Genomic DNA, 230,048 nt, shown 5'->3' with positions numbered 1-230,048 from the left:
ACTACGGTGTGGTCAGCAACGCGGGCATCACCCGTGATGCCGCTTTCCCGGCGCTGACGGATGAGGAGTGGGACAGCGTGATCCACACTAACCTCGACAGTTTTTACAACGTGATCCAGCCCTGCGTGATGCCGATGATCGCGCTGCGACGCGGGGGGCGTATCATCACGCTCTCCTCGGTGTCGGGGATGATGGGCAACCGCGGTCAGGTCAACTACAGCGCGGCAAAAGCGGGCATTATCGGTGCCACCAAAGCGCTGGCGATTGAACTGGCTAAGCGCAAAATCACCGTTAACTGCATTGCACCGGGTCTGATCGACACCGGGATGGAGGGGCTGGCCCCGCAGGTCATCGATGAGGCGATGAAGATCGTGCCGATGAAGCGCATGGGGGCGGCGGAAGAGGTCGCCGGGCTGGCGAGCTATCTGATGTCCGATATCGCGGGCTACGTGACGCGTCAGGTCATTTCGATCAATGGAGGCATGCTGTGATCCATCGTGTCGTCGTGACGGGCATGGGCGGCGTCACCGCCTTCGGGGAGTCCTGGGCTGAAGTCTCGGCGCGGATCCGGGCCGGGCGTAATGCCGTGCGCTTTATGCCGGAGTGGCAGGTCTATGACGGGCTGCATACGCTGCTGGGTGCACCGATTGATGACTTTGCGCTGCCGGCGCACTACACCCGCAAGCGCATCCGCGCGATGGGTCGCGTGTCGCTGCTGGCCACGCGCGCTACCGAGCTGGCGCTGACCCAGGCGGGCCTGATTGACCATCCGGTGCTGACCAGCGGCGAAACCGGTATCGCCTACGGCTCGTCGACCGGCAGCACCGGGCCGGTCAGCGAGTTCGCCACCATGCTGACGGAAAAGCACACCAACAATATTACCGGCACCACCTACGTCCAGATGATGCCACACACCACCGCCGTCAATGCCGGACTCTTTTTCGGCCTGCGCGGCCGGGTGATCCCGACGTCCAGCGCCTGCACCTCCGGCAGCCAGGCGATTGGCTATGCCTGGGAGGCGATTCGTCACGGCTATCAGACGGTGATGGTCGCTGGCGGGGCAGAGGAGCTCTGTCCGTCAGAAGCAGCGGTGTTCGACACCCTGTTTGCCACCAGTCAGCGCAACGATGCGCCCCACACCACGCCGGCACCTTTTGACCAGCAGCGTGATGGTCTGGTGATTGGTGAAGGCGCCGGAACGCTCATTCTGGAGTCGCTGGAACATGCGCAGGCGCGTGGCGCAACCATTTACGCGGAACTTACCGGCTTTCATACCAACTGCGACGCGGCGCACATCACCCAGCCGCAGCGGGAAACCATGCAGATTTGTATCGAGCGGGCGTTGCAAAGCGCCGGGATTACCGCCGCTGAGATTGGGTATGTGAATGCGCACGGTACCGCCACTGAGCGGGGCGACATGGCCGAAAGTCTCGCCACGGCGGCGGTCTATGGCGGCACGACACCCGTCTCATCGCTGAAATCCTATTTCGGCCATACGCTGGGGGCCTGTGGCGCGCTGGAAGCCTGGATGAGCATTGAGATGATGCGGGAAGGGTGGTTTGCGCCGACGCTGAACCTGACGCAGCCTGCCGCTGACGCCGGGCAGCTGGATTACATCATGGGCGCGCCCCGTGAGATTGAGACCGACTACATTCAGAGCAACAATTTTGCCTTTGGGGGCATCAACACCTCCCTGATCTTCAGACGCTGGCGCGGCGCCTGATGACCGGCCCGTGCCGTCCTGGTACGGGCCGGTTTATTTCCCGGACGAAAGAAACAGACGTCACTCCGCCTTTCATCTAAACTGTTCCGCACCGCATCACTCCCGGCGGCCCATGCTTTTTCACAGGATAGTTATGTCGTTACCTTTGCCGCCCGATGATCACGATGAGCCGATTCGCCACTCCATGGACGATGCGCACTTTGCGATAGTGGTGCTTGCGGTGACCTCGGTAACGCTTATAATCTTCGTCCTGATGATTACGCTCTGGATGAGCTGACAGAGACCGCTGCGTCAGCGCAGGGAATAAGGAGAGGGCAATGGAATCCAGAGATGACAAATTGATCGCCATTATCGGTCTGCTGGCGGCCTGCCTGATCGGCGTTACCTTCCTGTTTACCATGGTCTGGCTGACCGATGTCCGGCATCCTGCCGATCCTTCACTCGACGTTCAGTCCTGCCACCCCAAAAAGCCACCCGCTCAGCACGTCTGATCGCGTGCCGTGAACCTGATCTGCTGGCTGCGCAGTATCAGCGCCAGGGCTTCATGCAGATTACGGTTGCCATTGGGGTCCGCTAATCCCAGCAGCGGGCCAGGCGAACGGCGGTCATCCGCCCACGCGGGATACTCCACCACGGGATAGAGCGAAATGCCCTCTACGGCAATCCCCTGATCCAGCGCCACCGCCACGTTCTCACTGACCTCCTGCAGCCAGGGAGCACGGGCCTCGCCCTCCGCGCCGGTTTCGGCAATCAGCATCGGGCGCTGGAAGCGCTGCCAGCACTGCGCCAGCAGAATGTGCAGCGGCACCCGCTCCGGTTCCTCCAGCGACATCGGCTGATCGGGGAAAAACCAGTGGTTATCGGGATAGTAGTTGAGGCCGAGAATATCCAGGCAATCTTCGCTGCCGCCCAGCTCTTTATCCACGCGACCGGCCAGCATATCCCAGGCTTCGAACTGCGCCTGATGCTGGGCATCGGCGTAGGGTTTGCTGTCCGGATTAGTGGGATGATGGGCGATCTGCACCAGCGGGTCGGTCAGCACAAACCGCGCCCCCGGATAGACCTCCCGGATGGCATGGATCGCCGCCAGAGATGCACGCACCAGCTGGCGCTTCAGCTCTTTGCCGCGCCCTGCGGCATGCGGATTGAACCAGGCCACCTCCGCCCCGGCCCATGACCAGAATGAGATTTGGTTAACCGGCGTAAAGAAGGGATTTTCAATGCCTTCATCGCGCATCAGCTGCGCCATTGCGCGGGCGAAACGGCTAAAATGGTCAACAAATTCCGCTTTCCAGATATTAAGATGATCCGGATAGCCAAAGTGAGCCAGCTCCCAGATGATCTCTACCTGCTGACGCCGCGCTGCCTCAACCATCGGCAGAAAGCTCTGCCAGTCATAGTGACCCGGCACCTTCTCAATCAGGTGCCAGCGTGCGCCGTCGCGGGCGGTCAGCAGATGCTGCTCAGCCAGGGCCGCATAATCCTTTTCCAGCAGCATGTCATGCCCGCTGCTGATGACCATATCGAGCCGTTTTCCGGGCGTGCGGCAGGCCGTGGAGCAGGGGAAGCTGCCCTGGAAAAAACTGCGAAACAGACGGGGATGGTGGCGCTGGCTGGCATCAAAAAGGGGGTGATGAGACATATTCCTCTCCTGCCGGAGCATTGCCGGTCACAGATCGTCCGGTTAAGTCTAGACTAAAAAACGCCCGCGACTTTTTGCTAAGTCGGAACAGAGGTATAGCCTCAGCGGTGGGACCGGGGAATAATAAAAATAACTGCCATATACAGGGAATTGTCATGACCGAAGCGTTTGAACTCGCCCACTCACCGGAGCCTGCCAGCTGGCTGGAAACAAAGCTGGCCCCTCAGTGTCAGCGCCATCCGGGGCTGAGCGGCATCCATCCCCTCAGCGACGGGCTGGATGCGTTCGCTGCACGCTATCTGCTGATGCAAAAGGCGGCGCGGTCACTCGATATTCAGTACTACATCTGGCAAAACGATCTCTCTGGCCGCCTGCTGTTCAGCGCCATGCTGGAGGCGGCGCGCCGCGGCGTGAAGGTACGACTGCTGCTGGATGATAACAATACGCCAGGCCTGGATGACACCCTTGCTCAGCTCAACCGCCACCCCAATATTGAGGTGCGGCTCTTCAATCCTTTCTCTTTTCGCACCCTGCGCGCACTGGGCTATCTCACTGACTTCGCCCGTCTTAACCGGCGGATGCACAACAAAAGCTTTACCGTGGATGGTGTCACCACCATTGTGGGCGGGCGCAACATTGGCGATGAATATTTCGGCACCGGTAATGAGCCGCTGTTTGCCGATCTCGACGTCATGGCGATTGGGCCGGTAGTCAGCGAGGTGGCCGGGGATTTTGAACGCTACTGGCACAGTAAGCCGGTCGCGCCGCTGCAGCAGGTGCTGGATGATGATGAACCGGACGAGGATAGCGTGAGCCTGCCCGCCGAATGGCGTCACAGTGAGCCTGTGCAGCGCTATCTTCAGCGGCTGGAAAACGCGTCGCTGCTGCAGGAGATGGCGCAGGGCACGCTGGATCTGACCTGGGCAAAAGCGCGTCTGCTGAGTGATGACCCGCGCAAGGGGCTGGGTAAAGCGCGCGCGAAAAGCCTGCTGCCGCAGCGTATGCTGGAGGTGATTGGCACGCCACAAGAGCAGTTCGATATTATCTCAGCTTACTTTGTGCCGACCCGCGCGGGCGTCGCTCAGCTGCTGGCGCTGAAACGCAAAGGGGTGAAGATCGCCATTCTGACCAATTCGCTGGCGGCCAATGACGTATCGATTGTTCATGCCGGTTACGCCCGGTGGCGCAAAAAGCTGCTGCGTCACGGCATTGCGCTTTATGAGCTGAAACCGCAGGCGGCCATGCAGGATGCGCCGCACGACCGGGGGTTAACCGGTAACTCGGGCTCCAGCCTGCACGCAAAAACGTTCTCGGTGGATCAAAAGACGTTGTTTATCGGCTCCTTTAACTTCGATCCGCGCTCAGCGGTGCTGAATACTGAAATGGGGCTGGTGATTGAGAGTGCGGCGCTGGCCGGAGAAACGCACCAGCGCTTCAGTCAGTCGATGCGTGATCGGGCCTGGACACTGCGGCTGGATAAGTGGGGGCGGGTGAACTGGCTGGAGTATCCGGACGAGCCGCAGCAGATTGTGCATAAGCACGAACCGGACTGCTCCTGGTGGCAACGACTGCAGGTGCGGCTGGTGTGGCGACTGCCGATTGAGTGGCTGCTGTAAGCCTGCGCCTGCGTGCGCACTTGCACAGGCACATGCGCAGGCTCATCCCGGAGGCGTTGCTTCATGGCGACCATTACTCCAGGGCGGGACTCTCACAGGCGACTGCCCGACGTAAAGCGATGGGAGGCTGTACCTGTAGCAAAGCATAGCGGGCCAGGGATGGCCCGCGCTGAGCCTGCCAGGGATGGCGGTTTTGCGTCTTTGCGTAAGGCACAGCCTCCCTGAGCCTGCTCACAAGGCGCCCGACGATGAAAGCCCGTGCGCCCTGTCTCCCATGCTTCGTCAGACCTCTTTACGCTCAAACTTCCCCGAAAACAGGAACCGCAGCAGTGGAATGCGCAGGTGGATCTCATACAGCAGAAACGCGATGCCAAACACCATCAGTAAGCCGACAAAGAACCCCAGCGTGTTGTTTTCAATCCGTGGCGTGACATAAATGCCATACAGCAGCGTCAGCGGATGGTGCACCAGATAGATAAACAGCGACGCATTAACCAGATACATAATGCGCGGCGAATGTGCATTCAGCAGCTTATGACCAAAGCAGAAGCAGACATTCAGCATGCAGAGCCCCATCAGCGTGGTAATCAGCGCATCAAGCTCATACAGCCAGCCATCGCCACTGCTCAGACGCTGATTGGTGCAGTAGGCGATAAACAGCAGCAGCGCGCCAATCCACATCACCGGATTAAACCGCACAAACAGCGCTTTCAGCGGCGGATGTTTCCACGCCAGCGCGCCCAGCATAAAGAAGGGCAGGTAGAAGAGCGTCTGCATCACGATGATATTGAACAGACCATCCATCAGCCAGGCGGGCTGGAAGATAAACACCAGACGGCGGAACACACACCAGAGCAGGGCCCAGGCCAGTACACCCACCGTCAGCGTACCCCAGCCGACCCGCGTGTAGTCGATGGCGCGGTGCTGGTCGCGCAGCCAGCGAAACGTCACCATACCCAGCGTAGTCAGCATCACCAGCACCACCAGAAACCACAGGTGTGAAATCAGCTCCCACATCAGGTTATTGAACTTCTGATAGGGGGTGAAGCGGGGCCAGTCGGCCAGTTTATCTGTCCAGGCTTTCAGCATGAAAAATTGTGGCAGCGTAATCAGCGGCACCGCAGTGAGCATGGGGATCCCGACGCGTTCCAGACGCACCTTCAGGAAACGCCGCGGCTGATAGCGCAGATAGAGCATGTAGGAGAAATAACCCGAGATAACAAAGAACACCTGCATGCGAAATGCATGAATAAAATCATTCAGCAGCGTCAGCCATAACGAGGCTTCCTGGCTGTTCACTGCCCATTTCTGCGCGGAGTAGATGAGGGAAACGTGAAACGGTACCCCCAGCAACATCAGGTAGGCGCGGATAGAGTCGAGGAAATATTCACGTTCAGGTTTTACAGTACTCATAAAGTTCCAGTTCGTTAGTACGGTTAGCCAGTTTCACCCTGAAACCGGATTATGTCCGGGTAAAATTCTACCTGCCATAAACCGGGTATACTATCAGTGGAATCCGTAGTGTCTAATTGTCCTAAAAGTAGCGTTAAGCCTGACGAAATGCGGGAACAATGTTGCGCATAAGCTGTCGGAAAACCGAATAATCCTTTAAGATAAACGGGTTTGATTTAAGCACACGAAAGGGGGGGATGTGCTGACTAAAGAAAAAAATAAAGCCGGACTGATGAAGGTACGCTGGATTGGTACTGCGGTTCTGCTGGCGTTATATGCCAATAACAGTTGGGCGTTTAACATTGATGATGTTGCCACACAAGCCAAAGCGTTGGCAGGGAAAAGCTTCGAAGCGCCTAAAAGCAATTTACCCTCTCAATTTCGTGAAATGAAATTTGCTGACTATCAGCAGATCCAGTTTAACCACGATAAAGCGTACTGGGGCAAACTGCGCACGCCGTTCAAGCTGGAGTTCTATCACCAGGGGATGTATTTCGATACCCCGGTGCAGATCAACGAAGTGACCGCCAGCGCGGTGCGTGAGATCAAATACAGCCCCGATTATTTCAATTTCGGTAACGTAAAACATGACGCTGACGCCGTTAAAAACCTCGGTTTTGCCGGTTTCAAAGTGCTTTACCCGCTTAATAACAAGGGTAAAAACGATGAGATCGCCAGCTTCCTGGGCGCCAGCTATTTCCGTGTAATCGGTGCCGGTCAGGTCTATGGCCTCTCGGCGCGTGGACTCGCCATCGACACGGCATTGCCGTCCGGTGAAGAGTTCCCGCGTTTCAAAGAGTTCTGGATTGAGCGTCCGAAACCTCAGGACAAACAGCTGGTGATCTATGCGCTGCTCGATTCGCCTCGTGCGACGGGTGCGTATCGCTTCGTGCTGCGTCCGGGTGAAGCCTCTACCGTGGATGTGCAGTCCAAAGTTTACCTGCGTGATAACGTCGGCAAACTGGGTATTGCTCCGCTGACCAGTATGTTCCTGTTTGGCCAGAACCAGCCATCGACAGTGAATAACTTCCGTCCGGCGCTGCATGACTCTGACGGCCTCTCTATCCACAATGGCAACGGAGAGTGGATCTGGCGTCCGCTGAACAACCCGCGTCATCTGGCGGTGAGCACTTACACTATCGAGAATCCGAAAGGCTTTGGTCTGCTGCAGCGCGGGCGTGACTTCAGCAACTATCAGGATCTGGATGACCGCTATGACCTGCGCCCAAGCGGCTGGGTGGAGCCATTAGGCGACTGGGGTAAAGGCCGGGTTGAACTGGTTGAGATCCCGACGGCCGATGAAACCAACGATAACATCGTTGCGTTCTGGACGCCGGAGACGCTGCCAGAGCCTGGCAAAGAGATGAACTTCAAATATCGCCTGCACTTCTCACGCGACGAGAAGCAGCTGCACTCGGATGACATTGCCTGGGTCAAAAACACCCTGCGCTCAGCGGGTGACGTGAAGCAGTCGAACCTGGTGCGTCAGCCGGATGGCACCGTGGCTTTCACCATCGACTTCGTGGGTAAAGACATGAGCAAGATGGCGGAAAACAGTCAGGTGACCCCGCAGGTCAGCGTCGGTAAAAACGCTGAAGTGGTTGAGCAGAGCGTACGTTATAACCCGGTCACTAAAGGCTGGCGTCTGGTGTTGCGTCTGCGTGTGAAAGATGCCAAGCAGTCCACCGAAATGCGTGCGGCGCTGGTTAGCGGCGACAAGACATTGACGGAAACCTGGAGCTATCAGTTACCTGCCAATGAATAAATCGACTTTTACACCTCAACGTTATGTGGAATCTCTGCCGCTGGATGCGGCAGGGAAGTCTCGCCTGAGCGTCTCATTGCAGAATGCCAGTGCGTTTCACTTCATTCATGATGTGCTGGGCAGGGATGTCGCAGCCAGTGACCGTCCCGACGATGCGCCGTTAAAATCGGTCTCATCGCGGGTGGAAATGGCCTGGCCCGATGCACTGGCGGGCGGTCAGCAGCTAGGTAAAGATTACCTCGACCGCACCACGCTGAAGGCGATGCCCAAAGTCAAACGTTCACTGATGTTCCCGGAAGCGTGGCGCACCAACCCGGTTGCCCGCGCCTGGGACTCTCTGCGTGGACGCAAATCTGTGCCGCGCTACGCCAGTGCGGAAGAGCAGCGAGCCGAAGAGAAGTGGCGTCATGTCGGTTCGATACGTCGCTACATTCTGCTGATCCTGACGATTTTCCAGACCGTGGTCGCCACCTGGTACATGAAGAGCATTCTGCCCTATCAGGGCTGGACGCTGCTGGACCCGATGGAGATGATCAACCAGAACTGGCAGCAGTCAGTGATGCAGATCCTGCCGTATGTGCTGCAGACCGGCATCCTGTTCCTGTTTGCCATTCTGTTCTGCTGGGTGTCAGCCGGTTTCTGGACCGCCCTGATGGGCTTCCTGCAGCTGCTGATTGGGCGCGATAAATACAGCATCTCCTACTCCACGGTCGGGGATGAGCCGCTGAATCCGGCGCATCGCACCGCGCTGATTATGCCGATCTGTAATGAAGACGTAGAGCGTGTTTACGCCGGTCTGCGTGCGACCTGGGAGTCTGTGGTTCGCACCGGTAACGCAGAGCACTTTGACGTCTACATCCTCAGTGACAGCTACGATGCGGATATCGCCGTTGCCGAACAGAAAGCCTGGATGGAACTGGTCCGTGACGTCGGTGGGGCAGGCAAGATCTTCTATCGCCGTCGCCGTCGTCGTGTGAAGCGTAAAAGCGGCAACATCGATGACTTCTGTCGTCGCTGGGGCAGCAACTACAGCTACATGGTCGTGCTGGATGCCGATAGCGTCATGAGTGGCGAGTGCCTGACCGGCCTGGTGCGTATGATGGAGGCTAACCCGAACGCCGGGATCATCCAGTCGTCGCCGAAAGCCTCAGGAATGGATACGCTCTATGCGCGCTGTCAGCAGTTCGCGACCCGCGTCTATGGTCCGCTGTTTACCGCCGGTCTGCACTTCTGGCAGCTGGGCGAGTCGCACTACTGGGGGCATAACGCCATTATCCGCGTGAAACCCTTCATCGAGCACTGTGCGCTGGCGCCATTACCGGGCGAAGGGTCGTTTGCGGGCTCGATTATGTCGCATGACTTCGTCGAGGCGGCACTGATGCGTCGTGCCGGCTGGGGCGTCTGGATCGCCTATGACCTGCCGGGCTCTTATGAAGAACTGCCGCCGAACCTGCTGGATGAGCTGAAGCGTGACCGCCGCTGGTGCCACGGTAACCTGATGAACTTCCGTCTGTTCCTGGTAAAAGGGATGCACCCGGTTCACCGCGCGGTGTTCCTGACCGGCGTGATGTCCTACCTGTCAGCTCCGCTGTGGTTCCTGTTCCTGGCGCTTTCCACGGCCCTGCAGGTCGTGCATACGCTTATGGAGCCGACCTACTTCCTGCAGCCGCGACAGCTCTTCCCGGTCTGGCCGCAGTGGCGTCCGGAGCTGGCGATAGCGCTGTTCTCGACCACGATGGTGCTTCTGTTCCTGCCGAAGCTGCTGAGCGTGGTGCTGATCTGGTTTAAAGGGGCGAAGCCTTACGGTGGCGCACTGCGCGTACTGTTGTCACTGGTGCTGGAAACGCTGTTCTCGGTGCTGCTGGCCCCGGTGCGCATGCTGTTCCACACCGTGTTTGTGGTCAGCGCTTTCCTTGGCTGGGAAGTCGTCTGGAACTCCCCGCAGCGTGATGACGATGCGACGCCATGGGGCGAGGCGTTCAAACGTCACGGTTCACAGATGGCACTGGGTCTGGTGTGGGCAATTGGTATGGGACTGCTGGATCTCAACTTCCTGTGGTGGCTGGCACCGATCGTCTTCTCCCTGATCCTGTCACCGTTTGTGTCGGTGATGTCGAGCCGTGCAACGCTGGGCCTGAAGAGCAAGCGCGCGAAGCTGTTCCTGATCCCGGAAGAGTCTTCACCGCCGCAGGAGCTGGTGGACACCGACCGCTATCTGCAGCTCAACCGCGAGCGTGTACTGGAGAACGGCTTTATGCACGCGCTGTTCCATCCGGCGTTTAACGCGCTGGCGACAGCGCTGGCGACTTCACGTCACCGGCAGAGTCAGTTACTCGACTACGCTCGCGACCGTCGTGTCGATCAGGCGCTGAGCGATGCACCGGAAAAACTCAGCCGCGACCAGCGTCTGCAGCTGATCAGCGATCCGGTGGTGCTGGCCCGCGTCCATACCCGACTGTGGGAAAATGCGGAGAAGTATCACCAGTGGGTAGAGAGTTATCAGAAACTGACGCTCAACCCTAACGCGCTGGCAAAAAACGCGTAATCTGAAAAAGCGGCAGCGATGCCGCTTTTTTTATGGGATTAAAACAGGGCGGGGATGATAATTTACTCGCAGGCCGTCACCGCATGCCGCGCGTGACACTCTCTGGGGCAGGTAAAGGCGGGTTTTGTGGTGAAACGAGTTTTAAAGGCAGGTGTTATCGCTCTTGCGGTGCTCTGCTTAAGCGGATGCGGCAGTATTATCAGCCGAACCGTGCCCGGACAGGGACACGGTAATCAGTACTATCCGGGCGTACAGTGGGATGTACGCGACAGCGGATGGCGGGTGCTGACCATCCTTGATCTGCCCCTGTCGCTGGTGCTGGACACCCTGCTGTTGCCAGTGGATGCCAGCCATGGTCCTTACGAATAACCGCGATCGGAGTCGCTGTTATCATCTTCCCACTCCTGAGCCGCGGCTTCACCCTCTTCGGTGTCCAGCGGCGGCTCCAGCTGAAACTCGCCGTCGTCCCACTCGTGCAGGGTGTTTTCCGCTAACCACTCCTGACGCAGTTCCACTTCGTCAAAATCAGCGTCAAAAATAGCCTGAGCAGCTTCACCGGTGCGGTAAGGAAGGCATTCGCCTGCGTCACCTTCGTCGACCAGGAACTCAGCCTGCCACATGATATCGCCATCCTGCATCACATACTTTTGCAGGCCGAACTGGCTGACCGACGCCTCTTCTTCATCCACTTCAGGGTTATTTGCGAGAAACTCCTCACGTGCAGCATCAATCGCTTCCTCTAAGGTACTGTACATGCTCATCGATCTTCTCCTTACCGGGTTCACTTGATTTCAGTGAAGAATAGACGAAATTTGCCGGAGGGAAAGGGCGGGGGCGTGTAACTGGCGGGAAATAAACCACTTCCCGCCAGCAGCGGGATTAACGCATTTTTTGCGGGAAGTGCAGAACCGGCTGTACCGACTCATGAATAACCGGTGCCGCGTAGCGAATACAGCATTTGATGCAGGGTTTAACTTTCTTAAAATTGATTCTGGCGATGGATAAGGCCTGGCTGAGATTATACAGGGTGCCGATAAAAATCATCTGCTCCTTGCCGGGCATCCGCCTGCATCCCTGACGATGAAGAAAATGGTAGTTCTCCTGATCGGTCGTAATGGTGACGTAATAGTAGAGACCTTTACTCATATTAGGGATCCCCTGAGGTTCGCTGTGTGAAATCGTTTTTTTATAATTGAGCTGAAGTCGTTAAAAGCCTGAATGTCACTGCTGAAATTACCGTTAAGTCGGAACAGGTTCAAATGCAATAACGGCATATCGGGCTGTTAAATTTTTGTAAAAATGAATATGTCGGCGGCTTGAATGACAATCCCTTGTTAATTAAGTTAATTTTAGTGGATTGATAAGCGACCAGAAAGCATTAAGCCTGGCTAAATAGGAATAGGCCTGGTGATAAAAATAATTAGCGCCAGCGGAAATTAAAGCAGGATAATTAAAATCTGATGAATGTCTGCCAGAATATGCAGCAGGCGGCTTACTGTAGTTGTAATAAATAAGCCGGGCTGATTGAATGCGGTGGAAATCAGCGTCTCCTGCGAGCGTATCTGATAATAACTGGATCGTTAAACCGGGAAGCCGCAATATCGGTCAGCCGCGCGATTGATTTATCGGGACAGAGCATTGCAGCAGAAGAGGCGCTAAACGGCCGTGAGACCGTTTAGCGTGGCAGATTAATAGCGGGAGGGTTCGCCTTGCGGACGGGTTTTAAAGCGGCGATGCAGCCACATATATTGCTCAGGTGCCAGCAGCACACCCTCTTCAACCACTTTGTTCATCCTGGCCGCGGTGACTTCATCGTTTTCCAGCGTAAATTCGCTGCGGATGTCGGGCAGAATCATCAGTTCATAGCCCCGGCCACCAGGCAGACGACGCGGCACAAACGGAATGACAGCGGGGTTACCGGCGCGGATCAGCAGATGGGTCCCCACCGTCGTTGCCGCCTTTTCCACGCCAAAGAAGGGCACAAAGACGCTGCTGCGCGGGCCATAGTCGTGATCGGGGGCATACCAGATAATGTCCCCCTGCTTCAGGGCGCGGATCATTCCTTTGAGATCCTTACGGTCGAGCATGCTTTTGTTTGACCGCATGCGACCTTTGACCTGCAGCCAGTCAATCAGCTTGTTGTCATTGGGGCGATAGACGCCAATGCCAGGATTGTGGATGCCAAACATGCGCGCGCCGATCTCCAGCGTCAGAAAGTGCATGCCGATGAGCAGCACACCGCGCTGGTTGTCGCGCGCGGCCTGAATATGCTCCAGCCCGGAGGGCTTATGCCATTTGTTAATACGCCAGTCGGGCCAGAACCACGCCATGCCGGTTTCAATCAGGCCCATGCCGACGGATTCGAAATTATGTTTCACCATCGCCTCACGCTCATTGACCGGCATTTCCGGAAAACTTAATTCCAGATTACGCCGGGCGATGCTGACGCGACGATTCATAAAGCGCATGGCGATACGGCCAATATTGCAGCCGAGCACATAGAGCAGGGGATAAGGAAGGAGCACCAAAAGATAAAGAAAAGCGATACCCAGCCAGGTCAGCCAATAGCGCGGGTGAAGCAGTTCTCGTGAAAACTGAGGCAACTGAGTCATGTGAAGGTTAATTTTCCTGCGTCATGCACCCTGCGGTGCTGATATCTCATTGATTTACACTATTGTGCCAGTTTTTAACGTTCGCTTAAATATCGCTGATGGAACCGCGCCTCAATGAGCGGGGAGAAAGCCGCCGCGAGTGCCGGAAAAAACAGCAACTGATGATGGGTCCTGACGCAACGCTTTGCATACACCTGAAATCAGGTATCATGTGCCCGCTAATTTTCTCCTATTGATAACAGGAAAGAACACCATGCCAGTGTTACATAACCTCGTTTCCAATAAAGAGCTGAAGGCGCGCATGCTGGCTGAAACTGAGCCGCGCACCACTGTCTCTTTTTATAAGTATTTTCAGATTGCCGATCCTAAAGCCTTCCGCGATGCGCTCTATGTTGGCCTGACCGCCCTCAAGGTGTTTGGTCGCGTCTATGTTGCCCATGAAGGCATCAACGCGCAGATCAGCGTGCCCGCCAGCCAGTATGAAAAGATGAAGGCCTGGCTGTATGCGTTCGATCCGGCGCTGAACAACCTGCGTATGAACGTCGCACTGGATGATGATGGAAAGTCGTTCTGGGTACTGCGCCTGAAAGTGCGCGATCGCATCGTGGCGGACGGTATTGAGGACAGCAGCTTCGACGCAAGCAATGTCGGTCACTACCTGAAAGCGGCGGAAGTGAACGCCATGCTGGACGATCCGGACGCGCTGTTTGTCGATATGCGAAACCACTACGAATATGAAGTGGGCCGTTTTGACAACGCGCTGGAAGTGCCGGCAGACACCTTCCGTGACCAGCTGCCGATGGCCGTGGATATGCTCAGGGAACAGAAAGATAAAAAGATCGTCATGTACTGCACCGGCGGCATCCGCTGCGAAAAGGCCAGTGCCTGGATGCGGCATAACGGTTTTGAAGATGTCTATCATATCGAAGGTGGCATCATCGAGTACGCCCGCCGCGCCCGTGAACAGGGCTTGCCGGTCAGATTCAAAGGCAAAAACTTTGTCTTTGATGAGCGGATGGGGGAGCGGATTTCTGACGATGTGCTGGCAAACTGCCATCAGTGCGGTGAGCCCTGCGATACCCACGTCAACTGCGTGAATGACGGCTGTCATCTGCTGTTTATTCAGTGCAAGAGCTGCGCAGAGAAGTTTGAGAACTGCTGCAGTCCGATCTGTCAGGAAGAGGCGAAGCTCTCTCCGGAAGAGCAGCGCGCCCGTCGTGCCGGACGAGAGAATGGCAATAAAATCTTTAACAAGTCGCGTGGCCTGTTAAACATGACCATTCCCGCGCCGAAGAAGTCATAGAGCGGTAAACGTGGCCGCCTGAACGCTGATTCAGGCGGCCTGCGGCTTTACTGGCGCACACCTTCCACCGAGATCATCAGCTGAACCTTCTGCGAGGCTGGCCCCAGATCTTTCGTTATATTGAAATCTTTCAGCGCAATTTCACCTTCCGCTTCAAAGCCTGCACGATAACCGCCCCACGGATCTTTGCCTTCACCCAGCTTCTTCGCCTCCAGCGTCACCGGCTTCGTGACGCCGTTCAGCGTCAGATCGCCGGTAATCTCTAATTCATCGCCCTCTTTCTTCACCGACGTGGATTTAAAAGTCGCCTGCGGATTTTTACTGCTGTTCAGGAAATCCGTGCTGCGCAGATGTTTGTCACGTTCGGCATGGTTGGTATCCACGCTGCTGGTATTAATCGTCACCTCGACTTTATCGGCGGCAGGGTTCTTCTCATCAAAGGTGAAGCGGCCATCGAAATCCTTAAAGGTTCCGTAGAGCCAGCTGTAACCCAGATGCTGGATGCGAAACTGAATAAAGGCGTGCTGCCCCTCTTTATCAATTTTGTAGTCAGCGGCACTGGCACTCAGGGAACCGAGCAGCAGGCTGGCCGCGGTCATCGTCAGCAGACTTTTCTTCAACATATTATCTGTCCTTTTCAGAGGGTAAGGGGAGGCGTAAACCTGACATCCGTTTTAAGGTGTTATCGCGATCGATAACATGGTGTTTTATTGCAGCCAGACCGTGCAGGATCGACAGGATCACCACACTCCAGGCCAGCCAGAGGTGAATATCGCCTGCGAGGTCGGCCTGCTCGCCTGCACCGCTGAACAGGGCAGGCAGCGTAAACCAGCTGAACACGGCGATGGGTTTACCGTCGGCGGTGGAGATGAGATAGCCGCTGATCAGAATGGCCAGCAGCAGGGTATAAAGTAACAGGTGTGCCACGACAGAACTGATGCGCACCAGAGGGGAATGGCTGCTCAGCGGCCTGGGCGGCGGCGAAATAACGCGCCACACCAGGCGGATAATCAGCGTCAGTAACAGCAGCACGCCAATACTTTTATGAATTTCCGGGGCGTCGTGATACCAGCTGTCGTAATAGCCCAGACCGACCATCCATAACCCCAGCGCAAACATGCCATAAATGGCCAGCGCCATCGACCAGTGCAGCAGCACAGCAACCCGGCCAAACTGATGCGGTGTATTACGTAATAACATAATCTGAGCGTCACGTAGAAATAATATGAAATAAGCATCCACATTATGAAATATAAAAGCAATCGCCCTTACGCTTCTATAAAATTAAAAAAATCATCGGAAAAGGTTGAATAAAAAGGCAGGGAAATGGGCAATATTACTGAATAATAATTTTGATGAGGGGAAAACGGTCAACCTCATTCCGCCCAAATGAACAATCGGGGCGAAATAAAGGCGAATTTTTGTCAGGGAAATTCAGCTTGCGTCAATCTTTGTCAGCAGGATGGCACCCTGTGATGCCATCCGTTTGCAGAGTCAGAAACGCGAAAGGCGGAACGGAGAGAGATCAAAGGAAAAGGGTTTCTGCTGCGCAAATTCTGCGGCCAGTTCGCCCAGCACGCTGGCAAATTTAAAGCCGTGTCCGCTGAGTCCGGTTATCAGCAGGCGATTGGGTTCACCCGGCAGCGTATCAATAATAAAATCTTCATCCGGGCTGAAGTCGTAGCTGCACGCTTCACCATGCAGACAGACACCGACGCCCGGTAAGAACTGGCGCAGGAAGCCAAAAGCTTCACTGCCATCTGCCGCCACGGCACCGAAGGGTTTACGATCTTCAGGCTGCTGCATCGGCTGTCCGCCATCGTGACGACCCACTTTCAGAGCGTTATTGTCAGCCGGGAAGCCATAGAACTGGCTGCCATCACGCATCTCGACGGTAAAGCCCGGGAACCTGTTGTTCTCGCTGTAGCGACCATCAGCCTGATACCAGGCAAACACCTTACGGGTAGGGGCAACCGGCAGATTCGGGATGAGTTTTCCGACCCAGGTACCGGCGCTGACCACCATTTTACGGCCGCGATAGACACCATCCAGCGTTGTAACCTGCTGAAGGTCGCCATCCCGTCCCAGTTCTGAGACCGGGCAGTTGAACAGCTGGGCACAGCCTGCCTGCTCCGCCAGCTGAACCCAGCTGCGCACCGCCTGTTCACATTTCAGGAAGCCCGACTGCGGCTCAAATACGCCCAGGTAGCCCTCTGGTACGTTAATCTGTGGCCAGCGTTGACGCACTTCCCCGGGCTGCATCACCTCAATGTTCAGCTCCCAGCGGCTTGCGCTGTCGATAACGTTGCGGATAAAAGGGGAGTCGTGAGGGGCGAGGTTAAGTACGCCGCTGCGATGCATAATGCGCTCACCGGCTCGCTGTTCCAGTTCATCCCACAGCGTCTGCGCCCGCAGTACCAGCGGCACATAACGTTCGCCTTCGCCGTAAGCGTGACGAATCAGACGGCTCTCGCCATGATGCGTGCCCTGATTGTGAGGAGGGTGGGCACTGTCGATCATTAATACCGAGAGGCCTGCCTGGGTGGCATAGTAGCCAGCCGCCGCACCTACTGAGCCGCTGCCAACGACGATAAGATCATAAATCATGGTAACTACGCTCTAAGAGTCAGATAATCAACAGCATACCGAAACAGAAACGAAAAAGGCACCCCTGAGGGTGCCCCTTTGATGTGGCAGAAACTAATGCTTACTTAGGAGTCGTTCCATCTGCTCGGCGGATTCAATCTTGGCGATGCCTGCTTCGAGGATCGAGATGAACTGCCTTGCCACATCCGTTGTCAGCCAGTAGGTGGGGCCAACATCCGCTTCTTCTTCTTTTTGATCCTGCGACGACAGCGAGTGCAGGCGGATCATCATGGCGTCATAGCTATCAACGGTACTGATATCCCAGCCCACCAGCGGGTGAGTCTGAATAACGTCTTTTCTTCTGTCCATTATAACCTCCTTATTACTCGTTAAACGAAGTGCATGATGAGGTTCAATGCGGCTTTTTTATTCCGATAGCGAAACAATTATAACAGTAAACCCGGGTGTCACTGTTTAAAAAATGCCGTGAGTCAGCTTCTCACAGAATATTCGCTTTTAACAGGCAGGAGTCAAAAAATAAAATGCCTGGCAGGCAGGCATTTTTTTACGATTCAGTGGGCAGGCGAAAAGCGGGACAGGCCGCCGGTTCAGAGCGCCGGGCTGTCTGGCACGATGCCGCCGACGCGTTTCTGCAGGGACTCTGCCAGACGGGCAAAATGTTGCTGAAGCTGTTCATCATGGTTTTGATTCTGGGCTTCCAGCGACAGATTGTGCACCAGCAGCTGGCTGGCACGATCGTCAAGACAGAAAATCAGACTGGAAAAGGCATTTTCCAGCACCGTTAAACGACGCTGCTGATCACCAATCAGTGCTAACAACTCACCAAAGGTCATCGCCTCTTCCGGTTTATCAGTAGTCATGGTGTCGCACCTCCTGTTATGCGTGACGAGCGCAAGGATAGGGCATTGATCAGTAAGAGTCTAGATGCATGAAGAGGGAAGTGCGAGAGGGGAGAAAAGATAAAAAAACCGGGTGGCGACACCCGGAAAAAAAAGCACAGTGGCGGTTAATCAGTAATGAACCAGTCGTCAGCACTCTCCCACGTCTGTTGCAGGATTTCGCTGATCTGGTCGCGCGTCTCTTTTCCACCGCCCAGCACGCTGAGATTATTGGCACTGGCATAACGTACCTTGACGTGATTGGTCGAGTCAGGGAACTGTTCGTCAATGCGGCGCGACAGTTCATCGCTTAACGCCTCTATCGCGCCAGCAGGAAGAGGTCGGGTATTTGATACGGTAATTTCAACACGCATAGCAGCCTCCGGATAAGATACTGTACATATTTACAGTATCCATCCGCCGGAGGCAAGCAAAATTATGCAACGCGCCAGTTGAGCGTTTCACCCGCGAGGAAAGGAATCAGAGCGTCACTGCCCAGCGAGATGGACGCCGGCACCTGCCAGGGCTCACGCACCAAGGTAATTGTGCCTTCATTCAGCGGCAGGCCATAGAAACGCGGGCCGTTTTCAGAACAGAACGCTTCGAAGTGCTCCAGCGCATTCAGCTCTTCAAACACGGTCGCGTAGGCCGCCAGCGAGGTCGGCGCATTAAATACGCCCGCGCAGCCACAGGCAGACTCTTTAAGATGCTGCAGATGCGGAGCGGTGTCGGTGCCGAGGAAGAAACGCGGATGACCGCTGGCCACGACCCTGCGCAGCGCGTCCTGATGCACATTGCGCTTGAGAATCGGCAGGCAGTAAAGATGCGGGCGAATTCCGCCCACCAGCATGTGGTTGCGGTTAAACATCAGGTGCTGCGGCGTAATGGTCGCGCCGAGCGTCTCATCGGCAGCAGCGACATAATCCGCGGCATCCTGGGTGGTGATGTGCTCCATCACCACTTTCAGCCCCGGAAACTGACTGCGCAGCGGCACCATCACCGTGTCAATGAAGCGGGCTTCGCGATCAAAAATGTCGATATGGGCATCGGTGACTTCGCCATGAACCAGCAGCGGCATACCCAGCTGCTGCATCCGCTCCAGCACGCGGGCGATGGAGGCGATATTGGTAACGCCGTGGCTGGAGTTGGTGGTGGCATGAGCCGGATAGAGCTTGGCGGCGGTAAACAGACCGGATGTGAAGCCACGCTCAAGCTCATCCGGGTCCAGTGAGTCAGTGAGATAACAGGTCATCAGCGGCGTAAAGGCATGATCGGCGGGCAGCGCGGCCAGGATGCGGTCGCGGTACGCTTCTCCTGCTGCCACGCTGGTCACCGGCGGCACCAGGTTAGGCATCACGATGGCACGACCATTAACCGCGCTGGTGTAGGGCAGGACCGTTTTAAGCATCTCATCGTCACGCAGATGAATGTGCCAGTCGTCAGGGCGACGCAGGGTAAGTTGCTGAGGTTGTGCTGTCATCAGTGAAGCTCCGGCAGAAAGGAAACAGAAGGCATGTTTTGGCCGGGGTCTAAGCATAAGGATTCAGGCAACCGTTTGCACCTGCTTTTTCTGCTGACAGCAAAAATCCGCGCCGGATGGCGCGGCAATCGGGATTACTGCGTGAAGGGGATAACCAGTTCGCCCGGTCTGACTTCCAGTCCTTTGGCAAATTTTTTCGCCAGTGACTCACCTTTACTGCGGTCAGCGCTGAGACGGTAAGCCGGGTTTTGATCGAAATAGCTCTTCAGCGACTGATTCAGATAAGGCGTCAGGGTTTTCATGATGGCGGCCATTTTCTCCGGCGCCACCTGTGCGTCGGTTATCTCCAGATCGCGCAGAAAGATCGCCCCCTGCTGTGGGTCATAGACGGGCTGTGCGCGCATCGTCAGCTGCATGTCAGCCTGCTGCGGGCCGAACAGAGAGGTGACATTAATCTTTGCATTGCCGGAGAGCGACACTTTGCCAGGTTCTGCGCGGCCGATCTGGCTGGTGAGATTATTCAGGACAATATGCGCATTGACCAGACCGGACACGCCAATGTCTTTCTCGTAGTTGTTATGCTTTTGCAGCGCCTGATTCACTTCCTGTTCGCTGATGGTGTACTGGGTCAGTTGATTGCAGCCGCTCACCAGCAGCACAAACATCAGGGCAGTCAGCCCGAAAAATACCTTTTTCATCGTTCTATATCCTGAATAACAAAGTCAGTTAACAGGATATAGCCTGCCTGAATGCGTGAGAGGTGTCATCAGAAAAGGGATGAGAAACGCCGCGGCGTCTCTCATCCGGGCGGGATTACTGCGCAATAGACGAGAGCAGATTGACCTGGGTCTGTTTGGCCATATTGTCACGGTAGTCAGCGACTCGTGCTGGCCAGTCGATGCCCGGAACCAGCGTCAGGGAGCGCAGCAGCGGGAAGAGGCTGAAATCATCTTCCGACAGCTCGCCGTTAACCGCATTAGGCTGGACGATCAGGCCGTCCAGTTTGCGCAGATCGCCGCTGACTTTTTTGATCAGTCCGGCCGAATGCGTTTTCAGCTCCTCGAAATCACCGATGCTGGCCTGCTTTTTCGCGCGGAAATAGTCACGTGCCGCCGGGGTGGCAAACTCCGCAAAAGGGGCCTCGGCAATGCGCGGCAGCAGCAGCTTATTCACGTAGCTGTTCATGTGACGCAGCCAGTCGCCAATGGCCGGATTGAGCGCACCGGTAATCAGCGGTTTGCCATCCTGCTGGTCGACATAATGCACAATCTCCATGCTTTCCGGCATCGCGCTGCCATCCTTTTTCTGCAGGACAGGCGCCATTTTCTGGCCAATCAGTCGCTGAGGCGTCTCTTCATCGTCATTGAGCATGACCACCAGCTCAACCGGCAAATTCTTCAGACCAAAAATCATGCGCGCTTTCACACAGAAGGGGCAGTGGTCGTAGATATAGAGCTTCATCCTGATCTCCCTCGTTTACAGGTTAATGTTTAACAGAGTGAATCATTTCATCCTGTTTCGGGCGCCTGAAAAGTATGGAAGAGATTCCCCCTCCCGGCAAACCAGCCCGACAGATGGGCCGGGCTGAACGAGCGTTGATGACGCCTGAGCAGGGGCGTCTGCGCGGTGATAATGGAACAAAATCAACCTCTTTACGGCAAAAAATCCGTAATGTTTTACCGCAGCCCAGGCGGCGGTTATAGTGAAAGCCAGATAATGACGGCTTTCACTCTCAGCCATTGATTTCAGGAGTCAGGATGTTTGGCTATCGTTCTGCCGCGCCCAGGGTGCGCTTAACCACCGATCGGCTGGTGGTCCGTCTGGTTCACGAACGTGATGCCTGGCGAATGGCAGATTACTACGCGGAAAACCGCCTGTTTTTAAAACCGTGGGAGCCGGTGCGCGATGACAGTCACTGCTATCCCTCCGGCTGGCAGGCGCGGCTGGGGCTGATCGCCGACATGCATAAGCAGGGCTCGGCCTTCTATTTTATTCTGATGGACAGCGAAGAAACCGAAGTGCGCGGCGTAGCCAACTTCAGCAACGTACTGCGCGGTTCCTTTCACGCCTGTTATCTCGGCTATTCGCTGGGCGAAAAGTGGCAGGGACAGGGGCTGATGTTTGAAGCGTTACAGTCTGCTATCCGCTACATGCAGCGTCAGCAGCATATTCACCGCATCATGGCGAACTACATGCCGCACAACCAGCGCAGCGGCGACCTGCTGGCGCGCCTCGGTTTTGAAAAAGAGGGATATGCGAAAGACTATCTGCTGATTGACGGACGCTGGCAGGATCACGTGCTGACAGCATTAACCCAGCGGGAATGGACGCCTGACCGGCGTGGACAATAATGAGGACGCAAGCATGAAGATGGCTTTATCGGCGCAGGCGCTGCGCGTGCTGGGCTGCCTGCTGGAGAAGCAGGTTACCACGCCGGAACAGTATCCGCTGTCACTGAATGGGGTCGTGGTGGCCTGTAACCAGAAATCAAACCGCGAGCCGGTGATGGAGCTGAGTGAAAGCGCGGTGCAGGATGAACTCGATCAGCTGGTGAAGCGGCATCTGGTTACCGCCAGCAGCGCGTCCGGTCAGCGGGTCGTGAAATATGAGCAGCGTTTCTGTAACTCCGCCTTTGGCACGCTGAAGCTGAACAGCGCCGAAGTTGCCGTGCTGACGTTACTGATGCTGCGCGGTCCGCAGACGCCAGGCGAACTGCGCACCCGCAGCGGCCGTCTTCATGAGTTCAGTGACGTCAGCGAAACAGAACAGACGCTGGAAGGCCTGATGCAGCGTGACGACAGCGCCCGGGTGATCCGCCTGGCGCGCGAGCCGGGCAAGCGCGAAAGCCGCTTTATGCATCTGCTGGCCGGGGAGAGCGACACGCCACTGGCCGCCGAAGAGCCGGAAGAGCAGGGCGATCTGGCGAGGCGTGTGGCCACCCTGGAACAGCAGGTCGCCCGGCTTCAGGCGCAGCTCACTCAACTGCTGCAGCCGGAGCATTAAGATGACTTTACGTATTGGTGTGGTGGGACTCGGCGGTATCGCACAGAAAGCCTGGCTGCCGGTGTTGTCGGCGGCGACGGACTGGACGCTGGTGGGGGCATTTTCGCCGAATCAGGCCAAAGCCCGGCCACTCTGCGACAGTTACCGTATGAACTGTTTCAGTTCCCTGAATGCGCTGGCCGCGGCCTGCGATGCCGTTTTTGTCCACAGCAGCACCGCCACGCACTATGAGGTGGTGAAGGCGCTGCTGCTGGCCGGAAAAGATGTCTGCGTCGATAAGCCGCTGGCGGAAACCCTGGATCAGGCTGAGGCGCTGGTGGCGCTGGCGGAGAAACAGCAGCGTAAGCTGATGGTCGCCTTTAATCGCCGCTTCGCCCCGCGCTATCAGCAGCTGCGGGCGGAGATGGGACACGTCGCTTCCCTGCGGATTGAAAAGCACCGCAGCGACAGCGTCGGGCCTCAGGATCTCCGCTTTACCCTGCTCGATGACTACCTGCACGTCGTCGACACCGCACTCTGGCTCGGCGGCAAGCCTGTTCAGCATGTTCAGGGGCGCATCGACACCAACGAACAGGGACAGATGCTCTACGCTGAGCACCACTTCGCCCTGGAGGGCCTGTCGATCACCACCAGCATGCATCGGCGCGCAGGCAGTCAGCGTGAGCGGGTCAGTGCGACAGGCGACGGTAAATGTATCGACATCAGTGAGATGCGCGACTGGCAGGAAGAGCGGCACGACGGCGTGCTGATCGCTCCGCCTGCCGCCTGGCAGAGCCACCTGACCCAGCGCGGGTTCAGCGGGGCCGCACGCCATTTTATCGACTGCGTGCAGAATCAGACGACGCCTGAAACCAGCGGTGAACAGGCGCTGATGGCGCAGCGTGTGGTGGAAAACCTCTGGCATAGTGCCATTCTGGAATAACGCCTTGTAACACTCCGTGCTGGTCATTTCCCTCCGTGGCAGTAGACTGTCGCCGGGCATCTTTCAGGTGCCCGCGCGACTTCTCCTTTTTACTGATTTTTTCAGGATGCGCCGTCAATTATGAATCTTTTGAAATCGCTGGCAGCGGTCAGTTCCATGACCCTGTTTTCCCGCGTTCTGGGCTTTGCCCGTGATGCCATCGTGGCGCGGGTGTTTGGCGCCGGAATGGCGACCGATGCGTTTTTTGTTGCGTTTAAACTGCCGAATCTGCTGAGGCGTATTTTTGCCGAAGGCGCGTTTTCCCAGGCATTTGTGCCCATTCTCGCGGAATATAAAAGCAAGCAGGGTGAGGAGGCGACACGTCTCTTCCTCTCCTATGTCTCAGGCCTGCTGACACTGGCGCTGGCGCTGGTGACCTTCGCGGGGATGCTCGCTGCGCCCTGGGTGATCATGATTACCGCACCGGGCTTCAGCGACCATGCGGATAAATTTGCCCTGACCAGTTCCCTGCTGCGGGTGACCTTTCCCTACATTATGCTGATCTCGCTGGCGTCGCTGGCGGGTGCGGTGCTGAACACCTGGAACCGCTTCTCGGTGCCAGCTTTTGCGCCGACCCTGCTGAACGTCAGCATGATCAGCTTCGCCCTGTTCGCCGCGCCGCATTTCCATCCGCCGGTGATGGCGCTCGCCTGGGCGGTTGTTGTGGGCGGGGTGCTGCAGCTCGGCTATCAGCTGCCACACCTGAAGAAGCTGGGGATGCTGGTGCTGCCACGCATCAATCTGCGTGACGCAGGCGTCTGGCGCGTAATGCGTCAGATGGGTCCGGCAATTCTTGGCGTTTCGGTCAGTCAGATCTCGCTGATCATCAATACCATCTTCGCCTCGTTCCTGGTGTCGGGTTCCGTCTCCTGGATGTACTACGCCGATCGCCTGATGGAGTTCCCCTCCGGCGTACTGGGCGTGGCGCTGGGTACCATTCTGCTGCCGTCGCTGGCCAAAAGTTTTTCCAGCGGCAATCACGATGAGTATTCCCGGCTGATGGACTGGGGACTGCGCCTCTGCTTCCTGCTGGCACTGCCCTGCGCTGTGGCGCTGGGGATGCTCTCCGGCCCGCTCACCGTGGCGCTGTTCCAGTATGGCAAATTCACGGCCTTTGATGCGCTGATGACGCAGCGTGCGCTGATCGCCTACTCTGTAGGCCTGATGGGCCTGATTGTGGTCAAGGTGCTGGCACCCGGCTTCTATTCACGGCAGGACATCAAAACCCCGGTTAAAATCGCGATTATCACGCTGATCATGACGCAGGTGATGAACCTGGCCTTCATCGGCCCGCTGAAACATGCCGGTCTCTCTCTGTCAATTGGGCTGGCGGCCTGTCTGAATGCCTCGCTGCTCTACTGGCAGCTGCGCAAGAAGCAGATCTTTATGCCTCAGCCGGGCTGGAGCAGCTTTCTGGTGCGTCTGCTGATCGCCGTGGCGGTGATGGCCGGGGCGCTGTTTGCCATGCTGCAATGGATGCCCGCCTGGGAGCAGGGCTCGATGCTGTGGCGACTGCTGCGTCTGGCGCTGGTCTGTTCAGTGGGTGGGGGAAGTTACTTCCTGGCGCTGGCGCTGCTGGGATTCCGGCTGCGCGACTATGCGCGCCGCACCGCTGCCTGACGCTGTTCCTCTTCTGCCATAAAAAAATCCCGCATCAGCGGGATTTTTTTTGCTACTTTTCTGCTCAGGCTTTACGGCTTAACGTGGCCTGGCCTTTACCCATCCCATCCGGGCCATAAAACGCCTGGGTCTGATGCGGCTTCAGCACCTCCAGGGCATCCTGGGTGTAGCGAATCTGATGCTGCAGCAGCATGCCGTTATGCACATTGGCATCCTGCAGACGACGGCTATGCTGCTGGATGACGTCCCAGCGGCGTGCCATGTCGTTCTGACCACGATAAGGTGCCGACACGGACTGACTCTTTTCAGCGGTGCGTCGCATCTCATCCAGATAGTTCAGCGTGCTGAGCAGCGCGCTTTTATCTTCAGTGATGCGCTGCAGCAGGTTGCTGTTAATGTTGCCGCTTGCCAGCTGCTGCTGCTCTTCTTCCAGCACCGCAGAAAGCGATGCCAGCACGTCCTGCATCTTATCTAATGTGGTCTGCAAATTACTCATGGTAACTAATTACCCTCTAAATACGCCTTAGTATCGGCAATCAGCGCATCGGCGATTTTGCCGGTATCCATCTTTAGTTCGCCATTACGAATGGCGGTTTTCAGTTGTTCAACGCGCTCGACGTTGATGTCTTTGCTGCTCGGCTGCATCAGCTGAGACTGCGCGCTGCTCAGATTGACCTGAGCGGCCGCCGCCGGCGCTGCCGCCGGGCTGGCACTCTGACGCACTTTGCTGCTGCCTGGCTCGCTGGTATCGCGGCTCTGTACGGTGCTGGCGGGTTTCAGAGGTTGCGTTCTGTCAATGCTCATATTCGGGCTCCTGTACGGTCAGGGGAAGTCTGCCACCTGAATCATAATAGCGTTATCGCTTTGTTGATTCTTCTATCGGCAGCACGATGGGCTTCTTTAACACTTTACAGCGTTATAAGAATATTCCCATCCTCGCGCACCTTACCGCTGACAATCTGACCATTCCCCATCCTGACGCGAACCCACTGTGAACGGGTGGCGTTGTTCAGCGCCTTGCCCTCACCACTGGCGTCAAAGCCGTCGCCGCTGGCTATCACCATCACACTCTGACCCGCCTTAACCCGCCACGGCTGACGCAGCATTGCAGGGTTGATCGGCTGTCCCGGTGGGATGTCACGCAGGACGACCGCATCGGCCACCGAGTCGCTGTTCAGCAGGGCGCGTGCGGGCAGGGTATCCAGACGCCCCGTCTGCAGCGTGAAGTCGCTTTCGCTGACGCTGCTGCCCCGGCTCAGCAGCCGGTTCGCCACCAGATAGCTCCCGGTCACCTGGACCTGGACCTGGAGATAACGACGGTTTTCACCGCAGTTAGCCGCCACGCTCATGTTGCCCCATAACCGGCTGTTGCCGGGCAGGGTGAACTGAGGCGCCTCACAGGTGGGCCACTGCGCCTGCGGCGTGCGAATCACCACCGTCATGCCCTGAGCATGCTGGGCGTCACGCGCTTTAAAAAACTGGTTCAGTTGTGCATTGAGATCTCCCGCAGAAGCCGGCAGGGCGATCGCGACCAGCAGGCTGGTCAGCAGGGTCAGATATCGACGCATGGTGCAATTCCTCACTGATGATGGCAACGAGTGTAACCGTTAAGAAAAATCCTCAATTGTCAAAATAGCGGTCATTTGAGGCCTTATTCAGACGATGACCCCTTGCTTTTTCAAATTAAGCTGCCAGCTCGAAATTCTCATACGCGGAGGAAACATGCTCGACAAACTGGATGCGGCGCTGAAATTTGGTACGGAGGCCCTCAACCTGCGTGCTCAACGTCAGGAGATCCTGGCGTCAAATATTGCCAACGCCGATACCCCTGGTTATCAGGCCCGGGATATCGACTTTGCCAGCGAGCTGAGTCGGGTGATGTCCAATGGCCGTGCGGAAGGCAGCAGCATGGCGTTGAAGGTCACTTCAGCTCGCCACATTGAAGCACAGACAAACGGCGTACCCTCGATGGACATGCTTTATCGCATTCCCGATCAGCCTTCTGCCGACGGCAACACCGTAGATATGGACCGTGAGCGTACGCAGTTCGCGGATAACAGCCTGAAATATCAAACCGACCTCACCCTCATCAGCAGCCAGATCAAAGGCATGATGAGCGTGTTACAAGGGCAATAATTATGGCCTTGCTGAATATTTTTGACATTGCCGGTTCAGCGATGACCGCGCAATCACAGCGATTAAACGTCAGTGCCAGTAACCTGGCGAACGCCGACAGCGTCACCGGTCCCGATGGCAAGCCTTACGTGGCAAAGCAGGTGGTCTTCCAGACCGATGCGGCGCCGGGCTCAGCGACCGGCGGGGTGAAAGTCGCCCGGGTTGTCGAGGATCCGACGCCAGCGAAACTGGTTTATGACCCGGGCAACCCGATGGCCGATGCCAAAGGCTACGTGAAGATGCCGAACGTGGATGTGGTCTCCGAAAGCGTCAACACCATGTCGGCATCACGCAGCTACCAGGCCAACGTGGAAGTGCTGAACACCGTGAAGTCGATGATGATGAAAACCCTGACGATTGGGCAATAACGGAGAAAAACCATGGCTATCGCGGTAGGCGTTAATGAAAAACTGGATCCGTCGGTTCTCAGCTCCTCCAGTACCGGCACCGGCAACAATGCGCAGGATCTGCAGAATCAGTTCCTGACCATGCTGGTCACCCAGTTACAGAACCAGGATCCCACCAATCCGATGGATAACAGCCAGCTCACCACGCAGCTGGCACAGATCAATACCCTGAGCGGGATTGAAAAACTGAACACCACGCTGGGATCGATCTCCGGCCAGATCAGCACCAGCCAGTCGCTGCAGAGCTCCACGCTGATTGGGCATGGCGTGATGGTCAACGGCAGCCAGATTCTGGTCGGCAACGGCACCACAACGCCTTTTGGTGTTGAGCTCGGCTCCGCCTCGACCGGCGCCACTGCCACCATTAAAGATGCCAGTGGCGCGGTGATTGACACCGTCGATCTGGGCGCGCTGAGCGCTGGCGTGCACACCTTCTCGTGGGACGGCAAGCTGACGGATGGTTCAGTGGCCCCGGATGGAAAATACAGCGTTGCGATTGCTGCAAGCAATGGCAACACACAACTGGTGGCACAACCGCTGAACTACGCCTACGTCAATGGGGTGAGTACCGCGAACGACACCACCAAACTGGATCTCGGCACCATGGGCTCCGCCACCCTTGACGACGTACGTCAGATTCTCTGATTAACCTGTAGACAGGAGACACACACATGTCATTTTCCCAAGCGGTCAGCGGCCTTGGCGCTGCCTCAAGTAACCTTGATGTCATCGGTAACAACATCGCCAACTCCGCCACCGCGGGCTTTAAATCCAGCACCATCGCGTTTGCCGATATGTTTGCCGGTTCTAACGTCGGCCTCGGCACGAAAGTGGCGGCCGTGATCCAGAACTTCAACGACGGTTCCACCACGACTACCAGCCGTGGCCTGGATGTGGCGCTGAGCGGTAACGGTTTCTTCCGCATGACCGACAGCAGCGGCGGCGTGTTCTACTCACGTAATGGTCAGTTCACCCTTGATGCCAACCGTAACCTGGTCAACACCCAGGGCCTGAACGTGACCGGCTATCCTGCCAGCGGTTCACCGGCTACCATCCAGGCGGGTGCAAACCCGGTGGCGATCCGTATTCCGACCGAGCAGATGTCAGCCCGCGCCACCACCACGGCCGGTCTGGTTGCCAACCTGAACTCAACGGACACCACGCCATCTGTGACCACCTTCTCGACGGCGAACGCAGACAGCTACAACAAGAAAACCACGGCAACCGTGTACGACTCGCAGGGTAATGACCATGCGCTCGACATGTACTTCGTAAAAGACACTACCAGTAACAGCTGGACCGTTCATACCATCGACGGCACCACCGGCAGCTCAGCGGGCGACTTCCGCATGACGTTTGATACCAGCGGTAAGCTGACAGGCGTCTCTAAGCTGGATGCAAACGGCGCGGTAGTGAGCACCACCAACGACGGTACCGTTGGCCTGACGCTGAACGTGGGCGGCGCCAACGGCGCGGTCGCGAACCAGCCAATCACCCTGAGCATGCTGGGCAGCCTGCAGCAGAACACCGGCGCCACCACCTTTGGCAGCCCGACGCAGGATGGTTATGCACCAGGCGATCTGACCAGCTACGCCATCAATGATGACGGCACCATCACCGGTACCTACTCCAACCAGAAAACCCAGCTGCTGGGTCAGATTGTGCTGGCGAGCTTCTCTAACCCGGAAGGTCTGCAGTCACAGGGCGACAACGTCTGGGCGGCATCAAGCGCATCCGGTCAGGCAGCAGTCGGTCTGGCTAATACCGGAACCTTTGGTTCTCTGACGGCGGGCGCCCTGGAGTCCTCAAACGTCGATATGAGTAAAGAGCTGGTGAACATGATCGTGGCGCAGCGTAACTATCAGGCGAACGCGCAGACCATCAAAACTCAGGACCAGATTCTCAACACGCTGGTTAACTTACGTTAATTCGCTAACAGGATTGCCATATGGATCACGCGATATATACCGCGATGGGCGCGGCCAGCCAGACGCTGGATCAGCAGGCGGTCACCGCCAGCAACCTCGCCAACGCCTCAACACCAGGCTTTCGTGCGCAGCTCAATGCGCTGCGCGCGGTGCCGGTGAATGGCTGGTCACTGCCAACCCGTACGCTGGTCGCCGCCTCCACACCCGGCGCCGACATGAGCCAGGGCGCGATGGATTACACCGAGCGTCCACTCGATGTGGCGGTGCAGCAGGATGGCTGGCTGGCGGTGCGTACCGCTGACGGCAGCGAAGCTTATACCCGCAACGGCAATATGCAGATCAGCCCGAACGGCACGCTGACGGTTCAGGGCAATCCTGTGATGGGCGACGGCGGTCCGATTGTGATCCCGCAGGGCACCGAAATCACCATCGCGGCTGACGGCTCCATTACCGGCCTGAATGCCGGTGACTCGCCTAACGCCACGGTTCAGCTGGGTAAGCTGAAGCTGGTCAGGGCCACCGGTCAGGAGCTGCAGCGCAGTGATGACGGGATGTTCCGTCCCACGGCTGCGACACAGGCAACCCGCGGTGCGGCGCTGCAGGCTGACGCCACCATGCAGGTGATGCCTGGCGTGCTGGAAGGCAGCAACGTCAAACCGGTGGAAACCATGGTCGATATGATCGCCAACGCCCGACGTTTTGAGATGCAGATGAAAGTCATCACTAACGTCGACGAAAATGAACAAAAAGCCAATCAGCTCCTGAACATGAGCTAAGGCGCGAGGATAACAACATGATTCGTTCTTTATGGATCGCTAAGACCGGTCTTGATGCGCAGCAGATGAACATGGACGTGATTGCCAACAACCTGGCTAACGTCAGCACCAATGGCTTTAAGCGTTCGCGTGCCGTGTTCGAAGATCTGATGTACCAGACCATGCGTCAGCCGGGCACGCAGTCGTCCGAACAGACGACGCTGCCCTCCGGTCTGCAGATCGGCACCGGTGTCCGTCCGGTCACCACTGAGCGTCTGCACACCCAGGGCAACCTGTCACAGACCAGTAATTCAAAAGATATCGCCATTAACGGCCAGGGCTATTTTCAGATTCAGATGCCGGATGGCACCTCTGCTTACACCCGTGACGGCGCGTTTCAGGTGGATCAGAACGGCCAGCTGGTGACCAACTCCGGTTTCCCGGTGCAGCCCGGCATTACCATTCCGGCTAACGCCACCAGCATTACGGTTTCGCGTGACGGTGTGGTCAGCGTGACGCAGCAGGGCCAGGCCCAGGCTGCGCAGGTGGGTCAGCTAACCCTGAGCACCTTCATGAACGATGCCGGTCTCGATAGTGTGGGTGAAAACCTCTACAAGGAAACTCAGGCATCGGGCGCACCGACTGACAGCACCCCAGGCCAGAACGGCGCGGGTCTGCTCTATCAGGGCTATACCGAAACCTCAAACGTTAACGTGGCGGAAGAGCTGGTCACCATGATTCAGACGCAGCGCGCTTACGAAATCAACAGCAAGGCGATCAGTACCTCTGATCAGATGCTGGCGAAATTAACGCAGATTTAATCCCGAACAGGGCCAGCCCATGCTGGCCTGAATGACAGACATTAATAAGGTCGTGACGCCGTGGCGAAGCAACAGATTCTCAAGCCTGGACATTGGTTAGTCGCCTCGCTGCTGCTAACTCTTAACGGTTGTGCCCTGGTCCCCCGGACCCCGCTGGTCGAAGGCGCAACCACAGCACAGCCGATGCCGTCCGCGCCACCGGTGGTAAACGGCTCCATTTTCCAGGGCGTCGCGCCGCTTAACTACGGCTACCAGCCGCTGTTTGAAGACCGCCGTCCACGCAACATTGGCGATACCCTGACCATCACGCTGCAGGAAAACGTCAGTGCCAGCAAAAGCTCTTCCGCCAATGCCAGCCGCGATGGCAGCAACAGCTTTGGCCTGAACGCCGTGCCGACCGGTCTGGCGGGCCTGGTGGGTGCCGGTGGCGAAAAAGCCAATATCAGCGCGGAAGGCAAAAACGATTTCGCCGGGAAAGGGGGCGCATCTGCCAACAACACCTTTACCGGCACCATTACCGTCACGGTGGATCAGGTGTTGTCGAACGGCAACCTGCACGTGGTCGGTGAAAAACAGATCGCCATTAATCAGGGCACGGAGTTCATTCGCTTCTCAGGTGTAGTCAACCCACGCACCATCAGCGCCAGCAACGCCGTGTTATCTACCGCTGTCGCCGATGCACGTATTGAGTACGTCGGAAATGGCTATATCAATGAGGCGCAGACCATGGGTTGGTTACAGCGCTTCTTCCTGAACATCTCGCCGATGTAAGAGGTTTCAATGAAAAAGTTAACGCTGTTGCGCGCCGGGCTGGCGCTGCTGCTGGGCGTCAGCCTGCTGGCAAAAGCCGATTTAATTCGTGACTTAACCACCATCCAGGGGGTTCGCGAAAACCAGTTACTGGGCTATGGCCTGGTTGTGGGTCTCGATGGTACCGGTGACCAGACGACCCAGACGCCGTTTACCACTCAGACCGTCAGCAACATGCTGTCACAGCTGGGGATTACCGTGCCCGCAGGCACCAACATGCAGCTGAAAAACGTGGCGGCGGTTATGGTCACCGCAAAACTACCCGCGTTTGCCCGTCAGGGACAGAACCTGGATGTGGTGGTCTCTTCACTGGGTAACGCCAAAAGCCTGCGCGGCGGCACGCTGTTAATGACGCCGCTGAAAGGGGTCGATAACCAGGTCTATGCGCTGGCGCAGGGAAATATCCTCGTGGGCGGTGCAGGCGCATCGGCAGGCGGCAGCAGTGTTCAGGTTAACCAGCTTAACGGCGGCCGGATTACCGGCGGGGCCACGGTAGAGCGTGAACTGCAGAGCAACTTTGGTTCGCAGAACACCATTAACCTGCAGCTGAACAACGAAGACTTCTCCATGGCGCAGCGAATTGCTGATGCGATTAACGCGCGTGGGGGATATGGCTCGGCTCAGCCGCTGGATGCGCGTACCGTGCAGATCCGCGTCTCACCAAACAATGGCGCGCAGGTGCGTCTGCTGGCCGATATCCAGAACATTAACGTCTCGATTCCGGTCGAAGATGCCAAAGTGATCATCAACTCCCGTACCGGCTCGGTGGTGATGAACCGCGAAGTGACACTGAATCAGTGTGCGGTGGCGCAAGGCAACCTCTCTGTGACGGTCAACCAGCAGCAGAACGTCAGCCAGCCTGATACCCCGCTGGCCGGTGGTCAGACGGTGGCGACAACGCAGACCCAGATCGATCTGCGTCAGAGCGGCGGTGCGCTGCAACGCGTCAACGCCAGCGCCAACCTGAACAACGTGGTGCGTGCGCTGAATGCGCTGGGCGCTTCACCTATCGAGCTGATGTCGATTCTGCAGTCAATGCAGAGTGCCGGCTGTCTGCGTGCCAAACTGGAAATTATCTGATGGCTGATATGCAATCTGTGATGAGTGCGGCTTACGACAGCCGCTCCCTGAATGAACTGAAACACCAGGCCAGCAACGACCCGAAAGGGCATGCGTTGCAGGTGGCGCGTCAGGTCGAAGGGATGTTTGTACAGATGATGCTGAAGAGTATGCGCGAGGCGTTGCCGCAGGACGGCATTATGAGCAACGAACAGACCAAACTCTTCACCTCTATGTATGACCAGCAGATTGCGCAGGAGATGGGGAAACGCGGGCTTGGCCTGGCGGAAACCATCGTCAAACAGATGCAGCCCGCTGTCGCGCCGGATGAGAAAGCCGGAACGGTGCCGATGAAGCTGGATAACAGCTTCATCCTCAGCACCAGCGGGGCGACGCCGATGCCGGCGCAGCAGCTGGAGCAGATGGTGCGTAAAGCTATGCCGCGTCTGCCTGCCGCTTCGCCAACCGGCCTGCCCAGCGACAGCCGCGAGTTTATCGCGCAGCTGACGCAGCCCGCGCAGGCGGCCAGTCAGCAGAGTGGTATCCCTCATCACCTGATTCTGGCGCAGGCGGCGCTGGAGTCGGGCTGGGGCCAGCGTCAGATCCTGACCCGCGACGGCAAACCGAGCTACAACGTCTTCGGCATCAAAGCGAGTGGCGACTGGAAGGGTGACACCACCGACATCATGACCACCGAATATGAGCAGGGCGAAGCGAAAAAAGTCCGGGCCAGCTTCCGGGTCTATAACTCCTATTTCGAGGCGCTGACCGACTACGTCCGGCTCCTGACGAAAAACCCACGCTATGCGGCGGTCACTACCGCATCCAGTGCAGAGCAGGGCGCGCAGGCGCTGCAGGCGGCGGGCTATGCCACCGATCCTAAATATGCGCAGAAGCTGGTGGGAATGATTCAGCAATTCAAAAGCATGGGCGACAAAGTCGTTAAAGCGTACAGCCAGGATATTGGCGACCTGTTCTGATCATTGCGCCTCAAGTTTCACTTAAGCAAGCCGATAACATCACCATAAGCCAGATGCGTTTTCGCCCGCTGGCGTTCATTCAGATCTCTGCCAGCCCGGTTGACGGGGGAACGTAAGGAACCGAGATGTCCAGCATAATTAACTCCGCGATGAGCGGATTGAGTGCCGCACAGGCCGCCCTGAGCACCACCAGTAATAACATCACGAACTACACCGTGGCGGGCTACTCCCGTCAGACAACGGTGCTGGCGCAGGCAAACAGTACCCTGCAGGGCAACAGCTATTACGGCAACGGCGTAAAAATCTCCGGTGTACAGCGCGAGTATGATGCTTTCATCGCAACGCAGTTGCGCGGTGCCAGTGCCAGCTACAGTGCTGTCGATCTCCAGCATAGCCAGATCTCTAATATTGACGATCTGCTGTCGACCTCGACCACGAGTCTCTCCACCTCCTTGCAGGGCTTCTTTACCAACCTGCAGAACGTGGTCAGCAACGCCAACGATCCCTCGGCGCGTCAGTCTATGCTCAGTAACGCTCAGGGTCTGGTCAGCCAGTTTCAGACCACGGCGCAGTATCTGAACAACATGCAGAACAGCGTCAATTCTGATGTCGCCTCCAGCGTGAAACAGATCAACACCTACAGCTCGCAGATTGCCGACCTCAACCAGCAGATTGCCAAACTGACAAACGGCAACGGTGCCGAACCTAACGATCTGCTGGATAAACGCGATCAGCTGGTTAACGAGCTGAATAACGTGGTTGGCGTCACGGTTTCGCAGCAGGATGGCAATTACACCGTATCCATGGCCAACGGCCTGACGCTGGTGAACGGCTACAAATCCAGCGATCTGGTGGCGATGAACTCCAGCAGCGATCCGACACGCACCACCATCGGCTATGTCGACAAACAGGCGGGCAACGTCGAGATCCCGGAAAAGCTGATCACCACCGGATCGCTGGGCGGTCTGCTGGCGTTCCGCTCTCAGGATCTCGATCTGGCACAGAATCAGCTCGGACAGCTGGCGGCGGCCTTTACCACCAGCTTTAACGACGTGCACAAGCAGGGCTTTGACAGCAACGGCGACCAGGGGGTCGATTTCTTTAACATCGGCACTCCGCTGGTGGTCAGCAACAGCAAAAACAGCACCGCTGCGTCCGTCACCGCCGAATGGACTGATACCAGCGCGCTGAAAGCCTCTAACTACACCGTCAGCTATGACGGCAGCAAATGGACTGCCACCCGTGCTTCAGACAGCACGGCGGTCACCATTGCGCAGGGAACCGACGCCAGTGGCAACACGACGCTGAGCTTTGATGGTCTGAAACTGACCGTCGCGGCCACCCCGGCACCTGCCGCAAAAGACAGTTTCCTGGTGAAGCCGGTTCAGAACGTCATTAACGACATGTCCGTAGCGATTACCAGTGAATCCCAGGTAGCCGCGGCGAGCGCCGTGGGCGGCGAAAGTGATAACCGCAATGCGCAGAAGCTGCTGAACCTGCAGGATGTGAAGCTGGTGGGCGGAAATGCCACGCTGTCGCAGGCTTATGCGAGCATCGTCAGCACCGTGGGTAACAAAACCAGCTCGCTGGAAACCACCAGCACCACCCAGAAAAGCGTGGTCAGTCAGCTGACCGATCGCCAGCAGTCGGTCTCTGGCGTAAACCTCGATGAGGAGTACGCCAACCTGACTAAATACCAGCAATATTACATGGCTAATGCGCAGGTGCTGCAGACGGCCAGCACCGTGTTCAACGCATTGATCAATATTCGCTAAGGGCAGGAGATAACATGCGAATCAGTACAAATATGATTTTTGACCAGCAGGTGCGCGGCATTACCGACTCGCAGGCCTCCTGGCTGAAAGTGGGTGAGCAGCTCTCCAGCGGTCGCCGTGTAACGAATCCCTCGGATGACCCGATTGCGGCGTCACGCGCGGTGGTGCTGTCACAGACCCAGCAGAAGGGAAGTCAGTATGCGCTGGCGCGTACCTTTGCTGAGCAGGGGCTCTCCCTGGAAGAGAATGCGCTGAAAGGCGTGACCAGCAGTATTCAGAGCGCACAGACGCTGATCATCAACGGTTCAACCGGTACGCTGAGCGACGATGACCGTGGCTCGATCGCCACCCAGCTGGAGGGGATCCGTGCTCAGTTGCTGAACCAGGCAAACAGCCAGGATGCCAACGGACGCTACATCTTTGCCGGTTATAAAACCGACAGCGCGCCTTTTGTTGATGGTGCCGGAACCGGCGTCACCTACACGGGCGGCACAGAAGCCATCACCCAGAAGGTCGATACCAGCCGTACCATGACCGTGGCGCACACCGGTGACAATGTCTTTATGTCTATCACCAGCAACGCAACCAAAGAGCCGGATGGCAGCGCCAGCGAAACCAACCTGTTTAAGATGCTGGATAGCGCGATTGCCGCACTGAAAGTGCCGCAGAATGATGCTGACGACGCAACCAAAAAGACCTTCCAGGACGCCATGGATAAAACCAACCGCGGCCTTGGCAATGCGCTGAATAATGTTTTAACCGTGCGTGCTGAGATTGGTACCCAGCTGTCTGAAATCGATACGCTGAATGCGCAGGGTGATGACCGCGACGTGATCTATAACTCCCAGATGAGTGACCTGGTGAATGTGGATTACACCGAGGCCGCTTCCAGCTACACCATGCAACAGACGGCACTACAGGCTTCTTATAAGACCTTTACCGACATGTCGAAGATGTCACTGTTTAAGATGAACTCGTAATCTGACCTGAAAATTTGAGCGTACTTTAACCGGATACGCTTAGTTTTTCCCACTCTCCCCTCAGGGAGGGTGGGATTTTTTTTGCCTGTGATATAGCGACTGGCGGAGCAGGGGGACAGAATGGCAGCCATAAAAAAACCCCGGCTAAGGCCGGGGTTCAGATGACAACTGCTGAGAGATTACGGCTTGGTTGCCGGGGCTGTTGCCTGATGCGTGGCGCTGTGACCGCCTGCCGAACCGCGACCGTCGAACTGATACGGTGAACGTACCCAGTCACTGTGCGGAGCCGGTTCTGACTGCCAGGCTGGCGCCGGGGCTTTAGTCATTGGCGCAGAGGCGAAGTGCTTCCAGCGCGTGCCGTCATTGGCTACCGCATCAGCAGCAGGCGCGGCTGCTACCGGCTCGGCTGCGGTCACGGGAGCTGCAGGCGCAACATCGCGCGCGGCAACCGGTGCGTGAGGTTCCTGAACCGGCGCAATGTCAGCATCAGCTGCGACCGGAGCCTTCAGCACCTCTTCAACCTCGGCGGCAATCGCTTCGCTGACATCAACGGCAGCGTGCTCAGCAACGTCAGCTGGCTGTGCGGCATCCGCAGAGGTCGCAACCGGGGTTTCCGTGACCGGTTCAGCAGGAACGGCTTCAGCCGCGACCACTTCTGCTTTTGCTTCGTCTGCAGCAGGAACCACAGAAGGCTGCTGATCAACCGGTGCTTCAATAGCACGGGTGTCGTCAGTGTTCACCACCGGCACGGGCGTTTCTGCCAGTGGCTCGGCCTGCTGTACTGAGGCGTCAACCTCGGCTTCAGCCTGCTGAACTGGCGCATCGGCTTGCGGCGCATTCTGCTCTGCAGAGACGTCTGCCTGTACTGCGGATTCAGCCGCAGCCGCAGCCGCGACCGGCAGCGCAGTGGCTTCTGCGCTCTCTTCAGGGCTGTACGCCGGTGTCTCATGCGTCACATTCTGAACCTGCTCTTCGCTGGCCTGGCTTACCGGGTAGCGAACCCAGACTTTACCGGACGCCATCTCAGGTGAGGCTGCTGCCGCAGCCAGAGGCATTGCAGACTGCGTCGGATAACGCTCATCACGGTAACGGCGACGACGTTGTCCGCTGACGCGCAGATGACGCGGTGAACGACGTGAGCGACGCGGCATATTCGCACCGTCGCGGTTCTCGTTGTCATCCTGATCGTCAGTCTGAGGGCTCTGCAGTTCGGGCTGCGGCTGAGCAACGTCGGCCGGCTGAGGCTGACGCACTTCGGCAGGCTGCGCATTGTCGCTGGCATCCGCTGCCACAGGCTGACGGTTGTCGTCAACGCGGACCTTCTGGTTCAGCTGGCGCGGCTTACGACGCGGCATAACCTGAACGCGTTCCTCTTCCTGTGCGTCAGTCGCTTCCGGCGCATCTGCCACGGCTGACTGCTCAGCGGCTTTGGCGGCTTCTTCACCCGCGCGCTTCTCTTCCTGACGACGACGCTGACGTTCTGCACGCTGTTCACGGCGCTGCTGCTGCTGCTCTTCACGCTGCTGACGCGCTTCTTCGCTCAGTGCCGGACGCTCTTCGCGAGCCTCGCCAGACTGAGACTGACGCTTGTTGCGGCGATTATCGTTGCCATCACGCGGCTCGCGGCTTTCGCGTGGCTCACGGCTCTCACGCGGTTCACGTGGCTCGCGACTTTCACGCGGTTCACGGCCTTCGCGTGACTGTGCATTGTCACCGTTACGCGGCGTGCGTTCACGACGATTGTTGTTGCGACGGTTGTTATTGTTGCGACGCTCGCCGCCACGGGAGGAACTCTGCTCCTGCTCACTTTCTGCGGCTTTCTGCGGTTCAGCAACGGCAGCGGTCTCAGGCTTAGCAGCAGGGGCTTCTTCGCCCGCGAACATTTTTTTCAGGCCACCCAGCAGTCGTCCGAAGAAACCGGTGCTGACGGTCGCTGACGGTGCCACCGCCGGCGCGCCTTTTGCTGCGGGTTTGCTTTCGGTGCGCTTCGCTTCAGGGGCGACTTCAACCGGGGCCGGTGGCGCATCAGGCATCACGAAGGCGGCCAGAGCTGGCTGCTCAGGACGACGACGCTCAGAGTGCTCCTCATCCGACGGCATTGCCATCTCAGCTTCATGCAGCTTCGGCAGGTGATAACTCAGGGTCTGCGTCTCTTCACCTTTACGCACGCGCAGCACGGAGTAGTGTGGGGTCTGCATCTTGTCATCAGGAACGATGATCGCCCGCACACCACCCTGGCGTTTTTCAATCGCGTTGACCGCTTCACGTTTTTCGTTCAGCAGGTAAGAGGCCACCTGAACCGGAACAATCGCGTGCACTTCTTTGGTGTTGTCTTTCAGCGCTTCTTCTTCAATCAGACGCAGAATCGACAGGGCCAGCGACTCGTTATCACGAATGGTGCCGGTGCCGCTACAGCGCGGGCAGACGTGGTGGCTGGACTCACCCAGTGACGGGCTCAGACGCTGACGTGACATCTCCAGCAGGCCGAAACGTGAAATGTGGCTGATCTGAATACGGGCACGATCCTGACGGACCGCTTCACGCAGCCGATTCTCGACGGCGCGCTGATGGCGAACCGGAGTCATATCGATGTAATCGATAACGATCAGCCCGCCCAGGTCGCGCAGACGCAGCTGACGGGCAATCTCATCGGCCGCTTCCAGGTTGGTGTTAAACGCCGTCTCTTCGATGTCACCGCCGCGTGTCGCACGGGCTGAGTTGATATCGATAGCGGTCAGTGCTTCCGTGCTGTCGATGACGATGGAGCCACCGGACGGCAGGCGAACTTCGCGCTGAAACGCGGATTCAATTTGCGATTCGATCTGATAGTGGCTGAACAGCGGGATTTCACCGGTGTAGAGCTTGATTTTGCTGCTGAAGTCCGGACGGCCCAGCGCAGCGATGTGCTGACGCGCCAGCTCCAGGACTTTCGGGTTATCGATAAGGATTTCACCGATGTCCTGACGCAGGTAGTCGCGGAAGGCACGCACAATCACGTTACTTTCTTGATGGATCAGGAAGGGCGCCGGACGGCTCTCTGCGGCTTTTTTGATCGCATCCCAGTGCTTAAGACGGAAACTTAAATCCCACTGCAGCGATTCGGCAGATTTGCCGACGCCGGCGGTACGGACGATCAGGCCCATGCCTTCCGGCAGTTCCAGCGCAGACAGGGCTTCTTTCAGCTCGGTACGGTCGTCACCTTCAATGCGGCGGGAGATACCGCCTGCACGCGGGTTGTTCGGCATCAGCACCAGATAACTGCCCGCCAGCGAGATAAAGGTGGTCAGCGCCGCGCCTTTGTTGCCGCGCTCTTCTTTATCGATCTGAACAATCACTTCCTGACCTTCACGCAGCACATCTTTAATGTTGGGACGGCCATGCGCGTTGTAGCTGGAGGGGAAGTATTCGCGGGAAATTTCTTTTAACGGGAGGAAACCGTGACGCTCTGCGCCGTAGTCGACAAACGCAGCTTCAAGGCTGGGTTCAATGCGAGTGATTTTACCTTTGTAGATGTTGGCTTTTTTCTGTTCGTGTCCGGGGCTTTCGATATCCAGGTCGTACAGACGCTGACCGTCAACCAGGGCAACGCGCAACTCTTCCTGCTGAGTTGCGTTTATTAACATTCTTTTCATCGTGACTTACTCGTTATTCTTTCATGAGTGATTACAGCTGCGGGCATAGTTACCCTGGACGAGTATCAACCGATGGCCCCGTGACTTAGTGCAATGTCGTCAACCTCACGGCTGTCGACCGCGCGAGGGGCGCAAATAACGTCGGTGGCCTGTTTTTCATAAGGGAAAACAGCACCAGATAGTGGAAATGCCTGAGACAATTAAAAAACCCGTGCATCCCATACTGTTGTCCAGGCCGCAACCCGCAGCCCGCTAAGTGCCTGATTTCGCATTACGTCTTACGCCATTGCTGCGTGTCTGCTCAATCCGGCAAAATGACAATTTCGCTCTTTTTCTGCCCTGAAATGCTTCAGGTAAGAAACTCAAGCATTATTCCACTGCTAACCTTCATATAGCAAGGCGACTTTAGCCAGCTTGTGAAGTTTCTTTACATTTAACTTATTAATGTGTCGGACAAAGCAGCGGTTTGCTGAAAAAGTCAGCAGGGAGGCGACCTGCCGCCACATCAACCCCAGAGTTAAGCACAGAAAAAGGGGTGGCGCTATCAGGGGACACTATTTAGAATCGCCGCCATGAAAACAGAGAATCCGGGCGTACAATTTGTCGCCATCACGGCTGAAAATGCCGGACAACGCATTGATAACTTTTTGCGCACCCAGCTCAAGGGTGTGCCAAAAAGCATGGTTTATCGCATCGTTCGCAAAGGCGAGGTGCGGGTGAATAAAAAGCGCGTCAAGCCCGAATATAAGCTGGAGGAGGGCGATGAGGTTCGCATTCCACCGGTGCGGGTCGCCGAACGCGATGACGAGGCCGTGTCACCGAAGCTGGCAAAAGTGGCCTCGCTGGCTGACGCCATTCTGTATGAAGATGAGGCGCTGCTGGTGATGAACAAGCCTTCCGGCACCGCCGTTCACGGAGGCAGCGGGTTGACCTTCGGCGTCATCGAAGGCCTGCGCGCACTGCGTCCCGAAGCACGCTTCCTGGAACTGGTGCATCGCCTGGACCGTGACACCTCCGGTATTCTGCTGGTGGCGAAAAAGCGCTCGGCGCTGCGCTCTCTGCATGAGCAACTGCGCGAAAAGGGGATGCAGAAGGATTATCTGGCGCTGGTGCGCGGCAACTGGCCGTCACATCTGAAAGTGGTTCAGGCTCCGCTGCTGAAAAACATCCTGCAGAGCGGCGAACGCGTGGTGCGCGTCAGCAGCGAAGGCAAACCCTCTGAAACCCGCTTTAAAGTGGAAGAGCGGTTTGAGTTTGCCACGCTGGTGAAGGCCAGCCCGGTAACCGGTCGCACGCACCAGATTCGTGTGCATACGCTGCACGCCGGTCATCCTATCGCTTTTGACGATCGCTATGGCGAACGTGACTTTGACAGTCAGCTGGCGGCAACCGGCTTAAATCGCCTCTTCCTGCACGCGGCGGCCCTGACCTTTACCCATCCTGGCACGGGCGACGTGATGCGGGTGGAAGCGCCGCTGGACGAAGGCCTGAAGCAGTGTCTGCTCAGGTTACGTCAGCGTAAAGGGTGAGTGCTCCGGCATCACGCGGTTAAAGGATTGATGCCGGCCTGCTGCAGCATTGCATTGAGCGCAATCAGCGGCAGGCCGACCAGCGTGTTGGGATCGCGCCCCTCCAGTCGATCAAACAGACAAATTCCCAGCCCCTCACTTTTAAAGCTGCCCGCACACTGAAGCGGCTGCTCTTTCTCAACATAGCCGGTAATCTCTGCCTCGGTTAAGGTGCGGAAATGCACCACAAAAGGTTCACACGCCTGCAGCAGTGTGCTACTGGCGGGATGACAGAGTGCCAGGCCGGTATAAAACGTAATCGCTTTGCCGCTGGCGGCACGCAGTTGCGCCCGCGCCTTCTCTGCGGTGTGAGGCTTTCCGGTAATCACGCCATCCAGTACACAGACCTGGTCAGAGCCGATAATCCAGTGACCGGGGTAGGTTTCTCCCAGTGCCTGCGCTTTGGCTTTGGCAAGTCGCGTCACCAGCGCCTGCGCCGATTCACCCGGCAGCGGCGACTCATCTACTTCTGGCGCAGCCGTAATAAAAGGCAGCCCCAGCTTGCGCAGCAGCGCCTGTCGGAAGGGGGAGGTCGAAGCTAAAAGAATCGATGGCGTCATTTTTTTTCAATAGTAATAGCGAATTGGTGACAGTCATTTTAAACTGTGCGCCGCACTGGATGCGAATAGTGGTTGAAAGATGCTGTTTAACGGCCTTTTTCTTTGACTCTATGACATTACAAAGTTAATATGCGCGCCCTATGCAAAAGGTAAAATTACCCCTAACGCTGGACCCTGTCCGCACCGCTCAGAAGCGCCTTGATTATCAGGGTGTCTACACATCTGCACAGGTGGAGCGTGTGGCCGAGTCGGTCGTTAGTGTGGACAGTGATGTGGATTGTGCCATGTCGTTCGCGGTTGATAGCCAACGTCTGGCGGTACTGACGGGTACTGCTGAAGTTCAGGTGACGTTACGTTGTCAGCGCTGCAACCAGACCTTTCCCCATCACGTAAAAGTCAGTTTTTGTTTCAGTCCCGTCTCTTCTGAAGAGCAGGCCGAAGCATTGCCGGAAGCGTACGAGCCGGTCGATGTCAACGAATTTGGTGAGATCGATCTGCTGGCGGTTGTTGAGGATGAACTGATCCTCGCGCTGCCGGTCGTTCCGGTGCACGATTCTGAACACTGTGAAGTGTCCGAGGCGGACATGGTCTTTGGCAAACTGCCTGCAGAGGCGGAGAAACCAAATCCATTTGCCGTATTAGCCAGTTTAAAGCGTAAGTAATAGGAGTAAGGTCCATGGCCGTACAACAGAATAAACCCACCCGTTCTAAGCGTGGTATGCGTCGTTCGCACGATGCGCTGACCACTGCTGCTCTGTCAGTAGATAAAGTTTCTGGCGAAACTCATCTGCGTCACCACATCACTGCGGACGGTTACTACCGCGGTCGCAAGGTTATCGTTAAGTAAGTTTCTTGCTTAGCAAGGCGATACCTTGACACGTTTGACCCTGGCGATTGATGCCATGGGCGGGGACTTCGGTCCCTGCGTGACAGTGCCTGCAGCATTGCAGGCACTGGCCTCTCATTCGGAACTATTCCTTCTTCTTGTCGGATATCCCGACACTCTCATGCCATTGCTTGCCAAAGCGGATTCCTCCCTGATGGGGCGTTTGCAGGTTATCCCTGCCGAATCGGTTATTGCAAGTGATGCGCGGCCCGCTCAGGCCATCCGGAACAGTCGCGGCAGCTCAATGCGTGTGGCGCTGGAGATGGTGAAAGAGGGACGTGCCCAGGCCTGCATCAGCGCCGGTAACACCGGGGCTTTGATGGGGCTGTCGACACTCTTATTAAAACCGCTGGATGGCATTAAGCGTCCGGCGCTGATGTCCGTTTTACCGCATCAGCAGCAGGGTAAAACGGTGGTACTCGATCTGGGCGCGAATGTGGACTCAGACAGTGCGATGCTGGTGCAGTTTGCCGTGATGGGTTCCGTGATGGCCGAGTATGTACTGGGGATTTCACAGCCCCGTGTTGCATTGCTCAACATCGGTCATGAAGAGACCAAAGGGCTGGAAACGATCCGTGACGCCGCGGTTATGCTGCGAGAATCACCGCACATCAACTATATTGGTTACCTCGAAGGTAACGAGCTGCTGACCGGTAAAACCGATGTCATGGTCTGTGACGGTTTTGTCGGGAACGTCACGCTGAAGACGATGGAAGGCGTGGTAAGAATGTTTCTTTCTCTGCTGAAGTCCTCAGGGGAAGGCAAAAAACGGTCATGGTGGCTTCAGTTGCTGGGGCGCTGGGTTCAGAAACGTCTGGCAAAGCGCTTCGGGCATCTCAACCCCGACCAGTACAATGGCGCTTGTCTGTTAGGATTGCGCGGAACAGTGATCAAGAGTCACGGCGCAGCAAATCAACACGCCTTCGCCGTGGCGATAGAACAGGCAGAGCAGGCGGTGAGGCAGCAAATTCCCGAACGAATTGCTGCGCGCCTTGATGCTGTATTAGCCAGGAGTGACAAAGCCTAGATGTATACCAAAATTATCGGTACGGGCAGTTATCTGCCCAGCCAGGTTCGCACCAATGCCGATCTGGAAAAAATGGTGGAGACGTCGGACGAGTGGATTGTTACCCGTACCGGCATCCGTGAGCGTCGCATTGCTGCACCTGACGAAACCGTCGCCACCATGGGATTCAGCGCCGCTCAGCGCGCGCTGGAAATGGCCGGCATTGAGGCGAATGACGTTGGGCTGATCATTGTCGCCACAACCTCTTCCAGCCATGCCTTCCCGAGCTCCGCCTGCATGATCCAGCAAATGCTGGAGATCAAAGACTGCGCGGCGTTTGACCTTGCGGCCGCCTGCGCCGGTTTCACCTATGCACTGAGCGTGGCCGATCAATACATCAAAAATGGCGCCGTAAAACATGCGCTGGTGATTGGTGCTGATGTGCTGGCGCGCGCGCTGGATCCGGAAGATCGCGGCACCATCATCCTGTTCGGTGATGGCGCGGGTGCGGTTGTGCTGGGCCAGAGCGAAGAGCAGGGGATCATCTCTACTCATCTGCACGCCGACGGTCGCTATTCGCAGCTGCTGACCCTGCCTTATCAGGATCGCGCGCATCAGGATCAGCCTGCCTATCTCACCATGGCGGGCAACGAAGTCTTTAAGGTCGCCGTAACCGAGCTGGCCCACATCGTTGACGAAACGCTGCAGGCCAATAATCTCGATCGTGAAATGCTGGACTGGCTGGTGCCGCATCAGGCTAACCTGCGCATCATCAGCGCCACCGCCAAAAAACTCGGCATGACCATGGATAAAGTGGTCGTCACACTGGATCGCCACGGCAACACCTCTGCCGCCTCGGTGCCAAGCGCACTGGACGAAGCGGTTCGTGATGGCCGCATCAAACCCGGACACCTTATTCTGCTGGAAGCCTTTGGTGGTGGATTCACCTGGGGTTCTGCGCTGGTTCGCTTTTGATTGACAGGAACGAAAGATGACGCAAATTGCATTTGTTTTTCCCGGTCAGGGTTCACAGACCGTGGGCATGCTGGCTGAATTAGCAGCCACTTATCCGCAGGTTGAAGAGACCTTCCGTGAAGCTTCTGACGCGCTGGGATACGATCTGTGGCAGTTAGTCAGTCAGGGTCCGGCTGAAGAGCTGAATAAAACCTGGCAGACTCAGCCAGCCCTGCTGGCCGCCTCCGTGGCTATCTACCGTGTCTGGCAGGCGCAGGGCGGCGAACAGCCCGTTCTGATGGCCGGTCACAGCCTGGGTGAGTACTCGGCACTGGTGTGTGCAGGCGTGCTCAACTTCGCTGACGCGGTGAAACTGGTTGAACTGCGCGGCAAACTGATGCAGGAAGCGGTGCCGGAAGGCACGGGCGCAATGCAGGCGATTATTGGCCTGGATGACGCCGCTATCCGTCAGGCCTGTGAAGAGAGTGCTCAGGGCCAGGTTGTTTCGCCGGTAAACTTCAACTCGCCGGGCCAGGTGGTCATTGCGGGTAACAAAGAAGCCGTTGAACGTGCAGGCGCGGCCTGTAAAGCAGCGGGTGCTAAGCGTGCCTTACCGCTGCCGGTCAGCGTGCCTTCCCACTGCGCACTGATGAAGCCCGCTGCCGACAAACTGGCGGTGGCGCTTGAAGGCATAACGTTTAATACGCCAGCCGTGCCGGTCATTAATAATGTCGATGTCAAAGCAGAATCCGACGCGTCGGCTATCCGCCATGCGCTGGTTCGTCAGCTTTACAGCCCGGTTCGCTGGACCGAGAGCGTCGAAGCGATGGCAGCACAGGGTGTGACACACCTGCTGGAGATGGGTCCGGGCAAAGTCCTGACCGGTCTGACCAAACGCATTGTCGATACCCTGACCGCTGCTGCCGTGAACGATACGGCTTCACTGAACGCTGCACTCGGAAAGGAATAAGAGGAAAATCATGAGCTTTGAAGGTAAAGTTGCGCTGGTTACCGGCGCGAGTCGCGGCATTGGTCGTGCGATTGCAGAAACCCTGGTGGCACGCGGTGCTAGAGTCGTCGGAACTGCAACCAGCCAGAGTGGCGCCGACGCCATCAGTGCTTACCTTGGCGACAAGGGCAAGGGCCTGTTACTGAATGTGACTGACGCTGACTCCATTAACAGCGTTTTAGAGAATATTCGCGCTGAATTTGGCGAAGTGGATATTTTAGTCAATAATGCAGGCATTACGCGTGACAATCTTCTCATGCGCATGAAGGACGATGAGTGGCAGGATATCCTGGATACTAACCTCACATCGGTATTCCGCCTTTCTAAGGCGGTTCTGCGTGCCATGATGAAAAAGCGCGTGGGCCGTATCATCACCATTGGTTCCGTTGTCGGCACCATGGGTAACGCGGGCCAGGCAAACTACGCAGCAGCAAAAGCGGGTTTGATTGGCTTTAGCAAATCACTGGCGCGCGAAATCGCGTCACGTGGCATTACCGTCAACGTCGTGGCTCCAGGCTTTATTGAGACTGACATGACGCGGGCACTGAACGAAGATCAACGTTCCGGTATTTTGGCGGAAGTGCCAGCGGGTCGCTTAGGCGAAGCGCAGGAAATCGCCAATGCTGTGGCATTTTTAGCCTCTGACGAAGCAGCCTACATCACAGGTGAAACGCTGCACGTCAATGGCGGAATGTACATGGTCTGATAAATCACGAAATCATTTGCATTATTTGCGGTTAAAACCGCAAAATAACGCAAAATCGTGGTTAGACCAGCCGGGATTTTGTTGCATCTTTTTCACCATTTTATACACTACGAAAACCATCGCGAAAGCGAGTTTTGATAGGAAATTAAATAGTATGAGCGATATCGAACAACGCGTTAAGAAAATCATCAGTGAGCAGCTGGGTGTGAAAGAGGAAGAAGTCACCAACTCTGCATCTTTCGTAGAAGACCTGGGTGCCGATTCTCTTGATACCGTTGAGCTGGTGATGGCTCTGGAAGAAGAGTTTGATACTGAGATTCCAGACGAAGAAGCTGAGAAAATCACTACCGTTCAGGCAGCGATCGACTACATCAATAGCCATAAAGGCTAATGAATATCTTCAGGCGGTCGCTCGACCGCCTGATTTTTTTGTTTGTCCCACATAGTTCCTATTTCCCCTCCCTGGAGGACGAACGTGTCTAAGCGTCGTGTAGTTGTGACTGGTCTTGGCATGTTGTCTCCTGTCGGCAATACCGTAGAGTCTACCTGGAGTGCTCTCCTTGCCGGTCAGAGCGGCATTACCCTGATCGACCATTTTGATACCAGTGCTTATGCAACGCGTTTTGCAGGTCTGGTAAGAGATTTTAATTGTGATGATTTCATTTCGCGCAAAGATCAGCGCAAGATGGACGAATTCATCCAATACGGCATCGTGGCTGGTATTCAGGCCATGCAGGACAGCGGTCTGGTTGTGACCGAGGAAAATGCAGGCCGTATGGGCGCAGCGATTGGCTCCGGCATCGGTGGCCTGGGTCTGATTGAAGAGAATCATACCTCCCTGGTCAACGGCGGCCCGCGCAAAATCAGTCCATTCTTTGTGCCTTCAACCATCGTTAACATGGTGGCGGGTCATCTCACCATCATGTATGGCCTGAAAGGTCCGAGCATCTCTATTGCGACAGCCTGTACTTCTGGCGTCCATAACATCGGTCATGCTGCACGTATCATCGCCTATAACGATGCTGACGTGATGCTGGCAGGTGGCACAGAGAAAGCCAGTACGCCATTGGGCGTGGGCGGTTTTGGTGCTGCACGTGCGCTCTCAACCCGTAACGATAACCCGCAGGCGGCAAGCCGTCCGTGGGATAAAGATCGTGACGGTTTTGTGCTGGGCGACGGTGCCGGTATCGTGGTGCTGGAAGAGTACGAACACGCGAAAAAACGCGGCGCGAAGATCTATGCAGAAATCGTCGGTTTCGGCATGAGCAGCGACGCTTACCACATGACATCACCACCGGAAAACGGTTCTGGTGCGGCGGCAGCGATGGTCAACGCGCTGCGTGACGCTCAGCTGGATCCGGCGCAGATCGGCTACGTTAACGCGCACGGCACGTCAACGCCGGCCGGTGACAAAGCGGAAGCGCAGGCAGTGAAATCCGTGTTTGGTGCGGCGGCACAGAGCGTGATGGTCAGCTCGACTAAGTCGATGACCGGTCACCTGCTGGGTGCGGCAGGCGCGGTGGAGGCGATCTACTCGATTCTGGCGCTGCGCGACCAGGCGATTCCACCGACCATCAACCTCGACAATCCGGATGAAGGCTGCGATCTCGACTTCGTGCCTCATACCGCACGTCAGGTTACCGGCCTGGAATACACGCTGTGTAACTCCTTTGGCTTTGGCGGAACCAACGGTTCGTTGATTTTCCGTAAAGTGTAATCGGTGTTGATGCGTAAAAAGGCCCGCGATGCGGGCCTTTTTTTATCCTGCAAATGCGCTGAAATCACACGTCATCCCCGGGAGAGAACGATGTGGATTAACGGTATCAAACAATCAACGCTGGCAGCCAGCGACCGTGGCCTGCAGTTTGGCGACGGCTGCTTTACCACCGCGGCTGTGCGACAGGGTAACATTCTGCTGCTGAAGAACCACCTTCAGCGGCTCAGGCAGGGCTGCGAACGGTTATGGATCGGCGGCATTGACTGGCTTCAGCTTGAGGCTGAGATGAAACAGGCCGCGCAGGGGCAGGAGCAGGCCGTTCTGAAAGTGATTATCAGCGCCGGTAGCGGCGGACGCGGATACAGCCGGCAGGGCTGCGCCGAACCCACACGGATTGTTTCGCTCGCGCCCTGGCCGCACCATTACGCCACGTTGCAGCAGCGTGGTGTGTCTCTCAGCCTCAGTCCGGTTCGTCTGGCGCGTAATCCTCTGTTTGCCGGTATCAAACATCTTAATCGCCTGGAGCAGGTGCTGATCAGGGCTCATCTTGACCAGACAGACGCCGACGAGGCGCTGGTGCTTGACACTGAAGGTTGGGTGGTGGAATGCTGTGCGGCCAATTTATTCTGGCGTCACGGCACGCAGATTTACACCCCCGATCTGTCAGAATCGGGGGTGGATGGCATTATGCGGCGGAGTCTGATGGCACAACTCGCGGCGGCAGGTCAGGCTTGCCAGGTTATAAAAAGCGAACCGGCGCAGCTGCTGGACGCCGATGAAGTGGTGATATGTAATGCGCTGATGCCGGTTCTGCCGGTCCGACAGATAGAAGCGTCGCACTTTACTGAACGCTCGCTGTTTAATCAGTTGCTCGCAAGCTGTGAAAAGATAATGGATGCATCATGAGTCGAAGCAAAAAAATTCTCGCCGCTCTGCTGGCGATAGTGGGTCTCGCCGCGGTTGTCAGTTACTGGCAGGTTAAGCAATTTGCGGCCACCCCTTTAACACTGCATCAGGAAACGATCTACACGCTGCCTGCCGGTACGGGGCGGGTGGCGCTTGAAGCGCAGCTGGAAGAGCAGAAGATCATACCTGAGAGCATCTGGTTCGGTGCGCTGCTGAAGCTGGAGCCGGAACTGGCGACGTTTAAGGCGGGAACCTATCGCCTTGAGCCGACCATGACGGTGCGTTCGCTGTTACAGCTGCTGGCCAGCGGTAAAGAAGCCCAGTTCCCGTTGCGGTTTGTGGAAGGTCAGCGGCTGAAAGAGTGGCTGAGTGAACTGCGCAAGGCACCCTATATCCGGCATACCCTGAAAGACGATCAGTTCGCTACCGTTGCCAGCGCGCTTAAGGTGCCAGCGGATCAGCTGGAGGGCAACTTTTTCCCCGATACCTGGCTCTACACGGCGAACACCACCGATGTTTCGCTGCTGCAGCGTGCACATGAACGCATGAAAAAAACCATTGAGGAAGTGTGGCAGGGCCGGGCAGACAATCTGCCCTATAAAACGCCACAGGATCTGGTCACGATGGCCTCTATTATTGAAAAAGAGACCGCCGTCAGCGCCGAGCGTGCGCGGGTTGCGTCGGTCTTTATCAATCGTCTGCGCACCGGGATGCGACTCCAGACCGATCCCACCGTGATCTATGGCATGGGCGACAGCTACACCGGTACGCTGACCCGCAAAGATCTGGAGACGGCCAGCAGTTACAATACCTATATGATTAATGGCCTGCCCCCTGGCCCGATCGCCATACCGGGCAAAGCCTCGCTGCAGGCAGCGGCCCATCCGGAAAAAACCAACTATCTCTACTTTGTGGCGGATGGCAAGGGCGGGCATACCTTTACCACGAATCTTGCCAGCCATAATAAGGCGGTGCAGGTCTACCGGCAGACGCTTAAGGAAAAAAATGGACAGTAAGTTTATCGTCATTGAAGGCCTGGAAGGCGCCGGAAAAACCACCGCGCGCGACGCTATCGTCGCCACGCTGCGCGCCCGGGGCATCACCGATCTGGTCTTTACCCGGGAGCCAGGCGGAACGCCGCTGGCGGAACAGCTGCGGGTGCTGGTCAAGCAGGGGATTGAGGGTGAACAGGTTACCGATAAAGCGGAACTGCTGATGCTCTACGCTGCTCGGGTTCAGCTGGTGGAAACCGTGATCAAACCGGCACTGGCGCGCGGGGCCTGGGTGATCGGCGATCGTCACGATCTCTCCTCTCAGGCTTATCAGGGCGGCGGACGGGGACTCGACAGCGATCTGATGCAGACGCTGCGCAGTGCGGTACTCGGCGACTTCCGTCCGGATCTGACGCTCTATCTGGATGTGACACCTGAGATCGGTCTGCAGCGTGCCCGGGCACGCGGTGAACTGGACCGCATTGAGCAGGAGTCGCTGCGCTTCTTCGAACGCACCCGTGCGCGCTACCTGGCGCTGGCAGCCGCGGATCCGGCCATCCTCACGATTGATGCCACGCAGGCGCTGCCTGATGTGACAGCGTCACTTCAGGCAGCGCTGGATACGTGGCTGGCGGAGCAGGCGTGATGAACTGGTATCCGTGGCTGAACCAGCCTTATCGCCAGATCATCAGCCAGCATCAGGAGAATCGCGCTCACCATGCGCTGATGATCCATGCGATGACGGGCATGGGCGATGAGGCGCTGGTCTGGGGAATGAGCCGCTGGCTGATGTGTCAGCAGCCGGATGGCCTGAAAAGTTGCGGCCAGTGCCACGGTTGCCAGCTGATGCAGGCCAATACTCACCCGGACTGGTACCGGCTTGAGGCGGAGAAAGGTAAATCCACGCTGGGCATTGATGCAGTGCGGCAGGTGACAGAAAAAATGTACCACTTTGGTCAGCAGGGGGGGGCAAAAGTCGTCTGGCTGCCGGATGCGGCACAGCTTTCGGAAGCGGCGGCCAACGCCCTGCTGAAAACGCTGGAAGAGCCGCCCGCTAACAGCTGGTTCTTCCTCAGCAGCCGCGATCCGTCACGGCTGCTGGCAACGCTGCGCAGTCGCTGCATGACGCTGCACCTGACGCCACCGGATGAAGGGCAGAGCCTGATCTGGCTGAAGAAGCACGCCTCACAGGATGAAGCGATGCTGCTGGCGGCGTTACGCCTGAGCGCGGGCGCGCCTGGTGCGGCGCTGAGCCTGCTGGACACCGGGCCGTGGCAGGCCAGACAGAAGCTCTGCGACGCGCTGCCTGCGGCGTTGCAGCATGACATCCTGCAACTGCTGCCTGTGCTGAATGCAGACGATGCGGCAGCACGCATTGGCTGGCTGATTTCATTACTGCTGGACGCCATGAAATGGCAGCAGAATGCGGAGCAGTGGCTGAGCAACATCGATCGCCAGGATGTGGTGGCCTTACTGGCCAGCCACTTTTCAGCCAGCGCGCTCAACAACACGGCCCGGACCTGGATGCGCTGCCGTGAACAGCTACTGCATGTGGCGTCAGTCAACCGTGAATTATTGCTGACCGATCAGCTCCTGAGCTGGGCAGATAACCAGAAGCCCGCCCTGATCGGCTAAATCACTCTGAGAGTCTTTATGTTTATTGTCGATTCCCATTGCCATCTTGATGGCCTGGATTATGAAAAGAACCACCGTGACCTGGATGATGTGCTCGCCAAAGCGGCGGCGCGTGATGTGAAATTTATGCTGGCCATCGCCACCACGCTGCCGGGTTTTCATACCCTGAAGCAGCTGGTGGGGGAACGAAAAAACATTGCGCTCTCCTGCGGCGTACATCCGCTGAATCAGGAAGAGGCGTACGATGTTGAGGTGTTTCGCCGGCTCGCTGCCGATCCCCGCGTGGTCGCGCTGGGTGAAACCGGGCTGGATTATCACTACCAGCCTGAGACCCGGGAGCAGCAGCAGCGCTCGTTCCGGGAACATATCCGAACCGGTATTGCACTGAACAAACCGATTATTGTTCACACCCGCGATGCGCGTGACGATACGCTGGCGATCCTGCGGGAAGAGCAGGTTGAGCGCTGTGGCGGCGTGCTGCACTGCTTCACAGAGGATCAGCCTACCGCGGCTAAACTGCTGGATATGGGCTTCTACATCTCCTTCTCCGGTATCGTTACCTTCCGTAATGCCGAACAGTTACGTGAGGCCGCACGCTATGTACCGCTGGACCGGATGCTGGTCGAAACCGACTCGCCGTATCTGGCCCCGGTGCCTTATCGCGGCAAAGAGAACCAGCCCGCCTATACACGCGACGTTGCCGACTATCTGGCCGTGCTGAAAGGGGTTGATATCGAAACGCTGGCGGAGGCGACCACCCGCAACTTCTCTACGCTGTTTCATATCCCGATGAGTCAGCTCGGTGCCTGAGTCGGCCGGTTTATTTCAGTCTCTGTAATTAATCTGCAATCTTCCTGAATGACCCTGTTTTTCTGAACAGGGTCAGTTTTTTATTGCGTGTTGCAGCACTGAATTAATCAGAAATTTCGCAAATCATGCCGCTGTAATTGTTGAAACGTGATAGCCGTCAAAGTAAAAAATCGGTAATTATTTTACCCTTCGTAATAAATCAAAAGGCGGTTACCGCCACCCCGGTAAAGAATCCTCCCTCTTTACCACGCGCACTGCGCAAATATGCACTCATACTCAGGAGCTTCACGCTATGTTCAAAAATGCTTTTGCCAACCTTCAAAAGGTCGGTAAATCGCTGATGCTGCCGGTATCGGTTCTGCCGATTGCCGGGATTTTATTAGGGGTCGGTTCAGCTAATTTCAGCTGGTTACCTGCAGTAGTTTCGCATGTGATGGCAGAAGCGGGCGGCTCGGTGTTCGCCAATATGCCGCTGATTTTTGCGATTGGTGTGGCGCTGGGCTTTACCAACAATGACGGCGTTTCCGCACTGGCCGCTGTGGTCGCGTATGGCATCATGGTGAAAACCATGGCGGTCGTGGCGCCGCTGGTTCTGCATCTGCCGGCGGCAGAGATCGAGGCTAAACACCTCGCCGACACCGGGGTGCTGGGCGGAATTATCGCCGGCTCCATCGCCGCCTATATGTTTAACCGTTTTTACCGCATCAAGCTGCCTGAGTATCTGGGTTTCTTTGCCGGTAAGCGTTTTGTGCCGATTATTTCCGGCCTGGCGGCGATTGTACTGGGCGTGCTGCTCTCCTTCATCTGGCCACCGGTGGGTGCCGCGATTCAGGAGTTCTCGCAGTGGGCGGCCTATCAGAACCCGGTTGTGGCCTTTGGTATCTATGGCGTCGTAGAACGCGCTCTGGTGCCGTTTGGTCTGCATCACATCTGGAACGTGCCTTTCCAGATGCAGATTGGCGAGTACACCAACGCCGCAGGCCAGGTGTTCCACGGCGATATCCCACGCTACATGGCGGGTGACCCGACTGCCGGTAAACTCTCAGGCGGCTTCCTGTTCAAAATGTACGGCCTGCCGGCTGCTGCGATTGCTATCTGGCACTCCGCGAAACCTGAAAACCGTGCCAAAGTCGGCGGCATCATGATCTCTGCTGCGCTGACCTCGTTCCTGACCGGTATCACCGAACCGATTGAATTCTCATTCATGTTCGTGGCACCCATCCTGTATGTGATCCATGCGATTCTGGCGGGTCTGGCGTTCCCAATCTGTATCCTGCTGGGGATGCGTGATGGCACCAGCTTCTCACACGGTCTGATCGACTTTATCGTGCTGAGCGGCAACAGCAGCAAAATCTGGCTGTTCCCGATTATCGGTATCATCTACGGTCTGGTGTACTACACCCTGTTCCGCGTACTGATTGTTAAGCTGAATCTGAAAACGCCTGGCCGTGAAGAGAGCAGCAGCAGCGAGCAATCTTCTGCGACCGGCACAGAGATGGCTGGCAAACTGGTTGCCGCGTTTGGCGGTAAAGAGAACATCACTAACCTGGATGCCTGTATCACCCGTCTGCGCGTCAGCGTGGCCGATGTGGCGAAAGTGGATCAGTCAGAACTGAAAAATCTCGGCGCCCGCGGCGTGGTAGTGGCCGGTTCAGGTGTGCAGGCCATTTTCGGCACCAAGTCCGATAACCTGAAAACCGATATGGATGATTACATCCGCAGCATGTAACGAGACACGCTGATGAGAAAGCCCCGCACTGCGGGGCTTTTTTTTTATTACCACTCAGAGGTAAACCCGCAGATACTCGGTCAGACAGAGCAGCGCCATCGCCTGGCCGTACGGCATTGAGGTCAGGGGAATGTTGCGGTAGTCATCGAGATCGCTGCTCATCGCGGTGCCAAACGAAACCTGTTTCAGCTCGCCATCATCATCAATGTTGGCAATCACACCACGCAGTGCTTTTTCAGCGACCTCACGAAATTCAGCGGGCAGATAACGCTTACGGACGCCTTTCAGGATCCCATAGGCAAAGCCAGCCGTGGCAGAGGCTTCCGGATAACTGTGCGGGTCATCGAGCAGGGTGTGCCATAATCCACTGCTGTGCTGACAGGCGCTGAGTGCCCTGACCTGGCTTTCCAGCACCTGCTGCAGAAAACGACGGGTGGCGTGATGCTCAGGCCAGTCCATCATCTCCAGAAAGTCGGGGATCACTATCGTCACCCAGCTGTTGCCACGGGCCCAGCGCGCATTCGCGAAGTGATGGCGGCCGTCAAAGTTCCAGCCGTGAAACCACAAGCCGGTCCCGCGATCCATCAGATACTGGGTATGAAGCAGGAACTGATAAACCGCTTCCTCAATCCACGCGTCGCGCTTCAGCAGCTGCCCGATTTTGGCCAGCGCCATCACGCTCATCATGAGCGTATCGTCCCAGAGTTGCTGCCTGTTTTCGCTGTTATAGACAATGTGCTGCAGGCCACCCTGTTCGGTGCGCGGCATCTCATACATGACCCATTCCGCCCAGCGCTCAAGTACCGGCTTCCAGACCGGATTACCGGTCTCCTCATAGCGATAGGCCAGAGTCAGAAAAGGACAGACCGTATTGACATTTTTGGTCGGCGTGCCTTCCGCCAGCCGCTGCGAAAACCACGTATCGATAATCGACAGCGTCTGCTCATCACCGGTCTGCTGGTAGTAGTGCAGCATCCCATAGAGACCAATGCCGTGAGTCCACTCCCAGCCTGCCCAGCCTTTGGTATCAATCACACGGCCATCATCCAGCCGCAGCAAAAATTCGCCGGTTTCATCGGTGATGTTGATCAGATTTTGTGTCAGCTTCTCAATCAGCTGTACCAGTTCACGGCGCGGCAGCAGATACTCAGGCTGACGCAGCAGCGGACTCTGTTTAACGGGAAAGAGCATCATGATTTATTCCTGTTTAAGGTCGGGTTTAAAGAAGGGGAAATCAGAGAAGGGGCCGGGAGTTTGCCGGGAGCGGGCTTGTTGCGATTGAGAAAGCCAATATTATTGTTACCCCACAGATTCTCATAGGGCATGCCCGCCAGCGTTTCAACGATCCTGCGCGCGTCCGGGGTGATACTTTCCGGCACGATACGGCCCGCCTCACGCATTTTCTGCGTCTCCTGACGCAGCACAGTATGGGTCTGCAGATTCAGCCTGAAGCGCAGTGACACCATAAAACCGCAGGCCAGAACGGCGACGGTGCCGATGCTCAGAATCGCCAGGATGGTGTGGCTGACCCCGGGTAACTGCGTCGACTGACCTGAGACAAAGCCCGAGAGTTGCAGAATGATGCCAACCAGCATCACCGCCCCCGCCTGCGATGCTTTCCGCGTCAGCGTCATGATGCCGGCAAAAATCCCTTCCCGTCGCTGACCGGTGATCACCTCATCCACGTCGGCGATATAGGTGTAGGTGTTCCACGGCACATAATTGATGCCGCCACGTCCCAGCCCAGCCAGGGCAGAGACGGCGAGCAGCAGTGACATGTTGTCGTTCAGGCCGGCATACCACAATCCGGCATAGGAGAGCGCTGCCAGGGCGAACAGGAGAGCCACCATACGGTAGGCGGGCGCAGGACCAAGACGGATGCAAAGCGGGATCATCACCATTACCGCGATGAACTGCAGCACCGCCATCGTGCCCATCAGGCTTGAGGCGACCTGGGCGCTCTGAATCAGCACAAATACTACATACCAGGTAAAGACAGCGTTAAAGATATCCTGAGCGATATAGCCACCGAGATACATGCCAAGGTGCTGGCGGAAGATGCGGATGCGCAGGGTAGAAGCCAGCTCAACGTAGAGCCGTTTCAGGCTCTGCCGGAGCGTCAGTTGCTGTTTTTCCAGGCCGGCCCGGCGCGGCTCCGCGGAAAAATCATCAGGATGACGCTCCCAGGTAAAACACCACACCAGTGTCAGCACCAGCGCACAGATGACGGAGAAGACCAGACTGGCGTAGAAAAAGGAGAGAGGGTTATCTTTTCCCAGCCAGCCCAGCAAAAGGCCAGGCAAAAACGCTGCCAGTATGGCCGACAGCTGTGCCAGCCCGATGCGCGCGCCTGAAAAGTGCGTTTTTTCTCTGAAATCGTCCGTCATTTCCGGGACCAGCGTTTCATAAGGCACCAGGATCATGGTGTAGACGATGTCAAACAGCAGATAAGTGGAGAGATACCACCAGAAACTCATGTCGCTGACCCACATCAGGCTGTAACTGAACACCGCGGGAATGCCGAGCAGGATAAAGAATTTGCGGCGGCCAAAGCGTTTACCCAGTCGGGTAGAGCCGAAATTATCGGTGATAAACCCCATCAGCGGACTGACTATTGCATCCAGAACGCGGGCGGCGGCGAAAATCAGGGTGGCCTGAATCGGGGTCAATCCACAAAAGGTGGTGTAAAAATAGAGCAACCAGGCGGCAGTCAGTGCCGTCGTGCCGGCTCCAAGAAAATCTCCAGAACCATAGGCCAGATAGTGGCCCGGACCAATTTTACGTGAGCGCATAGCAGAGGCTCCTTGAGGTTGTATGGCGGTTAACTCTGGTGACGCCGGACATCTCAACCGGACTGGTTAGCAAAGTAGAACTGACCGGAGGGGTAAACCTTCGCGATTTGGCAAGGGATGGCGCCAGGATGGCAACCAGATGAAGAAAAGGGGGGCGAAACTCTTATTTATGAAACAGCGTTTCATTTTTATAATGAGGCGGTGGTCAGCAGGACCAGCAAAACGGCATACTGGCCTCGACGATAGCGCGCTGCTGCAAAGGCAGGCTGACAAAACAAGAAAAGTGGCACCGAGGTTGAAAGAAAACAAATTTCTCCCTCATACTGCTTGATTACGACTCATGCTAAAGGAATTGCACCATGGCTGAAGAAACCATTTTTAGTAAAATTATCCGCCGCGAAATCCCCGCTGATGTGGTTTATCAGGATGAGCTGGTCACTGCCTTCCGCGACATTTCGCCCAAAGCCCCGACCCATATCCTGATCGTGCCGAATGTACTGATCCCGACGGTTAACGAGGCGGAAGCGGCGCATGAACATGCGCTGGGCCGCATGTTCACCACCGCGGCGAAAATCGCCCGTCAGGAAGGCATCGATCAGAATGGTTATCGGCTGATTGTGAACTGCAATCAACATGGGGGTCAGGAGGTTTATCATATTCACATGCATCTGCTGGGTGGCGAACCGCTGGGCCCGATGCTTTCAAACTGAACTGACAACGGAAACGTGCTATGCGATCCTGGCTGACTGGCCTGCCGATCCTGCTCTGCCTGACGGCCTGTAGCAGTGATAAACCGATGATCAATACCTCGCAATCGCTGGTGATGGAGTCCTCTGTGCTGTCGGCAGGGATCATCACCGATGAGCCGACGCTGGATGAGAACGATGGGCTGAAACGCGCCACCAGCGTGCTCTATAATCAGCGCGAAACCCCGGTCATTGTGCACTATCGTTACTACTGGTATGACGACAAGGGGCTGGAAATCACCCCGCAGGAACCGGCGCAGACCGTCACCGTTCCGGCACAGGGGAGCATTGTCGCCACATCGCAACTGGGTAACCTGACTGCCAGCAAGGTTCGTCTCTATCTCTATCTTTAAGGATTTTCGACGTGATACGCAGTATTAATCGTACCGGAGCGCTCCTGATGGCGCTCATTCTCACCGGCTGTGTCGTGAAGCAGCAGCAGCCCGCCACGGTTGAACCGACCCAGCCTTCTGAGCCGGTGCAGCCCGTTCCGCAACCTGAACCGGTGCCGCAACCGCAGCCACAGCCGGTGCCGCAGCCACCGAAGCTGGTGACCATCAACTGGGACGCCAGCGTTCAGCCGCTGGTGGCGCAGATGCTGCAGGCGACCAGCGCCGAGCCAGGCAGCGTGCTGCTGGTGGATCGGATTAAAAACAGCACCAACGGATCGCTGCAAAGCGAGAAAGCCACGGCGGCGATCCAGAATGCGCTGAACAACAACGGCAAATTCACTCTGGTTTCAGCCGATCAACTGGCACAGGCCAAGCAGGCGCTGGGTTTGTCGCCGGATGACAGCCTGAACTCGCGCAGTAAAGCGATTGGCCTGGCACGCAATGTTAACGCGCAGTATGTGCTTTACAGCAATGCACGCGGCGATGTGAAAGCGCCGACCCTGCAGATGCAGCTGATGCTAGTGCAGACCGGCGAAATCATCTGGTCTGGCAACGGCATTGCACAGCATTGATTCCGCATTTTCGCGGATGATTCATCAGGTCACCGGCGAGCCAGAGAGGACGACATCGCTTCCGCTCGCCGGGCTGACCGGGCACAGTCAGAAAATCGTCAGCCCGCGTGGTCTCTTTATCGCGCGGGCGGCACCTCAGCCGCCGATTCCCTTTGTTGACCGGCAGCGCGAGTTTCGTCTGTTACGAAAACTGCGCGCCAGCGGAGTGGCCCCTCAGCCCGTTGCAGGCCACCGGCAGGGGAATGTGCTGAGCTGGTGTCCTGGCGAGGCGCTGGATGAACAGCGCTTCAGCCAGCAGCGTCCGCAGATTGTCACTCTGCTTCAACAGCTGCACCAGCAGCCGCTGACCGGCTACCGTCTGTCGCTGCTGCCGCTGCTCTGGCGGTACTGGCAGCAGGTTCCTCAGCGCAATCATCGCTGGCTGCGGGCGCTCCGGCGGCTGACGCAGCAGGGCGAACCTCAGCCGCTGAGGCTGGCACCGCTGCACATGGACGTGCATGCCGGGAATATTATCCAGGGTGAGACAGGGCTGCATCTGATTGACTGGGAATATGCCGCGGATGGTGATGTGGCGCTGGAGCTGGCCGCACTCTGCGCCAGCGATCCGCAAAACCAGGCTGACTGGCTGGCCGACTATGCTGCGGAAATGCGGCTGCCGCCTGATGCCCTGGTAAAGCAGGTCAGACGCTGGCAGCCCTGGCTGCGGTTACTGATAGCCAGCTGGTATCAGCTCCGTGCCGCTCAGTGTGACGATGAAGCACTACAACAGATGGCTCGACAGAGCTGGCAACAGATTTAATCGCGTCACGCAGAGGCGTAACGCTACAGGATTCAGGTTATGAAATCACATTTACCCGGCCCACTGATGCTCGACGTTGAGGGTTATGAACTGGATGGCGAAGAGCGCGACATCCTGCAGCATCCGCTGGTCGGCGGTTTGATATTATTTGCCCGCAATTATCACGATCCCGCTCAGCTGGCCGAGCTGGTGCGCCAGATTCGCGCCGCCTCGCACACCCGGCTGGTGGTTGCGGTGGATCAGGAGGGGGGGCGCGTGCAGCGATTCCGCGACGGCTTCACCCAGCTGCCCGCCATGCAATCTTTTGCCGCCCTTCACGACGCAGAGCGCGCCGGTGAGATGGCACAGCAGGCAGGATGGCAGATGGCGGCAGAGATGATCGCGATGGACATCGACATCAGCTTCGCGCCGGTGCTTGATGTGGGTCATATCAGCGCCGCGATTGGCGACCGCGCTTTCCATGACGATCCGGCTATCGCGCTTGCCGTCGCCCGTCGTTTTATCGCCGGGATGCATGAGGCGGGCATGAAAACCACCGGGAAACATTTTCCGGGGCACGGTGCGGTCAGTGCCGATTCGCACAAAGAGACCCCGCGCGATCCGCGCGATGAAAAAACGCTGCGTGAACATGACATGGCGATCTTCAGCCAGCTGATAACCGAGCAGGCGCTGGATGCCATTATGCCCGCGCATGTCATCTACACCGACGTGGACCCGCTGCCTGCCAGTGGTTCGCCTTACTGGCTGAAAACCGTCCTGCGCGAGCAGCTGGGCTTCAACGGCGTGATTTTCTCCGACGATCTCTCGATGGAAGGTGCCGCGGTCATGGGCAGCTATCCTGAGCGGGCACAGCAGTCTCTCTCTGCCGGTTGCGACATGATTCTGGTCTGCAATCAGCGTCAGGGGGCTATCAGTGTGCTCGATAACCTGATCCCGGTCGGGTCAGAGCGGGTAACGCAGCTGTATCATCAGGGCAGATTGACCCGCGATGCGCTGCAGGCAACGTCTCGCTGGAAAGAGAATGCCCGGCAACTGAGTGCACTTCAGGAACGCTGGCTGGCTCATAAAGCGTCGTGGTAAGGAGGGATTGCCCGGCGCTATCGATACCTTGAGGATTAACATGATCATCTATCTGCACGGTTTTGATTCAAACAGTCCAGGCAATCACGAAAAAGTGCTGCAACTGCAGTTTATCGACCCTGATGTCAGGTTGATCAGTTATAGCACCCGCCATCCTAAACATGACATGCAGTTTCTGCTGAAAGAGACGGACAAAATGCTGACCCTGTCTGACGATGACCGTCCGCTGATTTGCGGTGTCGGGCTGGGCGGCTACTGGTCAGAACGCATCGGATTTTTATGTGGCATCCGGCAGGCGATCTTCAACCCTAACCTGTTTCCGCAGGAGAACATGGAAGGGAAGATCGACCGGCCAGAGGAGTATCAGGACATCGCCACGAAATGCGTCAGTGACTTTCGCGAGCGTAACCGCGATCGCTGCCTGACTTTTCTTTCCCGTCAGGATGAGGCGCTGGATACGCAGCGCATCGCCAGTGAGCTGCATCCCTTTTATCAGATTGTCTGGGACGAGACGGAAGGGCACAAATTCAAAAATATATCCCCACACCTTCAGCGGATAAAAGCCTTTAAAACAGCAGGTTAAGCAGAGCAGGCACCGCAGGGTGCCTGTTTTCATTGCGTAATTCTCTGAGTTTTATTCGTCTTCTTTGATGTATATCAATATTCTTATGTCCTCCTCTTCCTGCCATGCTATTCTGCCAGCAGATTGCGATTTTTAACTTCGCCAACCCTATGTTTATTAAGGTTTAATTTAACCTTTAGTTAACTTTTGGTTCACAATTTGAGGGGGTCTTTGTTGACTACATCTGTTAAGAAAATTGTTATCGTCGGCGGGGGAGCAGGCGGCCTGGAAATGGCGACGCAGCTGGGCCATAAACTGGGCCGTAAAAAGAAGGCCGAGATTATTCTGGTCGATCGCAACCACAGTCATTTGTGGAAGCCGCTGCTGCATGAAGTGGCGACCGGCTCGATGGACGAAGGCATTGATGCACTGAGCTATCTGGCCCATGCCCGCAATCACGGTTTCGAGTTCCAGCTGGGATCGCTCACCGATATTGATCGCAGCCGTAAAGTGATCCGCCTGGCCGAAGTGCTTGATGCGCACGGTGAAGTGCTGGTGCCACAGCGCGAAGTGGCCTATGACCAGCTGGTTATGGCGCTGGGCAGCACCTCCAATGACTTCGGCACGCCTGGCGTGAAAGATCACTGTATCTTCCTGGATAACCCGCATCAGGCGCGTCGTTTCCACAATGAGATGCTCAACCTGTTTCTGAAGTTCTCTGCCAGCGAAGGTAAGGTCGAGAAAGTGAATATCGCCATTGTGGGCGGCGGCGCAACGGGCGTTGAGCTCTCAGCCGAACTGCACAACGCGGTGAAACAGCTGCACAGCTACGGATTTAAAGGTCTGGGACGCGAAGCGCTGAACGTGACGCTGGTTGAGGCGGGCGAGCGCATTCTGCCTGCACTGCCACCGCGCATCTCTGCCGCCGCCCATCAGGAGCTCACCAAGCTGGGCGTGCGGGTACTGACACAGACTATGGTGACCAGTGCCGAGCGCAACGGTCTTAACACCAAAGGCGGTGAGTTTATCGAAGCCGATCTGATGGTCTGGGCGGCGGGCATCAAAGCACCAGACTTCCTGAAAGAGATTGGCGGACTGGAAACGAACCGTATCAACCAGCTGGTGGTGAAAGAGACACTGCAGACTACGCTGGATGATGACATCTATGCGATTGGCGACTGCGCCTCCTGCGCCCTGCCGGGTGGCGGATTTGTCCCGCCACGTGCTCAGTCGGCGCACCAGATGGCTTCACGCGCGATGGAAAATATCCTGGCGCAGCGTCACGGTAAACCGCTGAAAGCCTATGTCTATAAAGATCATGGCTCGCTGGTGTCGCTTTCCCGCTTCAGTACCGTCGGCAGCCTGATGGGCAACCTGATGCGCGGTTCCATGATGGTGGAAGGGCGCATTGCGCGCTTTGTCTACATCTCTCTCTATCGTATGCACCAGATCGCACTGCACGGCTACTTTAAAACCGGCCTGATGATGCTGGTCGGCAGCATCAACCGGGTGATCCGTCCGCGGCTTAAGCTGCACTGATTCGCCACAGGCGAGTACCGTTTTGCTATCAGCCCCTCATGGCAGGGGGCTTTTTTTGCTTTTTACATGACCTGATTAAACCGACCCGCGATGATAAAAAGAGAGGGAAGTGTACAGGTGAATAATGGCCTGACACGCATCCTGGTTCCGGCATAGTCGAATAAAAGGTTATCAGGTTGCATAATAATTAATATTTTCATTACCTGCGTTGTTGTTTGAGGGTTATTTCAGGCATTTCCAGCGCACGCGGCAGGTTGTTTTTTCTGACATTAAATCATTAAATAACGGCTGTGCTGTTGCAGACTTCTCTCTTCGTTAACGTCATTAATCAACGGAATGGTCTGAATAAATTCGCCGGTTAACGTAAATTATAGCCTGACGCTTTATGCCGTCATGGCCAGAATTTCTCGGATCAAATCTGACGCGCGTTAAATAATGGCCTGCCTGTTTTTCTGACAGGCAACCGGCCATGCAAGCGTCCTGCACGGATCATGTGAATAAATTCCTGTCCGACACAGGCGGTGAGGCAGGCAGCATTGTCTTTCTGTCCGATGTGGGTAATTCAGGGAATGAAGTCCTGCGCCTGGCGCAGGGAAATAAGGTATGAAATTATTAAAAGGATGATTCAGATGAAAAGCAAAATTACCCTCATGGCAGTGCTCTGTGCAGGGCTGTTAGCCGGCAATACTGCGCTGGCAAATAACCACACCGTCTCCATCGGCTATGCTCAAAGCAAAGTTGAAGACTTTAAAAATCTACGCGGCGTTAACGTTCAGTATCGCTATGAGTGGGACTCGCCTCTCAGCGTGATTGGCTCATTCAGCTACCTGAAAGGCGATGAAAGTTTTTCAGAGCGCGAAGATTTTTATGGTGATATCAGCGGATATGACGGCAAAACCAAAGTGAAATATTATTCACTCATGGCAGGTCCGGCCTATCGCCTCAATGACTATGTCAGTCTTTATGCATTGATTGGTGCTGCCCATACCAAAGTGGATGAGAACGTGACCTACCTCGATGGCTGGTCCGAAAAATACAGCGAAAATAAAACTTCTCTGGCCTGGGGCGCAGGTATTGTCGTGAATCCAGTCAGCAACTTCTCGGTAAGTGTTGGCTATGAAGGCACTCGCGTGAAATATAGTGAAGATGTTGCCATCAATGGTTTTAACATCGGTATCGGTTATCGTTTCTGAGCCACCTTTGGTTCTCTGACCCCGGTCCTCTGGCCGGGGTTATTCCACATTCACCCCGATAAACAACGTTCAGACGCCAGACGCGCGCCCTGTATTACCGGATAACGCCGGTGCCTGACAGTGTGCAGCGTGTTTTCTTTTATCCTATTGATTTAAATAGATTTATCCATAGCCTGTAAAAGCGGATACTGCTGCTTTTCTCTCCTCAGAACTCTCCTAAAAACTGGTCCTGAAAGCAAAGTGACCGATTTCCTCCATTTATCTGATGTTGCAATTTCGGTCCATCTGTAAAACTTCATCCCAACAAACACGGCGAGTCGCGCACGTCGGTTATGCCTCAGTTAACGAGGATGCTTTACGGCAGGAATGCGCGGTAACACTTTTCAGGAGGACTTCCTGTGAATAAATCAATGTTAGCGGGTATCGGTATTGGTGTGGCAGCAGCACTGGGTGTTGCCGCCGTAGCAGGCATGAACGTGTTTGATCGCGGTCCTCAATACGCTCAGGTACTGGCTGCAACGCCAATCAAAGAGAGCATCAGACAGCCACGTCAGGAGTGCCGAAACGTCACGCTGACGCATCGCCGGGCGGTTCAGGATGAGAACCGTATTGCTGGCTCGGTGTTGGGTGCAGTAGCCGGGGGCGTGTTAGGTCACCAGTTTGGTGGCGGACGCGGCAGGGACGTGGCAACCGTCGCAGGTGCGTTAGCGGGCGGTTATGCCGGTAATCAGGTCCAGGGCGGACTGCAGGATCGGGATACCTACACCACAACCGAGCAGCGCTGCAAAACAGTTTACGACAAACAAGAGAAACAACTGGGATATGACGTGACCTATAAAATAGGCGACCAGCAGGGCAAAATCCGTATGGAGAATGATCCTGGCACCCGTATTCCACTGGACCGCAATGGTCAGCTGATCCTTAACGGCGACCAGGCGTAATTGGGCAAAGCTTTGCCGCACTCGCGGCCACACAGCACGACGTAATAAAAAAGGCGCATCTCAGGATGCGCCTTTTTTCATGGCGTTCTGCGCGCCTCGCCGGAAAACGGGCGAGGCGCGGAAGAACCGGTTACGCCTGATGCTCAGCCAGTTGTGAAACGAAGCTCTGGACCCAATCCATACGAATCTTTCTTTCCGTCAGCTCACGCGTGAACCGGAGCCGTGTCGGGCCATCCAGCTTCCACTGCTGAGGCTCTTTCTGCAGCAGGCTGATCAGCCAGGCCGGATCCACCTTGTTCTGCGGCGCAAAATCGAAATAGCCGCCTTTATCGCTGGCTTCAATCTTGCGCAGCCCCACCGCGCGGGCCTTCAGCCGGATGATAGCGACATCCAGCAGATTGCGCGCCGGATCGGGCAGCAGGCCAAAGCGGTCGATCATCTCCACTTTCAGCTCCTGCAGCTCCTCTTCCGCTTCCGCGCTGGCGATGCGCTTATAGAGCGACAGACGGGTGCTGACATCCGGTATAAAGGTCTCCGGCAGCAGCGCGGGCATCCGCAGTTCTACCTCGGTCTGATTGCTGGTGAGATCCTCCAGTGAAGGTTCACGCCCCGCTTTCAGCGCATCGACGGCGTTCTCCAGCAGTTCCATGTAGAGCGTGAAGCCCAGCGTCTCCATCTGACCGCTCTGCTCATCACCCAGCAGTTCACCGGCGCCGCGGATCTCCAGATCGTGCGTTGCCAGCGCAAAACCGGCCCCCAGATCTTCGAGCGAGGCGATCGCCTCCAGTCGCTTATGCGCGTCGGTGGTCATCGCCTTCGGATGTGGCGTTAACAGCCAGGCATAAGCCTGATGGTGCGAACGCCCGACGCGACCGCGCAACTGATGCAGCTGCGCCAGGCCAAAGTGGTCGGCCCGCTCGATGATGATGGTGTTAGCGGTCGGAATATCGATCCCGGTTTCGATGATAGTGGTGCAGACCAGCACGTTGAAACGCTGATGATGGAAATCGTTCATCACCCGTTCCAGCTCGCGCTCACGCATCTGTCCGTGGCCAATTGCCACCCGTGCCTCCGGCACCAGTTCGCTGAGACGCTGTGCCGCTTTCTCAATATTTTCGACGTCGTTGTAGAGGTAGTAGACCTGGCCGCCACGCAGAATCTCACGCAGGATCGCTTCGCGGATCACCAGATCATCATATTCGCGCACAAAGGTTTTCACCGCTAAGCGGCGGGCAGGCGGTGTGGCGATAATGGAGAGATCGCGCATGCCGCTCATCGCCATATTCAGGGTACGCGGAATAGGCGTGGCGGTCAGGGTCAGGATATCCACGTCGGCCCGCATCGCCTTGATGCGCTCTTTGTGACGCACCCCGAAACGGTGCTCCTCATCGACAATCAGCAGACCCAGATCGTGCCATTTCAGATCGCTCATCAGCAGCTTATGCGTGCCGATCAGGATGTCGATTTTGCCTTCGCTGGCCTGTTCCAGCACCTGCGCCTGCTCTTTCGCGGTGCGGAAGCGGGACAGCATCTCAATGCGCACCGGCCAGTTGGCGAAGCGATCGCGGAAGTTATCGTAGTGCTGCTGCGCCAGCAGGGTAGTCGGCACCAGCACGGCAACCTGCTTGTGGTTCTCAATAGCCAGAAACGCGGCACGCATGGCCACTTCCGTTTTACCGAAGCCCACATCACCACATACCAGGCGGTCCATCGCCAGCGGCTGACACATATCGCTCAGCACCGCGTTGATGGCCTGAGCCTGATCGGGGGTGGTCTCAAACGGGAAGCTTTCGCAGAACAGCTGATACTGTTCGCGGTCATGCTTAAAGGCAAAACCGGTTTTGGCGGCGCGCTGCGCATAGATGTCCAGCAGCTCCGCCGCCACGTCGCGCACTTTTTCAGCGGCTTTCTGCCGTGCGCGCGACCAGGCGTCGCTGCCCAGTTTGTGCAGCGGCGCGTTTTCGTCAGCCCCACCGGCATAGCGGCTAATCAGATGCAGCGAGGAGACCGGCACGTAAAGTTTGGCGTCGTTCGCGTAGGAGAGCATCAGGTATTCCGCCTGGATGCCACCCGCTTCCAGCGTGGTCAGGCCGATATAGCGGCCCACGCCGTGCTCCAGATGCACCACCGGCTGACCGGGATGCAGCTCCGCCAGGTTACGGATAAGGATATCCGGGTTAATGGTGCGGCGGGTATCCTGACGGCGACGGCTGACGCGTTCGCCCAGCAGATCGCTTTCGCAAATCAGCGCCCGGTTCCCCACGGTGTCGATAAAACCCCGTTCGCTGGCCCCGATCATCAGGCTGAAACGATCCTCACCGGTCTCATCGAAGCGATGCACCGGCTGAGGACGCAGTTTGATGCGTGCCAGCAGCTCCTGCAGGCTTTCCCGGCGGCCCTCACTTTCAACCGAGAACACCACGGCACCACTAAAGGTGTCGATAAACTGACGCAGCGGGTCAAGGGGCGCTTTTGCCTGGGCCTGAACGGCCACATCCGGCAGCGGGGTATAACCGAGATTGGTGTTGGCGGCTTTCGCCGGCAGCACCTCATTGGTCATGGAGATGCGCGGCCAGGCTTTCAGCTCGCCCATGAGACCGTCCGGACGCAGCCACAGGGTGGCTGGCTCCAGCAGCGGACGCATCGGATCGACGCGACGATTCTCGTAACGCGCCTCCGCATCCTGCCAGAAGCGGGTGGCACTGCCTTCCAGGTCGCCGCAGTTCACAATCAGGGTGTTGTCAGGCAGATAGCTGAACAGGCTGGGCAGAGGCTGCTCAAAAAACAGCGGTTGCCAGTATTCGATGCCCGCCGGGAGCGTGCCTTTGCTGACCTGCTGATAGATATGCTCCGACTCGCGGCGCACGTCGAAGATCTCGCGCCAGCGGCTGCGGAACAGCTCGATGGCTGCCTTGTCGCTGGGAAATTCATGCGCGGGCAGCAGATTGATTTCCGGCACCGCTTCCAGCGTACGCTGACTGTCAACGTCGAACAGACGCAGGCTGTCAATCTCATCATCAAAGAAGTCGATGCGGTAGGGCTGATCGCTGCCCATCGGGAACAGGTCGAGCAGGGCGCCGCGCGTCGCGTATTCACCGTGCTCCATCACCTGGTCGACATGGCGGTAACCCGCCTGCTCAAGCTGGTCGCGCAGCCTGTCGCGCGACAGTTTTTGTCCCTGTTTCATCACCAGCGCATGACCGTGCAGGAAGCTGTGCGGGCAGACGCGCTGCATCAGCGTATTGACCGGCATAATCAGCAACCCGCGCTGCATCACCGGCAGCTGGTAAAGGGTCGACAGGCGGGAGGAGATAATATCCTGATGCGGTGAAAAGCTGTCGTAGGGCAGCGTTTCCCAGTCGGCGAGATGGGCCACTGGCAGATCGGTAAACTGGCGGATTTCATCCAGCAGACGCAGGGCGGTTTGGGTATCGGGCGTAATCATTAACACCGGACCGGCATGTCGCTCGGTAATGCTGGCACACTCTACCGCGTGCGCAGCGCCGATAAGCTGACCAAGCTGCCGGTGATCGCCGGATTTAACGGGCAGGGTATAACGAGTCTGTTCGGGCATGGGATCTCGGGGTTGCTCCATTTTTCCAGGACGTAATCATTCCATATTATGTCAGGGGGATCACCTTTGCGGCACAATTTTCCTGCCGCGCCGCGCTGAACCCGAATCGGGCAGTGCTTACCGGGTGTCAGCGGTAACGCAGCGGCTAAAAAGAGAATAGACGGAGTCGGGCGGGGGGATCGGAAAAAACCGCCGTCGCCATGCAGCGACGGGGTTAAACGGGCATTTATTTTATGGATTGCTGTGTGTAATGCATGCGTGGGCGGTCGATATTCGCCCAGGATAACTCCTGCTCAGGATGAAAACTGAGGTTGCCGTCGTCCCACTTTACGTAGTAGCCAGCCGATGCCGCTCCCTGCTCAAAGACGTTGATAATCTCGCCCCGGATCTCCCCGGATTGATGTTTCACGATGCTGCCTTTGGGAAATCTGAACATGATCGCTACCTCTGTGGCCGGGCGATAACCTCGCTTCTTATCCTGTTACTGATTGTAGTCTACCCCCTGTGGTGGCGGATAATCAGCCAATAAGCGGCGGCTTTATGCGCTATTCCCCGGCTTTGGCAGGAAATGTGACGCATTCTGATGCAACTTTGCTGCCGACTCAGAGGGTTAGAGGTTTCATAAAGCCAGCCTCTCCTTTATCATCCCACTACCTATTTTCAGGCAACGGCTTACTGGATTCCATGTATCAACCTGTCGCGCTATTTATCGGTCTGCGTTACATGCGCGGACGAGCATCGGATCGCTTCGGTCGCTTTGTCTCCTGGCTCTCAACGATTGGCATTACGCTTGGCGTGCTGGCGATGGTGACCGTGTTATCGGTCATGAACGGATTTGAGCGTGAACTCGAAGGCAATATTCTTGGCCTGATGCCTCAGGCGCTGATCACCAGCGACAAAGGCAGCATTAATCCGCAACAGCAACCCGCCCGTTCCCTCAACCTCAACGGGGTCAGCCGTATTGCACCGCTGACCACGGCGAATGTGGTGTTGCAAAGCCCGCACAGCGTTTCGGTTGGGGTGATGCTCGGTATCGCGCCGGATGAGAAAGATCCGCTGACGCCGTTTCTGGTCAACACCGATCAGCGCGTCCTGCAGGCCGGGCAGTACAATGTCATCCTCGGAGAACAGCTGGCCTCTCAGCTGGGCGTTAAACGCGGCGACCAGCTGCGTCTGATGGTGCCGTCGGTCAGCCAGTTTACGCCGATGGGCCGCGTGCCGAGCCAGCGCCTGTTTACCGTGGCGGGCACCTATGCTGCCAACAGCGAAGTCGATGGTTATCAGATCCTGGTCAATCTTCAGGATGCGTCGCGTGTCATGCGCTATCCGGCCGGAAATATCACCGGCTGGCGACTCTGGCTCGACAAACCGCTTGAGGTTGACAGCCTGAGCAAGCAGACGCTGCCGGCGGGCCTGGTCTGGAAAGACTGGCGCGAGCGCAAAGGCGATCTCTTCCAGGCGGTGCGGATGGAGAAGAACATGATGGGCCTGCTGCTGAGCCTGATCATCGCCGTCGCCGCCTTTAATATCATTACGTCGCTGGGCCTGCTGATCATGGAAAAGCAGGGCGAAGTGGCGATCCTGCAAACCCAGGGCCTGACGCGCCGGCAGATTGTGGCGGTGTTTATGGTTCAGGGAGCCAGCGCCGGTATTATCGGCACGCTGCTCGGCACCCTGCTGGGCGTGCTGCTCGCCAGCCAGCTCAACACCTTAATGCCGGTCATTGGCCTGTTCCTGGATGGCGCAGCATTGCCGGTCGATATTAATCCGTGGCAGGTGGTGACCATCGCCCTCAGCGCGATGATCGTGGCGCTGCTGTCTACGCTTTATCCTTCATGGCGCGCTGCCGCCGTTCAACCCGCTGAGGCTTTACGTTATGAGTAACTCTCCTTTGTTGCAGTGTCGCGACCTGTGCAAACGCTATCAGGAAGGCAGCGTGCAGACCGATGTGCTGCGCAACGTGGCTTTCAGCCTCCAGCCGGGTGAACTGATGGCGATTGTCGGCAGCTCCGGTTCCGGTAAGAGTACGCTGCTGCATCTGCTCGGCGGCCTGGATGCGCCAACCTCTGGCGATGTGGTCTTCGACGGCCAGTCACTCAATGCGATGTCCTCCTCGGCCAAAGCCGAACTGCGCAACCGCGAGCTGGGCTTTATCTATCAGTTCCATCATCTGCTGCCGGACTTCAGCGCGCTGGAGAATGTGGCGATGCCGCTGCTGATTGGCAAAACCGCAAAAGCGGAAGCGCAGGATCGCGCCCGTGAAATGCTGGCCGCGGTCGGGCTGGACCATCGCGCCGCGCACCGGCCCTCTGAGCTTTCCGGCGGCGAGCGTCAGCGTGTGGCGATTGCCCGTGCGCTGGTCAACCGTCCCCGGCTGGTGATGGCGGATGAGCCCACCGGCAACCTTGATGCTCGCAACGCCGACGCCATTTTTGAACTGCTGGGCGAACTGAACGTCCGTCAGGGCACCGCCTTTCTGGTGGTGACCCACGATCTGATGCTGGCAAAACGCATGACGCGTCAGATGGAGATGCGTGACGGGCAGTTAAGCGATCGGCTCACCCTGGCAGGAGCGGTGTAATGGGTTCGTCGTTATCCCTGTTGCTGGGCCTGCGCTTCAGCCGCGGACGCCGCCGGGGCGGCATGGTGTCGCTGATTTCGGTGATCTCCACCATCGGTATCGCGCTGGGCGTGGCGGTGCTGATTATCGGTCTGAGCGCCATGAACGGCTTTGAGCGTGAACTGAATAACCGCATTCTGGCGGTGGTGCCGCACGGTGAGATCGAGGCGGTGAATCAGCCGTTTCAGCACTGGCAATCGATGATCGCCCCGATTGAAAAGGTGCCCGGCATTGCGGCCGCCGCCCCCTACGTTAACTTTACCGGCCTGATTGAGAGCGGAGCCCGGCTGGAAGCGCTGCAGGTCAAGGGCGTCGATCCGGCACAGGAGCCGCGCCTGAGCGCGCTGCCGCAGTTTGTGGCAGACAACGCCTGGTCCTCCTTTGCCGCCGGTAAACAGCAGATCATCCTCGGCGGCGGCATTGCCAAATCGCTGAATGTGAAGCAGGGCGACTGGATCACCATCATGATCCCGAACAACGATGGTGATAATAAACTGCTGCAGCCAAAACGCATCCGGCTGCAGGTGAGCGGCATCCTGCAACTCAGCGGTATGCTCGATCACAGCCTGGCGCTGGTGCCGCTGGCTGATGCCCAGCACTATCTGGAGATGGGGGAGAGCGTCTCCGGCATCGCCCTGAAAATGACCGACCCGTTCCAGGCCGTTAAGCTGGTGCGCGAGGCCGGTGAGGCGACCCGCTCTTACGTCTACATTAAGAGCTGGATCGGCACTTACGGCTACATGTACCGCGACATTCAGATGATCCGCGCCATTATGTATCTGGCGATGGTACTGGTGATTGGTGTCGCCTGCTTCAACATCGTCTCCACGCTGGTGATGGCGGTGAAAGATAAGAGCAGCGACATTGCGGTCCTGCGTACCCTGGGTGCCAAAGACCGCCTGATCCGTGCCATCTTTATCTGGTACGGGCTGCTGGCAGGTCTGCTGGGCAGCGTCAGCGGCGTGGTCGCGGGCGTGCTGGTGGCGCTGAACCTGACGAAACTGGTGCGCGGACTGGAGTCGATCACCGGTCATCATCTGCTGGCGGGCGATATTTACTTCATCGACTTTCTGCCGTCGGAACTGCACTGGATTGATGTGTTCTCAGTACTGATTACTGCGATTCTGTTGAGTCTGCTGGCGAGCTGGTATCCCGCCAGACGCGCCAGCCGCATTGACCCGGCTCGGGTTTTAAGCGGTCAGTAGGACAATGCGGCGCGAGTGATTATCGCGCCGCTTTTGTTTAAGACCTTTGCTATGGGGTTCTGCCCCCGGCAACCGTTACTATCGGGTGATGTTTACCCGGAATCTGTTCAGAGCAGCTCGCCGCAGCTGCTACGCCAGGAGATTTTATGCGAACACCACGTCGCCGCATACGACTTGCCCGCCTGAAGAAAACCCGGCGAAAAGTGCATCAGCGCTTTCGTCAGCGCATATTTGAGCGCGATCGTCAGGCCGAACTGGCCGCTCACCCTCTGCCGCATGTGGTGATCCTGACCGGCGCAGGTATTTCCGCCGAGTCCGGTATTCGTACATTTCGCGCGGCTGACGGTTTGTGGGAAGAGCATCACGTAGAAGATGTGGCGACACCGGAAGGCTTTCAGCGCGATCCCGCGCTGGTGCAGCGCTTCTACAATGCGCGCCGTCAGCAGCTGCAGCAGGCAAAGATTCAGCCCAACGCGGCCCATCTGGCGCTGGCGGAGCTGGAGCAGGTGTTAGGCGATAATCTTCTGCTGGTTACGCAGAACATCGACAACCTGCATGAGCGCGCCGGAAACAGCCGGGTGCTGCATATGCACGGCGAGCTGTTAAAAGTGCGCTGTGTGACCAGCGGCCAGGTAATTGAGTGGAGCGGCGATATCACTCCTGACGATCGCTGCACCTGCTGCCAGTTTCCCGCCGCACTTCGACCGCACGTGGTCTGGTTTGGTGAGATGCCGCTGGGCATGGAGCAGATTTATCAGGCGCTGGAACAGGCCGACTATTTTATCGCCATCGGCACCTCGGGCCACGTCTATCCGGCGGCGGGCTTTGTTCACGAAGCCAGACTGCAGGGCGCGCATACCGTTGAGCTGAACCTGGAGCCGAGCCAGGTGGGCAACGAGTTTGCCGAGCGGCATTACGGCCTGGCGAGTGAAGTGGTGCCGGAGTTCGTGCATAAGCTACTGCGCGGTCTTTATAAATAAACAGGGGCGGCGATGGCCGCCCCTGTTGTTATCGACGACGTCTGCCCCGATGCAACAATCTCGTCATCAGGCGTTTTTTTCGGGCTTATTGCTTTGCTGAAGGTCAGCGACAGCGCTAACCTGTCTGCTGATGATTTTACGCAACGTTGTGACTGGCCGATCGGTGAATAATACCGCACAGCACTTTTAAAGGATGGGATATGGAACAGTTACTTGAGCGCTTTTTAAGTTATGTGGCCGTTGAAACTCAGGCTAAGCCGCAGGCGCGCCAGGTGCCCAGCAGCGAAGGGCAGTGGACGCTGGCACGGCAGCTGCAGGAAGAGCTGCTGGCGCTGGGATTTGTCGATGTCACCTTAAGCGATCACTGCTGTGTTATGGGCACGCTGCCTGCCAATGTCGACTGGCCCACCCCGGTCATCGGTTTCATCTCCCACATGGATACGTCGCCTGATTTCACGGCGAAGCATGTGAATCCCCAGATCATTGAAAACTATCGCGGCGGTGACATCGCGCTGGGAAGCGGCAATGAGATCCTGTCGCCGGTCATGTTCCCGGTGCTGCACAAATTAATCGGTCATACGCTGATTACCACCGACGGCAAAACCCTGCTCGGTGCGGATGACAAAGCGGGCATTGCAGAGATCATGACGGCGATGGCGCAGCTGGCGGCGAGTGATACGCCGCACGGGGCGATCCGCGTGGCCTTTACGCCTGACGAAGAGATCGGACGCGGCACCTCTCACTTTGATGTGGAAGGCTTTGCCGCCGACTGGGCCTACACCATTGATGGCAGCGATCTGGGTGAGTTCGAATATGAGAACTTTAATGCCGCCTCGGCCACGGTCCGCATCGTCGGCAACAACGTCCACCCTGGCTCCGCCAAAGGGGTGATGGTGAATGCGCTGGAGCTGGCAAATCAGTTCCACGCGGCAGTACCGGCCCGTGAGAAACCGCAGTTTACCGACGGCTACGAGGGCTTCTACCATCTGCATCAGATCAAGGGCAGCGTCGAGCACGCCGAGATGCTCTATATTATCCGTGACTTTGAGACGGAAAGTTTTGAACAGCGGAAACAGACGCTGCTGCAGATCGCTGCGGAGATCAACAAAACCCTGCATCCTGACTGCTCCGTCACCGTTGAGATCACCAACAGCTATCGCAACATGCGTGAAAAGGTCGAGCCGTTCCCGCATATCATTGACCTGGCCCTGCAGGCGATGCGTGACTGCGGCATTGAACCGGTGGTGAAACCGATTCGCGGCGGCACCGATGGGTCGTCGCTGTCGTGGAAAGGGTTGCCCTGTCCGAACATCTTTACCGGGGGCTACAACTATCACGGCAAGCACGAGTTCGCCTCGCTGAACATCATGGCGAAAACGGTGGAAGTGATTGTGCGTCTGTCAGAACTGGCGGCGCAGAAGAAGGGATAATGAGAGAAGGCTCTCTGACCTGAGGGGCAGAGAGCCTGATTGCGGAAGCGGCCTACCGGTTATTCGTCACCAAAATACCAGTACCCGGCATTCACCAGACCGGCGATCTGCGCCAGCACTGCCGGATCATCCAGCGCATCGCCCAGATCATCCAGCGTGATGCGGGAGTGATGCGCCAGCACCGCCATCACCTCAGGGCGTGAACACTCGACCCGCTCACCGTTGACATACACCGCATCGCCAACCGTTAATACACGCAGGCCGCCCAGGCGGCTCAGGGCATCGCCCTGCTGCAGCGCATCATAAATTTCATCAGGCTGATAAGGCGGCTCCGGCGGCGCCACATCAAGCTCATGGCGCGACTGCGAAATAAATTCGCCAAACCAGTGCGCGAAATGCTCCGGCTGGTTAACGACATCCAGCATCAGCTGACGCACACCTTCAATCTCCTGCGGCAGGATCTGCGACGGGCATTCGCGCGCCGGGACATCCGGGTCGCTGAAGCGCAGGCTGCCCAGCTCATTCGCCAGAGCATAATCCGCGAAGCCGCTGATGAGCTCGCGGCCACTGGGGGCACGGAAACCGACAGAGTAGTTCAGGGCGTTCTCCAGCGAATAGCCTTCGTGCGGGAATCCTGGTGGAATATAGAGGATATCCCCCGGCTCCAGCTCTTCATCAATGATGGCGTCGAACGGCTCAACCTGCAGCAGATCGGGATGCGGGCAGTGCTGCTTCATCGGCACTTTTTCACCGACGCGCCAGCGACGGCGACCGGTTCCCTGAATAATAAAGACATCGTACTGATCAAAATGGGGGCCGACGCCGCCGCCAGGCACAGCAAACGACACCATCAGGTCATCAATGCGCCAGTCAGGCAGGAAACGGAAAGGGCGCATCAGCGCAGCAGAGGGTTCGTGCCAGTGATTGACCGCCTGTACCAGCAGCGACCAGTTGTTCTCGCCCAGGTGATCGTAGCTCTCAAACGGGCCGTGGCTGACCTGCCATTTGCCATCCTGATGACTGACAAGGCGGCTATCCACCTCGTTTTCCATCGCCAGTCCGGCCAGTTCATCCGGTGAAATCGGATCGACAAAGTCTTTAAAGCCACGCTTCAGCACCACCGGGCGTTTCTGCCAGTAGCGCTGAATAAAATCGGGCCAGTTAAGATCGAGCTGATAGTCCATAAAAGAGTTCCGCTTAGGGCTGTAAATGCCAGCAAGTATAACAGCCCGGCGGCTTTTCTACTCGCGGCGATGTTCGACTTCCTGCCGCTGAAAGATCACTTCCATGCGGGTTCCGCCGAGTGCACTGCCGGAGGCGATGACGTTACCTTCATACTGCTCAAGAATGTCGCGCACCACGGCCAGACCTAATCCCTGGCCGGGACGCAGCGTATCGGCCCGCTGTCCGCGAACAAACACCAGGTCGCGCTTGCTTTCAGGGATGCCCGGGCCATCGTCATCGATATAGAGATGCAGCGCCTTGTCGCTCTGAAACGCGCTCACTTCGATAAATTCCAGGCAATATTTGCAGGCGTTATCGAGCACGTTACCCAGCACTTCCATAAAGTCATTCTGGTCACCCACAAAGGTCAGCTCCGGGGAGATATCCAGGGTAATCGCCACGCCCTTACGCTGATAGACTTTATTCAGGGCCGAACAGAGGCTGTCGAGCAGGCCAGAGACCGAATGCAGATCGCGCTGCAGCGGATTGTGATCGGCCTGCATACTGGCGCGGTGCAGGTAATATCCGACCTGCTGCGAGATACGACTGATCTGCTCCAGCATCACCGGTTCTGCCTCTTCCACCGTCAGCTCTTTGCCGTTGCGCAGCGAGCGCAGCGTACTCTGCAATACGGCCAGCGGCGTTTTCAGGCTGTGGGTCAGGTCAGAGAGGGTGGTGCGATAGCGGGTATAACGCTGCCGCTCATTGGTCAGCAGCAGATTGAGATTGCGCACCAGGCTGCGCAGCTCCTGTGGGGGATTGTCGTCCAGGTTTTCGCGCTGACTGGTCTCCAGTTCACGCACCTGCTGAGTCAGCGCACCGATTGGTCGCAGACTCCAGTGCGCGGCCAGCCACAGCAACGGAACAATCAGGATCAGGTTGGCGGCCAGCACGTAGCTGAACCACGACCAGACCACGTCCGAGTGCTGAAGCTCCTGCGGGATCGAGTCGACCACCACGATGGTGAGCGCAGGCAGATTGGTGGTGGCATCGTAACGGTTGACAGCCACCGAGTGGGTAAAGGTATCGTTGCTGTCGTTATCCCAGTCGTTGAGGCGTCGCTGCGCATTCAGGTTGTTCCCCATCGCCAGCATGCTGGTGCGGTTGCTGGTGTCAATCTCGTAAAAATCGGGCTTCAGCAGCCATTCATGGCGGATCTTTTTGCGGATATCCGGAACGTCGCGCTGCTGCCACAGCAGCTTGCCGCGCTCGTCGTAGATAAACACCAGCGTCGGGAAGTTGAGCGTCATCCGCTCCGGCTGAGCGATGGTGAGCTTGTTGTCATGCCATTGCGCCAGCGTAAAGAAGAGGTTGCTCTCACCACGCATGACGCGATAGGTGTTTTTATCAAAGCTCACCACATAGCCAATCACCGCGACCATGCCGTAAGAGAGGGAGAGAAACAGAACAATCGCTGCGGAGGCCAGCAGAAAGCGGGCGCGCAGCGAAATCGGGCGATAACGATTAAACCAGGACATGGTCAGAGATCAAAGCGGTAACCCTGGCCACGCACGGTGGCGATCACGTCAGTGGGGTGCAGCGCTAGAATCTTTTTGCGCAGGCGGCCCATCAGTACGTCGATGGTGTGGCTTTCACGCAGTTCCGCATCCGGGTAGAGCTGGAGCATCAGCGAATCTTTGCTGACCACCTTGCCCGCGTTACGAATCAGCGTCTCGACGATGGTGTACTCAAAGGCGGTGAGCTTCACCGGCTGTTCATTGACGGTCAGCTCCCGGCGGGAGAGATCGACCTGAAAGGGGGCCATATCGATAATCTGCGAGGCGTGACCACTGTTGCGGCGCATCAGCGCCTGCAGCCGGGCGGCCACCTCTTCGATATGAAACGGTTTGGTCACGTAGTCGTCGGCACCGGCTTCCAGCGCTTCGACTTTGGCCTGCCACCCTTCGCGGGCTGTCAGCACCAGAATGGGCTGGCGCACGGCGTCGCCGCGCCAGCGACGGATCAGCGACATGCCATCTTCATCCGGCAGGCCGAGGTCCACCAGCGCGATATCGGGCAGATGTTCCCGAAGGAAATAGTCGGCTTCTTTGGCGTCTTCGGCGGCATCGACCTGATGGCCCATGTCACGTAACTGGACGGCGAGATGATGGCGCAGCAGGGCATTGTCTTCAACAACCAGAACACGCATAGAAATTCCTTACACTCTGTTTGAGTCAATCTGCAGAAAGTATACGCGAAATGTATTAAACAGGATGTTAACGCAGACCGGAGTGAGCCGGTCTGCGGCGGGCATTATTTCAGATCGTCAACCATCCGGACAGCGCGACCGATATAGTTTGCTGGCGTCATCTGCTTCAGACGCACTTTTTCCTCTTCCGGCAGCGCCAGGCTGTCGATAAAGGCCTGCATACCGGCGGCATCCACGCGTTTGCCGCGCGTCAGCTCTTTCAGCTTCTCATAAGGCTTCTCGATACCGTAACGGCGCATCACCGTCTGGATCGGCTCCGCCAGCACTTCCCAGTTGTGATCCAGTTCGTCCAGCAGACGCTCGCGGTTCACTTCCAGTTTAGAGATGCCTTTCAGCGTCGCCTGATAGGCGATCAGCGCATAACCGACGCCGACGCCAAGATTACGCAGCACGGTAGAGTCGGTCAGGTCACGCTGCCAGCGCGACACCGGCAGTTTGCTGGCCAGATGCTGCATGACCGCATTCGCCAGACCCAGGTTGCCTTCGGAGTTTTCGAAGTCGATCGGGTTGACCTTATGCGGCATCGTTGACGAGCCAATCTCGCCCGCAATGGTTTTCTGTTTGAAATGGTTCAGCGCCACGTAGCCCCAGATATCGCGATCAAAGTCGATCAGGATGGTGTTAAAGCGGGCGATGCAGTCGAACATCTCGGCGATATAGTCGTGCGGCTCGATCTGCGTGGTGTAGGGGTTCCAGGTGATCCCCAGCGAGGTGACAAAATCCTCGCTCAGCGCGTGCCAGTCCACTTCCGGGTAGGCAGCAATGTGGGCGTTGTAGTTGCCCACTGCGCCGTTGATTTTGCCCAGCACTTCGATCTGCTTCAGCTGACGTAACTGACGCTCAAGGCGGTACGCCACGTTTGCCATCTCTTTACCCATGGTTGACGGCGTTGCCGGCTGGCCGTGGGTGCGGGAGAGCAGCGGAATATCACGGTATTCGCTGGCCAGACCCTTCACCGCACCGATCAACTGTTCCCAGTAAGGCAGCAGCACGTCACGGCGGGCTGTTTCCAGCATCAGCGCGTGCGACAGGTTGTTGATATCTTCCGAGGTGCAGGCGAAGTGGATAAATTCAGAGACGGCGTGCAGCGCAGGCGTGTCGGCGACTTTTTCTTTCAGGAAGTACTCGACCGCTTTCACATCGTGGTTGGTGGTGCGTTCGATGGTTTTGATGCGCGCGGCATCTTCTTCGGAAAAACCGGCGACAATCGCATCAAGGAAAGCGTTTGCGTCAGCGTCAAATGCAGGAACTTCCTTGATCTCTGCGGTCGCGGCCAGTTTTTGTAACCAGCGAACTTCAACCTCAACGCGGAATTTCAGCAGACCAAATTCGCTGAAAATCGCACGCAGCGGGCTGACTTTGTCGCCGTAACGACCATCGACAGGTGAGACGGCGGTCAGAGAGGATAATTCCATCAGTGCAACTCCTGAATCATTTAGCAGTGTTTGGCCACACCGACTTAGTAGGTCAGTGGCAGCCGGGATAAGAGGGTTTTTGCTTCACGCAGCAAACGCTGACGCGAGAACATCAGTTGCAGTCGGCCACCACCGACCTGCTGCCAGAGCACCGCCGCGCGGATACCGGCCAGCAGGGTGGCGCGCACTTTACTCTGAACCTGGCTGTTCTGCAGCACGGCAGGTGAACCGGTCACCTGAATCCGCGGGCCAAGCGGGCTGATGACATCGACATAGATGCCCGCCATGGCGCTGAGAATGGTATCGGATTCCAGCTCATAATGCGCCAGCTGGCGATCCAGCTGACTGATGCGCTGCGCCAGAGTTGCCATGGCAGACTTACTGGCGCTGAGTTTACGTTCCAGCACCATCATGCTCAGGGTGTAACGGGTCAGTTCGGCACCGGCACCCTGGCGACTGCTGCTGTTCAGCACCGCCATCAGGGTTTCCAGTCCGAGACGCAGGTTGGCTTCATTGTTGCCAAACACGGCCAGCGTGGAGTCAGGATTGAGATCCAGCACGCTGCGCAGCGAAACGGTCAGCGCCTCTGGCTGGCAGTGACCCTGCTGAGCCAGCTGCTGCACCAGATGCGCGGACTGACAGATGCCCGCCAGCGCCAGCGTAATTTCCTGATAATTTTTCGCCACGGTTACTCCTGTTTACGCGTCATCAATAGGGGCTGCGCCCGCTTACTCTGTCACGAAAGGCAGACGCTGTTCGATAATACCGCCACCGAGGCAGACATCGCCAAGATAAAAGACCGCAGACTGGCCGGGCGTCACCGCAGCAACCGGCTCATCGAAGCGCACTTCAATCCGATCGTCACCGTGAGGAATAATCTCACAGGGGATATCGTTCTGACGATAACGGGTTTTTACGGTGCAGCGAAGCGGGGTGGTGATCGGCTGACGATCGACCCAGTGCAGCTGCTGCGCAATCAGTCCCACAGACATCAGACGCGGATGATCGCCGCCCTGAGCGACAATCAGGCGGTTTCGCGCCACATCTTTGTCGACCACATACCAGGGATCATCTTTGCTCTCTTTCAGGCCACCGATACCCAGGCCTTTGCGCTGTCCCAGGGTGTGGTACATCAGCCCCTGGTGCTCACCGACGATCTGACCGTCAGTGGTTTCAATCTCGCCTGGCTGGGCCGGCAGATAGCGTGCCAGGAAGTCGCGGAATTTACGTTCGCCGATAAAGCAGATGCCGGTCGAATCTTTCTTCTTCGCGGTAATCAGGTCCAGCTCTTCAGCGATGCGGCGCACTTCCGGCTTTTCCAGCTCGCCGACCGGGAACAGGCTCTGCGCAATCTGCTGGTGGCTCAGGGTGTAGAGGAAGTAGCTCTGATCTTTGTTGCCATCCAGGCCGCGCAGCAGCTGGCTCTGGCCAGCGACATCCTGACGGCGCACATAGTGACCGGTAGCGATAAAGTCAGCGCCGAGATCCTCAGCCGCGAACTCCAGGAACGCTTTGAATTTGATCTCTTTGTTACAGAGAATATCGGGGTTAGGGGTGCGGCCCGCTTTATACTCTTCGAGGAAATGCTCGAAGACGTTATCCCAGTATTCCGCGGCAAAGTTAACCTTGTGCAGCTTCATACCCAGCTTGTCGCACACCGCTTGCGCATCCGCCAGATCGTCCGCGGCGGTACAATACTCCTCGCCATCGTCCTCCTCCCAGTTCTTCATGAACAGGCCTTCAACCTGGTAACCCTGCTGCTGCAGTAACCAGGCGGAAACGGAAGAATCGACGCCGCCGGACATACCGACGATCACTTTTTTCTGGCTGTTGTCAGACATGACACGCTCGCATTACGATAAAAAAACAGGCGGCGCATTCTATCATGCAGAAGGCAGACGCGCACCCTCGTGAAACGGCCACCGGAACGGGCTGACCAGATGAAGCGGGTAGCGCGTGCCCTGTTGCCACAGGCGGACGCTCTCCGCCACCAGCGGCGAACGCAGGTTAGAAGCCGTGAGAATCTGCGCTGGCGGCAGCCACCAGCAGCAGTCGATGTCGCTGTCCTGCGGCTCCGTCACCACTTTTTCCGGCAGATCGACCCCAAACAGAAAACGCACAAAAGGCGTGGTGTCGGGGGCTATCCACTGGTTAATCGCAATGAAATAGTCCATCTGCGCCACGATGCCGGTCTCTTCATAGAGTTCACGCGCCGCGGCTTCATGCAGCGTTTCATCCGCTTCCAGATGGCCGGCTGGCTGGTTCCAGGTGGCGCGTCCGTTGATGGTCTCTTCCACCACCAGCAGCTCACCTTCCGCCTGAACCAGACAGGCGACCGTAACATGAGGTTTAAACATCCCTTCTCCGCAATTGTTAACCTGAGGTTATGAAAGTTCGGTTGTCAGACAGGGGCTGTGCTGATCTCCCGCCACGCTCCGGGGGCCAGATCGTCGAGGCTGTAGTGACCCATGGCATAGCGAATCAGGCGCAGGGTAGGAAAGCCGATGTGGGCGGTCATGCGGCGAACCTGACGATTACGCCCCTCATACAGCGTGACCTTCAGCCACTGCGTCGGAATGTTTTTACGCTCGCGGATCGGCGGCTGGCGTGGCCAGAGCCATTCGGGTTCATCGACTTTTTCCACGCCAGCGGGCAGGGTCGGACCATCTTTCAGATTAACCCCATCCCGCAGCGGCTGCAGATCCGCCTCCTGTGGCGCGCCTTCGACCTGCACGTAGTAGATTTTGCCGGTGCGTTTGCCGGGCTGAGTCAGCGCGGCCTGCAGGGCGCCGTCGTTGGTCAGCACCATCAGGCCTTCACTGTCACGATCGAGGCGGCCTGCGGCATAGACTCCGGCAACAGTAACAAAATCCTTCAGGGTGCGGCGGCCCGCTTCATCCGTAAACTGCGGCAGAACGTCGAAGGGTTTGTTAAAGATAATCACGCGGCGCGGGGCCGCAGGGCGGGCAGGCGTACGTCGCGCATCACGCGCCGGACGGCTGAATCGTTTATCCTGGTGAATTCGTTGAGAAGTTTTTCGCATGGGCTTTGCAGTCAGAAACATTCGGCGCATTATAACGTGAAATTGCGGTGATTGGCGTGGCGGAAATATTCAAGTAGTATTGACGCGCATCTTACAAATCATTAACAAACGCCCAGGAGAGGTTAATGGAAAGCAAAGTAGTTGTTCCGGCGGAAGGTCAAAAAATCACCCTGAATCAGGGCAAGCTGACAGTGCCAAACAATCCGATCATTCCTTACATCGAGGGTGACGGTATCGGTGTTGATGTTTCCCCGGTCATGCTGAAAGTGGTCGACGCGGCGGTGAAGAAAGCCTACAACGGCGAGCGTAAAATCTCCTGGATGGAGATTTACACCGGTGAGAAATCAGTCGAACTCTACGGCCAGGACGTCTGGCTGCCTCAGGAAACCCTCGATTTAATCAAAGAATATCGCGTTGCGATCAAAGGTCCACTGACCACCCCGGTCGGCGGCGGTATTCGTTCACTGAACGTGGCCCTGCGTCAGGAGCTTGACCTCTACGTCTGCCTGCGTCCGGTTCGTTACTACAAAGGCACGCCAAGCCCGGTTAAACGTCCTGAAGAGACCGACATGGTAATCTTCCGTGAAAACTCCGAAGATATCTATGCGGGTATCGAGTGGAAAGCGGGCTCTGCCGAAGCGGACAAAGTGATCAAGTTCCTGCGCGAAGAGATGGGCGTGAAGAAAATCCGCTTCCCTGAGCAGTGCGGTATCGGCGTTAAGCCATGCTCCGAAGAGGGAACCAAGCGTCTGGTGCGTGCGGCAGTGGAATACACTATCACCAACGATCGTGATTCACTGACCCTGGTTCACAAAGGCAACATCATGAAGTTCACCGAAGGCTCTTTCAAAGACTGGGGATACCAGTTAGTGAAAGAAGAGTTCGGCGGCGAGCTGATCGACGGCGGCCCGTGGATGAAGTTCAAAAACCCGAACACCGGCAAAGAGATCATCGTTAAAGATGTGATCGCGGATGCGTTCCTGCAGCAGATCCTGCTGCGTCCGGCTGAATATGACGTTATCGCCTGTATGAACCTGAACGGTGACTACATCTCTGACGCCCTGGCGGCTCAGGTGGGGGGGATCGGTATCGCACCTGGCGCCAACATCGGTGACGAGTGTGCGCTGTTTGAAGCCACGCACGGCACTGCGCCGAAGTATGCAGGCCAGGATAAAGTGAACCCAGGTTCCGTGATCCTGTCGGCAGAGATGATGCTGCGCCACCTGGAGTGGTTCGAAGCGGCTGACCTGATTGTTAAAGGTGTTGAAGGCGCTATCGCTAACAAGACCGTGACTTACGATTTCGAACGTCTGATGGATGGAGCTAAACTGCTGAAATGTTCAGAGTTTGGTGACGCGATCATCGAAAATATGTAATGTCTGATGCGGCCGGCACAGGGTCATGCTCTGTGCCGGCTTTTTTGTGCCCGCGTTCCGCGCTTTTCTCTTTCTCCGCCCCACCTGACCCTTTAGTAACATCATCGCGTTTTAATATTTCTGCAAATCGGATTGTCTGATGCCACTGCAAAAAAAGGCAGCGCCCCTGCATCGGCCATTCTTCAGCGTCTGAATCCCGTTACTGTAAACACTCATTCATAAGGAGGATTTATGGACGCAAAATATACCAAAGACGCGATTTATATCTGTCGCCTGATGTTCGGTCAGGCTGTGCTGGAATTACTGGCGGATAATCAGGCCGTCACGAACCGCGCCCTGGAGGAGAAAATCAAGCGGATGTTACCCGATGCCCAGCCTGGGCTGATTTATCGGGTCGCCCTTGAGTTGTTAGACGACAGGCTCCATTAATCCCGTCCTGAAAACTGCGTGCCCGGCATACTCTGTGCCGGGCCGAATGATCCTGACGCTCTCCCTGCCGGAATCCGGCTAACTGCCCAAACCCGTTAAGCGTATTCGTCCGCTCTGCCCGGCCTCATGTTTTAACAATAGGCAACTGTTGAACCAATCTGACACTTCGCTGACTAATCAGCTGACTGTACCGTTACGTTAGCATTCCACGAGCGTTAACGGGGACGTCTTATTTTTAGCCAGCCAGCACAGACTGTGCGCAGAGGATGTCAGACATGCGGGTTTTAATTATTTGCAGGGATAATATTGGCGACACGTTACTGACCACGCCGCTCATCAGTGCGCTGGCGCAGTCGGGACAGTATCAGGTCGATGTACTGACGAACAACTACGCCGCCCCTGTGCTGGCGCATAACCCCGACATCCGGCAGCTCTTCTTTTACACCAAACTGCATCACCGGGAGTCAGGGCAGGGAAGAGTGACCTGCCTGTTGCAGCGGCTGAAGCTGATGCTGACCCTGAAAAAGCAACGCTATGAGGTGGTGATACTGGCGAAAAGCCGCTGGGATCAGCATGGCCTGAAATGGGTAAAGAGCCTGCGTCCGGCAAGAGTCATCGCCCTGGGGGAGCAGTCGCATTCTCTGATTACCGACCTGCTGCCACCGCCCGACCCGTCGCCGTGCCATATCAGCGAAACGCTGTTCAGCCTGGGACGCCCCTTCAATCTCCGTGAAAACAGACCGGGCAGACTGACGCTGCGGCCTGACGCCGCTCTTGCCGCCAGCCTGCGCGACACTTACGCAATTGATGCCGGCCTCCCGGTGTATGCGCTGCAAATCAGCGCCCGTAAGCCGAGCCAGCAGTGGGAAGCGACACGTTTTGCCGGACTGGCTGAGAAGATTGCCGCTCACCACCCCTGCCAGATCATGCTGCTGTGGTCACCCGGCAGTCGCGATAATCCGCGTCATCCGGGTGATGATGAAAAAGCCGCAGACATCATGGCGCTCTGTCCGCACCTGCCAATCAGAGCGGTGTCAACAACCAGCCTGCCGCAACTGATCGCGGCGATGTCGTTATGTCAGGGGCTCGTGAGCAGTGATGGCGGGGCGATGCACATCGGTGCGGCGCTGGGATTGCCGGTGGTGGCGCTGTTCGGCGACAGCGACCCGGCGTGCTGGCATCCCTGGCAGGTGAATTATCAGGTGCTGCAGCCCGCGTCACGGAATGTTAACGCGCTGAACAGCTGTGAAGTCTATGACGCCGTTGTCCATACCCTGATTCAGTCATCCTCTTCAGGCCAGCATCCCCGGCTGGCCGCCTCAGACAGCATCGCGACGGTGACAGGGCGGTAAGCCGGTTCAGCGCCGGCTCTGAATCCGGGAGTGAAAGCCAAGCGTCGCCGTTGCACTGCCGGAAAATAGCGGGACTCATCATAATGGTCGGCGCTGACGTTAAACGTGAGAAAAAAGTCGCTCATCAGCAGCGCAAATTCCACCTCATTCAGCGGAAGCTGTTGCAGGTGAAAACCCGGCCGGTCCACTCTGCGGAACCAGCCCAGCGGGGTCGGCTGATTATGATATTCAATCAGCGTAATAATGGCGGTAGATAAGCGGTTCATTATCCCACCAGTTGCGCCACGGCCTGCTCAACCTCTTCCGCCTTAATCGACGCCATGGGATGCTGCGTCGCCGTCTTATCCGGACGGTGAATGATAATGTGGCGATCGCTGTCCTGACAGGGGCCGGTATAGCGTGGATTAGCGGTGGAGAAGAGGCTGACGGTCGGGGTCTGCGCCGCCACGGCGATGTGCAGCGGGCCGGTATCGCCGGTGACCAGCAGATCCAGCGAGCGGATCAGGGTAATCAGGCCACTGAGATTTGTTTTGCCCGCCATTGGCGTCACATTTTTCCGGCAGTGCGGCGGCAGGCTGGCGATAAACGCCTGCTCAAGCGATTGCTCAGCCGCTGTACCGGTCACAACGATTTCACTGTCAGGCCAGCGCGCAAGCAGGGCGGTGGCCAGCTGACTGAACGACTCCAGCGGCCAGCGGCGGATATCTTTCGATGCCCCCAGCTGAAACCCGATGCGGCGATGCGACGCGTTTGCCGTGGCACTGCTATTCAGCTCTGGCAGATGCATCCGGGTCTGCTGCGTCTCTGCGCCCAGTGCTTCAATTAATTTCAGCTTACGCTTGATGGTGTGGTCGTCGAAATAACCCGAATAGTGGTCGAGATATTTATTCAGTACCGGCGATTCGCTGCCGTAATGGTCGCGTAAAATAGCCTGACTGCCGGTCAGTACCGAGCTCATAATATCGTAGGGGAAATGCGCGTGTAATATGACGGACAGTTCTGGTTTATGGCGACGCAGTTTGAAAAATAACGGCAGAAAATTTGCCAGTTTGTTATCCCAGATATAAATCTTATCGAACCAGGGATAGCGGCTGACGAGATCCTTATTTTTCAGGCTGGAGACCAGAATAAATTTACTGGCAGGAAAGCGTTTTTTCAGGCTCCAGATAGCGGGCGTATTCATCAGGAAATCGCCCAGCGCGGTGGTGGAATAGATGACCACGGTCTCCGGGTTCAGCTGCTGCAGGGCCTGCGGTTGTCTTCTGCCGGAAAATCGAGAATAAAGCGTTAAAAGGCGGTCTATCAGATAAATCTTTTTTTTCTTCACGTCTCAATTCTCTTTCACGTAGCAATTATATTAAACAAAAAATCATTATGCGTGATTAGAGAATAGTTTCAGCGAGAAAGTTCATTGCGGAAATGTTTTTTTAAACGCTGTAGAGGAACTGTTTAAATTGTTTCCACAATTTCTGTGTTGTTTATACAGGGTGTATTTACAGGATTGCGTAAAGAGAGTAGGGGTTTATTGAAAAGGACTGGGATGAATCTTAAAAAATTATTTTATTTTGCATGTGATGTTAATTGCAGTAATAACTAATAGCAGGATAACAATGAGTGACATTATTTTATGCGCGCTATCGGTTAATGCCGCGCACTAAAAACAGACCCCGGCGTCAGAGCCGGGGCCGGGAATCAGGACTGAGGCTGACCCACCGGGCCGGAGCCGAGCGTGCCGCCTGGTGATGACTGACCGCTTGGCGCATGAGGACGTCCATCTTCTTTAATCGCACTGCTCTGGTGTGAGCAGCCCGCCAGAGAGGTCAGCGTCGCTGCAACGAGCAGCAGGGCAGGAATTGTTTTCATAAGGTCACCTTGATGTTGTCAGAAAAAGGGAAGCTCACTTAATCATAGTGACTGACCGCGATCTGGCCTGAAAAGGGTTATTTTTCAGATGTTTCTCAGCGGCACGTCGCTGTGAGCGAAAAAAAAACGGAAGCCACCGGCTTCCGTTCTGCTGACGTTCTGCAGGATTACTTGCGGCCCAGCAGAAAGCCGAGGACAACACCCACGCCTGCCGCAACAGCCAGACCCGCAACAGGATTAGACTGAACCTGATCCTTGATGCAGTCAGCAGCATCGCGTGCCGCGTAGCTTGCCTGGTTGGCATAACGGCGCGCGGCGCCTTTAGCCTGATGCTCAGAAGAGCCGGTTGCTGCGCCCCATTGTTCCTGAACTGCGCCAGCGGCTTCTTTTACTTTATCTTCGATTTTTCCTGACATCTGTTGCTCCTTGGTTTTAAGTGAGACACTCAAAGCGTAGCAAAGATAGTGAATCCTGCTCCGTCAGAGGCAAATCAGAGGCTAAAAAATTATGTCCGGCTGTTAATGGCGCGGTGTCAGCGGCTCAGCCGGAGGCGAAGCAGGGCAGAGACAGGGCTATTGCAACAGCACGCCCTGGAGCAGACTGGCCTCCACGATCGTCACCTCGTTGATTTTCAGCGCCTCCATATAGCCTTCAACCAGCAACAGATTGCTGACGTCCGTGGCGCGATAGTCGCCTGACAGTTCACTGTCACCCTTCCAGACCTGCTGCTGAGAGAGCTGACGCAATGCTGCCAGGGTGTAGTGATGGGGTCTGCCCGGTAACTGATTGCGGATGGAGAACCCGTGCACACCACCAATACCGATGACCCGGCGACCCGCCACATCTTGTTTGATCTGCGAGCTGACCTCGTTAGTGGCATAAAACTGCACGAAGCGCAGCACGGACTGCCGCCAGGAGCCAATCGGGTTGGGTGACGGGGCATCCGGGCTGTTCTTCAGCACGCGCAGGATAAAGTTTTTCAGCGTCACGGAAGCCAGCTTTCCCTGATAGATATCGGCCACCGGCTGACCGGCCTGCTGTCGCCAGGCGGTCATCTGCATCGATCCGCCGCCAATATCCCAGACCAGCAACTGCTCATCACGGATCGCGGGATCGTTCAGCGCGGCTCTGGCGGAGAGGAAGCCGAGCTTCGCCTCCTGCTGCTGTGAGATCAGGCTGATTTGCGCCCCGGTCTGCCGCTGCAGATCGTCAATGACCGCCTGGCCATTGCGGGCGTTGCGAAACACGGCGGTCGCCACGCCGCTGATACGCTGAGGATGAAAGCGCTGAGCATGGGCCAGAAGCTGCTGCAGCGCCGCGGCGCCCTGGCGGGCGATCGCCGGCGTGAGCTGATTGTCCGGAGCATGTGCCAGCGCATCGTTCCAGGCGACGGCGCGCTGATCCTGATAGAGCACTTTTTCAATGCGCGACTGGCAGACATTGACGCGGGCCACCGCGATTTTGGTGGTGCCGGAACCGATATCAAGACCGGCGCGAATTTGCTGGCAGCGATCGGCCAGGGCAGACGTGGCGAAAAAGAGCGAACAGAAGAGGGTAACAGCAGACAGTGCAGCAGAACGCATAGCGACTCCGGATGCCAGGGGGATCAGCGTGAGCGGGCCGTGACGCAGGCCGGATAAACGCTCACCAGGAAATGACGCAGGTGATCGAAACACCATTCGGCGTCGTCAGCCTGCGGACAATAGAACTGAACGGTGATCTTTTCATAGTCGCGCTGACGCTGGCGAAGAGGCGACCAGCTCCAGTCGAGCACCGAGCGGGCATAATTTACCAGCGTTTCAGCAGGCAGCTTATGCTGCTTCTCCTGCCCGGCCAGGTAGCGAATGAAATGCGCTTCCAGCGCCAGTGCCTCGTCGTGACCGTGCTGCGGCAGATCGGGACGAAAGGCCACATCGATAAAGCCGCAGACCGCATCGGCCTGCTGCTGCCAGTCGCAGGCGAGCGTCATAAACAGCCCCTCCTGCAGATTGACCTCTTCGACCAGTCGGCGCAGGTTTTCTGAGCGGTTCAGGACCGCAATCTCCTCCAGCCGGCTGGTTTCCAGCGTTAAATCAATACCGCACGGATTGACGGAGCCATCCGCATTGCGGGTGGCCGGAAAGGGGAAATCGATATAACCGTTGTTATCCAGACGCTTTTCCATCGGGGAAACCTGCTGCTTGACGTTTCCTGACAATAAACCATCTGGCAGCAGGATTCACCCCTTACGGACAGGTCCAGGTAATCTGGGTATCCTGGTAGGGATTGATCAGCCGGAACTGCTTATCAGAGAGGCGCTGCGCATAGTAGCCTTCCCGCGTCACTGCGGAGGGGACATATTTAAAGCGATCCAGCGACTGCAGCGGCCCACTCTCCACGCTGACGTCATCCCGGGTCACGGTGAAGGCGCTGACCAGATCAAAAATCCGTCCCTGCGTTTGCCCCATCGGCTGACCATAAATTGTCGAAACCTCACCCGGACAGTTGACCCCTTTCGGGCCAGATGAACATCCAGTCAGTATGGTGATGAGGATAAAAATGCTGAGTCGCATCATGATTTTCTACCTGCTTCAATCCCTGGGCGTGTCGTGGCGTGGCGTCTCTTCTGCCAGGCCATCATTTTGTTAATCATAGCAGTTTCCGCTGCGCTTCCTGTTTGCGATTTGTTTAATCGTTAAGCAACAGGAATGTAAAAGGGTGACTTTGCTTATCAATAAACGGTATTCTTGGCTCCTTTGCGCACCACTTAGGCAAATCCAGGGATAAATGATGAAAGAAGAAGAAGCCAGTCTAATGATTATTCGCCACGCGATTGACCAGTTAGATGCCGATAAGAAGCAACAGGTCGTTGCCTGCTCCGAGCGTATTCGCGCAGCGATGCAGGCGTATGACAGCGAGAATGCCGGGCTGGCGCTGATGCTGGTGGCCGCAGAGGTTGCCGCCGAATAACCGTTATCCGGTCAGCATGCGGCGCCGATATGCTGACCGGATTACTTTATCTTTTCTCAACTTTCCGCTTTTTCTCACCCCGATTCTATCTTTTCGTGGTCTTGTTCCCGACGCGCCTGTGCCTCATCAGGGGGCAGGGATATGTTAAGCTATTCATTCCTGTAGAAATCCTCTTCAGTGGAGACACAGCATGAAGGCAGCATTGATTGCTCTGGGCCTGATGGCCTGCCACGTCGCGCCCGCATGGAGCGAAACTGAATTTCAGCTCACCTGTCCCGGTCGGGCGACCATGACCATTTCACGCGCCGAATATGGATTATCCACCCTGATGTGGCCTCCCGGACACTTCCAGATTGCCGCAGGCCAGCAGCGTACCCGCCTGGAGGCGGGCGACAAAGTGGCGATTACCCGCTTTCGCAATGGCGATCAGCTGATTGTGAATCAGCGCACCCAGGCGACCTTCTTTGTTTATCGCGGTAGCGATAAACTGCTGCCCTGCAGCCGCAGTGAAAAACGCGATGTGGATGCGCTGACGCTTGAGCGCTACGACGACAGAGCGCGCTCTGACACCTGACACCGGAAGCCACGATGAAACCTGAAATTACCGACACGGTTACCGCACAGGATCTGGATGAGGTCAGACTGGGTCTGACCGCCTTCAACCGTAAGTTTATTAATGTGGATGAGATCCGCTCAATTGGCGTCTTCATCCGTGATGAGCAGGGCAAAAAGCTGGCGGGTCTGACCGGGTCAACGGCCGGAAACTGGCTGCGGATTGATATGCTGTGGGTCAGTGAGGCGCTGCGCGGGCAGGGGGCGGGCAGCGCGCTGATTCAGGCCGCCGAGCAGGAGGCGCGGGATCGCGGCTGCCGCTTTGCCCAGGTGGATACCGCCAGTTTTCAGGCGCGACCGTTTTATGAAAAGCTTGGCTATACGCTGCGTTTCAGCCTGGATAACTATCCACGCCACCACCAGCGCCACTATCTGACGAAAACGCTGTAATCAGAACAGCGGCTGCTGACGCAGATCGAGCGGGTGCTGCTCAGCTTCATCGATCGCTGCCAGCCAGCTCTGCAGGGTGACCTTTTTCCACGAGAGATGTCCGCGCGTGGTGCTCATCAGCACCACGTCGGGACGCAGCGAACGGTACAATTCCAGCGTCTGACTCAGCTCCGCCGGATTACTGTCCGGCACCAGCACGGTGATCCAGTTATCGTGCGACCGCGTCACCGTATCCCCGACAAACAGATAGGTCAGCCCCAGCGGCGAGGTATAGAGGTAACTGCTGCTGCCCGGCGTGTGCCCTGGCGTCGGCAGCAGATGAAAATCCCCGAAGTGCGTCTCCTGCTGCGAAAAGGTGTCATCAGGCTCCGCGAAGCGGCTGATGGGGCCCAGCGACCGGCTATGGCAGTAAAGTGCGCTGCTGAAGCGCTGCTGGATCACCGCCGCCCCCGGCGCAGACTCGTGCCAGTGGGTCAGATAGTGGCGGATCACGCCACCGCTATCGGCCAGCACTTCATGATCGAGCGGATTTTCTACGCGGCCAATCAGCAGATTGCCGCGAGGGTGACGCAGCATAAAGCCATGCATCATCAGGTCATTAACGGCATCTTCCACCGGAAATTCCGGGGTTGAGATCCACAAATCGTCATACAACGGCTTCAATGTCGATCTCCTGAAACGTTCTTTATTCCCGCAGAACGGGATGCCCGCTTGCCTGTAAACTGGCCTGGCCCTGACGGACCGCTAATCGTGCGCTGGCCCCCAGGGGCAGGGTCACGGTGTCAGCCGCGTGACCAAAATCCAGACCGCTGATCACCGGCAGGCCGGTGGTTTCACGCACCCGCTGCCAGACGGTGCTGAAGTCAAACCCGTTGTCATACTCTGTCAGTGCGGTGCTGGTAAAGCTGCCGGTGACCAGCGCCCGCTGGCGCGCCAGAATGCCGCTCTGCTGCAGCTGAATCAGCATACGTTCTATGCGGAACGGATGTTCATTCACATCCTCAATGACCAGAATGCCGTTTTCAATCTGTGGCATCCACGGCGTGCCAGTCAGCGAGCAGAGCATCGCCAGATTACCGCCCCATAGCGTCCCCTGCCACTCACCCTCATCAGGCGTTTCGCTCTGCCATGCCACGTCTACTGTAGGTGATGTCAGAGCCTGCCAGAAGTGATGCAGGGTAAATTCAGATAAGGTCGCGGCACCGAAGTTGCCGGCCAGCATCGGACCGCTGAAGGTGATTAAGCCGACCTGCGCCAGCAGCGCCAGCTGAATGGCGGTGAAATCACTGTGCCCGCACAGCGCCAGCGGCTGATTCAGCAGGCGACGCTGCAGGCCGACATAGTCGATCGATTCCAGTAACCGGCTGGCACCATAACCGCCGCGCACCGCCAGCACCACATCGGGCAGCGTGCTGAGTGTGGCAAGCTGGTTAATATCCGCCAGCCGTTCGGCGTCTGTCCCGGCGAAGCGCTGAAAACGCCGGGTAATGATCTGCTCATTCTCTACCCGATGGCCCGCCTCGCGCAGTCGCGCAATGCCGCACAGTGCCGCAGGCTGATTGTGACAGTAACCGGAGGGGGAGATAAGACGAACTGAACGTGAAATCATCATACTTTCCTGCTGTTAGCGCCCTTGACCTGAGGCGATGATGACGAAATACACCCCTGAAGTCACGACACGGGCCGCTTTTTCGTGCATTTAGGATAAACGGTAATTTTGCTCTCAGGCTGTCTGGGTATGATAGCATTCGCCACTACCGCTATGAGACGAAAAATTGCTGAAAATCCGACACCTTATACTCTCAGCGTTACTCCTGACCGGCTGTGCCAGCGAGCCACCGCACCACGCAGTGAAACAGCGTAATACGCCTCTCACTCAGGCACCGCCTTCCAGCGTTAACAGCGCATGGTCAATGTTTACCGAAGATGCCGCCAGTCATTATGGCGTTGATGAGAAGCTTATCAGCGCCATTATCAGTGTCGAGTCGGGGGGAAATCCTGGCGTGGTGAGCCGTTCGAATGCGGTGGGCCTGATGCAGATCAAAGCCTCGACCGCCGGGCGTGAAGTTTACCGGACTCAGGGTCGCCGCGGTCAGCCATCGAATGCCGAACTGCGCGATCCGGCTAAAAATATCGATATCGGCACCGCCTATATCCGCATCCTGCAGGATTCCGCTCTGTCAGGGATTCGCGATCCGCTGACGCTGCGTTATGCCACCATCGTCTCCTATGCCAACGGTGCCGGTGCGCTGCTGCGAACCTTCTCCCGCGACCGCGATCGTGCCATTGCGATGATCAATGCGATGTCGCCGGATGAGTTTTATCAGCATGTCCAGAACAAACATCCGGCGGCGCAGGCTCCGCGCTATCTGTGGAAGGTTACCACCGCCTACCGCACGATCTGACCGGAAAGCGCCTCGGCATGATAGCGGGCGCACTCCCTACGGCGCGAGCAGCAGCCGCGCCGTCGGATAATCGACGATCAGCACTTTAATGTAGCCGCCCAGCAGCGCCGCACGAATCGCCGGCGCTTTCTCGCGTCCGCCAGCCAGTCCCACGACCTGCGGGCACTGCTTAACCTGCGCCAGCTCCATGCCGATCACCGGATCTTCTTCCGGCTGCAGCACCGGCTGTCCGCAGGCATCGAAGTAGTGCAGGCAGATATCCCCCACGGCACCGCGTGCCGCCAGGGTCTGCAGCATTTCACCATCGTAGTAGTTGCCTGAATTGCGCAACAGGGCTGACGGCTCAAGGTCGCCAATACCGACAATCGCCAGATCGACCTGCTCAAACTGCTCCAGTACCTCCGCAACTTCCGCGTTGGCTGACAGCCGCTGGCGATCGCTGACCGAATGTTCGATTGACTGAGACGGCAGCAGCCAGGCGGGGCAGTTCAGCAGCGCCGCCAGATTCTGCGTCAGAATGGTGGCCTGCACATTGCCGTTAGCGCCAACCCCGCCCAGCAGCTGGATAACCCCTTTGCAGGCGATGTTGAGCGGATGCAGCGCATCGACCATCGCCCGGATGGTGCCGCTCCAGGAGGAGATGCCAATCAGTTCATCGTTGCGCAGGCGGGTTTCGAGATAGTGCGCTGCCGCCGATCCAATCGCCTGTTTGATCTGCAGCGGAGAAGCCTGGTCCGGCACATCAACCACAATCGCCTGGGGCAGGTGGTAGGTCTGCTCAATCGCTTTTTCCAGCTCAGGATAGACATTGGCCGGTGGCACAACGCTGATTTTGACCACACCCTCTTTTACGCTGCGATTAAGGATGCGTGAGACAAAGGACTGCGACAGGGACAGCGACTGCGCGATCTCCGACTGCTTCAGCCCCTCGATATAGTAAAGGGTGGCGATCTTCACCATCAGTCGCTGTTCATCCTGTTTAGCCATCGGTTTTCCCTCTCAGAGTCTGCCCGGTATTGTTAACCAGGATCATCAAAATCACAACGCAGGCGAATTTGTGATCGTTTTCGCTTTTTGACGATCGCCTGTTGGACGATGCCTCAGCAGAGGCGCATAGTCATTATGCATATAAAATCGTCATTGAATATATATTCATTGAAATTCGTGAGCAGGCCCTTTTGTCCCCACGGTGCCGGTTGTCAGGCTAAAGGGATCATGGGGGGATGGAGATACCCGTCAGGTGATGAACCGATCTGACACGCTGTTTAACGACGCATTTATACAGGATGACAGGTGGCCGATTCCGGACCGGATACGTTAACGGTTAATTTTTTTACCCATCGTGAATATATATTCACGGTCGATTTAAAATTCAGAGGCAGAACATGAACCCTTTCAATCTTTCAGTCGATGAGCTTGAACGCCGGGCGCGGGCGATACGCCGCCGCATTATCCAGCTTAACGCGGGCAGTCCGGCAGGCGGGCACACCGGTGCTGACCTGTCGCAGGTCGAGATCCTGACCGCGCTCTACTTCCGTATTCTGAACTGCGCACCGGATCGCACAGAGGATAACGATCGCGACATCTACATTCAGTCCAAAGGGCATGCGGTAGGGGGCTACTACTGCGTACTGGCGGAAGCGGGCTATTTCCCGACCGAGTGGCTTACCACCTATCAGCACGCTGACTCTCCTCTGCCGGGCCACCCGGTGCGCCAGAAGACACCGGGCGTGGAGCTGAACACCGGTGCGCTGGGGCACGGCCTGCCGGTGGCGGTAGGCATCGCCCTCGCGGCGAAAAAAGATCGCAGTTCCCGCCGCATCTTTGTCGTGACCGGTGATGGCGAACTGGCGGAAGGGAGCAACTGGGAGGCCGCTCTGGTGGCGGCGCACTATGGGCTCGACAATCTGATCATCATCAATGACAAGAACAAACTGCAACTGGCGGGCGCCACCCGGGACATCATGAACACGGACCCGCTGCCGGAAAAATGGCGCGCTTTTGGGCTGGAGGTCAGTGAATGTAACGGCAATGCGATGGCGGCGGTCGTCAGCACCCTTGAAAACCTGCCGCAGAACGGCAAGCCGCAGGTGGTTGTGGCGCATACCGAGAAAGGTTTCGGCGTCTCCTTTATTCAGAGCAAGGCGGAGTGGCATCACCGGGTGCCGAAAGGCGAAGAGATCGCGCTGGCACTGGAGGAACTGAAAGATGAGTAATGCACAACACCTGGCAAACGTCATGGTTACGGCCTTTATCGATGCGGTGAATCGCGGCGTCGATCTGGTACCGGTGGTCGCGGACTCCACCTCCACCGCCAAAATCGCGCCTTTTATCAAGGCCTTTCCCGACCGGCTGATTAACGTCGGCATCGCGGAGCAGACGCTGGTGGGAACGGCAGCAGGCCTGGCGCTGGGCGGCAAAATCGCCGTGACCTGCAACGCCGCGCCGTTTCTGGTTTCACGCGCCAATGAGCAGGTAAAAGTCGACGTCTGCTACAACAACACCAACGTCAAACTGTTCGGGCTGAATGCCGGTGCCAGCTATGGCCCGTTAGCCAGCACCCATCACAGCATTGACGATATCGCCGTGATGCGCGGCTTTGGCAACATCGAGATCTACGCACCGTCCTGTCCGCTGGAGTGTCGTCAGATTATTGATTACGCCCTGGAACACGTCGGCCCGGTCTATATCCGCCTTGATGGCAAAGATCTGCCGCAGCTGCATGATGACACCTACCGCTTCAGACCCGGTGCGATCGACCTGTTACGTGAAGGCCGCGATATCGCCCTGGTGGCGATGGGATCCACAGTTCATGAGGTGGTTCACGCCGCTGCGCAACTGGCTGAGCAGGGTATTTCAGCGGGCGTGATCGCGGTTCCATCGATTCGACCCTGTGATACCCAACAGCTGCGCAACCTGTTAAATCACTATCCGGCGGTCGTGACCGTGGAGGAGCATAACGTCAATGGCGGTGTCGGCAGCCTGGTCGCGGAAGTGCTGGCAGAAGGCGGCTGCAGCATTCCGCTGGTCCGGCTCGGCATTGCTGATGGGGAGTATGCGATTGCCGGCGATCGGGCCGCCACGCGTGCCCGTCACGGCATTGACGCCAGCAGCGTGGTGAAGAGTGCAGCGCGCATCTGCGCAGGAGTGTGAACATGGCGGGACCTCTGATTCTGGCAATCGATGAAGGCACGACCAATGCCAAGGCGATAGCGGTTGATCGTGCCGGGCGGGTGGTGGCGCGTGGCAGCCAGAGTTTAACCCTGCACCATCCCCAGCCGGGGCTGGCTGAGCAGGACCCGATGGCAATCTGGCAGGCGGTGAGGGAAGCGATCACCCGGTGTCTGGCGGCATGCGGGGGCGCGCCTGTCGCCGCCGTCGCGATCAGTAATCAGCGGGAGTCGGTGCTGATCTGGCAGCGGCGCGACGGGCAGCCACTGACGCCGCTGGTAAGCTGGCAGGATCGCCGTTCTGAGTCGTTCTGTCGCGATCTGCACCAGGCAGGCAAAGCCCCCCGGATCAGTGGCCTGACCGGGCTGGCCGTCGATCCGATGTTTCCGGCGGCGAAGCTGACCGGGATGCTGGCTGCCATCCCCGATGGCGCGGCACGGGCCGCAGCCGGCGAGCTCTGCATCGGCACAGTCGATTGCTGGCTCAGCTGGCAGCTCAGCGCGGGCGAATGCTTTGTGACCGATCATGCTAATGCCGCCCGTACGCAGCTCTACAGCCTGCACCTGAACGACTGGGACGACGAGCTGCTGACGCTGTTTCAGCTGCCGCGAGCCGCGCTGCCGCGCATCATCGCCTCCGCCAGTGAGCAGGGTGTGGTGGCGGTGAACACCATTCCCGGCTTAGCGCCGGGCACCCCCATTCTGGCGCGCATCGGCGATTCGCATGCCGCCCTGCAGGCGCAGCGACGCGGAGACGCTGAAGTCGTAAAAGCCACCTACGGCACCGGCTCGTCCCTGATGATGTCCATGGCGACGCCGTTACTGACCGAAAATGGCCTCAGCACTACCGTGGCCTGGCACGACGGTACGCTGCGTTATGCCTTTGAAGGCAATATTACCCACACCGGCTCAGGCGCGGCCTGGCTGGGTAAGCTGCTCGGCGTGCAGGACCCACGTGAACTGACTGCGCTGGCGCAGGGCTGCGATGACAATCAGGGCATCTACTTCGTCCCGGCGCTCTCAGGACTGGGCGCGCCCTGGTGGGATTTACAGGCGCGCGGCATGGTGTGCGGATTGACGGATGCCGCCACCCCCGCGGTGCTGGCGCGGGTGGCGCTGGAGTCGATCGTCTGGCAAATCGCCGATGTCTTTTTTGCGATGGAGCAGGCGAGCGGTCAGCAGCTTCCGGCGCTGTGTGTGGATGGCAGCGCCACGGAAAACAGCTGGCTGATGCAGCTACAGGCCGATGTGTTACAGCGTCCGCTCTACCGGGTGCCCACCGCCGAAGTCTCCGCCCTGGGCGCAGCGTTGCTGGCCGGCAAAGTACTGGGATGGTGGCAGCAGGGCAGTGATATGCAGGCGCTGCAGGGGGGCAGCGTTATCCTGCCCCGTGACGCGCGCGCGCACGCTATGCAGGAAAACTACAAAGGCTGGCTCGATGCTGTTGCCCGCTGCCGTTTTCAGCCGCGTTAAGCGCGATCCGGCGCAGCGGCGTGACGGATTGCCTGGCCTGAAACCACCTGAGGCCAGGCAACACTTCAGCGCGCCATTTGACGTACATCGCCCTTATCATTCTCCACGGCAACCAGATCCACTGGCGGCAGATTGCCGCCGCTGAACTCGACCTGACGGATCGGGAAGGCGAAGCGAATATTGCGCGCTTCCATGGCCGCCATCAGCTGCAGGTTAATCTCCTGCTGAATATCCATATATTTGTTGTAATCCGCATCCAGCACGTAATAGACCACTTCAAACGTCAGCTTCGAATCCTCAAACGCCAGGAAGTGGGCGCGGTCAAAACGCGTGGTTTCCACACCCTCGATGATCGCCTTAACCAGCGGGCTAATCTCCCGAACCTGCTCCGACGGGGTGGCGTAGCTGATGCCAAACTTAAAGACGATGCGGCGCTGCTGCATACGCTTGTAGTTGTGAATGGTCTGCTGCAACAGAATGGTGTTTGAGCAGACGATTTGCTCTCCGCTCAGGCTGCGCAGCCGGGTCGTTTTCAGGCCGATATGCTCGATGGAACCGGCAATGTCGCCAAAGACAATAAAATCGCCATGCTCAAAAGGCTTATCAAAACCAATCGCCAGTGACGCAAACACATCGCTCAGCACGGTCTGAATGGCCAGTGCAATGGCGATACCGCCGACCCCGAGGCTGGCGACCAGTGCGGTAATATTGATACCCATGTTCGACAGAATAGCGAGGAACATCATGATCCAGACCACGACCCGCAGCAGAATCCCGAGGATCACCGTGGTCACCGGATTACGCACGTGCAGCGGATCGCGCATCAGGCTCTTCAGCCACAGCCGGATGCCGCTGTCGATCCACAGGGCGAGTTGCACAATCAGCGCCAGGAACCAGCCGTGGGCGATGGTGGCGCTCCATGAGGCGGGCAGATCGACAAATTTCAGGGCGATCAGCAGCGAAAAGATCAGCAGCAGGGTCTGGCTGGTGCTTCGCAGGATCTCCACCAGGATCGCCGTGACACGAACGTGACGGTGTTCGCTGTAAAGGGCAATCCGGTTGGAGATAAAGCGAATCAGGGTGCGCAACACCCAGTAGATCACCAGGGTGGCGACCACCACGATGGCGCTGTTGAGCCAGAACGTCTGGTTAAAAAAGAGGGAGTGAAAATGACGTGATGAGAGCCAGTTTTCCATTGGGGAAGGTCTCCTTGCTGGGTTCCGGTTTAAAAGAAATCAAGCAGGAAGCATAGCCTGGATGCGGCCCCCTGGGGGCACGCATCCGGAAAGGGGTTACTGAAATCGGGTCGATTTATCGCGGGCCAGTCGCTCAAGGGAGAAGATAATCTGCTGAAGCTGTCGCTCCTGCGTTGGGTTCAGCGTGGCAAACCGGAAGCTGAGACGGGGCGTCACGCGGGTTTCATTTTTATGCGTCACGACAGTGCGTTCGCCGATGTGCAGCAGCTTAACCGGCACCTCAAAATGACCATACTCACCCAGCTCCACGCGAAACTGATTGAAACTGTCGCCATTCTGCAATCCTTCCGGCAGCGCCTCGTCCACCAGCACACCGATCCCGCCCAGCGACAGATCCTGCAGGCGCAGACGCGTTTTCCGGCCATCCGGCCACACGGTATGGCACCAGAACTCCGGCGCCAGCGGGGCAGTGACCCGGAAAAATTCCCGTCGCTGAATCTGCCACACCAGCTCGGGCAGCGGCGCGCTGAAGGCGGGCAGGCCATCAAAATCGACCTTCTCCAGCGAGGCGAGACTGAACTCAACCTTTGCGCCGTAGGTTTCCGCCGTGATGCTGAGATCGTCGCTGGTCAGGGCGTAGTCGTTATCCAGATTATTACTGCCGAGGTCAAACAGCAGGCGGTCTGCGTCGGCAGCCAGCATCCGGCTGATAAACTGCCCGCGCGGAAAACGCACCAGTAATGGTGTCTGCAGTCGCAGCAGATCTTTCATTACGCCCAGAACCGCCAGCGTGCCACGTTTTAAATATTGTTCCTGGTCGGCTTCTTTCACATCCTGCTCCACAAGGGGTTTTATTATTTTTACGTTCTGACTACCTCATTACGGTTATCGGCGCAGCGGAAAAAAGCTTTAGCCAGGGTACGCCGAAAAAATCGTGAGGGCAGGCAGGCACTTTCTGAAAAGCTCGCTATACTTAGCGCAGTAAACCGCTTGATTAATCAGGCGTTCACGATGTAATCAAAAAAGGAAGGAGCAACAGATGGGTATTATTTCCTGGATCGTCTTTGGCTTGATCGCGGGTATTCTGGCGAAGTGGATTATGCCGGGTAAAGACGGTGGCGGTTTCATTCTGACGGTGGTGCTGGGTATTATCGGTGCTGTGGTCGGGGGCTGGATCAGTACGCTGTTTGGCTTCGGCCGCGTCGATGGGTTTAACTTCGGAAGCTTTGTGGTCGCAGTGATCGGTGCCATCGTGGTGCTGTTTATCTACCGCAAGGTACGCAGTTGACCGTAACGGTTTAAACAAAAAAGGGGACGAAGCGATTCGTCCCCTTTTTTATGACTCAGATTGGATCGCTTTTTAACGCCCTTGCCCATCATGCTATGAGCCTCTTTTGCTGCGAACAGACTATCGTAGCGTGATCCCACCATGCATTTTCATTAACGCTGACTGCCTCCACCGTGAAATGCGCACTTTCGACTTCACGCCGTAAATCAGGGAGCGGCTTCAGGGTCCGCCAGGGCTTGCCGGCTTTCCATAAATGGTGGCTGCAGGGATCATACGCAGCCATGTCGGCTGAATGACGAGGTGTGCCGCACATCGAACCGATCACAAAGCGTCCCTCCGGGCTGAGCAGCCTTCTTACCTCGGCAAAAAAGCGCTGCCGATCGTCGTCGATCAGGCAGTGTAAGCAGCTGCCATCAATAATGAGCTCAAACGTTGCCGCCTGGCAGCGATCGATATGACAGACATTGCCGACAAGAAATGTCGCGGTGAGTCCGGCTTGCTGAAAACGCTTTTCGGCCCACTCTATTGCGGTCTCTGACCAGTCTACCCCCCAGACTGAATATCCCTGCTCAGCGAGAGACTGTGCGGCCATGGCGCCATTACCACATCCCATCTCCAGTACCGGCGCGCCAGGCTCCGGTAAATAGTGGTGAGTACGAAGCCACTGGAAGATTTCTTCCTGCTGTTTTTTGGCTCTGAGATAACCTTCTCCCGCCCAGGCCACCGCGCCGTTTGCCAGAAGCTGCCTGTAATATTGTTCATAGGGGTTCATGTCAGAGACTCCTTTTCAACGCCGGACCCTCTGTTTTATACGTCAGGGCCGCCTGCGTGTCATCGCACCATTTCGGCCATAGTTCTATCTGTGAGCGAAGCGGCAGAAAAAAGGCCGGGCGGATTTCAGGAACGTTCGGGAGGGAAAGATCTGCAGGCAGAGAAAGATAATTCTGAGCGGATTTGAAGAGGCTGAAAAAGGCGGGTTATCAGAGGAGAAAACCCTCCGGGCTGGCCGGAGGGTTGCATCACGGAGGCTCTTATCAGAAGTCGTAACCGACGGTCGCCATCACGCTGCGTTCAGCGCCACGGTAGCAGTAGCCGGTGCCGTAGCAGGCGGCCACATAGGTGCGATCGGTCAGGTTATTCGCATTAACCTGCACCCAGGCTCCTTTCAGGCTGTTGTTCCAGGCGCCGAGATCGGCGCGAACGGAGGCATCAAACAGCGTGACCGACGGCAGACGGGTAGTGTTCTCGTTGTCCGCCCACTGCTTGCCGATGTAGCGCACGCCCGCGCCGGCACTCAGACCGTAATCAAACTGATAGTGGCCCCAGAGAGACGCCATGCTGTTTGGCGCCACGTAAGGCGTGTGCCCATCATTACCATCTACCGAATCCTTGTAGCGCAGATGATTCAGAGTATAGCTCGCCACTGTGCTCAGGCGTGAGGTCAGCTGATTACGCGCCTCCAGCTCAATACCCTGGGAATGAACTTTACCCGATGGCGTATAGGTCGCCGTCAGCACGTCGCGGTTCGCCACATCTTTCTGCGTCAGATCATAAATCGCAGCGGTATAGAGATCGCGTGTGCCAACCGGCTGATACTTCACCCCGGCCTCATACTGTTCTGACGTGGTCGGTTTCAGCAGGTTATTGTTGCGGTCGGTAAGCGCGTTAGGCGTAATCGCCTGGCTCCAGCTGACATAGGGTGAGATGCCATTGTCGAAGGCATAGAGCAGCGCGGCGCGCCCGCTGATGTGATCATCCTGACGGCGATCGCTGCCGCTGTTATTGGCGACGATGCGATCGTACCGGCCAGAGAGATCCAGATGCCAGCGATCCAGCTTCATCTCATCCTGCAGATAGAGGCCGGTCTGGTAGTAACGACGGGTTTTATCCGCCCAGGTATAGGCTGGCATGTCACCGACCTGCTCGCCGGTCAGGGCATTCAGCTGTGAAGCCGAGCCGCCTGCCGCGGAGATCTCATTTTTGTAGCGGTGATATTCAGCACCCAGCGTCACGCGATGCTCCAGTTCACCGGTGGCAAACTCCGCCTGTAAACGGTTATCGGTAGCCCATGCCGCCAGCGAAGAGCGCTCACCGGAATAGTAGCGGTTCAGCAGATCGGGATTATTTTTGTCCCAGCCAATCTGATAGACCTGATCGAGATCGACATTCGAGTGGCTGTAGCTGCCGGTTGAGGAGAAGGACCAGACGTCATTAAAACGATGGGCGAAATCGAAGCTGTAGATCTGCTCGCGGCGTTTGAACTGGTCGAGGTCGCTGTTGCCCTCATAGAATCCCTTACTCAGCTTATAGCCGTTGTGTTCGGTGATGCTGCCGTCACCCGGGACGGAGCCGTGATAGCCGCCAGAGGGATCTTTCTGCAGATAGGCTTTCAGGATCAGATGGGTATCTTCATCCGGCTGCCACATCAGCTGCGGCATCAGCGCATATTTCTCTTCGCGGGTGTGATCGTACTGGGTGTCGCTGTTGCGGGTCACGCCGGTCAGACGGTACGCCCACTGGTCGTTGATGGCATTGGTGTAGTCGAACATCGTGCCGGTGGTGGCATTGCTTCCCGCCTGCAGCTGAATGTGACCCTCTTCCGCGAACTGAGGACGCTTAGTGACCAGGTTTACCAGCCCGCCAGGCACCGTCTGGCCGTAAAGGGCCGAAGAGGGGCCTTTGATCACGTCGACGCGCTCAAGGAAGGCGTTATCCACCTGCAGAATGTTGAAACTGCCGCCGTCGCTCATCAGCCGCATGCCGTCGAGGAAGGTGTTATCGACATCGCCGCCGTGGAAGCCGCGCAGCGCGATGGTGTCGTAACGGGTGGCGGCACCGCCAAAGTTAGTAAAGACACCGGAGCTGTAGCCCAGCGCCTGATTCAGGGTCAGTGCCCCCTGGTCCTGGATCTGCTGACGGGTCACAACCGAAATTGACTGCGGTGTGGTCACCAGCGGCCGATCGCTTTTAGTTGCGCCCTGGCTGGTGGTTGCCAGATAGCCCTGGGTGGGAGAGGTCGCATCTTCCTGCGGCTGGGCAGTCACGACCATATCGGCAGCGTAACTCAGGGCAGGCGCGGCCAGCACCAGAGTGCAGAGGGGAACATAACCTTTCAGCGGCAATGACAGTTTCATCGAAATTCCTTTCTTAACAAAGGTTCAGGCAGGTGTAGTCAGTTTGTTGATACATAATCTCATTATCATAATGAGAATTATTACCTTTTGTAAAAACGCTGCAATTTTGCCTGTGGATGAGAGAACGTCAAGTAAAATTCGCTGAAGTGAGGAAAGAATACCTCCGGCCAGGCCAGAGGTATTCAGAGACTAATCAGGGCTGAGAGGCTGACGCCTGAGGAATATCGTGGGCGCTGTTACAGGTTTTATCTTTCGGGCAGTACTTATCCAGCAGTTTCAGCGTTACGCCGTTTGTCCAGCCGAAGCCATCCTGCAGCGGGTACTCACCGCCGCCGCCGCCACCGAGATTTTTGCCTTCAACGACATATTTCTCGACCAGCTTATGCTCACGGTCATAGGTGCTCTGGACATTTTGCAGGAAGCGTAATCCCACCTTTTTAGCCAGTTCTGGCTGGTTGTAATGCTCCAGTCCTTCGACTGCAACCCACTGCAGCGGTGCCCAGCCGTTAGGGGCGTCCCATTGCTGACCGTTGTTTACGGTGGTCGTGACCAGCCCGCCTGGCTTCAGCAACTGTTTCTCTACCGCGCTGGCGGTACTTTCCGCCTGCTTATCGCTGGCGACCTGCAGATAGAGCGGGAACAGTGTGGCCGCGGTCAGCTGCGGATGAACCTGCTTTTTCTGCCAGTCATAGTCGGCATACCAGTTCTGTTTGCTGTCCCACAGATAGCGGTTAATCGCCGCCTGGCGCTTCTCTGCGCGATCGGCATACTGCTTCGCCAGATCGCTCTGTTTGTTCATCTGGTACCCTTTAGAGAGCGTCTGCTCCAGATGGAACAGCAGGCTGTTCAGGTCAACCGGGGCCAGCTGCGTCGTGCGGATGGTGGAGAGATTATGCGCATCGGTAAACCAGCGTGAACTGAAATCCCATCCCGATGCTGCCCCGGAGCGCAGCTCGCGGTAGAGTTCCGCTTTATTGCGCTGCGGCGCTTTCTGCGCGGTGGCGATATCATCCATCCAGGACTCGGTGCGCGGCACATCACGGGCATCCCAGTAGCGGTTAAGCAGCGTGCCATCCGCCAGCTTAATCACCCGCTTGCTGGCCGTGCCCGCCGCCACTTTGTCGCTATCCGCCATCCAGTAGTCATACTCTTTCTGCAGTTCAGGCAGGTAGTGGCTGTACGCTTTGCCCTGGTCATGCGTCGCCAGCAGATCGACCATCAGGCTGAAGAATGGCGGCTGCGAGCGGCTCAGATAGTAGCTGCGGTTGCCGTTGGGAATGTGCCCGTAGCGGTCAAGCAGCGAGGCGAAGTTATCCACCATATCCTGCACTTTATCCCAGTGTCCGCTCTCGGCCAGTCCCAGCATGGTGAAGTAGCTGTCCCAGTAATAGATCTCGCGGAAGCGACCACCCGGCACCACATAGGGTTTGGGAAGCGGAAGCAGCGAGTCATATTGTCCGGCGCTGCTGGTGGTGCGCGTCAGCACCGGCCACAGGCCATCAATGTGGTCACGCAGGTTTTGCCCGGCTGGCGGCACATATTTGTCGCCTGCGGCGGGCAGGGTAAAGTTGGCATCAACAAAACGCTTCAGATCGAAATTGCGCTGTTTCTTCTGCATCTGCCAGTCGGCAAGTATCGACGCGGGATCAAATTTCGGCACCGCATCGGCAAAGGTTTTCTGGTCCGGGTAGAACTTCGCCTGTTGCACGGCATTAAACAGCGGCCCCAGACGAACGTCTGGCGGCTGCGGCTGATTATCCAGCATGCGGCTGTGATCGTCGGCATGAGCAGTGAAGGCGGGTACGCTCAGCAGCAGAGTGAGCAGAAAGGGCGCATAACGCTGACGCCGTGGGGCGGCGTTTACCTCAATTTTTGTCATCGGTTTTTCTCCTTGTCCGAAATGCGGCCGCGCGTAACGCATTGACCACAGGACCAACTTTAGACCGTATCCTGACACTTCACCCTGAAGCGAGCCGGAAATGTGAAGCCACGGGAATTATTTTTAGGGTAAAAAGCCCTGCCCGACGCGGGTTTTTTCTTGCGCTGACCGGGATTTTCCCTGACGCTGAAAGAAAAAAAAGGAGAGCAGGATGGAGATCATCTGGTATCACCCGTCGCAGTCTGCAACGGCCTGGATTAGGGGTTTACAACAGCGTCTGCCACAGGCGCGGGTGCGTGCCTGGCAGCCAGGCGATGAGGGGCCGGCCGATTATGCGCTGGTCCGTTCTCCTCCCGCAGAGATGCTGCGGGGACGGGCCACCCTGCGCGGCGTTTTTGCCCTCGGCGCGGGCGTCGATGAGATTCTGAAACAGCTTGAGCAGCATCCGGAGATGCTGCCCGACAGCGTGCCGCTCTATCGGCTGGAAGATACCGGCATGGCGCGCCAGATGCAGGAGTATGCTGTCCATAGCGTCCTGACCTGGTTCCGCCGCTTTGACGACTACCGGCTTCAGCAGCAGCAGGCGTGCTGGCAGCCGCTGCCTCCCTATACGCGTGAAACCTTTACCGTTGGTATTCTGGGGGCGGGCGTGCTGGGGCAGAGCGTCGCCGAGGGCCTGAAGCCCTGGGGATTCCCGCTGCGCGTCTGGAGCCGTTCGCCGAAAACCATTGACGGCGTCACCAGCTTCGCCGGTCGCGATGCTCTGCAGCCGTTCCTGCAGGGGACGCAGGTGTTAATCAACCTGCTGCCGAGCACGCCGGAGACGATTAACCTGATCGACCAGCACTTTTTAGCGCAGCTGCCGCACGGCGCGTTCTTCCTCAACATCGCACGCGGTGCACAGGTGGTGGAAGCGGATCTGCTGGCGGCACTGGAGAGTGGTCAGCTGAAAGCGGCGGCCCTGGATGTGTTTCAGGTGGAGCCGCTTCCTGAAGCGCATCCGCTCTGGTCCCATCCGCGCGTCACAATTACCCCCCATAATGCGGCGGTCACGCTGATCGACGAAGCGATCGACTATATTGCCCGCGCCATTACTCAGGACCAGGCAGGCGAAACGCCGCAGGGCAGGGTGGATCGGCAGCGCGGCTATTAACTAACCGGCCCTGTCAGGGCCGCTCAGGAGGAGAGAAGAATGTATCCGGTAGATCTGCATATGCACACTGTTGCCAGCACACATGCTTACAGCACGCTGCACGACTATGTGGCTCAGGCGAAGCAAACGGGCCTGAAACTGTTTGCCATTACCGATCACGGCCCTGACATGGCTGACGCGCCGCACTACTGGCACTTTGTGAATATGCGCATCTGGCCGCGGGTGATCGAGGGCGTGGCGATTCTGCGCGGTATTGAGGCCAACATTAAAAATCAGCAGGGGGAGATCGACTGCTCCGGCCCGATGCTTGATGCGCTGGATCTGATCGTTGCCGGCTTTCACGAGCCGGTTTATGCGCCGCGCGACAAAAAACAGCACACTGACGCGATGATCGCCGCAATGGCCAGCGGACAGGTTCACATCATCAGCCATCCGGGCAACCCGAAATTCCCGGTCGATATCCCGGCTATCGCTGAAGCTGCCGCGCATTATGACGTGGCGCTGGAACTGAACAACTCCTCCTTTACCCACTCGCGTCCCGGCAGCGAACCTAACTGTCGCGCGATTGCCGCCGCGGTGCGCGACGCCGGTGGACGGCTGGCGTTTGGCTCCGATTCCCACACCGCGTTTACGCTGGGCCATTTCGAACACTGCCTGCGCATCGCCCATGAAGTGGATTTTCCGGAGGATCGGGTGTTAAATGTCACGCCGCGCCGCCTGCTCGACTTTCTGGAGCAGCGCAGCGGCAAACATATTGCTGAACTGGCTGACTTTTAACTGCTTCGTCGGGAACTCAGCCCCGCATAGGGGCTTTTCAGGGCCATCTTTCTCTGGTTTGAAAAGCATGACTTTATTCGGATACTACCCAACGTATCTGAACAGCCCTGCCTCGGTTATATCAATAGTCACCCTCAGACGTGCCGAAGGATCAATAATGAAGTTTGCAAAATGGCTGGGTAAATTTTCGGCACACCTTCTTGAGGGGACGATAACAGCAGCGATGAGTTTCCTGGCTCTCGCTTCGCTATTTTTGTTTGATAGTCTGGCTCTGAAGCTATGCGGCTTTTTTGGTTCTGTTTTGATGGGGTATGGAGCCGCTTATTTCCTTGGTAAAGCCAGAGGGGAGCACAGGGAATGACAGTGCATAGCTATTTCCCTCTCCTGAACACCCTGTGAGATAGTCTCTTATAATGCCGGTGGATGGCTGGCGTTTGGCTCCGATTCCCACACTGCATTTACGCTGGGCCATTTTGAACACTGCCTGCGCATCGCCCGTAAAGTGGATTTTCCGGAGGATCGGGTGTTAAATGTCACGCCGCGCCGCCAGCTCGACTTTCTGGAGCAGCGCAGCGGCAAACATATTGCTGAACTGGCTGACTTTTAACTTACTTTGCCTCAAGGAAATCTGACTCATGAATGAGTTTTCCATTCTGTGCCGCGTGATCGGCTCTCTGTTTAATCGTCAGCCGCAGGACCCGCTGCTGGTCCCGCTGTTTACCCTGCTACGCGAGGGTAAGCTGCAGTCACAGTGGCCGCTGGAGCAGGATGAGCTGCTGACCCGTCTGCAACAGAACAGCGATCCTCAGGCGCTGGCCGCTGATTACAACGCGCTGTTTGTTGGCAGCGACTGTAACGTGTCGCCTTACGCTTCACAGTGGCCTGAAGGCAAAACCGAGCCGGAAGTGCGGGCGTTTCTCTCCTCGCGCGGTATGCCACTGAGCGATGCGCCCGCGGATCACTTTGGTGTTCTGCTGCTCTCTGCGTCATGGCTGGAAGATCAGTCGGCGGAAGATGAGAGCGCGGCACAGCTGGCGCTGTTCGAAGAGTATCTGCTGCCGTGGTGCGGGGCTTTCCTGGGCAAAGTGGAAGCGCATGCCACCACCGCGTTTTACCGCACGCTGGCGATGCTGAGCCGCGAAGCCATTCAGGTGATGTACAACGAGCTGCTTGAGAGTAACGAACAGCAGCCCGACGCCTGAGTCACCACGCCGCCGGGTGCGTACCCGGCACACACCCCGGCGTTGCGCAGAACTGTGGCGTGCCGGGCAGCCAGGCGGCGGCGCGCAGCCGGACGCCAATCCCCCATGGCGTCAGCTCCAGGAAGGGCAGGTTGTCCTTCACCTGAGGCACAATGCCCGAGCCGGTGTGCTGGCCTGCGGCATGCTGCTGCAACAGCCATGCGGTGCGCGCCAGTGACAGCCGGACCTGGCTGCCGTGCCCCCCGGTAAGACGCCGCCGTAATCCCTCCAGCACCGCGGCCGCCAGCAGATAGCCGGTGGCATGATCCAGCGCTTGGACCGGCAGCGGGCACGGTTTATCGCTCTGCTGCCACTGCATGCCCCGTTCGGCAATGCCGCAGCCCATCTGCACCAGACTGTCGAAACCGCGCCGGTTGCGCCACGGCCCCTGCCAGCCCCAGGCATTCAGGCTGGCATCGACCAGGCCCGGTGAGAGTGACTGGCGGGTTTCGGCGTCAAAACCGAGCCGCTCCAGCGCATCGGCCCGATAGCCATGTACCAGAACATCGGCGTCCCGCAGCAGGCGGATAAACCGGTCGCGATCGACCGGCTGTGTCAGGTCGAGCACCGCACGTCGCTTGCCGCAGCTCATCTCCTCATCCAGCGTCGGCTCCGCCCAGCCGGGCGGATCGATGCGCAGTACCGTGGCACCCAGGCTGGCAAGAAAGCGGGTGGCGACGGGGCCGGCAATAATCCGTGTCAGATCCAGCACCCTGATCCCCTGTAACGGACGCGCCTCAGCCAGCGGCCACGCGGGCGCGGGCGCTGCAGCCGTCATGTGCCAGTCAAACAGCGGCTCGTGCTGCACCGCCTGACCCTGGGGATGCTGCTGCCAGGCTTCAGCGCTGCGCATTTTGGCGGCACAGCCTCCCGCATCAATAATTGCCTGCTCCAGTTCGCTGGCCTGCCACTGCTCAACCTGCTGCGCCAGCGCCGGGCGATCGGCGTGGGTGCCCAGTACCTGCTCCATCGCCAGCCGGTGATGAGCCGCGTTGGTATGCAGGCGGATCCAGCCGTCGCGACTGCGGTAGTCTCCGGCAAAAGCATCCCACATTGCCGGGGCCGGGCGGTTTAACGGATGAAAGCTCTGCTGGAACCAGCGTGACGCCTGCCTGACGTTGACGGTAACAGGTGGGGAGGGATAAGTCGGGCGGGCGGTGGCGAGAAGCGCCGCCACCGCCTGGGTTGCCAGACCCAGGCTGGTGGCCGCCAGTTCACTGACGGCAAACGCGGATGAGAATGTTGAACGATCAATAAAAGCGGGGAGAGGCCAGACGTTATCGCTGCCTTGCAATCCCTGCACCATCTGTTGCCAGAGTGAGGCGGTGCGCGCTGAATCCATGTTGTGCTCCCTGAGTACGTTTTCTCAAGCATAGCACGCCGGATCAACGCCGCCGCAGGCGCGGGAAGCGGGCGTGCATGCGCAGGTTACGCAGGTTAAGCACGGCGATGGCCGTGCCAAGGATCACCAGCGAGGCACCGATAATCTTAAAGCGGTTGAGACTGTCCCCCAGTACGACGATGCCCATCAGCACCGACAACACCGGCGTCAGCAGGGAGTAGGGCATGATCAGGTTGACGTTATATTTTTTCAGCAGCACATACCAGAGCGTGTAGGCAATAATTGACGAGGCGATGGCGCTGTAAAGAATGGCGAACCAGCCGTGCCAGCCTGCATGTTCGAGGGCGTAAAGCTGATTCGACTCCATCACCAGGCTGGAGGCACCGACAATCGGCATCGCCAGAAAGGCAATCCAGCCGGTCATGGTCAGTGGCTTAATCGGCGGCGACTTCTTCACAATCAGGTTACTGACAGCCCAGCCGGTGGCGCTGCACAACAGCAGGCAGAGCACCCACCACGACGGAATCGTCGGGCTGCCTGACAGCACCACCACACCGCTCAGCGAGATCATAATGCCCATCAGCTGCACCAGCTTCAGCTTCTCTTTCAGCACCAGCATCGCCAGCAGCATGGCAATCGGCGTGCCCAGTTGCACCACAATCGCGCCGGTGCCGGCATCGGTGTAGCGCAGGCCGACGAACAGCAGCGAGAAGTGCATAAACCCGAATGTGAAAGCCAGCAGCAGCAGCCAGGGCAGTTGCTTACGTTCAATACGGCAAAACGGCACCAGCACCACGGCGACGACCAGAAAACGCATAAAGGTCAGAAACAGGGGCGGCAGCTCCAGCAGGCCCCATTTCACCGCCACATTGTTGAAGGCCCAGACAGAGACCACCATCAGAATCAGAAAAAAATGCCGCACAGCCACGATAATATCCTTTCGATGTTTTTTGCTTAGCCCGCTAATGATGGCACGAACTGCGGCATTCCAGCCAATGCCGGAAAAAATTTTCTGCGCGCAGCGGTGAGACTTTCGGACGTGATGCTGGCAGACTGATTTGACACGACTTCTGAAAAGGACCCGATTCGGTATGACCCAGACGCCCGCTTTACCCCTTGCCCTGATTCAGCTTGAAGTCCCGCCCGCTAACGTTGTTTCGCAGATTGGTGAACAGCCACGCTGGTTTATCGACGCCCTCGACCTGCAACCCCATGAGTACCTGATTGTGCGGCCCCATCTCGGTGAAGCGTTACCGGCTTTTGATGAAATTTCCGGGGCGATCCTCAGCGGCTCCTGGGCGATGGTCACCGATCATGAGGAGTGGAGTGAGCGCAGTGCGGCCTGGGTCCGGGCAGCCATTGAGCAGGAGCTGCCGCTGCTGGGTGTCTGCTATGGTCACCAGCTGATGGCGTATGCGCTGGGTGGCGAGGTGGCGGATAATCCGCATGGCTGGGAACGCGGCCTGCTCCCAATCCGCTGCAGCGCTCAGGCGCAGCGCGATCCGCTGCTGCAGGGTCTGCCAGCCGGGTTCAGCGTCTGGCTGTCACACCGGCAGTCGGTCATCACTCCGCCGCCTCAGGCGCAGGTGCTGGCGGCATCGGCGCAGGATGGCTGCCAGATTGTGCGTTACGCCCCGCAGGCGCTGTCGGTGCAGTTTCATCCCGAATTTTCACGGCACATTATGGACGTCTGTCTGCCGGAAGGGCTGTCTGATGGCGGGGACGTTATCGAGGGGAAAGACTGGGCGCGTGCCTTGCTGGTGGAGTTCTGGCAACAGACGCGCCCGGCCGCAGCGCAGGCTCAGGGCGCGTAGTGACGCCGGCAGCGATAAACCCAGGCGGGTGGCACATTTTTCAGCACCCGCTCACGTTCCCAGGTGAAGTAACGCGACAGGTCGGGCTGGGTCAGTGAGGTGTACTGAAACTGCACGAAGATCCCATCCGGCCCTAGGGCATTAAACACCGCCCGCAGGATCGCTTCGCGCAGAGCGGGCGGTAAGGACAGCAGTGGCAGGCCGGAGAAGATCGCATCATATTCCCCGTTCAGGTACTCCGCGGAGCAGGTGCGCACGGTCATGCGCGTGTCGTCCAGCGCGCTGAGCTGGTCGGCCAGCGCAGCGCTGATCTCAAAAGCATCCAGCGTGGCGTCAGGGGACATCTTTGCCAGTATCCGCCGTGTCAGGACGCCATCGCCCGCGCCCAGCTCGGCAATCCGTAACGTTTCAGGCCACGCCACCGAGGCAATCATGGTGCGGCATAACGCCTCTGAGGATGGCGTTATGCTGCCCATCATGCGCGGATTGCGGATAAACTGATGCACGAAATTGGCTTTAGCGCGCATCTGGGTAAAAGCCGAAGCCAGCATGCTTATCTCCCGAATGAATTCATCCTCTCGTTGACCCCTTTGTGACGCACTAGTTTCTTATTTGCCAGCCTTTCCGAAAAAAGTCGGAATTTTCTATAAACGAAGCGGAAGCGACGATTCCTTCGGCGCGGTCACAGTTTCCGGTCATCGGAACTGACAGGCTGGCGATGATCATTCATGTTAATAATAAGTTTCGTCATTGTTACATCAGTCACCTGTCAGGAGAATGACCATGCGTTATGCCGCCCCGGGAGAACAGGGTTCTCTGATCACGTTACAAAAGAATTATGGCAACTTTATTAATGGTGAATTCGTCGCGCCGGTGAACGGCAACTACTTCACCAATACCTCGCCGGTAAACGGGTCTGAGGCCGGTGAGTTCCCGCGCTCAGACGTGGCTGATGTGGATAATGCGGTGGCAGCGGCCGCGGCGGCCGCAGAAGCCTGGGGCAAAACCTCTCCGCAGCAACGCGCGCTGCTGCTGCTGAAAATTGCCGATCGGCTTGAAGCGAATCTGGAGACGATGGCGGTTTATGAAACCTGGGATAACGGTAAGCCCGTGCGCGAAACGCTGGCGGCGGATCTGCCCCTCGCTGTCGACCACTTCCGTTATTTTGCCGGCTGCGTCCGGGCGCAGGAGGGCAGTGCGGCGGAGATCGATGAGTTCACCGCCGCCTACCATTTCCATGAGCCGCTGGGCGTGGTGGCGCAGATTATCCCGTGGAACTTCCCGCTGTTAATGGCGGCCTGGAAACTGGCCCCGGCGCTGGGCGCAGGGAACTGTGTGGTGCTGAAACCGGCGGAACAGACGCCGCTGTCGATCACCGTGTTTGTCGATCTGATCAAAGACCTGCTGCCGCCGGGGGTGCTGAACGTGGTGCACGGGTTTGGTAAAGAGGCGGGTGAGGCGCTGGCGTCCCACGCCGGCATTGCCAAAGTTGCCTTTACCGGTTCAACCGCCACCGGCGGTCATATTCTGGAGCTGGCGGCGAAGAGCCTGATCCCCTCTACAGTCGAACTGGGGGGGAAATCTCCCAATATCTTCTTTGAAGATATCATGCAGGCGGAAGAGAGCTTTATTGAGAAAGCAGCCGAAGGCGTGGTGCTGGGCTTCCTGAACCAGGGCGAAGTCTGTACCTGTCCGTCACGGGCGCTGGTGCAGGAGTCGATATATGAGCCGTTCATGGCGGCCGTCATGAAGCGGGTGAAAACCATCAAACGGGGCGATCCGCTGGATACAGAGACGATGGTGGGAGCCCAGGCGTCACAGCAGCAGTTTGATAAAATCCTCTCCTATCTGGACGTGGCCCGGCAGGAGGGCGCGGAGGTGCTGGTGGGCGGAGGCGTCGAGAAACTGGATGATTCCCTCAACAGTGGCTACTACATTCAGCCGACCCTGCTGAAAGGCAACAACAGCATGCGCGTATTCCAGGAGGAGATCTTTGGCCCGGTTATCGGCATCACCACCTTTAAGGATGAAGCTGAAGCCGTCCGCATCGCCAACGACTCCATCTATGGGCTGGGGGCAGGCGTCTGGACCCGCGATATCAACCGCGCTTATCGGGTCGGCCGGGCAATCAAAGCCGGACGCGTCTGGACAAACTGCTATCACCTCTATCCGGCGCACGCGGCCTTTGGTGGCTATAAGAAATCGGGGATTGGGCGTGAGACCCACAAAATGATGCTGGATCACTATCAGCAGACCAAAAACCTGCTGGTCAGCTACAGTATCGAACCGCTCGGTTTTTTCTGAACCTGACGCGGGGAGCCGCTGCCTGCGGCTCTCATTCCTCTCCGCTATCACCGCTGAACAACGCTACGGCGTGGTTTTTGTACGATTAGAGGATGTAATGTACCGGGTGATTTTTGCCTTCGGGAACCGTCAGACGGCCCGGTAAAGAACAATTAATCAGTCTGTTAAAAAATTTAGCATGTTTATTTAACGTTTCGCTTACTTTCCCCTCCCCACGCCGGGTGCCTGGCTGCGGCCAGGCACTACATCAATATATTAACGTATTGATAAACTGGCATTTATACGAATCCTCCTTTGCGAACCGACGCCCGATGCCTCTCTGCTTCCGGGGCACGAATCATTCTGATCTTTCCTTAATAGCGCCACTCATTACATGAGAGGTATTAATGCTGATTTCAGCCCTGTCATATTTTTGAGTAAAAATACTTCATATTAACGCAACTTGTTAAGATTACTCCTATGTAGATGGTTAAAAGTGAGGCAGATTTGTATTAACAAAATTAGTTAATGAAATCTGATGTTTTTTGCACCAAAACCGTGCCGTTGAATTTTCGTCAGTCTTATGTAAACTTGCAGCTAATATTTACAAATGGATTTTGGTTTCAGGCTCACGGGCAGGATTTTCCTGACTCGTGCGGTAGCTATGAGAGATCATGGATTGATAAAGTGTTTAAAATGAACAACTAACAGCGGTCAGGGAAGGGTGGCTGGTGCGGTCTGCTTAAACTTTCAGCGACGTCTGAATTGTCAACGCGAAAGTTTTTCTGTCATGGATGGCTTAAGTAATCTCTGGATTTACCCTGCCTCAGGAATTTTGTCGGAAAGAAATAGATCAACAATTTGATCATTTACATTCAGGCGTAATTTCTTCCCGTCTCTGCCTTAGCCTGCCGAAGTCGCTTTTCATACTTAATCTTTGTTGATCGTTTTTCAGCAGTGCAGACGCTAATTCAGCGCAATCTGCTTAATGATTGCTTTTTGGTCTGGTACTAATCAGCGGCCAGACATTTAACACCCTCCGATTTTCATTACTGACACCCGGCCCCTGGCCACTCTTCTAGGTACGAATGGAACACAACATGAAAAATATGGTGAAGCTCCGCATTGCATTAGGCCTGATGGTTGTTTTCTCTCTTGCGGGCTGTAAAACGCCCCCAAAAATGACGGATGACACGCTGGTAACCAGCACAGTCGATGGCGTGGCGATCAGCCACCGCTATGCGATTAAACCGCCAGCCCAGTTCACGCCGGTGAATCAGCCTTACCGTGCGCTCTATCCTGCCTCGGTAATGAGCCAGCCCAGCTTTGGCGGCAAAGTGGTTGAGACCCTGAAAAGCGGTGACAGCTACACCGTCATTGGTCAGGTAGAGAACAACTGGCTGGCGCTGGGTGAACCGGCTCAGGCCGCTGCGGAACCGGAAAAGGATGCCGCCAGCGCGAAAGAGGCGACGCCATCGGCTGCGCCACAGGCCTCCGTTAAGCTGGCAGGGTATGTGCCGTTCCGCGCCGTCGTGAAAAGCGAGCTTTACGATCAGACCGTGAAAGCCGATCAGCCAAAACGCCGTGCACGCAGCAGCAGCAAGAAGAAGACCTGCGTCGCGGTCAACGGTGACAGCACTGCCTGCCAGAACAGCAGCAGCGGAACCTGGATCATTAACTAATCGCACTGAGCAGGGAGGGCAGGATGATGATGACACGACAACTGTGCGCGGCGCTGATTGGCGTGATGGCCTGGCTGCTGGCAGGCTGCAGCAGCAGTACGCCGCCGGTGGCCTACTACAACCTGGATGTGCAGGCGCAGAACCAGGTTAACGGCGGTGCGCCGCTGAAAGTGCGGGTCATGTTACTGACCTCCGACGCGGATTTCATGTCGGCCGATTTCTACTCCCTGCAAAACCAGCCGGCGACCGCGCTGGGTAGTGCGCAACTGAATACGCAACAGTTCTTCCTGACGCCGGACCAGCGCAGCAAAACGCTGCGCATCCGGAGTCTGCCCGAGGCGCGCTTCATCGGCATCATGGCGGAATACCAGGCGCTGGATGGCAAAGTCTGGCGGCTGTCGCTGCCGGTCCCGGAAGGCGATGCCCCCGCATTCTGGGCGTTCTGGAAACGTAACGATGGCGAGCTGAATGCCCGCATCGTCGCGGGCGTTAACGGCCTACGAGTGGAAAAACAGTGATGCCTATGAACAGAGCCGAAAAGGTGGTCTGGACCGAGGGGATGTTTCTGCGTCCTCACCATTTCCAGCAGTCAGAAAATTATCTTCTCAGTACCCTGCGTGAATGGGGTCAGTCCCAGCGCCCCTTCACCTGGGGTTTTTACGATCTGGAGTTTGATGAGGCGCTGATGCGTCAGGGCAAACTGGCTCTGAGTGCCGCCAGCGGCTGCCTGCCGGACGGCACTTTCTTTGCGTTCAGTCAGCCCAGGCATGGCCCGGCACCGCTCGATCTGCCTGCCACAATTGACCGCAGCAAGGTCGTGCTGGCGATACCGGCCCGCCGCAACGGACGTGAGGCGGTTGCCTTCCAGGAGTCTCAGGATTCTCTGGCGCGCTATCTGGCCTGGGAAGCGGAAGTGGAAGATGACAACGCTCAGGCGGTGGGCAGCGCGACCGTGCAGTTTGGCAAACTGCGCCTGCGTCTGATGCTGGAGCAGGACCTGACCGCTGAGTGGACCGCAATGGGCGTAGCGCAGGTGATTGAAAAACGCAGCGACAACCATATCCGGCTCGACAGCGACTACATTCCACCGATGCTGACCCTCAACAGCAGCCGTCCGCTGCAGAACATGTTCAACGATCTGCACGGGCTGATCCAGCAACGCAGCCAGCAGCTGAGCCAGCGGGCGCCCGGCACAGGCCGCTTCAACAGCGCCGATATGGTCGATTTTATGCTGCTGGCGCTGCTCAATCGTCAGCTTGGCCTGCACAGCCATCTGCAGCATCTGCCGCTGCTTCATCCGGAGACGCTTTACAGCCACTGGGTGCAACTGGCGGCAGAACTCAGCACCTGGACGCCCGCCCGCGCCCCGGACGGGCTGCCGCTTTACGATCATGACGATCTGCAGGGCTGCTTCAGCCGCCTGTCACTGCTGCTGCGTCAGGGGCTGTCACAGGTGATGGAGGAGAGCGCCATTCAGCTGCCGCTGATCCAGCGCTCACACGGCCTCAATGTCGCGACCGTGCCGGAAAGCAGCATGGTGCATGAGTTTGGCTTTGTGCTGGCGGTTAAAGCCAGCGTCCCCGCCGACACCCTGCAGACTCACTTCCCGGCGCAGATGAAAGTCGCGCCGGTCAGCAAAATCCGCGATCTGGTGCAGCTGCAACTGCCGGGGCTGGCCCTGAGGGCAATGCCCGGCGCGCCGCCGCAGATCCCGTGGCATGCCGGTTACAACTATTTCGAACTGGATAAGAACAGCGAGCTATGGAAAGAGATGGAGCGCTCAGGCGCTTTTGCGCTGCACCTTGCCGGTGAGTTTCCGGGCCTGAACATGGAGTTCTGGGCCATCCGCAGTCAGTCAGAATAATAAACTGAGCACGCAGCATGATGCAGGAACACGAAAAATCACACAGCGACATTGCGCCGGATGCCAGCCATCAGAATGTGCTGGTCGCGGCGGCGAATCCCCTGATTAATGCCATTCCCCAGATCCGACATTCCGTCACCCATGACGATCCGGCCCAACTGCGCCAGCAGCTGATCGACCAGATCCGGCGCTTTGAACTGAGCTGCCAGCAGTCGGGGCTCGGCTATGAAGTGATTATCGGCGCGCGTTACTGCCTCTGCACGGCGCTGGATGAGGCGGCGGCGCTGACCCCCTGGGGCAGTCGCGGCGTCTGGACCAGCAACGGTCTGCTGGTCACCTTTCACAACGAAACCTGGGGCGGCGAAAAGTTTTTCCAGCTGCTGGCGAAGCTGTCACAGAACCCGCGTCGTCACATTCTGATGCTGGAACTGATCTACTTCTGTCTGGTGCTGGGATTCGAAGGGCGCTATCGGGTGCTGGACAACGGGCGCTCGCAGCTGGAGACCATCAAACAGCGGCTGTTGCAGATGATTAAAAGCGTGCGCGGCAGTTACGCGGCGGCGCTGTCACCGCACCCGACCGATCAGCCGGTACTGCGCAAACTCTGGCGGCCGATGATTCCGCTGTGGGCCTGCGCGGCCGTGGCGGGGCTGGCTGCCTGCCTGTTTTATATCGTGCTCAACTGGCGTCTGGGCGATTACACCTCGCCGGTGCTGGCGCGTATCTACCAGACGGCCCTGCCGGAAGTGAAGATCGGTAATCCGGCGCCGCCTCCGCCTGCCACGCTGAACCTGCGCGCCTTCCTGAAACCGGAAATTGATGCCGGGCTGGTGGCGGTGCGCGACGAAGCGGACCGCAGCGTCGTGACGCTGAAAGGGGACGGGCTGTTTGCATCGGCGGCCACCGAGGTGCGCGGACGTTATACCGACGTCATCCGGCGTATCGCCGCCGCCATGAATAACGTCAGCGGTCAGATTCAGGTGATTGGCTACAGCGACAACGTGCCGATTCGCAGTGCGCGCTTCGCTTCCAACTTTGAACTCTCTCTGGCGCGTGCCGAGTCGGTGCAGAGCCTGCTGCAACAGCAGCTGGCGCAGCCCTCACGGGTGAAAGCGGAAGGGCGCGGTGAAAGCAATCCGCTGGTGCCAAACACCAGCGCAGAAAATCGTGCACGTAACCGTCGGGTTGAAATCACGCTGCTGGTAGCACCGGATGCGACCCATGCCGAACTTAACGGCCTGGCGAGAGGGAACTGATCCATGCTGAATATCCTGTTTGCGGTACTGACCAGCCGCCTGGCGTGGGGCTTTGTCGGCATCACCGCGCTCTCTTTTATCATCTGGGTCATCGGCCCGGTCTTCTCTATCGTGGATTCGCGTCCGCTTGAGCCGGAGCAGAATCGCATCATCAGTATTGCGCTGCTCTATCTGGTGTGGGGCCTGGGGCAGGCGATCCCGCGGTTCTATAACTTCTGGCTTAACCGCAAGCTGATGTCGAGCCTGGAAACCGGCAAGAGTGACGCCCCGGAAGCGGACCGGCAGCGGCTGACCAGCGAAGAGCAGGTGCTGGCAGGGCGCTTCTCAGAAGCCACAGAGATGCTGAAAAAGGCGCACTTCCAGCGTCACAGCAGCAAAGGGACACCGTTCTGGGCGCAGCGCTTTGGCCGCCAGTATCTCTACCAGCTGCCGTGGTACATGATTATCGGCGCACCCGGTGCCGGTAAAACCACCGCGCTGGTCAACTCCGGCCTGCAGTTTCCGCTGGCGGATAAGTTCGGGAAGTCAGCGCTGCGCGGAATTGGCGGCACACGCAACTGCGACTGGTGGTTTACCAATGAAGCTGTTCTGCTCGACACGGCCGGGCGTTACAGCACCCAGGAGAGTCAGCAGGAGCGCGACGCCAGCGAATGGCACCACTTTCTCGGACTCCTGCGCAAATATCGCGGACGTCAGCCGATCAACGGCGTGGTCGTCACCCTCAGCGTCTCCGATCTGCTGACCCAGTCGCCTGAAGCGCTGCGCAACCAGGCGCTCGCTTTGCGTCAGCGCCTGATGGAGCTGCATGACCGTCTCGGCATCCGCTTCCCGGTCTATGTGCTGGTGACCAAGGCGGACCTGCTCAAAGGGTTCCGCAGCTACTTTGCCGCGCTGGATAAAGCGCAGCGTGAACAGGTGTGGGGGTTCACCTTCCCGTGGGCGCAGGCCTCCGCCGCCGATTTTGAGCTGAATAACCAGTTTCAGCAGGAGTACTCCCTGCTGCAGCAGCGGCTGGAAGCGGGGCTGGCGGATCGGCTGCTGACGGAGAGCGACGCGCAGGCGCGGGCCGAGAGCTATCTGTTCCCGCAGGAGTTTGCGGCACTGCGTCCGGTGCTGGCAGAGGCGCTCGACACGCTGTTTGCCCGCTCTGATTTTGAAACCCAGTTCGCCCCGCGCGGCATCTATTTTGCCAGCGGCACCCAGGAAGGTCTGCCGTTTGACCGGGTGATGGGGGAGCTGAACCGCGCACTCAATCTGCCGAACCAGCAGGCGGGTGAGTCGGGAAGCTGGGACCATGTCGATAAAGAGGCGCCGATCCCGCAGAACAAAGGGCAGAGCTTCTTCCTGAAAGGGGTGCTGGAAAATGTGATTTTCCAGGAGTCTGGCCTGGCGGGCAGCAACCGCTGGTGGGAGCTGCGCAACCGCGCCGGTCTGTGGTCGGGCTATCTGGCCCTGCTGGTGCTGTTACTGGTGGCTGGCGCGCTGTGGCTCACCAGCTACAGCAAAAACAAAGCCTATCTGCAGGAGATGGCTGCCAAAACGCCGCAGGTGGAGCAGCTGGGCGATCGGTTACAGCAGCAGGTCAATGGCGATCTGTTTGCGCTGGTGCCCTATCTCAACACCCTGTTGCACCTGCCGGAGAGCGCCGACTTCTCGCTCGACTCGCCACCGCTGACGCGCCGGATGGGGCTCTATCGCGGCACCGAGGTCAGCGATGCAACCCGGGCGCTCTATGACAAAGCGCTGAAGCAGCTGCTGTTGCCGCAGGTGGCACAGAACATCACCCGCTGGCTGCGCAATGACAATGGCAGCGACGCTGACTACAGCTATGAGGCGCTGAAGGCGTATCAGATGCTCTACCAGCCAAAGCATTACGATGGCAAGTTCCTGCAGGCGTGGCTGATGCTTAACCTCTCCCGCGAACTGCCGCAGAACGTCACCCAGCAGCAGGTCAAACAGCTGGCGTGGCATCTGCAACAGCTGCTGGAGACGCAGATCCAGTCGTCGCCTTACGCGAAGGATGAGGCGCTGGTCAGGCGCGAACAGACGCTGATTAACCAGATGCCGCTCTCACAGCGGGTCTATGGCCGACTGAAGCGGCTGCTGCAGCGCAACGGCACGTTACAGCCGGTCACGCTGTCGGCGCTGGGTGGGCCGCAGAGCGAGCTGGTGTTTTCACGCAAAAGCGTCAAGTCGGTCAACGACGGGGTAGAGGGGCTCTACACGCCGGACGGCTACTGGCAGCAGGTAGATAAGCAGATCGCGCCGGTCACGCAGGCGCTCTATAAGGACGATCTCTGGGTGCTGGATGGGGCCGCGCCGCAGCAGAAAAGCGAGGAGATCGACCTCGCGGTGCGCCAGCTCTATGTGCAGGACTATATCCGCCAGTGGGAGCAGTTCCTCAGCGATATCCAGCTCAACAGCAGCGCCGATCTTTCACAGCGTATCAACACGGCGCGCCTGCTCTCTGGCAATCACTCACCGCTGCGCCAGATGGTCATCAACCTCAGTAAACTGCTGACGCTGAACCGGGCACAGCCTGATGAGAAAACCGCGCAGCCACAGCAGCCGTCAGATAACAGCGCCACCCGCACGCTGGAAGCGCTGTTTACCTCGCCCGACGCCAGCGCCGCACGGGGCCAGGCTGCCGCGCAGGCCGCACCGGAGCAGGCTGTGGCGCTGCACTTTGCGCCGATTCTTGAGCTGGCGCAGCCGTTACAGCAGGGCAGCAAGGTGCTGGCAGTCGATGATTTCCTGCACCAGATTGACGACCTTTATCGTTACCTCACGGCGGTGCAGGATGCCGCCAACAGCGGGATGCCACCACCGGCCAGCGATGCCATCAGCCGTCTGCAGGCCAGCGCCGGTCGCCTGCCGGGGTCGCTGCAGAACATGGTTTCCAGCATGGCCGTGGGGGCCAGCAGCGATGCTCAGCGTCGCGACATGGATAACGTCCGCAAACGCATCACCATGGAGGTCGGCAGCTTCTGCCGTCAGGCGATTGCCGGTCGTTATCCGCTGGTGCGCTCTGCGCGCAGCGAGGTAACGCCCGACGACCTGGCCCGCATGTTTGCGCCAGGCAGCGGCATGATGGACAGCTTCTTCCGTGACAACCTGGCGAGCAAGGTGGATACCACCCGCGCGGCGTGGCGCTTTACGCCGGGCATTGACGGTAAAACCCTGCCAGGCGGCGAAGCCCTGCTGCGTCCCTTCCAGCAGGCGCAGTCGATTCGCGATGCCTTCTTTGCCAACGGCGCAACCACCCCAGGCTTCCGCGTGACGCTGCGCACCGTCAGGATGGACAACGATATTCTTAACCTGACGCTGGATGTGGATGGACAGATTCTGCGTTACAGCCACGGCCCGCAGGCGGTTCAGCTGGTCAGCTGGCCCGGTCCCGGCGGCACCAGCCAGGTGCGGATGCAGCTCGGTCTGACCAACGGCACCACGTCCACCCTGGTTACCAGCGGCCCGTGGGCGCTCAATCGCTTCTTCGACCGTGCCCGGGTGACCGCGGCTGGCGGACTGACCCGCGAAGCAACGTTCAGCGTGGAAGGCCATCAGGTGACGCTGTCGTTTACCCCTGGCAGCATTCGTAACCCGTTCCAGCTTCCCGGCTTTAGCTGCCCCTGAAACAGGATCCGACAATGACTCAATACGCTGCACCCTGCTGGTACGGCAAACTGCCCAGCGCGGGTGACTTTGTAAAGCGCCGCTTTCCGGACGTGCTCTATCGCCAGTGGTCCAGCTGGTTTCAGGTGGGGCTGCACCACTGGCAGAGCAATCAGGAAGGCGATAACGCGCCTTCACGGCCGTTTCTCAATGCGCCGGTATGGAACTTTGTGGTTCCCCCGATGCTCGGCAGCCAGCTCATCCAGATGGGCTGCCTGATTGCCGCGCGTGACAGCGTGGGGCGTAACTACCCGCTCTGTGCGCTGCGTCATTTCACTCCGGCCGAGTGGTCACCCGCGCTGCTGGCGCGTTCCGGTGAGTGGTATCAGCAGGTGGGCAATACACTGCTGCGGGTGGTGCAGGGCGGCGGCTCACCGGAACAGCTGGATCAGGCGCTGCTCAGTATCCCGCAGCCGCAGCCTCCTCAGGCGTCAGACGAATCGTCAGACATTCTCAACGTGATCGGGCATGGCGATACCCCTTCGACGCTGAACTGGACGCTGCCGGGTGAGAACTTTGACCCGCAGTTCTACACCAGCTTCTGGTGGACGAACCAGAGCGACGGGTTTCCGCTTTATACCCAGGTTCACAGCGGTAACTTCACCGCCCAGCTTTTTTCCCTGCTGTTTGATCCGGCCGGTGGGGCAAAGCCGGGACGAAACGGACTTTATCCCCCGATGTTTGAATCCTGAGGCGATACGCATGACGACCAATATTGAGGCTTTGCTGGCACCGGTCAGCGACGACAATCCCGGTGGGGATAACCTGGAGTATCACGCCGATTTTCAGGCGATGGAGCAGGCCAGCGCCGGTAAAGCGGAGCAGCAGTTCGGCAGCACGATCATTCCGGCGGAACCGGCGGACTGGAACAAAGTGGAGAAACTGGCGATCGCGCTGCTGGAACGCAGCAAAGATCTGCGGGTGATGCTGGCACTGACTCACGCCTGGACCGAGCTGAAAGGGCTGCCGGGCTACGCACAGGGCCTGAAACTGATTGAGCAGGCCTTACTGCTTTACTGGGAGCCGCTGTGGCCGCGGCTGGAAGAGTATGGCGAACAGGATCCTTTCTATCGCATCAACGCGCTGGCGCTACTGGGTGACAAGTCGCCCCTGAGCAGCGCGGTGCGCCAGAGCTGGCTGCTGCGCTACCCCTCCGATGGGATCACGCTGCGTGATGCCGCTGCGCTGTGCGACGGCAGCAAGACAGAGGTGGCTGATTATCCGGGTGGCCTGCCGCGTCTGATCGACGAACTGGCGCGGGGCGATCAGCCCGGCATTGAGGCGGTGCTGCAGATTCATGAGCGGCTGCAGACCATCTGCGAAACCGTGGCCGAACGGCTGGGCGACGCCGCCGTGCCGGAACTGACGCAGCTGCGCAGGCAGATTGCACTGATCGCCGAGCGCGGCGCGGCCACCGACCTCAGCGCCCTGGTCCCCACGGCAGCGGCGACGGAACAGCCGGCTGAAACCGCAGCAGCGCCTGCACCGGCGGCACCCCGTGCGGCGACTGACTGGCGCAGTGTGCAGATTGGCTCCCGCGCCGACGCTCAGCTGATGCTGGAAAAGGTAAAGCTCTATTTTACCCAGCACGAGCCGAGCCATCCGGCACCGCTGATGATCGACCGGGTTCAGCGTTTAATCGAACGCGACTTTCTGGAGATCATCCGTGAACTGGCCCCTGATGGGGTGCATCAGCTGGAAACCATTTTCGGCCGTCGCGATTAAGCAGACATAACGCACTCACACAGCGGGACCTGCGCGCCTGCTGTGACACTTTATCCGCGCATCATTAATGGAGAAAACCATGGCAACAAGCAAATCCAGTGGGCAGAAGTTCATTGCCCGCAATCGCGCGCCTCGCGTTCAGATTGAATATGACGTGGAAATTTATGGCGCGGAACGCAAAATTCAGCTGCCGTTTGTGATGGGCGTGCTGGCGGATCTGGTCGGTAAACCGCTGGAGCCGCAACCGGGCATCGACGAGCGTAAATTCCTTGAGATCGACATCGATAACTTCGATGAGCGCATGAAAGCCCTGAAGCCGCGCGCCGCTTTCCAGGTGGACAACACCCTGAACGGCGAAGGCAAACTGAATATTGATCTGACCTTTGACAGCATGGATGACTTCTCGCCGGATGCCGTGGCCCGCAACGTCGAGCCGCTGAGCAAATTGCTGGAAGCGCGTACCCAGCTGGCCAACCTGCTGACCTACATGGATGGCAAAAACGGCGCGGAAGAGCTGATTGGTAAAGTGCTGCAGGACCCGACGCTGTTACAGGCCCTGACCCATCTGCCAAAGCAGGGTGACACCACTGACGCAGAGGAGCCTAAAGCATGACCCAGACTTCACAACAGCCGCAATCACAGGGCGCGGCCAGCTTCAGTCAGGACGAGTTCAGCGCGCTGCTGAACAAAGAGTTCCGGCCAAAAAGCGATCAGGCGCGCGCTGCCGTGGAAAGCGCGGTAAAAACCCTGGCGCAGCAGGCGCTGGAAAATACCGTGACCGTCTCCAGCGATGCCTATCGCACCATTCAGGCACTGATCGCGGAGATTGATGAAAAGCTGTCGCAGCAGGTGAACCAGATTATTCACCATCCGGAATTTCAGTCGCTGGAGAGTGCCTGGCGTGGCCTGAGCTACCTGGTGAACAACACCGAAACCGACGAGATGCTGAAAATCCGCTTCATGAGCATCTCCAAACAGGAGCTGGGCCGCTCCCTGAAGCGCTACAAAGGCGCTGGCTGGGACCAGAGCCCGCTGTTCAAGAAGATTTATGAGCAGGAGTATGGTCAGTTCGGCGGCGAGCCGTTTGGCTGTCTGGTAGGTGACTACTATTTCGATCACAGTCCGCAGGATGTTGAGCTGCTGGGTGAGATGGCTCGTATCGGGGCGGCAGCGCACTGTCCGTTTATTACCGGTACCGCACCGGAAGTGATGCAGATGGAGTCCTGGCAGGAGCTGGCGAATCCGCGTGACCTCTCTAAGATCTTCCAGAACACCGAATATGCCGCCTGGCGCAGTCTGCGTGAATCGGAAGATGCCCGTTATCTGGGGCTGGTGATGCCGCGCTTCCTGTCGCGTCTGCCCTATGGCATCCGCACCAATCCGGTCGACAGCTTCGATTTTGAAGAGCAGACCGACGGTTCCGATCACAGCAACTACGCGTGGAGCAATGCCGCCTACGCGATGGCAGCCAACATCAACCGTTCGTTCAAAGAGTATGGCTGGTGCACCGCGATTCGCGGCGTGGAGTCAGGCGGGGCGGTTGAAAACCTGCCGTGCCACACCTTCCCAAGCGACGACGGCGGCGTGGACATGAAGTGTCCGACCGAAATCGCCATCAGCGATCGCCGCGAAGCGGAGCTGGCGAAAAACGGCTTTATGCCGCTGGTGCATCGCAAAAACTCTGACTTCGCCGCCTTTATCGGTGCGCAGTCACTGCAGAAGCCGACGGAGTATCACGATGCGGATGCCACGGCCAATGCCCGTCTGGCGGCGCGCCTGCCTTACCTGTTTGCCTGCTGCCGCTTCGCGCACTACCTGAAGTGCATCGTGCGTGACAAGATCGGCTCCTTCCGCGAGCGCGATGAGATGGAGCGCTGGCTGAACGACTGGGTGATGAACTATGTCGATGGCGATCCGGCTAACTCTTCCCAGGAGACCAAATCACGTAAGCCGCTGGCGGCGGCTGAGGTCAATGTGGAAGAGCAGGAGGATAATCCAGGCTACTACGCTGCGAAGTTCTTCCTGCGTCCGCACTACCAGCTGGAAGGACTGACGGTGTCACTGCGTCTGGTTTCTAAGCTGCCGTCACTGAAAAATGACAACGCCTAAAGGTTGAGAAGGGGCGCGATGCTGGAGTCTGAATCTGCATCGCGCGCTTCCCTGCTGATGAGACTATTAACCGGATGTTTGCCTGAGCCTGATGGGCAATGTTATGCCCGGTCTTTTTCAGAGTGAGTGCGTCTGCGTACGATTTTCACCAGTATAAAAGTCACCGCGACACAAACTGCGATGAAAACGGCTTTACCGGCAATCAATCCGAGTGAACAGGCGTTGAAATGCTCATAGCGAGAAATGAGATATATCGACCCGACAAGATTAGTGATCGAATAAAGTGAAAGTAGTGACATTAATATGGCCAGGAAAAAGAAGATGATTTTCTTCACGCTCATTCCTTTTTTGAGCAATTGACAGGCACGCTACTATAAACTTTGCATGATATTACTGTCTACAGAATGGTCGGCTGCAATCTCAGGCGAATGGAAGAAGATTAATTCGCATGTCAGGTTTCGCTATGAATAAGCGAGAAATTAAAGTATTTGTCCGATTTAAAAAACGGGCAGCAAGAAGTCTGAAATAGCGTTAATGACGCTATTTCAGAAGCAAGGCAAAGGTAAAATATGGACTGTTTTATTCAGCCCCATGCTTTTCTTTTTGCCATATCCTTGCTTTTTTAAAGCAATAATCTCAACCAATAAAGAGTGAAAGATAATGGCTATTGATATGTTTATGAAGGTTGACGGTGTCACCGGCGAGTCTAAAGACTCTAACCACACTGGCTGGACCGATATTACCTCTTTCTCATGGGGTGCCTCTCAGCCAGGCAACATGTCTGTTGGCGGCGGCGGCGGTGCCGGTAAAGTTAACTTTAACGACCTGCACGTTAACGCCCTGATCGACAAATCGACCACGGCACTGCTGAAGAACTGTGCCAGCGGTAAGCATCTCGCTAAAGTTGAACTCTCTATCTGTAAAGCGGGTGGGACTCAGGTTGAGTATGCACGCATTACTCTGGAAGATGTGCTGGTGACCACCGTTAATTACAACGGTTCTGACAATGGCGATACGCTGGGCATGACCTACTCCTTCCAGGCTTCTAAAGTGAAGCAGCAATACTGGGAACAGAGTGCTTCCGGCGGCAAAGGCGCAGAGAGCAGCGCAGGCTGGGACATCAAAGGCAACAAAGAAGCGTAATCAGGTACGCCCCTGTCAGGGGCGTATTTTAAAAGCAGGAACTGACATGCGTTTAATAGCAAAAGGAGATTGTGATGGCTGAAAAAAATTCAATTGAACCGGGATTTTGTGTTGTCCAGCGTCCGGGAAGGCTAACCGAGCAGGCAATGTGGATCTATGGCACTCGAAATATGGCTGCTGCGAACTTCTTTTTGCAATTGAATGCTGATGTTGCCTGGGCTAAACCCGGCCAGATACTAATTGTTGCCGATCCCAATGGAAACAATCATCCCGCAGCAATGCGTACTCTGGATGAGGCTAAAAAAAGAACTAATGATAGTATCACTCATCTGACAGTGGATGAGGCGGATTTTTTCAATCGTCATTATGCTTCAATTGCTGCAATCACTAATTACATGGACAAAGCTTCAGGGATTGTTGGAGATGCAGGTGAAAAATATTTCGATGAAATCGGTAAGAAACTTGTCGCGATTGAAAATGCCTACCGCAACCAATATCTGACTTCAGGAACTCTGTTCGGACAGCAGTTTTTTATCGAGCGCCGAAAGTTGTTTGGCGAACTTGATCTGCTGTTGAATCGTTTATCGCGATTAATGCTAAATATGCGGCCTTATGACAAGATCAAACATGCCTTAAACCTATCCAGTTCTTCGATAGTCCATGACTGGCAAACTGCCGGAGCAACAGCAATAAGAGGTTATTCGACTTATGTTGATGGTGCAGCTAAAGCCGCAAAATTTATGAAAATGGGCGGATGGGTTTCGATAGGATTTAGCGCTATCAATACTACTAATGAGGTTTACCATAGTTGTACTTCAGAGCGTGAGAGTGAATGTTCCAAAGTGGCGGTTAAGGAATACTCTAAGTTTGCAGCGAGCACGACAGCAGGCATTCTGGGTGGTGCAGCGTCAGCAACTCTTGCAACTTCAGTTTGCGTAGCATTAGGTGTTGCCACCGGAGGCGTGGGTGCGTTAGCTTGTGGAATAGTCGGCTCCGCAGTAGGGGGTTATGGAACAGCTAAATTAGGTGAAAAAGGCGCAGGTATATTTATGGATAAGATTTTATGAGTTTGTATGATTTTTTCATGTATGGCTGTTTGTTTTTATCTGCGTTAGTGATTGCTATGCATATTTATGCTGCCTGGTATTTTAAAGCTCATCAGGGGGCTTATCAGGATTTTATTGATCGCTATCAGAAGGCTGGCTTGCAGTTAGATCTGACAACGAAATTTGCAAATAACCTGGGTTTTTATGCTAACTATCAGAAAATCGCTTTTTTCATGAATCTCAGAAAAGGGCGTAAGATGCGCTTTTCTCAAACGGAAAAGGTTAGCATCAGAGCCTATGACTTCGTCCAGCAACAACCTCAGGAAAATGTGGCGTGGATGGAGAAGACGCTTCATCTTTATCAGTTTACGTTCTGCATGACTTTTGCCTGGGTTTTCTTTATGTCCATATTTATTTATGTGCTCAACTAGATGTTGCAGGATACCTGTGAAGCTCTTTAAGTGCGTTTTTGCCGCAGCCTCTCTTTTTATTAGTGCTTCAGCACTTGCGGATGATATCTGTGTAAAACAGCCTTCAGACGGTGCGTTGTATCAGTGTACTGTTCAGCAGAAAAAGCTGGCAGAAGAGGAGCTGAACAGGGAGTACCAGACGGCAAAAAAACGCATTTTTCAGCTGTATGGCGCGCAGAAAAAAGTGGCGGATGAGTATGTCGCTGTTATGGTCGATACACAGCGTAACTGGCTTAAATATCGTGATGGTCAATGTAGACTTGAAGCCTTTGCCGCTGAAGAGAATAGTAATGCCAATGCGGTGGCAACCAACCTCTGTGTTATCCGTATTGACAAAGGGCGTACTGACCTTCTCAGGAAACTGCCTTACTGAATGGGTCCCAGAAAATGAACACGATACCTTTTTCTGATGTGCTTATTTTTTTATCAGTGGGTGCATTCTTAATCTCAATCCCGTTACAGCTTGTCGGTTATATCATCTTCAGGCGTCATGCCAGAGACTATGATGCATTGATAAGTGAGTTTCGTAAGCGGAATCTGCAACTGGATATACTCACTCAGACCAGCTCCTTTTTAGGTTCATCTTTTCACCCTTTGAAGATTTCCTGGTTTGCTCGCCTCTATAAAGGCGTGCGGATGAATAGCAGCAGGCATCAGCCGGTAAGCCGTGAAACATACAGGTTCATTCAGTCGCTGCCTGAAGATGAAATTGGCTGGCTGGTCCGCCTTCATCATTTAAATATGCTGACGGGTGTCTTAATGATGGGCGGTGGGATGGGTTTTGTTATCTGGCGCCATTTCTTTTAATCATCTGTGCTTAGTTGCCTGCAGAATTTGAGTCGAAATTCGTTGTGCTAAGAATGGCTGAAACGATGCCCGTGAAAGGATATTAGGGTGGAGCGCATTTTTTTGTGCCTCTTATTCTGAAGTGGCGCTGAGATTGAAAGTTATTTCCTGTGACGCTTCCCCCTGGGTGCTGAAATGAAAAAACCGTTCCTGTTATTTGCTCTGGGCATATCGCATGCCGCCCTGGCGATATCGCCACCTGCAACAGACGCCTATACGCAACCGCAGATTTTCAGCAACTGGCTGTTGAATCGATGTGCAGGGAAAGTTTCTTCTGATAAGGCGTTTACTGATGATGCCTTTAAAAGTGCCTCAGTCTGGCTGGAAGCAAGCCATCTCCCTGTTGACGCCTTTAGTGAAGGCGACAGATTAATTGATGATTATCTGAAGATGGACCTGACCGGTTCGATCGCTGGAAACTTCAGAATGTTGAAATGCACACTGCTCTCGCAAAGTCAGGACGCAAAAACGGTTTACAGAAAGTACTCAGCTTCACATGAGCCAGACTAAAAGAGAATGATGAGGAGCTGAATAACATGAAGATTAAGAAAGTGTTTCTGGGGTTTTTTGTTCTGATCTCTCTGCCTCTTATGGCGTTTGCTAAGACAACGTTCAGTTTTGAAGGTAAGCATTTCAACGCGCAGATAACGTACGGTTGTGAAGAAGGAAATCTGACCTGCGATAAGGTCTTGCTCAAATCGGTAAGCCTTAAAGATGGCTCCTTTATCATGCTTAAGGGGAAAACGATTAACACGCACTGTCCTGACGTTTGCGACTTTAAGGGCTATGAGTTCAGCAACAGAGCGTTTAACTACGCATTCTACCCCAGCACCAAAGGTGAGGACCTCTGGGACTACATAGTGACGAAGAGGGATAAGGTTATCGCTCACGACGTTGGGACCATGAAATAACGTCGGGAAAAGAAGGTTTAAACGTAATTCTGACCGGGATTTTCGTAGCAGAGTTATCTCTTCCATCTGATGTTCAGCGTTACTTATTACACTAGTCGGGTTCGCTTTCGCTGAAAACGGTCCTGAGCCTGACCTGTTATTATCTGACATAGTGGTGACGGAAATGAAAGGCGTCTTAAAGTTTTTACTGTTGTGCTTATCGCTAAGCCAGAGTGTCATGGCAAACGATAATGTTAAGTCCGGTACGTTACAGGCTTACTGGTTACCGGAATAGCATGGAAATATTAATCTTCCATCGCTTCAACTACGCTTTGTTGCAGATGATAAAAGCAGCGCGCATAAAATTATTAACATCAATAGGTCTGATGTGTCGCGTGAATTTATTGCCAGGCATTTCACTCAGATCCCCGATGGCTTCTTTAAATATAAAGAAGGGCATGCTGAACAATATGGCATGGTGAAGATTAATAACCTCACGGTTACTACCGAGTGTGATGATCACGTATATCAGGCTGATCTGGTTTCTTTTACAGCACAGCCGATAAAAAAAGCCTGGGCTGAGCAGGGCTGTGATAGTTATCCCTGGTTAATAACCCTGAGGTTAAAACAGGGGATTCAGGAAAGTGAACTCCTGAGTCGGCCGGAACAGGGGAGTCAGTCTGTCGCTAAGGTCTCTTCACAAACATCTTTAATTAAAATTAAGAGTATCAACCAGGCGTGGTTTTATGTGGCGACATATGACGAAAGTCAGCCAGGTCTGACGGGGCCGTTATCAGGCTATATTCCCGCGAATCGTCTTGAACCGGTTAACTGACACCCTGCAACGTTCTCTTTTGATCACTCTGAACCGGCTTCGCACCATAAGGCGTTACATTGATACTCGCCCATCGCCCGTAACAACTCATTGCTCCCTATACCCCGCACCTTTCCCTGAGAGGTGCGCACTATAGATGCCGAACCGCTAACCGCAGGAATCCGTTATGCGCTTTACGATAATAACGACTAAACCGGGCCAACAGCCGCCGCAGACCCATTGTGACTTCTTTCCGCCCGGCGGCACCATTGGTCGCGGCGTGGACAACAATCTGGTCCTGCCAGATGACGACCGAACACTCTCCCGACTGCAGGCGATTGTGCATATCACCGCCAGCGGTGAATGCCGCCTGACCAACCGTGGCAATGTGACGCGGGTGCTGCTCAACGATATTCCGCTTGAGCGTGGCCGTCAGGTCGAGCTGCAGGATGGGGACATTCTGGGTATTGATGATTATCAGCTGCGGGTCAGTGACCTCAACAGTGCGCAGCCGCCGCAGACGGAGAGGACGGCTCCGCGCCCTGAGCCGGTGCGCCCTGCGTCGGTAGTGCCTGAGCCGCCGGTGGAAAAAACCGCGACGGCGGCCATTCCCAGCGAAATCTGGGACAGCCTGGCGAAAGAGTTTTCCATCTCGGACGATCTTTCTAAGCGCAAAGCCGCGCCGGAACTGCCGGAGGCACATCCGCTGACCGCGCCTGCCGCGCCGGAACGTAACCCGGAAGATCCGCTTTCCCAGCTGGCTAATGACGCGCCGCTCGATTTTGGTCAGCAGCCTAAAAACAGCAGCCTGTTTGATGAAGGCGATGCGCTGTTCGCCCGGGAAAGCATTTTTGACGACAGAACGCCAAGCACGCTCTCTGCTCAGCCGAAGACGGCGGCACCTCAGGCTGAAAAGCCCGCCGCTGAACTGGACCCGCTGAGCCTGTTTGAGGGTGAAAGCAGCACAGATGCGCGCAACCATGACGATCCGCTGGGACTGATGATGGGCAACGCGGTGCCGCTGGCACAGCCGGAGTCGCAGACCGCGAAACCGGCCACCCTGCATGTGCCCCCGGAAGCCCCGGCCAGCGTGAAACCGGCGACCGGACGTCCGCCGGAAGCGGTGCCTGCCACGCCGGAGGCGCAGGATTTTTCGATGCTGTTCAGTGACGCACCACCACCTCAGCAGGCAGCAGATAGCCAGCCTCACCCTGAAGCGCCGGGGCAGACGCCCCTGATCGAAGATGAAGACGCCGCTCAGCCCGACGCGGTCACGCCGCAAAATGAGTATGGCGGGATTACGCTGCCCACGCCGCAGGCCGTACAGCGCGCTCCTTCACCGACGCCAAAAGGGCGGCTGCGTATCGATCCGGTCGCCTCGGGATATCAGCCTGCCGCCACGGAACAGCCGTCGACCGCCGGCCAGAACAGCGGCGACGCCCTGAAGGGGGAACTGCTGGATGCGCTGCTGGAAGGGATGGGTCTGCGTGACCTGCAGCCGACGCCCCAGTTTGACCGGGAACAGATGCTGCAGTTTGGTCAGATGCTCAGCATGTTCTCGCAGGGGACGGTCGCGCTGCTCTCATCGCGTTCGATCCTCAAGCGCGGCGTCAAAGCTGACATGACGGTGATCCTCGACGACGCCAATAACCCGTTCAAGCTGCTGCCGTCAGGCAAGACCGTCCTGATGCAGATGTTCGGCAGCCGGATGCCGGGCTTTATGCCACCGCGTCAGGCCGTGCGCGACGCGCTGATCGACCTGCAGGCCCACCAGCTGGGGATGATCGCCGGGATCCGCGCCATCATCGCCTCCATGCTGCAATCCTTTAATCCGGAACAGCTGGAGGAGGAGGCGCGTCAGGCGGGATCGGTGTCACGTATCGGTCTGCCGGGCAGCCGCAAAGCCGCCCTGTGGGAACATTTTGTTGAGCGTTACGGCGAGACGGCGGGCGAAATCGAGGACGATTTTCACACCCTGTTTGGCGAAGCGTTCCTGCACGCCTATGACCTGGAAGTCAATCAGTACAAAGACTCACAAACCCACACGGATGACGCATGAATATCACTATTGCCTCGACGTCGAATCAGGGCGATCGCGCCAGTAACCAGGACCAGATCGGTGATGTGATCGGCAGGCGCTCCGCCTGCTTTGTCGTGTGTGATGGCGTGGCGGGATTTCCCGGCGGCGAGATTGCCGCGTCGATCGCCCGCAGCAGCCTGCTGGAGGCCTTTGATGGCAATGCACATCTTGATGCGCAGTCGATTCGCCGCTATGTCAATCACGCCAACCACGCCATTCGTCAGCAGCAGAAAGTCAGCAGTGAACACAGCCGGATGGGTACCACGATGGTCAGCCTGTTTATCGACCGGGACTACCATCTGGCCTGCTGGGCCCACGCCGGGGACAGCCGCCTCTATCTGTTCCGGCGCGGTTATCTCTATCTGGTCACCACCGATCACAGTCTGGTGCAGCAGATGAAGGATGCCGGACACCGTACCGAAGGGATCAACAGCAATCTGCTCTATTTTGCGCTGGGGATGGGTGATGAGCAGCGCGACGCCAGCTACAGCGACGTGGTGGAGATTGAAGATGGCGATGCCTTTCTGCTCTGCACCGACGGTTTCTGGCACGGCGTGTCGCTGGAGCAGATGCAGCAGTCGCTGCACATGGTGAATACGCCGGAAGAGTGGCTGACGCTGATGCAGCAGATCATTAAAAACGACCAGCCGGATGCCGGACAGCAGGATAACTTCAGTGCGCTGGCCGTCTGGATTGGGTCACCTCAGGACACCACTTTGCTGCACTCGCTCTCTGAAGCGGCGCAGTTCTTCCCTCTGCGAGATTGAGAACGCCAACATGAAATATGGATTACTGGGTCTGGCAGCGCTGCTGCTCAGCACGCACGCTTATGCTGAAAACTATCGCATCGTCCAGTCCCCGGCACAGAAACTGGATGTCTGGATCGATAACGTAAAAAACAATCAGCTGTCGAGCTGGTGTAACAGCACAATCTCTCTGCGGATCGTCACGCTGGGTGAAAAAGACCCGGCGGTGCTGAAAACCTTCCTGCCGCGCGTTGCCGGATTGATGGCGTCCCAGTGTAAACCGCTGCAACAGCTGCACTGGCAGCTCACCGACGCGCAGGGCAGTGAAATCGCGACCGGCAGCGCCGCCAGAGCGCAGCAGTGGAAAACCGTGGTTACGCCGCCTGCGACACCGCCTGCGACACCGTCTGCCACGGCCGCCGCCGTGCCTGCCGATCCGCTGGTCAACGCCGCGCAGGCCGACACCTCACCGTGGCTGCAGTTCAGTCTGCTCGATGGCTGCCATTTCCGTACCTGGTGGCAGCACCCGGCTCAGGGTAGCGCGCTGTTTGTTCCGGCAAAGCAGGGACTGGTCTGCGGGTCGGATGGCTGGCTCAGCGGACACAGCAGCCTGACGCAGCAGGGTAACGGCGCGACGGCGCAGGTGGGTGTGACCTTCCTGCAGGGCTTCCCGGTCATGGGCCTGAGCAATCAGTCGGCGACCACCGAACTGCACATCACCACGGTTAACAGCGAGCGCATGGTGCTGAGCAACGAAAAATCACCGGACAGCTGGCTGATACTGCCGTTCAGCAACCGGTTTAACGGCTGGCAGGCCAGCCCGCAGGTCGTCGTACAGATGCCGGTCAGCGAAGCTGCGGATGAGAGCGCGGTCGCGGCACGTCTGCAGGAGGTGCGCAAAGTCTGGTCGCCGTGGATCAGCGGCAATGCGGCGCTGAGCGTGAAGCTGGTGGAAAAGCTGCATCCTGAACTGAAAGATCCGGCCGCTGCGGCCTATCGCACCCTCAACTGACGCAAAAGGAGTTTGCATGGAAACCTTACAGCATCGTCTGGCCAATGCCTCGCTGAGCGAAGCGCTGGCTGATGTTACCCGCCAGATCCAGGCCTCTCCGGCCAGCGCTGACCTGCGGGCCGCGTTTGTGCAGCTGCTCTGCCTGGCAGGCAACTGGTCGCGGGCGCAGACCCAGCTGCAATCCTGGCTGGCGTTAAGCCCGCAGGCGCAGCCGACGGTGAATCTTTTGCAGCAGGCGATTGCCGGTGAGCTGCAGCGCGACGCCGTACTGCGTGGCGAGGCGCAGCCGGTGTTGCCCGGCAGTGCCTGGCACTGGTGCGACACGCTGCTGGCCGCCCTGCAGGCGGAGGCAGAGGGCGATGCCGCACGCGGCTCTGCACTGCGTGCCGAAGCACTCGAACTCGCTGCCGCGAATCCCGGCAGCGCCACTCAGCAGGATCAGCCTTCGGCCTTCAGCTGGCTGATGGATGGCGACAGCCGCTTCGGGCCGGTGTGTGAAGTCATCAATCAGGGCCGTTACTACTGGATCCCGTTCGCAGCGATCCGTGAAATGCAGTTTCAGGCGCCCGCCAGCGTCACCGATCTGGTGTGGCGTCATACGCGGGTGCAGCTGATTGATGGCAGTGAGCAGGTGTGCCAGATCCTGGCGCGCTATCCGCTGCTGGCGGGGGCGGAAGAACGTTTTCTGCGTGCCGGTGCCACCGAATGGCAGCCGCTGGGTGACGATCCGGATCAGTTCATCGGTCAGGGGCAGAAAATGTGGCTCACCGACAGCGCAGAGTTTTCGCTGCTGAGTCTGCAGCAGGTCCTGTTTGATAACGTTGAGAGTGCTGATGAGTCATGATTCAGGCGGGCAGAATGACGGCTATGCCCAGCTGCATGGCGGCTTTCGTGCGCGCAAAAAGCGCGATGCGTTAACGTCCCGCGACAAACTGCAATCCTCGCTGCTGGATCGTCTCACGGACAACGCGCCGGAGAAGCAGCAGGAGGCGGAGAACAGCATGCTGATTACGCACAGCACGCTGCGCCGCCACGTTCTGCGCGATCTGCAGTGGCTGTTTAATACCATCAATAACGAAGCGCAGCAGGATCTCAGCGGCTTTGATCAGGTGCAGCGCTCGGTCTGGAATTTCGGCGTGGCACCCCTGGCCGGACAGAATGTCTCCGATATCGAGTGGCAGGATATCCAGCGCAAAATGACCAACGCCATTCTCCACTTCGAACCGCGCATTCTGCCGCAGGGCCTGCAGGTGCGCTGCGTGAGCGATCTCAGTTCGCTCAGCCTGCACAACGTGCTGTCGATTGAAATCAAAGGGCGGCTCTGGTGTGTGCCTTATCCGCTGGCGTTTCTGTTCCGCACCCAGGTTGATCTGGAGAGCGGCCATTTCGAACTTCAGGATGCAGGGTAATCATGGACAGCAATCTGCTCGACTACTACAACCGCGAACTGGCCTATCTGCGTGAGATGGGGGCGGAGTTTGCGGCGCGCTATCCCAAAGTGGCGGGACGTCTGGGCATGCGCGGCATCGATGTGGCGGACCCCTACGTTGAACGGCTGATGGAGGGATTCGCCTTTCTGACCTCCCGCGTGCAGCTGAAGATGGATGCGGAGTTTCCGCGCTTCTCGCAGCGTCTGCTGGAGATGATTGCGCCTTCCTATCTGTCGCCGACGCCGTCGATGGCGATCGCCCAGCTGACCCCGGACAGCCGGAAAGGGGACATCACGCAGGGATTCCATGTGCCGCGTGGCACCATGATGGAAAGCCAGAACCTGAAAAAAACCGGCGTCACCTGCAGCTATAGCACCGCCCAGGATGTGATGCTGCATCCGCTGCGCATCAGCGAAGTCACGCTTGGCGGGGTGCCCGGCGATCTGCCCACGGGGGAGCTGAAACTCAGCGGCCTGGGGGCAGCCAGTGCACTGCGCATCCGCATCAGCTGTGAGGGGATCTCCTCGCTGAGTCAGCTGAACGTGGATGACCTGATGCTGTTTCTCAGCGGCCCGGATATTCAGGCCCTGAAACTGCTTGAGCTGCTGATGGCGCACCGGGTGGGCATCGTGCTGCAGTCCGTTGAAAAACACCCTCAGCGTCAGGTGCTTTCAGATGATGCCCTGCAGCAGGAAGGGTTCGCGCCGGAGCAGGCGCTGCTGCCGGACGATCTGCGCAACTTCGACGGCTATCGTCTGTTGCAGGAATATTTCGCGTTCCCGGCGCGCTTCCAGTTTATCAGCCTGAACCAGCTCGCGCCGTTTCTGCGCCGCTGCGACAGCGCCCAGGCCTTCGACATCATCATTCTGCTCGACAAGGCGGATAGCGCGCTGGAGAGCGTGGTCGATCACAGCCACCTGGCGCTGCACTGCACCCCGGTCATCAACCTGTTCCCGAAAACGGCAGAGCGCCTGAAGGTCAGCGACAGTCAGCACGAATATCACCTGGTGGTGGATAACATCCGGCCGCTGGATTATGAAGTACATTCGGTGCAGCGCCTGTTCGCCACTATTGAGGGTAAGCGTGAAGAGCAGGTTTTCCGCCCCTTCTGGAGCACCTTCAGTGGCGATCAGGGCGACTATGGCGCCTACTTCTCGCTGCGTCGCGAGCAGCGCACCCTGTCTGAACAGGCGCAGCGCTATGGCACCCGCACCGGCTACATCGGTTCTGAACTCTTTCTCTCGCTGGTGGATGAGCATCACGCGCCGTGGCGCGATGAGATGCGCTATCTCTCCGCCGAAGTGATGTGTACCAGCCGCGATCTGCCGCTGATGCTGCAGCAGGATCAGGGCAACTTCGTCATGCCGGACTCCATTCCGGTGGCGGAGCTGAAACTGTGCAAAGGCCCGACGCCGCCGCGCCCGGCCCTGGCCGAGGGGCTTTCTGCATGGCGGCTGATCAGCCATCTGCAGATGAACTACCTCAGTCTGATGGACAGCAGCGACGGAGAGGGCGCGGCGGCGCTGCGTCAGCTATTAAGTCTCTACGCCAACCTGGCGGAAGCACCGGTTGCCCGCCAGATTGACGGCATCCGCCACTGCACGCTCAGCGCCGTTAACCGCCGCGTGCCGGAGCCAGGCCCGGTGGTGTTTGCGCGCGGTGTCAGTATCACGCTGGAGGTGGATGAGCAGGCGTTTTCGGGTGCCAGCCCGTGGCTGCTCGGCAGCGTACTGGAGCGGGTCTGCAGCCGCCTTGTGGCGCTGAACAGCTTCACCGAGTTCACCCTCAACAGCCAGCAGCGCGGCGAAGTCGGCTACTGGCCGCCGCGCATGGGCCGGAAGGCGCTGATATGAGTGGCGAAAAAGTCATTACGCTGCCAAGACTGACCCGCCTGCCGGACGATTTCTGGCAGAAGGTGATGGCCGCGCCGTGGCGCTACGATCTGTTCCAGCTGCTGCGGCGGCTGGATGCGCAGGGCGGACAGCGTTATCCGCTGGGCCGTGCGCCGCTGCCGAAGTTTGAAGCGGTGCGCATCGGGCAGACGCCGTCACTGGCGTTTGCTCCCTCTACCGTCGCCAGCGCCGCGCCGCGGGAGGAGACGGGACGCCACGATCTCGCGATTTACAGCTTTGGTCTGTTTGGCCCCAATGGTCCGCTGCCAACCCATCTGACCGAATATGTGCACGAACGGATTGTGCATCATCAGGATCACAGCCTGTCGGCATTTGCTGACCTGTTTCATCATCGCGCCACGCTGCTGTTCTATCGCGCCTGGGCGGATGCGCAGCCGACGGTCTCACTGGATCGCCCCGACGACAGTCGCTTTCTGAACTATCTTGCCTGCCTCGCTGGCATCGGGTTACCGGCCCAGCAGCAGGCCAGCTCACTCAGCCTGCATGCGCGGCTGATGCTGGTGGGTCATCTCAGCCGTCACGGTCACGACGCCGAGGGGCTGGTGCGCATTCTGCAGCACTATTTCGGCGTGCCGGTCAGGCTGACGCAGAACCTGCCGCACTGGCTTACGCTGGACAGCCGCGATCAGGCCCGGTTGGGTGCGGGACGCCATATGCCCCGGCTGGGTGCCTCCGCTTTTCTCGGCGTGGCGGTACGCGACGTGCAGCACCGTTTCCGCCTCCATCTGGGGCCGCTCAGCGCCGCGCAGTATGCCCATTTCCTGCCCGATGCCCCCGGCGCGCGCGAAGTGCGCGACTGGGTACGTCACTACCTCGGCATCGAAATGCAGTGGGATCTCAGTCTGATCCTCGCTGCAGATGAGGTCGGGGGCGTGGCACTGGGTGGCGGTGCCCGGCTTGGTTATACCAGCTGGCTGGGGCAGATGCCGCAGCCGCAGGATCGCGAAGATTTTATATTTGAGGTTGAGGCTGCCTCGCGCTAGCCCAGCCGCTTTCCCTGTTACACAGCCTGCGTCTTTCATTGAAGAGAGTCCCCTATGTCAGAAATCAGCCGTGCCGTCCTGTTCGGCAAACTGGATACGCTGTTATTTACCTCGCTGGAAAGCGCCACCGCCTTTTGCAAACTGCGCGGCAATCCCTATGTTGAACTGGTGCACTGGCTGCATCAGCTGATGCAGCAGCAGGATGGCGACTTACAGCAGGTCATCACACATTTTTCACTGGATGAAAAGGCCCTGACTCAGGACATCGTCGCTGCGCTGGATCGCCTGCCGCGCGGCGCCAGTGCGGTCTCCGACCTCTCTGAGCATATCGACAGCGCCGTTGAGCGGGCGTGGGTTTACGCCTCACTGAAATATGGCGCAACCCGCATTCGCGGCGGTCATCTGCTCATCGGCATCCTCAAAACCTTTAACCTCGCCAGCGTGCTGAAAGGCATTTCCGGTCAGTTTGCCCGGATTAACGCCGATGCCCTGCTGGTGGAGTTCGACACGCTGCTCGGCAACAGCAAAGAAGCGCAGCAGGCGCTGAGCGCACCGCAGGATGTCGCAGGCACACCGCCAGCCGCCAGCGGCAGCACGCTGGCGCAGTACGGCCAGGACCTGACGGCGCGCGCCCGTGCGGGAAGCATCGATCCGGTGACCGGGCGTGATGAGGAGATCCGACAGATGGTCGATATCCTGATGCGTCGCCGCCAGAACAACCCGCTGCTGACCGGCGAAGCGGGCGTCGGCAAAACGGCGGTGGTCGAGGGCCTTGCCCTGCGTATCGCGGCGGGCGATGTGCCTGCGCCGATGCGCGACGTGCAGCTCTGGCTGCTGGATATCGGTCTGCTGCAGGCCGGTGCCGGGATGAAAGGGGAGTTTGAGGCGCGCCTGCAGGCATTGATCAACGAGGTGCAGTCCAGCCCGACGCCGATTGTGCTGTTTGTGGATGAGATCCACACCCTGGTCGGCGCGGGGGGGCAGCAGGGCACCGGCGACGCCGCCAACCTGCTGAAACCGGCGCTGGCGCGTGGCCAGCTGCGAACCATCGGCGCGACCACCTGGGCGGAATATAAAAAGTATATCGAGAAAGATCCGGCGCTGACCCGACGCTTCCAGACCGTGCAGGTGCAGGAGCCGGATGAGGCCAGAGCGATTCTGATGCTGCGCAGCACCGTCAGCGCACTGGAGAAGCATCACCGGGTGCTGCTGCTGGATGATGCAGTCAGCGCAGCGGTGAAACTCTCGCATCGCTACATCCCGGCGCGCCAGCTGCCCGATAAAGCCGTGGCGCTACTGGATACGGCCTGTGCCCGCGTGGCGGTCAGTCAGGGCGCGCAGCCCGCGGCACTGGAGGATTGTCTGCACCGTCTGGCCGCGCTGGAGATTGAAGCGGAGATTGTGGAACGTGAAATCCGTGTCGGCCTCGGTGATGTGACCCGCCAGCAGGCGATTGCCGGAGAGCGTGCGGCGCTGGAAGCGGAACATGATGCGCTGCAACAGCGCTGGCTGCAGGAGCGCGAACTGGTCGAGACGCTGATTGCGCTGCGCGCCCGCTGTGCCACCGAAGAGGATGCGGCGCTGCGTGAACAGCGCGATGCCACACAGCAGCAGCTGACGGCGCTGCAGGGTGACACGCCGCTGCTCTTCGCCGCCGTTGATGCGGGCGTGGTCGCCGCCGTGGTCTCTGACTGGACCGGCATTCCGCTGGGCCGGATGGTGAAGAATGAGATCGACGCCGTACTCAATCTGGCGGACACCCTGAACCAGCGCGTTATCGGTCAGCGTCACGGTCTGGAGCTGATCGCGAAGCGGGTTCGCACCACGCGCGCGCGCCTCGACAACCCCAACAAACCGGCAGGCGTCTTTATGCTGTGCGGGCCGTCGGGCGTGGGTAAAACCGAGACCGCGCTGGCGCTGGCCGAGTCGCTGTATGGCGGCGAGCAGAACATCATCACCATCAATATGAGCGAGTTTCAGGAGGCGCACACCGTTTCAACGCTGAAAGGGGCCCCGCCGGGCTATGTGGGTTACGGCGAAGGTGGCGTGCTGACCGAAGCGGTGCGCCGTCGCCCCTACAGCGTGGTGCTGCTGGATGAGATTGAGAAAGCTCATCCCGATGTGCATGAGCTCTTCTTCCAGGTGTTCGACAAGGGCTGGATGGAGGATGGCGAAGGGCGTCACATCGACTTCCGCAACACCATCATCATTCTGACCTCGAATGTCGGCACGCAGCTTATCAGCGCGATGTGTGCCGATCCGGAACTGATGCCCGATCCCGACGCCCTCAGCGCTGCCCTGCGTAAGCCGCTGCTGGAGGTGTTCCCGCCTGCGCTGCTGGGTCGTCTGCTGGTGGTGCCGTACTACCCGCTCAGCGATGACATGCTGGCGGAGATTGTGCGACTGCAGCTGGCGCGCATTGTGCGTCGTCTCGCCGACAATCACGGCATTGAGGCGGAGATCGACGAGTCGGTGGTGAATCAGATCGTGCAGCGCTGCACCGAAGTGGAGTCGGGCGGACGCATGGTCGACGCCATCCTCACCAACACGCTGTTACCGCAGATGAGCCAGATACTGCTCAGCGCCCACGCCCGCGATGAACGCTATCGCCGCGTTGCCGTGCGCTGTGAGCAGGGCGAATTTGTCTGCCAGTTCGCTGTTTAAAGCCTAGTCATCAGAGAGTTTTCGAATATGTCGGAACATGATCAACCCCTGAATGTCCCCAACGCCCTGCCGCTGGGTTACCGCTTCAATGAATTTGAGATTAAAGAGGTCATCGGCGGTGGCGGCTTTGGCATCGTCTATCGCGCCTGGGACCACCAGCTGGAACGCGATATCGCCATCAAAGAGTTCATGCCCGCCTCGCTGGCGGTGCGCAGCGATGATCTCAACCTGGTGCTGCGCAGTGAGCGTTTCAGCAAAACCTTTCACGCCGGACTGAACAGTTTTATCCAGGAGGCGCGGCTGCTGGCGCGCTTTAACCATCCGAACCTGCTGCACGTGCTGCGGTTCTGGGTGCAGAACGACACCGCCTATATGGGCACGGTGTTCTACAGCGGCACCACGCTCTCGACCTTCCGTGAACGTCAGCCGCAGTCGGTGAATGAAACCTGGATCCGCCGCCTGCTGCCACCGCTGCTGGGGGCGATTAAAACCATCCATGAAGCGGGCTATCTGCACCGTGACATCTCGCTGGATAACATCCAGATCCAGAGCAGCGGTGAGCCGATCCTGCTGGACTTCGGGTCAGCGCGTAAAACCATCGGCAACCTCTCCGATGAGAGCGAGACGATGCTGCGCCCCGGTTATGCGCCGATTGAGCAGTACAGCGACAACGATGAGAGCGAGCAGGGCGCATGGACCGATATCTACGCGCTGGGCGCGGTGCTGCACACGCTGATCACAGGCGCGCCGCCGCCGGTGAGCGTGGTGCGCAGTATCGAAGATAACTACCAGCCGCTGGTGCAGCGTCGTCTGGCGGGGTACTCCTCTGCGCTGCTCAGCGCTGTCGATCGTGCGCTGGCGCTGAAACCGGAAGATCGTCCGCAGAGCATTGATGACTTTGCGGCGCTGATGGCGCTGCCGGAACGTGAACCGGAGCCGCTGCTCAGCGCAAAAATGAGCGGGCCGGGCACCATGCTGGTGCCGATCGAAGAAGAGGAGGCGGTCAGCCCCGACTCGCGGCTGAAAATGCTGCTGGGCCACCGCTTTGCCCTGCCGGGCCTGGTGGCCGCGGGCGTGCTGGTCGGGCTGTGCGCCGGTCTGCTGATGTCGCGTGGTGATGAACAGACGGCCCCGGCGGAGACCGCGCAAAACAGCGCACCTGCTGTCACCGTCGCGCCGGTTAATCAGCCGGTGGCTGCGCCACCGACGCAGGCTGAGACCCCGCCGGATAGCGTTGCCAGCACCCCGGCTCAGAGTGCTGAGCCTGCGCAGACCGCCGCACGTGAACCCGATCCTCAACCGGCACCGCCACCTGCGCCGGTGGCTCAGGTCTACATTCGCCTGCAGCAGGGCGAACGGGTTCAGGTGAACGGTCAGCCGCAGGCGCTGGTACCTGCGGTCAATGGCTTTGCCACACTGCAGCTGGCGCCGGGCAACTACACCTTTGCCATCAGTGGCCAGAGCGGCACCCGCCAGCAGACGCTGAACGTCAGCGAAGAAGGCGTCTGGTTGCTTGATCCACACAGTTAATAGTCAGGGATTACTTATGTTCTCACGCATTACTGCACAGCTGCCGGCGGACGGCCTGCTGTTCCACACGCTGAAGGGTACCGAGGCGCTGTCGCACCCGTTTGTGCTCACCGCTGAGCTGCTCTCCACCGACGCGCGCATCGACCGCCACGCCCTGCTGGGCCAGCCGGTGACGTTCACGCTGCCCACCGACGGCCTGATGAGCGCGCTGAGCCCGCGCTACCTCAACGGTAAAATCACCCGGGTGGCGGTGCGCAGCCAGGAGCTGAACGGCACGCGCTACGCGTGCTATGAGCTGACGGTGGAGCCGGACCTGTGGCCGATGAAGCGGGACCGCAACCTGCGCATCTTCCAGAGCCAGACGGTGCCGCAGATAGTGCAGACGCTGCTGAAGGAGTACGGCGTGAGCGTCGAGACGCGGCTGGCGGGCAGCTACCGGGTGTGGGAGTACTGCGTGCAGTATCAGGAGAGCAGCCAGGACTTCATCAGCCGCCTGATGGAGCTGGAGGGGATGTACTACTTCTTCCGCCACGAGGCGGACAGGCACACGCTGGTGCTGTGCGACGCGCCGGACCAGCACCAGGCGTTTCCGGGCTACGGGACCATCGCCTATCACGTCACGCCGTCGGGGGGCGTGGTGACGGAGGAGGGCATCAGCCAGTGGTCGCTGTCGGAGAGCGTGACGCCGGGGATGTACAGCACCGACGACTACGACTTCCGCAAGCCGAACGCGTGGATGCTGCAGGCGCGGCAGAACCCGGCGTCGCCGGTGCCGGGCGCGGTGGACGTCTACGACTGGCCGGGACACTTTGTGGACCACAGCCACGGCGAGTCCTACGCGCGCATCCGCCAGGAGGTGTGGCAGGCGGAGCACCACCGCGTCAGCGGGTCGGGCACGGCCACCGGCATCGCGCCGGGGTACACCTTCTCGGTGCTCAACGCGCCGCACTTCAGCGACAACGGCGAATACCTGGTGACCTCGGCAACCTATGACTTCGCCGAGAACCCCTACGCCAGCGGCGACGGCGGGGAGAGCCGGCACAACATTGACTTCACGGTGCTGCCGTCGTCGGTGACGTGGCGCACGCCGCCGGAGACGCCGTGGCCGAAGACGCACGGCCCGCAGACGGCGAAGGTGGTGGGGCCGAAGGGGGAGTCCATCTGGACCGACCGCTACGGGCGGGTGAAGGTGAAGTTTCACTGGGACCGTCTGGCGAAGGGTGACGACACCAGCTCCTGCTGGGTGCGCGTCTCCAGTGCGTGGGCGGGCCAGGGGTTCGGCGGGGTGCAGATCCCGCGCGTGAACGACGAGGTGGTGGTGGACTTCATCAACGGCGACCCGGACCGTCCGCTGATCATCGGGCGGGTGTATAACGAGGCGAGCATGCCGCCGTGGGCGCTGCCGGCGGCGGCGACGCAGATGGGGTTCCTGAGCCGGTCAAAGGATGGCACGGCGGACACCGCGAACGCGCTGAGGTTTGAGGACAAGGCGGGTGAGGAGCAGGTGTGGCTGCATGCTGAAAAGAATATGGACACTGAGGTGGAAAATGATGAAACCCACAGTGTTGGCAGCAACCGGACCAAGACCATCGGCGGCAACGAAACGACCGAGGTGAAGAAAAACCGCACTGAAACGGTCGATCAGAATGAAACCATTACTGTTCATCAGAACCGTACTGAGACGGTGGATGGAAATGAAACCATCACCATACACAGTAATCGTACTGAAACGGTCGATCAGAACGAAAATGTGCGAATCGGGCAAAACCAGTCCGTTACGGTTAATGGCAATCAGACGCTTAAGGTCGATCAGGCCAAAACTGAAACAATCGCACTGGCTTCCATGCTTAATGTCGGACTGGCTCAGAATACGAATATCGGTGCAGCCTATGTGCTTAACGTCGGCGCTGGCTGGATGACTAATGTCGGCGCAATGCAGATGCACAATGTTGGCATGAAATATTCGCTGAATGCCGGGCGGGATATCGCACTTTCTGCCGGGACAAACGCCGAGTTCAGTGCTGAAGACAAAATCACCCTGGTATGTGGCGAATCGATGATCGTGCTTGAGCAGAATGGCACCATCACCATCAGCGCGAATAAGATCAAGCTGGTCGGTGAGAAGGTGATTGATATCGATGGTACACAGATAGACATCAACTGATTATGGAAAATTTTGTCAATTACAGCGCCTTTCCGGCGCTGCTATTTGAGTCGCTTGATCAGCATGACCATGGTTTTAATGTACTGATGGCTCGTGTCAGTTATGACCTGGATATTATCAGCGGCAGGCTGACCTTGTGTGAAGATCAGGGAGAACTGGTCGAGCAGGATCATTACTACGATGAGCCCGGCACCAGTAGTGTACGTTTTGAAAGTGACCTGGCACCTTACAAACCCAGACTGGATGTGGTGATCAATGGCAGTGCGTGGGCACCTGAAGATAAGCCTGCACGGCATTTTACTGCAGGCGCCCGCATTGGTGACTTCACCCGCCTTCTGAATGTTTATGGCCCGCGTGAGTGGCGAAAAATGGTCACCGGCTGGCAACTGACGGATGCCAGACCCGTAACGCGACTGGATTTACGTTATGAATTTGCTCAGGGGGGGTGTTACAGGCTGGAAGGCGGAGAGGAGCTAGCTTCATCTGCCAACAGTGTTGGTGTTGGCTGGCTCCCGGCAAAAGCACAAAAAGAACTGAAACTGCAGCGCATTCCTGCCCCCCAGTTTGAATTACTTCCACAGCCTGTAAAAAAAATCGATGATGAAAATCTGCCGGCCGGATTTGGTTTCTATGGTCGGGGCTGGCATCCGCGCATTGCATTTGCCGGGACTTACGATGAAACGTGGAAACAGCATCGACATCCGTTTCTGCCCGCAGATTTTAGTTTCGACTACTGGTGCGGTGCGCATCCCTGGATGCAATTTCCCTTACCTAAACCCATGACGCATATTCCTGTCACTCTAAAAAACCTGATATCGCATGAGGAAAAGAGCGGACAGCAGATCGATTTTTCTGTGCCGGTAGAAACATTATTTGCCTTTGTGACCACGCAGCAGGGCGCCGGAGTAGCATATGATTTGCAACTCGACACGCTGGTTATCGATTTACCTACTCGCCGGATTCACTGCAGTTATCGCGCAGTCTTCTCCGAGCAACTCGAACCCGCTATGACAGAGCTACGCTTTATCGCATCTGGTGAGCGTCAAATGATGATGAAACGCGCACAACAGCAACTTAACGATGGTGAGGCTGACAGTTTTATCCCGCTGCCACCTTCCATGCTGGCTCATATGAACGGGGAGCGACGCTATGGCGGATAACTATGCCGCACGCAAAGATGGCGTATATAAAGTCGTTGGATTAGCGCCCGATCTCTGTTTCACCCCCGGCATTCAGCCACCGGTACCTTATCCGGTAACGGCTACACTGGCACCGTCGAAAAGCACCGTAGATAGCGTGAAATTTAATGGTCATCCGGCATTTGTCTACAAAATCAGTTATGTGCCTACCACGATTGGTGATGCAGCAGGACGCAACAAAGGTGTAGTCAGTGGGACGGTTGAGGGAGACTGCTGGTCAATTGAACACAGCCCGGATACGTATATTGGTGGATTTCCTCTGAATCGCGTGCAGGATATGTTTGCCATGAATGGCAAAGCTCTTGGTGGACGCGGCGGGAATCTGACTAAGAAAGAGACATGGGAAAGGCGTAAAGCGCTGATTGAAAAGGGCAAGAAAAGCAAAGATCCTAAGGTAGTGCAGGCAGCTTTGCGGCTTGAGCAGAATAATACCGGTATGGAGAAGGCGAGGCTGGCTGACTACGTTTATGAGCCCCGCGATCCTACTAAGCCTATGCCTGACATCCCAGAAGGCTGGAAAGATATTAGTGATGATCCTAAGGCTTTGGCTAAATATAACCTTACGCCTAAATCATTAAAAATCGCGAAAGAACCCGGATTTCGGGCAAGGGTTTATGAACCAGATGAAGCGGTTTTTGGAAAAGATATGTCTGCATCCGTCGTATTCAGAGGAACGAGGATGACTGAAGCTGTTGACTGGAAAAACAATCTACAACAGGGCATAGGGGTAGAGTCCAAATATTACAAGCAGGCTGTAACAATAGGCACGTCTGTTCGACGATCTTCTGCTCCCATTGATATGACCGGGCACTCTCTGGGAGGTGGGATGGCTTCTTCGGCTTCACGTGCTAGTGGAAGAACAGGCTGGACATTCAATGCTGCAGGATTGAAATCGTCTACGGTTAAAAAATACAGTGGTGAGGCGCCACCTTCTGAAACAACAGAAAATATTTCAGCTTATCGTGTCAATGGTGAAGTTCTTACTATGATCCAGGAACCGGGGTTTTGGGCAGGAGCTGCTGTTGTTGGCGGGTTAGGATGGGCTGGATTTAAAAAGTTTGGCCCCTGGGGAGCGGTTGCAGGCAGTGCGCTAGGCATGGGATTGATAATGTCGCCTTCTGCGGTCGGTAAGAAGCATCCTATGGAGGGTGGTCAGGGAAGCGCAATTGATAAGCATGGGATGGATCAGGTAAAACACTGTATAGAACTGGAGAAAGATAATGATGAGAAATTATTATCTTTAATTTAAGGAGAAAAAATGATCAAATCTTTTTTTAGAAAAATAGTCCGTTATAGTGGGTTTGTGTTTTTAATATCGGTTTCAGGATGTCATGCAATGAGTAAATATCCGCCAGAGCAATTTTTCCACGGTACGCAGTTGAGTTTAGCCCAGGCTATCGTCAGTGAAAATATCGCCGAAGTGAAGAAGATAACCCCTGATACGTCGCTAAATAAACCCGGCGAGCAGGACATGACCTTGCTCTATTTTGCCTTGCAGCAAGCGCAGGATAGAAAAAGCCAACAATTAGAAATTATGAGTCAGCTTGTCAAAGCTGGCGCTGATCCGCTTCAGGATGTCCCTGATATGGGTAGTGTTGCAGAAGTCGTTGCCACTTCTCCGCATCCGGAGTTTATGAAGGCATTGATTGACGGTGGGATGAACGTCAATGTGAAAGTTCAGGGGCAACCCTTACTGCATGATGCCGCATCGGACGATACCATAAAAACGTTAGCATTGATGGTCGAGCGTGGTGCAGATGTGAACGCTACAGATTCGCTGGGGAAATCGACTGTAATGGCTGCACTGGATGGAATGCAGTTAGACACTGTCGAGTGGCTATTAAACCACGGAGCGAATCCCAATAGTGTTGAAACAAATACTGGCTGGTCTTTTATGCGTCAACTGGACGATGTGATCAAACGGAATAATGGAGAGAAAGGTGCTACGCAGGACAAGCTAATGGAAATACTTAAGCTTGCTAAGCAGAAAGGTGGGCGGGCTTAGTTCAGGCTTTGAAGATAAGTTTGTGGCGGGTTGTCATTAGCGAAGAGACAAGGATGTCTTTCTGTTTTTTAAAAAAAGGCTTAAATTTGATTTTTAACATCAATAGAGTTTTCTTTTAAAAAACCCGTTGAAATTTGAAGTGTTTCTCAATATCTTTACTGCTCTTTCTCTGGTAGGGGCTTATTTTTTGTTCAGTCAGGAGCTGGCGCTATAAAAAATTAATAGATAAAGGGCTATTGGCACATCTGATAGCATTAATTTAACTCGTTTTCGTCAGGCAGGGAATTAAATTAATCCTGCTGCCAGAATTGATAGATAATCTTTAGTATCTTGTCCGAAAAATAGATTTCTGTTTAAATCGGTTTTGGAGTCTGTAAAGATCTTTAATGTTTTAGACATTACCAGAGGTGCAGGTTGAATCATTTAAGAAGGATGATTTTTTTATTTTCTTTTTTAACTCTTCAGGCTTGTGATGATGTTAAAAAAATCCATCCGGAAGAACACTTCTCAGGAAGTCAGTTACAACTGGCGCAGGCAATTGAAGATGGTAATGTTAATGAGGTAGAGAAATTATCAACGCAGACTGATCTTAATAAGCCTGGCGAGAAGGGTTTGACGATTTTGTATTATGCCCTCAGTGAAGCTCAAAAAAAGGACATTAACAGACTCAATGTAATGAGTGCTTTAGTGAAGCATGGCGCCGATCCTGTTCAGGACGTTGCCGACATGGGATCTGTGGCAACTAATACAGCAGGATACGCAGACCCTGTGTTTTTTAAAGCCTTAATTAAAGGCGGGATGGATAAAAATGCGAGATTTGAAAGCACGCCGATAATTTTTTATGCAACCAATGAAAGATCCTTCCCGACTCTGAAATATCTTGTAGAGATTGGTACTGATGTCAATGCAAAAGATAGCTTAGGTCAAACGGCAATTTTTCAAGGTCTGTATGGTCAACAATATGATCAGGTTGAATACCTTCTCAATCATGGCGCAGATGCAAATATTACTGATGTTAATAATGTAACTTTCAATCAGCTCCTGGATAAAATTATTAGTAATACAAATAAAGATAATGTAAAAGCTATTGATAAGCTGAATGAGATAAAAGCGCTGGCACAAGGGAGCCGATAGGATTCAGACCAGGCTGAGTGGTATGGGGTAGTTGTATGCAATTCGCCAGGCAATATTGGTGTCAGCCTGTCCTGTACTGCTATGTTCAGACCATAAAAACAGAGTTCTTGTCATTATTCGGGATAAGTTCCTTGATTCTGCATCGGGTAGCCTTTGTGGCAAACTCTGGTTACTGCACTCTATTTCTCATCCCATCCCCGAAATGGTCAAATGCAGGCCGGGCTGATTTTTTCTGTTATCGCGCCGCCTGATGTGATCTCTTATTCCCGGGTAAATTCGTTTTATCAATAACTTTATTCTTCATCCTGTAAATGTTCGCACGGAGCTCCAATGGCGACCGGAAATACGATTGGTAAATTACAATATGCGCCTGCGCCACAAGGCCATGTGGCGGCGGGCAGTGCCAACCCGCCGAAAAAGAAAAGCTGGTGGAGCAATTATGGCGACTGGGTGCATACCGGCCTGGATGTTTTAGGTGCCGTACCGGTTGTTGGCGCCGTTGCCGACGGCGCGAACGCGGCAATTTACACCGCAGAAGGCGATTATGGTAACGCAGCACTTTCAGCTGCTTCGGCGGCAGCTAACTTTGTACCCGGCGGGGGCGCTGCGTTTAAAGCGGGGAAACTGGCCGCAAAGGCAGGTAAAGCAGTCGAAGCCGCGAAAGCGGGCAAGGGTATTGCAAAAGAAGGTGCTGAACTGGCAGAAAAAGCAGCAGCCAAAGCTGAAACGACCGCCGCTAAAGCCGAAGCTAAAGCCGCTAAAAAAGAGGCTGATGAAGTTATCAGCGCCAAGAAAGCGGGCAGTGAAAAAGGGGGCAGCGATAAAGGCCATGCTCAGAAAAAGACTGAACCGTGTAAAATTCCGGCAAGGCCTCTGCCGCAGGTGGAAATGGCGGTAGGTAATCCGGTTAACCCTCTGCTGGGTATCAAGCTGCTGTTCGGCCTTGAAGACAATGATTTCTCTTTCCCGGCCTCGGTCCCCCTCAACTGGCAACGCTACTATTTTTCTGACGAAACGGGTAATGGCTGGCTGGGGCAGGGCTGGTCTCTGCCCATCTCACAGGAAGTACGCAGAAAAAATCATTTGCTGATATTGATCGATGAGCAGGGGCGCGAAATAGAGTTTCCTTATCCTGAGGCAGGACGCAGGCCACAACTTCATCGCTATGAACAGCTCTCTCTCTCACAACCGCAGGCAGAGGAATTCTGCATTTCAGACGCGGATGAAAGTCAGCACTGGCACTTTACGCATAAAGCTGAATCTGACCGCTGGCTGTTATCGGCCATCAGCGACCGTCACGGCAACCGCCTGACACTGCGTTACGATACCCGGAATCTGCCTGTACAGATTGAGGATAGCGCTGGCCGTCGATTTAATATCACCTTTTCAACATTTTCATCGGATACGGGTATCCCCTTAATCCGTATCACCAGCGTCAGCGTCTGTTATCCGTCTGACCCTCTGAATGCTGAAATTCTGTGCCGCTACGATTATTCGACGCAGGGTGATCTTATTGCTGTGCGTAACGAGCTCAACGAGGTGTTGCGTGAATTCCGCTACCGCAACCATATTATGGTGGCGCATCGTCGCGCGGGCGAGATGGAGTGTTTTTATCATTACGACACCTATGCTCCTGAAGGAAAGGTCCTGGCACATCGTGACAGCCTCGGCGGGGAATGGCGTTTTGAGTATGGCCATCAGTCCACAACGGTCACGGATGCCCTGGGACGCGTAACCCGTTACGACTTTGACGATAACCAGGAACTGATCGGCTATCAGGATGCGATGGAAGGTTATATTCGTATCAGACGGAATGTTCGCGGTCAGATGACAGAACTCACCGATCAGTGCGGCCGGGTAACGCGTTACCGCTATGATGAACGTGGCAACTGTACGGCCATCATTGAGCCAGACGGTCAGACTACACGTTTCGACTATCACGAACGCTGGAATATGCCGGTTCGTGTGACCAACATGCTGGGTGGCACCCGGGAATTTAGTTACGACACCGCAGGAAACTTAATCCGCTTCTCGGATGAGTTAGGGCGCATTACAGAATATAACCATGACGATCGCGGCAATCTGGTCAGGGTACGTGATGCTGCAGCGGGCGTACAATCGTTATGCTGGAACCAGGCCAACTTCCTTATCAGTCATACCGACTGCTCCGGCCGGACCACCACCTTCGATTATGATAAATATGGCTGGATGAAGCAGCAGACTGATGCAGCAGGCTGCCTGACGCAGTTTTTTAACCGGTGGAATGGGCTGCCTCAGCAGATAGTGCATGCCGATGGTGGATCAGAGAGTTTTGAGTTTGATCGCTGGAAACGTCTGGTTGCATGGCAGGATCCTCAGGGGCAGGTTACACGCTGGACACTGGCAGCGGATGGCGTGCCGTTATCGAGAACTGATGCACTCGGCCACAGCATTGGCTACGAATATGATCTGGCCCGTCGCCTGACCGCACTGACTAATGAAAATGGCGCACGTTATGCCTTTTGCTACGATGCCCGGGATAATCGGATAGAGGAGCGCGGGTTTGATGGGTGTAAAACGCGTTATGAATATGATGAGAGTGGCTGGCTGCTGGCTCGCATTGAAGAAGGCGATGGCAGCGGGCCGGTAATCCAGTCACGCTATCAGCGTGACGCGGCCGGGCGATTGCTGGAAAAAATGGTGTCGCGCGGAGGCGATGCAGTATGGCAGCGTACCCGCTATCGTTATGATGCGCTGGGTCGCCTGACTGCAGGGATAAATCACGGCGGTCGCTCTGAGCTGGAATGGGACGATGCAGGTCAGTTACTTGCTGAGCGGACGCTGGTTAGGGGGCACCGTTACGAACTGCACCACAGCTATGATGAACTGGGTAACCGGACGCATACCACCTTGCCGGATGGCCGGGAACTGAAGCAGTTTTATTACGGCAGCGGGCATCGGGTCCAGGTTAACTTTGGTAACCGGGTCATCAGCGAAAGCGAACGTGACGTCCTGCATCGGGAAGTGCGACGCACCCAGGGCGCAATCACCAGTGAATATCTGCACGACGAGATGGGACGGCTGATAAGCCAGCGTGCGGGCCGTGGCGCTCAGTCAGCGGTGGCACGCGAGTATGTCTGGCGGCGCGATGGACAGCTGACGCAGATGACAGATAAATACACGGGCGATTATCGTTACGAATATGACGCGCTGGGACGCATGACGCGGGCGCGTGATGAGTATTTTGCCTTTGACCCGGCGCACAATCTGCTGAGCGAGGCCCAGGCGCAGCCCCTGCAGGATAACCGACTCAGGGTTTATGAAGATAAACGCTGGACCTATGACTGTTTCGGCAATGTGACGCGCAAACAGAGTGGCCGACACACAGATCAGCAGTTTATCTGGAACGCTGAACACCAGCTGACCGAATCGGTGAGCACCCGAAACGGAAGCGAGCAGCGAACCACCTACGGCTATGATGCATTTGGCCGCCGAAGCTGGAAACGCGATGCTTTTGGTATTACGCGCTTTATCTGGGAGGGCAATCGCCTGCTCAGTGAGGTGAGAGGCTCGCGCCAGCACCTCTGGATTTACGAAGAGAACAGCTTTGCTCCCATGGCGCAGATCAGTCTGCAGCAGAGCGAGACGGAGCATGAAGCTCAGGTTCACTGGTATCATAACGATGTGTCTGGTCTGCCACGCGAGCTGACCGGAACTGATGGCAGTGTGGTCTGGCGTGCCGTCTATCGTGCCTGGGGTAATACGCTGCGCACAGAGCAGGTCGCAGTAGAGAATGCAGAGCCGATTTATCAGCCGCTGCGCTATCAGGGTCAGTATTTCGATGCGGAAACAGGTTTGCACTATAACCGGTTTCGCTATTATGATCCGGATGCGGGCAGGTTTGTGAGCCAGGATCCAATAGGGCTTGCTGGTGGGGTTAACCTTTATCAGTATGCGCCGAATCCGCTGAGCTGGGTGGATCCGCTGGGGCTGAGCAGATGCTCGAGTGCATCTGGACAATTACCAGAATTGAGAGGGAGATCAGTTAATGAAGTTGAAAGGGTTCTTTCACAGCATGGTTTTACCCAAACAAAAGTAAGTAATAGTGCTGCAAGAAATCAGGTCTGGAAACATTCTGATGGCTCTGAAGTACGTATCCATCCATATGGTAATCAATCAATGAATATGAAAAATGGCGCATTGACGCCAAAATCAGGCCTGAATGGACATGTACATAAAGAAAACCATTTAGGTGATCAACTTGATGATCTCGGAAATATATCAACTAACCCTGATTTAACTCATATCGGGATTAGTAATCCTGCAAACTATCCAAGTGTTAGAAACCGACCTCATGGGAGCGGAAGATAAATGAGTTATCAATTTCGTATAGTTAGTAGTTTTAGCTCGCCTGAATTATTTAAGCAAGTGATCTCGGCATTACATTCTTCTGAGTATTGTATTGATACTTTTTTAAATGATGAATCTGCAGGTTTTAAATATAAAAATTCAGAATCTAACTGGGGATCTGATATTGAGTTGTATTTAAATTCCGATGATCTTTTTTTAGATATTCATGCGGGAAATGCTAAAAAAATACTAGCTCTCATCGATAATTATTTAAAAAAGCTTAACATATTAATTGAAGTAGAGGAGTTATAATAAAAGCCGGAAGCGATCTTAACAATCCTTCCGTTTTTTACATTCAGCCGCTGGTCTGAGCAAGAGATGTATCGTTCTGATGCCGAGTATGTCTGGCGTTCCACTTCAGTTGTGCACGATTAAAGTACTCATTTTCTGCCAGAATAATTTTTTGGAATAAATAAAATAGCTTTGCTCCCCTGGCGCAGATCAGTCTGCAGCAGGGCGAGACGGAGCATGAAGCTCAGGTTCACTGGTATCATAACGATGTGTCTGGTCTGCCACGCGAGCTGACCGGAACTGATGGCAGCGTGGTCTGGCGTGCCGTCTATCGTGCCTGGGGTAATACGCTGCGCACAGAGCAGGTCGCAGTAGAGAATGCAGAGCCGATTTATCAGCCACTGCGCTATCAGGGTCAGTATTTCGATGCGGAAACAGGTTTGCACTATAATCGTTTTCGCTATTATGATCCGGATGCGGGCAGGTTTGTGAGCCAGGATCCGATAGGGCTCGCTGGTGGGGTTAACCTTTATCAGTATGCGCCGAATCCGCTGAGCTGGGTGGATCCGCCGGGGCTGAGTCGGTCGAAATGTAAACCCGAAGCTGTTGAGTTAGATCCCAAAACGATTCGTTTTAGTCAAAGTTCTGTAAATGGTGCTGCTGATTTAACTCATAGTATGAGAAAGAATGGATGGGCTGGAGACCCGATTGATGTTGTTAGAATGAGCGATGGAAAATTAACAACTATTGATAATACCAGAGTACTGGCAGCATCCAGAGCAGGGATAAATGTCAAAGCAAGAATTCATGATGGTTCATCATCTTTGCCAAATGAATTTATTGAACGTTTTACTACTAAAAAAGGAACACCTTCTTCCTGGGAAGATGCAATACAATTACGAATTGGTAAGCAAGCTTCTAAATATAAAAATGGTTATCCTAACGGGTCAAATATAATAGGGTCATTGGACTAATATGGAACAGCTTCTAATTGAAAAAGAACTACCAGCGGGGTTTTATTATCCTGATGAATTCAAAAGAATAGTATCACAAGGCTTACTGGATTTTGATCCGTGGCTCATTCTTCAGGGCGAGAGGCTGAGAATTCGCTTTAATGGAATAAAAAGCCGTTATCCATCACGTGAATTAATACCTTTTGCAAGAAGAGAGGATAACGATGATGTTGCTTGTTGGGAAGTGAATAAGCCAGGCAAGGTTATCATTATTCATGACTTCGCCAAAGAAGGTTATGAAAATGTCCAGGAAATTGACAGCTTCTGGGACTGGTTAAGAAGCGCTCTTGAAGCTACGATTGAATACGATGGAGAGTAAAGTTTAAAAAGCCGAAAGCGATCTGATCCTTCCGGCTTTTTACCGTCAGCTGCTGACCTAGGCCTGCAACGTCTTAATCTGCTGCCGGGTTTGTCTGGCGTCCCGCTTCTGCTGGACAAAGCGGGCCACTTCCTCGTGCAAACTGGCCACGCTTCGATCTTCGGGTATCATCAGCACACAGCCGTCTTTAAAAGTTCATTGTGAAACTTGGCTGGCTAATTAAATTAAGATGGGAAACAGGCTATGAATATAGATACTGGCTATGTATTTCCCTAACGCCGGGCCTCTAAAAACAGAGCCAACAACGTTTCTCTACCGTCTTTCGGTAAGCCATTGGATAGCGCTAATTTGCGGATGTAATAACACGAGCGCGTGATGAGTATTTTGCCTTTGACCCGGCGCACAAACTGCTGAGCGAGGCCCAGGCGCAGCCCCTGCAGGATAACCGACTCAGGGTTTATGAAGATAAACCCTGGACCTATGACTGTTTCGGCAATGTGACGCGCAAACAGAGTGGCCGACACACAGATCAGCAGTTTATCTGGAACGCTGAACACCAGCTGACCGAATCGGTGAGCACCCGAAACGGGACCGAGCAGCGAACTACCTACGGCTATAATGCATTTGGCCGCCGAAGCTGGAAACGCGATGCTTTTGGTATCACGCGCTTTATCTGGGAGGGCAATCGCCTGCTCAGTGAGGTGAGAGGGTCCCGACAGCACCTCTGGATTTACGAAGAGAACAGCTTTGCTCCCCTGGCGCAGATCAGTCTGCAGCAGGGGCAAACGGAACATGAAGCTCAGGTTAACTGGTATCACAACGATATATCTGGTCTGCAACGATAGCTGACCGGTGCTAATGGCAGTGTGGTCTGGCGTGCCGTCTATCGTGCCTGGGGTAATACGCTGCGCACAGAACAGACGTCAGTGGAGAGTGCCGAGCCGGTCTGGCAGCCGCTGCGCTATCAGGGTCAGTATTTCGATGCGGAAACAGGTTTGCACTATAACCGCTTTCGCTATTATGATCCGGATGCGGGCAGGTTTGTGAGCCAGGATCCAATAGGGCTTGCTGGTGGGGTTAACCTTTATCAGTATGCGCCGAATCCGCTGAGCTGGGTGGATCCGCTGGGGCTGACTAAGTGCGAGAGCTTTACAAAGAATCCTGACGATATCCATTTCATGCAAAGTTCAATTAAGAACCAAACTGGCGAACATACCGTTCTCAATAACGCATCTGCTCTAAAAAACGGTACTCTTAAGCCCACTGATTTACCGGCAATTAAAATTTGGAAAGACTCAAGCGGAAAATTATGGACTCTGGACCACAGGAGACTGGCTGCATTCAAACTGTCAGGGCTGAAAGAAATACCGGTACAGTGGGCCACGCAGAAGGAAATTGCTGGCCAAATGTGGAAAATGACCACGAAAACAGATGGAAAAAGTATCATCCTTAAAATGGGTGATGGTATCAAAAGAGTTATAGGTGGGTAAAATGTTAGATGATTTATTGCCAGTTAGCAGTAGAGATGGGCTTGTTAAATTTATAGTAGCTCTGGCTAAAGATCTTAAAGATAACCCTGATGAATGGGAAAATAAAGATCTCAGCTCTTATCTTGAAGCTATAGCCTCATGGATAGAGGATATGGATGGGTACTATGAAAATACGAACCAGCCGTTGCCAAATGATACGAATTGGAAAGTTTTTGCAGATATTTTAATGGCTGCAAAAGTCTACGAATAATAATAGCCGCAAGCGATCTCAACTATCATTTCGGCTTTTAACCTTCAGCCGCCGACCGGGGCCAGCAACGTCTCGAGCTGTTCCCGGTTTTGTCTGGCATCCCGTCTCTGCTGCGCATAAAGGACAACTTTCTCGTGCAGATGGGCCACGCTGAGATCTTGGGGATCAGCACCTGAAATTCTTCTTATTGATTTATTATGGGATCTGGCTCACGAATTAGATCACGAAGGGAAACAGGCTATGAGTATTAATATGGGGTATGATTTTCCTGTTACGTCGGGTTTCTCTCACTAACAGATTCAGCAGCGTTTTTCTAACGTCTTTATGGTAAGCCATCGGATAAGGCTATTTTTGCGGATGTATTAACCCTGAAACGCACAATTCCGGTGACGCCGTGTTCTCACGATACACTTATCTGAAAGAGTACAACCGGAACAGCGTCAGTGGGAACTCAACTCGCCATATGATGCACTGGAACAGTAAAAGACGCTTATCTGACCTGCAGCAATAGCCGCTTAATTCACCGATGCCCGTCAGTCCGGATAATCACTATGTATTTATCGTATCACTATCCTTCTGCCGGTCGGTAGACTGCGGTTCTGGAAACTCAGCTGTCGCGAGCAACTTACCGGCGCCATTGAGTTGTTCAGCACCGACGCGCGTCCTGACCATTAATTCAGAACCCATCCACCTTGCTGACTTGCCCTATCGTCAGTTTTGTCTGTACGGAAAAAAGACTATGTACTCACGTATTACCGCACAGCTGCCGGCGGACGGCCTGCTGTTCCACACGCTGAAGGGTACCGAGGCGCTGTCGCACCCGTTTGTGCTCACCGCTGAGCTGCTCTCCACCGACGCGCGCATCGACCGCCACGCCCTGCTGGGCCAGCCGGTGACGTTCACGCTGCCCACCGACGGCCTGATGAGCGCGCTGAGCCCGCGCTACCTCAACGGTAAAATCACCCGGGTGGCGGTGCGCAGCCAGGAGCTGAACGGCACGCGCTACGCGTGCTATGAGCTGACGGTGGAGCCGGACCTGTGGCCGATGAAGCGGGACCGCAACCTGCGCATCTTCCAGAGCCAGACGGTGCCGCAGATAGTGCAGACGCTGCTGAAGGAGTACGGCGTGAGCGTCGAGACGCGGCTGGCGGGCAGCTACCGGGTGTGGGAGTACTGCGTGCAGTATCAGGAGAGCAGCCTGGACTTCATCAGCCGCCTGATGGAGCTGGAGGGGATGTACTACTTCTTCCGCCACGAGGCGGACAGGCACACGCTGGTGCTGTGCGACGCGCCGGACCAGCACCAGGCGTTTCCGGGCTACGGGACCATCGCCTATCACGTCACGCCGTCGGGGGGCGTGGTGACGGAGGAGGGCATCAGCCAGTGGTCGCTGTCGGAGAGCGTGACGCCGGGGATGTACAGCACCGACGACTACGACTTCCGCAAGCCGAACGCGTGGATGCTGCAGGCGCGGCAGAACCCGGCGTCGCCGGTGCCGGGCGCGGTGGACGTCTACGACTGGCCGGGTCACTTTGTGGACCACAGCCACGGCGAGTCCTACGCGCGCATCCGCCAGGAGGTGTGGCAGGCGGAGCACCACCGCGTCAGCGGGTCGGGCACGGCCACCGGCATCGCGCCGGGGTACACCTTCTCGGTGCTCAACGCGCCGCACTTCAGCGACAACGGCGAATACCTGGTGACCTCGGCGACCTATGACTTCGCCGAGAACCCCTACGCCAGCGGCGACGGCGGGGAGAGCCGCCACAACATTGACTTCACGGTGCTGCCGTCGTCGGTGACGTGGCGCACGCCGCCGGAGACGCCGTGGCCGAAGACGCACGGCCCGCAGACGGCGAAGGTGGTGGGGCCGAAGGGGGAGTCCATCTGGACGGACCGCTACGGGCGGGTGAAGGTGAAGTTTCACTGGGACCGTCTGGCGAAGGGTGACGACACCAGCTCCTGCTGGGTGCGCGTGTCGAGCGCGNGCCGCCACAACATTGACTTCACGGTGCTGCCGTCGTCGGTGACGTGGCGCACGCCGCCGGAGACGCCGTGGCCGAAGACGCACGGCCCGCAGACGGCGAAGGTGGTGGGGCCGAAGGGGGAGTCCATCTGGACGGACCGCTACGGGCGGGTGAAGGTGAAGTTTCACTGGGACCGTCTGGCGAAGGGTGACGACACCAGCTCCTGCTGGGTGCGCGTGTCGAGCGCGTGGGCGGGCCAGGGGTTCGGCGGGGTGCAGATCCCGCGCGTGAACGACGAGGTGGTGGTGGACTTCATCAACGGCGACCCGGATCGTCCGCTGATCATCGGCCGCGTGTATAACGAGGCAAGCATGCCGCCGTGGGCGCTGCCGGCAGCGGCGACGCAGATGGGGTTCCTGAGCCGGTCGAAGGATGGCACGGCGGACACCGCGAACGCACTGAGGTTTGAGGACAAGGCGGGTGAAGAGCACCTCTGGATTCAGGCGCAGAAGAACATGGATACCCATGTTAAAAATGACGCCAGCCATTCAGTCGCTAATAATCACAGTCATTACGCAGGTGGCAATGAGCTCTACCGTGTCGAAACCAACCGTGTCCACGGCGTGAAAGGTGGCGAAGAGCGGTTGACCGGTAAGGGTAAACTTGATGCGGTAGTCGATACCTACGTCGTGGGATCGGGCACTCAACTTCGCCTGGAATGTGGAGAGAGTGCTATCGAACTTAACGCGAATGGCCAGATAAATATCGTCGGCAAGGGATTCAATATTTTCGTGCAGGGCGATGGGCATATCACCACATCCGGCGGCAAACTGAACCTGAACACAGATGGCGCGAAACCGGGCACAAGCGCCCCGGGTTCAGGTCATAAACAGAACATCAGCCAGGCCGTAGAAAACCTGTTCCCGCCGAAGCAGAAAGGGCAGGCGGCACCCGCTGCGCCAAAGGCTGCGGCGGCACCGGCGCAAGGGGCGGCAGCGCCGCTAGCCAATGCTGCTTCTGGCGATAAGAAAAGCAAATATGACTACTCGGTAGATGAGATGGTCAAAAAACAAAAAGGCCTAAAAGCCAGGCCATTGAAATGGGATAAAACCAGTAAAGGCTTCGTAGATGCTACCGAGGGCGATATCAAAAAATATGTCGATCCTGCCAACCACATGGAAGGCAAAGACAAATATCAGTTTGTAGATCTTTCCTCCTCATCCGGGATCAGCAAAGAGGATATGAGCACTTTCCTTAAGGATAAAGGCACACTGTCCGGTCAGGAACAGACGTATCTGGATGCGGCTAAAAAATATAACGTCAATGAAGCGTATCTGGCCGCCCATTCAGCGCTGGAGACGGGAAATGGCACCAGTGAGTTAGCTAAAGGTGTCATGGTCAATGGAACCAAAGTTTATAATATGTACGGCATAGGTGCGCTGGATCACAATGCGGTGCAAACTGGCGCTAACTACGCTTATAAACAGGGCTGGACAACACCCGCTAAGGCCATTGATGGTGGTGCTAAGTGGATATCTGATAAGTTTGTTGGCTCTGGTCAGAATACTTTGTATAAAATGCGCTGGAATCCGGCCGCACCGGGAACACATCAATATGCGACAGATGTTAACTGGGCTACGGCTCAGACAACCAGCATGAAGAAAATTTTCGACAGTTTTCCGAATGCGAATCTTTCTTTTGACATACCTGATTTTAAGTAAGGGACTGATAAATATGATTTTTTCTATGAGAAAGGCTGTATTGTTGTTTGCGCTGCTGTTCCCTGCCGTTCAGGTAAATCTGGCTACTGCAGCGGCAAGCCTTACGGCCCCTGCTGCCTTAACAGCCGCTGACTTTAGCGTGATAATCAATAATCATCCTTTTACATTAGGTGATAAATGGAGCGATGAAACTCAGAAGCAGGCGGGCAAGCAGTTAAGTGAAAACTTTGTTGGCGATGTGCCTGCCGGTGACATCAGCTATAAGTACTACCAGCACAAATATGATGGCTTTGAAATCTACACCGCGAACCTGTTCTGGCAAAAAGAGCAGCGTGATTTCGACAGCTATCTTATTGCACAGATAACCATCGACACTCCTGCGATTAAAACCGCCAGAGGGGTTGGACCCGGTGATAGTCAGGATGTGCTGATCAGTAAATATGGTCAGGGTACAGTCGATGACAGTGATAATCAGCACTGGTTATATTATGACGCTGATAACAAACGCATGTCATTTCAGCTAGAGCATAATAAAATCGGTCACATTATGATGACGATTAATACGGATGAATAATAGAATGCTGCGTGATGCGTCACGCAGGATTTGACTGGATTTTAAATATTAATTCTCGGTTGAGAGATACCATGCTCAACATCAGTTTTAATTGCTTACTCTTGCGAAATATAAGTCAATGAAATAAATGCCATGTTCACTCAATGCCATATTGTAGATATATAACAGCATGCCATCTGGCGAGTTGAATAATTCTATAAAATAACAGTTTGGTTAGCATGGTGAAACGGTGATAACTAATTAATCAAGTGGAGTTGTGAAGCTATTTATTAGCGTGATAAGTTTGGTGATGTTTATAGTTTTCCCAATAGAATTCATGACGGGTTAAAATGATTAAAGTCTTATGCATTTCAGTGATTTTATTTCCACTGATATCCTCTGCAAATAATTTTTGTCAACAGAAGGCTAGCAACGCCAATGCAAAAGGCGTGCGTTTCGATAATACAGATAATGTCTACAAAGTGGATGGGTCAGGACGGCTACAATTTTATTCTGCACCTGATGGGCGTTGTGCAGAGAAAGACGTTTTTGTGGTGCCTGGTGATAAGTTATATGCTTACGTTGAATATGGAAAATATTACAGCGTAATGTATGTGGCTAATGACGGAAATCAGGCCAATGGCTGGGTCGAAAAATTCCGATTAGTTGAAACACACGCGGGTATCGCACCCGATTATAATGCAAATAAATAGTTAGTCCCTCTGCTCTAAGTATCAACCCATTTTCACTTCCCCCATATGGATATCTATTATGCATTACCAATTCAATGAGGGCGCTTTTGCGCTTTTTCCTGCTGCCTGGCAGGACACCACCATGAACATTCTGCGCGATGAGGCCAGTGGCCTGGCGTGGGTAGTGAGTCGTGGTGTTATTGCAGAAGGCAGTGATGCAGAAAAAGAATTTCAGCGTCAGTGGGACACATTGCGGAGCCAGATGGGGCACATTCAGCAGAGTGAATTTGTTCCAGTGATGGCCGGTGTGAATAACACCTTACCTGCGACAGAAGTTGAAACCCTGTTTGATCGTAACGGACAACAGGTGTGGCAGAAACAGCTGGCTGCACAGGTTCCTGAGTCGAACATCTTTATGATTTTTACGCTCTCCGCAATGCGCCCATTCAATGAGGAAGACGGTCAGCGCTGGCAGGCTTTCAAACAAAGCCTGAGTCTGAATACGCCACGGAAAGATTAACTTATGGATAACCATGCGGCCCGCGTGGGCGACGAGATCATTCACTCCAGCATTTTCGCTGATATCACCAGTGTCGTGGCTGAAGGGGCGGCTTATGCTGTCATCGGGGCTGCGGTAGGAGCGGCGGCAACACTGGCTGCGCCTTTACTGGGTGCCGGCATGGCGGCGGCCGGGGTTGCCGCTATCGGTTCCAGCTGTCTGCTCAGCGGCATCATTGGCGGTGTGTTAGCCAATGCTGCGGGCCTGTCGGACGACATCTCTGAAGCGGCAGAGGGGCTGGGCGACATGATATTCCCGCCTTCACCCGCCGGGGTGATCGCCAGCGGTTCAGACAACGTACGCGTGAATGGTCTTATGGCCGCACGCGCGGCCGGGATGATGACGCCGGATGAGACACCGCCACCGGAACCGCAATCACCGCAGAGCTTCGCGGACTACGGCGGCATGCTGCTCTCTGCGGTGGGCCAGTTCGGCAGTGCTATGTGGCAGCCCACGGTCGCCTCCGCCGATGCGGGGACCTCTCCGCTTGAGCAGGATAAAGTGGCCTGTGAAAAACACAGTGCGCCGCAGTATCTGGCTCAGGGTTCGAAAAGCGTTTTTATCAATGGCCAGCCTGCGGTGCGGGCAAAGGACAAAACGACCTGTGACGCCACGGTAAGTGATGCTGTTTCCCCCAATGTCATCATCGGGGGTGAAACCGTTACGGTCAGAGAGATTAAAAGTGGCAAGGTGCCGGGTCTCGCGGTGATGATGATCGGCCTTTCGCTCATACGCGGTCGCCCCAGCCAGATCCTGAAAAATATGCCCTGCGCGCTGGCCGGTGCGGCGGGCGGCATGATGGCGGATATGTCCATCAACGCCGCCTTCTCATCGCTATTCCCGGTTCATGCCGCAACAGGCGTCAAGGTCCTTAATGATGATGCCGAACGCGATTTCTCTCTTCCCGGCCGTTTCCCGCTCAGTTTTCAGCGCAGCTATAACAGCCTGACTCAGCGCGCAGGCCTGTTCGGTCAGGGCTGGGCCACGGTGTTTGACAGCTATTTGACGCTGGAAGGCAACCGGGCAACCTGGTTTGACGACAACGGGCGCGAGCTGAGCTTTGACGTCCCCGGTGAAAAAGAGGTGCTCTACAGCATCAGCGAAGGGCTGATGGTGCGGCGCAGCGAGACTGGCGATATCGCCATTGCCGATGACGACGGTGCGGTATGGCGTCTTTACCGGCGCACGGCCGCCGATCCGCAGGTGCTGCGGCTGGCGTCACTCAGCGACGAGTACGGCAATGCGCTGGAGACGGGCTGGGATGAACAGGCCCGTCTGGTGCGTATCCATGACGCGCCGCTGGCGATTGACGTCACGCTGCACTACGACGACAGCCAGCATCCGCGACGGCCGACGTCAGCTAGCCATTTTGATGGCGAGCAGCACTGGCCTCTGACGCGCTGGACCTACAGCCAACAGGGACAGCTTGCCAGCGTGACCGATGCGGCAGGCGTTGTTACCCGCCGGTTCCGTTACAACGACGACGGACTGATGGTCTGGCATCAGCTGCCCGGCGGGCTGGAAAGTGAATACCGCTGGCAGAAGCTGGATCACTGGCGCGTGGTTGAGAACCGCACCAATAGCGGTGACGGCTGCCGCATGCACTACGATCTTGCGGCGGGCATCACGCGCGTGTCGACCTATGACGGTCAGCAGCGCGAACACCACTGGAACGCCGCGGGCCTCATCACCTGTTTCATCGATGAGCGGGGCGAGAAGTGGCGCTATGAGTGGGATGAAAACGAACTCCTGACGCGCCGCATCGATCCGCAGGGCAACGCGGTGAGTTTCACTTATGACGATCTGGGCAACCGCGTTGAAGAGAAAGATGCTGACGGCGGTGTGCAGGCGGTGCAATGGCTGTCACACCGTGCACTGCCCACGGTGGTTGCCGGAGCGGATGGTTCCACGACGAAATACTATTACGACCCCCATCACGGTCTTGAGCGCGTCGTTGATGCGCTCGGGCAAAGCACGATCTATAAGCGGGATGAGTCCGGGCTGATTGTCGAGGAGATCGACGCAGCAGGTAACAGCTATCGCCGGGAGTTTAACGATGCCGGACAGGTTATCCGTGAAACCGACTGTTCAGGGCTGACCACGCGCTACCGTTATCATCCTCTGGGCTGGCTCAGCTCTGTCACCGCGCCGGATGGTGAAGAAACCCGTTATCACTATGACGCCGCAGGCCGTCCTCTCCAGCTGGAGCGCGCAGAGGGCTGGGAAGAGCGACTGCACTGGAGTGAAAACGGCCTGCCGCTGGCCCATGAGTCGGCGGATGGTAAGCGCAGTGAATTCCGTTACGACAATGTCGGACGACTGATCGCCAACAGCAATGCGCAGGGTGAGACGGTTCAGCGAAGCTGGGACAGCCGTGGCCGCCTCACGGCACTGAAAAACGAGAACGGTGAGCAGTACCAGTTTGAATGGGGTGCAGACTCTCTGTTGCTGGCTCAGGTGGGACTGGATGGTGTTGCCACGCGATACGACTATGACGCGGCGGGCCGCACGCTATCGCGTACCTTTGCCGCCGGGCATCCTCAGTCCATTACCCATCGTTACCACTGGAGTCGTGCGGGACAACTGCTGGCGCGAACCACGCCGGAGGGTCAGACGCGCTATCACTACAGCGGTGGCGGCCAGCTCGGTAAAGTGTCGCAGCATCTGCCGCTGTCTGACACCGAGTGGAGTCAGCAGGCCGAGCAGGAGATTACCTTTAAATATGATGCGCTGGGCCGCATCGTTGCTGAACAGGGGGAGCAGGGCGAACTGGCGTGGGCGTATGACGCGCTGGGTAACTGCACGGCCTTAACCCTGCCGGATGGTCGCAACCTGAAGCAGCTTTATTACGGTAGCGGCCATTTACTGAGCATCGCACTGGACAACCTGCCGGTCACCGAGTTTACCCGTGACACCTTGCACCGGGAACTGAGCCGGACGCAGGGCGGCCTGACTATGCGTAGCGAGTATGACCGCTTAGGCAGACTGCGCCGCCGTGACGTGTTCAGGGGTGAAGCACAGCGACCTGCGCCGCGCGTCTGGTCCCGCCGGCGCGACTTCGATTACGGTAACAACCTGATCCGCGAAGAGCGTGACGATAATCCGTTCAGCCAGACGTTATGGCACTACGATAACGCCGGCCGGCTGTTGTCACAGGACGGTGCGCAGCCGGGTAATGAACAGTGGCGCTGGGATGGCGCAGGCAACCCGCTGGATCGCCATAGTGCCGCTCATGTCATGCACAACCGTGTCACCGGACTGAACGGTATCCGCTGGCAGTATGACATTCATGGCCGCACCACTGAGAAAGATGACGGCCAGACCCGCTGGCGATATCGCTACGATGGTGAGCATCGCCTGACGGAGGTGATCAGCGAGCCGCGGGACCGTAACAAGCCGCGCACGAAGGTGAGCTTCCGTTACGATCCGCTGGGACGCCGTATCAGTAAAACCAGCCAGCAGCTGTTACAGGGCAGGCCATCTGGCAACGCCGTTACGACGCGCTTTGTGTGGGAAGGCTACCGCCTGCTGCAGGAGATCCACGACGGCACTCCGCTGACCTACGTTTACAGCGACAGCCAGAGCTATGAACCGCTGGCGCGTATTGATGGTGTGGAAAGTCCGGAGGTTTACTGGTTCCATAATGCGGCCAACGGAATGCCGGAGCTGCTGACTGACGCGGAAGGGCAAAAAGCCTGGGAAGGGATCAACAGCCCGTGGGGCAAACTGCTGCGCGAGTCCAGCCAGCGGCTGCCTGCCGTGCAGCAGAACCTGCGTATGCAGGGCCAGTACCTGGATCGTGAAACCGGACTGCACTACAATCTGTTTCGTTACTATGACCCGGACAGCGGACGGTTTACCCAGCAGGACCCGATAGGGCTGGCGGGCGGGATCAACCTTTACCAGTATGCGCCGAATGCGCTGGGTTGGGTGGATCCGTGGGGGTTGAGTAGATGTAGCCTTAAAGGAAAATATAAAGAAATAGATAAGACAGAATTACCAGATTGGATAAGAGATTCTTTCAAAGATGGAGAGTATAAAACAGTGTTAACAACTGAGGATGTGACCTTGTATCGCGTCTTTGGTGGTAATGCTAAAATAGATGGCTCATTTGTTAGTACATCTCCGGCACTGAATAAAATCCAGGCGAAAATAGATTCTGCACTTTTACCGGAATGGAAAAATACCAGGCAATTCGAGGCAACTTTAAAAATCCCGAAAGGAACGGTTCTTCAGATTGGGAAAGTTGAGAAGCAAATAATGAAATCTGGTGCAGTTCTTGAAGGTGGGGCGGACCAGATACTACTTCCGCACGGATATCCAGTTAGTTGGATAACTGATGTGAGATTTTTATAATTGAGAAATTAACTATGAATAAGCAAGACTTATTGGTTGAAATAGATAAAGCATCTTCTTACATAGAGGCAGTTATGAATAATGAAAATAAAGGAGGGTTGATAGTATTTATTGATGAGTTAAAGTTGCTTAAAGTTAAAGTTATTAATAATAGCATCGTGAATAACCCTTTAAGAGGCTTCCCGCGGCGCTATGCTGAGATGTATAATGATTACCTCCATACAATAACAGATATAATGCACAAGATTGAAAAGTCTGTGGATGTATATTTAGATAGCAACTAACTCTTGCTGTATTATTAATGGCGTTGATTTGCTAAAAAGGGATAGGCGAACCCTGTTGTTGCGATTATCCTTTTTTAGGTTGCTATTGCTTTTTGCCAAAAATAGTATTTTGATTTTATATTAATAAATTCATTTGTTTTTTCTGACTTAAATACAATAGTTGCCAATGTAATCGAATTAGATAAGAAGCTGTCATTGTTAAATAATTCATAATCAGAACCGCTTTGGCATTAATTACTTGGCTAAAATCTAATTAATATGCAGGATATAGTGCTGGAAACATCTAGCAGTTGTATGATGATAATAACATGACAGAGTTCGATTAAGTCGTTTTTTTACCGGGGAGAGAATGATAGATTTATTTTCCTGCAATGAAGCTTTAGATTTTCTTGAAATATTCTTCCAAAAAATGATTAAAGATGAAGCGTATCGCAAAGAGATGAAAGTTATCATTGATGGGAGTCGTAAAAATAAAACGGTTTCAATACGGGCCATAGATGTTTGCTTCATGAATTATCGTAAGGCTAAGGGTGATTATAGTCTCCCTACAGATGAGGAGATGGGAATCTGGAAGCAGTTATTTAATGTTTGGCAATGATAATTGAATTGATTCAATTTGATTTAAATTATGCATCGATTTTAAAGTGGATAATATGATGAATTTCAGAAAGGCAACCCGCTGAATCGCCATACTGCCGGTCATGTCGTGCACAACCGTGTCACCGCACTGAACGGTATCCGCTGGCAGTACGATATCCATGGCCGCACCACTGAGAAAGATGACGGCCAGACCCGCTGGCGATATCGTTACGATGGTGATCATCGCCTGACGGAAGTGATCAGCGAGCCGCGGGACCGTAACAAGCCGCGCACGAAGGTGAGTTTCCGTTACGATCCGCTGGGACGCCGCATCAGTAAAACCAGCCAGCAGCTGTTACAGGGGAGACCTTCTGGCAACGCCGTCACGACGCGCTTCGTGTGGGAAGGTTACCGCCTGCTGCAGGAGATCCACGACGGCACTTCGCTGACCTACGTTTACAGCGACAGCCAGAGCTATGAACCGCTGGCGCGTATTGATGGTGTGGAAAGCCCGGAGATTTACTGGTTCCATAATGCAGCCAACGGAATGCCGGAGCTGCTGTCTGACAGTGAAGGGCAAAAAGCCTGGGAAGGGATCAACAGCCCGTGGGGCAAACTGCTGCGCGAGTCCAGCCAGCGGATGCCTGTCGTTCAGCAGAACCTGCGTATGCAGGGCCAGTACCTGGCTCGGGACTAATTTGCTTTAGCAAATTTGAACATCGCTTCAGCGATGGCCCCAGAGGGGTGAGGCACCGCAGGTGCCGAATCAACCGGACTGCACTACAATCTGTTTCGTTACTATGACCCGGACAGCGGACGGTTTACCCAGCAGGACCCGATAGGGCTGGCGGGTGGGCTGAATGAGTATGCTTATGCACCGAACCCACTGAACTGGGTTGACCCGCTGGGGCTGAGTCGGTGCAGACCGGATTTTTATGTGGGGCCAGAAGGACCGAAAGCAACAATGCCAGCCACTGCATATCGCTATATGAATAGCTCTGACTCATATGCCGCTAAAACAATGGCAACTAAATCAGCACCATTAAGTTATTTTGGTTACACAAAATATAAATCTGGTAGCGAAGCAAGAGATGCTTATCAAATTTTTTATGAAAAAGGTAATATGAAATCATGGAGCGATGCTAGGTTATTAGGTGAGTTTGATACTCTACAGCTTTATAAAAATGGTGTCCCGCAGGTTAAAGTCCCGCTTGCTAATGGTGGTGATGGGCCGGGGTATGAATTATTTACAAGTGCTTATCCTCAATATGGGAAAGGTGGTGCTGTTCAGCTGCTTCCTATTGATAAAGGCTATCCTGTTGTTTTCGACAAAGTTAGTGTATTACCGGAGTAATGATGAGTCGTGAAGAGTTAGTTAATTATTTGGAATATCTGATTAATAAATACGTGCCTTCGGAAAAAAAAGAGGTTTTTTCTTCTCGATTATCAAAAGATGATATACCAGTAAAAGATATTTTATCTGATTTCAATGAGTTAGCAGTTGACTCTATTGAGGATGCAGATGGTGCACTGATTAGAGATATATATTTCCATTTTTGCTGATAAAAACCCGAAAAGTATCCTATTTATCCTTCCGGCTCTATTTATAGCCGCCGACCTGAGCCAACACCGCCAGCGACTGCTGGCGGTGTTGGCTCCCTCTGGTGCTATTCTGGCTGTCTATGCTCATGACGAAGCTAAGTCTCTTAGCGGCTGTTGGGGATTAGCACCAGACAGCCTTCAGCTCTTTCAGGCTGACGCCCGTTCCTGTGTTAAATCCCACTTTTGCCAGCCACTGTCCGGCGAGACTGAGCTGCGGCATGCACAAACGGGTCACCGCTCTGAATGGTATCCGCTGGCGATATCGCTACGATAGTGAGCATCGCCTGACGGAGGTCATCAGTGATCCGCGGGACCGTAACAAGCCGCGCACGAAGGTGAGTTTCCGTTACGATCCGCTGGGACGTCGCATCAGTAAAACAGCCAGCAGCTGTTGCAGGGCAGGCCGTCGGGGAACGCCGTAACGACGCGCTTCGTCTGGGAAGGCTACCGGCTGCTGCAGGAGATCCACGACGGCACTCCGCTGACCTATGTTTACAGCGACAGCCAGAGTTATGAACCGCTGGCGCGTATCGATGGCGTGGAAAGCCCGGAAATTTACTGGTTCCATAATGCGGCCAACGGGATGCCGGAGCTGCTGACTGATGGTGAAGGGCAAAAAGTCTGGGAAGGGATCAACAGCCCGTGGGGCAAACTGCTGCGCGAGTCCAGCCAACGGATGCCTGTCGTGCAGCAGAACCTGCGTATGCAGGGCCAGTACCTGAACCGGGACTAATTTGCTTCAGCAAATCTGAACATCGCTTTAGCGATGGCCCTAGGGGGGAGGCACCGCATGGGCCGAATCAACCGGACTGCACTACAATCTGTTTCGATATTATGATCCGGACAGTAGACGGTTTACCCAGCATGACCCGATAGGGCTGGCGGGTGGGATCAACCTTTACCAGTATGCGCCGAATGCGTTGGGGTGGGTGGATCCTTTAGGATTAAGTAAATGTAGCTCCGAAATAAAACCGGGCCCACAGCTTCCTAAAGGAATTGCTGAAACCTTCGATAAAGGACTATATAAAAACAGGCAGCTCACTGGAGACGAAACTTTCTACAAATATCATGGCTTAGATAACAGAACAGGAAGAAAGATCTCTTGGCTAACGAATGAGAAATATGAGTCAGAGCAAATCTTACGCGAGAAATTGGCGATACGCCATGATTGGGGTGTAAATATCACTAGTGTATCAGAGTTTAACGTTCCAAAAGGAACATGGTTAAGTGAAGGTCCAGCAGCAGCACAGGGGGCTGGGTATCCTGGGTTGGGATACCAAGCAGTGGTATCTAATCTTCCCAAAACATGGGTTATTAAAACTATGAGGGTTCCTTGGTGAATAGCTTAAATAATTTAATAAAATCACTCGAAAGAATAATATCGGAGCTAAGTGGTAACGGTAAAAAAGAATCAGCACTTTTTTTTACGGTTCGCTATAATGAGATAATAAAGCACGGTAATAAGGTACCAAGTGAAATAATTGATGCTCTGTCAACTTGCAGGGCTATGTCTCAATACGCCAATTTCTCTCAACTAGAGGAATCATTATTAGATAATGTCGTCAATGATGCAATTGTGGTGAAAAATACAATGACATAAGAAAATGCGGAAGATATCACAAAGATTCTTCCGCCTTTGTTATCAGCAGATTAGATCTTAGAGACAATTCTTGAAGTGATGCTCGCTTGCGTAGAGATTTTTATAACTTACAATTATATGAGAATGGAGCGCCAAAAGTGCGCCATCCACGAATGTTTGGGGATAGAGGGGGCGTTCCTCTTGAACCATTTACCAAAGCGCACCCACAATATGGCGTTGGAAATATCCAACAGATGTATGCTGATAGTAGAATAATAGAGTTCGGTAAAATCGATATTTTACCGGAAGGAGAATGATAGATTTATTTTCCTACAATGAAGTTTTAGATTTTCTTGAAACATTCTTCCCAAAAATGATTAAAGATGAAGCATATCGTGAGGAGATGAAAGCTATCATTGATGGAAGCCGTAAGAATAAAACAGTTTTAGTACGGGCCATAGATATTTGTTTCATGAATTATCGTAAAGTCACGGGTGACTATAGCCTTCCTAAAGATGAGGAAATGGAGATCTGGAAGCAGTTATTTAACGATTGGCAGTGATGCTTGAATTGATTCAGGTAATTTTTGATTTATCTTTCGCTGTGCAGTAGCTATTTCATTACCATGTTTTGAGGATTATTTTATCAAAAGGTTGTTTTTCAGGTGACATGCAAGCCCACTATTAGGTCTTTAGAATCAAAAGTGAGCTATGGAATGCCTGTTTCTTATGTAATAAAAAAACAATAAGCGTGTTATTATATTGTCTGCATGGTGATATGTGGTCTCGATGAGATAATAATTTTTCATTTCAGATTTCTATTGATTAAAAATTTTCTTTTACCATTTTGACCTTATAAGGAGATAAAATGAACTTACCAGGAATGAATCCCGAAAATAACTTACCGGGTTATGACATCGCGAGAATGAGCGGTTATGGGGCACCTGATTTTGATTTTAAAGCGCTGGGTGCAGCAATGGATTGTACCCGGGAGTTTTATCAGGCTGGCATTGTCTATGCAGATGGCGCACAGCGTTATCTTGTTCGACCTGGTAAGCGTCATCCCAATGGTCAAAGTGGCATCGTCACACATCTGATTGTGACCAAAATGCCTAAACAGGCAACCGTATCTAATACGGGTAAGTCACTTACTGAAGCAGTTAGCGCGACCTCAATGGGAGCGGAGATTGCCTCGACCGTGCTTTCCTGTGGCGCAATGATTATTACAGCTGGTGTGGCGGTTATCGGCGCTTCAGCAACGCCTATCACTGCCGGGAGTAGCAGCGTGCTTGTTGGCATTGGTTATGCCGGCGCTGCCGCTACGGGATTGCAATGTGTTAATGGGATTTACCGGGTTTATGATCTCGTCGAAAACGGTGGTGAAAACGTCGCATGGCTGGACTCACAGGACTGGTACGTTGCCACTTCAACGTCCCTTGACCTCATTTCACTTGCCAGTGTGGGCGGAGCATTAAAAGAAGCTCTGGCAACATGGCGAGCGATGAAATCGGTCTCTTCTTTAAAAGCCACGGAGTGGCTCAGGAACTATCCAAGGCAGGACCGGGCGCGCCTTACTGAACTAATCATCCGTGCTCAAAATCCGGGTATAAGTAATAGAGAACTCAAAGCCGCCATCCGTGCAGGACTTTATCCAAAACGTTTCCCTGTCGAGCCGGTGCAAAGAGAGCTTGTTAAACAACTTTCGCAAGTGGTAACGAGCGCAGCTGCTGTGGCTGGCAGTGCTGTTAGTGGTATCATTGCTGCTCCCGGTAACGTGCCGCGCACCGGGCGCTATATAGTGGGAACCATTCAATCTTTGGCGGTATTTTAATGCAATTTTTATCATGGCTTGTTGGACGTCATATCACTGAACTTCTGCAACAGGGACGCGAACTAGATCAGGCAATCGCACGGCAGGATAATTCCATACTTGCCCGATCCACTCCCGAGCCTGAACGTTATTTTAAACAGCCTTCTGAGTCGCTCCCACGGCAAAATGGCTTCCCGATTGCAATAGTGCTGATGCTGCTGCTGGTTGCATTTGCTTTTAATCTGTTGACGTTTCTGCACGCATTACCTCCTATTACTCCGCAGATACATGCGTTGAGTTTTTTTGTTCCCTCAATCCTCGTTATCGGCACGCTACTCGCGGCCAGCTATCGGCTCGCGCGAGGCCATACATCTGCTGTGGCAGGACTGACTTACGTCTGGGCGATATTGCTTGCATCGACCGTTTTGCTATTAAGCTACGGCGTTGTTACGGGTAGCCACTCCGGCCTGTGGCTGCTTCTGGCCCTTGCTGCTTTGTGGGGGGCTCGCTGGATACTCAATGGCCAGGCTTTCATCCTGTTTGCCATTTACTGCCGGACACAGCGCCTTGCCAGTGTCGCCCGGCAGCGTCGTATGAAATAACCCCTGTCTGTCCGTGTTCTGTTATCGCGGAACAGCCGTTCCGCGACCCTCTTTTTTCTCTCAGACTAAAAGCAAAAACCGGGCGCAGGCTGCCGCCGGTGAGTATTGATGTAAAGAAGAGCCCGGAGATATACAGAGCAACTTTGTCATCGTAGCGGCATTTCCTTCCTCCTGCCCCCGACACGATCTTTTTCCTATGACCCCCTCCCGGTTTAAGTCCCTCTGACGCTCACTTCCGCCGGAAAAATCCCCGTATCATCGCAATTACCTCTGACTATAACCTGCCGTTATACCCTCCTGCTAAACAAGCATTCGTCACCTTTCAGACCGCATGAAATAGTGGTTTCAGAACCTGATCTTTTGGCTGAAACGAGAGACAACATGCTAATTCCACAACCCTATTTACTCTTTCTTGGCGATGTGACCGATCCCCTTGCGGCAAAAACGGCGCGCGGTATTCATATCTGGCGGCCGGAGCAGTGCGTTGGCGAAATCAAACTGCCGGGCTGTACGGTCAGTCTGGGTCTGGATGAACTGGATATTCCCGGTGCCAAAGCGCGTGGCGCAAAAACGCTGGTGCTGGGTACCGCCAACGCAGGGGGCTATCTGCCTGCGCACTGGCTGGAAACCATTAAAAGTGCCATCAAAGCAGGCATGAATGTGGCCAGTGGTCTGCACCACCGTCTGGTGGACGAACCGGAACTGGTCGCGCTTGCGCAGGCATCGGACGTTGCGCTGTTTGACCTGCGCCATATGCGTCCGGCGCTTAATGTTGGCAGCGGTAAGAAGCGTTCAGGTAAGCGCATCCTGACCGTCGGTACGGACTGCTCAGTGGGCAAGATGTACACCTCCCTGGCGCTGGAGGCAGCGATGCGTGCGCGCGGCATGAAAGCTGATTTTCGCGCTACGGGCCAGACCGGCATTCTGGTCGCGGGTGAGGGCATTGCTGTGGATGCGGTCATCGCGGATTTTATTGCCGGCGCTGCTGAAGCGCTGTCACCCGCGAATGACGCGGACCACTGGGACATCGTCGAAGGGCAGGGCTCACTGTTCCATCCCTCTTATGCGGGCGTGAGTATGGGGCTGATGCACGGTGCGCAACCGCACTGGCTGGTCATGTGTCATGAAATGGGACGCCCGCATATGCGTCATTTGCCCCACCAGCCGATGGTCAGCCTGAAGGAGTGCGTTGAAGCCAATCTGCGCGCCGCGCAGGTGACCAGTGAGTCGGTACAGCTCGCAGGCTTTGCGATTAACACCTCAAATTACAGCGAAGAAGAGGCGCTCGCGTATTGCGCTGAAATCACCGCTGAGTTTGGCCTGCCGGCAACCGATCCTGTGCGTTTTGGTATCGACGGGATCGCCGCGCTGCTTCAGGAGCGTGGCTGAAATGAGAACATTGCAGATCGATGTGGTGGCATTGCCGCTGGCGCGCCCCTTTGCCATCTCTCGTGGAACCCGGACCGTCGTGACGGTCATCCGGGTCACCCTGCAGCAAAACGGGTTCATCGGGCAGGGCGAATGCACTCCGACGGCCCGCTACGGTGAGACGCCCGAAAGCGTGCAGGCAATGCTTGAAGCCGTGCGTGCTGACGTGGAGGCGGGCCTGAGCCATGACGATCTGCAACAGCGCTTACCCGCAGGCGCTGCGCGCAACGTGCTGGACTGTGCACTATGGCGACTCGACGCCGCACGGACGCATCAGACGCTGTGGCAGAAGAGCCGGTGTTCGCAGCCACCGTCGGTGGTAACGGCCGAAACCCTCAGCCTCGACACGCAGGAAAATATGGCGCTCGCGGCGGCAGAGGCCGTCTCACGCGGGGCCATCCTGCTCAAAATTAAGCTCGACCGCGATGCGGTTCTGGAAAAGGTGGCCGCGATCCGTGCGGCGGCACCGCGCGCCACGCTCATTATCGATGCCAATGAAGCCTGGTCGGGGCTGGACCTGGAGAGCCTGCTGGTGGCACTGAAGGCCTACAGCATCGCGATGGTGGAGCAACCGCTGCCCGCCGGACAGGATCATGACCTGCAACGCTTTAAGCATCCCATCCCGGTCTGTGCCGATGAGAGTTGTCATACGCGGGCGGATATTGCGGAACTGCGCGATCGTTACGAGATGGTCAACATCAAACTCGATAAGTGCGGGGGCCTGACCGAAGCGCTGGCGATGGTGGAGGCGGCCCGGGCGCGGAATATGCGCATTATGGTTGGCTGCATGCTGGGTTCGTCACTGGCGATGGAGGCCGCCTTACCCGTCGCGGTCAATGCGGAGTTCATCGACCTGGATGGCCCCATCTGGCTGGCCGCCGACAGTTCTCCTTTTTTGAGCTACTCCCAGGGCCGCATCTGGCTATAACTTTGCGAGGCGACGATGACGGACACACGACTTACCTCTTCTGCAGCGCGCACAGCCTCTGCCTCTCCCGTGCTGGCGATTCAGGATCTCAGCGTCTCGTTTCGGGGACGCAGCGGTGAGAATCAGGCTCTCAGGGGGATCAGTTTTGCCATCAATCCGGGTGAGATTGTCGCCGTGGTAGGAGAAAGCGGCTCCGGTAAATCTGTCACGTCGCTGGCGATGATGGGCTTACTGGCAAACGGCGGCCGTGTCGATCGCGGCAGCATGCAGTTTCGCGATCGCAATGGAAACGTGCATGCGCTGGAAACACTGGATGAGAATCAGCGTCGCGCGTTACGGGGCCGTGAAATGGCGATGATCTTTCAGGAGCCCATGACCTCGCTGAATCCGGTGCTGCGCATTGATGATCAGCTGACCGAAGCGTTACGCGATCACCAGCAGTGCAGCAGAAAAGAGGCGCAGGCGCGCGTGCGTGAACTGCTGCGACAGGTGCGTATCGCCGATGTGGATCGCGTCATGAAAAGCTATCCGCACTCGCTGTCCGGCGGCATGCGGCAGCGTGTCATGATTGCGCAGGCGCTGGCCTGTGACCCGCAGCTCCTGATCGCCGACGAGCCGACCACCGCGCTGGATGTCACCGTGCAGGCGCGTATTCTGCATATCCTGCGGGAACTGCAACGCGAGAAACAGATGGCGGTGCTGTTTATCACTCATGATATGGGCGTGGTGGCAGAAATCGCCGATCGGGTGGTGGTGATGCTGCGCGGCGAAGTCATCGAGCAGGGCACCGTCTCTGAGATTTTTGCCGCTCCGCAGCACGCTTATACCAGAGCATTACTGGCGGCCGTGCCCAGACTGGGTGATATGCGGGAGCACAACTGGCCGCAACGTTTTCCTCTGCCGGGTGCCCGCGACGCGGTGCATAGCGAACAGCAGACCGCGCGCTACGACGTGGCGCCGCTGCTCGATGTGCGCGGGTTAAAAGTCTACTACCCGATCCGCAGCGGCATCTTATCGAGCCTGACGCACCATGTGCATGCGGTCGAGCAGATTGATTTCACTCTGTGGCCTGGTGAAACCCTGGCCATCGTGGGTGAAAGCGGCTGCGGCAAATCGACCACCGGACGCGCACTGATGCGGCTCATCAGCAGTGAGGCCGAAAGCATTCATTTTGAGGGAAGAGAGATCTCTGACCTGAAAGAGGCGGCATTCCAGCCGCTCCGCCGTGAAATTCAGATGGTCTTTCAGGATCCCTACGCCTCACTGAATCCCCGCCTGACCGTGGGCTTCACCATCGCCGAGCCGTTGCTCCTGCACGGCATCGTGAAATCACTGGAGGAGGCTTCGCCGCAGATCGATGCGTTACTGAAGAGCGTCGGCCTGCTGCCGGAGCATGCGCGTCGCTATCCGCACGAATTTTCGGGCGGGCAGCGTCAGCGGATTGCCATCGCCCGCGCCATGGCACTGAAGCCGAAAGTCATTATCGCCGACGAGGCGGTCTCAGCCCTCGACGTCTCGATTCAGGCGCAGGTGGTCAATCTGATGATGGACCTCCAGCAGCAGACCGGCGTGGCGTGGATCTTTATCTCTCACGATATGGCGGTGGTAGAGCGCATTGCGAATCGCGTGGCGGTGATGTACCTCGGCCAGATTGTGGAGCTGGGACCGCGCCAGTCGGTATTTAATCACCCGCAGCACCCCTATACCCAGCGTCTGCTGGCCTCCGTGCCGGTAGCCGATCCTGAGAACCGTCAGCCCCGCCTTGTCGATGACAGCGAGATCCCTTCGCCGTTACGTAAGGTGGGCGAAACGGTCACTAAGCCCCGTTATCGACAGGTTGCGCCTCAGCACTGGGTCGCTGACGGCATTGCATTGCGATAATCCTCAACGACCAGGAGATTTCATGAAACCCATTTTTCGCCGTACCTCACTCGCCTTCGCCCTGACGACGATGCTGGTCTCTGCTGCGCAGGCGCAGGATCTGCGTATCTCCATGTATGCCGATATCACGGGGCTGGACCCGCACGACACCTCGGATAACATCAGCTACTCCGTACAGAGCGGTATCTTTGAACGCCTGTTCCAGTTTGATCCGCAGATGAAGCTGCAACCCTGGCTGGCGACCGGTTATACCGCCAATGAGAGCGCGACCGAATTTACCCTGACGCTGCGCAAGGGCGTCACCTTCCAGGATGGCACCCCTTTTGACGCGGAAGCCGTCAAAGCCAACCTCGATCGTCTGGCTGACCAGAAAAAAGGGCTGAAGCGCAACAGCCTCTACAAAATGATCGACAGGGTGACGGTGCTGGCACCCGACCAGGTCAGAATCGACCTGAATCAGTCGTTCGGGGCTTTTATTAACACGCTGGCGCACCCCTCGGCGGTGATGTGGAGCCCGGCGATCCTGAAGCAATACCCGGACGAAGCCCAGCTCCGGCTGCATCCGGTAGGAACCGGTCCGTTTAAATTTGTCGACTGGAAACCGGGCAAAGCCGTGACGATGGCGAAGTATGCGGGTTACTGGCAGGCGGGGTGGCCGAAAGTCGACCAGGTGATCTTCTCGCCAAGCCCGGAAGATGCGACACGCGTTGCGGCTTTAAAATCGGGGCAGGTGGATGCCATCTGGCCACTGCCGTCCGACCTCATTGCGGCGGTGCAGCAGGACAGCCATCTGACGGTGCAGCGCGACCCGAGCATCTATCTCTATTACATGGCGATGAACACGCAGCACAAGCCGCTGGCGGATGTTCGCGTGCGTCAGGCCATCAACTATGCGATTGACCGTAATCTGTGGCTGAAAGTGGCCTTTGCCGGTCTGGGCAAACCGGCCACCTCGGCTATGCCGGAAGGGGTGCAGTTCTATCAGAAACAAACGGATCCCGATTATCACTATGCACCCGATAAGGCCAAAGCCCTGCTGAAAGCGGCAGGCTATCCGCAGGGGCTGGATCTCAAGCTCTGGGTCACCAATGCCACGGCCGCCGTGCGAGCCGGTCAGGTGCTGAAGGCACAGCTGGCCGCGGTGGGTATCCGTGCCACGGTTACCCCGATGGATTCGGGAACGCGCAATGCAAAATTGTGGGGCGTAAAGGATCCGAAAATGGCGGAGTTTGACCTCTATTATGGCGGCTGGTCGACCTCTACCGGCGATGCGGACTGGGCACTGCGCCCGCTGTTTGCTACCGAGTCCTGGGTGCCGACCTCCTATAATGTCTCTTACTTCAGCAACCCGGAAGTGGACAAAGCGATCGCCGCCGGGCTGGTGACGGCCGATGCGGCGAAGCGTGGCATCGCCTATGCGCAGGCCCAGACGGCGTTATGGAAAGCGGCACCGGTAGCCTTTCTTGGCACGCCAGACAACCTGGTGGGTAAGCGCAGCAACCTGAGCGGCGTTTCAATGCTGCCTGATGGCAATTTTATCTTCACTCAGGCGTCCTTTAAATAAGACGATTTCTTCCTCCACGCCCCTGACCCCATGCGGGAGAAGGGCGTGGAAAGGCCCGTCGCACCTCTGTTTCAGGGAATCGCATGTTTGCATACATCCTTCGCCGATTGCTCGAGATGATCCCGGTTTTGCTGGTGGTCTCACTGCTGGTTTTCGGTTTTATCAAGCTGCTGCCGGGCGATCCGGCGCGCATCTATGCCGGACCGGATGCGCCCATCGAGGCGGTAGAGGCGGCACGTCAGCATCTCGGACTGAACGATCCGCTGCCGCAGCAGTATCTCCACTGGGTCGGCAGCCTGCTGCAGGGCGATCTCGGCATCACCTACCGCACGCAGCAACCGGTGCGGCAGGTGATCGCGCAGGGATTCATGCCGACACTGTGGCTCGCCCTCGCAGGGTTTACCTGGTCCGTGATCCTCGGCCTGCTCTTCGGCGTTCTGGCGGCGCTGAAACGGGGGAAATGGCAGGACTGGACATTGATGAGCGTGGCCGTCGGCGGCATCTCCATGCCCGCCTTCTGGCTGGGGTTGCTGCTGATCCAGTTCGTCGCGATGCCGTTTGGGCTCTTTTCAGTCAGCGGCTTTAACAGGGCCAGCGATATTGTCCTGCCTGCCATCACCCTGGGGTCGTCGGTGGCGGCCGTGATGGCGCGCTTTACCCGTTCGGCCTTTCTTGAAGTGGCGCAGGAAGATTACGTGCGCACCGCAAAAGCGAAAGGGCTGCGAAAACGGCTGGTGACGTGGAAACATGTGATGCGCAACGCGCTCATCCCGGTGATCACCATGCTGGGCCTGCAGTTCGGTTTTCTGCTGGGGGGCTCTATCGTCGTGGAGAGCGTCTTCAACTGGCCTGGTCTGGGCTGGTTACTGATTGAGTCGATCAAGGCGCAGGATCAGCCGGTCATTCAGGCGCTGGTGATGCTGTTCGTGTTTGAATTTATCGTGATTAACCTGCTGGTCGATCTGCTCTATGCAGTCGTCAATCCGGCCATTCGTCTGCGACAGGAGCCGAGATGAGTTCGTCATCACTGACTGAAAACCCGCCACAGATCATTCGTTCACCCTGGCGCGATTTCCTGCACGCCTTTGTGCGTAATCCCCTGGCGCTGGTGTCGGGCGGATTTGTGCTGCTGCTGATCGTGGTCGCTCTCTTTGCGCCCTGGCTGGCCCCCTGGGACCCGATGGCACCGGACTGGATGGCGTTATCGTCGCCGCCTACGGCCGCCCACTGGATGGGGACCGACGAACTGGGGCGTGACCTGCTGAGCCGGATTATTTACGGCGCCCGCATCTCGCTCTATGTCGGGGTGCTGTCAGTCACGCTGGGCATGATCGCCGGGGTGATTCTGGGGTTACTGGCCGGCTACTATGGTCGCTGGATCGATATGCTGATTATGCGCGGCGCCGACGTGCTGTTCGCCTTTCCCGGCATGCTGCTGGCGATTGCGGTGGTGGCGCTGCTGGGAACGGGCCTGAACAATGTCATCATCGCGGTCGCGGTGTTCAGCGTACCGGTCTTTGCCCGCATTGTGCGTGCTTCGACGCTTTCACTGCGACAGGCGGCGTATGTTGAGGCGGTGCGCTGCGCCGGTGCGCCAGACCGGGTGATTATTCTGCGGCATATTCTGCCCGGCACGCTCTCCAGCGTGATTGTCTATTTCACCATGCGCATTGGCACCAGTATTCTTACGGCGGCGGGCCTGAGCTTTATCGGACTGGGCCCGGAACCTGACGTGCCGGAATGGGGCAATATTCTGGCGATGAGCCGCAGCATGATGATGGCCGGGGCCTGGCATATGAGCGTCTTTCCGGGGCTGGCGATCTTTCTGACCGTGCTGGCCTTTAACCTGCTTGGGGATGCGCTGCGCGACACCCTCGATCCCAAACTCAAGGGCTGACGATGGATTTTCAACATGTGCAGCGCACGCTGCTGCTGGAGCGCTGGCGTGAGACGCGTCAGCTGGGTCAGCCGCGCAGCGCCTGCGGAGCCACTAATCGCATCAGCGATGTGACGGGCGTGCGGGTCGGCCACTCTACGCTGAATGCAGGCGAGATTCAGACAGGCGTCACCGCTATCGTGCCGCCCGGCGACAATCTGTTTCTGACGCCGCTGCCGTGCGGGGCAGAGGTTCTGAACGGGTTTGCCAAACCGGTCGGGCTGGTTCAGATCGAGGAGCTTGGCGTGCTGCAGACGCCGATTCTGCTCAGCAACACGCTGGCGGTCGGCACGCTGTTTACCACGCTGGTACGGGATGCCATCCGTCGCAACCCGGAGCTGGGGCGAACGCTGCCGACGGTCAATCCTCTGGCGCTGGAGTGTAACGATGGCTGGCTCAACGATATTCAGGCACTGGCTGTCAGCGAGGCGATGGCGCAGACGGCCCTGCAGACCGCCTCAGCCGACTTCGCACGCGGCAGCGTCGGGGCCGGACGCGGCATGAGCTGTTTCAGCCTGAAAGGGGGGATCGGCACCGCCTCGCGGCTGATCCCCTCGCTCAGCGCCACGCTTGGCGTGCTGGTGCTGGCCAATTTTGGCGCACTGGAGGCCCTGACGCTCGATGGCGTGCGGGCCGGTGAGATGATTGCGCCGCTGCTGCCAGGCCACACGCCGCAGCGCGATGCCGGTTCTGTCATCATCATCATGGCAACGGATGCGCCGCTGGAGGCGCGACAGTTAAAGCGCCTCACGAAGCGCGCCGGTGCCGGCCTGGGACGGCTGGGCAGCCACTGGGGCCACGGCTCGGGCGATATTGCGGTGGCGTTTTCAACGCAACCGCTGCCGCAACCGCCACAGGAGGAGCGGCTGGAGCCGCTGCTTGCCGCCGCGGCCGATGCCACCGAACAGGCTGTACTGGACGCCCTGTTGAGCGCGGAGGCCGTGACCGGCTTTCGGGGTCATCATCGGCCCTCACTGACTCAGATACTGGACAGGTTAACCTCATGAAAATTTTTATCTCTGCCGATATCGAAGGCATTGCGGGCGTCATGTGCCCGGAGCAGTGTACCCCAGGCAACCCGGAGTACCAGCTGGCCCGGGGGCTGATGGAGCAGGAAGTCAATGCTGCGATTGAGGGCGCTTTCGCGGGCGGCGCCACGGACGTGGTGGTCGCAGATAGCCATGCCCGGATGACCAACCTGCGGGCGGAAAATATCGATTCCCGCGCCCGGCTGGTGCAGGGCAAACCTCGCGGGCTGTCGATGGTGGAAGGCATTGAACAGCAGCAGTTCGACGGCTTATTTCTGGTGGGCTATCACAGCGCCGCGGGTGAACCCGGCGTGCTGGCGCATACCATCAACGGCCGGGCATTCTGGCGTATCCATATCAATGGTCTGGTGATGGGCGAGACCGATATCTACGCCGCCGCCGCGGCTGAGCAGGGCACGCCACTGCTGCTGGTGACGGGCGACGATCAGCTGCAGGGCTGGATAGCGGAACACTACCCGACTGTCGATTACGTCTGTGTCAAACGCGCCATTTCTCACACCTGCGCGGAATCGATCAGCCCTCACGCCGCGCAGCGTGCGATTGCTGCCGCGGCACGCACCGCATTGCAGCATCAGCCTCAGGTGAGCACGACCCGCCTGATGGCACCCTACGCGATGCGGCTGCAGGCCAGCAGACCGGTGCTGGCCGATCTGTTCTGCCTGATCCCCGGCGTCACGCGTCTTGATGGTGTGACCGTCGGCTATCGGGCGGAGAAAATGGCGACGTTAATCAGCCTGCTCAGTGCTTTCTCTTATCTGGCGACGACCCAGTCGTAGCGACATTACCCCGTAGATGTAACCCTGTCTGTGAGGCGGGTAACTGCCTCCTCTCTGGCTATGCGGTACAGTTTTTGCATGAGGAGACGATTCGCCTCTCCTCCGCCCGGACCTGATCAGGCCACCTGGCGGAGGCGCCTTTATTCGCTATTCCATCCAGGGTAAAAATTATGCGGCTCCGCCATATAGAGGTCTTTCAGGCCATCGTTCAGACCGGCAGCATCAGCGCAGCGGCGCGCCTGCTGAATGTGTCGCAGCCGAACATCAGCCGGGTGCTGAATCACGCTGAGCAGCAGCTGGGGTTTGCGCTGTTTGAACGCCGTATTCAGGGGATGAGCGTGACAGCAGAGGGGCGGCGCCTGCTGCCGGAAATCGACGAACTCTGTCAGCGCCTGCAATCCATTACTCAGCTCGCCGAACAGCTGCGGCGCGGCGAAGGGCAGTTAGTGCGCGTCGGGGCGGCTCACGCATTTGGTCAGATGGTGATGGCTCCCGCCCTGGTGACCTGGCGACAGCAGATGGCCTCTGTCAGCGTTGAACTGGTCACCGAGCACTTCAGTACCTTATGCCAGATGATCCTGGAGAATCAGCTCGATTTTGCCCTGGTTTTCGGTCAGCAGGTCGACGCGGCTCTGCTGGCTGAACCCCTGTTTCACTCCTCCATGGTGGCGCTGCTGCCACGTCATCATCCCCAGGCTGACCCCGTTACGCTGGCGTGGTTATGCGACAACAATCTGCTGATGATGCAGGCCCAGGACCCTTTAGGGCGCGTGCTCCATCGTGCGCTGCGCGATAAAAAACTGAATCCCGCCGTGTCGTTATCGATCAAAACCTACTCGGTCATCGCGGATATGGTGCTGGCGGGCGGCGGCGTGGGCGTCGTGGATCTCTTCACCGCCTGCCGCTATGCCGACCAGCTGAAATTGCTGCCCGTGGCCCAGCCCCTGCCGTTTGAAGTGATGCTGATCAGCCGTCGCGACCTGCCTCAGTCGCAGTCCACGCTGCAGCTCAAGCAGGTGATTCGCAACCGACTGTGGGAGATTGCCCGGCAGTGTGAAACGCAGTTTATTGCTGGCTGAGACGTCGCGCATTCCCGCGTCCCGACAGGGCGTTTTATGACGTGCATCACAAAACCTTAAGAATGTCGCTCAGGTATGAAACCGGACTCGCGCCTGCCGCACTCAACTCTCACGTTGCGGGGTGAGTCACTCACTTCGCAAGTCATCAACTGACCGGTTGCTGGTAACCGGCACAACCTTGCGGAGTGAGAATGATGGATGGAATCAGAAGTCACGGGCGCACACCTGCATCCGGACATGAGGAGATCGCCCTGCGGTCACGTACGACGGCGTCGACCGGCGCAGCGGCGGGCGTTGATGCCGCCGCGGCAAACCGGCTACAGGAGATTGCGCGTATTGAGCAGGTCCTGAAAAATGAATCCAGTAGTGCCGACGGCGTGCACGAACACATGCAGCGGGTCGCTGTCACGCTACATGATGAAATGGGGCAGACTGCAGATAATGTCAGCGATGTGCTTAAACACGCCCGCGACAGTGACAGACGAACATCGGCACTCGCCGAGTCTGCGATAGGGCTGGCTTACGGACTTTCCGGCGTGCCCGGTGACCTGGCGGGTAAGTTGCTGGCACATCAGCTCAATCTGGAGCCGGGCACCAAAGCACACGATTTTGTGACAGGTCTCACCGCTGGACTGACGGCGGTCGCCTTCAAGGCGGTTGTCTCTAAACTTGTCGATAACAGCCTTAAAGAGGGTAAGTGGATGCAGGCTGACGAAAATTACCTCGAACCCTTTATGCAGGAGGTAATGAAAAGGCACGACACGCTGGGGCATAAGACACAGCAGGCGGCGCTGGGAGGGACAGGGTATAACCTGCGCAACCCGATTAACGCAGCGATCTCCGCGGGTACACAGACACTCGCAGAAAACGCGCCAGGTGCGCAACCCATGAGTATCCTGAAGAGTGCAGGTAAACCGGCTTATCTTGGCAGTCAGATGGCCAGTATGGCCTTAACCTACGGTGCCGGGGCGGCAAGTGGGGTTGCGCAGAACCGTTTCGACCGCCTGAATAATGCGGAGTACTTATTTGGCCGCACTGACTGGCAGGAACGTTATAACGCCTTAGCCAGCGGGCAGGGGCATAGCGCGCAAGGTGGCCGTTTTGATGCTCTGATGAACAATGCGAAGACGCCAAAAACCTGGGGCAGTGCCGTGCGGAATCTTGTCGCGCTCTCTCAGCTGGTCGAAGGCTTCGCGTTGGGCGGCGGGCTGGGACTGGCAAATATGTCGAAAAGAGGCGCGAGTGAGGCTATGGCATCGTCTATGGCCAAAGGGCTGGGCAGTATTGAGGAGGTCATGAAAAATCCGGCTAACCGCGCCGTGCGTGAACTTGCAGGTCAGGGGGCCTATATCCCGGTGGCGGCGGCAGCCTATTTTTCACAGGGGGCGGCCGCCATTGCCTATGATGAGCTGAAAAAAGCGGTGAAAAACAAACTGGGTCTGAATGACGAAGGCAATACAGGCTCTTCATCATCTGCCGTCACTGACACCACGGACGGTGACGCCCATACCGCTTCGGGCGCAGGAACACCTGAAGGTTCGCCTGCGCCAGATGGCAGCGCCGGAGCGAGCCTGCATGAATCAATGCCAGCCTCAGACGCGGATGCCAGGGCGGCATCTCCGGCCGGAACGCCAGCGCCAGGTGAAAGAACCGGAACTGCAACGCCGTCAGAAGCAGAGGTGTCGGACAGCGGCAGTGTGCAGTCGGGCTATTCCGGCGAGCTGAGAAACAACCCGCCAGCACGCTCACAACAGATGCACGAGACGGGCGATACTCATGCCTGGTGGAAAGAGTTCCCCTCGACGGAAGCGATAAAGACAGATCCGAAAGAGCATACCGAGGCTGATAAGGCAGCCCTTGATGCGTTGCTGAACATAGAAACAGCCAGCATGGAGGAGCGTATCGAAGAGATGATCCCGCTGTCAGACGCCTTAACCTCGTTGTCTGCCTCATCAGACGCCGCCGGGCCAGCCGCAGGTCCGGCAGAACCGGCCGCTCCGGCAGAAGCCGCTGAACCGAAAAAACCTTCCTGATACCCCCGTCTGAAAGCCGCAGCGATGCGGCTTTTTTATGCCTGAATTGTGCGGCCTCACACGTCCGCCGTAACCCGCATCTGCCCTGTCCCCCCCCGGAAGCGCGCGTTATGGCGACCACGCTACCGGCCTGAGCAAAAAAAAGTCCCTGTATCGGCTACAGGGACAAACGTCAGCTGTCAGAGATCAGGCAAACGGTGGCGGTTCGTTCTTTCCTTTTCCGCCGGCATTCTCCATCGCAATCTGCACGGTATCGGTGGCTGCCGTAATGCCCCAGCCAACCGGCCCTCGTGCTGCACTCAGTCCGCCTTCGGCGAGTCCTTTCAGGCCGCCGGTAAAGACTTCACCCACGTTGCGCGCCTCACCAATATTGTTAAAGAAAGGCGCAGCAACAGATTTCAGGATGGGGATGTTCGACAATATCTTGCCAAACTCACCCATCCCCCACTGGAAGTTATCTTTATTGGTTCCATCCGGACGCACATGCGTATCGTTCGTCTGTGGCAGCTGTTTATTCTCCGGCAGCATCTTCAGCCCCTGCTCGGCGATATCCTTCAGTACACCCGCCTCGGTACCGTGGCGGGCGTCGCCATCCCTGGTGATGCCCTCAATCTTGTCGTTCGCTGAGATCTCCTTTCGCTCGCTGCCGTCGCGGGCGTTAAGACCTTTGATGCTGTTCAGCACGCAGGCCATGTTATAGGCTGCATCAGCACGACTTTTCGGATCCTTATTGGCATCCGTCCAGTCGCCGAAGCGCTCCTTAAGCTGCTCGCGCTTGATATCTTTCTGATTGCCGAGGTTTTTCAGCACCGGATTCTCATCAATGATCTGTTCGGCGCTGCGGTTATCCCCCGGCGGGCGGCCCGTCAGGTTCTCCTCTGTCGGCCTGACGCGGGTGTCCTTCTCACTGCTCCGCACGCCATCGCCCGCTGCCTGCGGAACGTCTTCACCGGCTGTTTCGCTGACAAATAACGCCGTGGGTAGCGCGCCTTCATCAGCGGCAGCCGGATCGACCAGCGCCCCTGAACCCAGCTGGGATAACAGCTGATCCAGCTGGCAGGTCGGATCGGTCAGCCCCGCGAGCGGGGTTCCGCCTGCACTGGCCCAGGAGACGGGAAGATCACGCCCCGCACCCGCCAGCGAAGCGCCGGACTGGAAAGCGGGCAAGGGCAGATTACCCGGCAGTTGCCTGCCGGGTGAAAACGCAGGCGTGATGCCGCCTGCGCCAGGTATATTCATCACCATAGAGTTTCCCCTGCATCAGCTTTGCGTATTTTTCCCGGAAGATTGCCCCTCGCCACCGCCCAGCAGCCCCTGCAACAATGAAGAGAGCCCCAACAGCGACAGCAGGTTCTGCATCATGCCACCCTGGCCTCCATTATCCGTTGCGCCCTGACCCGGTGCCTGTGGGGCATTACCGCCGGATTCTCCGCTCTCTGCGCCTTTACCTTTATCAGCCCCCATCATCTGCTGGAGCAACTGCTGAAGCATCTGCATCAGCTGCTCAAGCGGATTGCTGCTACTGTTCGCGCCCTGTGACGGCGCCGGGGTCGTCGCTTCCGCCGGCTGCTGCGCTTTGTTTCCCCCGCCCAGCAGCTGTTGCAGACCGGTCAGCATCATAATCTGCTGCAGTAAGCCACCGCCGCCCAGAGCGTCAGGCGAGCTGGCCCCTTTTGACGGGCTGTTGTTCTGGCTGCCGCCTGAACCGGTCAGCGAAGCCAGCGTGCTCAGGCCGCCAAAGGCGTTACTGGCAAACGAGAGGGGGTTGGTTTTCGCATTATCAAGAAAAGATAACGATGATTTACCCGGCTGATCGGGTAAATCAGCTTTACCTGCCGGAGTGCCTCCCGCTTTGCCGGGCATTGTGGCCGACGGCAGATCGACTCTGTTCGCATTTGCCGCACCCCCACCAAATCCTGGAATTTTCATGATGTTACTCCTCAGTATTAGTCAGTCAGTGATGAAATGGGCAGCCGCTGAAGCCGTAATATTTTGCAATCCTATTTTCTGCCGATTGCACAATTTTACTTTTCAGGCTGATGCTACCTCGCACTGTGAGTGGCGATTGTTCCGGGCTGGTTCCAGGCTGAATATTCTCTTTGTGATACGGGTTCAGATTCTCAACACGCAGAGGCGCCTTCAGGAAAATCATATCTTCATGTTTAATAAGATTTTTTATTAAATCCTGTAAGGTAATCCTTACCGGCTGCACGTCAATCCCTACAAAACAATAATCCTGGACTGATAGCGGGCCTGGACAGATTGAGTGAGAGTGAAGCCGCGGTAAATTTGTAATTCTTTACATCAGGCTCTGCTTCCGGAATTTCCAAACGTGCTGAATTATCCGCGTGTCTTCTGTAAGACGCGCTTAAGTGAAGCTAACGGAGAATGTATGGTTCGTCTTTACAGGACACAGTCAGGCCAGGCGACTGTTGATGAGGAGAGGGCGGATAGCGTTTTACGTCAGGTTGATTCCCGTCCCTCTGTAGTGACGGGAGATGCCGAACCCGTAACCGATATCCATACCCATCTGTATAAGATTCTGAATACGATTGCGCCATTGAACATCGATGTCTTAATTGAGGGAGAAACGGGCACCGGGAAAGATGCGCTGGCCCAGCGGCTCTATAAGCTGTCCGGCTGTCGCGGCCCGATGGTGCCGGTCAACTGTGCAGCCATTCCGGAAACGCTGGCCGAAAGCGAGCTGTTTGGCGTCATGGCCGGGGCGTATACCGGCGCGAGCAGTTCCCGGGCGGGATATATAGAGAGTGCCAATCACGGCGTGCTGTTTCTGGATGAAATTGACAGTATGCCGCTGACGATGCAGGCCAAGCTGCTACGCGTCCTGGAAAACCGCGCGGTGGAGCGCCTGGGCAGCACTAAAAGTATCGGACTGGATCTGCGCATCGTTGTCGCCTCGCAGATTCCGCTGGCGCAGCTGGTAGCGCAGGGGCGTTTTCGCCGGGATCTCTTCTTTCGCCTCGACACGATTAAAATTGCCACGCCAACCGTTCGATCACGACCGGAGCTGATTCTGCCGATGTTTCGCCAGTTCACCCAGGAGGCGGCGCTGCGCCTCAATCAGCCACTGCCGCCAGCGTCGCCTGCGCTTGATGAAACCCTGCTGCTGCATAGCTGGCCGGGAAATATCCGCGAGCTGAAAGCGGCGGCTGAACGCTTTGTGCTGGGCCTGCCGCCGCTGTGCAGTGAGATCAGGCAGGAAGGGGGTGGATTACTCAAGGAGAGAATGCGGCGCATTGAGCGCAGCCTGATCCACGACTGCCTGAACCGCCACGATCATCGTATCGACGATGTCATTCTTGAATTAGGTATCCCCAGACGTACCCTCTATCACCGCCTGAAGCTGTTGAAACTTATCGCCTGACCAGTCGCCCGCCTCACCCGGGGTGGGCCAGACGCCTTACCGGCAGAAATATTTTCTTTGCGATGGAACCGGGTCGCTTCCTTTTTTACTTAATGAAGGCAACACCCAACGACAACTCATCATCAACGCGAGGAATTATTATGTCAGGTGCGAGCTTACTTTCTAACGGCATCACCAACGCAGCGTCTGCTTACACGCAGGTTGCCGGAGCCTACAGCGGTGCGAAATATATGGTCCGGTCGCAGCAGGCGATGGACAAAATGCAGGAAAATCAGGCCGATAAAATGGATCGTGATGTAGAGTTCCAGCGCATTAACGGCATCGCCGAAAGTAATGCGCAGGCTGCCTCTGCGGCTGCCCAGGTCAAAATTCAGTACTAATCCGCTCCGGCAGGGGGCCAGTTCCTGTCTCCCTGCTCTTTCATGCCACAGGAGTGCTACGGATGAAAGTCTCTCAATCTTCTTCACTCACCTCCGAACCGGTTCCCTCAGTTGAGATGTACAGCGAGCCGCCGTCGGAGGGGGATATTCAATGGTTTAACGCACAGCTGAATGGCCCGGCACCTGACGGTCGCAGTGGGACCGCTTCGGAACCCGGCGTGGTGGGCAATATCCTGCAATCGCTGAGCGGCAACCAGCGTGCGCAAAAAGAGGCCTTTCACGATCTCAGAGTCGCGTCGCGATCTTCCAGTGCGGAAGATTTTTCCCGCGCCAATGCGCAACTCTCTGATTACTACATCGAGAGCCTGATGAACGCCAAAGTGATCGCCAAAACCGTTCAGTCAGTCGACAAAATCAGCAATCTGCAGTGAATCCTATGAATGGCTCTGTAATGAAATGCCTCTGCGCCCTGTGTCTGGCGCTGCTGCTGACCGGCTGTGGCGACCAGACGCAGCTGCACAGTGGACTCTCGGAAAACGATGCCAATGATGTCGTGGCAGAACTGAGCCGCTTTAAGATAGAGGCGGAAAAACAGGTTTCTAAAGAGGGGGTAAGCGTGAGCGTCGCGCGCGGCGATATCGAGCGGGCGGTCAATATCCTGAATGCCGCCGGGCTGCCGCATCAGGCGCGAACCAATCTCGGCGCGGTGTTTCAGAAAAGTGGGGTCATCTCCAGCCCGCTGGAGGAGCGCGCCCGCTATATCTATGCGCTGTCGCAGGAGGTCGAGGCAACCCTGTCACAGATCGATGGCGTCGTGGTGGCGCGCGTGCACGTTGTCCTGCCGGAGCGTATCGCCCCTGGCGAGCCGGTTCAGCCCGCGTCCGCGTCGGTATTTATCAAATATCATGAAAATCTCGATCCGGACAGTATCGAACCGCGTATTCGGCGGCTGGTGGCGACCAGTATTCCGGGGCTGGTCGGCCGCGACGATCGCGACCTGGCGATCGTTTTTGTGCCAGCGAAAGCCTGGCAGGATAAGCCTGAAATAGTGCAGCTGGGGCCGTTTCAGCTTACCCCGGAACGATACGGGATGGTGAAGGTAGTTACAACATGCTTTGGGGTGCTGCTGCTGTTACTGGTGGCCAATGCCTTCATTCGTCAGGCTCTGAGCCGTAAGCGCCTGGCTGCTCAGGCGAAGTGAGGCATGATGCATAACGCTGCACCCGATGAAGAACTGGCTCTGCGCTGGCTGCGCTGGTGGCACACGGAATGCTGGCTGCAGGCGGATGAAAGCTGGTGTCTGCCACCGCTGGCCCGTTTATCTGTCCCTGTGCAGAGGCAGTTTCTGCGTCAGCACGCCTCGTGCTGGCAACATACGCTGGGTATCTCAGGGGAGCTGGCCGCACCCGAGCCGATGGTGCTGGCCATCAGCGATTTGCCCCCTCAGCAGCGCGCGCAACTCCTCATTCTGGTCGCTGAAATTTGCGGCGGGGCCATGCCACTCTCCGCTGAGCTGAAGATCTGGCTGCGGCGTCTGGCGAAGGGGATGCGCGTTGCATGCTGGCTGCCTGCCGGGCTTTTCACCACCGGCGGCAGTGCCGACAGCCTCTGCCTGCTGCAGGCGTTATTCCCGACAATCTGGCCGCGTCTGCGGCTGCTTTTTCCGGCAGAGGAAGCGCCGGTAAGCCCGGCACTTTCACTGCCCGATCACCGCCTGCGCCCCTTATGGGAAGTGGCGCTCTGGCAGGTGCAACATCCTTCGGGAGCGATGCGCAATGTGGAAACTTAAAAGCCTTTCCCTGCCGGAGGGCAGCCCGCCGTCAGGTACGCTGCTGCGCCGCGAGGCGCTTGCGCTTGGGCTGGAAGCGACCGCCATTATCCGCCAGGCGCACCAGCAGGCGCAGGCGATCCGTGAACAGGCCCGTGCCGAAGCGCAGGCTGAAAAAGAGGCCAGCCAGCGTGAATGGGAAGCCCTGTTCTGGCAGCAGGCGCAGGCGCTCCTCACTGACTGGCAGCATCAGCGCACCGCCGAAGAGGCACAGCTGGTGGTACTGGCCGGCAAGGTCGTTAACGAGGCGCTGCAGCAACTGCTTGATGAGGTGGACGATGAGCGCCGGTTTCAGGTGTTGATCAGACAGCTGTTGCATCACTCTCCGCGTCAGCAGCAGGCTACGCTCTATTGCGCCAGCGGGCAGGTGCAGCAGATTGCCGACTGGCTGGCCACGCAGCCGTCGCTGCGCTGGACGCTGTACGCCGACCCGGCGCTTGAGCCCGATCGTTTGCGGCTGATAACCGACACCGGTGAGCTGGTCGTGGACTGGCGGACGCTGCATCAGCAGCTCGCACCCGCGCTGGCAGAGGAGAGCACATAAAAAAACAAAAAATCTGTGGAACTGCTTTGCGTGCTGCGCCACTTAACAGGGGTGCCTAACAAGAGGAGTCACCATCATGAGTTCAAACGATCTGTTCCAGCGTCAGCTTTCTTCCAACTCCCACCGCAAACATCATGAAGCCTATCAGTTTGCCCGCGATATCTCGGGCGAATCGTTCAGCATTGCGGATATGTATGCTTTCCAGAATCGCCTGCAGGATATGTCCAACGCCAGCTGGGCGAGTTCGCAATATACCCAGTTCAAGTTTGGCATCCGTAAAGCGATTATCGACGCTGTTAACTGAGCCCCTGTCAGCAAGGAGTCAGGCGTGTTTACCTTTTCTTTTCCGGGCCGCCTGCTGGCGGTCATTACCCTGCTGGTACTGAGTGTGGGCCACGCCTGCGCCCGGGTGCCGGATGAATGGAAGAGCGGTGCCTATGCCTACTCGGCAGACAACACCCCGCTTAACATTATTCTTGACGACTTTGCCAGCAGCTTTGGTGTCGAGGTCAATCTGGGCACGCTGCCCGACAGCAATGTCACGGGTAAACTGCGCGCAGAAAGCCCGGAGGCGTTCCTCAATCGTCTGGCGCTTGAGTATCGCTTTCAGTGGTTTGTTTACAACAGCACGCTCTACGTCAGCCCACAGGCTGCCCAGACCTCCCAGCGTATTGAGATTTCGCCGGAAGCGGCACCCGATCTGAAAGAGGCGCTGCGCGGGGTCGGCCTGCTGGAGCCCCGCTTCGGCTGGGGTGAGCTGCCCGATGAGGGCGTGGTTCTGGTCACCGGGCCGCCGGAGTATGTGCGTCAGATAACGGAATTTGCCCGTAAGTCGGAGAGTAAACCTGAAGCCGAGGGCAACAAAGATATGATGGCATTTCCGCTGCGGTACGCAGCCGTGGCGGATCGCACCATCCGCTATCGCGATCAGGAACTGCGGGTGCCGGGGGTGGCAACTATCCTGAATGAGCTGCTGGGGCACGCCGGCAACGCCTCTTCCGGCAGCCAGGCATCGGGGCAGGGAGAGGATGAACAGGTTTCGCGTGAACAGTCGCAAAGCGTGCTCAATGAGCTGATTAATCGCAATATCCCGGTCTCCGGACGTAAGAAAGCGTCTGCCAGCAGGCTGGCGGGGAAAGTCTCGGCGGATGTCCGTAACAACCTGCTGCTGGTCCGTGACGATCCGAAAACCCGGGGAGCCTATCAGTCATTAATCAGCGCCATCGATGTGCCGCAGAAGCTGATCGAAATTGATGCGGTGATCGTCGATATTGATCGCAGCGCGCTGAAGCGCTTCTCCAGCAACCTGGCCGGTCAGTTTGGCAGCGTCGTCAGCGGTGCCAATATGCTCTCCGGTGCCAGCACCCTGTTTGTTACCGATTTCCAGCGCTTTTTTGCCAGCATCGAAGCGATGGAGGGGGAAGGGACGGCATCAATCATCGCTAATCCCACCATCCTCACGCTGGAGAATCAGCCGGCCGTGATTGATTTCAGCGATACCGCCTTTATTCGCGCCATTGGCGAGCGGGTGGCTGATATTCAGTCTGTCACCGCCGGAACCAGCCTGCGGGTGACGCCACGCGCGATCAGCACCTCACAGAAATCGGCCATCCAGCTCATTGTGGATGTGGAAGATGGCAAGCTCGATAAAGATGACGAGGGCGATGCCCAGGGAACCCACAATGCCGCGGTCAGTACCCAGGCGCTGGTGGAGGCACGACGTTCGCTGGTGCTGGGGGGATTCCATTCTAAAGAAACCGGCGATCGCGAGCGACGTATCCCGATTCTCGGCAGTATTCCGCTGATCGGCAAACTCTTTACCTCAACACGCTATGAAACCTCTCAGCGTGAGCGGCTGTTTATCATCACGCCGCATCTGATTGGCGATCAGGTCGACCCCTCCCGCTATATCGCCGCCGAGTCGCGCGAACAGTTGAATAATGCAATGGATGAAGTGAGCAACCGTCATAAATATACCGACATCAAAGGGATGGTCGAAGGGGCGATGCGCGACCTGGCACTGAACCGTGTGCCGACGGGGATGACCAGCGGCGGCACAGGCCAGACGCTCTCCTCACTCTGTCGTATTCCGGGGGCGTTCGGCAGCGATTTCCGCCGCCATCAGTGGTATGGCAACAGCAGCGTACAGATAACCGTCGGGGTGATCACCAATAACACGCGTCAGACGCAGCGGTTTGATGAGAGTGTGTGCCGCAGTGACCGCACACTGGCGGTAGGGGTCTGGCCACGCGGGGAATTGCGGCCGGGTGAATCGGCAGAGGTGTTTGTGGCGTTTGACAGCCATGCGCCGGCCCGCCCGTCGCGCGCTTCGCTGCTCTCTGCATCAGGCGGCGCACCCGCCAAAAACGTCTTCTGAGCTGATAAGGAAAAAGCATGTTACTGAGAACAATCGGGCTGGCCGCCGCCGCACTGATGCTGAGTGCCTGCGCACGGCCACAGGCCGGGTGCAACGAGGTGAGCTGCCGCCCCTCATCCGATCTGCACACCCTCACCATCTGGTGGCAACCCCAACTGCGTAATGGTCCGGATGACTTTACGCGGATAGCCGTAGATAACTGACCGCATTCGGTAGTCTCAGACCCCGGTTGATCGCCGGGGCCGTATTTGAGCGAGGATCAACCATGGCGATTCACCTCCCGTTTTCGGGAAGTCTGCGTGCGACGCAATCTGTGTCGCCTGCCCGCAGCGATAACGCTATTCCACTACGTCAGTTTTCCCGCCGCCCGCAGCAGACCGCAGGTGGCGCCCTGCACCAGGAGGTAAGCCGTCAGCCCGCGCCAGCCCTGCGCCAGCGGGCAGCGGATGCCCGCCAGCGCATAGGCAGCCTGCGCCAGAGCCTCAGCCGCCTGCGGGATAAGTGCCGCCGCCAGCCCCCGCCCGATGTGCCAGAGAGCACCCGCCCGCCGGAGCTGAACAGCCGCGACCTGGCGGCGGAGAGGCGTCACAGTGACGCCGCGCCCGAGGTCCCCCCCTTACGTCCGATGCCTGAGCCGGAACCCTGGCCGTCACGCCGCCGCCATCTGCTCTCGCCCATTGCAGAAGAACGCTACAGCGCGCTGCAGGAGAGCCAGCGCAATTCACTGCAGCAGCAGGCGTTCCGTGCGGCCGAAGAGGAGGCGACCACCGGGCAGGGCGGTCTGCAGCCGCAGTCTGCCCGACTGGCGCTGGCAGAGGATGGCACGTTAAACGTCATCCGGAGCGCGTCGGAATCGCTTACCGCTCTCCTCAGCGAAACGCTGGCCAGTCCGCAGTTTCGCTGGCTGGCGCATCAGGCCAGCGACGACGATTGCCAGCACGGCCTGATCGCCCCTGACGGCAGGCTCTTTTCGCTACAGGGGTCGCCCACGATGTTTATCGGTCTGACCAGCAGCCGTCCGATGCCTGCCTGGCCGCAGCTGACCGCGCCGCAGCGGCTTGCGGCGCTACCGGATGCGGCAGTCTCTGCGCTGATGACCGGCATCTTTCATCACGCCCCTCAACCCTCAGATGACGAGGAAACCGGGATGACCCCGTCAGGCGCGCCGGTGTCGGAGCAATGGCGGGAGCATGGCGGGCGGCTCTATCGGCTTAACGACGCCGCTATGTGCTGGGAACAGGTCGATAAAGAGGAAGAAAAAAGTTTCAGCCGGTTAAGCAGGCAGCCTGATGGGATGCTGTATGCCATTTACGACAAGAAGAGCCTGCACAATCTCTCCAGCGGCGAAAAGTCGGCAAAAACCGATAAGATTACCGCCTACTGCGTCGGCTCGCACGGTGCCGCACTCCTGCTTCTCAGTGATGAGAAAACTGCCGGACAGTCGGTTATGTTGCTCAGTCGCCTCAGCGCGAAAAAAGAGGAACAGCAGAAAATAACCCTCAGCGCCCGGAATCAGGCGGGTGACAGGCAGGCGTTTCACGCCACCGGTGTGGCGCTGCATTACAGACGTCTCTATGCGCTGAACAGCGAGGGGACGCTCTGGAGCGCAGCATTCCCGCCAGCGCAGCCGGGCAGCGAGATCGTGTTACAGCCTGATCTGAATCAGACAGTCCTCTCAGAGCAGCTGGGGGCTGGGGTCATGATAAGCAGCCTGGTTTCCCACCGGGATGGCGAACTGATGGCCGTGGTGAAAAGCGAGGCAGACCAGAAACATCTCTGTGTGCTGAATGCGCAGGGGCGGTTTGAGGCGCGCTGGAATCTCAGCGAGAGTCTGGTGCTGGATCATCACAACGGATTATTGCAGCCGCATCCCCTGGCGCATGAGAGAGTCGATACGGGCCGCACCGGACAGTTAACGGTTCATGAAGGTAAACTGTATGCCTGGGATAAAAATGCCGGGCGCTGGGAGGCGAGCCAGGAGAAGGCGGACACGCTGAAGCGGGCGCAGGACGGAAATGGCTGGGTGATCCGCGACGGGTTGCCTTCACGGGTAAAAATCAGCCAGAAGAGTGACCGGATTGACGGCGCGCATCACCGTTTTGCCCTGCGGCAGTTAAACGTCAGCCTGAGCGTAGAGCTGCCTCTGCCAGGGTTTGACGAAAACAATAAAGCACGCGCCATTGCACCACTGGATGGCGAAAACTGTGCGGCAATCAGTGAAAACAACACCCTGCAATATCACCGCACCCAGGCCGGGCGTCGTCAGGCGCACAGGATGATGCAAACGCTGACTAAGGCGGGCATTGCGAACGCGCTGCCGCACACCCGCGCGACGCTGCCCGCGAACGGCGAAGGCAATACGCTGACCGATATCACGACCGATCAGAATCGCAGTCTCTATCTCCTCGACATACAGGGCAGGCTCTGGACGATGCCGGAAGCGGACTGGCGCGCCTCGCCTGGCAGCCGCCCGGATGCACGCTGGCAGCCAGTCACGCTGCCTCCGCAACTGGGCCCCTTAGCGCGACTGCATAACAGTGCCAGCGGAGCGCTGATGGTGGTCGACAAAGAGGGGCGCAGTGCGATATGGCAGCTGGCCGCAACGTCGCCTGAAAGGGCAGAGGGGCAGCCGGACGGTGCAGGCCCGCGACTCCCTCTCACGGATGAGAACCGCTGGCGGGTCATGTCGGCGTCTGAGCTGACAGCGCCGCCCCCTGGTGTCTCGCGACAGACGCCGCTGAAAGCGATAGCGCGGCTTGATGAAGCCTCAAAAAGTGTCAACGTGCGTGGCATGACGCTGAAGGCAGAAACCACTATTGCCGGGATGAGCGGACGTGATGGTAATCATGTCAACAGCCGCCTGCGCGATCGGCTTGGCGCGCATTTACTCAATACCCGGATGACGACGCCAAGACCCCTGAAAAACGCCTGGTACGCCACGCGCCATCACTGGCAGGGGCGTGAAGGGCTGCGTCCGCTCTATGCGCAACAGGCGGATCTTTATGAGCGGCTTAAAACGTTGCTGGCCACGCCTGACGCGGCGGCGTACGGCACGCTGCAGGCGCGCCTCGCCGCACTCGATACGCGCGCCTTCGACCGGACGTTTATCGACCATCTGCACGCCTTTATCGACACGGTTGCCGACAGCGTACAGCACCACAGCAGCCAGCTCGGCCAGCATAGTGGGGCGCTGCACGGTGACGGAAGTGAAAAAGAGGCGTTTCATCCCTCACGGCTCAGGGCTGCCACCCAGGCGATCAACCCGTACAGTGATGATGAGAATCTGCTGGCCCGGCTGGATGAGGTCTGCCGGCGCTATCCACTCCGTGAGGGGCGCCCGGCAGCGATTGGCCAGCTACACGCGAACGGCGTCGTGGCCCGGCACCAGAAGGCGCGGCCGCCACTGGGGCGAATGCGCGATCCTCATGATGAGATGGGGCTGGTGAAATCCCGTCTGATCCTCGACGGATTGATGATGGCCGCCCTGCACGATGTGGTGGATCAGATGGCTGCCTCTGTTGATCACGGCCAGGCCAGCCCGACACAGATTGCAGCCATCAAAGCGCGATTGCGTCTGTTACGTGATGAGGAGTATGGCGAAAATCTGGTGCAGAAAGCCACCGCTCAGGGTTTTGTGAATAACCGCCAGCTGGAGGCCTGCTATGACGCGATGAAATCTTTTATTAATGCGCTGAGTAAGCCGCACCACGGCCTGAATATGACGACCCGCACGGTTCTGAAAGCCTCCGATCAGCAGCAGATGGCGGCGCAACTTCTCACGACGCTCAACGCGCTGGAGCCGGGGGAAAACGTCGGCTTTGGGCGCAACTACGGCGGCATGGTGACCCTCTCGGTCATCCCCGGCGGGGAAGTGATCGGTATTCCGGGCGTGCGGGGCAATCTTGATCGCGCCTACAGCGCCAGTTTCGCCCGCGGCGAAAGTGGTATCAACGTCACCTTCAGCCGGAACGGGGGCGGCACCGGCACGGTGTTTGGCGCCGCAGGCTGGAACCCACTGAGCCAGCCGGACGCCACGACCCTCCCGGCGTCTGGCGGCAACCGCAGCATCGTTCCCTCGCTGCGGCTGGGTGGCATGGTGGCCATTGCCCTGCAGCGCCAGTTACAGAACAGCGTCAGCTTTACCCTGAGCGAGGCGGAACTTCAGCCTTTTATCACGCAGCTGATTCAGGGTGAACTTCATCCCGGTGAACTGCTGGAAAAAGGTGTCAGTCATAAAGTGAAGCAGGGCACGACACTCACCTTTAACGTGGATGCCACTGCGATGGCGCTGGCCAGTGGCGGCCTGCGCTATCCCATCAGTGGCGGAGAAGGCAGGAAAAATCGTGTGATGATCCGCGCGGGTGGCATGGCGCAGATGGGAACGAATATCCTGAATGCGCAGCGTGAGCGTGCCACCACCCGGAGCGAGGCGGGCAGTACACTGGGCCGCAGTGATAACCGTCTGCGGATGTTCAACACCGTCAGCGCCAGCATTGGTCTGAATGGCGGGGTGGGCATTACCGCGAGTCCTTCATCCGGGCTGCGTATCCCCCTGTTTGGCGTCAACAGCACCACGATTCAGGCCAGTATGGATAACCGCACCCGACACAGCATGAGTATAGATATCGCCCGGGCGGAGCCTGTTCACCGTCGCCAGCTGGAGAAGCTGATCGAGCAGACAGAGACGCACTTTGACGATCCGCAGACCAATGCGTTGCTGCAGGCGCTCAGAGACGCGGACAAAGCGCCAGAGAAAGTGAAAAGTGAGGGCTCTGCAGGTCTGAACGTGCTGCTGAAAAAGAGCCTGAGCGAACGCCAGGCGCATCCTGGCACCCTGCGTCCGCTGTCTGAAGGCGAAAAAAAGAGGCTTGAGGCGCTGAATAAGGCGGACGGCACGACAACTGCCTCAGAACAGGCACGCAGTGACAGGTTCAGTACCTTTCTTCAGGATGAGTCGCAGGCCACAGCGAACAGGCTCGACAAACTGCTGACCCATCTGCTGGCGCTGACGCCAGCCGGAAATGGCCAGTATGGCGTCATTAACAGTGCCCGGGCACTGGATTTGCAGCGCCGTGCGCATGCGCTGCACTGCCATCAGCTCAACAGTGCCGAGTATCAGAGCACATACAGTAATCTGCGCAAAGTAGACCGCAATAATCTGATGCATGTCGTGCATAGCCTCTTCGCCAGCGAACTGCCAGAGAGTGCCGCAGAGGCAATCAGCCGCTTTATGGAGGAGAAGCCCATGCTTAAAGCAATCATCCGCGAGTTGCAAGAAAACCGTAACACCCAGGCGGTGGTCACCCTTGAGCTGCATGATGAACAGCGCTATGCCCTTCAGCAGGCGTGGCTGCGTCAGGAAACCCAGCCGGAGACGGTCGCCGCGCTGCTGCGCGACCGGACATACCTGCGGGTTAAATCGATTGGTTTTAGTGAAACCAATACCAAACAGGAGGGGATCTCTGTGCCGCTGTTTGTCGCCGGGGGCAGCAGTGCCGCCAGCGTCAGTATCAGCCGTAACCTGGGGAAAATTACCTTTAACTATGGTGTTAATCAGCGGTCACCTGTCGCCTTCACACTGGAGGGCGATATAACCCATGCCAGCCAGACGCTGGTGGACGCGTTAACGAATGCCGGACAGCAGGACAAGCGCGGGCGACGCTAAGCCCGGATCACCCCTTACACTGACAGGAGCTGAAGATGACACAGCAACAAGAGGTACAGCGGCTGCTCGACGATTTTGGTCGCCGCCAGGGCATTGCTCTGACGCTCGACAACGGCGTCTGCGCGTTGCAGGATGAGCAGGGCCGGGAGGCGGTAGTGCTGGAGCTTCCGCCGGGAAGTGATACGTTACTGCTGCATTGCCAGCTCTTCGCCTCAGCGCGGCTTGCCGCGCAGCTCGTGACCTGGCAGCGGTTAATGAAACTCAACTTTGACATGTATGCAATGCGTGGATGCTGGCTGGCGCTGGATGAAGAGGAGCAGATGCGGCTCTGTTATCAGCAGCCGCTGGCCGGTTTAACGCCGGCTGCGTTTAACGCCCTGATGCTCGCCTTTATTCACCAGGCTCAGGAAGTCCGGACGTTGCTGCCGGAGATGCTGGCTGCCTGATGCACTGATGCGGAGTGGCCCTCCGCATCACTCTTCCCGAATCTCAATCACCTCATCCAGGTAGTGATCTTCCAGCTCCCGCAGCAGACGGTAGACGTGGGCGACGGCATTTAACGTTTCGCGGGGAACATAGGCGCCTTCGCGGGTGGTGCGCCACAGGGTGCGTGTCAGCCAGATAAAGCGGATCACCGGTCTCTTTTTGCGCTGCGCCTCTTCAATTAATGCGCGCGCCTCTTCATCACACGCTTTGAACAGCAGACGGGGCAGCGGCGTCTCATCCGGCCGGTAATAGAGGCCGACGGCAAAATGGGTCGGGTTAACCAGCAACACATCCGCCTCTTCCACATTCACCTCGCGGGCAGGCACCGGCTCTTCATTCAGGATCGCCTGCGCCACCTGGCGACGGTGGCCTTTCATATGCGGATCGCCTTCGCTCTGCTTAAACTCGTTTTTGATATCTTCATGGCTCATGCGCTGCTGCTTCAGAAAGAAATAGCGCTGAATACCAAAATCGAACAGGCTGATGATCAGCATGACCATCAGTACCCGACGCGACACTTTCATAAACAGCGCCATCACCCCCTGCCAGAAGCCGTTGAGGTCGCCAAGGGCCAGCTGAGCCAGGCTGCCGAGGTCAGGCATGATCGCCTGCCAGACTACCAGGCCTATCACGACAGCTTTCACGATGCTGGTTAAAAGCTGGGTAAACTGACGGGCGGAAAAGAGCGTCTTCAGATGATTAACCGGATTCAGTGCATCCAGCTTCGGCGTCAGCGCGTCGGTGGAAAAGAGTGGGCCGAACTGCAGCCAGCCACCCACGACCCGCAGCAGGATGGCGATGGCGCACGCGATCCCCACCAGCACCAGCAGAACGGTGACACTTTCCCCGATCACCTCCTCCATCGCATGATCGAACGGATCGCGCAGGCGGGAGAGCGGCAGCAGCATCATCGCCTGCATCCGCTGCATCCCGCTCTCCACCATAGCAAACAGGGTTTCAAGGATACCAATTGAGATCAGCAGCTTAGGGATATCCTGGCTCTGGCTGACCTGGCCTTTTTTACGCGACTCCCGGAGTTTCTGGGGAGTGGCATCTTCGGTTTTTTCGCTCATGGCGTCCCTCCGGCTGCAGGGGCAACGATCCGTGACAGGAGAGGGATGAGATCGCGCAGTTCATACAGTCGCGCATGACCCAGATGGTCCAGCAGCGGCAGATAGAGGATAAAAAACAGCATGCCAAGCAGGCATTTCAGCGGAATGGTCAGGGCCGTCGCCTGAAGCTGCGGGCTATAGAGGCTCATCACACCGATGACAAAATCGAGCAGCAGCATCAGCGCCACCGGCGGTCCGGCATAGAGCACCATATCACTGAAGAGTTTTCCCACCCGCGTAAGCCAGACGTGAAACCCCGCCTCGCCAGGAAAAGGGATCCACTGTGTGGCGGACCAGAGATGATAGCTGTCCCAGATCACCTGCGTGATGGTCGATAATCCCAGCCCGGTGACCAGCAGCAGTATCAGCAGCTGCTGCATCAGTTTCCCCAGCGGCGTCACATCCGGCCCCAGCTGCGGGTTGATTTGCCCCCCCATTAACGCGCCACGCTGGTTATCGAACAACGCCCCGACAGACTCATAGAGCCAGAAAGGCAACGCCAGCAACAAGCCGAGCAGGATGCCTATCAGTAACTCTTTGAGAACCAGGCCGGCCAGCAGCAGCATCGACGGCTCAAGCGCATCAATCTGTTCTTTGATGCCCGGCGCAATAAACAGCGCCAGTGCCACGGCAATGGCGGTGCGGAGTCCCCCTTTAATCACGCTGAAGGAGAATATCGGCGTCAGCAGGAGGCAGGGGAAGATACGCGCCATACCGAGTCCCAGCGCGAGGATCGCGTGAAAGGTATCAGTGAGGGGGTAACCTGTCAGCATCAGGCACTGACCGTTGACATCATCGCAAACGCAGCCTGCGCCAGCTCCATCAGCTCAACACCGACCCAGCGACCGGTGAGCGCCAGCGTCAGGCCGACGGCGACCAGCTTGATGCAGAACGGCAGGGTCTGATCCTGCAACTGCATCGCGGCCTGCACCAGTGAAATAATTACCCCGGCGATGACCGCAACCAGCAGCGGCGGCGCGGAGAGGATCACCACCAGCAGTAATCCCTGGCGAAACAGCGTCAGAATATCCATAAAAACCTCATAAATAGCTGTAGAACAGCCCGTCGAGCAGCCGTGTCCAGCCGCTGATCAGCACAAAGAGCAGGATTTTCAGGGGCAGCGAAACGGTCATCGGCGACACCATCTGCATCCCGAGCGCCAGCAGGATATTGGAGACAATCAGGTCCACGACAATAAAAGGGATAAAGATCAGAAAGCCGATTTTGAAACCGTTTTGCAGCTCCGATAGCACAAAGGCCGGGATTATCAGCAGCATATTGTCCGGAGTAACCGTTTTCGCCATCTTCTCAGGCCACATACGCTGGGCATTTTCCTGCAGATGGATAACGATGTCCGGGTCGCTGTTTTTGCGCATAAAGGTTTTGAGCGGTTCGATACCGTTAGCGGCGGTATCGTCGAGCCGCTCCATACTGCTGAAATCGACGGGCATCGCTTTCAGCCGGTCGGTCATCTCGCTGAACACCGGGGCCATAATGAACAGCGTGGCGGCCAGCGCGATGCCGTTCAGGGCCATTGTCGGCGGCACCTGCTGCACGCCCATGGCGTTGCGCGTTAATTGCAGCACCATGGTAATTTTTAAAAAGCTGGTACAGATGATGAGCATCATCGGCAGCAGCGCCAGCGCGCCGAGAAACAGCGCCAGCATAATCGGGTTCAGCGGCCCCATCTCCATCGGCATCATCTGTTTACATCCCCGACGCTCGCCACGCCCGGCAGCATATGGGTAATCTGTAGTCCCAGCCGTCCTTCGACATCCACCAGTTCGCCTTTCGCCAGCGGAAACTCGCCGTGACACAGCAGCGCTTCGCCGGGCACCACATTCTCGACCGTGACCGTCGAGCCGACATCCAGACGATTCAGCTCACCCAGCGTCAGTCTGAGATGGCCACAGCGCACGGTTAAAGCCAGCGGCAGCGCATCAAAAGGTGATGCCACGGACGTCGTGGTTTCCGTCAGGTCGCCCTCCGGCTGGGGGGTATCGGCAGGCATATTCTCTTCGGGGGTCACATTCATGTAGGTATTCTCCAGACGGGTAATAAGAAAACGGGCAGGATGCCCCTCCCCGAACAGCAATTCGCCCTCAAGGTGTAACTGTGCAAGGCGAAGCTCGCCGCGACCGGTCGGGAAAAAACAGGGGGTAGCAGGGAAAACCACATCACCGGGGCGAAGTGTGCGTAACTGCGAGGGGGTAAACGAGAGCGCACCCAGTGTCAGCGGCAGCGATAACGGCAGATCGCTGCAGGGGGGCGCAGGCAGCGGCGCCCAGCCGGGCTGGTTTAACAACGCCGCGAGCGTAGCGGGCGCAAGACAGAGCTGACTGTGCGCCTGCGCCTCGCTGAGCGTGACGCTCAGCGTCAGCCACATCCCTCCGACCGGAGGGCAGGCAGTGTCATGCGGCGTCAGGTCGCCAAACAGCGCGCGCAGCGCCGGGCTGAGATGCTGGTTAAAGAGCGGCCAGTACCACTCCGCGCACGCCCCGGCATTGGGCATCAGCGGGCAGGTGGAAAAGAGACTCAGCAGCGCTTCGCTTCCCGTCAGGGATAACTCTCCCGCCCGGCAGAAGAAGTGGTGTGTCGGTGGCCGCCCGGCGGCATCGGCAAGCCGAAGCTGAAGCTCACCCGCGTCGCCTGCCAGGGTGAACGCAAAGCGAAGACCGTGGCCGATACGCTGGCGCAGGCTGGCTTCCTCGCGCGGCAAGGTGCGCAGGATCAGGGGCGTCATTCCTGGCCTCCGCGCTGTTCAAAGCGCAGGCGGACAGCACAGGCCATCCGGCGGCGCAGCGAGGCCCGGCAGCGCTCCTGATGGGCTGCCATCATGTTCATGGCGGGGGGCGCAAAGCGCAGGCTGATATCCCAGCCCGCCGCAAAAGGCGTCAGGCGGGCATCCACTTCGCCCAGCAGCGGCAGCAGCAGCGTCATGGCGACCGGTCCGGCAGGCTGCTTTTCTACCATGCCGCACAAAGGCGGCTCCAGCTGTTGCCAGGCCCTGACCGGCGAGGCGGCAGGGGCTTCATCCGGGGATAACGACGGACCGGAAGAGCAGGGGCCTTCCCACGGCAGGATCAGCGGTTGTGGCAGTGGCGGCGTTTCGCCGGGAGTGAGCAGCAGCGCGTCAAACTCAGCGCGCGCTTCGCGGAACGGTTCGGCGCGGGAAGGCCGGCCGGATGCCGTCGCTTCTGAAGAGCCGCTTTGCGGCATACGGCGCGACACCTCCGGACGCGCAGGCGTTGCCGTATGCTTTTGCGGCGGGTGGGGTAAGGCTGTCATCGTAATGCCTCGCTGTGCGCCATCAGATATTCCAGCTTTTCCACATCACGCAGACGTGCCTGTGTCTGCTGCTGTGCGTGCTGCACCTGCTGCTGCTGCGTCATCTGCTCTGTGCGGCACTGTTGCAGCTGAGTACGCTGCCCGTTTACCGCCTCGCTGGCCTCGCGCTCCCTGGTCAGGCCGCCGACAAGACGCTCCTGCTTCTGCAGCCCCGACTGGTGGCGTCCGGCAAAGCTTTCGCGCAGCTGCTGATAATGCTGCCGGGCGGCGTCGAGCTGGCTTTCCGCTTCGGCGGCCTGACATTCTGTTTCGCGCAGCACCTGCTCCGCCTGCCGTTGCAACCGTTCACAGCGGCGTAAGCGCTGGCGGCGAATCGGCAGCAGCAGAGAAAAGGCCTGCTCCAGCTCTCTGTTTTTCTCATCAGGGAGTGTGTCGTGATCAGGCAGCGGATGATGGCGCATGCTGGCTTACCTCCGATAAGTGGTGCAGTGTGGTGTCATAGTCACAGGGCGCGTGCATCACCTGTTGCAGATAGTGATTAATTGCCGTCTGCGCCGAGACTGCCGCATCCGTCATCTCATCATGGCCCGGCTGGTATTCACCCAGGCGGATTAACATCTCGACCTGCTGCCAGGCGGACATCATGCGGCGCAGCTGCGTGGCGGCGTGCAGATGCTCGCGCGTCGCGACGTTGCTCATGGTGCGGCTCAGGCTGGCCAGTACATCGATAGCCGGGTAGTGACCGCGCTCCGCCAGACGACGGGTCAGCACAATGTGGCCATCAATCAGGGATCGCACTTCGTCCGCGACCGGGTCGTTCATCGAGTCGGCTTCAATCAGCACGGAATAGAGAGCGGTAATCGACCCGCGTGAGGTCTGCCCGGCGCGCTCCAGCAGGGTAGGCAGCAAGGTATAAACCGAAGGAGGCAGGCCGCCGCGGCCCGGCGGCTCGCCCAGTGCGAGACCGATTTCACGCTGGGCGCGGGCAAAGCGGGTCAGGGAGTCGAGAATCAACAGCACGCGCTTGCCCTTGTCGCGCCAGGCTTCAGCGATAGCCGTGGCGGTGAACGCCGCCCTGGCGCGCTCCATACTGCTGCGATCGGATGTGGCGCAGATGAGCACCGTCCGGCTGCGCAGCGCCTCATCCAGTTCATGGTCGAGAAACTCGCGCAGTTCACGTCCACGTTCCCCGATCAGGCCAAAAACGATGACATCGCAGGGCGTATTACGGGCGATCTCCGCCAGCAGGGTGGTTTTCCCGCAGCCCGCGCCGGCGAAGATCCCTACGCGCTGTCCCACGCCGAGGGTCAGCGGACCGTCAATTGCGCGAATGCCGGTTGGGAGCGGCGTCGCAATGCGCGGACGATCGGTGGGAGCCGGGGCATCACCCAGCACGCTCACGGCATTTTCTGCGGTACCGGGCAGGGCGAATGCGCCGTGCTGGTCGGGATCCAGAGGGCGACCAAAGCCGTCCAGCACGCTGCCAAGCAGGGCGTCCGACACCACAATGCTATGCGGCAGACGCAGCGGAATCACGCGCGCCCCCCGGGCAATGCCGTCGAGCTGGCCGAGGGCTGAGAGCAGCGTGTGCTGCGGGTTGAAGCCGACCACCTCTGCCAGCACCCTCTGGCCGTCATCCCTGACGATCTGGCAGAGGTCGCCAATCCGCGCCTGAGGCAGGCTGCTTTCCAGCAAAATCCCGTTAATCCCGGTGATACGGCCAAAGCTTTCGACCGGCGAAAAGCGGGCAATCCGCTGCCGCTGCTGTTGATACCACTGTTCCAGCGCCACTGTCATTACCAGCTCACCTTGATGTTTTCGCGACCGTTAAACTCAATCTGGTCAGGGGTTATCGCGACCAGCCTCAGGTTGTCCACTTCATCGCCGACAAACAGACGCTGCCCCTCATCGGTGACGATATTGGCGCGGCTTCCGGTGGTGATCTGCACAATACGAAATGGCAGCCTGACCTTCAGCAGCCGGACCTCATTATTCAGCGGAGTCTCGCTGGGGTAGGTGGCGTTAAAGCGCGCCAGCATCCGGTTAAAGATTTGCATCTGTGACTGAGTGAGGTGCCCTCGCAGACGCAGGCGCTGGTTGTGCATATCCAGCTTCACGACGCGTGCCAGATCGCGTTCACGCAACATTTTCTGTAACGGGGCCTGCATCGCGGCGTGGGTGTGCTGTGACCGGGGGGCGGTAACCTGGGTCTGGGCAACGGTAGGCTGCAAAACCCAGCTCATGACCGTCAGGGTGAGCAGCAGCATCAGGCTCCAGGCCAGCGTGCGAAGCGTGCGGGGGAATATCCCTTTGCGTGCAGCAGCAGGGGGGACGTGCTCAGGTGTCGCGGCAGCCGGTTCGTCGGGCTGGGGTGGCGACGCAGGAGGCATACAGGCGGCCCACGGTGTCTCTGTGCGCGCAACGCAGAGCCAGACGTCAGCGATCTGAAACGCTTCTTCAGGGTTGATACCTGATGCTTCGCCGCCGTCCGGCTGAATCTGCCATCCAGTCCCGGTCCGGCGCAACTGGCAGTGACGGGCAGCCACGTGCGCATCGCTAAGCATAAGATCGGCCTCTTCGGCGTGGCCAATCAGCCAGCTCTCGCCGAAGAGGGGTAACGCGGCGCCTAAATGCAGGCCAGACAGCACGCGCAGCTCGAACATGATTAATTCTCCCACGAGTTCAGTGAATAAGCGGCCGGATCCAGCGCGATACGCCCCAGCACATTGACGGCGAGATGAGGTTGCAACTCTGCAAACGAGAGCACCGGCACATAGTGGAACTCTTCCTGGATAAGCCCGCGCAGCGGGCTGCGCAAATCCTGCGCGACCAGCAGCACGGCGCTTTCCGGCGTGTCAACCGGGAAGGCGCTGGCGATGAGCGGGAGAATGGCGCTGATCTGCTCATGGGTTAGCGCAAAGAACAGGTCGTTTTGCGTCTGACGCAGCGAGTCGCGTAACTGTTCTTCCAGTTCCGGTGTCAGCAGCCAGACATGCAGGCCGTCCGGCCGGGCATACTGGTAACAGAGATGATTTTTTAGCGAGATACGCACCTGATCGGTCAGCAGCCAGATGTCGCGCTCATGCTGTCCATGTTCGATCAGGGCTTCGGCTATCGCGCGGACGGATCGCAGCGGAATCCGTTCGGCAACCAGTTTTTGCAGGACACCGGAGAAACGTGAGAGGGGCATCACGCGCTGTAACTCCTGGGCGAGCTCCGGCTGCTCCGATTCCAGCCAGCTCACCAGTGCGCGGGTTTCCTGCAGACCAATAAAATGGGGGCTGCTGGCATGAATCGCGTTCTCCATGCGCCTGACCAGGATTTCGCGTGCCGACCACTGTTCGACCTCTTCGTTTTGCAGCAGCGGATGATCTGCCGTCAGCCAGATAATGTCCTCCTCCCGACGCTGCTCATCACCCTCTGTCACGCTCTCCCTGTCGGCAGCGGCTAACGTGTCCAGCCAGCTGCGCTTCACCGCCCGGTGCGACACGGTAAAGGTGCCTTTTACTTTCGGGATCTCATACACCGAGAAACGAAACTCATCTTCCGCCTGCTGGTCGAGAAACTCGATATCGAAGGCGGGCAGGGTAAAGCCGAAGTGGTAAACGATGCGGTTACGCAGGCGGCGAATATCCTGCACCAGCTCCAGCATCTCCGGATGACCCCGCCATGAGGAGGAGAAGTTGATCAGATAAGGTCGCGTGGGATTGAACTGACGCAGATCTTCCCTGCCGTTCAGCTCAGGCGGAATGACCTCATTTTCCATTTGTGGCTGCGCCAGATTCAGGGTTTTTCTGACGCGCCAGATCTGAAAACCACCGCTAATCATCGTCAGCGCGGCCAGTACTAAAAAGATCGCCGTGGGCATACCGGGCAGCAGGGCAAAGCCCACCATTCCCATTGAGGAGAACAGCCACGCTTTTGGCTGGCTGGTCAGCTGCTCGGCAATCTCGCGGCCGATATTATGATCGACCGTCTGTTCATCGTCTGAGGAGACGCGCGTGATCAGCATCCCGGCGGTCAGCGAAATTAACAGCGCCGGGATCTGCGCGATCAGTCCGTCACCAATGGTCAGAATCGAGTAGATATGCATCGCTTCACCGGCAGGCATACCCAGCTGCAGCACACCAATGCTGATGCCACCAATCAGGTTGATCACCACAATCACCAGCCCGGCAATGGCGTCACCCTTAACAAACTTCATTGCGCCATCCATTGCTCCGAACAACTGGCTCTCTTTAGCCAGCTCACTGCGCCGGTTTTTTGCCTGCACCACATCAATCAGGCCGGCACGCAGATCGCTGTCGATAGACATCTGCTTACCGGGCATTGCATCCAGGGTAAACCGCGCCGCCACTTCGGCCACCCGTTCGGAACCTTTCGTGATCACCAGGAAGTTGACCACGGTCAGGATCAGAAACATCACCATCCCTACCGCCAGGTTGCCACCCACCACAAAATTACCGAAGGCGGCCACCACATGACCGGCATCCTGCTGGATCAGGATCTGGCGGGTCGTCGAGATAGAGAGCGCCAGTCGAAACATAGTGGTCAGCAGCAGCACGGCGGGAAAGGTTGAGAACGCCAGCGGCTTTGGCAGATACATGGCCAGTACGACCAGCAGGGAGGAGAGGCAGATATTGAGCGCTATCAGCGCATCAATTAAAGGCAGCGGTAGCGGTATGATGAGCATAAACACCAGCGCCATAGCAAATGCCGCCCCCACGACTTCGGAGCGTTGCATGGCGCTGATTGCGATGCGATTCAGTATCTGAAACAGGGTATTCATCGTTATGGCCTCACGACGCCGCGGTCCGGTTGCGGCGTTGCTGCTGCTGCTCTGTTTTGTTGACGTCCGTAATGATGCTGCGCAGCAGTTTTAGCGCGTTGTCACGGTTTTCCCGCTCGTGCCACAGTGAGGGAGGCACACCGTACAGCAGCGGAAACAGCGAACTGAAAAAGAGCGGCCGATGGTGTGTCTCCTGGCCGACAATCTCCTCTGCCAGACCGTTAAAATCACTCTGCCAGGCGCCGTTATGGCTGATTTGCAACATACGCCGGGCCAGCGTCAGGCTGTTCATGGCAACGTCGGGCACTCTGCTCCGCATGCGCTGCAGAAAGACCTGGCTGTCGCTCAGCGTCTGGCTTATCCCGGCGGCATCGCGCAGGCTGCGTTGGATTCGGCAAAGGGCCGTCACGCTGATGGAGGGGGCAAGGGCGGCGATATCATCCGCCAGCGCGCGCTGCAGGGTGCGCAGCGTCGGCTGGAGATGACGCGAGCCCATCCTCTCCAGCAGCATATCCAGCATCATGGTGGCAGACTGCTGGTGGACGATGCCGTCGTAATAAAGGTCGCGCAGCGACTGTTTTCGCTGCGGATCACGGGTATAGCCGGCGATAGCTGATGCCGTGTTGTTGCCAGCCCGAATGGTCTGACCGTGGCTTTTCTGCAGGCTTTCCAGCTGTGCCCCGGCCTGCGTGGCCAGTTCTCTGTCGCCTTCATCCTGTGCCTGTTCGCCCAGCATGCGCAGCAGCAGCGCGGTGCGTGCCGGATCGCCGCCGCTTTTTTCCAGCACGGTGTCGCTGTCCGGCGGCGGAGTCTGGCGCAGCGCGCTGCGCAGCCACGCCATCTGATCTGATGTCTGCTGTTCATCACCGCCATCAAGCAGGGAAAATAGCGCGTTCAGCTCGCCGACCTTGCTAATCGCGTGTCTGCCACGCTGCAGGTGACGTGAGGCATTGCGGCGCTCCTGCGCCTTTTGTTTACGCTCCATCTTTTCACTGAACGCGGCGCCAATTTCTTCCATCGCGTCATTCAAAGACGTTTCCCGCACGCGGACATTATCCGGCACGCTATTTTTAACCACGGTCTGTGGTGTGTTTTTATGCAGGGCTTTTAGCGAGTGCGCCAGTGCCGGAATCGCATGTTGTATTTTGAGCATCGCCAGCCATCCTCAGTGGTCATTACTCTCTTTCTGTGTCAAAGCACGCATATCGGTTCCGAAAAAAAGCAGCAAAAAAAAGTGAAAATAATTTCGCCGGGAAATCAGTGCAATTTTTTGCATCAATCAGCCGGCGGTAAGGAAAAAAATTTCTCAGAAAAATCTGTATTAAAAATTAATTGTTTTCACAAACAGGGAGTTATTAAGAGAGCTGCGGATGGCATATCTCTTGCTGAGTAGCGTAATCACTGGCTACCATTCAGAGAGAGAAAAGATGATCAATTCAACGCTCGTATCCGCTGCTGCAGAGTCACCCTTTGCAATTAACGTCAACTGGGATGAGATCTTCGTTACGCATAATAAGAAGCTGTTAAACTTCATCCGGAAACGTATTGCCAGCCATGAAGATGCCGATGACATCCTGCAAATGACCTGTCTTGAAGTGTTATGTAACCGGCATAAGTTCCGTGGCGCATCCCGCCCGGAAACCTGGGTATTTGGTATTGCGGTAAATCTGATTCGTAACTATTACAAAGCGAAACAGATACACTATCTGTTTGATCATCTTAATGATGAAATCACCGCCGATCTGTTGCTGGATAATGACCCCAGCGATCTGACGGAAAACCGGCAATTACTCAGCCATACGCTGGCCTCTCTTGAAATTTTATCGAAAGATGTCAGGGTTATGCTCTCTATCCTGGTTGAGGAAGAGGGCAGCTATCAGGATATTGCGCAGCAGTTAGATATCCCGGTCGGCACTGTCCGATCCCGACTTTCACGGGCACGGGAAACGCTGAAGGGGAGAATTTACGCCTGATCGGGCAAATACGAAAAATGGCAGATTCACTGCTAAAATTATCAGCTCGTTAATATTTAGCGGGTAAAGACTGTCATGCCGCTGGAAATTTATTCTCTGCGGCGTGATAAATCTCCGGAGGGAATAATGCTTTTACAGGGTGTATCTGACCAGGATGACAATCATGAGGCGAATATCACCAGCTTATCAGATATCGCCTTAAACAAAATTCATGATGCAATATATTTGATAGACAGTCAGCTCTGTATCAAATATGTCAACGACAAGGCCTGCCAGTTGACAGGCTATTCGCGCGAAACATTTTCGCAAATCAGCTTTGACGTCATTGATAAAGAGCTGCGCGACAATGATGTTTTTGCCCTGTGGTGGAAACTCAGTACCCGCCCGGAAGGCATACAATTCACATCACATCACACCGGTCGCCATCATGTTTTTCCCGTTGAGGTCAGTTGCAGCGGATATGAACAGGAGGGTGAATTACATATCTTATGCATTGTGCGCGACATGGATGAAATCCGTCGGCAAAAAGAGCAGCAGCAACTGCGGGAAAAACAGCTTCATCAGGTCGTGGAAAATTCTCCTGACCTCATTTTACGTTTTGATTTGCAGACCCGCAGCCTCTACGCCAACCTGGCGGTTCGCAACGGCTTTAACCTTAGCGAAACCGACATCACCCGGCTGCCGCTGACCGAAAGCGTGCAGCGCGGGGGGATCGGCCTGAGCCTGTTTAAGCTGGTCTCACGCACCATGGTGGATGAAAAAGTGGCTGAAGATGAGCTGGTGGTCAGGCGTAAGGGAGAGAAACGCATCCTGCATGTGCGCTGCGTACCGGAATATGATTTGCAAGGCGAACTGATGAGTGTGCTGGCGGTCGGGCGCGATATTACCGCTATCCGCCAGACCGAAGAGGAGTTAAGGCTGCTGACGCATAATCTGGAGCGGGCGCGGGAAGCGGAAAAGAAACAGCTGGCGCGTGATATTCATGACGAGCTGGGCCAGCAGCTGACCGCGCTGCGCACGGGGTTATCGCTGCTGGCGATGCGTAAAGATCTCTCTGTCGATGCGCAGGAGGCGAAAATTCAGGCGCTGATGGCGCATCTGGACAGCACTATCCAGGTGGTGCGTGATGTCTCGACCCGCCTGCGCCCCAATGTACTCAATCTGGGCCTGGTTCCTGCGCTGGAGTGGCTGCGGGATCAGTTCATAAAAAACAATGGCATTCGTTGCATTCTGCTGGCACCTGACGAACACACCGTGGTGCTGGATGAGGTGACGCTGACAGCGGCATTCCGCGTGGTTCAGGAATCTCTCACCAATATCGTCCGTCATGCCCAGGCCAGCAACGTCTATATCTTCGTTAAACTGACGCCGGATGCGCTGCTGATTGAAGTGGTCGATAACGGGAAAGGCTTTCATCTGCACCGTGTGAAGAAGGGAACGTGCGGGCTGCACGGGATCGAGGAGCGTGGACGCATGTTGAATGGAGAAGCGACCATCACCAGCACACCCGGTAAAGGCACCCGGGTTAAACTGAAGTTTCCTCTCTCCGGAAGTGTTAAATCAGCCCATCCTGTCCGAAAACCGGGAGTATTAACCGATGAGTAAATGCATACGTCTGATGATTGCCGACGATCATGCCATTATGCGCGAGGGCCTGAAGCAGATTTTTGCGCTGGATGACAACATCGAAGTGGCAGCCGAAGCCTCAGATAGCGGCCAGGTGCTGGAACGCCTGCGCCAGCACGAGGTCGATCTGCTGCTGCTGGATATTTCGATGCCGGGCATGAGCGGAGAAGATCTGATCACGCGCCTGATGCCCCTCTATCCTCAGCTGCGTATTCTGGTACTGAGCATGTACAACGAGCCACAGATTACCCGGCGGGTGTTAAACAATGGCGCACTGGGCTATATCACGAAAGACAAGTCGCCGGATGTTTTACTGAAAGCGATCCGCACCGTGGCGCAGGGATCACGCTATATCGATCACGATCTGGCGCAGGAGATTATCTTTTCCGACTACCAGAGTAATAATCGTGCACCTCATGAGAGTCTGACGATGCGCGAGCGGCAGATTATGATCATGCTGGCCCACGGGGAGTCGATCAATGCGATCGCCGATGCGCTCTCCATCAGTAATAAAACCGTCAGCACCTACAAGTCACGCATGATGAAGCGGATGAAATTTACCAATAACGCCCACATCGTGAAATATTCCCTGCGCCATAACCTGGTGCAGTAAGGTCGTCAGCCACCGCCTGATGCGTTTCGGGCGGTGGCTGTCTGTCAAAGCGTGTCTGCTGCGTCTGGATCACCATGGTGCGCGCTGCACCGGCATTAGGCGTCTCACGCCTGCCATCCGCCTCTCTACCGCCTGTATGCGCCGCTTTTAACAGTTGGCGCATTAATTGCTTCCTTATCGTTACCGCATCCTGCCGGGCAGGAACAGGCACCGTAGCCTGGTAAGCGGCCTGTGGCGAGCAGCCACTCCACAACATCGATTTCAGGCGAAGAAGCCCTGCCAGCAATGCTGCCGGCGGGGCTTTTTTTTGGAGCAAATCTATGAGTAAGTTAAAAGCATGGTTTCAGGGGCCGCAGGATATTACCGAAGCAGAGGCCGTTGAGGATTACGCGGTGGGCCGTGTGCCGGCGCACTATCGCTGGCCGATTCCGGCCATTATTCTGGTGCTGCTGGGCAACTCTACCGCGATGTTCTGGTTCAGCCTCGGGGCAGACATGAGCTACCAGGTCGGCTGGCCAATGCTGCTGCTGCCGATCGGTTATATGGTGGTGTTCGCCACCCTGATTGGCTCATGCATTATGAAGATGGCGAGTAAAGAGGGGCTCTCACTCAATCTGATGACGCGCGGCCTGGGGTTTGGCTATATGGGCTCCGCCTTCACCTCGCTGATTTACGCCGTCAACTTCATCTTCTATTTCCTGTTTGAAGGCACCATTGTGTCTCACGCCATCGCCAACTATGCGGGCGTGCCGGTCAACTCCCTGACCGGCATCGCTATCTTTGCGCTGATGGGGCTGGCCGCCATCTGGTTTGTCTGGAAAGGCATGTCATCCATGCAGTTCCTGCAAACCTGGGGCGTTCCCATTTTCATTGTGCTGTTCGGCTTCTGTATCTGGCAGTTAACGCACCACTATCCGGCGGTCAGCTTCAGCGGCTGGCAGCCGAAAGGAGAGGCGGACAGTAACGCCCTGTGGCTGGTGATGAATATGGCCAACGGGCAGATTGTTTTTCAGGGACTGATGGCCACTGACTACGGTCGTTTTGCCCGTCCGGGGATCACGCATAAAGGCACCGCAACGATCATGCTGGGGATGCTGATCCCAATTGTTGTCGTCATGCTGTTTGGAGCCTTTATGGCCTACACCCTGATGCCGCATATTCAGGGCGAGGATGTCTGGTCGCTGGCGCTCGATCCGGGCTTCGTCTTCCCGCTGATTATGGGGCTGACCGGCGTGTTATTTGCGGTGATCACCCAGATCCGTATAAACGTCCTGAATCTCTACTCAGGTTCGATTGCCCTGTCGAACACCATGGATATGGCGTTTAACTATCGCCCGGGACGCCAGTGGTGGATGCTGCTGGTCTGGTTGCTCGGCGTGCTGTTCTATATCTGCAATATCCTGCAGTATACCGGCACGTTCCTCTCCATTACCGGCATTCTCACCAACACCTGGGTCTTTATTATCCTTGCGGATTACTTTATCTGCCGCAAAGTGCTGCACCTTGCGCCTTCCGATTTCGTGGAGTATCGCAAAGCGTATCTGCGGATGTGGAATCCGTCCGGCGTCATTGCGTTGTGCGTCGCGGTGGCAACAGGCGCGGCAGGCGTGCTGGGCCTCTATCCGATGGTGTACGCCTCATTTATTGCCATGCTGGTTGGCCCTGTGCTGCATGTCGCTATCAGCGTGGCGACCCGCGGCAGCTACTACTTCAAAACCTTTCCGGAAGATATGCAAACCAGCTGGAAACCCTCTGATGCTTACCAGGGGCCAAAACCGGTGTTTAAACCCTTACTGAGCAAGGAGGCCGAATAATGCGCATCAACGTTGCAACCATTCAGTTTGAACCCACGCAGTTCAGAAAAGAGGAAAACGTCGCCCGACTGCTGGCATTAGCCACTCAGGCGGCACGTGACGGCGCACGCTTAATCGTGATGCCGGAAATGGCCACTACCGGCTACTGCTGGCAGGATCGTGCGGAGGTCGCCCCCTACACAGAAACGGCAGACGGCCCCACCAGCCAGGCATTCGCTGCGATTGCGCGTGAGTTTAACTGCTTTCTGGTCTTTGGCATGCCGGAGCGGGACAGGGTAACCGACCTCTACTATAACAGCGCCATTCTGGTCGGCCCGCAGGGCGTGATGGGCGTCCACCGTAAAACGCATCCCTATATTTCGGAACCGAAATGGGCGGCTAACGGTGATGGCGGGCATCAGGTCTTTCAGACTGAGATCGGCAATATTGCGCTGCTGGTCTGTATGGATATTCACTTTATTGAAACTGCCCGGCTGGCCGCACTTGGGGGCGCACAGATTATCTGCCACATCAGTAACTGGCTGGCTGAACGCACTCCTGCGCCTTACTGGCTCACGCGCGCCTGGGAGAACGGCTGTGCGCTGATTGAAAGTAACCGCTGGGGATGGGAGCGGGGCGTGCAGTTCAGCGGCGGAAGTTGCATTGTGGATAGCCAGGGAAATGTGCTGGCCAGCTGCGACAGCGGCGATCAGGTACTCAGCGCTGAGTTACCCCTTCCGCAGGAGAATCCACAGCTTAACAAGCGCCGGCCTGAGCTCTATCAGCGGCTGATGACCAACACTTTCCTCTGGAACCCCGCGGACTTTTTTGGCTTATATGGGTGTGACCCCCTGCCTGAGGGCAAAGCGTCCCGTATTGCGGTGGCGCAGTTTCGCCCGCAAGACGAGGTAAATGCCAATCTGGCACAGATCCGGCACTGGGCCGGACAGGCGAAATCAGAGGGCGCGGAACTGCTGATCCTGCCGGAGCGCGCGCTGACCGGGGGTGACGGCAACCATTGCGCGCTGTCGCGGGAGGATGCGCCTGTACAGGCGCTGGTCGCACTGGCGATGGAGCTGGATATCGCGCTGCTTGCAGGGTTCGCCGAGCGGGAAGGGGAGCAGTGCTACAACAGCGCGCTGCTGGCGAGCAGTGAGGGAGTCAACGCGTACTATCGCCAGATTCACCTCAGCGACCAGGATCGGCACTGGGCCTGCGCAGGGGATCAGTGGGTGACGTGCGATCTGCCGTGCGGGCGTGTCGGTATTCTGCTGGGTGAAGATCTGCTGGTGCCGGAAGCGGCCCGCATTCTGGCGCTGGAAGGCTGCGACATCATCGCCTGCCCGGCGCAGCTTCATTCACCTCTGCCCATGGCGCACGCGGGCACGGCGATACCGCATGTCTGGCCGATCCCGCGCGGCGCCGATCCTTACCACTGGCTGCTGCCACGCGTTCGGGCGGGAGAGAATAATGTCTGGCTGGCTTTTGCCAACTGGCCCGCCGCGGCAGGCGAAAGCTTTGGCCTGAGCGGAATATACGGGCCGGATACCTTTGCCTTTCCACGCAGGGAAGCGAAAGCGACCGGTGCGAAGGAGCTGGCGCTGCTGGATATCTCCACGGGATCAGCCGGCGATCCTTACCCCGATCATGTGGTAAGGCGTAAAGACCTGGTGCTGATGCGTCAGCCGCATTTCTACACTGCGCTGATTGCTTCATCACCGAAATGAGCCACAGACGCGGCCTGCGGGCCGCGCTGATTCAGGAGCTATTATGACTGCCACTCAGCCGCTGCCTAAACCCGTTATTCCGGTCGGTATTCTCTATTCAGTGTCAGGCGATTATGCGGTGATCGGGCGCGAGATGCTCAACGGCATCCTGCTGGCGATTGAGGAGATAAACGCCAATCCCGCCCATCCGTTTACCCTGGCGCCCGTGATCCGCGATCCGCAGGGGTCACTGGATCTCTATTACGACTATTGCCACGACTTACTCTATCGCCACGGGGTACGTCATGTGATTGGCTGCTACACGTCTGCGGCGCGGAAGACCATTCTGCCGCTGATCGAAGGTGCCAACGCGCTGCTGTGGCATTCCGCACGCTATGAAGGGTTTGAGAGCAGCAATAGCGTGATTTACCTGGGGGCCAGTCCCAACCAGCATATCCTGCCGATGCTCAGCTGGCTGTTACAGCAGCAGGCAGCGGAGATCTATCACATTGGTTCTAACTATGTCTGGTCATGGGAGATGGATCGCCTGACTCGTGAAGCCGTCATCCCCGCGGGCGGCAGCGTATTGCAGAGTAAATTACTGCCGATGGGGGACGAAAACGTGGAGGCATTAATCGCGGATATTATCGCCTGCCGCCCGAAAGTCCTCCTGAATACCATGGTCGGTAAAAGCGCCTACAGTTTCTATCGTGCCTGGCACCAGGCCTGCCAGCAGCAGCCGTGGCTAAACGAGGTGCTGAAGCTCAGCCTGACGCTGTGTGAACCGGAAGTGCAGTTAATTGGTGCAGAGGCATTAGAGGGATATCTGGTTTCTGCCAGCTGGTTTCAGTCGATTGACAGCGCCGCCAACCACCGTTTTCTGAGCAGCTATCATCAGCGCTTTGGTGAGCAGGTTTCCCCGTCAGTGGACAGCGAGAGTGCCTGGCTCGCCGGACATTTGCTGGCGAGAGCCATTGCGCGCCACGGCAATGCAGATGTGGACGGTGTGCGTAATGCGGTATTGCAGGATGAGATGGATTCGCCCGCCGGACGGATCCGCCTCGACGCCGACAATAATCACTGCTGGCTGACGCCGCATCTGGCGCGATGCCACAACGGCAGGCTGGAGAGTTTCTGGCAGGCGGAAGCTGCGGTGAAACCCGATCCCTGGCTGGCCAGGGTGGATCTCGCAAGCCTCATGCCACGCGGAGGTGACGAATGAGCCGAAAAAACGTACAGATGCGCGGATTAAAAGTGTGTGTGATCGGCTGTTCCGACCGTGATAACCACCATCTGGCGCAGCAGTTCAGCCGCATAGGCATTGAGGGGCTGTTCTGTACGGTGTTTCCGGATGAGAACCAGCTGGCTGACCAGCAGTTACTGGTGTTCGACGGGGATAACTCCACCCTGTTTCACCCCACGAACCCGCTCCCCTGGCCCGCGCTGCCAAAGGTAGCGCTTACCGCCATTGAAACGCCCTCGCGCTTGCAGTGGATTGCTGAACAGAAGATCGACAGCTATATGCGTAAACCGGTGCGCTTTGATGGTGTGATGACCGCTTTTACCCTGGCGCTCAACCATGCCGCCCACATCAGCCAGCTCGACGCACAGCTCCGGCGGCAGGAGGAGCGACTTCAGGCGCGTAAGTTTCTGTTCTCCGCACAGCTGCGGGTGATGAACGCGCTGGGGCTGGATGAGGATGATGCCTACAGCCTGCTGCGCCGCGCCTCAATGGCGCAACACATGACCATTGAAAATCTCAGCTGTGCGCTGTTGAATGACACGGAGGCCTGGCTCAGCCGGCTGAAATCACTGCTGGTAGAATAGGGGGCTTTTTTTGTGGGGTGGGGGACAGGGGGGTGGAGGCATTTCGGGCTGCGTTGTTACGGGAGAGAGCAGGAGGGTGTGCAATGAAAAATCCACGCGGTTGCGTGGATTTAAGGAGTCTGTCAGATTTCATGGGCTTGATAAAGCTCCATGAAAAAAACAGCTTTTAATCAAACGCTGAACGGTGACTCTCACTTCATTCTATTGATTTTTATAATTTTTTAATATTGTATTTTATGTGTGCTCATTATGGAGTTGGCTTAATTCCGGAAGAGAATTTCACAGGTCTGACTCCAATTATCGGCACCATTCAAGCCCCTCTCATAATCTGCTCAGGTTCACTCAAACCCTCTTGTAGACTGCATCTTCCAGCTCTCGACTGTATTCTGACGTCTACTAATACGCCTCAAAATTACATGCATACAGGGTTACAGTGGAAGATATATGCTGTTCGGTCTTATGGAGATAACCAATCAGAGACATAAGGAACAGGAGGAAAAGCGTGCTCAAAAAGTTAACATCACCAGCGTATGAATTTGATACACAAACTTGCTGGGTGGTTTGTTCAGGTCACCGGAGCATGAAATGCCTTTTGCACGGTTCGCGGTAGGTGAGATCATTTCCCGTTAGCAGAGTCAGTTCTGACAGCAAATAGATAGGGATAATTGCCGCCAGTTCTGCATTCATGTAACAGCTAGTCGTATGTTTAAGCAGAACTAATTCAACTTCATTCTGATGAGAATGACCCACAAGCATTCACATGCCTTCAAAAATTCTGTTTGAAAATCATGCTTACGCATTAATTATTTTCATCTAGAACAATAAATTAATTTTGACTGCATTATGGCTTGAAGCATTGCGATTTAGACGTATTATTTTGAGATTAATCCACTTGCCCAATCTTCATTGCCGCTTGTTAGTGTGCGTGAGGAATGATTTTAAGGTTATATCTCATGGAGTTATTGATATTTTTGGCGGCGATTTTTGTCATTTACTTGTTGTATTTTAGGAAGAAAAAAAGAAAGTCTCCAAAGCCTTATGCTTTAAGCTTCATGAAAGCACCACCAAAAGAATGGCTTACTGACATCAAGAAAAAAGAGGCGGTTGTGCGAAACGATAGTAGTGAAGACGATAACCTTGCAACTTTTACATTGAGCGGTGGCCGGGGTGTTGAAGTTCGGGTGACAACCAATCATTACCGGAACACCTCAAAGTCAGCAGGTGCACCAGCTCGATGGGTCCTTCCTGGTGAAATGATAACTGTAGCTGGTGTAACAATCACTGGTGGTCACATTTACGTGGGACAACGTATGAAGCCCTCCGGTCAGGAATCAGGCGGCTATTATGACGATGGAAGTGAGGCATCCTTAATTGATGACACATGTAAGATAAAACCTACTTCTTATCTTTACGAGGACAGTTCATTAGGATACTGGCCCAGTTTTTCCTCTCTTTCCCCAGAAGCACGCGGTGCGTATGTCAGTTGGCTCGCCAGCGATAGGTCTGATCCATCGTGTCCTATCGGCTATGTTTTTATCTACCTCTACGGTCTGGAAAGAAAAGCGTTCGTAGATTCCACTAACTCAAAATTCCCTGATGCTGAGTTCCGTAATCTGTTCAATGAAGTCGCTCGGTTAAGATCGGTATTCATTGAGAATCGCTCATTCCGTGGATATTCGGCCCAATTACTCGAAGCCATGTCTATTCTGCGCCCGAACATGGGCTTAGCCACAGATCTCGATATTGAATCAGGTTTCAGTAATGGCATGCAATTTAAGCTAGCTCTGGCTAAAACTGTACATGAAGGCGTTCCTGTATCAGCTGAACTGGCGTTGGCTTGGGTGATAAACCATACCGAATATGCGCTGCGTACCCCTGCTCGCCGGTGTGCCAAAGAGTTTGCTGCGCTTTTCAAACGGCGTTACACCCTCAAATATGGTGAAGGGATGGTCGTTAAGGCGAATAAAACACGCCTGCGGTTAGATTACACACCTGCAAGCCCCAGTTTGCGAGGCGTTCGTCTTCCTGTTCCCGACTTACCTGACCCAAGTGCATTGAAGGGCCCGGTTCAGAAAATTATTGCCCTTGCCGACATATGTACAGATGAGCTCGATGCATATAGTCGCTATCTTGGCAGGAAAGGTACGTCAGTCAATGATACGGCTGCAATTATGTTGCTCCCTTCAGAGATCGTTAATGAAAGCGCAGAAAAAATATTAAGCTCATTCAAACGCTGGGCTGATGAGGCGATCCTCGTCAAGGAGGGGTTAGTCTCAGTTGCTGACTTTTGGGCACATATGAATGCCACTTGCCCCAATAAGATCAATAAAAAAGAGGCCGATTTGATGCAGGCCTTTGCTCTGAAGATGGGTTACGGTCTGGCACCTGACCCGTATTATCACCATGTGAAGGCCGATGTTGATGGGACACTTGTTCTATTCCCTGCCGCCGAAGCTGGACGCTTCTCACCTTCTCCTGAATTTATCTCAGCAGTAATGACGCTCAGATTAGGGGCGATGGTCGCCTTGATTGACGATTCTCTTGATCAAGCCGAGCAGAAAGTGCTTGAGAATGCTATCAACAACAATACTGGCTTCACCGATGATGAAAAACGCTCTCTACATGCGTATTTAACGTGGCAACTTCATACCCCAGCCAATATGACAGGAATGAAAAGCAGGATTGAGTTGATGGGGGCCGCGGAAAAAACTGCTGTGGGTAAAGTTATCGTTAGTGTTGCCTGTTCGGATGGGACAATAGCGCCTTCCGAAATCAAACAGCTTGAGAAGATTTATTCAAGTTTGGGGCTGGATCCCTCATCTGTCTCGAGCAATATCCATCAGCATTCCGCAACTGAACATGACCTTGTCTCGTCTGTACCAACTGATCAGCCAGCAGCAGGGTTCACACTGGATGCTAATGTACTTGCCCGCCACGAATCTGCCACGGATGATGTTCGTAAATTGCTGAAGACAATTTTCACCGACGAAGAACCGGAAGAGCCAGAAAGCGCTCCAGTTTCATTAGCGGAGGCGGTGGGCCTTGATTCCGCACATAGTCAGCTTTATCGCAGTTTGCTGGAGAAAGAACAGTGGTCCCGAAAAGAGGCGACAGAATTGTGCGGAAATTTGAATCTGATGCTCGGCGGTGCACTTGAGGTGATCAATGACTGGTCCTATGCGGTGGTTGATGCTCCGGTGCTGGACGATGCCGATGATGATATCTGGGTTGACCTGGAAATTGCCAAAGAATTAGAGGGATAGTGAATGTCTGTAACACGTATAAGAGTGAAAGAACGCGACGCTATTATTCAGTCACTTAAGTCAGGTGTAACGCCAAGGATAGGTATTCAGCATATCCAGGTTGGCCGTGTGAATGAGATCACCGCTCTCCATCAGGATATTGAAAGGATTGCTGACGGTGGTGCAAGCTTCAGACTTATCATCGGTGAATATGGTTCCGGTAAAACATTCTTTCTGAGTGTTGTGCGCTCTATTGCGTTAGAGAAGAAGCTGGTGTCAGTCAGTGCTGACCTTTCTCCTGACAGACGTATTCACTCATCGGGAGGTCAGGCTCGTAACCTCTATTCAGAGCTTATGAAAAACATGTCCACCAGAAACAAGCCGGATGGTAATGCGTTACTTAGCGTTGTTGAAAGGTTCGTTACGGAGGCAAGGAAGGAAGCTGACACGGACGGCTCCGAGGTTTCATCAGTTATTCATAAACGCCTGGCAGCTCTGTCAGATATGGTGGGTGGATATGACTTTGCGAAGGTCATTGATGCATTCTGGCGCGGGCATGAACAGGATAACGAAACGCTAAAATCCAATGCTATTCGCTGGTTGCGGGGAGAGTACACCACCAAAACTGATGCCCGTAACGATCTCGACGTTCGGACTATTATCTCAGACGCATCATTCTATGATTCTTTGAAGCTGATGAGCCTTTTTGTCCGCCAGGCAGGCTATGCCGGTCTTTTGGTCAGCCTCGACGAAATGGTGAACCTCTTTAAGCTGAATAATACGCAAGCAAGAACAGCGAACTACGAACAGATTTTGCGGATCCTGAATGACTGCCTGCAAGGCTCAGCCGAGAACATTGGTTTTATCCTCGGGGGTACGCCAGAGTTTCTTTTCGATCCGCGTAAAGGTCTTTACAGCTATGAGGCGCTCCAGTCGCGTCTGGCGGAAAACCGGTTCGCGCAAAAAGCAGGAGTGATCGACTACTCATCCCCCACTTTGCATCTTGCCAGCCTCACCCCTGAGGAACTGTATATTTTGCTGAGAAATCTCCGTCATGTTTATGCAGGTGGAGATCCAGAGAATTATCTGGTACCAGATGAGGCACTGACTGGATTCCTGCGTCACTGTAGTAAAACCATTGGAGACGCTTACTTCCGTACCCCCCGTAATACCATAAAAGGTTTCCTGGACATGCTTGCCGTGCTGGAACAAAACAGAACGATGAACTGGCAAACACTAATCGAGGGTGTAGCGATTGAAGAGGACCGGCCCAGCGATATGGATGACGCCACTACGGAGGAAAGCGATGACGACGACGGACTGGCGAACTTCAAACTATGAGCAGTGCCTACGATAGCCTCGATCCCCGCGTCCGTAAGTGGGTTTACAAGCAGGGGTGGTCTACATTAAGGCCCTTGCAGGAGAGTTCTATCCCGGCAATTTTAGCCCGTGATCGAGACGTGCTAATCAGTGCAGGTACAGCAGCGGGTAAAACAGAGGCTTTCTTTCTTCCTGCCTGTTCGGCAGTTGCAGATCTCACGAATGGATTTGGCATCGTCTATATCAGTCCGTTGAAGGCATTGATTAACGATCAATACCGTCGTCTTGAGAGCCTTGGAGATGCATTGGAAATGCCAGTGACTCCCTGGCACGGGGACGTACCACAAAGCAAAAAGAAGAAGGCTCGGACAAACCCTGCTGGCATTTTACTGATTACACCTGAGTCACTTGAGTCTTTGCTCATAAATTCAATGGGCTGGCTCAAACAGGCTTTTTCTTCAGTCGCATACATCGTTATTGATGAGTTTCATGCTTTTATTGGCTCAGAGCGTGGTGTACAGCTGCTTTCTCTGCTCAATAGAATTGACCATGTGCTAGATCGCCAGGTAAATCCAATTCCCCGCGTTGCGTTGAGTGCCACGCTGGGAGAACTGGAGAAAGTGCCCGAAATGTTGCGCCCTGACAAACGACTCCCCTGCGTAACTGTTACAGATAGTAATAGCACGGCCACTCTTCAGGTACAGGTCAAAGGGTACCTGGAACGAGTGCTCCAAAAAGAGGAAGAACTTCAGAGTTCAGCTGAACATGAGGTTTGCGCTGACATTTTTAGACTTTGCCGTGGCGATTCTCATTTGGTCTTTGCAAACAGCCGAAAGCGCACTGAAAGCATTGCGGCAACGCTGAGCGACATGTGTGAGGAACAAATTGTTCCGAATGAATTTTTCCCGCACCATGGTTCCCTTGCCAGGGAATTACGTGAGGCGCTTGAATCTCGTCTTCAGAAAGGAAATTTGCCCACAACAGCTGTTTGTACAATGACGCTCGAGTTGGGCATTGATATCGGTAAGGTTAAGTCAGTTATCCAAGTTACGCCTCCGCATTCTGTTTCCAGTCTGCGTCAGCGTATGGGACGTTCTGGGCGACGCGATTCCCCATCAGTGCTAAGAATGCTAATTACAGAAAATGAGCTCACTGTGACTAGCAGTATCGTTGACCACCTACGGCTGCAGTTGGTCCAGTCGATGGCAATGATCAGATTGATGATCTCTGAACAATGGTTTGAACCTGCCGATTCCCGGCAGATGCATTACTCTACGCTGCTACACCAGATTCTTGCAATTACCGCACAATGGGGTGGAGTTCGTGCCGACCAGCTCTGGTCACAACTATGCCAGACAGGGCCGTTCAGAAATGTAGATTTAAACGATTTCAAAAGCCTGCTTAAACATATGGGAGCATGTGGCCTACTCACTCAACTTGCTAGCGGCGAAATGGTTGTTGGGGCAGAGGGGGAGATACTGACTAACCATTACACTTTTTATGCCGTGTTCAATACACCAGAAGAGTTCCGCATTGTCACCGGAAACAGAACCCTTGGAACAGTGCCTGTGGACTCCCCACTGCTACCAGACCAACACATCATCTTCGGTGGGCGGCGCTGGAAAGTGACAGAGATCGAGACAGAGAAAAAAGTTATCTATGTAGAGGCGACCAAAGGCGGCCAGCCACCACAATTTAGTGGGGGAGGAATGTCTGTTCATGACACCGTTCGTCAGGAAATGCTTGCTATCTATAGGGAGGGTGATTACCGCATAGCAATAGGTAGCAAGAAAGTAGATTATGCCGATACGGCCGCCAGAAACCTATTTGCGGAAGGCTGTAGTAACTTTCAGCGCTATAACCTAAAAAATGAGTATTTTATTACGAGTGGGCAACACTGTTACGTAATTCCCTGGATGGGGGATAAAGTTGTCAATACGGTCACAGCCTTGCTCGTACGTTGTGGTTTTAAAGCTAATTCATTTGCTGGAGTTATAGAAATTGATGGCTCAAGTGTCGCTTATGTTCAACAGGCACTTAAAGGTATGCTGCTGTCAGGCTTGCCTTCAGCGTTTGATCTTGCTGTAAATGTTCCAGAAAAGTACTTAGATAAATATGACGAATATTTACCAGAGTCTCTGCTTGCGAAAGGATTTGGGGAAAAAGCGTATGATATTGAAGGCACTCGTATTTGGTTGAGTCTGCACCTTTAGTAAACTGGCTATGTAATAGGGGGTGCAGTTCCTGGTAGATTGAGGTGACATGCTCCCCGTTGATTAATCGCCTTTGGCTAAAATAATCTACTCTAAAAACTCCAGCTTCTGCCACATGACGGCCGGTCTCTTACTGAGGTAAATTGAAGACTATTAGCGAGGAGGCCCTCAACAATGAGGGCCTCCTCGGAGATTGTCAGGATGATTGCGCCAATTGCCGATGCAGGACCTGCAGACTAGTTCCCGCTCCAGCCCATGCAGTAGCCGAGCCGACCACATACAAGTTTTGCTTGGCGCGTGAGACGGCTACATTGATTATATTTGGCGGGCTTGCCGCCCACTGACGCGCCCTTTGCTGACTCGCTTTCGGCGCACCCAGCAACAGGATGACCGTGTCCGCTTCTCGACCCTGGAACGTGTGGATCGTGCCTATACGATCAGGGCACCACTCATCCAACTTCACGCCGAACGCCCGCAGCAGATTAGTTTCACTTTCGAGACGCCGACGCATGTTCTGCTCTACGATCTTGAATGGTGTAATGATAAATACGTCCGGATTTGTAATGCCCGATGCTGCCAGTTCTTTGAGCATTCGTACAACCGCTTCGCCCTCGTCGGGGCACCACTTTGTCTCAGCATTGCCATTGATATCCACCCAGCGAGATCTTCCTAATGCCGAGCCAATAGATCCTGGTCTTTTAGGCCCGACAGCATGGACCATCTGCCCGGCATAGGCGATGGAGTTAGAAACATCGAACATGGGGTTCTGGCAACGCCTGTGAACGAGCAGTGGCAGGCCGACTTCTCGATCACCTACATCCATGACAAAGGTGGATTTGAAGCGCGATGCCTGATCAGCAAGTGTCTGTGTAGATGCTGCGGGGGCAGACCATTCGTTCTGGTCAATGTCAAAGAACTTGCAGATTTCGGCGTTCAGCTTTTCAGGAAGTGAAACTACAGGTGGGATTTGCAACGGGTCACCTACCACGATGGAGCGCTTTGCCCGCATGATAGCTCCCACTGCTGCCTGAGGAACGGCCTGGCCCGCTTCATCTATCAGAAGCCAGCCTATGCTCTCTGGTGGCAGATCCCCGAACATCGTACGAACAGAGGCGAATGTCGTGGACACGGTCGGCACGACCATGAAAAGGCTCGACCAAAGGTCGGGGAGAAGTTCACGGTGAGCAGAAGACTGAAAGGCACCAGCTACCATGCCCGACATCAATAGCCCAAGATTGTGTTGCAAGCGGCTGGCCGAAGCATCGATGAACGTTTTATGCACAGTCAGGGCAGCGGCGAAAAGATCCTCCCGTAGGCGATGAACCTCATCGGGAAGCCATGGCGCAGTCAGGTGGATCGCCTCGTGATCACGCTCGAAGAATCTCTCAT

215 protein-coding genes and 5 pseudogenes (2 of these 220 cut by a window edge) are annotated in these 230,048 nt (G+C 56.6%); 156 read left to right on the top strand and 64 right to left on the bottom strand.

From position 1 onward, the window contains the following. The 4 genes from F3I47_RS03800 to F3I47_RS22290 form a co-directional block, all read left to right on the top strand. Nucleotides 1-491 carry the 3' portion of a 3-ketoacyl-ACP reductase FabG2 gene (locus tag F3I47_RS03800; protein WP_111208049.1) on the top strand. Its footprint begins 241 nt before the window's first position, so the window shows 491 of its 732 coding nt (coding positions 242-732); the start codon falls outside the window, past its left edge; the stop codon is at nucleotides 489-491. Continuing rightward, a complete protein-coding gene (locus tag F3I47_RS03795) occupies nucleotides 488-1,723 on the top strand; it encodes a beta-ketoacyl-ACP synthase (protein WP_190311346.1) in 1,236 nt (411 codons plus the stop codon). The genes F3I47_RS03800 and F3I47_RS03795 overlap by 4 nt, the downstream gene beginning before the upstream one ends. A 133-nt stretch (nucleotides 1,724-1,856) precedes the next feature. Then, nucleotides 1,857-2,000 (top strand): hypothetical protein, encoded by a 144-nt coding sequence (locus tag F3I47_RS22295; protein ID WP_009090920.1) that lies wholly within the window; start codon nucleotides 1,857-1,859, stop codon nucleotides 1,998-2,000. Between the two features lie 40 nt (nucleotides 2,001-2,040). Next, nucleotides 2,041-2,214 (top strand): hypothetical protein, encoded by a 174-nt coding sequence (locus F3I47_RS22290; protein WP_009090919.1) that lies wholly within the window; start codon nucleotides 2,041-2,043, stop codon nucleotides 2,212-2,214. Here F3I47_RS22290 and F3I47_RS03790 read toward each other — a convergent pair. Then, on the bottom strand, nucleotides 2,202-3,365 hold the full coding sequence (locus F3I47_RS03790; RefSeq protein ID WP_046101584.1) for a hypothetical protein: 1,164 nt from the start codon (nucleotides 3,363-3,365) through the stop codon (nucleotides 2,202-2,204). The two genes, F3I47_RS22290 and F3I47_RS03790, sit on opposite strands and share 13 nt — an antisense overlap. A 155-nt stretch (nucleotides 3,366-3,520) precedes the next feature. On the opposite strand from F3I47_RS03790, the gene F3I47_RS03785 reads away from it, so the two are divergent. Further along, complete coding sequence (locus F3I47_RS03785) at nucleotides 3,521-4,981, top strand: phospholipase D family protein (protein WP_009090917.1); 1,461 nt, start codon at nucleotides 3,521-3,523, stop codon at nucleotides 4,979-4,981. Nucleotides 4,982-5,263: 282 nt separating this feature from the next. Here F3I47_RS03785 and mdoC read toward each other — a convergent pair whose 3' ends face one another. Beyond that, nucleotides 5,264-6,394, bottom strand: coding sequence for a glucans biosynthesis protein MdoC (gene mdoC / locus F3I47_RS03780; protein WP_111208047.1), 1,131 nt, complete (start codon nucleotides 6,392-6,394; stop codon nucleotides 5,264-5,266). A gap of 268 nt (nucleotides 6,395-6,662) precedes the next feature. On the opposite strand from mdoC, the gene F3I47_RS03775 reads away from it, so the two are divergent. From F3I47_RS03775 to F3I47_RS03765, 3 genes are all read left to right on the top strand, one after another. Further along, the gene (locus F3I47_RS03775; protein WP_181161904.1) at nucleotides 6,663-8,198 is read left to right on the top strand and encodes a glucan biosynthesis protein G; all 1,536 of its coding nucleotides are present in this window, start codon (nucleotides 6,663-6,665) and stop codon (nucleotides 8,196-8,198) included. Next, complete coding sequence (gene mdoH / locus F3I47_RS03770; protein ID WP_009090914.1) at nucleotides 8,191-10,743, top strand: glucans biosynthesis glucosyltransferase MdoH; 2,553 nt, start codon at nucleotides 8,191-8,193, stop codon at nucleotides 10,741-10,743. The genes F3I47_RS03775 and mdoH overlap by 8 nt, the downstream gene beginning before the upstream one ends. Before the next feature lie 129 nt (nucleotides 10,744-10,872). Further along, on the top strand, nucleotides 10,873-11,112 hold the full coding sequence (locus F3I47_RS03765; RefSeq protein WP_033736571.1) for a YceK/YidQ family lipoprotein: 240 nt from the start codon (nucleotides 10,873-10,875) through the stop codon (nucleotides 11,110-11,112). Here the strand turns inward: F3I47_RS03765 and F3I47_RS03760 are convergent. The 3 genes from F3I47_RS03760 to F3I47_RS03750 form a co-directional block, all read right to left on the bottom strand. Then, entirely contained in the window at nucleotides 11,103-11,504 is a 402-nt protein-coding gene (locus tag F3I47_RS03760; RefSeq protein ID WP_009090912.1) for a MysB family protein, read from the bottom strand. The two genes, F3I47_RS03765 and F3I47_RS03760, sit on opposite strands and share 10 nt — an antisense overlap. Before the next feature lie 118 nt (nucleotides 11,505-11,622). Further along, nucleotides 11,623-11,889, bottom strand: a complete 267-nt coding sequence (locus tag F3I47_RS03755; protein WP_009090911.1) for a hypothetical protein — start codon at nucleotides 11,887-11,889, stop codon at nucleotides 11,623-11,625. 542 nt (nucleotides 11,890-12,431) lie between these two features. Then, nucleotides 12,432-13,355 (bottom strand): Kdo(2)-lipid IV(A) acyltransferase, encoded by a 924-nt coding sequence (locus F3I47_RS03750; protein WP_009090910.1) that lies wholly within the window; start codon nucleotides 13,353-13,355, stop codon nucleotides 12,432-12,434. A 253-nt stretch (nucleotides 13,356-13,608) separates the two neighbouring features. On the opposite strand from F3I47_RS03750, the gene F3I47_RS03745 reads away from it, so the two are divergent. Further along, entirely contained in the window at nucleotides 13,609-14,658 is a 1,050-nt protein-coding gene (locus F3I47_RS03745) for a rhodanese-related sulfurtransferase (protein ID WP_009090909.1), read from the top strand. A 47-nt stretch (nucleotides 14,659-14,705) separates the two neighbouring features. Here the strand turns inward: F3I47_RS03745 and F3I47_RS03740 are convergent, their stop codons facing one another. From F3I47_RS03740 to grxB, 9 genes are all read right to left on the bottom strand, one after another. Beyond that, on the bottom strand, nucleotides 14,706-15,278 hold the full coding sequence (locus F3I47_RS03740) for a YceI family protein (protein ID WP_150029752.1): 573 nt from the start codon (nucleotides 15,276-15,278) through the stop codon (nucleotides 14,706-14,708). 4 nt (nucleotides 15,279-15,282) lie between these two features. Beyond that, nucleotides 15,283-15,858, bottom strand: a complete 576-nt coding sequence (locus F3I47_RS03735) for a cytochrome b (protein WP_033736338.1) — start codon at nucleotides 15,856-15,858, stop codon at nucleotides 15,283-15,285. Between the two features lie 294 nt (nucleotides 15,859-16,152). Further along, nucleotides 16,153-17,265 carry an N-methyl-L-tryptophan oxidase gene (gene solA / locus F3I47_RS03730; RefSeq protein WP_111207938.1) on the bottom strand — a complete coding sequence of 371 codons (1,113 nt, stop codon included), beginning with the start codon at nucleotides 17,263-17,265 and terminating at the stop codon, nucleotides 16,153-16,155. Between the two features lie 93 nt (nucleotides 17,266-17,358). Then, complete coding sequence (gene bssS, locus F3I47_RS03725; protein WP_009090905.1) at nucleotides 17,359-17,613, bottom strand: biofilm formation regulator BssS; 255 nt, start codon at nucleotides 17,611-17,613, stop codon at nucleotides 17,359-17,361. 239 nt (nucleotides 17,614-17,852) lie between these two features. Next, the gene (locus F3I47_RS03720; RefSeq protein ID WP_009090903.1) at nucleotides 17,853-18,125 is read right to left on the bottom strand and encodes a hypothetical protein; all 273 of its coding nucleotides are present in this window, start codon (nucleotides 18,123-18,125) and stop codon (nucleotides 17,853-17,855) included. Nucleotides 18,126-18,271: 146 nt separating this feature from the next. Then, nucleotides 18,272-18,517, bottom strand: a complete 246-nt coding sequence (dinI, locus tag F3I47_RS03715; RefSeq protein ID WP_003849907.1) for a DNA damage-inducible protein I — start codon at nucleotides 18,515-18,517, stop codon at nucleotides 18,272-18,274. Nucleotides 18,518-18,579: 62 nt separating this feature from the next. Continuing rightward, a complete protein-coding gene (gene pyrC, locus F3I47_RS03710) occupies nucleotides 18,580-19,623 on the bottom strand; it encodes a dihydroorotase (RefSeq protein ID WP_009090901.1) in 1,044 nt (347 codons plus the stop codon). A 134-nt stretch (nucleotides 19,624-19,757) separates the two neighbouring features. Beyond that, entirely contained in the window at nucleotides 19,758-20,321 is a 564-nt protein-coding gene (locus F3I47_RS03705; protein ID WP_150029683.1) for a lipoprotein, read from the bottom strand. A gap of 115 nt (nucleotides 20,322-20,436) precedes the next feature. Next, on the bottom strand, nucleotides 20,437-21,084 hold the full coding sequence (grxB, locus tag F3I47_RS03700; RefSeq protein WP_009090897.1) for a glutaredoxin 2: 648 nt from the start codon (nucleotides 21,082-21,084) through the stop codon (nucleotides 20,437-20,439). Between the two features lie 296 nt (nucleotides 21,085-21,380). Between grxB and rimJ the strand changes: the two genes are divergently transcribed. The 4 genes from rimJ to murJ all read left to right on the top strand — a co-directional run bounded on the left by rimJ (nucleotide 21,381) and on the right by murJ (nucleotide 25,207). Beyond that, complete coding sequence (rimJ, locus tag F3I47_RS03695) at nucleotides 21,381-21,974, top strand: ribosomal protein S5-alanine N-acetyltransferase (RefSeq protein ID WP_009090895.1); 594 nt, start codon at nucleotides 21,381-21,383, stop codon at nucleotides 21,972-21,974. A gap of 13 nt (nucleotides 21,975-21,987) precedes the next feature. Then, the gene (locus tag F3I47_RS03690; protein ID WP_150029682.1) at nucleotides 21,988-22,626 is read left to right on the top strand and encodes a DUF480 domain-containing protein; all 639 of its coding nucleotides are present in this window, start codon (nucleotides 21,988-21,990) and stop codon (nucleotides 22,624-22,626) included. A gap of 1 nt (nucleotide 22,627) precedes the next feature. Then, nucleotides 22,628-23,548, top strand: a complete 921-nt coding sequence (locus F3I47_RS03685) for a Gfo/Idh/MocA family protein (RefSeq protein WP_150029681.1) — start codon at nucleotides 22,628-22,630, stop codon at nucleotides 23,546-23,548. A 120-nt stretch (nucleotides 23,549-23,668) separates the two neighbouring features. Then, the gene (murJ, locus tag F3I47_RS03680) at nucleotides 23,669-25,207 is read left to right on the top strand and encodes a murein biosynthesis integral membrane protein MurJ (protein WP_150029680.1); all 1,539 of its coding nucleotides are present in this window, start codon (nucleotides 23,669-23,671) and stop codon (nucleotides 25,205-25,207) included. Nucleotides 25,208-25,271: 64 nt separating this feature from the next. Here murJ and flgN read toward each other — a convergent pair whose 3' ends face one another. From flgN to flgA, 3 genes are all read right to left on the bottom strand, one after another. Further along, nucleotides 25,272-25,703, bottom strand: coding sequence for a flagellar export chaperone FlgN (gene flgN / locus F3I47_RS03675; RefSeq protein ID WP_009090889.1), 432 nt, complete (start codon nucleotides 25,701-25,703; stop codon nucleotides 25,272-25,274). 5 nt (nucleotides 25,704-25,708) lie between these two features. Then, complete coding sequence (gene flgM, locus F3I47_RS03670) at nucleotides 25,709-26,011, bottom strand: flagellar biosynthesis anti-sigma factor FlgM (protein ID WP_009090886.1); 303 nt, start codon at nucleotides 26,009-26,011, stop codon at nucleotides 25,709-25,711. Nucleotides 26,012-26,115: 104 nt separating this feature from the next. Continuing rightward, nucleotides 26,116-26,775, bottom strand: a complete 660-nt coding sequence (gene flgA, locus F3I47_RS03665; protein ID WP_058957505.1) for a flagellar basal body P-ring formation chaperone FlgA — start codon at nucleotides 26,773-26,775, stop codon at nucleotides 26,116-26,118. Between the two features lie 154 nt (nucleotides 26,776-26,929). Between flgA and flgB the strand changes: the two genes are divergently transcribed. The 11 genes from flgB (at nucleotide 26,930) to flgL (ending at nucleotide 36,897) form a co-directional block, all read left to right on the top strand. Continuing rightward, on the top strand, nucleotides 26,930-27,343 hold the full coding sequence (gene flgB / locus F3I47_RS03660; RefSeq protein WP_009090882.1) for a flagellar basal body rod protein FlgB: 414 nt from the start codon (nucleotides 26,930-26,932) through the stop codon (nucleotides 27,341-27,343). 2 nt (nucleotides 27,344-27,345) lie between these two features. Then, nucleotides 27,346-27,750 carry a flagellar basal body rod protein FlgC gene (flgC, locus tag F3I47_RS03655; protein WP_009090881.1) on the top strand — a complete coding sequence of 135 codons (405 nt, stop codon included), beginning with the start codon at nucleotides 27,346-27,348 and terminating at the stop codon, nucleotides 27,748-27,750. A 12-nt stretch (nucleotides 27,751-27,762) separates the two neighbouring features. Beyond that, entirely contained in the window at nucleotides 27,763-28,434 is a 672-nt protein-coding gene (gene flgD / locus F3I47_RS03650; protein WP_009090880.1) for a flagellar hook assembly protein FlgD, read from the top strand. A 26-nt stretch (nucleotides 28,435-28,460) separates the two neighbouring features. Further along, a complete protein-coding gene (gene flgE, locus F3I47_RS03645; protein ID WP_046101593.1) occupies nucleotides 28,461-29,717 on the top strand; it encodes a flagellar hook protein FlgE in 1,257 nt (418 codons plus the stop codon). Nucleotides 29,718-29,737: 20 nt separating this feature from the next. Continuing rightward, nucleotides 29,738-30,493 carry a flagellar basal body rod protein FlgF gene (locus F3I47_RS03640; RefSeq protein WP_009090878.1) on the top strand — a complete coding sequence of 252 codons (756 nt, stop codon included), beginning with the start codon at nucleotides 29,738-29,740 and terminating at the stop codon, nucleotides 30,491-30,493. A gap of 17 nt (nucleotides 30,494-30,510) precedes the next feature. After that, nucleotides 30,511-31,293, top strand: a complete 783-nt coding sequence (gene flgG / locus F3I47_RS03635) for a flagellar basal-body rod protein FlgG (RefSeq protein WP_009090877.1) — start codon at nucleotides 30,511-30,513, stop codon at nucleotides 31,291-31,293. A gap of 60 nt (nucleotides 31,294-31,353) precedes the next feature. After that, entirely contained in the window at nucleotides 31,354-32,064 is a 711-nt protein-coding gene (locus F3I47_RS03630) for a flagellar basal body L-ring protein FlgH (protein WP_033736336.1), read from the top strand. A gap of 9 nt (nucleotides 32,065-32,073) precedes the next feature. Continuing rightward, nucleotides 32,074-33,183 (top strand): flagellar basal body P-ring protein FlgI, encoded by a 1,110-nt coding sequence (locus tag F3I47_RS03625; protein ID WP_009090875.1) that lies wholly within the window; start codon nucleotides 32,074-32,076, stop codon nucleotides 33,181-33,183. Further along, on the top strand, nucleotides 33,183-34,142 hold the full coding sequence (gene flgJ / locus F3I47_RS03620; RefSeq protein ID WP_009090874.1) for a flagellar assembly peptidoglycan hydrolase FlgJ: 960 nt from the start codon (nucleotides 33,183-33,185) through the stop codon (nucleotides 34,140-34,142). The genes F3I47_RS03625 and flgJ overlap by 1 nt, the downstream gene beginning before the upstream one ends. A 125-nt stretch (nucleotides 34,143-34,267) precedes the next feature. Further along, on the top strand, nucleotides 34,268-35,917 hold the full coding sequence (flgK, locus tag F3I47_RS03615; protein ID WP_046101594.1) for a flagellar hook-associated protein FlgK: 1,650 nt from the start codon (nucleotides 34,268-34,270) through the stop codon (nucleotides 35,915-35,917). A gap of 14 nt (nucleotides 35,918-35,931) precedes the next feature. Then, the gene (gene flgL, locus F3I47_RS03610; RefSeq protein WP_046101595.1) at nucleotides 35,932-36,897 is read left to right on the top strand and encodes a flagellar hook-associated protein FlgL; all 966 of its coding nucleotides are present in this window, start codon (nucleotides 35,932-35,934) and stop codon (nucleotides 36,895-36,897) included. Between the two features lie 179 nt (nucleotides 36,898-37,076). Here the strand turns inward: flgL and rne are convergent, their stop codons facing one another. Continuing rightward, nucleotides 37,077-40,529 (bottom strand): ribonuclease E, encoded by a 3,453-nt coding sequence (gene rne, locus F3I47_RS03605; protein WP_150029679.1) that lies wholly within the window; start codon nucleotides 40,527-40,529, stop codon nucleotides 37,077-37,079. Between the two features lie 572 nt (nucleotides 40,530-41,101). Between rne and rluC the strand changes: the two genes are divergently transcribed. Then, nucleotides 41,102-42,058 (top strand): 23S rRNA pseudouridine(955/2504/2580) synthase RluC, encoded by a 957-nt coding sequence (gene rluC / locus F3I47_RS03600; RefSeq protein WP_009090870.1) that lies wholly within the window; start codon nucleotides 41,102-41,104, stop codon nucleotides 42,056-42,058. An 11-nt stretch (nucleotides 42,059-42,069) separates the two neighbouring features. Here rluC and F3I47_RS03595 read toward each other — a convergent pair whose 3' ends face one another. Beyond that, entirely contained in the window at nucleotides 42,070-42,657 is a 588-nt protein-coding gene (locus tag F3I47_RS03595; protein WP_150029678.1) for a nucleoside triphosphate pyrophosphatase, read from the bottom strand. Nucleotides 42,658-42,797: 140 nt separating this feature from the next. Between F3I47_RS03595 and yceD the strand changes: the two genes are divergently transcribed. The 14 genes from yceD (at nucleotide 42,798) to ptsG (ending at nucleotide 55,007) form a co-directional block, all read left to right on the top strand. After that, a complete protein-coding gene (gene yceD / locus F3I47_RS03590; protein WP_009090867.1) occupies nucleotides 42,798-43,319 on the top strand; it encodes a 23S rRNA accumulation protein YceD in 522 nt (173 codons plus the stop codon). 14 nt (nucleotides 43,320-43,333) lie between these two features. Beyond that, nucleotides 43,334-43,504: a 50S ribosomal protein L32 gene (gene rpmF / locus F3I47_RS03585; protein WP_003849870.1), complete on the top strand. Its 171-nt coding sequence runs from the start codon at nucleotides 43,334-43,336 to the stop codon at nucleotides 43,502-43,504. Nucleotides 43,505-43,529: 25 nt separating this feature from the next. Beyond that, the gene (gene plsX, locus F3I47_RS03580; protein ID WP_150029677.1) at nucleotides 43,530-44,570 is read left to right on the top strand and encodes a phosphate acyltransferase PlsX; all 1,041 of its coding nucleotides are present in this window, start codon (nucleotides 43,530-43,532) and stop codon (nucleotides 44,568-44,570) included. Next, nucleotides 44,571-45,524, top strand: coding sequence for a beta-ketoacyl-ACP synthase III (locus F3I47_RS03575; protein WP_150029676.1), 954 nt, complete (start codon nucleotides 44,571-44,573; stop codon nucleotides 45,522-45,524). A 16-nt stretch (nucleotides 45,525-45,540) separates the two neighbouring features. Continuing rightward, nucleotides 45,541-46,473, top strand: a complete 933-nt coding sequence (gene fabD, locus F3I47_RS03570; RefSeq protein WP_009090863.1) for an ACP S-malonyltransferase — start codon at nucleotides 45,541-45,543, stop codon at nucleotides 46,471-46,473. 10 nt (nucleotides 46,474-46,483) lie between these two features. After that, a complete protein-coding gene (gene fabG, locus F3I47_RS03565; protein ID WP_009090862.1) occupies nucleotides 46,484-47,218 on the top strand; it encodes a 3-oxoacyl-ACP reductase FabG in 735 nt (244 codons plus the stop codon). Between the two features lie 154 nt (nucleotides 47,219-47,372). Next, the gene (acpP, locus tag F3I47_RS03560; protein WP_003849865.1) at nucleotides 47,373-47,609 is read left to right on the top strand and encodes an acyl carrier protein; all 237 of its coding nucleotides are present in this window, start codon (nucleotides 47,373-47,375) and stop codon (nucleotides 47,607-47,609) included. An 84-nt stretch (nucleotides 47,610-47,693) separates the two neighbouring features. Continuing rightward, the gene (gene fabF, locus F3I47_RS03555; RefSeq protein WP_009090861.1) at nucleotides 47,694-48,935 is read left to right on the top strand and encodes a beta-ketoacyl-ACP synthase II; all 1,242 of its coding nucleotides are present in this window, start codon (nucleotides 47,694-47,696) and stop codon (nucleotides 48,933-48,935) included. A 90-nt stretch (nucleotides 48,936-49,025) separates the two neighbouring features. Next, nucleotides 49,026-49,841 (top strand): aminodeoxychorismate lyase, encoded by an 816-nt coding sequence (pabC, locus tag F3I47_RS03550; RefSeq protein WP_111207927.1) that lies wholly within the window; start codon nucleotides 49,026-49,028, stop codon nucleotides 49,839-49,841. Then, complete coding sequence (gene mltG / locus F3I47_RS03545) at nucleotides 49,838-50,857, top strand: endolytic transglycosylase MltG (RefSeq protein WP_058957497.1); 1,020 nt, start codon at nucleotides 49,838-49,840, stop codon at nucleotides 50,855-50,857. Before pabC ends, mltG begins: the two co-directional genes overlap by 4 nt. Beyond that, nucleotides 50,847-51,479 (top strand): dTMP kinase, encoded by a 633-nt coding sequence (tmk, locus tag F3I47_RS03540; protein ID WP_009090858.1) that lies wholly within the window; start codon nucleotides 50,847-50,849, stop codon nucleotides 51,477-51,479. The genes mltG and tmk overlap by 11 nt, the downstream gene beginning before the upstream one ends. Beyond that, the gene (gene holB, locus F3I47_RS03535; RefSeq protein ID WP_140028338.1) at nucleotides 51,479-52,468 is read left to right on the top strand and encodes a DNA polymerase III subunit delta'; all 990 of its coding nucleotides are present in this window, start codon (nucleotides 51,479-51,481) and stop codon (nucleotides 52,466-52,468) included. The genes tmk and holB overlap by 1 nt, the downstream gene beginning before the upstream one ends. An 18-nt stretch (nucleotides 52,469-52,486) precedes the next feature. After that, on the top strand, nucleotides 52,487-53,278 hold the full coding sequence (locus F3I47_RS03530) for a metal-dependent hydrolase (RefSeq protein WP_150029674.1): 792 nt from the start codon (nucleotides 52,487-52,489) through the stop codon (nucleotides 53,276-53,278). A gap of 292 nt (nucleotides 53,279-53,570) precedes the next feature. Continuing rightward, a complete protein-coding gene (gene ptsG / locus F3I47_RS03525; RefSeq protein ID WP_009090856.1) occupies nucleotides 53,571-55,007 on the top strand; it encodes a PTS glucose transporter subunit IIBC in 1,437 nt (478 codons plus the stop codon). Between the two features lie 54 nt (nucleotides 55,008-55,061). On the opposite strand, the gene F3I47_RS03520 is transcribed toward ptsG, so the two are convergent. Both F3I47_RS03520 and F3I47_RS03515 read right to left on the bottom strand, forming a co-directional pair. Then, nucleotides 55,062-56,201: a glycoside hydrolase family 105 protein gene (locus F3I47_RS03520; protein WP_150029673.1), complete on the bottom strand. Its 1,140-nt coding sequence runs from the start codon at nucleotides 56,199-56,201 to the stop codon at nucleotides 55,062-55,064. Beyond that, nucleotides 56,198-57,799 (bottom strand): MFS transporter, encoded by a 1,602-nt coding sequence (locus F3I47_RS03515; protein ID WP_150029672.1) that lies wholly within the window; start codon nucleotides 57,797-57,799, stop codon nucleotides 56,198-56,200. The genes F3I47_RS03520 and F3I47_RS03515 overlap by 4 nt, the downstream gene beginning before the upstream one ends. Nucleotides 57,800-58,158: 359 nt before the next feature. Here F3I47_RS03515 and hinT point away from each other — a divergent pair, with 359 nt between their 5' ends. The 9 genes from hinT (at nucleotide 58,159) to F3I47_RS03470 (ending at nucleotide 65,623) form a co-directional block, all read left to right on the top strand. Then, nucleotides 58,159-58,509: a purine nucleoside phosphoramidase gene (gene hinT / locus F3I47_RS03510; protein ID WP_009090851.1), complete on the top strand. Its 351-nt coding sequence runs from the start codon at nucleotides 58,159-58,161 to the stop codon at nucleotides 58,507-58,509. A gap of 20 nt (nucleotides 58,510-58,529) precedes the next feature. Next, nucleotides 58,530-58,898, top strand: a complete 369-nt coding sequence (locus tag F3I47_RS03505) for a YcfL family protein (RefSeq protein ID WP_009090849.1) — start codon at nucleotides 58,530-58,532, stop codon at nucleotides 58,896-58,898. A gap of 11 nt (nucleotides 58,899-58,909) precedes the next feature. Then, nucleotides 58,910-59,509: a penicillin-binding protein activator LpoB gene (gene lpoB / locus F3I47_RS03500; RefSeq protein ID WP_009090848.1), complete on the top strand. Its 600-nt coding sequence runs from the start codon at nucleotides 58,910-58,912 to the stop codon at nucleotides 59,507-59,509. A 16-nt stretch (nucleotides 59,510-59,525) separates the two neighbouring features. Next, a complete protein-coding gene (gene thiK, locus F3I47_RS03495; protein ID WP_150029751.1) occupies nucleotides 59,526-60,308 on the top strand; it encodes a thiamine kinase in 783 nt (260 codons plus the stop codon). Nucleotides 60,309-60,347: 39 nt separating this feature from the next. Next, a complete protein-coding gene (gene nagZ, locus F3I47_RS03490; RefSeq protein ID WP_058957492.1) occupies nucleotides 60,348-61,388 on the top strand; it encodes a beta-N-acetylhexosaminidase in 1,041 nt (346 codons plus the stop codon). A gap of 40 nt (nucleotides 61,389-61,428) precedes the next feature. Next, the gene (gene ycfP / locus F3I47_RS03485; RefSeq protein WP_046101607.1) at nucleotides 61,429-61,971 is read left to right on the top strand and encodes an alpha/beta hydrolase YcfP; all 543 of its coding nucleotides are present in this window, start codon (nucleotides 61,429-61,431) and stop codon (nucleotides 61,969-61,971) included. 213 nt (nucleotides 61,972-62,184) lie between these two features. After that, on the top strand, nucleotides 62,185-63,489 hold the full coding sequence (locus F3I47_RS03480) for an NAD(P)/FAD-dependent oxidoreductase (protein WP_009090841.1): 1,305 nt from the start codon (nucleotides 62,185-62,187) through the stop codon (nucleotides 63,487-63,489). A 629-nt stretch (nucleotides 63,490-64,118) separates the two neighbouring features. Further along, the gene (locus tag F3I47_RS03475) at nucleotides 64,119-64,682 is read left to right on the top strand and encodes an Ail/Lom family outer membrane beta-barrel protein (RefSeq protein WP_150029671.1); all 564 of its coding nucleotides are present in this window, start codon (nucleotides 64,119-64,121) and stop codon (nucleotides 64,680-64,682) included. Between the two features lie 398 nt (nucleotides 64,683-65,080). Beyond that, complete coding sequence (locus F3I47_RS03470) at nucleotides 65,081-65,623, top strand: glycine zipper 2TM domain-containing protein (protein WP_009090837.1); 543 nt, start codon at nucleotides 65,081-65,083, stop codon at nucleotides 65,621-65,623. A 130-nt stretch (nucleotides 65,624-65,753) separates the two neighbouring features. On the opposite strand, the gene mfd is transcribed toward F3I47_RS03470, so the two are convergent. Then, nucleotides 65,754-69,197: a transcription-repair coupling factor gene (mfd, locus tag F3I47_RS03465; protein ID WP_009090836.1), complete on the bottom strand. Its 3,444-nt coding sequence runs from the start codon at nucleotides 69,195-69,197 to the stop codon at nucleotides 65,754-65,756. Nucleotides 69,198-69,423: 226 nt separating this feature from the next. Further along, the gene (locus F3I47_RS03460) at nucleotides 69,424-69,633 is read right to left on the bottom strand and encodes a hypothetical protein (protein ID WP_009090835.1); all 210 of its coding nucleotides are present in this window, start codon (nucleotides 69,631-69,633) and stop codon (nucleotides 69,424-69,426) included. 248 nt (nucleotides 69,634-69,881) lie between these two features. Between F3I47_RS03460 and lolC the strand changes: the two genes are divergently transcribed. The 6 genes from lolC (at nucleotide 69,882) to pepT (ending at nucleotide 75,432) form a co-directional block, all read left to right on the top strand. Further along, complete coding sequence (lolC, locus tag F3I47_RS03455; protein ID WP_150029670.1) at nucleotides 69,882-71,081, top strand: lipoprotein-releasing ABC transporter permease subunit LolC; 1,200 nt, start codon at nucleotides 69,882-69,884, stop codon at nucleotides 71,079-71,081. After that, nucleotides 71,074-71,778, top strand: coding sequence for a lipoprotein-releasing ABC transporter ATP-binding protein LolD (gene lolD, locus F3I47_RS03450; RefSeq protein WP_111207919.1), 705 nt, complete (start codon nucleotides 71,074-71,076; stop codon nucleotides 71,776-71,778). The genes lolC and lolD overlap by 8 nt, the downstream gene beginning before the upstream one ends. Then, on the top strand, nucleotides 71,778-73,022 hold the full coding sequence (gene lolE, locus F3I47_RS03445; protein ID WP_009090832.1) for a lipoprotein-releasing ABC transporter permease subunit LolE: 1,245 nt from the start codon (nucleotides 71,778-71,780) through the stop codon (nucleotides 73,020-73,022). Before lolD ends, lolE begins: the two co-directional genes overlap by 1 nt. A 146-nt stretch (nucleotides 73,023-73,168) precedes the next feature. Next, the gene (gene cobB, locus F3I47_RS03440; protein WP_150029669.1) at nucleotides 73,169-74,002 is read left to right on the top strand and encodes a Sir2 family NAD+-dependent deacetylase; all 834 of its coding nucleotides are present in this window, start codon (nucleotides 73,169-73,171) and stop codon (nucleotides 74,000-74,002) included. Nucleotides 74,003-74,014: 12 nt separating this feature from the next. After that, nucleotides 74,015-74,173: a hypothetical protein gene (locus F3I47_RS22285; RefSeq protein WP_160297546.1), complete on the top strand. Its 159-nt coding sequence runs from the start codon at nucleotides 74,015-74,017 to the stop codon at nucleotides 74,171-74,173. 29 nt (nucleotides 74,174-74,202) lie between these two features. After that, the gene (gene pepT, locus F3I47_RS03435; RefSeq protein ID WP_009090830.1) at nucleotides 74,203-75,432 is read left to right on the top strand and encodes a peptidase T; all 1,230 of its coding nucleotides are present in this window, start codon (nucleotides 74,203-74,205) and stop codon (nucleotides 75,430-75,432) included. Between the two features lie 59 nt (nucleotides 75,433-75,491). Here the strand turns inward: pepT and F3I47_RS03430 are convergent, their stop codons facing one another. The 8 genes from F3I47_RS03430 to rluE all read right to left on the bottom strand — a co-directional run bounded on the left by F3I47_RS03430 (nucleotide 75,492) and on the right by rluE (nucleotide 83,344). Then, a complete protein-coding gene (locus F3I47_RS03430; protein ID WP_046101610.1) occupies nucleotides 75,492-76,616 on the bottom strand; it encodes a cupin domain-containing protein in 1,125 nt (374 codons plus the stop codon). A gap of 57 nt (nucleotides 76,617-76,673) precedes the next feature. Beyond that, entirely contained in the window at nucleotides 76,674-78,134 is a 1,461-nt protein-coding gene (gene phoQ, locus F3I47_RS03425) for a two-component system sensor histidine kinase PhoQ (RefSeq protein ID WP_046101611.1), read from the bottom strand. Nucleotides 78,135-78,136: 2 nt separating this feature from the next. Continuing rightward, a complete protein-coding gene (gene phoP, locus F3I47_RS03420; RefSeq protein ID WP_009090826.1) occupies nucleotides 78,137-78,805 on the bottom strand; it encodes a two-component system response regulator PhoP in 669 nt (222 codons plus the stop codon). Nucleotides 78,806-78,909: 104 nt separating this feature from the next. Next, nucleotides 78,910-80,280 carry an adenylosuccinate lyase gene (purB, locus tag F3I47_RS03415; protein ID WP_150029668.1) on the bottom strand — a complete coding sequence of 457 codons (1,371 nt, stop codon included), beginning with the start codon at nucleotides 80,278-80,280 and terminating at the stop codon, nucleotides 78,910-78,912. A 44-nt stretch (nucleotides 80,281-80,324) separates the two neighbouring features. After that, entirely contained in the window at nucleotides 80,325-80,966 is a 642-nt protein-coding gene (gene hflD, locus F3I47_RS03410; RefSeq protein WP_009090821.1) for a high frequency lysogenization protein HflD, read from the bottom strand. A 42-nt stretch (nucleotides 80,967-81,008) separates the two neighbouring features. Continuing rightward, the gene (gene mnmA, locus F3I47_RS03405) at nucleotides 81,009-82,121 is read right to left on the bottom strand and encodes a tRNA 2-thiouridine(34) synthase MnmA (RefSeq protein WP_150029667.1); all 1,113 of its coding nucleotides are present in this window, start codon (nucleotides 82,119-82,121) and stop codon (nucleotides 81,009-81,011) included. A 42-nt stretch (nucleotides 82,122-82,163) separates the two neighbouring features. Further along, nucleotides 82,164-82,637 carry an NUDIX domain-containing protein gene (locus F3I47_RS03400; protein ID WP_111207916.1) on the bottom strand — a complete coding sequence of 158 codons (474 nt, stop codon included), beginning with the start codon at nucleotides 82,635-82,637 and terminating at the stop codon, nucleotides 82,164-82,166. Between the two features lie 44 nt (nucleotides 82,638-82,681). Further along, nucleotides 82,682-83,344: a 23S rRNA pseudouridine(2457) synthase RluE gene (rluE, locus tag F3I47_RS03395; RefSeq protein ID WP_150029666.1), complete on the bottom strand. Its 663-nt coding sequence runs from the start codon at nucleotides 83,342-83,344 to the stop codon at nucleotides 82,682-82,684. A 104-nt stretch (nucleotides 83,345-83,448) separates the two neighbouring features. Here rluE and icd point away from each other — a divergent pair, with 104 nt between their 5' ends. From icd to F3I47_RS03380, 3 genes are all read left to right on the top strand, one after another. Further along, nucleotides 83,449-84,699, top strand: coding sequence for an NADP-dependent isocitrate dehydrogenase (icd, locus tag F3I47_RS03390; protein WP_009090813.1), 1,251 nt, complete (start codon nucleotides 83,449-83,451; stop codon nucleotides 84,697-84,699). A gap of 231 nt (nucleotides 84,700-84,930) precedes the next feature. Then, entirely contained in the window at nucleotides 84,931-85,128 is a 198-nt protein-coding gene (locus F3I47_RS03385) for a hypothetical protein (RefSeq protein WP_111207915.1), read from the top strand. Between the two features lie 275 nt (nucleotides 85,129-85,403). Further along, complete coding sequence (locus F3I47_RS03380) at nucleotides 85,404-86,480, top strand: glycosyltransferase family 9 protein (RefSeq protein WP_150029665.1); 1,077 nt, start codon at nucleotides 85,404-85,406, stop codon at nucleotides 86,478-86,480. Here the strand turns inward: F3I47_RS03380 and F3I47_RS03375 are convergent. The 7 genes from F3I47_RS03375 to F3I47_RS03350 form a co-directional block, all read right to left on the bottom strand. Beyond that, nucleotides 86,408-86,746, bottom strand: coding sequence for a DUF1493 family protein (locus F3I47_RS03375; protein ID WP_150029664.1), 339 nt, complete (start codon nucleotides 86,744-86,746; stop codon nucleotides 86,408-86,410). The genes F3I47_RS03380 and F3I47_RS03375 overlap by 73 nt on opposite strands. Then, the gene (locus F3I47_RS03370; protein ID WP_150029663.1) at nucleotides 86,746-87,807 is read right to left on the bottom strand and encodes a glycosyltransferase family 9 protein; all 1,062 of its coding nucleotides are present in this window, start codon (nucleotides 87,805-87,807) and stop codon (nucleotides 86,746-86,748) included. The genes F3I47_RS03375 and F3I47_RS03370 overlap by 1 nt, the downstream gene beginning before the upstream one ends. Before the next feature lie 365 nt (nucleotides 87,808-88,172). Beyond that, nucleotides 88,173-88,343 carry a hypothetical protein gene (locus tag F3I47_RS22280; protein WP_009090806.1) on the bottom strand — a complete coding sequence of 57 codons (171 nt, stop codon included), beginning with the start codon at nucleotides 88,341-88,343 and terminating at the stop codon, nucleotides 88,173-88,175. Between the two features lie 167 nt (nucleotides 88,344-88,510). After that, nucleotides 88,511-88,759 (bottom strand): YqjD family protein, encoded by a 249-nt coding sequence (locus F3I47_RS03365; RefSeq protein WP_009090805.1) that lies wholly within the window; start codon nucleotides 88,757-88,759, stop codon nucleotides 88,511-88,513. 156 nt (nucleotides 88,760-88,915) lie between these two features. Further along, on the bottom strand, nucleotides 88,916-89,926 hold the full coding sequence (locus F3I47_RS03360; protein WP_150029662.1) for a Ppx/GppA phosphatase family protein: 1,011 nt from the start codon (nucleotides 89,924-89,926) through the stop codon (nucleotides 88,916-88,918). Between the two features lie 23 nt (nucleotides 89,927-89,949). Further along, nucleotides 89,950-90,507: a hypothetical protein gene (locus tag F3I47_RS03355; RefSeq protein WP_150029661.1), complete on the bottom strand. Its 558-nt coding sequence runs from the start codon at nucleotides 90,505-90,507 to the stop codon at nucleotides 89,950-89,952. 61 nt (nucleotides 90,508-90,568) lie between these two features. After that, nucleotides 90,569-90,898: a hypothetical protein gene (locus F3I47_RS03350; protein ID WP_150029660.1), complete on the bottom strand. Its 330-nt coding sequence runs from the start codon at nucleotides 90,896-90,898 to the stop codon at nucleotides 90,569-90,571. 214 nt (nucleotides 90,899-91,112) lie between these two features. On the opposite strand from F3I47_RS03350, the gene F3I47_RS03345 reads away from it, so the two are divergent. The 3 genes from F3I47_RS03345 (at nucleotide 91,113) to F3I47_RS03335 (ending at nucleotide 92,294) form a co-directional block, all read left to right on the top strand. Further along, nucleotides 91,113-91,292 (top strand): hypothetical protein, encoded by a 180-nt coding sequence (locus F3I47_RS03345; protein WP_009090798.1) that lies wholly within the window; start codon nucleotides 91,113-91,115, stop codon nucleotides 91,290-91,292. A gap of 190 nt (nucleotides 91,293-91,482) precedes the next feature. Next, nucleotides 91,483-91,866: a hypothetical protein gene (locus F3I47_RS03340; protein ID WP_009090796.1), complete on the top strand. Its 384-nt coding sequence runs from the start codon at nucleotides 91,483-91,485 to the stop codon at nucleotides 91,864-91,866. Between the two features lie 14 nt (nucleotides 91,867-91,880). Beyond that, nucleotides 91,881-92,294, top strand: a complete 414-nt coding sequence (locus F3I47_RS03335) for an N-acetyltransferase (RefSeq protein WP_058957481.1) — start codon at nucleotides 91,881-91,883, stop codon at nucleotides 92,292-92,294. Here the strand turns inward: F3I47_RS03335 and F3I47_RS03330 are convergent, their stop codons facing one another. Continuing rightward, nucleotides 92,295-92,957, bottom strand: coding sequence for an MBL fold metallo-hydrolase (locus tag F3I47_RS03330; RefSeq protein ID WP_058957480.1), 663 nt, complete (start codon nucleotides 92,955-92,957; stop codon nucleotides 92,295-92,297). It abuts the gene before it with no gap. A 22-nt stretch (nucleotides 92,958-92,979) separates the two neighbouring features. Further along, nucleotides 92,980-93,903 (bottom strand): muramoyltetrapeptide carboxypeptidase, encoded by a 924-nt coding sequence (ldcA, locus tag F3I47_RS03325; RefSeq protein WP_009090791.1) that lies wholly within the window; start codon nucleotides 93,901-93,903, stop codon nucleotides 92,980-92,982. Between the two features lie 166 nt (nucleotides 93,904-94,069). Between ldcA and emtA the strand changes: the two genes are divergently transcribed. Beyond that, the gene (emtA, locus tag F3I47_RS03320; protein ID WP_072215488.1) at nucleotides 94,070-94,699 is read left to right on the top strand and encodes a membrane-bound lytic murein transglycosylase EmtA; all 630 of its coding nucleotides are present in this window, start codon (nucleotides 94,070-94,072) and stop codon (nucleotides 94,697-94,699) included. A 36-nt stretch (nucleotides 94,700-94,735) separates the two neighbouring features. Here the strand turns inward: emtA and F3I47_RS03315 are convergent, their stop codons facing one another. Then, nucleotides 94,736-95,686, bottom strand: coding sequence for a sugar-binding transcriptional regulator (locus F3I47_RS03315; protein WP_009090789.1), 951 nt, complete (start codon nucleotides 95,684-95,686; stop codon nucleotides 94,736-94,738). 398 nt (nucleotides 95,687-96,084) lie between these two features. Here F3I47_RS03315 and F3I47_RS03310 point away from each other — a divergent pair, with 398 nt between their 5' ends. From F3I47_RS03310 to F3I47_RS03300, 3 genes are read left to right on the top strand one after another with little or no spacing between them, the layout of a single operon-like run. After that, nucleotides 96,085-96,915, top strand: a complete 831-nt coding sequence (locus F3I47_RS03310) for a transketolase (protein WP_009090788.1) — start codon at nucleotides 96,085-96,087, stop codon at nucleotides 96,913-96,915. After that, on the top strand, nucleotides 96,908-97,852 hold the full coding sequence (locus F3I47_RS03305) for a transketolase family protein (protein WP_009090787.1): 945 nt from the start codon (nucleotides 96,908-96,910) through the stop codon (nucleotides 97,850-97,852). Before F3I47_RS03310 ends, F3I47_RS03305 begins: the two co-directional genes overlap by 8 nt. A 2-nt stretch (nucleotides 97,853-97,854) precedes the next feature. Continuing rightward, the gene (locus tag F3I47_RS03300) at nucleotides 97,855-99,342 is read left to right on the top strand and encodes an FGGY family carbohydrate kinase (RefSeq protein WP_046101628.1); all 1,488 of its coding nucleotides are present in this window, start codon (nucleotides 97,855-97,857) and stop codon (nucleotides 99,340-99,342) included. A 65-nt stretch (nucleotides 99,343-99,407) separates the two neighbouring features. Here F3I47_RS03300 and F3I47_RS03295 read toward each other — a convergent pair whose 3' ends face one another. After that, nucleotides 99,408-100,538, bottom strand: a complete 1,131-nt coding sequence (locus tag F3I47_RS03295) for a mechanosensitive ion channel family protein (RefSeq protein WP_150029659.1) — start codon at nucleotides 100,536-100,538, stop codon at nucleotides 99,408-99,410. A gap of 96 nt (nucleotides 100,539-100,634) precedes the next feature. After that, nucleotides 100,635-101,369, bottom strand: coding sequence for a flagellar brake protein (locus F3I47_RS03290; RefSeq protein WP_033736567.1), 735 nt, complete (start codon nucleotides 101,367-101,369; stop codon nucleotides 100,635-100,637). Nucleotides 101,370-101,577: 208 nt separating this feature from the next. Here F3I47_RS03290 and F3I47_RS03285 point away from each other — a divergent pair, with 208 nt between their 5' ends. Then, nucleotides 101,578-101,826 (top strand): GlsB/YeaQ/YmgE family stress response membrane protein, encoded by a 249-nt coding sequence (locus F3I47_RS03285; protein ID WP_009090782.1) that lies wholly within the window; start codon nucleotides 101,578-101,580, stop codon nucleotides 101,824-101,826. 88 nt (nucleotides 101,827-101,914) lie between these two features. Here F3I47_RS03285 and F3I47_RS03280 read toward each other — a convergent pair whose 3' ends face one another. From F3I47_RS03280 to treA, 3 genes are all read right to left on the bottom strand, one after another. Continuing rightward, entirely contained in the window at nucleotides 101,915-102,598 is a 684-nt protein-coding gene (locus tag F3I47_RS03280; protein WP_150029658.1) for a class I SAM-dependent methyltransferase, read from the bottom strand. A gap of 262 nt (nucleotides 102,599-102,860) precedes the next feature. Further along, entirely contained in the window at nucleotides 102,861-104,960 is a 2,100-nt protein-coding gene (locus F3I47_RS03275; RefSeq protein ID WP_150029657.1) for a TonB-dependent siderophore receptor, read from the bottom strand. A 193-nt stretch (nucleotides 104,961-105,153) separates the two neighbouring features. Continuing rightward, nucleotides 105,154-106,839 carry an alpha,alpha-trehalase TreA gene (gene treA / locus F3I47_RS03270; protein WP_140028354.1) on the bottom strand — a complete coding sequence of 562 codons (1,686 nt, stop codon included), beginning with the start codon at nucleotides 106,837-106,839 and terminating at the stop codon, nucleotides 105,154-105,156. A 211-nt stretch (nucleotides 106,840-107,050) separates the two neighbouring features. Here treA and ghrA point away from each other — a divergent pair, with 211 nt between their 5' ends. From ghrA to F3I47_RS03245, 5 genes and pseudogenes are all read left to right on the top strand, one after another. Further along, nucleotides 107,051-107,992: a glyoxylate/hydroxypyruvate reductase GhrA gene (ghrA, locus tag F3I47_RS03265; RefSeq protein ID WP_150029656.1), complete on the top strand. Its 942-nt coding sequence runs from the start codon at nucleotides 107,051-107,053 to the stop codon at nucleotides 107,990-107,992. A gap of 39 nt (nucleotides 107,993-108,031) precedes the next feature. Further along, on the top strand, nucleotides 108,032-108,769 hold the full coding sequence (locus F3I47_RS03260; protein WP_150029655.1) for a phosphatase: 738 nt from the start codon (nucleotides 108,032-108,034) through the stop codon (nucleotides 108,767-108,769). A 157-nt stretch (nucleotides 108,770-108,926) separates the two neighbouring features. Then, on the top strand, nucleotides 108,927-109,130 hold the full coding sequence (locus F3I47_RS03255; protein ID WP_046101635.1) for a hypothetical protein: 204 nt from the start codon (nucleotides 108,927-108,929) through the stop codon (nucleotides 109,128-109,130). A gap of 54 nt (nucleotides 109,131-109,184) precedes the next feature. After that, nucleotides 109,185-109,376, top strand: a pseudogene (locus F3I47_RS22445) (phosphatase); the annotation flags it as partial. A 28-nt stretch (nucleotides 109,377-109,404) separates the two neighbouring features. Next, nucleotides 109,405-109,971, top strand: coding sequence for a molecular chaperone (locus F3I47_RS03245; RefSeq protein WP_150029654.1), 567 nt, complete (start codon nucleotides 109,405-109,407; stop codon nucleotides 109,969-109,971). 1 nt (nucleotide 109,972) lies between these two features. Here F3I47_RS03245 and F3I47_RS03240 read toward each other — a convergent pair whose 3' ends face one another. After that, nucleotides 109,973-111,352 carry a CoA transferase gene (locus F3I47_RS03240; protein ID WP_150029653.1) on the bottom strand — a complete coding sequence of 460 codons (1,380 nt, stop codon included), beginning with the start codon at nucleotides 111,350-111,352 and terminating at the stop codon, nucleotides 109,973-109,975. Nucleotides 111,353-111,395: 43 nt separating this feature from the next. Next, on the bottom strand, nucleotides 111,396-112,280 hold the full coding sequence (locus F3I47_RS03235) for a DMT family transporter (RefSeq protein ID WP_046101638.1): 885 nt from the start codon (nucleotides 112,278-112,280) through the stop codon (nucleotides 111,396-111,398). Nucleotides 112,281-112,443: 163 nt separating this feature from the next. Between F3I47_RS03235 and F3I47_RS03230 the strand changes: the two genes are divergently transcribed. Beyond that, nucleotides 112,444-113,166 (top strand): glutamine amidotransferase, encoded by a 723-nt coding sequence (locus F3I47_RS03230; RefSeq protein ID WP_150029652.1) that lies wholly within the window; start codon nucleotides 112,444-112,446, stop codon nucleotides 113,164-113,166. Here F3I47_RS03230 and F3I47_RS03225 read toward each other — a convergent pair. Then, complete coding sequence (locus F3I47_RS03225; RefSeq protein ID WP_150029651.1) at nucleotides 113,154-113,717, bottom strand: class I SAM-dependent methyltransferase; 564 nt, start codon at nucleotides 113,715-113,717, stop codon at nucleotides 113,154-113,156. The two genes, F3I47_RS03230 and F3I47_RS03225, sit on opposite strands and share 13 nt — an antisense overlap. A 232-nt stretch (nucleotides 113,718-113,949) precedes the next feature. Here F3I47_RS03225 and F3I47_RS03220 point away from each other — a divergent pair, with 232 nt between their 5' ends. From F3I47_RS03220 to tssC, 10 genes are all read left to right on the top strand, one after another. Beyond that, entirely contained in the window at nucleotides 113,950-115,470 is a 1,521-nt protein-coding gene (locus F3I47_RS03220) for an aldehyde dehydrogenase family protein (protein WP_150029650.1), read from the top strand. A gap of 1,067 nt (nucleotides 115,471-116,537) precedes the next feature. Beyond that, nucleotides 116,538-117,131 carry an SH3 domain-containing protein gene (locus F3I47_RS03215; RefSeq protein ID WP_150029649.1) on the top strand — a complete coding sequence of 198 codons (594 nt, stop codon included), beginning with the start codon at nucleotides 116,538-116,540 and terminating at the stop codon, nucleotides 117,129-117,131. Between the two features lie 23 nt (nucleotides 117,132-117,154). Then, a complete protein-coding gene (gene tssJ / locus F3I47_RS03210) occupies nucleotides 117,155-117,649 on the top strand; it encodes a type VI secretion system lipoprotein TssJ (protein ID WP_150029648.1) in 495 nt (164 codons plus the stop codon). Between the two features lie 5 nt (nucleotides 117,650-117,654). Next, on the top strand, nucleotides 117,655-118,995 hold the full coding sequence (gene tssK, locus F3I47_RS03205; protein WP_009090759.1) for a type VI secretion system baseplate subunit TssK: 1,341 nt from the start codon (nucleotides 117,655-117,657) through the stop codon (nucleotides 118,993-118,995). A gap of 17 nt (nucleotides 118,996-119,012) precedes the next feature. After that, nucleotides 119,013-120,251, top strand: a complete 1,239-nt coding sequence (locus F3I47_RS03200) for a DotU family type VI secretion system protein (RefSeq protein WP_046101641.1) — start codon at nucleotides 119,013-119,015, stop codon at nucleotides 120,249-120,251. A gap of 3 nt (nucleotides 120,252-120,254) precedes the next feature. Beyond that, on the top strand, nucleotides 120,255-123,884 hold the full coding sequence (gene tssM / locus F3I47_RS03195; protein ID WP_150029647.1) for a type VI secretion system membrane subunit TssM: 3,630 nt from the start codon (nucleotides 120,255-120,257) through the stop codon (nucleotides 123,882-123,884). Nucleotides 123,885-123,898: 14 nt separating this feature from the next. Then, nucleotides 123,899-124,615: a type VI secretion system-associated protein TagF gene (gene tagF / locus F3I47_RS03190; protein ID WP_009090756.1), complete on the top strand. Its 717-nt coding sequence runs from the start codon at nucleotides 123,899-123,901 to the stop codon at nucleotides 124,613-124,615. 10 nt (nucleotides 124,616-124,625) lie between these two features. Further along, a complete protein-coding gene (gene tssA / locus F3I47_RS03185; RefSeq protein WP_150029646.1) occupies nucleotides 124,626-125,648 on the top strand; it encodes a type VI secretion system protein TssA in 1,023 nt (340 codons plus the stop codon). A 79-nt stretch (nucleotides 125,649-125,727) separates the two neighbouring features. Next, complete coding sequence (gene tssB / locus F3I47_RS03180; RefSeq protein ID WP_009090754.1) at nucleotides 125,728-126,261, top strand: type VI secretion system contractile sheath small subunit; 534 nt, start codon at nucleotides 125,728-125,730, stop codon at nucleotides 126,259-126,261. Then, nucleotides 126,258-127,757: a type VI secretion system contractile sheath large subunit gene (tssC, locus tag F3I47_RS03175; RefSeq protein WP_140924263.1), complete on the top strand. Its 1,500-nt coding sequence runs from the start codon at nucleotides 126,258-126,260 to the stop codon at nucleotides 127,755-127,757. The genes tssB and tssC overlap by 4 nt, the downstream gene beginning before the upstream one ends. 101 nt (nucleotides 127,758-127,858) lie before the next feature. Here tssC and F3I47_RS03170 read toward each other — a convergent pair whose 3' ends face one another. Then, entirely contained in the window at nucleotides 127,859-128,098 is a 240-nt protein-coding gene (locus F3I47_RS03170) for a hypothetical protein (protein ID WP_150029645.1), read from the bottom strand. A 319-nt stretch (nucleotides 128,099-128,417) separates the two neighbouring features. Between F3I47_RS03170 and F3I47_RS03165 the strand changes: the two genes are divergently transcribed. The 53 genes and pseudogenes from F3I47_RS03165 (at nucleotide 128,418) to F3I47_RS02900 (ending at nucleotide 188,492) form a co-directional block, all read left to right on the top strand. Beyond that, nucleotides 128,418-128,900 (top strand): type VI secretion system tube protein Hcp, encoded by a 483-nt coding sequence (locus F3I47_RS03165; RefSeq protein ID WP_009090751.1) that lies wholly within the window; start codon nucleotides 128,418-128,420, stop codon nucleotides 128,898-128,900. 74 nt (nucleotides 128,901-128,974) lie between these two features. Beyond that, a complete protein-coding gene (locus F3I47_RS03160) occupies nucleotides 128,975-129,967 on the top strand; it encodes a hypothetical protein (protein ID WP_150029644.1) in 993 nt (330 codons plus the stop codon). Then, nucleotides 129,964-130,377, top strand: a complete 414-nt coding sequence (locus F3I47_RS03155) for a hypothetical protein (RefSeq protein WP_150029643.1) — start codon at nucleotides 129,964-129,966, stop codon at nucleotides 130,375-130,377. Before F3I47_RS03160 ends, F3I47_RS03155 begins: the two co-directional genes overlap by 4 nt. Before the next feature lie 16 nt (nucleotides 130,378-130,393). Beyond that, entirely contained in the window at nucleotides 130,394-130,789 is a 396-nt protein-coding gene (locus tag F3I47_RS03150) for a lysozyme inhibitor LprI family protein (protein ID WP_223813775.1), read from the top strand. 14 nt (nucleotides 130,790-130,803) lie between these two features. Then, nucleotides 130,804-131,223, top strand: coding sequence for a hypothetical protein (locus tag F3I47_RS03145; RefSeq protein WP_111208828.1), 420 nt, complete (start codon nucleotides 130,804-130,806; stop codon nucleotides 131,221-131,223). 174 nt (nucleotides 131,224-131,397) lie between these two features. Continuing rightward, nucleotides 131,398-131,772, top strand: a complete 375-nt coding sequence (locus F3I47_RS03140; protein ID WP_111208829.1) for a T6SS amidase immunity protein Tai4 family protein — start codon at nucleotides 131,398-131,400, stop codon at nucleotides 131,770-131,772. 26 nt (nucleotides 131,773-131,798) lie between these two features. Continuing rightward, nucleotides 131,799-132,173 (top strand): hypothetical protein, encoded by a 375-nt coding sequence (locus tag F3I47_RS03135; protein ID WP_150029641.1) that lies wholly within the window; start codon nucleotides 131,799-131,801, stop codon nucleotides 132,171-132,173. Between the two features lie 367 nt (nucleotides 132,174-132,540). Further along, entirely contained in the window at nucleotides 132,541-132,987 is a 447-nt protein-coding gene (locus F3I47_RS03130) for a hypothetical protein (RefSeq protein ID WP_150029640.1), read from the top strand. A 166-nt stretch (nucleotides 132,988-133,153) separates the two neighbouring features. Next, nucleotides 133,154-135,025, top strand: a complete 1,872-nt coding sequence (tagH, locus tag F3I47_RS03125) for a type VI secretion system-associated FHA domain protein TagH (RefSeq protein ID WP_150029639.1) — start codon at nucleotides 133,154-133,156, stop codon at nucleotides 135,023-135,025. Continuing rightward, complete coding sequence (locus tag F3I47_RS03120; protein ID WP_009090744.1) at nucleotides 135,022-135,813, top strand: PP2C family serine/threonine-protein phosphatase; 792 nt, start codon at nucleotides 135,022-135,024, stop codon at nucleotides 135,811-135,813. The genes tagH and F3I47_RS03120 overlap by 4 nt, the downstream gene beginning before the upstream one ends. 10 nt (nucleotides 135,814-135,823) lie before the next feature. Beyond that, nucleotides 135,824-136,804: a hypothetical protein gene (locus tag F3I47_RS03115; protein ID WP_150029638.1), complete on the top strand. Its 981-nt coding sequence runs from the start codon at nucleotides 135,824-135,826 to the stop codon at nucleotides 136,802-136,804. A 16-nt stretch (nucleotides 136,805-136,820) separates the two neighbouring features. After that, nucleotides 136,821-137,648, top strand: coding sequence for a type VI secretion system accessory protein TagJ (locus tag F3I47_RS03110; protein ID WP_150029637.1), 828 nt, complete (start codon nucleotides 136,821-136,823; stop codon nucleotides 137,646-137,648). Next, nucleotides 137,638-138,213: a type VI secretion system baseplate subunit TssE gene (gene tssE, locus F3I47_RS03105; protein WP_009090738.1), complete on the top strand. Its 576-nt coding sequence runs from the start codon at nucleotides 137,638-137,640 to the stop codon at nucleotides 138,211-138,213. Before F3I47_RS03110 ends, tssE begins: the two co-directional genes overlap by 11 nt. Before the next feature lie 2 nt (nucleotides 138,214-138,215). Further along, a complete protein-coding gene (gene tssF, locus F3I47_RS03100; RefSeq protein WP_150029636.1) occupies nucleotides 138,216-140,087 on the top strand; it encodes a type VI secretion system baseplate subunit TssF in 1,872 nt (623 codons plus the stop codon). Beyond that, the gene (gene tssG, locus F3I47_RS03095) at nucleotides 140,084-141,130 is read left to right on the top strand and encodes a type VI secretion system baseplate subunit TssG (protein WP_150029635.1); all 1,047 of its coding nucleotides are present in this window, start codon (nucleotides 140,084-140,086) and stop codon (nucleotides 141,128-141,130) included. Before tssF ends, tssG begins: the two co-directional genes overlap by 4 nt. A gap of 54 nt (nucleotides 141,131-141,184) precedes the next feature. Next, nucleotides 141,185-143,794, top strand: coding sequence for a type VI secretion system ATPase TssH (gene tssH / locus F3I47_RS03090; RefSeq protein ID WP_150029634.1), 2,610 nt, complete (start codon nucleotides 141,185-141,187; stop codon nucleotides 143,792-143,794). A 27-nt stretch (nucleotides 143,795-143,821) separates the two neighbouring features. Next, a complete protein-coding gene (locus F3I47_RS03085; RefSeq protein WP_150029633.1) occupies nucleotides 143,822-145,324 on the top strand; it encodes a serine/threonine-protein kinase in 1,503 nt (500 codons plus the stop codon). Nucleotides 145,325-145,340: 16 nt separating this feature from the next. Further along, a complete protein-coding gene (locus tag F3I47_RS03080) occupies nucleotides 145,341-147,488 on the top strand; it encodes a type VI secretion system Vgr family protein (protein ID WP_150042054.1) in 2,148 nt (715 codons plus the stop codon). 2 nt (nucleotides 147,489-147,490) lie between these two features. Next, on the top strand, nucleotides 147,491-148,648 hold the full coding sequence (locus tag F3I47_RS03075) for a DUF2169 domain-containing protein (protein WP_150030479.1): 1,158 nt from the start codon (nucleotides 147,491-147,493) through the stop codon (nucleotides 148,646-148,648). After that, the gene (locus tag F3I47_RS03070) at nucleotides 148,638-149,936 is read left to right on the top strand and encodes a DUF4150 domain-containing protein (RefSeq protein ID WP_111209027.1); all 1,299 of its coding nucleotides are present in this window, start codon (nucleotides 148,638-148,640) and stop codon (nucleotides 149,934-149,936) included. Before F3I47_RS03075 ends, F3I47_RS03070 begins: the two co-directional genes overlap by 11 nt. Before the next feature lie 87 nt (nucleotides 149,937-150,023). Continuing rightward, a complete protein-coding gene (locus F3I47_RS03065) occupies nucleotides 150,024-150,692 on the top strand; it encodes an ankyrin repeat domain-containing protein (RefSeq protein ID WP_369974612.1) in 669 nt (222 codons plus the stop codon). A 414-nt stretch (nucleotides 150,693-151,106) separates the two neighbouring features. Beyond that, on the top strand, nucleotides 151,107-151,826 hold the full coding sequence (locus F3I47_RS03060; RefSeq protein WP_223812792.1) for an ankyrin repeat domain-containing protein: 720 nt from the start codon (nucleotides 151,107-151,109) through the stop codon (nucleotides 151,824-151,826). Nucleotides 151,827-152,156: 330 nt separating this feature from the next. Then, complete coding sequence (locus tag F3I47_RS03055) at nucleotides 152,157-156,176, top strand: RHS repeat-associated core domain-containing protein (RefSeq protein ID WP_223813774.1); 4,020 nt, start codon at nucleotides 152,157-152,159, stop codon at nucleotides 156,174-156,176. Then, nucleotides 156,177-156,467, top strand: a complete 291-nt coding sequence (locus tag F3I47_RS03050) for a hypothetical protein (protein ID WP_072052709.1) — start codon at nucleotides 156,177-156,179, stop codon at nucleotides 156,465-156,467. Nucleotides 156,468-156,631: 164 nt separating this feature from the next. Further along, nucleotides 156,632-157,420: pseudogene (locus tag F3I47_RS22680) on the top strand (RHS repeat-associated core domain-containing protein); the annotation flags it as partial. A gap of 1 nt (nucleotide 157,421) precedes the next feature. Further along, complete coding sequence (locus F3I47_RS03040; RefSeq protein WP_145886919.1) at nucleotides 157,422-157,778, top strand: hypothetical protein; 357 nt, start codon at nucleotides 157,422-157,424, stop codon at nucleotides 157,776-157,778. Nucleotides 157,779-158,137: 359 nt separating this feature from the next. Further along, a pseudogene (locus tag F3I47_RS22650) lies at nucleotides 158,138-159,268 on the top strand (RHS repeat domain-containing protein); the annotation flags it as partial. Between the two features lies 1 nt (nucleotide 159,269). Then, complete coding sequence (locus F3I47_RS03030) at nucleotides 159,270-159,518, top strand: hypothetical protein (protein WP_150030486.1); 249 nt, start codon at nucleotides 159,270-159,272, stop codon at nucleotides 159,516-159,518. A gap of 739 nt (nucleotides 159,519-160,257) precedes the next feature. Continuing rightward, nucleotides 160,258-163,203 (top strand): type VI secretion system tip protein TssI/VgrG, encoded by a 2,946-nt coding sequence (gene tssI / locus F3I47_RS22425; RefSeq protein ID WP_223813772.1) that lies wholly within the window; start codon nucleotides 160,258-160,260, stop codon nucleotides 163,201-163,203. Nucleotides 163,204-163,216: 13 nt separating this feature from the next. Further along, nucleotides 163,217-163,777, top strand: a complete 561-nt coding sequence (locus tag F3I47_RS03015) for a hypothetical protein (protein WP_150030054.1) — start codon at nucleotides 163,217-163,219, stop codon at nucleotides 163,775-163,777. A gap of 329 nt (nucleotides 163,778-164,106) precedes the next feature. Next, nucleotides 164,107-164,469, top strand: a complete 363-nt coding sequence (locus F3I47_RS03010) for a hypothetical protein (RefSeq protein ID WP_150030053.1) — start codon at nucleotides 164,107-164,109, stop codon at nucleotides 164,467-164,469. Between the two features lie 58 nt (nucleotides 164,470-164,527). Beyond that, on the top strand, nucleotides 164,528-164,968 hold the full coding sequence (locus F3I47_RS03005; protein WP_009090722.1) for a DcrB-related protein: 441 nt from the start codon (nucleotides 164,528-164,530) through the stop codon (nucleotides 164,966-164,968). A gap of 3 nt (nucleotides 164,969-164,971) precedes the next feature. Continuing rightward, nucleotides 164,972-169,363, top strand: coding sequence for an RHS repeat-associated core domain-containing protein (locus F3I47_RS03000; RefSeq protein WP_150030052.1), 4,392 nt, complete (start codon nucleotides 164,972-164,974; stop codon nucleotides 169,361-169,363). 14 nt (nucleotides 169,364-169,377) lie between these two features. Further along, on the top strand, nucleotides 169,378-169,647 hold the full coding sequence (locus tag F3I47_RS02995; RefSeq protein WP_150030051.1) for a hypothetical protein: 270 nt from the start codon (nucleotides 169,378-169,380) through the stop codon (nucleotides 169,645-169,647). A gap of 349 nt (nucleotides 169,648-169,996) precedes the next feature. Next, complete coding sequence (locus F3I47_RS02990) at nucleotides 169,997-170,245, top strand: hypothetical protein (RefSeq protein WP_150030050.1); 249 nt, start codon at nucleotides 169,997-169,999, stop codon at nucleotides 170,243-170,245. Between the two features lie 72 nt (nucleotides 170,246-170,317). Then, nucleotides 170,318-171,148: pseudogene (locus F3I47_RS02985) on the top strand (RHS repeat domain-containing protein); the annotation flags it as partial. A 42-nt stretch (nucleotides 171,149-171,190) separates the two neighbouring features. Next, entirely contained in the window at nucleotides 171,191-171,580 is a 390-nt protein-coding gene (locus F3I47_RS22420; RefSeq protein ID WP_223813777.1) for a hypothetical protein, read from the top strand. A 2-nt stretch (nucleotides 171,581-171,582) separates the two neighbouring features. Beyond that, on the top strand, nucleotides 171,583-171,789 hold the full coding sequence (locus F3I47_RS02980; protein ID WP_111209045.1) for a hypothetical protein: 207 nt from the start codon (nucleotides 171,583-171,585) through the stop codon (nucleotides 171,787-171,789). Nucleotides 171,790-172,046: 257 nt separating this feature from the next. Continuing rightward, nucleotides 172,047-173,168, top strand: a pseudogene (locus tag F3I47_RS02970) (RHS repeat domain-containing protein); the annotation flags it as partial. Next, nucleotides 173,165-173,428, top strand: coding sequence for a hypothetical protein (locus F3I47_RS02965; RefSeq protein WP_150030049.1), 264 nt, complete (start codon nucleotides 173,165-173,167; stop codon nucleotides 173,426-173,428). The pseudogene F3I47_RS02970 and the gene F3I47_RS02965, both read left to right, overlap by 4 nt. A gap of 292 nt (nucleotides 173,429-173,720) precedes the next feature. Beyond that, nucleotides 173,721-173,969, top strand: a complete 249-nt coding sequence (locus tag F3I47_RS02960) for a hypothetical protein (protein WP_150030048.1) — start codon at nucleotides 173,721-173,723, stop codon at nucleotides 173,967-173,969. A gap of 305 nt (nucleotides 173,970-174,274) precedes the next feature. Further along, nucleotides 174,275-175,237 carry a hypothetical protein gene (locus F3I47_RS02955; RefSeq protein ID WP_150030047.1) on the top strand — a complete coding sequence of 321 codons (963 nt, stop codon included), beginning with the start codon at nucleotides 174,275-174,277 and terminating at the stop codon, nucleotides 175,235-175,237. Further along, complete coding sequence (locus F3I47_RS02950; protein ID WP_150030046.1) at nucleotides 175,237-175,818, top strand: hypothetical protein; 582 nt, start codon at nucleotides 175,237-175,239, stop codon at nucleotides 175,816-175,818. The genes F3I47_RS02955 and F3I47_RS02950 overlap by 1 nt, the downstream gene beginning before the upstream one ends. A gap of 381 nt (nucleotides 175,819-176,199) precedes the next feature. Further along, nucleotides 176,200-177,207, top strand: coding sequence for an N-acetyltransferase DgcN (gene dgcN, locus F3I47_RS02945; protein ID WP_150030045.1), 1,008 nt, complete (start codon nucleotides 176,200-176,202; stop codon nucleotides 177,205-177,207). A gap of 1 nt (nucleotide 177,208) precedes the next feature. Further along, on the top strand, nucleotides 177,209-178,174 hold the full coding sequence (dgcA, locus tag F3I47_RS02940; RefSeq protein ID WP_150030044.1) for an N-acetyl-D-Glu racemase DgcA: 966 nt from the start codon (nucleotides 177,209-177,211) through the stop codon (nucleotides 178,172-178,174). 15 nt (nucleotides 178,175-178,189) lie between these two features. Continuing rightward, nucleotides 178,190-180,055 (top strand): ABC transporter ATP-binding protein, encoded by a 1,866-nt coding sequence (locus tag F3I47_RS02935; RefSeq protein ID WP_150030043.1) that lies wholly within the window; start codon nucleotides 178,190-178,192, stop codon nucleotides 180,053-180,055. A 22-nt stretch (nucleotides 180,056-180,077) separates the two neighbouring features. Continuing rightward, entirely contained in the window at nucleotides 180,078-181,619 is a 1,542-nt protein-coding gene (locus F3I47_RS02930; RefSeq protein WP_140028409.1) for a glutathione ABC transporter substrate-binding protein, read from the top strand. An 83-nt stretch (nucleotides 181,620-181,702) separates the two neighbouring features. Continuing rightward, on the top strand, nucleotides 181,703-182,635 hold the full coding sequence (locus tag F3I47_RS02925) for an ABC transporter permease (RefSeq protein ID WP_009090709.1): 933 nt from the start codon (nucleotides 181,703-181,705) through the stop codon (nucleotides 182,633-182,635). Continuing rightward, entirely contained in the window at nucleotides 182,632-183,516 is an 885-nt protein-coding gene (locus tag F3I47_RS02920; protein ID WP_046101680.1) for an ABC transporter permease subunit, read from the top strand. Before F3I47_RS02925 ends, F3I47_RS02920 begins: the two co-directional genes overlap by 4 nt. Nucleotides 183,517-183,518: 2 nt before the next feature. Next, on the top strand, nucleotides 183,519-184,562 hold the full coding sequence (locus F3I47_RS02915) for a P1 family peptidase (protein WP_150030042.1): 1,044 nt from the start codon (nucleotides 183,519-183,521) through the stop codon (nucleotides 184,560-184,562). Further along, nucleotides 184,559-185,380: a M55 family metallopeptidase gene (locus F3I47_RS02910; protein ID WP_150030041.1), complete on the top strand. Its 822-nt coding sequence runs from the start codon at nucleotides 184,559-184,561 to the stop codon at nucleotides 185,378-185,380. The genes F3I47_RS02915 and F3I47_RS02910 overlap by 4 nt, the downstream gene beginning before the upstream one ends. Nucleotides 185,381-185,550: 170 nt before the next feature. After that, nucleotides 185,551-186,459, top strand: a complete 909-nt coding sequence (locus F3I47_RS02905; protein ID WP_058956636.1) for a LysR family transcriptional regulator — start codon at nucleotides 185,551-185,553, stop codon at nucleotides 186,457-186,459. Nucleotides 186,460-186,650: 191 nt separating this feature from the next. Further along, on the top strand, nucleotides 186,651-188,492 hold the full coding sequence (locus F3I47_RS02900) for a hypothetical protein (RefSeq protein ID WP_150030040.1): 1,842 nt from the start codon (nucleotides 186,651-186,653) through the stop codon (nucleotides 188,490-188,492). A gap of 186 nt (nucleotides 188,493-188,678) precedes the next feature. Here the strand turns inward: F3I47_RS02900 and F3I47_RS02895 are convergent, their stop codons facing one another. Then, on the bottom strand, nucleotides 188,679-189,737 hold the full coding sequence (locus F3I47_RS02895; protein WP_058956634.1) for a hypothetical protein: 1,059 nt from the start codon (nucleotides 189,735-189,737) through the stop codon (nucleotides 188,679-188,681). A 15-nt stretch (nucleotides 189,738-189,752) separates the two neighbouring features. Continuing rightward, the gene (locus F3I47_RS02890) at nucleotides 189,753-190,421 is read right to left on the bottom strand and encodes a hypothetical protein (protein ID WP_150030039.1); all 669 of its coding nucleotides are present in this window, start codon (nucleotides 190,419-190,421) and stop codon (nucleotides 189,753-189,755) included. Between the two features lie 463 nt (nucleotides 190,422-190,884). Here F3I47_RS02890 and F3I47_RS02885 point away from each other — a divergent pair, with 463 nt between their 5' ends. The 11 genes from F3I47_RS02885 (at nucleotide 190,885) to F3I47_RS02835 (ending at nucleotide 203,117) form a co-directional block, all read left to right on the top strand. Then, on the top strand, nucleotides 190,885-191,877 hold the full coding sequence (locus F3I47_RS02885; protein ID WP_058956649.1) for a sigma 54-interacting transcriptional regulator: 993 nt from the start codon (nucleotides 190,885-190,887) through the stop codon (nucleotides 191,875-191,877). Between the two features lie 140 nt (nucleotides 191,878-192,017). Continuing rightward, nucleotides 192,018-192,257 carry a hypothetical protein gene (locus tag F3I47_RS02880; RefSeq protein ID WP_058956631.1) on the top strand — a complete coding sequence of 80 codons (240 nt, stop codon included), beginning with the start codon at nucleotides 192,018-192,020 and terminating at the stop codon, nucleotides 192,255-192,257. 62 nt (nucleotides 192,258-192,319) lie between these two features. Next, nucleotides 192,320-192,688: an EscI/YscI/HrpB family type III secretion system inner rod protein gene (locus F3I47_RS02875; RefSeq protein ID WP_058956630.1), complete on the top strand. Its 369-nt coding sequence runs from the start codon at nucleotides 192,320-192,322 to the stop codon at nucleotides 192,686-192,688. Nucleotides 192,689-192,693: 5 nt separating this feature from the next. Then, entirely contained in the window at nucleotides 192,694-193,458 is a 765-nt protein-coding gene (gene sctJ / locus F3I47_RS02870) for a type III secretion system inner membrane ring lipoprotein SctJ (protein WP_111208926.1), read from the top strand. Between the two features lie 3 nt (nucleotides 193,459-193,461). Beyond that, nucleotides 193,462-194,046 carry a serine kinase gene (locus tag F3I47_RS02865; RefSeq protein WP_150030038.1) on the top strand — a complete coding sequence of 195 codons (585 nt, stop codon included), beginning with the start codon at nucleotides 193,462-193,464 and terminating at the stop codon, nucleotides 194,044-194,046. Then, the gene (gene sctL, locus F3I47_RS02860) at nucleotides 194,033-194,629 is read left to right on the top strand and encodes a type III secretion system stator protein SctL (RefSeq protein WP_150030037.1); all 597 of its coding nucleotides are present in this window, start codon (nucleotides 194,033-194,035) and stop codon (nucleotides 194,627-194,629) included. Before F3I47_RS02865 ends, sctL begins: the two co-directional genes overlap by 14 nt. A 76-nt stretch (nucleotides 194,630-194,705) precedes the next feature. Beyond that, nucleotides 194,706-194,933: an HrpF protein gene (locus F3I47_RS02855; RefSeq protein ID WP_058956626.1), complete on the top strand. Its 228-nt coding sequence runs from the start codon at nucleotides 194,706-194,708 to the stop codon at nucleotides 194,931-194,933. A 24-nt stretch (nucleotides 194,934-194,957) separates the two neighbouring features. Beyond that, nucleotides 194,958-197,006 (top strand): type III secretion system outer membrane ring subunit SctC, encoded by a 2,049-nt coding sequence (gene sctC, locus F3I47_RS02850; RefSeq protein ID WP_111208908.1) that lies wholly within the window; start codon nucleotides 194,958-194,960, stop codon nucleotides 197,004-197,006. A gap of 17 nt (nucleotides 197,007-197,023) precedes the next feature. Continuing rightward, nucleotides 197,024-197,209, top strand: a complete 186-nt coding sequence (gene hrpT, locus F3I47_RS02845; RefSeq protein WP_058956625.1) for an HrpT family type III secretion system protein — start codon at nucleotides 197,024-197,026, stop codon at nucleotides 197,207-197,209. Nucleotides 197,210-197,271: 62 nt separating this feature from the next. After that, a complete protein-coding gene (locus tag F3I47_RS02840; RefSeq protein ID WP_150030036.1) occupies nucleotides 197,272-202,671 on the top strand; it encodes an AvrE-family type 3 secretion system effector in 5,400 nt (1,799 codons plus the stop codon). Between the two features lie 35 nt (nucleotides 202,672-202,706). Next, nucleotides 202,707-203,117 carry a type III secretion system chaperone gene (locus tag F3I47_RS02835; RefSeq protein WP_150030035.1) on the top strand — a complete coding sequence of 137 codons (411 nt, stop codon included), beginning with the start codon at nucleotides 202,707-202,709 and terminating at the stop codon, nucleotides 203,115-203,117. A 27-nt stretch (nucleotides 203,118-203,144) separates the two neighbouring features. Here F3I47_RS02835 and sctU read toward each other — a convergent pair whose 3' ends face one another. The 11 genes from sctU to sctW are packed head-to-tail and all read right to left on the bottom strand — an operon-like array spanning nucleotide 203,145 to nucleotide 213,499. Beyond that, a complete protein-coding gene (sctU, locus tag F3I47_RS02830) occupies nucleotides 203,145-204,230 on the bottom strand; it encodes a type III secretion system export apparatus subunit SctU (protein ID WP_150030034.1) in 1,086 nt (361 codons plus the stop codon). Continuing rightward, nucleotides 204,227-205,042, bottom strand: a complete 816-nt coding sequence (gene sctT, locus F3I47_RS02825; RefSeq protein WP_150030033.1) for a type III secretion system export apparatus subunit SctT — start codon at nucleotides 205,040-205,042, stop codon at nucleotides 204,227-204,229. Before sctT ends, sctU begins: the two co-directional genes overlap by 4 nt. Continuing rightward, nucleotides 205,042-205,302, bottom strand: a complete 261-nt coding sequence (gene sctS / locus F3I47_RS02820) for a type III secretion system export apparatus subunit SctS (RefSeq protein WP_111208903.1) — start codon at nucleotides 205,300-205,302, stop codon at nucleotides 205,042-205,044. Before sctS ends, sctT begins: the two co-directional genes overlap by 1 nt. A gap of 7 nt (nucleotides 205,303-205,309) precedes the next feature. Continuing rightward, on the bottom strand, nucleotides 205,310-205,963 hold the full coding sequence (gene sctR / locus F3I47_RS02815; RefSeq protein WP_058956618.1) for a type III secretion system export apparatus subunit SctR: 654 nt from the start codon (nucleotides 205,961-205,963) through the stop codon (nucleotides 205,310-205,312). Nucleotides 205,964-205,968: 5 nt separating this feature from the next. Further along, nucleotides 205,969-207,012, bottom strand: coding sequence for a FliM/FliN family flagellar motor switch protein (locus tag F3I47_RS02810; protein WP_150030032.1), 1,044 nt, complete (start codon nucleotides 207,010-207,012; stop codon nucleotides 205,969-205,971). Next, nucleotides 207,009-207,557 carry a type III secretion system HrpP C-terminal domain-containing protein gene (locus tag F3I47_RS02805; protein WP_150030031.1) on the bottom strand — a complete coding sequence of 183 codons (549 nt, stop codon included), beginning with the start codon at nucleotides 207,555-207,557 and terminating at the stop codon, nucleotides 207,009-207,011. Before F3I47_RS02805 ends, F3I47_RS02810 begins: the two co-directional genes overlap by 4 nt. Further along, the gene (locus F3I47_RS02800) at nucleotides 207,554-208,018 is read right to left on the bottom strand and encodes a hypothetical protein (protein WP_150030030.1); all 465 of its coding nucleotides are present in this window, start codon (nucleotides 208,016-208,018) and stop codon (nucleotides 207,554-207,556) included. The genes F3I47_RS02805 and F3I47_RS02800 overlap by 4 nt, the downstream gene beginning before the upstream one ends. Further along, on the bottom strand, nucleotides 207,996-209,354 hold the full coding sequence (gene sctN, locus F3I47_RS02795) for a type III secretion system ATPase SctN (RefSeq protein ID WP_140028429.1): 1,359 nt from the start codon (nucleotides 209,352-209,354) through the stop codon (nucleotides 207,996-207,998). Before sctN ends, F3I47_RS02800 begins: the two co-directional genes overlap by 23 nt. Further along, nucleotides 209,354-210,220: an FHA domain-containing protein gene (locus F3I47_RS02790; protein WP_150030029.1), complete on the bottom strand. Its 867-nt coding sequence runs from the start codon at nucleotides 210,218-210,220 to the stop codon at nucleotides 209,354-209,356. The genes sctN and F3I47_RS02790 overlap by 1 nt, the downstream gene beginning before the upstream one ends. Before the next feature lie 2 nt (nucleotides 210,221-210,222). Further along, the gene (gene sctV / locus F3I47_RS02785; protein WP_150030028.1) at nucleotides 210,223-212,346 is read right to left on the bottom strand and encodes a type III secretion system export apparatus subunit SctV; all 2,124 of its coding nucleotides are present in this window, start codon (nucleotides 212,344-212,346) and stop codon (nucleotides 210,223-210,225) included. A gap of 10 nt (nucleotides 212,347-212,356) precedes the next feature. Continuing rightward, the gene (gene sctW / locus F3I47_RS02780; protein WP_150030027.1) at nucleotides 212,357-213,499 is read right to left on the bottom strand and encodes a type III secretion system gatekeeper subunit SctW; all 1,143 of its coding nucleotides are present in this window, start codon (nucleotides 213,497-213,499) and stop codon (nucleotides 212,357-212,359) included. On the opposite strand from sctW, the gene F3I47_RS02775 reads away from it, so the two are divergent. The 11 genes from F3I47_RS02775 (at nucleotide 213,482) to F3I47_RS02725 (ending at nucleotide 228,659) form a co-directional block, all read left to right on the top strand. Beyond that, nucleotides 213,482-213,739, top strand: coding sequence for a hypothetical protein (locus tag F3I47_RS02775; protein WP_150030026.1), 258 nt, complete (start codon nucleotides 213,482-213,484; stop codon nucleotides 213,737-213,739). The genes sctW and F3I47_RS02775 overlap by 18 nt on opposite strands. Before the next feature lie 34 nt (nucleotides 213,740-213,773). After that, nucleotides 213,774-214,319: an RNA polymerase sigma factor gene (locus tag F3I47_RS02770; protein ID WP_058956610.1), complete on the top strand. Its 546-nt coding sequence runs from the start codon at nucleotides 213,774-213,776 to the stop codon at nucleotides 214,317-214,319. Nucleotides 214,320-214,544: 225 nt separating this feature from the next. Beyond that, a complete protein-coding gene (locus tag F3I47_RS02765; RefSeq protein ID WP_255470362.1) occupies nucleotides 214,545-215,924 on the top strand; it encodes a PAS domain S-box protein in 1,380 nt (459 codons plus the stop codon). Further along, nucleotides 215,917-216,558 carry a response regulator transcription factor gene (locus F3I47_RS02760; protein WP_058956608.1) on the top strand — a complete coding sequence of 214 codons (642 nt, stop codon included), beginning with the start codon at nucleotides 215,917-215,919 and terminating at the stop codon, nucleotides 216,556-216,558. The genes F3I47_RS02765 and F3I47_RS02760 overlap by 8 nt, the downstream gene beginning before the upstream one ends. 320 nt (nucleotides 216,559-216,878) lie before the next feature. Then, nucleotides 216,879-218,372, top strand: coding sequence for a cytosine permease (locus tag F3I47_RS02755; protein WP_009090700.1), 1,494 nt, complete (start codon nucleotides 216,879-216,881; stop codon nucleotides 218,370-218,372). Then, nucleotides 218,372-220,078, top strand: a complete 1,707-nt coding sequence (locus F3I47_RS02750; RefSeq protein WP_150030025.1) for a nitrilase-related carbon-nitrogen hydrolase — start codon at nucleotides 218,372-218,374, stop codon at nucleotides 220,076-220,078. Before F3I47_RS02755 ends, F3I47_RS02750 begins: the two co-directional genes overlap by 1 nt. A gap of 43 nt (nucleotides 220,079-220,121) precedes the next feature. Continuing rightward, nucleotides 220,122-221,279: a transporter substrate-binding domain-containing protein gene (locus F3I47_RS02745; protein ID WP_140925117.1), complete on the top strand. Its 1,158-nt coding sequence runs from the start codon at nucleotides 220,122-220,124 to the stop codon at nucleotides 221,277-221,279. Then, complete coding sequence (locus F3I47_RS02740; RefSeq protein WP_150030024.1) at nucleotides 221,276-221,884, top strand: ANTAR domain-containing response regulator; 609 nt, start codon at nucleotides 221,276-221,278, stop codon at nucleotides 221,882-221,884. The genes F3I47_RS02745 and F3I47_RS02740 overlap by 4 nt, the downstream gene beginning before the upstream one ends. Before the next feature lie 953 nt (nucleotides 221,885-222,837). Continuing rightward, nucleotides 222,838-225,147 (top strand): TerB N-terminal domain-containing protein, encoded by a 2,310-nt coding sequence (locus F3I47_RS02735; RefSeq protein ID WP_150030023.1) that lies wholly within the window; start codon nucleotides 222,838-222,840, stop codon nucleotides 225,145-225,147. A 3-nt stretch (nucleotides 225,148-225,150) separates the two neighbouring features. Beyond that, nucleotides 225,151-226,467 carry an ATP-binding protein gene (locus F3I47_RS02730; protein WP_058956603.1) on the top strand — a complete coding sequence of 439 codons (1,317 nt, stop codon included), beginning with the start codon at nucleotides 225,151-225,153 and terminating at the stop codon, nucleotides 226,465-226,467. After that, nucleotides 226,464-228,659, top strand: a complete 2,196-nt coding sequence (locus tag F3I47_RS02725) for a DEAD/DEAH box helicase (RefSeq protein ID WP_150030022.1) — start codon at nucleotides 226,464-226,466, stop codon at nucleotides 228,657-228,659. Before F3I47_RS02730 ends, F3I47_RS02725 begins: the two co-directional genes overlap by 4 nt. A gap of 196 nt (nucleotides 228,660-228,855) precedes the next feature. On the opposite strand, the gene F3I47_RS02720 is transcribed toward F3I47_RS02725, so the two are convergent. Further along, on the bottom strand, nucleotides 228,856-230,048 hold the 3' end of the coding sequence (locus F3I47_RS02720) for an ATP-binding protein (RefSeq protein ID WP_150030064.1). Its footprint extends 2,443 nt past the window's final position; only the last 1,193 of its 3,636 coding nucleotides appear in the window; the start codon falls outside the window, past its right edge; the stop codon is at nucleotides 228,856-228,858.

This window comes from Pantoea sp. M_10 (assembly GCF_008631515.1).
In the GTDB taxonomy this organism is placed as follows: domain Bacteria; phylum Pseudomonadota; class Gammaproteobacteria; order Enterobacterales; family Enterobacteriaceae; genus Pantoea; species Pantoea anthophila.
The sequence above is the reverse complement of the archived record's forward strand: the minus strand, read 5'-3'. Positions and strand labels throughout refer to the sequence as shown.

What these genes read in the sequence shown, in the direction of transcription:
- F3I47_RS22295 (WP_009090920.1), top strand. Translation starts at nt 1,857, where the DNA reads ATGTCGTTACCTTTGCCGCCCGATGATCACGATGAGCCGATTCGCCAC.
- F3I47_RS22290 (WP_009090919.1), top strand. Translation starts at nt 2,041, where the DNA reads ATGGAATCCAGAGATGACAAATTGATCGCCATTATCGGTCTGCTGGCG.
- F3I47_RS03790 (WP_046101584.1), bottom strand. Translation starts at nt 3,365, where the DNA reads ATGTCTCATCACCCCCTTTTTGATGCCAGCCAGCGCCACCATCCCCGT.
- F3I47_RS03785 (WP_009090917.1), top strand. Translation starts at nt 3,521, where the DNA reads ATGACCGAAGCGTTTGAACTCGCCCACTCACCGGAGCCTGCCAGCTGG.
- mdoC (WP_111208047.1), bottom strand. Translation starts at nt 6,394, where the DNA reads ATGAGTACTGTAAAACCTGAACGTGAATATTTCCTCGACTCTATCCGC.
- mdoH (WP_009090914.1), top strand. Translation starts at nt 8,191, where the DNA reads ATGAATAAATCGACTTTTACACCTCAACGTTATGTGGAATCTCTGCCG.
- F3I47_RS03760 (WP_009090912.1), bottom strand. Translation starts at nt 11,504, where the DNA reads ATGAGCATGTACAGTACCTTAGAGGAAGCGATTGATGCTGCACGTGAG.
- F3I47_RS03755 (WP_009090911.1), bottom strand. Translation starts at nt 11,889, where the DNA reads ATGAGTAAAGGTCTCTACTATTACGTCACCATTACGACCGATCAGGAG.
- F3I47_RS03750 (WP_009090910.1), bottom strand. Translation starts at nt 13,355, where the DNA reads ATGACTCAGTTGCCTCAGTTTTCACGAGAACTGCTTCACCCGCGCTAT.
- F3I47_RS03745 (WP_009090909.1), top strand. Translation starts at nt 13,609, where the DNA reads ATGCCAGTGTTACATAACCTCGTTTCCAATAAAGAGCTGAAGGCGCGC.
- F3I47_RS03735 (WP_033736338.1), bottom strand. Translation starts at nt 15,858, where the DNA reads ATGTTATTACGTAATACACCGCATCAGTTTGGCCGGGTTGCTGTGCTG.
- solA (WP_111207938.1), bottom strand. Translation starts at nt 17,265, where the DNA reads ATGATTTATGATCTTATCGTCGTTGGCAGCGGCTCAGTAGGTGCGGCG.
- bssS (WP_009090905.1), bottom strand. Translation starts at nt 17,613, where the DNA reads ATGGACAGAAGAAAAGACGTTATTCAGACTCACCCGCTGGTGGGCTGG.
- F3I47_RS03720 (WP_009090903.1), bottom strand. Translation starts at nt 18,125, where the DNA reads ATGACTACTGATAAACCGGAAGAGGCGATGACCTTTGGTGAGTTGTTA.
- dinI (WP_003849907.1), bottom strand. Translation starts at nt 18,517, where the DNA reads ATGCGTGTTGAAATTACCGTATCAAATACCCGACCTCTTCCTGCTGGC.
- pyrC (WP_009090901.1), bottom strand. Translation starts at nt 19,623, where the DNA reads ATGACAGCACAACCTCAGCAACTTACCCTGCGTCGCCCTGACGACTGG.
- F3I47_RS03705 (WP_150029683.1), bottom strand. Translation starts at nt 20,321, where the DNA reads ATGAAAAAGGTATTTTTCGGGCTGACTGCCCTGATGTTTGTGCTGCTG.
- grxB (WP_009090897.1), bottom strand. Translation starts at nt 21,084, where the DNA reads ATGAAGCTCTATATCTACGACCACTGCCCCTTCTGTGTGAAAGCGCGC.
- rimJ (WP_009090895.1), top strand. Translation starts at nt 21,381, where the DNA reads ATGTTTGGCTATCGTTCTGCCGCGCCCAGGGTGCGCTTAACCACCGAT.
- F3I47_RS03690 (WP_150029682.1), top strand. Translation starts at nt 21,988, where the DNA reads ATGAAGATGGCTTTATCGGCGCAGGCGCTGCGCGTGCTGGGCTGCCTG.
- F3I47_RS03685 (WP_150029681.1), top strand. Translation starts at nt 22,628, where the DNA reads ATGACTTTACGTATTGGTGTGGTGGGACTCGGCGGTATCGCACAGAAA.
- murJ (WP_150029680.1), top strand. Translation starts at nt 23,669, where the DNA reads ATGAATCTTTTGAAATCGCTGGCAGCGGTCAGTTCCATGACCCTGTTT.
- flgN (WP_009090889.1), bottom strand. Translation starts at nt 25,703, where the DNA reads ATGAGTAATTTGCAGACCACATTAGATAAGATGCAGGACGTGCTGGCA.
- flgM (WP_009090886.1), bottom strand. Translation starts at nt 26,011, where the DNA reads ATGAGCATTGACAGAACGCAACCTCTGAAACCCGCCAGCACCGTACAG.
- flgA (WP_058957505.1), bottom strand. Translation starts at nt 26,775, where the DNA reads ATGCGTCGATATCTGACCCTGCTGACCAGCCTGCTGGTCGCGATCGCC.
- flgB (WP_009090882.1), top strand. Translation starts at nt 26,930, where the DNA reads ATGCTCGACAAACTGGATGCGGCGCTGAAATTTGGTACGGAGGCCCTC.
- flgC (WP_009090881.1), top strand. Translation starts at nt 27,346, where the DNA reads ATGGCCTTGCTGAATATTTTTGACATTGCCGGTTCAGCGATGACCGCG.
- flgD (WP_009090880.1), top strand. Translation starts at nt 27,763, where the DNA reads ATGGCTATCGCGGTAGGCGTTAATGAAAAACTGGATCCGTCGGTTCTC.
- flgE (WP_046101593.1), top strand. Translation starts at nt 28,461, where the DNA reads ATGTCATTTTCCCAAGCGGTCAGCGGCCTTGGCGCTGCCTCAAGTAAC.
- F3I47_RS03640 (WP_009090878.1), top strand. Translation starts at nt 29,738, where the DNA reads ATGGATCACGCGATATATACCGCGATGGGCGCGGCCAGCCAGACGCTG.
- flgG (WP_009090877.1), top strand. Translation starts at nt 30,511, where the DNA reads ATGATTCGTTCTTTATGGATCGCTAAGACCGGTCTTGATGCGCAGCAG.
- F3I47_RS03625 (WP_009090875.1), top strand. Translation starts at nt 32,074, where the DNA reads ATGAAAAAGTTAACGCTGTTGCGCGCCGGGCTGGCGCTGCTGCTGGGC.
- flgJ (WP_009090874.1), top strand. Translation starts at nt 33,183, where the DNA reads ATGGCTGATATGCAATCTGTGATGAGTGCGGCTTACGACAGCCGCTCC.
- flgK (WP_046101594.1), top strand. Translation starts at nt 34,268, where the DNA reads ATGTCCAGCATAATTAACTCCGCGATGAGCGGATTGAGTGCCGCACAG.
- flgL (WP_046101595.1), top strand. Translation starts at nt 35,932, where the DNA reads ATGCGAATCAGTACAAATATGATTTTTGACCAGCAGGTGCGCGGCATT.
- rne (WP_150029679.1), bottom strand. Translation starts at nt 40,529, where the DNA reads ATGAAAAGAATGTTAATAAACGCAACTCAGCAGGAAGAGTTGCGCGTT.
- rluC (WP_009090870.1), top strand. Translation starts at nt 41,102, where the DNA reads ATGAAAACAGAGAATCCGGGCGTACAATTTGTCGCCATCACGGCTGAA.
- F3I47_RS03595 (WP_150029678.1), bottom strand. Translation starts at nt 42,657, where the DNA reads ATGACGCCATCGATTCTTTTAGCTTCGACCTCCCCCTTCCGACAGGCG.
- yceD (WP_009090867.1), top strand. Translation starts at nt 42,798, where the DNA reads ATGCAAAAGGTAAAATTACCCCTAACGCTGGACCCTGTCCGCACCGCT.
- rpmF (WP_003849870.1), top strand. Translation starts at nt 43,334, where the DNA reads ATGGCCGTACAACAGAATAAACCCACCCGTTCTAAGCGTGGTATGCGT.
- F3I47_RS03575 (WP_150029676.1), top strand. Translation starts at nt 44,571, where the DNA reads ATGTATACCAAAATTATCGGTACGGGCAGTTATCTGCCCAGCCAGGTT.
- fabD (WP_009090863.1), top strand. Translation starts at nt 45,541, where the DNA reads ATGACGCAAATTGCATTTGTTTTTCCCGGTCAGGGTTCACAGACCGTG.
- fabG (WP_009090862.1), top strand. Translation starts at nt 46,484, where the DNA reads ATGAGCTTTGAAGGTAAAGTTGCGCTGGTTACCGGCGCGAGTCGCGGC.
- acpP (WP_003849865.1), top strand. Translation starts at nt 47,373, where the DNA reads ATGAGCGATATCGAACAACGCGTTAAGAAAATCATCAGTGAGCAGCTG.
- pabC (WP_111207927.1), top strand. Translation starts at nt 49,026, where the DNA reads ATGTGGATTAACGGTATCAAACAATCAACGCTGGCAGCCAGCGACCGT.
- mltG (WP_058957497.1), top strand. Translation starts at nt 49,838, where the DNA reads ATGAGTCGAAGCAAAAAAATTCTCGCCGCTCTGCTGGCGATAGTGGGT.
- tmk (WP_009090858.1), top strand. Translation starts at nt 50,847, where the DNA reads ATGGACAGTAAGTTTATCGTCATTGAAGGCCTGGAAGGCGCCGGAAAA.
- holB (WP_140028338.1), top strand. Translation starts at nt 51,479, where the DNA reads ATGAACTGGTATCCGTGGCTGAACCAGCCTTATCGCCAGATCATCAGC.
- F3I47_RS03530 (WP_150029674.1), top strand. Translation starts at nt 52,487, where the DNA reads ATGTTTATTGTCGATTCCCATTGCCATCTTGATGGCCTGGATTATGAA.
- ptsG (WP_009090856.1), top strand. Translation starts at nt 53,571, where the DNA reads ATGTTCAAAAATGCTTTTGCCAACCTTCAAAAGGTCGGTAAATCGCTG.
- F3I47_RS03520 (WP_150029673.1), bottom strand. Translation starts at nt 56,201, where the DNA reads ATGATGCTCTTTCCCGTTAAACAGAGTCCGCTGCTGCGTCAGCCTGAG.
- F3I47_RS03515 (WP_150029672.1), bottom strand. Translation starts at nt 57,799, where the DNA reads ATGCGCTCACGTAAAATTGGTCCGGGCCACTATCTGGCCTATGGTTCT.
- hinT (WP_009090851.1), top strand. Translation starts at nt 58,159, where the DNA reads ATGGCTGAAGAAACCATTTTTAGTAAAATTATCCGCCGCGAAATCCCC.
- F3I47_RS03505 (WP_009090849.1), top strand. Translation starts at nt 58,530, where the DNA reads ATGCGATCCTGGCTGACTGGCCTGCCGATCCTGCTCTGCCTGACGGCC.
- thiK (WP_150029751.1), top strand. Translation starts at nt 59,526, where the DNA reads ATGATTCATCAGGTCACCGGCGAGCCAGAGAGGACGACATCGCTTCCG.
- nagZ (WP_058957492.1), top strand. Translation starts at nt 60,348, where the DNA reads ATGAAATCACATTTACCCGGCCCACTGATGCTCGACGTTGAGGGTTAT.
- ycfP (WP_046101607.1), top strand. Translation starts at nt 61,429, where the DNA reads ATGATCATCTATCTGCACGGTTTTGATTCAAACAGTCCAGGCAATCAC.
- F3I47_RS03475 (WP_150029671.1), top strand. Translation starts at nt 64,119, where the DNA reads ATGAAAAGCAAAATTACCCTCATGGCAGTGCTCTGTGCAGGGCTGTTA.
- mfd (WP_009090836.1), bottom strand. Translation starts at nt 69,197, where the DNA reads ATGCCCGAACAGACTCGTTATACCCTGCCCGTTAAATCCGGCGATCAC.
- F3I47_RS03460 (WP_009090835.1), bottom strand. Translation starts at nt 69,633, where the DNA reads ATGTTCAGATTTCCCAAAGGCAGCATCGTGAAACATCAATCCGGGGAG.
- lolC (WP_150029670.1), top strand. Translation starts at nt 69,882, where the DNA reads ATGTATCAACCTGTCGCGCTATTTATCGGTCTGCGTTACATGCGCGGA.
- lolD (WP_111207919.1), top strand. Translation starts at nt 71,074, where the DNA reads ATGAGTAACTCTCCTTTGTTGCAGTGTCGCGACCTGTGCAAACGCTAT.
- lolE (WP_009090832.1), top strand. Translation starts at nt 71,778, where the DNA reads ATGGGTTCGTCGTTATCCCTGTTGCTGGGCCTGCGCTTCAGCCGCGGA.
- cobB (WP_150029669.1), top strand. Translation starts at nt 73,169, where the DNA reads ATGCGAACACCACGTCGCCGCATACGACTTGCCCGCCTGAAGAAAACC.
- F3I47_RS22285 (WP_160297546.1), top strand. Translation starts at nt 74,015, where the DNA reads ATGGCCGCCCCTGTTGTTATCGACGACGTCTGCCCCGATGCAACAATC.
- pepT (WP_009090830.1), top strand. Translation starts at nt 74,203, where the DNA reads ATGGAACAGTTACTTGAGCGCTTTTTAAGTTATGTGGCCGTTGAAACT.
- F3I47_RS03430 (WP_046101610.1), bottom strand. Translation starts at nt 76,616, where the DNA reads ATGGACTATCAGCTCGATCTTAACTGGCCCGATTTTATTCAGCGCTAC.
- phoQ (WP_046101611.1), bottom strand. Translation starts at nt 78,134, where the DNA reads ATGTCCTGGTTTAATCGTTATCGCCCGATTTCGCTGCGCGCCCGCTTT.
- phoP (WP_009090826.1), bottom strand. Translation starts at nt 78,805, where the DNA reads ATGCGTGTTCTGGTTGTTGAAGACAATGCCCTGCTGCGCCATCATCTC.
- purB (WP_150029668.1), bottom strand. Translation starts at nt 80,280, where the DNA reads ATGGAATTATCCTCTCTGACCGCCGTCTCACCTGTCGATGGTCGTTAC.
- mnmA (WP_150029667.1), bottom strand. Translation starts at nt 82,121, where the DNA reads ATGTCTGACAACAGCCAGAAAAAAGTGATCGTCGGTATGTCCGGCGGC.
- F3I47_RS03400 (WP_111207916.1), bottom strand. Translation starts at nt 82,637, where the DNA reads ATGTTTAAACCTCATGTTACGGTCGCCTGTCTGGTTCAGGCGGAAGGT.
- rluE (WP_150029666.1), bottom strand. Translation starts at nt 83,344, where the DNA reads ATGTTTCTGACTGCAAAGCCCATGCGAAAAACTTCTCAACGAATTCAC.
- icd (WP_009090813.1), top strand. Translation starts at nt 83,449, where the DNA reads ATGGAAAGCAAAGTAGTTGTTCCGGCGGAAGGTCAAAAAATCACCCTG.
- F3I47_RS03385 (WP_111207915.1), top strand. Translation starts at nt 84,931, where the DNA reads ATGGACGCAAAATATACCAAAGACGCGATTTATATCTGTCGCCTGATG.
- F3I47_RS03380 (WP_150029665.1), top strand. Translation starts at nt 85,404, where the DNA reads ATGCGGGTTTTAATTATTTGCAGGGATAATATTGGCGACACGTTACTG.
- F3I47_RS03375 (WP_150029664.1), bottom strand. Translation starts at nt 86,746, where the DNA reads ATGAACCGCTTATCTACCGCCATTATTACGCTGATTGAATATCATAAT.
- F3I47_RS22280 (WP_009090806.1), bottom strand. Translation starts at nt 88,343, where the DNA reads ATGAAAACAATTCCTGCCCTGCTGCTCGTTGCAGCGACGCTGACCTCT.
- F3I47_RS03365 (WP_009090805.1), bottom strand. Translation starts at nt 88,759, where the DNA reads ATGTCAGGAAAAATCGAAGATAAAGTAAAAGAAGCCGCTGGCGCAGTT.
- F3I47_RS03360 (WP_150029662.1), bottom strand. Translation starts at nt 89,926, where the DNA reads ATGCGTTCTGCTGCACTGTCTGCTGTTACCCTCTTCTGTTCGCTCTTT.
- F3I47_RS03355 (WP_150029661.1), bottom strand. Translation starts at nt 90,507, where the DNA reads ATGGAAAAGCGTCTGGATAACAACGGTTATATCGATTTCCCCTTTCCG.
- F3I47_RS03350 (WP_150029660.1), bottom strand. Translation starts at nt 90,898, where the DNA reads ATGATGCGACTCAGCATTTTTATCCTCATCACCATACTGACTGGATGT.
- F3I47_RS03345 (WP_009090798.1), top strand. Translation starts at nt 91,113, where the DNA reads ATGAAAGAAGAAGAAGCCAGTCTAATGATTATTCGCCACGCGATTGAC.
- F3I47_RS03340 (WP_009090796.1), top strand. Translation starts at nt 91,483, where the DNA reads ATGAAGGCAGCATTGATTGCTCTGGGCCTGATGGCCTGCCACGTCGCG.
- F3I47_RS03335 (WP_058957481.1), top strand. Translation starts at nt 91,881, where the DNA reads ATGAAACCTGAAATTACCGACACGGTTACCGCACAGGATCTGGATGAG.
- ldcA (WP_009090791.1), bottom strand. Translation starts at nt 93,903, where the DNA reads ATGATTTCACGTTCAGTTCGTCTTATCTCCCCCTCCGGTTACTGTCAC.
- F3I47_RS03315 (WP_009090789.1), bottom strand. Translation starts at nt 95,686, where the DNA reads ATGGCTAAACAGGATGAACAGCGACTGATGGTGAAGATCGCCACCCTT.
- F3I47_RS03310 (WP_009090788.1), top strand. Translation starts at nt 96,085, where the DNA reads ATGAACCCTTTCAATCTTTCAGTCGATGAGCTTGAACGCCGGGCGCGG.
- F3I47_RS03305 (WP_009090787.1), top strand. Translation starts at nt 96,908, where the DNA reads ATGAGTAATGCACAACACCTGGCAAACGTCATGGTTACGGCCTTTATC.
- F3I47_RS03300 (WP_046101628.1), top strand. Translation starts at nt 97,855, where the DNA reads ATGGCGGGACCTCTGATTCTGGCAATCGATGAAGGCACGACCAATGCC.
- F3I47_RS03295 (WP_150029659.1), bottom strand. Translation starts at nt 100,538, where the DNA reads ATGGAAAACTGGCTCTCATCACGTCATTTTCACTCCCTCTTTTTTAAC.
- F3I47_RS03285 (WP_009090782.1), top strand. Translation starts at nt 101,578, where the DNA reads ATGGGTATTATTTCCTGGATCGTCTTTGGCTTGATCGCGGGTATTCTG.
- F3I47_RS03280 (WP_150029658.1), bottom strand. Translation starts at nt 102,598, where the DNA reads ATGAACCCCTATGAACAATATTACAGGCAGCTTCTGGCAAACGGCGCG.
- F3I47_RS03275 (WP_150029657.1), bottom strand. Translation starts at nt 104,960, where the DNA reads ATGAAACTGTCATTGCCGCTGAAAGGTTATGTTCCCCTCTGCACTCTG.
- treA (WP_140028354.1), bottom strand. Translation starts at nt 106,839, where the DNA reads ATGACAAAAATTGAGGTAAACGCCGCCCCACGGCGTCAGCGTTATGCG.
- ghrA (WP_150029656.1), top strand. Translation starts at nt 107,051, where the DNA reads ATGGAGATCATCTGGTATCACCCGTCGCAGTCTGCAACGGCCTGGATT.
- F3I47_RS03260 (WP_150029655.1), top strand. Translation starts at nt 108,032, where the DNA reads ATGTATCCGGTAGATCTGCATATGCACACTGTTGCCAGCACACATGCT.
- F3I47_RS03255 (WP_046101635.1), top strand. Translation starts at nt 108,927, where the DNA reads ATGAAGTTTGCAAAATGGCTGGGTAAATTTTCGGCACACCTTCTTGAG.
- F3I47_RS03245 (WP_150029654.1), top strand. Translation starts at nt 109,405, where the DNA reads ATGAATGAGTTTTCCATTCTGTGCCGCGTGATCGGCTCTCTGTTTAAT.
- F3I47_RS03240 (WP_150029653.1), bottom strand. Translation starts at nt 111,352, where the DNA reads ATGGATTCAGCGCGCACCGCCTCACTCTGGCAACAGATGGTGCAGGGA.
- F3I47_RS03230 (WP_150029652.1), top strand. Translation starts at nt 112,444, where the DNA reads ATGACCCAGACGCCCGCTTTACCCCTTGCCCTGATTCAGCTTGAAGTC.
- F3I47_RS03225 (WP_150029651.1), bottom strand. Translation starts at nt 113,717, where the DNA reads ATGCTGGCTTCGGCTTTTACCCAGATGCGCGCTAAAGCCAATTTCGTG.
- F3I47_RS03220 (WP_150029650.1), top strand. Translation starts at nt 113,950, where the DNA reads ATGCGTTATGCCGCCCCGGGAGAACAGGGTTCTCTGATCACGTTACAA.
- F3I47_RS03215 (WP_150029649.1), top strand. Translation starts at nt 116,538, where the DNA reads ATGGAACACAACATGAAAAATATGGTGAAGCTCCGCATTGCATTAGGC.
- tssJ (WP_150029648.1), top strand. Translation starts at nt 117,155, where the DNA reads ATGATGATGACACGACAACTGTGCGCGGCGCTGATTGGCGTGATGGCC.
- tssK (WP_009090759.1), top strand. Translation starts at nt 117,655, where the DNA reads ATGAACAGAGCCGAAAAGGTGGTCTGGACCGAGGGGATGTTTCTGCGT.
- F3I47_RS03200 (WP_046101641.1), top strand. Translation starts at nt 119,013, where the DNA reads ATGATGCAGGAACACGAAAAATCACACAGCGACATTGCGCCGGATGCC.
- tssM (WP_150029647.1), top strand. Translation starts at nt 120,255, where the DNA reads ATGCTGAATATCCTGTTTGCGGTACTGACCAGCCGCCTGGCGTGGGGC.
- tagF (WP_009090756.1), top strand. Translation starts at nt 123,899, where the DNA reads ATGACTCAATACGCTGCACCCTGCTGGTACGGCAAACTGCCCAGCGCG.
- tssA (WP_150029646.1), top strand. Translation starts at nt 124,626, where the DNA reads ATGACGACCAATATTGAGGCTTTGCTGGCACCGGTCAGCGACGACAAT.
- tssB (WP_009090754.1), top strand. Translation starts at nt 125,728, where the DNA reads ATGGCAACAAGCAAATCCAGTGGGCAGAAGTTCATTGCCCGCAATCGC.
- tssC (WP_140924263.1), top strand. Translation starts at nt 126,258, where the DNA reads ATGACCCAGACTTCACAACAGCCGCAATCACAGGGCGCGGCCAGCTTC.
- F3I47_RS03170 (WP_150029645.1), bottom strand. Translation starts at nt 128,098, where the DNA reads ATGAGCGTGAAGAAAATCATCTTCTTTTTCCTGGCCATATTAATGTCA.
- F3I47_RS03165 (WP_009090751.1), top strand. Translation starts at nt 128,418, where the DNA reads ATGGCTATTGATATGTTTATGAAGGTTGACGGTGTCACCGGCGAGTCT.
- F3I47_RS03160 (WP_150029644.1), top strand. Translation starts at nt 128,975, where the DNA reads ATGGCTGAAAAAAATTCAATTGAACCGGGATTTTGTGTTGTCCAGCGT.
- F3I47_RS03155 (WP_150029643.1), top strand. Translation starts at nt 129,964, where the DNA reads ATGAGTTTGTATGATTTTTTCATGTATGGCTGTTTGTTTTTATCTGCG.
- F3I47_RS03145 (WP_111208828.1), top strand. Translation starts at nt 130,804, where the DNA reads ATGAACACGATACCTTTTTCTGATGTGCTTATTTTTTTATCAGTGGGT.
- F3I47_RS03140 (WP_111208829.1), top strand. Translation starts at nt 131,398, where the DNA reads ATGAAAAAACCGTTCCTGTTATTTGCTCTGGGCATATCGCATGCCGCC.
- F3I47_RS03135 (WP_150029641.1), top strand. Translation starts at nt 131,799, where the DNA reads ATGAAGATTAAGAAAGTGTTTCTGGGGTTTTTTGTTCTGATCTCTCTG.
- tagH (WP_150029639.1), top strand. Translation starts at nt 133,154, where the DNA reads ATGCGCTTTACGATAATAACGACTAAACCGGGCCAACAGCCGCCGCAG.
- F3I47_RS03120 (WP_009090744.1), top strand. Translation starts at nt 135,022, where the DNA reads ATGAATATCACTATTGCCTCGACGTCGAATCAGGGCGATCGCGCCAGT.
- F3I47_RS03115 (WP_150029638.1), top strand. Translation starts at nt 135,824, where the DNA reads ATGAAATATGGATTACTGGGTCTGGCAGCGCTGCTGCTCAGCACGCAC.
- F3I47_RS03110 (WP_150029637.1), top strand. Translation starts at nt 136,821, where the DNA reads ATGGAAACCTTACAGCATCGTCTGGCCAATGCCTCGCTGAGCGAAGCG.
- tssE (WP_009090738.1), top strand. Translation starts at nt 137,638, where the DNA reads ATGAGTCATGATTCAGGCGGGCAGAATGACGGCTATGCCCAGCTGCAT.
- tssF (WP_150029636.1), top strand. Translation starts at nt 138,216, where the DNA reads ATGGACAGCAATCTGCTCGACTACTACAACCGCGAACTGGCCTATCTG.
- tssG (WP_150029635.1), top strand. Translation starts at nt 140,084, where the DNA reads ATGAGTGGCGAAAAAGTCATTACGCTGCCAAGACTGACCCGCCTGCCG.
- tssH (WP_150029634.1), top strand. Translation starts at nt 141,185, where the DNA reads ATGTCAGAAATCAGCCGTGCCGTCCTGTTCGGCAAACTGGATACGCTG.
- F3I47_RS03085 (WP_150029633.1), top strand. Translation starts at nt 143,822, where the DNA reads ATGTCGGAACATGATCAACCCCTGAATGTCCCCAACGCCCTGCCGCTG.
- F3I47_RS03080 (WP_150042054.1), top strand. Translation starts at nt 145,341, where the DNA reads ATGTTCTCACGCATTACTGCACAGCTGCCGGCGGACGGCCTGCTGTTC.
- F3I47_RS03075 (WP_150030479.1), top strand. Translation starts at nt 147,491, where the DNA reads ATGGAAAATTTTGTCAATTACAGCGCCTTTCCGGCGCTGCTATTTGAG.
- F3I47_RS03070 (WP_111209027.1), top strand. Translation starts at nt 148,638, where the DNA reads ATGGCGGATAACTATGCCGCACGCAAAGATGGCGTATATAAAGTCGTT.
- F3I47_RS03065 (WP_369974612.1), top strand. Translation starts at nt 150,024, where the DNA reads ATGAGTAAATATCCGCCAGAGCAATTTTTCCACGGTACGCAGTTGAGT.
- F3I47_RS03055 (WP_223813774.1), top strand. Translation starts at nt 152,157, where the DNA reads ATGGCGACCGGAAATACGATTGGTAAATTACAATATGCGCCTGCGCCA.
- F3I47_RS03050 (WP_072052709.1), top strand. Translation starts at nt 156,177, where the DNA reads ATGAGTTATCAATTTCGTATAGTTAGTAGTTTTAGCTCGCCTGAATTA.
- F3I47_RS03040 (WP_145886919.1), top strand. Translation starts at nt 157,422, where the DNA reads ATGGAACAGCTTCTAATTGAAAAAGAACTACCAGCGGGGTTTTATTAT.
- F3I47_RS03030 (WP_150030486.1), top strand. Translation starts at nt 159,270, where the DNA reads ATGTTAGATGATTTATTGCCAGTTAGCAGTAGAGATGGGCTTGTTAAA.
- F3I47_RS03015 (WP_150030054.1), top strand. Translation starts at nt 163,217, where the DNA reads ATGATTTTTTCTATGAGAAAGGCTGTATTGTTGTTTGCGCTGCTGTTC.
- F3I47_RS03010 (WP_150030053.1), top strand. Translation starts at nt 164,107, where the DNA reads ATGATTAAAGTCTTATGCATTTCAGTGATTTTATTTCCACTGATATCC.
- F3I47_RS03005 (WP_009090722.1), top strand. Translation starts at nt 164,528, where the DNA reads ATGCATTACCAATTCAATGAGGGCGCTTTTGCGCTTTTTCCTGCTGCC.
- F3I47_RS03000 (WP_150030052.1), top strand. Translation starts at nt 164,972, where the DNA reads ATGGATAACCATGCGGCCCGCGTGGGCGACGAGATCATTCACTCCAGC.
- F3I47_RS02995 (WP_150030051.1), top strand. Translation starts at nt 169,378, where the DNA reads ATGAATAAGCAAGACTTATTGGTTGAAATAGATAAAGCATCTTCTTAC.
- F3I47_RS02990 (WP_150030050.1), top strand. Translation starts at nt 169,997, where the DNA reads ATGATAGATTTATTTTCCTGCAATGAAGCTTTAGATTTTCTTGAAATA.
- F3I47_RS22420 (WP_223813777.1), top strand. Translation starts at nt 171,191, where the DNA reads ATGCCAGCCACTGCATATCGCTATATGAATAGCTCTGACTCATATGCC.
- F3I47_RS02980 (WP_111209045.1), top strand. Translation starts at nt 171,583, where the DNA reads ATGAGTCGTGAAGAGTTAGTTAATTATTTGGAATATCTGATTAATAAA.
- F3I47_RS02960 (WP_150030048.1), top strand. Translation starts at nt 173,721, where the DNA reads ATGATAGATTTATTTTCCTACAATGAAGTTTTAGATTTTCTTGAAACA.
- F3I47_RS02955 (WP_150030047.1), top strand. Translation starts at nt 174,275, where the DNA reads ATGAACTTACCAGGAATGAATCCCGAAAATAACTTACCGGGTTATGAC.
- F3I47_RS02950 (WP_150030046.1), top strand. Translation starts at nt 175,237, where the DNA reads ATGCAATTTTTATCATGGCTTGTTGGACGTCATATCACTGAACTTCTG.
- dgcN (WP_150030045.1), top strand. Translation starts at nt 176,200, where the DNA reads ATGCTAATTCCACAACCCTATTTACTCTTTCTTGGCGATGTGACCGAT.
- dgcA (WP_150030044.1), top strand. Translation starts at nt 177,209, where the DNA reads ATGAGAACATTGCAGATCGATGTGGTGGCATTGCCGCTGGCGCGCCCC.
- F3I47_RS02935 (WP_150030043.1), top strand. Translation starts at nt 178,190, where the DNA reads ATGACGGACACACGACTTACCTCTTCTGCAGCGCGCACAGCCTCTGCC.
- F3I47_RS02930 (WP_140028409.1), top strand. Translation starts at nt 180,078, where the DNA reads ATGAAACCCATTTTTCGCCGTACCTCACTCGCCTTCGCCCTGACGACG.
- F3I47_RS02925 (WP_009090709.1), top strand. Translation starts at nt 181,703, where the DNA reads ATGTTTGCATACATCCTTCGCCGATTGCTCGAGATGATCCCGGTTTTG.
- F3I47_RS02920 (WP_046101680.1), top strand. Translation starts at nt 182,632, where the DNA reads ATGAGTTCGTCATCACTGACTGAAAACCCGCCACAGATCATTCGTTCA.
- F3I47_RS02915 (WP_150030042.1), top strand. Translation starts at nt 183,519, where the DNA reads ATGGATTTTCAACATGTGCAGCGCACGCTGCTGCTGGAGCGCTGGCGT.
- F3I47_RS02910 (WP_150030041.1), top strand. Translation starts at nt 184,559, where the DNA reads ATGAAAATTTTTATCTCTGCCGATATCGAAGGCATTGCGGGCGTCATG.
- F3I47_RS02905 (WP_058956636.1), top strand. Translation starts at nt 185,551, where the DNA reads ATGCGGCTCCGCCATATAGAGGTCTTTCAGGCCATCGTTCAGACCGGC.
- F3I47_RS02900 (WP_150030040.1), top strand. Translation starts at nt 186,651, where the DNA reads ATGATGGATGGAATCAGAAGTCACGGGCGCACACCTGCATCCGGACAT.
- F3I47_RS02895 (WP_058956634.1), bottom strand. Translation starts at nt 189,737, where the DNA reads ATGGTGATGAATATACCTGGCGCAGGCGGCATCACGCCTGCGTTTTCA.
- F3I47_RS02890 (WP_150030039.1), bottom strand. Translation starts at nt 190,421, where the DNA reads ATGAAAATTCCAGGATTTGGTGGGGGTGCGGCAAATGCGAACAGAGTC.
- F3I47_RS02885 (WP_058956649.1), top strand. Translation starts at nt 190,885, where the DNA reads ATGGTTCGTCTTTACAGGACACAGTCAGGCCAGGCGACTGTTGATGAG.
- F3I47_RS02880 (WP_058956631.1), top strand. Translation starts at nt 192,018, where the DNA reads ATGTCAGGTGCGAGCTTACTTTCTAACGGCATCACCAACGCAGCGTCT.
- F3I47_RS02875 (WP_058956630.1), top strand. Translation starts at nt 192,320, where the DNA reads ATGAAAGTCTCTCAATCTTCTTCACTCACCTCCGAACCGGTTCCCTCA.
- sctJ (WP_111208926.1), top strand. Translation starts at nt 192,694, where the DNA reads ATGAATGGCTCTGTAATGAAATGCCTCTGCGCCCTGTGTCTGGCGCTG.
- F3I47_RS02865 (WP_150030038.1), top strand. Translation starts at nt 193,462, where the DNA reads ATGATGCATAACGCTGCACCCGATGAAGAACTGGCTCTGCGCTGGCTG.
- sctL (WP_150030037.1), top strand. Translation starts at nt 194,033, where the DNA reads ATGTGGAAACTTAAAAGCCTTTCCCTGCCGGAGGGCAGCCCGCCGTCA.
- F3I47_RS02855 (WP_058956626.1), top strand. Translation starts at nt 194,706, where the DNA reads ATGAGTTCAAACGATCTGTTCCAGCGTCAGCTTTCTTCCAACTCCCAC.
- hrpT (WP_058956625.1), top strand. Translation starts at nt 197,024, where the DNA reads ATGTTACTGAGAACAATCGGGCTGGCCGCCGCCGCACTGATGCTGAGT.
- F3I47_RS02840 (WP_150030036.1), top strand. Translation starts at nt 197,272, where the DNA reads ATGGCGATTCACCTCCCGTTTTCGGGAAGTCTGCGTGCGACGCAATCT.
- F3I47_RS02835 (WP_150030035.1), top strand. Translation starts at nt 202,707, where the DNA reads ATGACACAGCAACAAGAGGTACAGCGGCTGCTCGACGATTTTGGTCGC.
- sctU (WP_150030034.1), bottom strand. Translation starts at nt 204,230, where the DNA reads ATGAGCGAAAAAACCGAAGATGCCACTCCCCAGAAACTCCGGGAGTCG.
- sctT (WP_150030033.1), bottom strand. Translation starts at nt 205,042, where the DNA reads ATGCTGACAGGTTACCCCCTCACTGATACCTTTCACGCGATCCTCGCG.
- sctS (WP_111208903.1), bottom strand. Translation starts at nt 205,302, where the DNA reads ATGGATATTCTGACGCTGTTTCGCCAGGGATTACTGCTGGTGGTGATC.
- sctR (WP_058956618.1), bottom strand. Translation starts at nt 205,963, where the DNA reads ATGGAGATGGGGCCGCTGAACCCGATTATGCTGGCGCTGTTTCTCGGC.
- F3I47_RS02810 (WP_150030032.1), bottom strand. Translation starts at nt 207,012, where the DNA reads ATGACGCCCCTGATCCTGCGCACCTTGCCGCGCGAGGAAGCCAGCCTG.
- F3I47_RS02805 (WP_150030031.1), bottom strand. Translation starts at nt 207,557, where the DNA reads ATGACAGCCTTACCCCACCCGCCGCAAAAGCATACGGCAACGCCTGCG.
- F3I47_RS02800 (WP_150030030.1), bottom strand. Translation starts at nt 208,018, where the DNA reads ATGCGCCATCATCCGCTGCCTGATCACGACACACTCCCTGATGAGAAA.
- sctN (WP_140028429.1), bottom strand. Translation starts at nt 209,354, where the DNA reads ATGACAGTGGCGCTGGAACAGTGGTATCAACAGCAGCGGCAGCGGATT.
- F3I47_RS02790 (WP_150030029.1), bottom strand. Translation starts at nt 210,220, where the DNA reads ATGTTCGAGCTGCGCGTGCTGTCTGGCCTGCATTTAGGCGCCGCGTTA.
- sctV (WP_150030028.1), bottom strand. Translation starts at nt 212,346, where the DNA reads ATGAATACCCTGTTTCAGATACTGAATCGCATCGCAATCAGCGCCATG.
- F3I47_RS02775 (WP_150030026.1), top strand. Translation starts at nt 213,482, where the DNA reads ATGTTGTATTTTGAGCATCGCCAGCCATCCTCAGTGGTCATTACTCTC.
- sctW (WP_150030027.1), bottom strand. Translation starts at nt 213,499, where the DNA reads ATGCTCAAAATACAACATGCGATTCCGGCACTGGCGCACTCGCTAAAA.
- F3I47_RS02770 (WP_058956610.1), top strand. Translation starts at nt 213,774, where the DNA reads ATGATCAATTCAACGCTCGTATCCGCTGCTGCAGAGTCACCCTTTGCA.
- F3I47_RS02760 (WP_058956608.1), top strand. Translation starts at nt 215,917, where the DNA reads ATGAGTAAATGCATACGTCTGATGATTGCCGACGATCATGCCATTATG.
- F3I47_RS02755 (WP_009090700.1), top strand. Translation starts at nt 216,879, where the DNA reads ATGAGTAAGTTAAAAGCATGGTTTCAGGGGCCGCAGGATATTACCGAA.
- F3I47_RS02750 (WP_150030025.1), top strand. Translation starts at nt 218,372, where the DNA reads ATGCGCATCAACGTTGCAACCATTCAGTTTGAACCCACGCAGTTCAGA.
- F3I47_RS02745 (WP_140925117.1), top strand. Translation starts at nt 220,122, where the DNA reads ATGACTGCCACTCAGCCGCTGCCTAAACCCGTTATTCCGGTCGGTATT.
- F3I47_RS02740 (WP_150030024.1), top strand. Translation starts at nt 221,276, where the DNA reads ATGAGCCGAAAAAACGTACAGATGCGCGGATTAAAAGTGTGTGTGATC.
- F3I47_RS02735 (WP_150030023.1), top strand. Translation starts at nt 222,838, where the DNA reads ATGGAGTTATTGATATTTTTGGCGGCGATTTTTGTCATTTACTTGTTG.
- F3I47_RS02730 (WP_058956603.1), top strand. Translation starts at nt 225,151, where the DNA reads ATGTCTGTAACACGTATAAGAGTGAAAGAACGCGACGCTATTATTCAG.
- F3I47_RS02725 (WP_150030022.1), top strand. Translation starts at nt 226,464, where the DNA reads ATGAGCAGTGCCTACGATAGCCTCGATCCCCGCGTCCGTAAGTGGGTT.